General features: G+C 51.1%; 221 protein-coding genes, 3 tRNA genes, 1 pseudogene and 1 riboswitch (2 of these 226 running past the window's edge). Of the genes and pseudogenes, 150 read left to right on the top strand and 75 right to left on the bottom strand.

What is annotated here, in order from left to right; translation table 11 throughout:
• The 18 genes from ACQ66Q_RS07120 to ACQ66Q_RS07035 all read left to right on the top strand — a co-directional run.
• Positions 1-2626, top strand: the 3' portion of a protein-coding gene (locus ACQ66Q_RS07120) for a 6-hydroxymethylpterin diphosphokinase MptE-like protein (RefSeq protein ID WP_430456159.1). It extends 176 nt beyond the left edge of the window; 2626 of the gene's 2802 nt are visible here — the last part of the coding sequence; the start codon falls outside the window, past its left edge; its stop codon occupies positions 2624-2626.
• A 103-nt stretch (positions 2627-2729) separates the two neighbouring features.
• A complete protein-coding gene (locus tag ACQ66Q_RS07115) occupies positions 2730-3683 on the top strand; it encodes a thiamine pyrophosphate-dependent dehydrogenase E1 component subunit alpha (RefSeq protein WP_430456158.1) in 954 nt (317 codons plus the stop codon).
• A complete protein-coding gene (locus tag ACQ66Q_RS07110; protein ID WP_430456157.1) occupies positions 3667-4731 on the top strand; it encodes an alpha-ketoacid dehydrogenase subunit beta in 1065 nt (354 codons plus the stop codon). Before ACQ66Q_RS07115 ends, ACQ66Q_RS07110 begins: the two co-directional genes overlap by 17 nt.
• Positions 4731-5909, top strand: a complete 1179-nt coding sequence (locus ACQ66Q_RS07105; RefSeq protein ID WP_430456156.1) for a DegT/DnrJ/EryC1/StrS family aminotransferase — start codon at positions 4731-4733, stop codon at positions 5907-5909. Before ACQ66Q_RS07110 ends, ACQ66Q_RS07105 begins: the two co-directional genes overlap by 1 nt.
• Entirely contained in the window at positions 5906-6847 is a 942-nt protein-coding gene (locus ACQ66Q_RS07100; protein WP_430456155.1) for an NAD-dependent epimerase/dehydratase family protein, read from the top strand. Before ACQ66Q_RS07105 ends, ACQ66Q_RS07100 begins: the two co-directional genes overlap by 4 nt.
• A complete protein-coding gene (locus tag ACQ66Q_RS07095; RefSeq protein WP_430456154.1) occupies positions 6840-7781 on the top strand; it encodes a GDP-L-fucose synthase family protein in 942 nt (313 codons plus the stop codon). Before ACQ66Q_RS07100 ends, ACQ66Q_RS07095 begins: the two co-directional genes overlap by 8 nt.
• Positions 7771-9111 (top strand): glycosyltransferase family protein, encoded by a 1341-nt coding sequence (locus ACQ66Q_RS07090; protein WP_430456153.1) that lies wholly within the window; start codon positions 7771-7773, stop codon positions 9109-9111. Before ACQ66Q_RS07095 ends, ACQ66Q_RS07090 begins: the two co-directional genes overlap by 11 nt.
• Positions 9104-10600: a glycosyltransferase family 2 protein gene (locus ACQ66Q_RS07085; protein ID WP_430456152.1), complete on the top strand. Its 1497-nt coding sequence runs from the start codon at positions 9104-9106 to the stop codon at positions 10598-10600. Before ACQ66Q_RS07090 ends, ACQ66Q_RS07085 begins: the two co-directional genes overlap by 8 nt.
• Positions 10601-10696: 96 nt before the next feature.
• Positions 10697-11680: a hypothetical protein gene (locus tag ACQ66Q_RS07080; RefSeq protein ID WP_430456151.1), complete on the top strand. Its 984-nt coding sequence runs from the start codon at positions 10697-10699 to the stop codon at positions 11678-11680.
• Between the two features lie 42 nt (positions 11681-11722).
• Positions 11723-12652 (top strand): FkbM family methyltransferase, encoded by a 930-nt coding sequence (locus tag ACQ66Q_RS07075; protein ID WP_430456150.1) that lies wholly within the window; start codon positions 11723-11725, stop codon positions 12650-12652.
• 2 nt (positions 12653-12654) lie between these two features.
• A complete protein-coding gene (locus tag ACQ66Q_RS07070) occupies positions 12655-13725 on the top strand; it encodes a hypothetical protein (protein ID WP_430456149.1) in 1071 nt (356 codons plus the stop codon).
• Positions 13726-13810: 85 nt separating this feature from the next.
• Entirely contained in the window at positions 13811-15328 is a 1518-nt protein-coding gene (locus ACQ66Q_RS07065) for a B12-binding domain-containing radical SAM protein (RefSeq protein ID WP_430456148.1), read from the top strand.
• Positions 15325-16041, top strand: a complete 717-nt coding sequence (locus ACQ66Q_RS07060; RefSeq protein ID WP_430456147.1) for a sugar phosphate nucleotidyltransferase — start codon at positions 15325-15327, stop codon at positions 16039-16041. The genes ACQ66Q_RS07065 and ACQ66Q_RS07060 overlap by 4 nt, the downstream gene beginning before the upstream one ends.
• Complete coding sequence (locus ACQ66Q_RS07055) at positions 16038-17030, top strand: hypothetical protein (RefSeq protein WP_430456146.1); 993 nt, start codon at positions 16038-16040, stop codon at positions 17028-17030. The genes ACQ66Q_RS07060 and ACQ66Q_RS07055 overlap by 4 nt, the downstream gene beginning before the upstream one ends.
• Before the next feature lie 237 nt (positions 17031-17267).
• On the top strand, positions 17268-18128 hold the full coding sequence (locus ACQ66Q_RS07050) for a radical SAM/SPASM domain-containing protein (protein ID WP_430456145.1): 861 nt from the start codon (positions 17268-17270) through the stop codon (positions 18126-18128).
• Positions 18125-19147: a class I SAM-dependent methyltransferase gene (locus ACQ66Q_RS07045; protein WP_430456144.1), complete on the top strand. Its 1023-nt coding sequence runs from the start codon at positions 18125-18127 to the stop codon at positions 19145-19147. The genes ACQ66Q_RS07050 and ACQ66Q_RS07045 overlap by 4 nt, the downstream gene beginning before the upstream one ends.
• Positions 19144-20376, top strand: coding sequence for an aminotransferase class III-fold pyridoxal phosphate-dependent enzyme (locus tag ACQ66Q_RS07040; RefSeq protein WP_430456143.1), 1233 nt, complete (start codon positions 19144-19146; stop codon positions 20374-20376). The genes ACQ66Q_RS07045 and ACQ66Q_RS07040 overlap by 4 nt, the downstream gene beginning before the upstream one ends.
• 94 nt (positions 20377-20470) lie before the next feature.
• Entirely contained in the window at positions 20471-21133 is a 663-nt protein-coding gene (locus ACQ66Q_RS07035) for a class I SAM-dependent methyltransferase (RefSeq protein ID WP_430456142.1), read from the top strand.
• A 58-nt stretch (positions 21134-21191) separates the two neighbouring features.
• Here the strand turns inward: ACQ66Q_RS07035 and ACQ66Q_RS07030 are convergent, their stop codons facing one another.
• Genes ACQ66Q_RS07030 through pseB form a run of 11 tightly spaced genes read right to left on the bottom strand, consistent with a single transcriptional unit; the run spans position 21192 to position 31544 of the window.
• Entirely contained in the window at positions 21192-22358 is a 1167-nt protein-coding gene (locus ACQ66Q_RS07030) for an acyl-CoA reductase (protein WP_430456141.1), read from the bottom strand.
• A gap of 10 nt (positions 22359-22368) precedes the next feature.
• Positions 22369-23445 carry an acyl-protein synthetase gene (locus tag ACQ66Q_RS07025; RefSeq protein ID WP_430456140.1) on the bottom strand — a complete coding sequence of 359 codons (1077 nt, stop codon included), beginning with the start codon at positions 23443-23445 and terminating at the stop codon, positions 22369-22371.
• A complete protein-coding gene (locus tag ACQ66Q_RS07020) occupies positions 23445-24875 on the bottom strand; it encodes an AMP-binding protein (protein ID WP_430456139.1) in 1431 nt (476 codons plus the stop codon). Before ACQ66Q_RS07020 ends, ACQ66Q_RS07025 begins: the two co-directional genes overlap by 1 nt.
• On the bottom strand, positions 24872-25600 hold the full coding sequence (locus ACQ66Q_RS07015; RefSeq protein ID WP_430456138.1) for an SDR family NAD(P)-dependent oxidoreductase: 729 nt from the start codon (positions 25598-25600) through the stop codon (positions 24872-24874). Before ACQ66Q_RS07015 ends, ACQ66Q_RS07020 begins: the two co-directional genes overlap by 4 nt.
• Positions 25597-25860, bottom strand: coding sequence for an acyl carrier protein (locus tag ACQ66Q_RS07010; protein WP_430456137.1), 264 nt, complete (start codon positions 25858-25860; stop codon positions 25597-25599). Before ACQ66Q_RS07010 ends, ACQ66Q_RS07015 begins: the two co-directional genes overlap by 4 nt.
• Positions 25861-25890: 30 nt before the next feature.
• A complete protein-coding gene (locus tag ACQ66Q_RS07005) occupies positions 25891-26466 on the bottom strand; it encodes a GNAT family N-acetyltransferase (protein WP_430456136.1) in 576 nt (191 codons plus the stop codon).
• Positions 26463-27524 (bottom strand): pseudaminic acid synthase, encoded by a 1062-nt coding sequence (pseI, locus tag ACQ66Q_RS07000; RefSeq protein WP_430456135.1) that lies wholly within the window; start codon positions 27522-27524, stop codon positions 26463-26465. The genes ACQ66Q_RS07005 and pseI overlap by 4 nt, the downstream gene beginning before the upstream one ends.
• Positions 27525-27550: 26 nt before the next feature.
• Positions 27551-28684: a UDP-2,4-diacetamido-2,4,6-trideoxy-beta-L-altropyranose hydrolase gene (gene pseG, locus ACQ66Q_RS06995; RefSeq protein ID WP_430456134.1), complete on the bottom strand. Its 1134-nt coding sequence runs from the start codon at positions 28682-28684 to the stop codon at positions 27551-27553.
• A complete protein-coding gene (pseF, locus tag ACQ66Q_RS06990) occupies positions 28684-29388 on the bottom strand; it encodes a pseudaminic acid cytidylyltransferase (protein WP_430456133.1) in 705 nt (234 codons plus the stop codon). The genes pseG and pseF overlap by 1 nt, the downstream gene beginning before the upstream one ends.
• Positions 29389-29391: 3 nt before the next feature.
• Positions 29392-30546, bottom strand: a complete 1155-nt coding sequence (pseC, locus tag ACQ66Q_RS06985) for a UDP-4-amino-4,6-dideoxy-N-acetyl-beta-L-altrosamine transaminase (protein ID WP_430456132.1) — start codon at positions 30544-30546, stop codon at positions 29392-29394.
• Complete coding sequence (gene pseB, locus ACQ66Q_RS06980) at positions 30543-31544, bottom strand: UDP-N-acetylglucosamine 4,6-dehydratase (inverting) (protein WP_377247465.1); 1002 nt, start codon at positions 31542-31544, stop codon at positions 30543-30545. The genes pseC and pseB overlap by 4 nt, the downstream gene beginning before the upstream one ends.
• 217 nt (positions 31545-31761) lie before the next feature.
• Between pseB and ACQ66Q_RS06975 the strand changes: the two genes are divergently transcribed.
• From ACQ66Q_RS06975 to ACQ66Q_RS06625, 71 genes are all read left to right on the top strand, one after another.
• Entirely contained in the window at positions 31762-32562 is an 801-nt protein-coding gene (locus ACQ66Q_RS06975) for a flagellin (protein WP_430456131.1), read from the top strand.
• A 107-nt stretch (positions 32563-32669) separates the two neighbouring features.
• Positions 32670-34139 carry a sigma-54 dependent transcriptional regulator gene (locus ACQ66Q_RS06970; RefSeq protein WP_430456130.1) on the top strand — a complete coding sequence of 490 codons (1470 nt, stop codon included), beginning with the start codon at positions 32670-32672 and terminating at the stop codon, positions 34137-34139.
• 113 nt (positions 34140-34252) lie between these two features.
• Positions 34253-35431: a sensor histidine kinase gene (locus ACQ66Q_RS06965; RefSeq protein WP_430456129.1), complete on the top strand. Its 1179-nt coding sequence runs from the start codon at positions 34253-34255 to the stop codon at positions 35429-35431.
• Positions 35418-36767 carry a sigma-54-dependent transcriptional regulator gene (locus ACQ66Q_RS06960; RefSeq protein WP_430456128.1) on the top strand — a complete coding sequence of 450 codons (1350 nt, stop codon included), beginning with the start codon at positions 35418-35420 and terminating at the stop codon, positions 36765-36767. Before ACQ66Q_RS06965 ends, ACQ66Q_RS06960 begins: the two co-directional genes overlap by 14 nt.
• Before the next feature lie 267 nt (positions 36768-37034).
• The gene (gene fliE, locus ACQ66Q_RS06955; protein WP_430456127.1) at positions 37035-37370 is read left to right on the top strand and encodes a flagellar hook-basal body complex protein FliE; all 336 of its coding nucleotides are present in this window, start codon (positions 37035-37037) and stop codon (positions 37368-37370) included.
• A gap of 14 nt (positions 37371-37384) precedes the next feature.
• Positions 37385-39091, top strand: a complete 1707-nt coding sequence (fliF, locus tag ACQ66Q_RS06950; protein ID WP_430456126.1) for a flagellar basal-body MS-ring/collar protein FliF — start codon at positions 37385-37387, stop codon at positions 39089-39091.
• Complete coding sequence (gene fliG / locus ACQ66Q_RS06945; protein WP_430456125.1) at positions 39084-40121, top strand: flagellar motor switch protein FliG; 1038 nt, start codon at positions 39084-39086, stop codon at positions 40119-40121. Before fliF ends, fliG begins: the two co-directional genes overlap by 8 nt.
• Positions 40122-40160: 39 nt before the next feature.
• Positions 40161-40970 carry a flagellar assembly protein FliH gene (fliH, locus tag ACQ66Q_RS06940; protein WP_430456124.1) on the top strand — a complete coding sequence of 270 codons (810 nt, stop codon included), beginning with the start codon at positions 40161-40163 and terminating at the stop codon, positions 40968-40970.
• A 21-nt stretch (positions 40971-40991) separates the two neighbouring features.
• A complete protein-coding gene (gene fliI / locus ACQ66Q_RS06935; RefSeq protein ID WP_430456123.1) occupies positions 40992-42341 on the top strand; it encodes a flagellar protein export ATPase FliI in 1350 nt (449 codons plus the stop codon).
• A gap of 2 nt (positions 42342-42343) precedes the next feature.
• The gene (fliJ, locus tag ACQ66Q_RS06930) at positions 42344-42796 is read left to right on the top strand and encodes a flagellar export protein FliJ (RefSeq protein WP_377247438.1); all 453 of its coding nucleotides are present in this window, start codon (positions 42344-42346) and stop codon (positions 42794-42796) included.
• Positions 42797-42917: 121 nt separating this feature from the next.
• Entirely contained in the window at positions 42918-44825 is a 1908-nt protein-coding gene (locus ACQ66Q_RS06925) for a flagellar hook-length control protein FliK (protein ID WP_430456122.1), read from the top strand.
• Positions 44826-44929: 104 nt separating this feature from the next.
• Positions 44930-45481, top strand: coding sequence for a flagellar basal body-associated protein FliL (fliL, locus tag ACQ66Q_RS06920; RefSeq protein WP_430456121.1), 552 nt, complete (start codon positions 44930-44932; stop codon positions 45479-45481).
• A gap of 27 nt (positions 45482-45508) precedes the next feature.
• On the top strand, positions 45509-46606 hold the full coding sequence (gene fliM / locus ACQ66Q_RS06915; RefSeq protein ID WP_377247429.1) for a flagellar motor switch protein FliM: 1098 nt from the start codon (positions 45509-45511) through the stop codon (positions 46604-46606).
• Positions 46606-46998, top strand: a complete 393-nt coding sequence (gene fliN / locus ACQ66Q_RS06910) for a flagellar motor switch protein FliN (RefSeq protein WP_430456120.1) — start codon at positions 46606-46608, stop codon at positions 46996-46998. The genes fliM and fliN overlap by 1 nt, the downstream gene beginning before the upstream one ends.
• Before the next feature lies 1 nt (position 46999).
• A complete protein-coding gene (gene fliO / locus ACQ66Q_RS06905) occupies positions 47000-47449 on the top strand; it encodes a flagellar biosynthetic protein FliO (protein WP_430456119.1) in 450 nt (149 codons plus the stop codon).
• Positions 47450-47458: 9 nt separating this feature from the next.
• On the top strand, positions 47459-48202 hold the full coding sequence (gene fliP / locus ACQ66Q_RS06900) for a flagellar type III secretion system pore protein FliP (protein WP_430456118.1): 744 nt from the start codon (positions 47459-47461) through the stop codon (positions 48200-48202).
• A gap of 1 nt (position 48203) precedes the next feature.
• Positions 48204-48473, top strand: a complete 270-nt coding sequence (fliQ, locus tag ACQ66Q_RS06895) for a flagellar biosynthesis protein FliQ (RefSeq protein WP_430456117.1) — start codon at positions 48204-48206, stop codon at positions 48471-48473.
• Position 48474: 1 nt separating this feature from the next.
• Positions 48475-49248: a flagellar biosynthetic protein FliR gene (gene fliR, locus ACQ66Q_RS06890; RefSeq protein WP_430456116.1), complete on the top strand. Its 774-nt coding sequence runs from the start codon at positions 48475-48477 to the stop codon at positions 49246-49248.
• A 12-nt stretch (positions 49249-49260) separates the two neighbouring features.
• Complete coding sequence (gene flhB / locus ACQ66Q_RS06885; protein ID WP_430456115.1) at positions 49261-50391, top strand: flagellar biosynthesis protein FlhB; 1131 nt, start codon at positions 49261-49263, stop codon at positions 50389-50391.
• 84 nt (positions 50392-50475) lie between these two features.
• Entirely contained in the window at positions 50476-52578 is a 2103-nt protein-coding gene (gene flhA / locus ACQ66Q_RS06880) for a flagellar biosynthesis protein FlhA (protein ID WP_430456114.1), read from the top strand.
• Positions 52579-52588: 10 nt separating this feature from the next.
• Positions 52589-54025: a flagellar biosynthesis protein FlhF gene (flhF, locus tag ACQ66Q_RS06875; RefSeq protein ID WP_430456113.1), complete on the top strand. Its 1437-nt coding sequence runs from the start codon at positions 52589-52591 to the stop codon at positions 54023-54025.
• A 52-nt stretch (positions 54026-54077) separates the two neighbouring features.
• Entirely contained in the window at positions 54078-54899 is an 822-nt protein-coding gene (locus tag ACQ66Q_RS06870) for a MinD/ParA family protein (RefSeq protein ID WP_430456112.1), read from the top strand.
• Entirely contained in the window at positions 54896-55615 is a 720-nt protein-coding gene (locus ACQ66Q_RS06865; protein ID WP_430456111.1) for an RNA polymerase sigma factor FliA, read from the top strand. Before ACQ66Q_RS06870 ends, ACQ66Q_RS06865 begins: the two co-directional genes overlap by 4 nt.
• Positions 55616-55668: 53 nt before the next feature.
• Complete coding sequence (gene cheY / locus ACQ66Q_RS06860) at positions 55669-56040, top strand: chemotaxis response regulator CheY (protein WP_206099418.1); 372 nt, start codon at positions 55669-55671, stop codon at positions 56038-56040.
• 26 nt (positions 56041-56066) lie between these two features.
• Complete coding sequence (locus tag ACQ66Q_RS06855; protein ID WP_430456110.1) at positions 56067-56819, top strand: protein phosphatase CheZ; 753 nt, start codon at positions 56067-56069, stop codon at positions 56817-56819.
• 15 nt (positions 56820-56834) lie between these two features.
• Positions 56835-59084 carry a chemotaxis protein CheA gene (locus ACQ66Q_RS06850; protein WP_430456109.1) on the top strand — a complete coding sequence of 750 codons (2250 nt, stop codon included), beginning with the start codon at positions 56835-56837 and terminating at the stop codon, positions 59082-59084.
• Between the two features lie 11 nt (positions 59085-59095).
• Positions 59096-60241, top strand: a complete 1146-nt coding sequence (locus ACQ66Q_RS06845) for a protein-glutamate methylesterase/protein-glutamine glutaminase (protein ID WP_430456108.1) — start codon at positions 59096-59098, stop codon at positions 60239-60241.
• The gene (locus ACQ66Q_RS06840; protein WP_377247387.1) at positions 60234-60977 is read left to right on the top strand and encodes a flagellar motor protein; all 744 of its coding nucleotides are present in this window, start codon (positions 60234-60236) and stop codon (positions 60975-60977) included. Before ACQ66Q_RS06845 ends, ACQ66Q_RS06840 begins: the two co-directional genes overlap by 8 nt.
• 1 nt (position 60978) lies before the next feature.
• The gene (locus ACQ66Q_RS06835) at positions 60979-61995 is read left to right on the top strand and encodes an OmpA family protein (protein ID WP_430456107.1); all 1017 of its coding nucleotides are present in this window, start codon (positions 60979-60981) and stop codon (positions 61993-61995) included.
• A 1-nt stretch (position 61996) separates the two neighbouring features.
• On the top strand, positions 61997-62785 hold the full coding sequence (locus ACQ66Q_RS06830) for a ParA family protein (protein WP_377247381.1): 789 nt from the start codon (positions 61997-61999) through the stop codon (positions 62783-62785).
• Positions 62778-63521 carry a chemotaxis protein CheW gene (locus ACQ66Q_RS06825; protein ID WP_430456106.1) on the top strand — a complete coding sequence of 248 codons (744 nt, stop codon included), beginning with the start codon at positions 62778-62780 and terminating at the stop codon, positions 63519-63521. The genes ACQ66Q_RS06830 and ACQ66Q_RS06825 overlap by 8 nt, the downstream gene beginning before the upstream one ends.
• Before the next feature lie 71 nt (positions 63522-63592).
• Positions 63593-64087, top strand: coding sequence for a chemotaxis protein CheW (locus tag ACQ66Q_RS06820; protein WP_430456105.1), 495 nt, complete (start codon positions 63593-63595; stop codon positions 64085-64087).
• 10 nt (positions 64088-64097) lie between these two features.
• Positions 64098-64541: a DUF2802 domain-containing protein gene (locus ACQ66Q_RS06815; RefSeq protein ID WP_430456104.1), complete on the top strand. Its 444-nt coding sequence runs from the start codon at positions 64098-64100 to the stop codon at positions 64539-64541.
• A gap of 151 nt (positions 64542-64692) precedes the next feature.
• Complete coding sequence (gene wecB, locus ACQ66Q_RS06810; RefSeq protein WP_430456103.1) at positions 64693-65829, top strand: non-hydrolyzing UDP-N-acetylglucosamine 2-epimerase; 1137 nt, start codon at positions 64693-64695, stop codon at positions 65827-65829.
• A gap of 13 nt (positions 65830-65842) precedes the next feature.
• The gene (locus tag ACQ66Q_RS06805; RefSeq protein ID WP_430456102.1) at positions 65843-66859 is read left to right on the top strand and encodes an SDR family oxidoreductase; all 1017 of its coding nucleotides are present in this window, start codon (positions 65843-65845) and stop codon (positions 66857-66859) included.
• A 113-nt stretch (positions 66860-66972) separates the two neighbouring features.
• Positions 66973-69771, top strand: a complete 2799-nt coding sequence (locus ACQ66Q_RS06800) for an SLBB domain-containing protein (RefSeq protein ID WP_430456101.1) — start codon at positions 66973-66975, stop codon at positions 69769-69771.
• A gap of 14 nt (positions 69772-69785) precedes the next feature.
• On the top strand, positions 69786-70724 hold the full coding sequence (locus ACQ66Q_RS06795; protein ID WP_430456100.1) for an LPS O-antigen length regulator: 939 nt from the start codon (positions 69786-69788) through the stop codon (positions 70722-70724).
• Between the two features lie 4 nt (positions 70725-70728).
• Positions 70729-72009 (top strand): Vi polysaccharide biosynthesis UDP-N-acetylglucosamine C-6 dehydrogenase TviB, encoded by a 1281-nt coding sequence (gene tviB, locus ACQ66Q_RS06790; RefSeq protein WP_430456099.1) that lies wholly within the window; start codon positions 70729-70731, stop codon positions 72007-72009.
• 20 nt (positions 72010-72029) lie between these two features.
• On the top strand, positions 72030-73106 hold the full coding sequence (gene rfbB / locus ACQ66Q_RS06785) for a dTDP-glucose 4,6-dehydratase (RefSeq protein ID WP_430456098.1): 1077 nt from the start codon (positions 72030-72032) through the stop codon (positions 73104-73106).
• Entirely contained in the window at positions 73103-73966 is an 864-nt protein-coding gene (gene rfbA, locus ACQ66Q_RS06780) for a glucose-1-phosphate thymidylyltransferase RfbA (protein WP_430456097.1), read from the top strand. Before rfbB ends, rfbA begins: the two co-directional genes overlap by 4 nt.
• Complete coding sequence (locus ACQ66Q_RS06775; protein ID WP_430456096.1) at positions 73966-75051, top strand: DegT/DnrJ/EryC1/StrS family aminotransferase; 1086 nt, start codon at positions 73966-73968, stop codon at positions 75049-75051. Before rfbA ends, ACQ66Q_RS06775 begins: the two co-directional genes overlap by 1 nt.
• Positions 75052-75053: 2 nt before the next feature.
• Entirely contained in the window at positions 75054-75632 is a 579-nt protein-coding gene (locus ACQ66Q_RS06770; RefSeq protein ID WP_430456095.1) for an acyltransferase, read from the top strand.
• A complete protein-coding gene (locus ACQ66Q_RS06765) occupies positions 75629-77140 on the top strand; it encodes a lipopolysaccharide biosynthesis protein (RefSeq protein ID WP_430456094.1) in 1512 nt (503 codons plus the stop codon). Before ACQ66Q_RS06770 ends, ACQ66Q_RS06765 begins: the two co-directional genes overlap by 4 nt.
• Complete coding sequence (locus ACQ66Q_RS06760; RefSeq protein ID WP_430456093.1) at positions 77137-78033, top strand: glycosyltransferase; 897 nt, start codon at positions 77137-77139, stop codon at positions 78031-78033. Before ACQ66Q_RS06765 ends, ACQ66Q_RS06760 begins: the two co-directional genes overlap by 4 nt.
• A gap of 3 nt (positions 78034-78036) precedes the next feature.
• Entirely contained in the window at positions 78037-78564 is a 528-nt protein-coding gene (locus ACQ66Q_RS06755; protein ID WP_430456092.1) for a serine O-acetyltransferase, read from the top strand.
• A 25-nt stretch (positions 78565-78589) separates the two neighbouring features.
• A complete protein-coding gene (locus ACQ66Q_RS06750; RefSeq protein WP_430456091.1) occupies positions 78590-79444 on the top strand; it encodes a glycosyltransferase family 2 protein in 855 nt (284 codons plus the stop codon).
• Complete coding sequence (locus ACQ66Q_RS06745; RefSeq protein ID WP_430456090.1) at positions 79441-80409, top strand: EpsG family protein; 969 nt, start codon at positions 79441-79443, stop codon at positions 80407-80409. Before ACQ66Q_RS06750 ends, ACQ66Q_RS06745 begins: the two co-directional genes overlap by 4 nt.
• Positions 80406-81530 carry a glycosyltransferase gene (locus ACQ66Q_RS06740; RefSeq protein ID WP_430456089.1) on the top strand — a complete coding sequence of 375 codons (1125 nt, stop codon included), beginning with the start codon at positions 80406-80408 and terminating at the stop codon, positions 81528-81530. The genes ACQ66Q_RS06745 and ACQ66Q_RS06740 overlap by 4 nt, the downstream gene beginning before the upstream one ends.
• Before the next feature lie 3 nt (positions 81531-81533).
• Complete coding sequence (gene asnB / locus ACQ66Q_RS06735; RefSeq protein WP_430456088.1) at positions 81534-83486, top strand: asparagine synthase (glutamine-hydrolyzing); 1953 nt, start codon at positions 81534-81536, stop codon at positions 83484-83486.
• Positions 83486-84637, top strand: a complete 1152-nt coding sequence (locus tag ACQ66Q_RS06730; RefSeq protein ID WP_430456087.1) for a glycosyltransferase family 4 protein — start codon at positions 83486-83488, stop codon at positions 84635-84637. The genes asnB and ACQ66Q_RS06730 overlap by 1 nt, the downstream gene beginning before the upstream one ends.
• The gene (locus ACQ66Q_RS06725) at positions 84634-85596 is read left to right on the top strand and encodes an NAD-dependent epimerase/dehydratase family protein (protein WP_430456086.1); all 963 of its coding nucleotides are present in this window, start codon (positions 84634-84636) and stop codon (positions 85594-85596) included. Before ACQ66Q_RS06730 ends, ACQ66Q_RS06725 begins: the two co-directional genes overlap by 4 nt.
• Positions 85593-86603 (top strand): MraY family glycosyltransferase, encoded by a 1011-nt coding sequence (locus ACQ66Q_RS06720; RefSeq protein ID WP_430456085.1) that lies wholly within the window; start codon positions 85593-85595, stop codon positions 86601-86603. Before ACQ66Q_RS06725 ends, ACQ66Q_RS06720 begins: the two co-directional genes overlap by 4 nt.
• Before the next feature lie 269 nt (positions 86604-86872).
• Positions 86873-88030: a glycosyltransferase family 4 protein gene (locus ACQ66Q_RS06715; RefSeq protein ID WP_430456084.1), complete on the top strand. Its 1158-nt coding sequence runs from the start codon at positions 86873-86875 to the stop codon at positions 88028-88030.
• Between the two features lie 91 nt (positions 88031-88121).
• The gene (locus ACQ66Q_RS06710; protein WP_430456083.1) at positions 88122-88961 is read left to right on the top strand and encodes a glycosyltransferase; all 840 of its coding nucleotides are present in this window, start codon (positions 88122-88124) and stop codon (positions 88959-88961) included.
• Between the two features lie 51 nt (positions 88962-89012).
• A complete protein-coding gene (gspG, locus tag ACQ66Q_RS06705) occupies positions 89013-89411 on the top strand; it encodes a type II secretion system major pseudopilin GspG (protein ID WP_430456082.1) in 399 nt (132 codons plus the stop codon).
• A complete protein-coding gene (locus tag ACQ66Q_RS06700; RefSeq protein ID WP_430456081.1) occupies positions 89411-91078 on the top strand; it encodes a GspE/PulE family protein in 1668 nt (555 codons plus the stop codon). The genes gspG and ACQ66Q_RS06700 overlap by 1 nt, the downstream gene beginning before the upstream one ends.
• On the top strand, positions 91078-92280 hold the full coding sequence (locus ACQ66Q_RS06695) for a type II secretion system F family protein (RefSeq protein WP_430456080.1): 1203 nt from the start codon (positions 91078-91080) through the stop codon (positions 92278-92280). The genes ACQ66Q_RS06700 and ACQ66Q_RS06695 overlap by 1 nt, the downstream gene beginning before the upstream one ends.
• Positions 92280-92666: a type II secretion system protein gene (locus ACQ66Q_RS06690; RefSeq protein WP_430456079.1), complete on the top strand. Its 387-nt coding sequence runs from the start codon at positions 92280-92282 to the stop codon at positions 92664-92666. Before ACQ66Q_RS06695 ends, ACQ66Q_RS06690 begins: the two co-directional genes overlap by 1 nt.
• Positions 92663-93079, top strand: coding sequence for a type IV pilus modification PilV family protein (locus ACQ66Q_RS06685; RefSeq protein WP_430456078.1), 417 nt, complete (start codon positions 92663-92665; stop codon positions 93077-93079). The genes ACQ66Q_RS06690 and ACQ66Q_RS06685 overlap by 4 nt, the downstream gene beginning before the upstream one ends.
• Positions 93079-93780, top strand: coding sequence for a type II secretion system protein (locus tag ACQ66Q_RS06680; protein ID WP_430456077.1), 702 nt, complete (start codon positions 93079-93081; stop codon positions 93778-93780). The genes ACQ66Q_RS06685 and ACQ66Q_RS06680 overlap by 1 nt, the downstream gene beginning before the upstream one ends.
• Complete coding sequence (locus tag ACQ66Q_RS06675) at positions 93777-94664, top strand: general secretion pathway protein GspK (protein WP_430456076.1); 888 nt, start codon at positions 93777-93779, stop codon at positions 94662-94664. The genes ACQ66Q_RS06680 and ACQ66Q_RS06675 overlap by 4 nt, the downstream gene beginning before the upstream one ends.
• Positions 94661-95821: a hypothetical protein gene (locus ACQ66Q_RS06670; RefSeq protein WP_430456075.1), complete on the top strand. Its 1161-nt coding sequence runs from the start codon at positions 94661-94663 to the stop codon at positions 95819-95821. Before ACQ66Q_RS06675 ends, ACQ66Q_RS06670 begins: the two co-directional genes overlap by 4 nt.
• A complete protein-coding gene (locus ACQ66Q_RS06665; RefSeq protein ID WP_430456074.1) occupies positions 95811-96350 on the top strand; it encodes a hypothetical protein in 540 nt (179 codons plus the stop codon). Before ACQ66Q_RS06670 ends, ACQ66Q_RS06665 begins: the two co-directional genes overlap by 11 nt.
• Positions 96347-96850: a hypothetical protein gene (locus ACQ66Q_RS06660; RefSeq protein WP_430456073.1), complete on the top strand. Its 504-nt coding sequence runs from the start codon at positions 96347-96349 to the stop codon at positions 96848-96850. The genes ACQ66Q_RS06665 and ACQ66Q_RS06660 overlap by 4 nt, the downstream gene beginning before the upstream one ends.
• Positions 96851-96888: 38 nt before the next feature.
• Positions 96889-97623, top strand: coding sequence for a hypothetical protein (locus ACQ66Q_RS06655; protein ID WP_430456072.1), 735 nt, complete (start codon positions 96889-96891; stop codon positions 97621-97623).
• Positions 97605-98984 (top strand): type II secretion system protein GspD, encoded by a 1380-nt coding sequence (locus tag ACQ66Q_RS06650; protein WP_430456071.1) that lies wholly within the window; start codon positions 97605-97607, stop codon positions 98982-98984. Before ACQ66Q_RS06655 ends, ACQ66Q_RS06650 begins: the two co-directional genes overlap by 19 nt.
• A gap of 175 nt (positions 98985-99159) precedes the next feature.
• Positions 99160-99363, top strand: a complete 204-nt coding sequence (locus tag ACQ66Q_RS06645) for a hypothetical protein (RefSeq protein ID WP_430456070.1) — start codon at positions 99160-99162, stop codon at positions 99361-99363.
• Positions 99364-100641, top strand: a complete 1278-nt coding sequence (locus tag ACQ66Q_RS06640; protein ID WP_430458540.1) for a hypothetical protein — start codon at positions 99364-99366, stop codon at positions 100639-100641.
• A 526-nt stretch (positions 100642-101167) separates the two neighbouring features.
• Positions 101168-102187 carry a nitroreductase family protein gene (locus ACQ66Q_RS06635; protein WP_430456069.1) on the top strand — a complete coding sequence of 340 codons (1020 nt, stop codon included), beginning with the start codon at positions 101168-101170 and terminating at the stop codon, positions 102185-102187.
• Between the two features lie 19 nt (positions 102188-102206).
• Positions 102207-103361: a polysaccharide pyruvyl transferase family protein gene (locus tag ACQ66Q_RS06630; protein WP_430456068.1), complete on the top strand. Its 1155-nt coding sequence runs from the start codon at positions 102207-102209 to the stop codon at positions 103359-103361.
• A gap of 116 nt (positions 103362-103477) precedes the next feature.
• A complete protein-coding gene (locus tag ACQ66Q_RS06625; RefSeq protein WP_430456067.1) occupies positions 103478-105436 on the top strand; it encodes a polysaccharide biosynthesis protein in 1959 nt (652 codons plus the stop codon).
• Between the two features lie 52 nt (positions 105437-105488).
• Here ACQ66Q_RS06625 and ACQ66Q_RS06620 read toward each other — a convergent pair whose 3' ends face one another.
• Both ACQ66Q_RS06620 and ACQ66Q_RS06615 read right to left on the bottom strand, forming a co-directional pair.
• Positions 105489-106601 carry an MJ1255/VC2487 family glycosyltransferase gene (locus tag ACQ66Q_RS06620; RefSeq protein ID WP_430456066.1) on the bottom strand — a complete coding sequence of 371 codons (1113 nt, stop codon included), beginning with the start codon at positions 106599-106601 and terminating at the stop codon, positions 105489-105491.
• Between the two features lie 12 nt (positions 106602-106613).
• Positions 106614-107192, bottom strand: coding sequence for a thymidine kinase (locus tag ACQ66Q_RS06615; protein WP_430456065.1), 579 nt, complete (start codon positions 107190-107192; stop codon positions 106614-106616).
• A 169-nt stretch (positions 107193-107361) separates the two neighbouring features.
• Here ACQ66Q_RS06615 and ACQ66Q_RS06610 point away from each other — a divergent pair, with 169 nt between their 5' ends.
• From ACQ66Q_RS06610 to ACQ66Q_RS06585, 6 genes are all read left to right on the top strand, one after another.
• Positions 107362-107775, top strand: coding sequence for an MAPEG family protein (locus ACQ66Q_RS06610; RefSeq protein WP_430456064.1), 414 nt, complete (start codon positions 107362-107364; stop codon positions 107773-107775).
• A gap of 16 nt (positions 107776-107791) precedes the next feature.
• A complete protein-coding gene (locus tag ACQ66Q_RS06605) occupies positions 107792-108238 on the top strand; it encodes a YqaA family protein (RefSeq protein ID WP_430456063.1) in 447 nt (148 codons plus the stop codon).
• The gene (locus ACQ66Q_RS06600) at positions 108238-109125 is read left to right on the top strand and encodes a peptidylprolyl isomerase (protein ID WP_430456062.1); all 888 of its coding nucleotides are present in this window, start codon (positions 108238-108240) and stop codon (positions 109123-109125) included. The genes ACQ66Q_RS06605 and ACQ66Q_RS06600 overlap by 1 nt, the downstream gene beginning before the upstream one ends.
• Positions 109126-109208: 83 nt before the next feature.
• Positions 109209-109607, top strand: a complete 399-nt coding sequence (locus tag ACQ66Q_RS06595; protein ID WP_430456061.1) for a DUF2750 domain-containing protein — start codon at positions 109209-109211, stop codon at positions 109605-109607.
• 73 nt (positions 109608-109680) lie between these two features.
• Positions 109681-109902, top strand: coding sequence for a (2Fe-2S)-binding protein (locus ACQ66Q_RS06590; protein ID WP_031571178.1), 222 nt, complete (start codon positions 109681-109683; stop codon positions 109900-109902).
• A 123-nt stretch (positions 109903-110025) separates the two neighbouring features.
• On the top strand, positions 110026-110928 hold the full coding sequence (locus tag ACQ66Q_RS06585; RefSeq protein ID WP_430456060.1) for an aspartoacylase: 903 nt from the start codon (positions 110026-110028) through the stop codon (positions 110926-110928).
• Positions 110929-110977: 49 nt separating this feature from the next.
• Here ACQ66Q_RS06585 and gloA read toward each other — a convergent pair whose 3' ends face one another.
• From gloA to ACQ66Q_RS06525, 12 genes are all read right to left on the bottom strand, one after another.
• Positions 110978-111379, bottom strand: coding sequence for a lactoylglutathione lyase (gene gloA, locus ACQ66Q_RS06580; RefSeq protein WP_430456059.1), 402 nt, complete (start codon positions 111377-111379; stop codon positions 110978-110980).
• A gap of 9 nt (positions 111380-111388) precedes the next feature.
• Entirely contained in the window at positions 111389-112021 is a 633-nt protein-coding gene (nth, locus tag ACQ66Q_RS06575) for an endonuclease III (RefSeq protein ID WP_430456058.1), read from the bottom strand.
• 6 nt (positions 112022-112027) lie between these two features.
• Positions 112028-112723, bottom strand: coding sequence for an electron transport complex subunit E (locus tag ACQ66Q_RS06570; RefSeq protein ID WP_430458539.1), 696 nt, complete (start codon positions 112721-112723; stop codon positions 112028-112030).
• Between the two features lie 7 nt (positions 112724-112730).
• The gene (gene rsxG, locus ACQ66Q_RS06565) at positions 112731-113354 is read right to left on the bottom strand and encodes an electron transport complex subunit RsxG (RefSeq protein WP_430456057.1); all 624 of its coding nucleotides are present in this window, start codon (positions 113352-113354) and stop codon (positions 112731-112733) included.
• A 3-nt stretch (positions 113355-113357) separates the two neighbouring features.
• Positions 113358-114416 (bottom strand): electron transport complex subunit RsxD, encoded by a 1059-nt coding sequence (rsxD, locus tag ACQ66Q_RS06560; protein WP_430456056.1) that lies wholly within the window; start codon positions 114414-114416, stop codon positions 113358-113360.
• Positions 114413-116773, bottom strand: coding sequence for an electron transport complex subunit RsxC (gene rsxC, locus ACQ66Q_RS06555; RefSeq protein ID WP_430456055.1), 2361 nt, complete (start codon positions 116771-116773; stop codon positions 114413-114415). The genes rsxD and rsxC overlap by 4 nt, the downstream gene beginning before the upstream one ends.
• Complete coding sequence (gene rsxB, locus ACQ66Q_RS06550; RefSeq protein ID WP_377247242.1) at positions 116774-117331, bottom strand: electron transport complex subunit RsxB; 558 nt, start codon at positions 117329-117331, stop codon at positions 116774-116776.
• 1 nt (position 117332) lies between these two features.
• The gene (rsxA, locus tag ACQ66Q_RS06545; RefSeq protein ID WP_377247239.1) at positions 117333-117914 is read right to left on the bottom strand and encodes an electron transport complex subunit RsxA; all 582 of its coding nucleotides are present in this window, start codon (positions 117912-117914) and stop codon (positions 117333-117335) included.
• 164 nt (positions 117915-118078) lie between these two features.
• Positions 118079-120004 carry an EAL domain-containing protein gene (locus ACQ66Q_RS06540; RefSeq protein WP_430456054.1) on the bottom strand — a complete coding sequence of 642 codons (1926 nt, stop codon included), beginning with the start codon at positions 120002-120004 and terminating at the stop codon, positions 118079-118081.
• Between the two features lie 283 nt (positions 120005-120287).
• Positions 120288-120364, bottom strand: a tRNA-Asn gene (locus ACQ66Q_RS06535).
• Positions 120365-120395: 31 nt separating this feature from the next.
• Positions 120396-120472: transfer RNA gene (locus tag ACQ66Q_RS06530), tRNA-Asn, on the bottom strand.
• Between the two features lie 27 nt (positions 120473-120499).
• Positions 120500-120576, bottom strand: a tRNA-Asn gene (locus ACQ66Q_RS06525).
• Between the two features lie 555 nt (positions 120577-121131).
• On the opposite strand from ACQ66Q_RS06525, the gene ACQ66Q_RS06520 reads away from it, so the two are divergent.
• From ACQ66Q_RS06520 to ACQ66Q_RS06505, 4 genes are all read left to right on the top strand, one after another.
• Complete coding sequence (locus tag ACQ66Q_RS06520; RefSeq protein ID WP_430456053.1) at positions 121132-122511, top strand: MATE family efflux transporter; 1380 nt, start codon at positions 121132-121134, stop codon at positions 122509-122511.
• A complete protein-coding gene (gene uvrB, locus ACQ66Q_RS06515; RefSeq protein ID WP_430456052.1) occupies positions 122495-124489 on the top strand; it encodes an excinuclease ABC subunit UvrB in 1995 nt (664 codons plus the stop codon). The genes ACQ66Q_RS06520 and uvrB overlap by 17 nt, the downstream gene beginning before the upstream one ends.
• Before the next feature lie 205 nt (positions 124490-124694).
• The gene (locus ACQ66Q_RS06510; protein ID WP_430456051.1) at positions 124695-125489 is read left to right on the top strand and encodes a putative porin; all 795 of its coding nucleotides are present in this window, start codon (positions 124695-124697) and stop codon (positions 125487-125489) included.
• A 284-nt stretch (positions 125490-125773) separates the two neighbouring features.
• Entirely contained in the window at positions 125774-127558 is a 1785-nt protein-coding gene (locus ACQ66Q_RS06505) for a M14 family metallopeptidase (RefSeq protein WP_430456050.1), read from the top strand.
• A 114-nt stretch (positions 127559-127672) separates the two neighbouring features.
• Here the strand turns inward: ACQ66Q_RS06505 and ACQ66Q_RS06500 are convergent, their stop codons facing one another.
• A complete protein-coding gene (locus ACQ66Q_RS06500) occupies positions 127673-128773 on the bottom strand; it encodes a M35 family metallo-endopeptidase (RefSeq protein WP_430456049.1) in 1101 nt (366 codons plus the stop codon).
• Between the two features lie 317 nt (positions 128774-129090).
• On the opposite strand from ACQ66Q_RS06500, the gene ACQ66Q_RS06495 reads away from it, so the two are divergent.
• On the top strand, positions 129091-130464 hold the full coding sequence (locus ACQ66Q_RS06495) for a serine hydrolase domain-containing protein (protein WP_430456048.1): 1374 nt from the start codon (positions 129091-129093) through the stop codon (positions 130462-130464).
• 116 nt (positions 130465-130580) lie between these two features.
• Here the strand turns inward: ACQ66Q_RS06495 and ACQ66Q_RS06490 are convergent, their stop codons facing one another.
• The 9 genes from ACQ66Q_RS06490 to thiC all read right to left on the bottom strand — a co-directional run bounded on the left by ACQ66Q_RS06490 (position 130581) and on the right by thiC (position 140103).
• Positions 130581-131321, bottom strand: coding sequence for a LytR/AlgR family response regulator transcription factor (locus tag ACQ66Q_RS06490; protein WP_430456047.1), 741 nt, complete (start codon positions 131319-131321; stop codon positions 130581-130583).
• 6 nt (positions 131322-131327) lie between these two features.
• The gene (locus ACQ66Q_RS06485) at positions 131328-132500 is read right to left on the bottom strand and encodes a sensor histidine kinase (RefSeq protein ID WP_430456046.1); all 1173 of its coding nucleotides are present in this window, start codon (positions 132498-132500) and stop codon (positions 131328-131330) included.
• Positions 132500-133582, bottom strand: a complete 1083-nt coding sequence (locus tag ACQ66Q_RS06480; protein ID WP_430456045.1) for an efflux RND transporter periplasmic adaptor subunit — start codon at positions 133580-133582, stop codon at positions 132500-132502. The genes ACQ66Q_RS06485 and ACQ66Q_RS06480 overlap by 1 nt, the downstream gene beginning before the upstream one ends.
• A 114-nt stretch (positions 133583-133696) precedes the next feature.
• Positions 133697-134824 carry a 2-iminoacetate synthase ThiH gene (gene thiH / locus ACQ66Q_RS06475; protein WP_430456044.1) on the bottom strand — a complete coding sequence of 376 codons (1128 nt, stop codon included), beginning with the start codon at positions 134822-134824 and terminating at the stop codon, positions 133697-133699.
• Positions 134824-135609, bottom strand: coding sequence for a thiazole synthase (locus ACQ66Q_RS06470; protein ID WP_430456043.1), 786 nt, complete (start codon positions 135607-135609; stop codon positions 134824-134826). Before ACQ66Q_RS06470 ends, thiH begins: the two co-directional genes overlap by 1 nt.
• Positions 135609-135809: a sulfur carrier protein ThiS gene (gene thiS / locus ACQ66Q_RS06465; protein ID WP_430456042.1), complete on the bottom strand. Its 201-nt coding sequence runs from the start codon at positions 135807-135809 to the stop codon at positions 135609-135611. The genes ACQ66Q_RS06470 and thiS overlap by 1 nt, the downstream gene beginning before the upstream one ends.
• A gap of 2 nt (positions 135810-135811) precedes the next feature.
• Positions 135812-136696 (bottom strand): HesA/MoeB/ThiF family protein, encoded by an 885-nt coding sequence (locus tag ACQ66Q_RS06460; RefSeq protein ID WP_430456041.1) that lies wholly within the window; start codon positions 136694-136696, stop codon positions 135812-135814.
• Complete coding sequence (gene thiE / locus ACQ66Q_RS06455; protein ID WP_430456040.1) at positions 136686-138269, bottom strand: thiamine phosphate synthase; 1584 nt, start codon at positions 138267-138269, stop codon at positions 136686-136688. The genes ACQ66Q_RS06460 and thiE overlap by 11 nt, the downstream gene beginning before the upstream one ends.
• The gene (gene thiC, locus ACQ66Q_RS06450) at positions 138256-140103 is read right to left on the bottom strand and encodes a phosphomethylpyrimidine synthase ThiC (protein ID WP_430456039.1); all 1848 of its coding nucleotides are present in this window, start codon (positions 140101-140103) and stop codon (positions 138256-138258) included. The genes thiE and thiC overlap by 14 nt, the downstream gene beginning before the upstream one ends.
• 285 nt (positions 140104-140388) lie before the next feature.
• Positions 140389-140489, bottom strand: a riboswitch (TPP riboswitch).
• 232 nt (positions 140490-140721) lie between these two features.
• On the opposite strand from thiC, the gene ACQ66Q_RS06445 reads away from it, so the two are divergent.
• On the top strand, positions 140722-141870 hold the full coding sequence (locus ACQ66Q_RS06445) for a DUF547 domain-containing protein (RefSeq protein WP_430456038.1): 1149 nt from the start codon (positions 140722-140724) through the stop codon (positions 141868-141870).
• 24 nt (positions 141871-141894) lie between these two features.
• On the top strand, positions 141895-143088 hold the full coding sequence (locus ACQ66Q_RS06440) for a DUF547 domain-containing protein (protein WP_430456037.1): 1194 nt from the start codon (positions 141895-141897) through the stop codon (positions 143086-143088).
• Between the two features lie 129 nt (positions 143089-143217).
• On the opposite strand, the gene trpA is transcribed toward ACQ66Q_RS06440, so the two are convergent.
• From trpA to ACQ66Q_RS06410, 6 genes are read right to left on the bottom strand one after another with little or no spacing between them, the layout of a single operon-like run.
• The gene (gene trpA, locus ACQ66Q_RS06435) at positions 143218-144024 is read right to left on the bottom strand and encodes a tryptophan synthase subunit alpha (protein WP_430456036.1); all 807 of its coding nucleotides are present in this window, start codon (positions 144022-144024) and stop codon (positions 143218-143220) included.
• Complete coding sequence (trpB, locus tag ACQ66Q_RS06430) at positions 144024-145247, bottom strand: tryptophan synthase subunit beta (RefSeq protein ID WP_377247170.1); 1224 nt, start codon at positions 145245-145247, stop codon at positions 144024-144026. Before trpB ends, trpA begins: the two co-directional genes overlap by 1 nt.
• The gene (gene trpCF, locus ACQ66Q_RS06425; protein WP_430456035.1) at positions 145244-146698 is read right to left on the bottom strand and encodes a bifunctional indole-3-glycerol-phosphate synthase TrpC/phosphoribosylanthranilate isomerase TrpF; all 1455 of its coding nucleotides are present in this window, start codon (positions 146696-146698) and stop codon (positions 145244-145246) included. The genes trpB and trpCF overlap by 4 nt, the downstream gene beginning before the upstream one ends.
• Entirely contained in the window at positions 146688-147740 is a 1053-nt protein-coding gene (gene trpD, locus ACQ66Q_RS06420; RefSeq protein WP_430456034.1) for an anthranilate phosphoribosyltransferase, read from the bottom strand. Before trpD ends, trpCF begins: the two co-directional genes overlap by 11 nt.
• A complete protein-coding gene (locus ACQ66Q_RS06415; protein ID WP_430456033.1) occupies positions 147740-148333 on the bottom strand; it encodes an aminodeoxychorismate/anthranilate synthase component II in 594 nt (197 codons plus the stop codon). Before ACQ66Q_RS06415 ends, trpD begins: the two co-directional genes overlap by 1 nt.
• On the bottom strand, positions 148330-149952 hold the full coding sequence (locus ACQ66Q_RS06410) for an anthranilate synthase component 1 (protein WP_430456032.1): 1623 nt from the start codon (positions 149950-149952) through the stop codon (positions 148330-148332). Before ACQ66Q_RS06410 ends, ACQ66Q_RS06415 begins: the two co-directional genes overlap by 4 nt.
• 585 nt (positions 149953-150537) lie before the next feature.
• On the opposite strand from ACQ66Q_RS06410, the gene ACQ66Q_RS06405 reads away from it, so the two are divergent.
• The 8 genes from ACQ66Q_RS06405 (at position 150538) to ACQ66Q_RS06370 (ending at position 156835) form a co-directional block, all read left to right on the top strand.
• Entirely contained in the window at positions 150538-150843 is a 306-nt protein-coding gene (locus tag ACQ66Q_RS06405; protein WP_430456031.1) for a TraR/DksA family transcriptional regulator, read from the top strand.
• 113 nt (positions 150844-150956) lie between these two features.
• Positions 150957-151898 (top strand): RNase RNM, encoded by a 942-nt coding sequence (rnm, locus tag ACQ66Q_RS06400; protein ID WP_430456030.1) that lies wholly within the window; start codon positions 150957-150959, stop codon positions 151896-151898.
• 85 nt (positions 151899-151983) lie between these two features.
• Positions 151984-152604, top strand: coding sequence for an L-threonylcarbamoyladenylate synthase (locus ACQ66Q_RS06395; RefSeq protein ID WP_430456029.1), 621 nt, complete (start codon positions 151984-151986; stop codon positions 152602-152604).
• 11 nt (positions 152605-152615) lie between these two features.
• The gene (locus ACQ66Q_RS06390; RefSeq protein ID WP_430456028.1) at positions 152616-153443 is read left to right on the top strand and encodes a segregation and condensation protein A; all 828 of its coding nucleotides are present in this window, start codon (positions 152616-152618) and stop codon (positions 153441-153443) included.
• A 63-nt stretch (positions 153444-153506) separates the two neighbouring features.
• Positions 153507-154106, top strand: a complete 600-nt coding sequence (scpB, locus tag ACQ66Q_RS06385) for an SMC-Scp complex subunit ScpB (protein ID WP_430456027.1) — start codon at positions 153507-153509, stop codon at positions 154104-154106.
• Positions 154103-155053 (top strand): 23S rRNA pseudouridine(2605) synthase RluB, encoded by a 951-nt coding sequence (gene rluB, locus ACQ66Q_RS06380; protein ID WP_430456026.1) that lies wholly within the window; start codon positions 154103-154105, stop codon positions 155051-155053. Before scpB ends, rluB begins: the two co-directional genes overlap by 4 nt.
• A 41-nt stretch (positions 155054-155094) precedes the next feature.
• Positions 155095-155856, top strand: coding sequence for a flagellar motor protein (locus ACQ66Q_RS06375; protein WP_430456025.1), 762 nt, complete (start codon positions 155095-155097; stop codon positions 155854-155856).
• The gene (locus tag ACQ66Q_RS06370) at positions 155828-156835 is read left to right on the top strand and encodes a MotB family protein (RefSeq protein WP_430456024.1); all 1008 of its coding nucleotides are present in this window, start codon (positions 155828-155830) and stop codon (positions 156833-156835) included. Before ACQ66Q_RS06375 ends, ACQ66Q_RS06370 begins: the two co-directional genes overlap by 29 nt.
• On the opposite strand, the gene ACQ66Q_RS06365 is transcribed toward ACQ66Q_RS06370, so the two are convergent.
• The 3 genes from ACQ66Q_RS06365 to ACQ66Q_RS06355 form a co-directional block, all read right to left on the bottom strand.
• Positions 156829-157023, bottom strand: a complete 195-nt coding sequence (locus tag ACQ66Q_RS06365) for a hypothetical protein (protein ID WP_430456023.1) — start codon at positions 157021-157023, stop codon at positions 156829-156831. The genes ACQ66Q_RS06370 and ACQ66Q_RS06365 overlap by 7 nt on opposite strands.
• A gap of 203 nt (positions 157024-157226) precedes the next feature.
• Positions 157227-157529 (bottom strand): EscU/YscU/HrcU family type III secretion system export apparatus switch protein, encoded by a 303-nt coding sequence (locus ACQ66Q_RS06360; protein ID WP_377247134.1) that lies wholly within the window; start codon positions 157527-157529, stop codon positions 157227-157229.
• Positions 157526-159520, bottom strand: a complete 1995-nt coding sequence (locus ACQ66Q_RS06355; RefSeq protein WP_430456022.1) for a flagellar hook-length control protein FliK — start codon at positions 159518-159520, stop codon at positions 157526-157528. The genes ACQ66Q_RS06360 and ACQ66Q_RS06355 overlap by 4 nt, the downstream gene beginning before the upstream one ends.
• A 106-nt stretch (positions 159521-159626) precedes the next feature.
• Here ACQ66Q_RS06355 and ccmA point away from each other — a divergent pair, with 106 nt between their 5' ends.
• The 11 genes from ccmA (at position 159627) to ACQ66Q_RS06300 (ending at position 169187) form a co-directional block, all read left to right on the top strand.
• Positions 159627-160247 (top strand): cytochrome c biogenesis heme-transporting ATPase CcmA, encoded by a 621-nt coding sequence (ccmA, locus tag ACQ66Q_RS06350; RefSeq protein WP_430456021.1) that lies wholly within the window; start codon positions 159627-159629, stop codon positions 160245-160247.
• Entirely contained in the window at positions 160247-160921 is a 675-nt protein-coding gene (gene ccmB, locus ACQ66Q_RS06345) for a heme exporter protein CcmB (protein WP_430456020.1), read from the top strand. The genes ccmA and ccmB overlap by 1 nt, the downstream gene beginning before the upstream one ends.
• A gap of 1 nt (position 160922) precedes the next feature.
• A complete protein-coding gene (locus ACQ66Q_RS06340) occupies positions 160923-161675 on the top strand; it encodes a heme ABC transporter permease (protein ID WP_430456019.1) in 753 nt (250 codons plus the stop codon).
• Positions 161662-161874, top strand: a complete 213-nt coding sequence (gene ccmD / locus ACQ66Q_RS06335) for a heme exporter protein CcmD (protein ID WP_430456018.1) — start codon at positions 161662-161664, stop codon at positions 161872-161874. Before ACQ66Q_RS06340 ends, ccmD begins: the two co-directional genes overlap by 14 nt.
• Positions 161871-162353: a cytochrome c maturation protein CcmE gene (gene ccmE, locus ACQ66Q_RS06330; protein ID WP_430456017.1), complete on the top strand. Its 483-nt coding sequence runs from the start codon at positions 161871-161873 to the stop codon at positions 162351-162353. Before ccmD ends, ccmE begins: the two co-directional genes overlap by 4 nt.
• A complete protein-coding gene (locus ACQ66Q_RS06325; RefSeq protein WP_430456016.1) occupies positions 162353-164338 on the top strand; it encodes a heme lyase CcmF/NrfE family subunit in 1986 nt (661 codons plus the stop codon). Before ccmE ends, ACQ66Q_RS06325 begins: the two co-directional genes overlap by 1 nt.
• A complete protein-coding gene (locus ACQ66Q_RS06320) occupies positions 164331-164921 on the top strand; it encodes a redoxin family protein (RefSeq protein WP_430456015.1) in 591 nt (196 codons plus the stop codon). The genes ACQ66Q_RS06325 and ACQ66Q_RS06320 overlap by 8 nt, the downstream gene beginning before the upstream one ends.
• The gene (locus ACQ66Q_RS06315) at positions 164905-165399 is read left to right on the top strand and encodes a cytochrome c-type biogenesis protein (protein WP_430456014.1); all 495 of its coding nucleotides are present in this window, start codon (positions 164905-164907) and stop codon (positions 165397-165399) included. The genes ACQ66Q_RS06320 and ACQ66Q_RS06315 overlap by 17 nt, the downstream gene beginning before the upstream one ends.
• A gap of 6 nt (positions 165400-165405) precedes the next feature.
• Entirely contained in the window at positions 165406-166617 is a 1212-nt protein-coding gene (locus ACQ66Q_RS06310; protein ID WP_430456013.1) for a tetratricopeptide repeat protein, read from the top strand.
• A gap of 117 nt (positions 166618-166734) precedes the next feature.
• Positions 166735-167475, top strand: a complete 741-nt coding sequence (locus ACQ66Q_RS06305; protein ID WP_430456012.1) for an MlaA family lipoprotein — start codon at positions 166735-166737, stop codon at positions 167473-167475.
• 203 nt (positions 167476-167678) lie between these two features.
• Positions 167679-169187: a peptide MFS transporter gene (locus ACQ66Q_RS06300; protein WP_430456011.1), complete on the top strand. Its 1509-nt coding sequence runs from the start codon at positions 167679-167681 to the stop codon at positions 169185-169187.
• Between the two features lie 64 nt (positions 169188-169251).
• Here ACQ66Q_RS06300 and ACQ66Q_RS06295 read toward each other — a convergent pair whose 3' ends face one another.
• The 4 genes from ACQ66Q_RS06295 to tsaA all read right to left on the bottom strand — a co-directional run bounded on the left by ACQ66Q_RS06295 (position 169252) and on the right by tsaA (position 173189).
• On the bottom strand, positions 169252-169548 hold the full coding sequence (locus tag ACQ66Q_RS06295; protein WP_430456010.1) for a DUF6170 family protein: 297 nt from the start codon (positions 169546-169548) through the stop codon (positions 169252-169254).
• A 111-nt stretch (positions 169549-169659) separates the two neighbouring features.
• Positions 169660-171384 (bottom strand): proline--tRNA ligase, encoded by a 1725-nt coding sequence (locus ACQ66Q_RS06290; RefSeq protein WP_430456009.1) that lies wholly within the window; start codon positions 171382-171384, stop codon positions 169660-169662.
• A 52-nt stretch (positions 171385-171436) separates the two neighbouring features.
• Positions 171437-172519 carry a Kelch repeat-containing protein gene (locus tag ACQ66Q_RS06285; protein WP_430456008.1) on the bottom strand — a complete coding sequence of 361 codons (1083 nt, stop codon included), beginning with the start codon at positions 172517-172519 and terminating at the stop codon, positions 171437-171439.
• A complete protein-coding gene (tsaA, locus tag ACQ66Q_RS06280; protein WP_430456007.1) occupies positions 172410-173189 on the bottom strand; it encodes a tRNA (N6-threonylcarbamoyladenosine(37)-N6)-methyltransferase TrmO in 780 nt (259 codons plus the stop codon). Before tsaA ends, ACQ66Q_RS06285 begins: the two co-directional genes overlap by 110 nt.
• Before the next feature lie 190 nt (positions 173190-173379).
• Here tsaA and purU point away from each other — a divergent pair, with 190 nt between their 5' ends.
• From purU to ACQ66Q_RS06265, 3 genes are read left to right on the top strand one after another with little or no spacing between them, the layout of a single operon-like run.
• Positions 173380-174213 (top strand): formyltetrahydrofolate deformylase, encoded by an 834-nt coding sequence (gene purU / locus ACQ66Q_RS06275; RefSeq protein ID WP_430456006.1) that lies wholly within the window; start codon positions 173380-173382, stop codon positions 174211-174213.
• Between the two features lie 24 nt (positions 174214-174237).
• On the top strand, positions 174238-174726 hold the full coding sequence (locus ACQ66Q_RS06270) for an acyl-CoA thioesterase (protein WP_430456005.1): 489 nt from the start codon (positions 174238-174240) through the stop codon (positions 174724-174726).
• Entirely contained in the window at positions 174719-175255 is a 537-nt protein-coding gene (locus ACQ66Q_RS06265) for a hypothetical protein (RefSeq protein WP_430456004.1), read from the top strand. The genes ACQ66Q_RS06270 and ACQ66Q_RS06265 overlap by 8 nt, the downstream gene beginning before the upstream one ends.
• Positions 175256-175257: 2 nt before the next feature.
• On the opposite strand, the gene can is transcribed toward ACQ66Q_RS06265, so the two are convergent.
• Positions 175258-175914: a carbonate dehydratase gene (can, locus tag ACQ66Q_RS06260; RefSeq protein ID WP_377247074.1), complete on the bottom strand. Its 657-nt coding sequence runs from the start codon at positions 175912-175914 to the stop codon at positions 175258-175260.
• Positions 175915-176091: 177 nt separating this feature from the next.
• Between can and ACQ66Q_RS06255 the strand changes: the two genes are divergently transcribed.
• On the top strand, positions 176092-176628 hold the full coding sequence (locus ACQ66Q_RS06255) for an H-NS histone family protein (RefSeq protein WP_430456003.1): 537 nt from the start codon (positions 176092-176094) through the stop codon (positions 176626-176628).
• A gap of 77 nt (positions 176629-176705) precedes the next feature.
• Here the strand turns inward: ACQ66Q_RS06255 and ACQ66Q_RS06250 are convergent, their stop codons facing one another.
• The gene (locus ACQ66Q_RS06250) at positions 176706-177449 is read right to left on the bottom strand and encodes a YciK family oxidoreductase (RefSeq protein ID WP_430456002.1); all 744 of its coding nucleotides are present in this window, start codon (positions 177447-177449) and stop codon (positions 176706-176708) included.
• 222 nt (positions 177450-177671) lie between these two features.
• On the opposite strand from ACQ66Q_RS06250, the gene ACQ66Q_RS06245 reads away from it, so the two are divergent.
• The 3 genes from ACQ66Q_RS06245 (at position 177672) to ACQ66Q_RS06235 (ending at position 181864) form a co-directional block, all read left to right on the top strand.
• Positions 177672-180083 (top strand): VolA/Pla-1 family phospholipase, encoded by a 2412-nt coding sequence (locus ACQ66Q_RS06245; protein WP_430456001.1) that lies wholly within the window; start codon positions 177672-177674, stop codon positions 180081-180083.
• A 148-nt stretch (positions 180084-180231) separates the two neighbouring features.
• Entirely contained in the window at positions 180232-181221 is a 990-nt protein-coding gene (sohB, locus tag ACQ66Q_RS06240) for a protease SohB (protein WP_430456000.1), read from the top strand.
• Position 181222: 1 nt separating this feature from the next.
• Positions 181223-181864: a thiopurine S-methyltransferase gene (locus tag ACQ66Q_RS06235; RefSeq protein WP_430455999.1), complete on the top strand. Its 642-nt coding sequence runs from the start codon at positions 181223-181225 to the stop codon at positions 181862-181864.
• Positions 181865-181906: 42 nt separating this feature from the next.
• Here ACQ66Q_RS06235 and ACQ66Q_RS06230 read toward each other — a convergent pair whose 3' ends face one another.
• A complete protein-coding gene (locus ACQ66Q_RS06230) occupies positions 181907-183214 on the bottom strand; it encodes a dicarboxylate/amino acid:cation symporter (protein ID WP_430455998.1) in 1308 nt (435 codons plus the stop codon).
• Between the two features lie 170 nt (positions 183215-183384).
• Here ACQ66Q_RS06230 and ACQ66Q_RS06225 point away from each other — a divergent pair, with 170 nt between their 5' ends.
• Positions 183385-186006, top strand: a complete 2622-nt coding sequence (locus tag ACQ66Q_RS06225; RefSeq protein WP_430455997.1) for an Ig-like domain-containing protein — start codon at positions 183385-183387, stop codon at positions 186004-186006.
• A gap of 82 nt (positions 186007-186088) precedes the next feature.
• Here the strand turns inward: ACQ66Q_RS06225 and astB are convergent, their stop codons facing one another.
• A complete protein-coding gene (astB, locus tag ACQ66Q_RS06220; RefSeq protein WP_430455996.1) occupies positions 186089-187429 on the bottom strand; it encodes an N-succinylarginine dihydrolase in 1341 nt (446 codons plus the stop codon).
• A gap of 226 nt (positions 187430-187655) precedes the next feature.
• Here astB and topA point away from each other — a divergent pair, with 226 nt between their 5' ends.
• Entirely contained in the window at positions 187656-190250 is a 2595-nt protein-coding gene (gene topA, locus ACQ66Q_RS06215) for a type I DNA topoisomerase (protein ID WP_430455995.1), read from the top strand.
• A 91-nt stretch (positions 190251-190341) separates the two neighbouring features.
• Here topA and ACQ66Q_RS06210 read toward each other — a convergent pair whose 3' ends face one another.
• On the bottom strand, positions 190342-191106 hold the full coding sequence (locus ACQ66Q_RS06210) for a hypothetical protein (RefSeq protein WP_430455994.1): 765 nt from the start codon (positions 191104-191106) through the stop codon (positions 190342-190344).
• A 72-nt stretch (positions 191107-191178) separates the two neighbouring features.
• Positions 191179-191865, bottom strand: coding sequence for a sensor histidine kinase (locus tag ACQ66Q_RS06205; protein ID WP_430455993.1), 687 nt, complete (start codon positions 191863-191865; stop codon positions 191179-191181).
• 164 nt (positions 191866-192029) lie between these two features.
• Here ACQ66Q_RS06205 and cysB point away from each other — a divergent pair, with 164 nt between their 5' ends.
• Together cysB and ACQ66Q_RS06195 are read left to right on the top strand one after the other, a co-directional pair.
• The gene (gene cysB, locus ACQ66Q_RS06200) at positions 192030-193007 is read left to right on the top strand and encodes an HTH-type transcriptional regulator CysB (protein WP_377247035.1); all 978 of its coding nucleotides are present in this window, start codon (positions 192030-192032) and stop codon (positions 193005-193007) included.
• Between the two features lie 252 nt (positions 193008-193259).
• On the top strand, positions 193260-194144 hold the full coding sequence (locus ACQ66Q_RS06195; RefSeq protein WP_430455992.1) for a LysR substrate-binding domain-containing protein: 885 nt from the start codon (positions 193260-193262) through the stop codon (positions 194142-194144).
• Here ACQ66Q_RS06195 and queC read toward each other — a convergent pair.
• Positions 194141-194800, bottom strand: a complete 660-nt coding sequence (gene queC / locus ACQ66Q_RS06190; protein WP_430455991.1) for a 7-cyano-7-deazaguanine synthase QueC — start codon at positions 194798-194800, stop codon at positions 194141-194143. The genes ACQ66Q_RS06195 and queC overlap by 4 nt on opposite strands.
• Before the next feature lie 88 nt (positions 194801-194888).
• On the opposite strand from queC, the gene queE reads away from it, so the two are divergent.
• Positions 194889-195554 (top strand): 7-carboxy-7-deazaguanine synthase QueE, encoded by a 666-nt coding sequence (queE, locus tag ACQ66Q_RS06185; RefSeq protein ID WP_430455990.1) that lies wholly within the window; start codon positions 194889-194891, stop codon positions 195552-195554.
• Between the two features lie 24 nt (positions 195555-195578).
• On the opposite strand, the gene ACQ66Q_RS06180 is transcribed toward queE, so the two are convergent.
• Positions 195579-196166, bottom strand: coding sequence for an LON peptidase substrate-binding domain-containing protein (locus ACQ66Q_RS06180; protein WP_430455989.1), 588 nt, complete (start codon positions 196164-196166; stop codon positions 195579-195581).
• Positions 196167-196370: 204 nt separating this feature from the next.
• On the opposite strand from ACQ66Q_RS06180, the gene ACQ66Q_RS06175 reads away from it, so the two are divergent.
• Positions 196371-197108 carry a substrate-binding periplasmic protein gene (locus tag ACQ66Q_RS06175; protein WP_430455988.1) on the top strand — a complete coding sequence of 246 codons (738 nt, stop codon included), beginning with the start codon at positions 196371-196373 and terminating at the stop codon, positions 197106-197108.
• A gap of 60 nt (positions 197109-197168) precedes the next feature.
• Here the strand turns inward: ACQ66Q_RS06175 and ACQ66Q_RS06170 are convergent, their stop codons facing one another.
• Genes ACQ66Q_RS06170 through ACQ66Q_RS06150 form a run of 5 tightly spaced genes read right to left on the bottom strand, consistent with a single transcriptional unit; the run spans position 197169 to position 200644 of the window.
• Positions 197169-197597 carry a DUF2069 domain-containing protein gene (locus ACQ66Q_RS06170; RefSeq protein WP_430455987.1) on the bottom strand — a complete coding sequence of 143 codons (429 nt, stop codon included), beginning with the start codon at positions 197595-197597 and terminating at the stop codon, positions 197169-197171.
• Complete coding sequence (locus ACQ66Q_RS06165; RefSeq protein WP_430455986.1) at positions 197594-198178, bottom strand: NAD(P)H-dependent oxidoreductase; 585 nt, start codon at positions 198176-198178, stop codon at positions 197594-197596. Before ACQ66Q_RS06165 ends, ACQ66Q_RS06170 begins: the two co-directional genes overlap by 4 nt.
• The gene (gene arsC, locus ACQ66Q_RS06160) at positions 198178-198522 is read right to left on the bottom strand and encodes an arsenate reductase (glutaredoxin) (RefSeq protein ID WP_430455985.1); all 345 of its coding nucleotides are present in this window, start codon (positions 198520-198522) and stop codon (positions 198178-198180) included. The genes ACQ66Q_RS06165 and arsC overlap by 1 nt, the downstream gene beginning before the upstream one ends.
• A gap of 7 nt (positions 198523-198529) precedes the next feature.
• Entirely contained in the window at positions 198530-199972 is a 1443-nt protein-coding gene (locus tag ACQ66Q_RS06155; protein WP_430455984.1) for a M48 family metalloprotease, read from the bottom strand.
• The gene (locus ACQ66Q_RS06150; protein WP_430455983.1) at positions 199973-200644 is read right to left on the bottom strand and encodes a hypothetical protein; all 672 of its coding nucleotides are present in this window, start codon (positions 200642-200644) and stop codon (positions 199973-199975) included.
• A 288-nt stretch (positions 200645-200932) separates the two neighbouring features.
• Here ACQ66Q_RS06150 and ACQ66Q_RS06145 point away from each other — a divergent pair, with 288 nt between their 5' ends.
• Positions 200933-201982, top strand: a complete 1050-nt coding sequence (locus ACQ66Q_RS06145) for an AI-2E family transporter (protein ID WP_430455982.1) — start codon at positions 200933-200935, stop codon at positions 201980-201982.
• Here the strand turns inward: ACQ66Q_RS06145 and ACQ66Q_RS06140 are convergent.
• The 6 genes from ACQ66Q_RS06140 to ACQ66Q_RS06115 form a co-directional block, all read right to left on the bottom strand.
• Positions 201921-202757, bottom strand: coding sequence for a substrate-binding periplasmic protein (locus ACQ66Q_RS06140; RefSeq protein ID WP_430455981.1), 837 nt, complete (start codon positions 202755-202757; stop codon positions 201921-201923). The two genes, ACQ66Q_RS06145 and ACQ66Q_RS06140, sit on opposite strands and share 62 nt — an antisense overlap.
• A 72-nt stretch (positions 202758-202829) precedes the next feature.
• Positions 202830-204809, bottom strand: coding sequence for a TonB-dependent receptor family protein (locus ACQ66Q_RS06135; protein ID WP_430455980.1), 1980 nt, complete (start codon positions 204807-204809; stop codon positions 202830-202832).
• Positions 204810-204814: 5 nt separating this feature from the next.
• Positions 204815-205918, bottom strand: coding sequence for a PQQ-dependent sugar dehydrogenase (locus ACQ66Q_RS06130; RefSeq protein WP_430455979.1), 1104 nt, complete (start codon positions 205916-205918; stop codon positions 204815-204817).
• A 10-nt stretch (positions 205919-205928) separates the two neighbouring features.
• Positions 205929-206537 (bottom strand): glutathione transferase GstA, encoded by a 609-nt coding sequence (gene gstA, locus ACQ66Q_RS06125; RefSeq protein ID WP_430455978.1) that lies wholly within the window; start codon positions 206535-206537, stop codon positions 205929-205931.
• A gap of 61 nt (positions 206538-206598) precedes the next feature.
• The gene (gene bcp / locus ACQ66Q_RS06120; protein ID WP_430455977.1) at positions 206599-207060 is read right to left on the bottom strand and encodes a thioredoxin-dependent thiol peroxidase; all 462 of its coding nucleotides are present in this window, start codon (positions 207058-207060) and stop codon (positions 206599-206601) included.
• Between the two features lie 37 nt (positions 207061-207097).
• The gene (locus tag ACQ66Q_RS06115; protein ID WP_430455976.1) at positions 207098-207625 is read right to left on the bottom strand and encodes a glycine cleavage system protein R; all 528 of its coding nucleotides are present in this window, start codon (positions 207623-207625) and stop codon (positions 207098-207100) included.
• 142 nt (positions 207626-207767) lie between these two features.
• Between ACQ66Q_RS06115 and dapA the strand changes: the two genes are divergently transcribed.
• The 14 genes and pseudogenes from dapA to ACQ66Q_RS06045 all read left to right on the top strand — a co-directional run bounded on the left by dapA (position 207768) and on the right by ACQ66Q_RS06045 (position 224628).
• On the top strand, positions 207768-208649 hold the full coding sequence (gene dapA, locus ACQ66Q_RS06110) for a 4-hydroxy-tetrahydrodipicolinate synthase (protein WP_430455975.1): 882 nt from the start codon (positions 207768-207770) through the stop codon (positions 208647-208649).
• A 38-nt stretch (positions 208650-208687) separates the two neighbouring features.
• Positions 208688-209746, top strand: coding sequence for an outer membrane protein assembly factor BamC (gene bamC / locus ACQ66Q_RS06105; protein WP_430455974.1), 1059 nt, complete (start codon positions 208688-208690; stop codon positions 209744-209746).
• A 174-nt stretch (positions 209747-209920) separates the two neighbouring features.
• Entirely contained in the window at positions 209921-211198 is a 1278-nt protein-coding gene (locus ACQ66Q_RS06100) for a DUF2066 domain-containing protein (protein ID WP_430455973.1), read from the top strand.
• Positions 211198-211941, top strand: coding sequence for a DnaA regulatory inactivator Hda (gene hda / locus ACQ66Q_RS06095; protein WP_430455972.1), 744 nt, complete (start codon positions 211198-211200; stop codon positions 211939-211941). Before ACQ66Q_RS06100 ends, hda begins: the two co-directional genes overlap by 1 nt.
• Before the next feature lie 111 nt (positions 211942-212052).
• Positions 212053-213037, top strand: a pseudogene (gene pheS / locus ACQ66Q_RS06090) (phenylalanine--tRNA ligase subunit alpha).
• Between the two features lie 14 nt (positions 213038-213051).
• Positions 213052-215439, top strand: a complete 2388-nt coding sequence (gene pheT / locus ACQ66Q_RS06085; RefSeq protein ID WP_430455971.1) for a phenylalanine--tRNA ligase subunit beta — start codon at positions 213052-213054, stop codon at positions 215437-215439.
• A 2-nt stretch (positions 215440-215441) separates the two neighbouring features.
• Positions 215442-215738, top strand: coding sequence for an integration host factor subunit alpha (gene ihfA / locus ACQ66Q_RS06080; protein WP_377246960.1), 297 nt, complete (start codon positions 215442-215444; stop codon positions 215736-215738).
• Between the two features lie 180 nt (positions 215739-215918).
• Positions 215919-216893: a YbgA family protein gene (locus ACQ66Q_RS06075; RefSeq protein WP_430455970.1), complete on the top strand. Its 975-nt coding sequence runs from the start codon at positions 215919-215921 to the stop codon at positions 216891-216893.
• Positions 216890-218356: a deoxyribodipyrimidine photo-lyase gene (phrB, locus tag ACQ66Q_RS06070; protein ID WP_430455969.1), complete on the top strand. Its 1467-nt coding sequence runs from the start codon at positions 216890-216892 to the stop codon at positions 218354-218356. The genes ACQ66Q_RS06075 and phrB overlap by 4 nt, the downstream gene beginning before the upstream one ends.
• A 69-nt stretch (positions 218357-218425) precedes the next feature.
• Positions 218426-218833, top strand: coding sequence for a nuclear transport factor 2 family protein (locus ACQ66Q_RS06065; RefSeq protein ID WP_430455968.1), 408 nt, complete (start codon positions 218426-218428; stop codon positions 218831-218833).
• 41 nt (positions 218834-218874) lie between these two features.
• The gene (locus ACQ66Q_RS06060; protein ID WP_430455967.1) at positions 218875-220128 is read left to right on the top strand and encodes an NAD(P)/FAD-dependent oxidoreductase; all 1254 of its coding nucleotides are present in this window, start codon (positions 218875-218877) and stop codon (positions 220126-220128) included.
• Entirely contained in the window at positions 220128-220886 is a 759-nt protein-coding gene (locus ACQ66Q_RS06055; RefSeq protein WP_430455966.1) for a DUF1365 domain-containing protein, read from the top strand. Before ACQ66Q_RS06060 ends, ACQ66Q_RS06055 begins: the two co-directional genes overlap by 1 nt.
• Complete coding sequence (locus ACQ66Q_RS06050) at positions 220883-222127, top strand: class I SAM-dependent methyltransferase (protein ID WP_430455965.1); 1245 nt, start codon at positions 220883-220885, stop codon at positions 222125-222127. Before ACQ66Q_RS06055 ends, ACQ66Q_RS06050 begins: the two co-directional genes overlap by 4 nt.
• 92 nt (positions 222128-222219) lie before the next feature.
• On the top strand, positions 222220-224628 hold the full coding sequence (locus ACQ66Q_RS06045; protein ID WP_430455964.1) for an EAL domain-containing protein: 2409 nt from the start codon (positions 222220-222222) through the stop codon (positions 224626-224628).
• 45 nt (positions 224629-224673) lie between these two features.
• Here the strand turns inward: ACQ66Q_RS06045 and ACQ66Q_RS06040 are convergent, their stop codons facing one another.
• The 5 genes from ACQ66Q_RS06040 to ACQ66Q_RS06020 form a co-directional block, all read right to left on the bottom strand.
• Positions 224674-225498 (bottom strand): CvfB family protein, encoded by an 825-nt coding sequence (locus ACQ66Q_RS06040; protein WP_430455963.1) that lies wholly within the window; start codon positions 225496-225498, stop codon positions 224674-224676.
• A complete protein-coding gene (locus tag ACQ66Q_RS06035; RefSeq protein WP_430455962.1) occupies positions 225498-226067 on the bottom strand; it encodes a YaeQ family protein in 570 nt (189 codons plus the stop codon). Before ACQ66Q_RS06035 ends, ACQ66Q_RS06040 begins: the two co-directional genes overlap by 1 nt.
• A gap of 59 nt (positions 226068-226126) precedes the next feature.
• A complete protein-coding gene (locus ACQ66Q_RS06030; RefSeq protein ID WP_430455961.1) occupies positions 226127-226324 on the bottom strand; it encodes a DUF2061 domain-containing protein in 198 nt (65 codons plus the stop codon).
• 113 nt (positions 226325-226437) lie between these two features.
• Positions 226438-227922, bottom strand: a complete 1485-nt coding sequence (locus tag ACQ66Q_RS06025; RefSeq protein ID WP_430455960.1) for a DUF3413 domain-containing protein — start codon at positions 227920-227922, stop codon at positions 226438-226440.
• Between the two features lie 40 nt (positions 227923-227962).
• Positions 227963-228187, bottom strand: coding sequence for a DUF1414 domain-containing protein (locus tag ACQ66Q_RS06020; RefSeq protein ID WP_377246924.1), 225 nt, complete (start codon positions 228185-228187; stop codon positions 227963-227965).
• Between the two features lie 69 nt (positions 228188-228256).
• On the opposite strand from ACQ66Q_RS06020, the gene yejK reads away from it, so the two are divergent.
• Positions 228257-229294 carry a nucleoid-associated protein YejK gene (yejK, locus tag ACQ66Q_RS06015; RefSeq protein ID WP_430455959.1) on the top strand — a complete coding sequence of 346 codons (1038 nt, stop codon included), beginning with the start codon at positions 228257-228259 and terminating at the stop codon, positions 229292-229294.
• A gap of 42 nt (positions 229295-229336) precedes the next feature.
• Here the strand turns inward: yejK and ACQ66Q_RS06010 are convergent, their stop codons facing one another.
• The 3 genes in view from ACQ66Q_RS06010 to dapE are tightly spaced (each overlapping or abutting the next) and all read right to left on the bottom strand, a layout consistent with a single transcriptional unit that may run on beyond the window.
• Positions 229337-229603: a hypothetical protein gene (locus tag ACQ66Q_RS06010; protein ID WP_430455958.1), complete on the bottom strand. Its 267-nt coding sequence runs from the start codon at positions 229601-229603 to the stop codon at positions 229337-229339.
• On the bottom strand, positions 229596-230291 hold the full coding sequence (locus ACQ66Q_RS06005; RefSeq protein ID WP_430455957.1) for a M15 family metallopeptidase: 696 nt from the start codon (positions 230289-230291) through the stop codon (positions 229596-229598). The genes ACQ66Q_RS06010 and ACQ66Q_RS06005 overlap by 8 nt, the downstream gene beginning before the upstream one ends.
• On the bottom strand, positions 230273-230686 hold the 3' portion of the coding sequence (gene dapE, locus ACQ66Q_RS06000; RefSeq protein WP_430455956.1) for a succinyl-diaminopimelate desuccinylase. 723 nt of this gene lie beyond the right edge of the window; the window shows 414 of its 1137 coding nt (coding positions 724-1137); its start codon lies beyond the right edge, outside the window; its stop codon occupies positions 230273-230275. The genes ACQ66Q_RS06005 and dapE overlap by 19 nt, the downstream gene beginning before the upstream one ends.

Raw genomic sequence — 230686 nt, 5'->3', positions numbered from 1 at the left:
GTTCTGTACGAAGTCTGGACAAGTGAATATTGTCAACTTTGCGACTGGGCGGGTGTTTTATGGTCCAGAACCGCTGCAGGATATCCAGACGGAATTTAGTAAATATTGTGAACGCGCCAGTTTTATTTCGCTTGATACTCGAACTGAAGTCAACTACAAGCCATTGCCAGCTAAAATTGATACGATGATTGTGTTCGGGATGGGTATGGGGTTTCATCTGACGGAGCTGGTCACTAATTGTCGGATTGCTCATCTTATTGTGTATGAGCCAAATGCCGATTTTTTGCTGTGTTCGATACAGGCCCATGACTGGGCTCAGTTACTGGAAACGGCTCAGGCTTTGGGGACTCAAATTTTCTTACAGATTGGATCTGATGCCAGTTCAATCTCCCAAGATTTGTCAGAACTTCTCGAATATCACCCTGAAATCAATGAAATATTCTTGTACCGACACCAATTTCATCCCGTAATGGATGAGGTCTTTGCATATCTGCTGAAGCACTCTGGTGATCGCGATAAATTGCTAGCCACGCGGCCAGTATTTCATGGGTACCATGCCAGCACTGATTACGTTCCCGAACATGCAGGCAACACCAATAACACTTATCAAATCGAGCTTGCGCAAGGGCCAAAATATCAGCTGGTATTCGAACGGAATATGGCTGCGCTAGCAAGCCTCTATCCTGAAATTCATCAGACTATGCAAACGTATCAGTGTCAGAAATGGCATTTAGTACTGGATGATAATAAAAACTGCAACTTGTACCATATTGAAAGGCATGCTCTTTTATATAATGACTTGGCTGTAGAGTCCGCAGAAATTGTTGAATATTTTACTAATCATCCGTTCAAAGACGATGTAGTTCTTGGAATGAAGACGGTAGGGAAACTTGGGAAATATTTACATTTTAGAACCATTCAAAAATTAACCCCAATTTTTGAAAAAACGCTGCTGTCTCAAAGTAAACTGCCGAATGACATTAACTCACTAATAATATTTGGGGTTGCACTTGGGCTTCATGTCGAAGAGTTAACTAGCAATCATCTGATTCATAATCTATTTATCTGTGAACCCAACCTCGATTATTTCTATCAAAGCTTGTTTGTTACAGATTGGGCAGGGATTTTTGCCAAAGCAAATGAAAATAAAACCAGAATTTATCTCAATCTTGGCGGCGATGGTAGCAACTATTTTTATGATTTGATGGCTCAGTTTTATCAGGTTGGCGCTTATGCACTAGCAGATACTTACATGCTGACCAGTTATTACACACAGGCCATGCAAAAGGCGGTTACCGATTTACGGGGAGAATTAAAGGTCGTACTAGCTCTCGGAGAGTACTACGACCATGCGCGTTACGGTATTGCGCATACGAAAGCAAGTTTTAACAATCATAACCTTTTTATGAAAAAGGTTTTTCCTCGCCAACAGTTTAAAGCGCAGGATGTACCAGTTTTCATTGTCGGTAATGGTCCAAGTCTTGATGAGTGTTATCCCTATATAATCAGTAACCGCGCGCAGGCGATTGTTGTAAGTTGTGGCACTGCGCTAAAAGCATTGCACGCTCGGGGCATTAAACCTGATTTTCATGCGGAAATTGAGCAAAGCAGAGCAACGTATGACTGGGTTACGCGAGTCGATGATCCCGAATATTTGAAAGGGATCACCTTACTCAGCGTCAACGGAATTCATCCAGATACCGCCGCATTATTTAAACAAACACTGTTATGTATAAAAGAAGGTGAAGCATCTTCTTATATATATACCGAAGGTTTAAAGAAATTAAACATTGAATTGGCTTCTCTAAGTTATGCCTATCCTACCGTCACCAATCTAGTTTCAAACTACTTTGTACGCTGGGGCTTCAAGTATTTTTATTTGTTGGGTGTTGACCTTGGTTATGTCGATATCAATAAGCACCACTCGTCGTTGTCAGCTTATTTTAAAAATGGTGGCACTGAGGTATATAACTATCAGGCTACTCATGGCGGCGGCATCCCTGCACCAGGTAATTTCCTCGAGTTTGTGTTTACAAAACCGGAATTTGATGTTTCGAGAAAACTATTAGAACAAGTTATTTCAAAAGCAGGTCATAAGATAGAGGTCTATAACTGCAGCAATGGAGTTAGAATATACGGTGCACAGCCATTATTGCCTGAAAATATTTTATTAGATGATCTCGATTTTGATTTATCCACTGAGATACAAAAATTAATTGACAATACTTTTCACACATCTCTGGAAAACTATGGAGATTCTATTTTTTCTGCATTTTCTATGGATGCGTACAAGACCAGTATGGATTGTTTATTAGACATCGTGTCAGAAAAAATAAATGACCGCGAACAGGCACTGAACTCGGTAAAGAAACAATGGGCATTTATGCGTGAACATGCAGTTAAAGATGCCGATATGACTTTTTTTCTAATGCATGGAAGTTCCAATTATCTTGCCGGTGTATTGACTAAAATTCAGGCCAATATCAATGAAGAAGGAGATGAATTCGTCGATGCATTTAACTTCGTGCTGGAAATTTATCAGGACTATGTCCGTGAGGCGCGTGACACTTATATATCAAAGCCATTAGCTTTAGATGAAATCACCGTGATGGATCTTTTTCAATAAAACTCAAGTAACACCGGCCAGTGCCGATGAATACGACAAATCAGCATTGATAATATTGCCTGCAGCAGGTTTCAGACTGCAGGTGTAGCTAACGAGAATATTCATGCCAGACGTGCCAACCACTGAATCTAGGCTGTATGCCTCTATCGCCTTAATCAGACGGATAGAAGAAGTCATCGCCGCCATATACCCGACCGATAAAATCAAAAGCCCGGTGCATTTAGCCATTGGTCAGGAATACATTTCTGCGGCTGTGATTGACCATTTACGGCCGTCCGACTACGTCGCCGGCACCTACCGTGGCCACGGCGTTTACCTTGCTAAAGGGGGCGACGTGAATGCGCTGATGGCCGAGCTGTATGGCAAGGCTACGGGTTGTGCCAAAGGCCGGGCTGGTTCGATGCATCTGGTTGAGACCAGTAAAAATGTTATTGGTATGTCTGCGGTCGTTGGGACTGGGATCCCGGTGGCTGTTGGCCATGCGCTTGCACTGAAACAACAACAGCGCAGTGATGTCGTGGTGGTGTTTATGGGCGACGGCGCCACTGAAGAAGGTTGTTTCAGTGAAAGTATCAATTTTGCTGCACTACACAATCTTCCAATCTTATTCGTATGTGAAAACAATCGCTTAGCTATCCATGAGCCATTAGAAAAACGTTGGGCAGCCGACACTCTGACCGAACGCGTTGCGACCTACGGTATCCCAAGTCGCCGTTTTACCACCCCGGATGTGATGGCCATTCACCAGCATACCGGAGCGCTGATCAGTGCCATTCGTGACGGCGCAGGTCCCGCGTTTATTGAATGTCAGACCCACCGTTGGGTGGAACATGTAGGCCCGAATGAAGATTATGATCAGGGCTATCGCAGCGCTGACGAAGGCCGGCGCTGGCGCGAACAAGATGTTTACCTTCAGCTGGGTGCCGGTTTGCCTGCCAGCGTAAAGGCTGATATTGACCAGCATGTGGAGCAGGTGGTTGCCGCTGCTGTCGCTTTTGCTGAACAAAGTCCATTCCCGGGCGCACAGGAGTTGTACGATTATGTCTATGCCGAATGAACTGCGTCTGCTGCGTTATGTTGATGCGATCCGTGAAGGAACCGAACAGGGGATGGCGGCGGATGACCGTGTATTCATGATGGGACTGGATGTGGATGATCATAAATCCATTCAGGGTTCCACCCGTGGTTTACTGGAAAAGTTTGGTCCGCAGCGGGTATTTACCACACCGCTGTCTGAAGACGCCATGACCGGCGTGGCAATAGGCGCGGCGATGGCTGGTCGCAAACCTATCCATGTACATATCCGGATGGACTTCTTACTGCTGTGTATGAATCAGCTGGTAAATATTGCCGCGAAGAGTCACTACATGTACGGTGGAACCGTTAGCGTGCCACTGGTGATCCGCACCATGATTGGTAAATCCTGGGGGCAGGGCGCCCAGCATTCGCAAGGTTTACACGCGATGTTCGCCCATGTACCGGGCTTAAAAGTCGTTGCGCCGTCTAATGCGTATGATGCCAAAGGCTTGTTGCTACAGGCGTTAAAAGATAATAACCCGGTGCTGATCATGGAACACCGGTTGTTATACGGCACCGAAGCTTACGTACCTGAGCAACCCTATTGTGTTGATTTCGGCAAAGCAAAAACAATGCGCAGTGGCAAAGACATTACGATTGTTGGCGTGTCGAATATGGTGATGGAAGCGATGCGTGCAGCCGAATTACTGGCCGAGGTCGGTATTGATGCTGAAGTAATTGATCCGGTATCCATTTCCCCTCTTGACAGCGAAACCATTGAAAAATCAGTAGCCAGAACCGGTCGATTGCTGGTCGTTGACAATGGCTGGCTGAATTGTGGGATCTCCGCCGAGATCGTCGCCCGGCTCAGTGAGAGCCCACATATCGATTTTAAACCGCAAGTGAAAAGACTCGGGTTTGCCGCGACTACTTGTCCAACCACGCCGACATTAGAAGCCGCATTTTATCCGTCCCCGGTCACTATTGCTACGACAGTACATCAGATGCTGCGGCCGGATGTTGCATGGCAGCCAGACGAGGAACGTTGCAAACTTGCGTATCAGACTCAGTTTAAAGGACCATTTTAATGTTTTATGAATTAGCAGCACCCACCTGGGGCCAGGAAGAACTGGATGCGTTACATACGGTGATTAACTCCGGCTTCTTCACGATGGGGCCACGTGTCGCCCAGTTCGAACAAGAGTTTGCCGCGTATCATCAGAAAAAATACGGCATCATGGTGAATTCTGGCTCGTCTGCCAACCTGATTGCCATTGCGGCATTATTTTTCAAAAAAGACAATCCGTTAAAACGTGGCGATGAAGTGTTGGTACCGGCACTGAGCTGGGCCACCACTTATCACCCGCTGCAACAATACGGTCTAAAAGTCCGGTTTGTTGATATCGAGCTGGATACACTGAATATGGACCCGGCGTTGATTGAGAAAGCGATTACGCCGGATACCAAGTTGATCCTTGCCGTCAGTATTCTTGGAAACCCTGCGGCGCTGGATGTCATGCGAGACGTGGCTGACCGGCACGGTCTGTACTTTATGGAAGACAACTGCGAATCGATGGACGCAGAGCTGAACGGTAAAAAAGCCGGGACTTATGGCGACCTGAATACCTTTAGCTTTTTCTTTTCGCATCATATATCCACCATTGAAGGCGGCATGATCCTGACCGATGATGAAGAGCTGTATCAGCTGTGCCGTTGTTTACGCGCACACGGCTGGACCCGCGATTTGCCGGCAGATTCGATGTTGTATCAACGCACCGGTGAGGATTTGTTTGAAGCATATCGCTTTATTCTGCCGGGCTATAACGTGCGTCCGACTGAACTTAATGCCGCAGCTGGTCTTGAACAGCTGAAAAAGCTGCCGGCCTTCACCGCGGCGCGACGTAAAAACCTGCAATTATTTCAGTCATTATTCGCCGGTGATGACCGGTTTATTATTCAGCGCGAAAATGGCCAGAGTTCTTGCTTTAGCTTCACTATCATTTTGAATCCAAAGAAAAATCTTGACCGCAAGGCCATTTTTGCTGCGTTAACAGAAGCGAAAATCGGCTTTCGGATCATCACAGGCGGCAGCTTCCTGCGCCACGACGTAATCAAGTATTACGATTACAGCGAGGCCACTCCAGTGGTCAATGCGCATATTGCGCACGACTACGGTTTTTTTGTCGGCAACCATCCATTTGATTTAACTGAACAAATCCAGACATTACGTCAGGTATTGGACAGTGCAGCACAGGAGATTGCATGATGTCTTTACATATTCTGGTGACAGGTGGAGCGGGTTATCTTGGATCTGTGATGGTACCGCGGCTGCTGGATTTGGGGCATCGGGTCACAGTGCTTGATAATTTTATGTTCGGTCAGGATTCACTGAATTCATTGTGTGCCAACCCTGGATTTGACGTTGAACGGGGTGACTGCCGCAACGAAGCGACGATGAAACGATTGCTGAAACAAGCCGATGTGGTGATCCCGCTGGCCGCGTTGGTTGGCGCTCCGCTGTGTGCCCGCGACGAAATTGGCACTATCACGACGAACCGCGATGCAGTAGTCATGTTAACCCGCTTATTGAGTAAAGATCAGCGCGTACTGATGCCGATCACCAACAGTGGTTATGGTATTGGTGAAGCCGGTAAATTCTGTACGGAAGAATCGCCGCTCAACCCGATTAGCTTGTACGGCCGCACCAAAGTGGAAGCCGAAGCTGCTGTACTTGAACATCCGGAAGCGATCAGTTTCCGTCTGGCGACTGTGTTTGGTTTCTCCCCGCGGATGCGGCTGGATTTGCTGGTCAATGATTTCGTTTACCGAGCCGTGAAAGACCGGGCTTTGGTGCTGTTTGAACCGCATTTTAAACGCAATTACATTCATATTCGCGACGTAGCGAAGGCTTTTGTCCATGGTTTAGACAACTTTGAACAAATGAAAGGCCAGGCTTATAACGTCGGACTGTCGGATGCCAATTTGTCCAAACTAGAGCTGTGCCAACGCATTGAACAACAAGTGCCTGGTTTCACTTTTCTGGAAGCGGCGGTGGGAGAAGATCCGGATAAACGCGATTACATCGTATCGAACGCCAAGATTGAAGCCACCGGTTACCGGCCGGATCATTCGCTGGATGCCGGGATTGCTGAGCTGATTAAAGGCTACCGGATGATCTCAAATTCGAAATTCAGCAATGTCTGAAGTCTTCGCTTTAGAGGGCAAACGCGTATTCGTGGCCGGTCATACCGGCCTGGTTGGCCAGGCATTGGTGCGGGCACTGGCAGCTTATCCAGTCGAGCTGATCACGGTCAGCAAAGCCGAACTGGATCTGCGTGATCAACAGCAGACTCAGCAATTTATCGGTGACACCAAGCCAGATCTGGTCTTGCTGGCGGCGGCCAAAGTTGGCGGCATTGAAGCAAATCGCAGCCAACCGGTCGACTTTTTGTACGACAATGTGATGATTAGCCTGAACCTGATCCATGCCAGCGCGGCATCAGGCGTCAGCCGGCTGCTGAATCTGGCGTCGAATTGTTATTACCCGCGGTTGGCGGCGCAGCCACTCACTGAAAGCAGTTTATTAACCGGGCCTTTTGAACCAACCAATGAAGCCTATGCAATTGCGAAACTGGCAGCAATGAAGTTAACGCAATATTACGCCCGACAGTATGGCAAAGCGTTTTTCACCTTAGTACCGACCAGTCTGTATGGCCCTGGTGATCACTTCAACGATGAACGGGGTCATGTTATTCCGGCGCTCATCCATCGGTTCCATCAGGCAAAACTGCAGCAACTACCGCAGGTCACATTATGGGGCAGTGGGGCGCCGACACGGGAGTTTCTATATATCGACGACGCTGCACGTGGCATGTTGTTTTTTACTGAAAACTACGTCGGTGACGAGCCGCTGAATTTGGCCGGCGGGCATTGCATCAGTATCAAGGCGCTTGGGGAGCTTATTGCCAGCATTGTCGGATATCAGGGGGAATTATGCTGGGATCACAGCAAACCCGATGGAATGCCGCATAAAGCACTGGATAACAGCAATTGTTTTGCTTACCAGTGGCGACCACAAACTGACTTTGCTGCAGGGCTTGCGCTGACTTATCAGGATTATTTGTCGCATGCTGGATAAACCGCGGACTTTTTTCGCCATTCACCGCTTTGAATCCAAACCTTTTGCTGATTCGGCCGGGAATCTGGAAGTGATGGCGCCGATGCTGCAGTCCGGTTTACTGGGGCCATCTGACGGTGTTGATTTCGGCTGGACCGAAGCGCTCAGTGCAGAATTAGTCGCTGGGGCAGTGCAGGAACATCGTGCTGTTTATGGACTGACCCCTGTTGTGGTGTACGGCGCCGGTGCGCACACCACGCAGTACTGGCCGGCAATATCACAACTTAATGTAGTTGCCATTGCGGATAAAAATCCGGCGCTGTGGGGCGGCATGCTAAAAGGCCTTCCGGTGATCCGGCCGGCAGATATCCCGCAATATGCTGCGCATGTATTGATTTCCAGCCGCGCTTTTGAAAGCAATATTGCGCGCGAACTGGCTGCCAGTTTGCCGCAGGTGCAGTTACTCAAGCTATATGCCGGACGGCTGGAACAGCAGTTACAGGCGTGGGCCGACCAGCTCTCGGCGCGGGTACTGGCTTTTCAACCGGATCTGCTGGTGCACACGCCAACCCATGTTACGGAAAATTTGCCGGCAGCGTTCTTTCTGATGCTGAAACAGCAATTGCCGCAGCTCAAGATCGTTACGGTTTGGTGGGATTATGATGAAGAGAACAGCACTGCCGGCTATCTGGATTATGAACGCGAAGTGCTGTCTTACGCCGATTTGGTGATCGAGAATTCCAATGCCAGCCGGTTGACGCGAATGCACAATAACGAGCATCCCTACCAGCAGCATGTGAATCCAAAGCGCGTTATTTTTCATCCAACCTGGTTTGATCCAAGCTTGTTTTATCCAATTCCGTTAGCCTACAGAGATATTGATATAGCTGTATTTGGCAGCCGCGTCGGCGAACGTGGTGATTGGATTGATCTGCTGGCAAAGGAATTTGGCGAACGCTTTCAACATATTGGCGGAGTGTCGGGCGAGCAGCGCAATCCACTCCCTATCGAGCAATATGCCGCATTGCTCAGACGCACCAAAATTGTCGTGAATACCCAAACCTACAGCTTTCGCCAGCAATGTAAGGGTAAAGTGCGCGAGGCGATCCAATGTGGGGTGTTGTTAATGGAACAAGATAACACTGAAACGCGACACCTGCTCCCTGACGGTTGCGGTGTGGTGTATTTCCGCACGCCCAGTGAGTTAATCAGCCAGATCCGTGTTTACCTTTCAGACCAGTCCTCGTACGAAAAAAATCTGCAGGCGGCGGTCAACCTTTTTGCCGGTCAGTCGATAGTAAAGAACTGGACCGACACCATTCTCCGCTTGCTGGACAGCACTGATGACTGAATTTCGCTGCACTGATCTCACTATTATTATTCCGACTATTGGCGGCGACCTGCAGGTTTTGTCGCAGGTGATCCGGGCTATCAAGGCCGATGCGGCGCAAGTGAATGTTTTGGTGGTCTGGGATGGTCGTCAGACCCTGGCAACCCAGGCACGCAACCAAATGTTGCAGGATGGCGCGGCACAAGTAATTGAACATTCAGAAAACAGAGGGTTGTCGGCCGCCCGCAATACCGGCGTAGACCACTGCCACACCCCGCTCGCTATGTTTGTTGATGACGACATCGTGCCCGAATCTGGCATGGTGGCGCAGTTATTGGCGTTTCACAATACACATCCGGCCCCGTTACAGGCGGTGATGGGCAAAGTGACCTGGCAAGGCACTCCTTTTGCCAACCGCATGACCCGCTGGAATGAAAGCAAAGGCAACTGGAATGTGTTTTCGACCACCGTCAGTGGTGCCCGCTTTTCGAATTTTATGGGTGGTTTCACCAGCTTTAAAACCGCTGCTTTTCGTGCTCTTCGCTTTGATGAAAGCTTCAAAAAATATGGTTGTGAAGATACTGAGTTCGGTTTGCGCTTTTTTGGCAGGGGCGGCGAGCTGGTGTTTATCAGCGAAATTGTCGGTCTGCACCACAAAGCTGTCACCGCAGCTTCTTACTGCCGCGAGCATATGGCTGCTGGATTTTCCAAAGCTCTGTTAGCTACTTTACAGCCAGACGATTGTTTTCAGGTTGGCTACTTTCGCACCGCAATGAGCCGTCATTATCCGCCAGCATTTTTCGAAGGTGTGTGTGCAGCCGCAGATGCCCTCAATGTCGATGCTCGCGCCACGGATGACACTGAACTGGCAGACTTGATGGCGATGTTAACCAGCTGCGCCATGCTCAGTGGCTATGCCAGTTATTTCCGTGAGCACTATCCGCAGTTCGACGGGTTGGATTTCCGGTCGTCAGATGATGCAATAAATATAGATCTTCTGGCAGCTTTCCCGCCACTGGCACTCGAGTTTGCCCGCATCCAGCGTCAGAACATTGACTCCTTCAGCTGGCTGACTCATTTGCAGCAACAAATGCCACATTATTTCGCGCCATACCAGCTGGCGTGGCAAATGACAAAAGATCTCAGCATTATCGATCGGTTTGAACAACAAGCTGGTGCAAAAAGCTTTTCTGTCGCCGTGCGCCGGGCGATAGCTCAGATCCGTGATCCGTCGGCAGTACAGCAAACCCAAGGCTTGACAGCCCGCGAGCTTTACAAGAATTTGCTGGCCCTGCCTGACAGCTCCACAGCTGAAATCAATCACCTTGCTACCGCCATCGTTCAGCAGGACCCGACTTATGTTGGCGCTTATATCAAATTGGCGCAAAGTCTGCATCATGATACAGACCTGCGACATATTTTCTGTGCAATTGCTAAATACTTTGCTGGTTTTAGACCCCGTGTAGAGCAACGGGAACATTTAGCAAAGATAGAGATACTAGAGAATTAATCTCTGCGCATCATTACAGAACCGTAATGTGCAACAGCGGAAATATTCGCTTTATGGTAGTCGCGGCTAGTTCGATATCAAATTTAGGAGTGATGAATGACTGGTTTTACATTCAAGGGAAGATTCTATCGCTACTACGCGCCGTGGTTATTTAAATTTTTCAAACTAAAGGCAAGAATTCAATTCAGAGCTAACAGTGAAGATATAGGTGCCTACGCTGCAGTATTGTGGGAGCATTTTCTTGCATGGCGGTATCAGTCTGGAGCAAAAAAGATTAACGGAAATCTGATTGTGCCATTACCATGGAAAAAAAAATCAGACAAATTAGTGATACTTGGTTGTGGTTCTAGTATCAACGACATATCTAACGAAGAATGGGCTGCGATAAAAACGGTAGATAGTATTGGCGTAAATTATTTTTATTTTAATGATTTTGTCCCCACGGCCCACTTTATTGAACTTGGGAAATCTGAAGTTGCTTATGAATGCGTTCATCGCTATTTGTTGAATAATGAAAGTAGAAATGAGCCTGTCTTTATGCAGATTCGGCACTTGTTTAACAGCGGTCGGGTACTGAAATGTAATGCTAAAAGAGTGTTGCTGTATTCGCCTGTTACAATGCCGACAAGAAACATGAATGTAATAAACAGCTATCTGCAAAAATATTACTACGGAAATAAACGGCTAATTCACCATTGTTCAACTCTAGATTGTGTTGTGAATTTTGCAGTGCAAGCCGGATATAAAAAGATATTGTTGGCGGGTGTTGATTTATCGAATTCTAAATATTTTTGGGATGACCACCCTAGTCATGATAAATGCAAGGATGCAATATCAGCATGTCAAGAAGACTATGCTGCTGCAAATTGGAGTTTAGATAAACAATCCATACATGCGACCGCAGATGAAGAACTAAATAAGTCGATGAAATGTTTAAGTTTAATTGATTACATGGGTGTATTGAACCGTTCAACTTTTAAGGATTTAGGGGTTGTTATATCTGTAGCTAATCCAAATTCGCTATTAACTCAAGTGTTTAAACATGCAGATATAAATTCTTTCATAATGAATCGAAATTAATTTCGGTTCATTAATATAATTTCAGGTAATAGGATAGTTAAAATGAGTGATTTTACTACAGTCTTAGATTTCGTTAATTCACAGCAAGACCTGTATACGACGATTCAGGTTTGTAATAAAGACATGATGTTTATCACTAACACGCCATTTTCTTTGGAAAGAATTGTAACTTTAATGGTGAGTGAACCAGAGACTATTGCTTGGCTTAACAGTATGAATGAAGACGATATCTTATGGGATATCGGGGCAAATGTTGGTATTTTTACGATCTATGCGGCTGTCCAGCGTGGCGTCAGTGTATTTAGTTTTGAACCCGAGTCAAACAATTACGCATTATTGAACAAAAATATTCAAATCAATCATGTTAATGAAAAAGTTAAAGCTGTCTGTTGCGGGCTCAGTGATGTGACTTCTTTAGTTAATCTTTATAAGTATTGTGATTTTGAGTCTTCTGGCATTAATTCTGTTGGTCAAGAAATAGATGCTCATTTAAAGCCCAGAAAGTCGCTGGCATCGCAGGCGGTGATGGCCTATAAAGGTACTGATATTCATGATTTACTTCACATTCCCTATCCTACACACATCAAAATAGACGTTGATGGGATCGAACACCTTATTATCAACGGCCTTGCTGATTTTTTGAAAAACGACTGTAAATCAATACTCGTTGAGTTAAATTTTGGAATTGAAGAGCATAGAAATGCAGCCGAATTACTTCATTCGTTTGGGTTTGTCGTTCACAGCCAACTGACGGACGATACTCAAATTAAAGACGGTTATTGGAAGGGAATGGTAAACATTATTTTTGTTAGGGATCAGGCACTTTCTGAGAACATCTATCAAAACTACAGAGAGTATGTTGATAATTCAAGTGCACATTCCGAATATCGCGAATGTTTGAGAAACAATAGTTCTTCGCGGTATGTTGATTCCGAGCATAGCTTTCAATTCCGGACATTGAAGCGGAAATAAATATGGATAGTATTGATGAATTTATTTCTGCTGGTTTTTGCAGAAAGAGCGATGAATCTTCGATTGAGCTCGTTTCAAATTCTCTGTCGGTATTCGCGGCAGAGTATGCAACAAGAAGCTCTGAACGTTCACAGTCTAATCCATTTTTATCAAGGCCAGAATTGGTAAAAATGCTACTTGATTCTGAAAAAGAAATTTTTGAGCGCATGTACTTAAATCTCGGCTGCCGAACAAAAATGCAGTTATTAATACAAGGCGATCTTCCAAGTTTTGCCGAGGTTTGTGTTATCCCAGATTTAGATTCTTTTTTCGTCGATAACTATATGGAAGTTAATGTTCGCAAAGATAGGTTCAGCTTTAGTCAATTGGACCAGAATGATTTGATGTATTGGTTTCAGCGCTCGCTATCTGAGAACAAAGCACATTGTGATGAGCATGTAAATCATGTATTCGAATACGATAGAGTAGCTGGGCGGATCTGGGCTAAAGGTTTTACCAACGAAGGTAGGCAAAGAGCTTACTGGTTAAATGCCCCCCAGGCGCCAGCGGTGTTTCAGTCCCTAATGAACGACACAGCATTGCATATGCTGGCAGAACAAAGTGCTGGTAGTCCTGTAACTTGTGAATCATTATTGTGCGAGATTGTTGAAGAATCGATTTTTCCAAGCGCAGTGAAGAACTGGCACATCGATAAATTGGCAGACCAAATCAAGATTATGATACCGCTTGTGGCTGTAACTGAAGATTGTGGTCCTCTGACTTGGCTGGATAATACGTTGCCTGAGCAGCTTATCCGTGCAAATGCTCCACGCAGCCATATCCATTTTTCGTATATTTACTCCGCAATGCAGACGACTATTGCGACCTTTATACCAAACGATGCGCCGATTATTCAGGCATCAAAAGTTAAGCAAGCGATTGGTGAGCCGGGAGATATTTTTATACTTAATACGCGTTGTATACATAGCGGTTCTCAGGTCGTCACTGGCGCCAAACGGAAAACTATTACCCTGACATATAGGGTGCAGAGCCTGCGCAATAATGCTTTATGCAGTCTACGTAGCTTCTATTAGTATTTTTGAGCAAGTGTTTTCAGCAGATAAATTTGATTTGGATGTTCATGTCAGTCGGACATCGAATCGTACTCAGGGGTTTTGAATGTCAGGTGCACTTGTAATCGTCAATCCGGGGGGTCGCGACAAAATATATCAGTCGCTCGGCAACGAACTGACCGCCATAGAACCGCCACTGTGGGTCCGTCTGATTAGCGGCTATCTGCTGGACCGTGAAGTCCCCATCATCATTCTGGATACGGAAGCCGAGCAGTTAGGGTCTGTGGCCGCAGCGAGCCGTATTGCTGAACTTAATCCGCTGTTGGTGTTAGTGGTCGCTTTTGGTCATCAACCGTCGGCTTCGACCCAGACGATGGTCGGAGCTTCACAGCTCATCACCGATCTCAAACAGCAATGCGCTAGCGTGCCGACTTTGCTTATCGGCGGCCACGTTTCTGCGTTGCCAGAGGAAACGTTGCAACTGACCTTGGCCGATTATGCCTGTCAGGGCGAAGGAACTATCACCAGCTTTGAATTGTGGCAGTCGCTGAACGGTGAGTTGCCACTGGCCGAGGTGCGTGGACTGGTCCGCCGCGGTGACGATGGCACTGTCGTTTACGGACCCAAAGCGCCAATTTCGGAAGATTTAGACAGCGACTTGCATGGTAACGTCTGGCATTTGTTGCCGATGGCCAAATACCGCGCGCACAACTGGCAATGTTTCGGTGATTTGGCATCCCGCCAGCCTTATGCGTCCATTTACACCACGCTCGGTTGCCCATACCGTTGTGTGTTTTGTTGCATTAATGCGCCTTTTGATTCCAACCGCTACCGCAAACGTTCGCCTGAGGCGGTAGTGCAGGAAGTGGCGCATTTATATCAAACCTATGGTGTCAAAACGTTCAAAATCATCGACGAGATGTTTGTCTTGCAAAAGCGTCACTACGAAGCCATTTGTGAAGGGTTGGCGGCTTTGCCTTTTGCTGCTGAGCTGAATATCTGGGCTTATGCCCGGGTCGATACAGTGCGGGACGATACGTTGCCGCTGCTGAGAAAAGCCGGCATCCGCTGGTTGGCGCTGGGGATCGAATCGGGTAGTGAAGTGGTGCGTGATGGCGCGAAGAAGTCATTTTCGCAAGATGATATCCGTCACATCGTGAAATCAATTCAAGCGGCCGATATCAGTGTGATTGGTAACTTTATTTTCGGTTTACCGGATGATGACGCACTCGCGATGCAACAAACGCTGGATTTAGCGTTGGAACTACAGTGCGAATTTGTTAATTTTTATTCGGCAATGGCTTACCCAGGCTCGGGCCTCTATGTACAAGCCCGGCAGCTTGGATGGGAATTGCCGAAAAGCTGGAGTGGTTATTCTCAGCACAGTTACGATTGTCAGCCACTGCCGACTAATCATGTCAGCGCCGCGACAGTACTGGGTTTTCGCGATATGGCATTTCACCGTTATTTCGCGGATGAGGCCTATCTGCAGATGGTCGCACAGAAATTCGGTACAGACACCCGTGCTCATATTGAGGAAATGGCCAGCACCCGCCTCAAACGCCGTTTAACCGAAAAGCAAGCGCAGCAAATCGATATCCGCGTAGTGGCGACGCCATTATGACCGCAGCTTTGCCCGTGTTGATTGTGCTTGCTGGGGGATTTGGTACCCGCCTGCAACCTGTGGTGTCGGACCTGCCGAAAATTCTGGCACCTATCGCTGGCGAACCGTATCTGGCACATTTTCTGCGCTGGTGTGTTGGTAAAGGAGTCCAGCGGTTACATTTGTGCCTTGGCTTTCGCGCCGAACAGGTGATCAACTGGCTGAGCGGGCAGCGCTGGCCATTACAAATCAGCTGGCAAACCGAAACCAGCCCATTAGGGACAGGCGGAGCCCTGCAGCTGGCGTTGCAACAAATTGAATTGCAAGCGATTACGGAAGGTGTGTTGGTTTGTAACGGAGATACCTTTGTCGAATTTAACCTGGCGGCTTTTGTACAGAGTGCTGAGAAAAACGGCGGCGGTATTCTGACGGTACAAGTAGCCGATGCAAGTCGATACGGCGCAGTGCAAGCCGATTCGCAGCGCCTGCTGACTGGCTTTCAGGAAAAAAATGCAATTGCAGAGCCAGGCGAAATAAATGCTGGCTGGTATTTTTTCGGCACGAAGCACATTCATGAACTGCGTGCCCGCCAATTGCTTTCGTTAGAGCATGATTACCTCATGGCCGGCCAAAAACCGCCGATAAGCTGTTTAGCCCTGGGGCAGCAGTTTATCGACTTCGGCACTCCAGACAGTTATCAGCAGGCACAAGCGATGTTTAAGGACTTGGCATGATTATTACCAGAACCCCATTTCGCGTTTCATTGTTTGGCGGCGGTACGGATTATCCGGCCTGGTATCTGGAGCATGGCGGTGCCGTCATCGGCACGACCATTGATAAATACTGCTATCTCAGTGTGCGGCATTTACCGCCATTTTTTGAACATAAACACCGGATTGTGTATTCCAAAATAGAAACTGTCACAGCCGTTGATGAAATTGTCCATCCAGCGGTGCGTGCGGTGATGACTGAATGTCCGGTGGAAGGTGGCATCGAAGTCCATCATTTCAGCGATTTACCGGCACGATCTGGTTTGGGCTCGAGTAGTGCTTTTACTGTAGGATTGCTGAATGCTCTGCGCGGACTCAATGGCAAAATTTCCGCTGCCCAGCAACTAGGCTTGGAAGCGATCCGGATTGAGCAGAAAGTGATCGGCGAAAAAGTAGGCTCACAAGACCAGATGTGGGCAGCACACGGTGGCACCAATTTTATTGAGTTCCATCAAAATGGCATGATCAATGTCTCCAAACTGTTGATGCGACCTGGCAATCACGACATTTTAAATGACCATATCTTATTGTTTTTCACTGGTTTTACCCGCATTGCCGAGACCATCGCGGTGAAAAAAATCGAAAATGTTAAAACCAAGCAATCACAACTGCATACCTTGCAGCAAATGGCGGTGCAAGCGAGGGAAACATTGCAATCTAAGACTCCGGAATTTCATCACATTGGCTTACTATTGCATGATGCCTGGAAGCTGAAACGGGAACTAGCCGAGGGCGTTTCAAACCCGGCGATTGACCAGATTTATGACGCGGGGATCAAAGCCGGTGCTTTGGGCGGTAAGCTGCTCGGCGCAGGTGGCGGCGGTTTTATGATGTTTTTTGCACCGCCACATACTCATAGCAACATCCGGCAAGCTCTGGCCAAACTGATTTACGTCAGTTGCAATATCGGCAGCGAAGGCAGCAAAGTTGTTAGTTATGAGCCTGTGGGTTAGTTTATTCAATATTTCTTATGATGTAGTTTTCGTGTTTTGAGAGTTGTTTATAGGATGCTATATCGCTCTGAAATAGACAGCTAGGTAAGGTGGTTCGTTAGTTATATATTTTAAAACATGCTAAATGAACCAGTGGGTAAGCCGATAATAGAAAATTAACGCTTGCAAGTTGTATCGGTGAGATTGCGTGGATACATTGATTGCTAGCTTGGTGTGGGCCTGGATGAGTAAAAAATTATGCTAAATGAAGCCACTAAAGCCAATTTAAGAAGAAAATCAAATTATATAGATGTTGTGACGCTTCACGATAACATGCCGCTTTTTAGTTGGATTGATATAAATGTCACAGAGTTGTGTAATCGAAAATGTGAGTTTTGTCCAAGAATAGACGATGATTTGTACCCGAATCAGAATGTCCATATGAGTGTCGAATTGGCGAGAAAAATAGGTCAAGAGTTAAAGGCACTAAATTATCAGGGGGTCGTTGTTTTTTCTGGTTATTCGGAGCCAACAATGTGCCCGCATTTTGAACAGATTGTTGCTGCGTTCCCTCCTGAAATTAGGATTGAATTGGTAACAAACGGTGATTTTTTAAAGCCGTCAAAAATTAAAAAGTTACATAATGCTGGTGTAAATTATTTCGTTGTCAGCATGTACGATGGGCCCGAACAAATTGAATTTTTCAAAAGTAAATTTGCTGAAGCTGAACTGTCTGAAGAGTCCTATATTTTGAGAGACCGATGGCATAATGATGAGGATAGCTTTGGCCTTAAACTTACCAATCGAGCGGGTACTATCAATGTCGGGCATCAGCCTGAGGTGATTCCAAGTCACCCGTGTTATTACACAGCGTATTCAATGACTATCGACTGGAATGGCGATGTAATGCTTTGCATGCAGGACTGGAACAAAAAAATTAAGTTTGGTAACGTTGCAAATGAATCGCTTGTTGACGTTTGGAAAAGTAAAGCTCTGAATATGTATAGAAGAAAGCTTTTAAATGGAAATAGAGCATGTAGTCCATGTCATAAATGTAATACTGATGGCACATTACACGGCTATAATCATGCTGAATTATGGAAGGAAGTGTTAGCATGAGTGGTGCATCCGACAGTCAAATTGTATTTGATGCAATTCATACGCAGAAAAAACAACAGCATCTTGTGCGAATGATGTCGGAGACTGCGCTTGAGGTGCATAAGATACCAAATCATAACGTTAAATTTGAAAGTTGTGTTATTTGCAAATCTTCGAATGTGTTATTCCATGTTAATAAATTTGGTTTTAACTTGGATCGCTGTTGTGATTGTGGCCATATTTTTTGCAATCCAATGCCAAACAGTAGTCAGCTAAATTTTTATTATAACAGCCCAATGAAAGATTTTGAAAATGAGTTCTTCATCGAATCGTTTGAAAAACGGGTGCCTATTTTCAAGAAAAGAATTGAAATAATTAAGAGCTTTGTACCCAAAGGAAAACTTCTTGATGTGGGCAGCGCAATCGGTATTTTTATTTCAGCGCTGCAGCGTGAGGAGTATGGTTTTGAAGTTCATTGCTGTGATCCCAGTGATGGTGCGTGCCGACTGTTAAAAGAGAAATATCCTGAAATTACTATCCATCAAATGATGGTCGAACAATTGAAAGCCGATTGTGGTTTTGATGTTGTTACTATGTGGGACACTTTAGAACATGTGGAGTCTCCTGTTGATGTTGCGATGTCGATTAAAAAATTATTGACACCTGGTGGCTATTGGTTTTTTTCTACACCTAATACAGATAGTTTTGAATGGAAGGTTGCAGGCGTTGATCATGTACAGCTTCTGCCTCCTGGGCACATTAATTTGTTTAATCTACAATCCATAAAGCGTGTCTTGTTAGATGCTGATCTAGAATTGGTTGAATACTTTACACCCAATGGGACCTTAGATGTCAGTTATGTTAAAAAGCTTCTGCAAAACGGCACGCCCGAATACATAAAGAATGCTGGTAATTTTTTCTACCAGCATATTGAAGATGACTCATTTTTAGCTGCATTTGCAAAGCTTCTTACGGATACTAAGTATGCTGGGAATATAGTGGTTGTAGCAAGGAAACGTTTAGTGGAGGACAAGGGATGAGTTTCGATGTCTGTTTACATAATTCTGGATATGAAAGTACGAACTCATCTATGTTTGTTAAGTCTGAAGGCGCATTTTTGTTTGATGCGGCAGGCCGAAAATATTTAGATGCAGGCCTTGGTGCGGGCAGTCAAATTTTGGGCCATGCACATTCTGCAATTACGGAAGCTATTGTAAATCAAGCAAAATCAGGATGTCTTTATCTTCAAAACAATCCAGTTGTTCAAGAGTTTGTTAAGAGTGTTTCAGATGTGTTACCTGTGTGTCTTAGTGACATTGTTCTTTGCAATACCGGTACTGAAGCCACACAAAGAGCGTTGCGATTGGCAAGAGCCGCTACAGGTAAAGACAGAATCGCCTATTTTCATGGTGGTTGGCATGGGATGAATGAGTGGACTTTACTCGATGACGGTGGAAGATTTGGTACTGCCAAACCAATAAACCCTAGCGGGATCCCTCGGCAGGTTCTTGATAACAGCCTTGTACTTCCATATAACGATGAAGAAGCCTTTAGTATTATTAAGCAACATGCAAATGAGCTTGCATGTGTTATTATTGAGCCGGTTCAAGGCTCAAATCCAAGAACTGATATCGTTGAATTCCTTTCCGAGTTACGAGAAGTCTGCACGAAATTTAATATCCTTTTAGTGTTTGATGAAATAATTACTGGATTTAGACTGGGTATTTCGGGTGCTACAATTTTTTTTGGCATAAATCCGGATATTGCAACTTATGGTAAGATTCTTGGCGGTGGATTGCCCATAGGTCTTTTGGCATTTACAAGAAAAGTAGCAGATTTGACCTACAATAATTCGGCAATGACGATGCTGACGGGAGGCACTTTTTCTGCGAACCCTTTAGTTTGTGCGGCTGCATCAAAAACTATTAATATACTTCGCGATTCAGACTATGGTGAGCTTACTCATCTGGGCGATTTCCTACTGAATAAAACAAATAAAGCGCTTGCCGAAAACAATATTCCTTTCACGATGACCGGGTGCGATTCTATTTTTCGGTTAGCATTTACAGATAAAAAGTTTAAAAATAGATTAGAGCGAGATCTTTACGAATGTCCGCCTGAGGTGCAGAAAAGATTTAGAGCAGAAATGCTTAAAAATAGTGTTATATGGCCGACAAATGGAATCATATTTATAGGATTTTGCCATAATAGAGACATGCTCGCTGATCTTTCTGAACAGATATTGATGTCTGCATCAAAGTGTCTTTAGTCTGATATTCGACGGCGAACCACTGCGTTTCGGTCTCGAATTTTAGTCCCAGCGATGGAAGGCATGAATAATTTCGGTACATGCAACGAGGGCTATGATGAAATCGAAAAATTACGTTTTTAATGACGTTAATGGAAAACTTGAATTTGTTGGTAAGTTTGAAGAATTCTATCAAGACATCGACGATCCATGGGGACAGTCAGCAACAGGTGAGATGGGTGAATATTATCATAGCTCGAGGACAACATTGCTCAATATTCTGCAGCGTTTTGGTTCTAACGCGAAGGTTGCTGAAGTAGGTTGTGGGTTAGGGTATGTTACTAACGCTATCTCTGAATATGTAGAAAATACTCATGTTGTTGGATTTGATATAAGTCCTACTGCTCTATTGAAAGCAAAAAAAATGTTTTCATCGCTTGAGTTTAGACAAGCCGATATTACGTCTGAAAACCATTTTTCAGCTGAGTTTGATGTTGTCGTAATTAATCAAATATTGTGGTACGTCTTAGAAGGTATCGACGGTCTAGTTTTTAGTGTAAAACAAATGCTTAAGGATGGGGGTTATTTCATCATATCGAATGCATACGCTAGAGAACAACGATATGGGGTGGATGTTATAAATAAATTTCCAGGAGCTCTAAGTTTTTTTAGCAACTTAGATTGTTTTTCACTCGTCGAAGTACAGTATTACGATCGTGGTTTTGAACACGCAGATGGACATATTGTTTTGCAATATAACAAGACCAATGCAAAATAATTATCTGAGTACTGACATTTATTTCTGAGTATCTGTAGTTAAAAGTTACAAAGTCAAATTAACTCGGACATTGATGAGTTCTGCTGAGCTGCAACAACAGATCGACCCCATCCCAGACTTCGGCAAATTGCAGGGACTGACCAAGCGGTACTAACCGGTCTGCACCGCGCAGTACTGTTGGATACCAGCCATCCAGCAGTTTGCTGTCAATTCCCCAGTAACTGAGCGTCTGATGGTGGTTGTCCAGCATCGGGGTCAGTGCATACAACGATTGCAATGAAAGCTCGAGGAACAGGCCACAGCCTGGGTGTAGTCGCAGCATGTCTGCATCTAAGCCTTGAATCTGCAAGCGTTGCAACTGGCCGCTTTGCCACTCTTGATAACTATCACTGCTGAGTAACAGTTGTTGGGCGCCCGCCAGCGCCTGATAGGCTTCACTATCGGTCAGGCGTGCTTTCTGCTGACACAGTTCGCTGAGTGCCGGCCAGAATCGGTGCTGCGCCTGTCTGATGGTTTCGGGCTGGCCTAACCAAACCACGACTTTGGCTGAAGCACAGGCTTGCTGGGCGTAGGTCAGGTGATCGCGGCTAAACAGTTCAGTCATGGCCTGAAACTCAGTGACAGGGGCCTGACATAGCGCTTGCGCGTCTAACAGCGTCAATGACAATTTATGGCTGAAGCAGAGGTCACGGCAATGTGCCGCGACGGCCAATTGGCGCTGCGCGATGATCGCGGCATCGGAACCCCACAAAACACGGCCGTCGAGCCGATGCAATGTCGCTAATAACGAGGCATCCTGATGGGGCGCCTGAATAAATTGTAGGGCCGCATTTTGCGCAGGATAGGTTGCAGCCAGTGCGTTGACATGTTTCAGCAACACCGCTGCACTTTGACCGGCGCGGGATGACAGCCGGATCAGATTGTAGTTACCACACAACAGCGACAGTAGCGCCGGATACATAAACAGGCTGTCAACATTGGCCGGGGTATTGTGAAAGACCAAGCCCAGTGGCTTCATTTGATAGGGCATAGCCTGATATTTTTGCCGTAACGCCGCGATTTTTTGCCGGCGAAACCAAAAGCCGAGCGCCAGCAAATCCGGCAGCTCGCGGCAGGCCGGATCCGCCAGTAGCCGTTCTGACAAAGCGTTGACATAGTCGAGCGCCGCCGCGGCAAAGAAGGGCTGCAATTGAGGCGTTGTCGTTGCCGGGTTTAAATAGTGCATGCACTTTTCCTCATACTGCCGGTGAGCTGACCGTGTCACTGCAGCCGCGTGCTTCGGCCAGTGCCAAGCGTCCGAGCACCTGAAAATATTTGCCAGGCCGGCCGCAAGGGCAGTTGTCTTCGCCAAGGGTCACGCCACGGTCTTCAGTCAACAGGCTATGACCCGGATAAGAGCGGGGCAAGGTGGATAGCAATTGGAGCACCCCGGGTTCACCATGTGCACACAGTTGCCAGTTTTGCGGGTTACGCACCAGCACATCGGCGGAAGTCGGGCAGTGCAGGTGGCCGTGCTCACACTCGACAAACACAGCGCCGATTTGTTCGACCATGCCATAAAAATTGTGTACCCGTTGGATCGCGGCAACCTGTGCCAACTTAGCCTTGAACTCAGCATTGCCAACGGCCTGTGCCTGCAGTTTTTTCCAGCCGCCGCTGTGTAGCAAAATCGCCTGGGGCAACTGGACCTGCCCGGGGGCTAACTGTGAAAGCCACTGCCAGACCATAAAGGTAAAACCAAAAATCAGTACTGGCCCTTCACCATAACGTTGGCAAAACTCTGTCAATGCTTCAGTATTGACTGACAAATCTTCGTTCAGAGCATAACAGTGGTTGCGGCCCATAAAGGCCAGCCCTTGGATACCAGCGCCACGGGCACTGAAACTGCTGCGATCTTTGACTACGCCCGGGTGATCGATGATGAGCATTGGCAAACGGTCTTTGCCAAGCCAATGTTGCATGATGCGCACCAGTACTTTGGATTGCAGCGCCGCCGCATCTTTATCCAGCACTATCCGCGACGGCTGCCCTGTGGTACCGCTCGAATACAGCGTTTTAAATACCTGATTGTCCGGCACAGACTGCAAGGTAAACTGTTTGAACAGCCGTACTGACAGATAAGGCAATTCAGCCAGACTTTCCGGCTGTTGCTGGCAGAGGGGTAAGGCTTGTTGTAGTCTTTGGTACAAGGCGCTGTGAGCCTGATGATGGCCGTTCAATGCAATTAGTTCTGCCAGCAATCGAGGCGTTTTTTGCTGTGCGGTCAAACCGTACGGCGGTTCATCAGTTAATGGCTGCCATGGCGCTTGCATCAATGGGTACTCCCGCCGGGGCCTTCAGTGAGCGTCTCGCCGCTGGCGATGCGCAATAGCGCGTGATAATGCACTTTACCGTTACTGGTGTAGGGCACATCGCGCACCAGCAATACTTTAAACAGGCTAGGATGTAATAATAGTGTGGTCTGTAAATATGCGCTGACTGCCGCGGCCGCTGTGGATTCGGCGTTGGCATCAATGACAGCAACGACCAGCAAGTCATCGCGTCCGGTGCAAACGGTCGACCAACGTTCACGCTGCAATAGTGTTTCCAGCTGATCCAGTTGCCAACGTTTCCCCTGAATTTTCAGCATCCGTTTTAATCGGCCAGTAATTTGAAACAAGCCATTTGGTCGCAGGATGGCCAGGTCGCCAGTGGCTAGTTCTGCCATTTTGTCATTGGAACGTAGATCAGCTGAATTTTGTGCATAGCCAAGCATCACATTGGGCCCTTGATAAACCAGTTCGCCCTCTAGGTTTGCTTCGCTGATCTCCGCCCGGCTTTCGACATCACGCAGCAGCAATGTGCCGCCAGGGATCGGCTCACCGATGCATTCTGCGTGCTCGGCTAAATACTCCGGCCTGAGCCAGGCGATACGGGCTGTGGCTTCGGTCTGGCCATACATCAGATACACCGGTATTTGTTTTTGCTCAGCCAACAATTGCACATATTGGCGCAAGTCGTCACTGAGCGGCCCGCCGGCCTGGGTCAGGTAACGCAACGCAGGCAGTGGCAGTCGTTCAAAACGCAGCGTTTTCAACATTTTATAGCTAAACGGTACGCCAGCGAGGCTGTTAACCGCAAAGTCTCGCATCAGCTGCCAGAATTCTTTGTTCATCACCGAGTAATCGGTCAGCAGCACAGTTGCGCCGCATAACAGATGGCTGTTTAGCACGGACAGGCCATAGGAATAGTGCAGTGGCAGTGCAGTGATGGCGACGTCGGACATCTGCAGCGGCAAATACCGCGAGATAGCCAACGCATTACTGTGCAGGTTTTCCAGCGATAACATCACCGATTTTGGATCACCGGTACTGCCAGAGGTGCTCAGGAGCAACGCCAGATCAGGCCGGGCCCGGAAGGCGCTGGCGCTGACGCGGCGCATCGTGCCAAGGTCATCGATCAGCACGGCGATCTCCAGCTGGCGGATCAGCGGGTCGAGTTGGCTTTGCGGCAGGTTTGCATCTAACAACACCAACGGTCGCTGATGGCGCAGACAACACAGATATGCCACCACGGTCGTCAGATTATTGCGACATAACAAAGCGCAGACTTGCTGCGGCCAGACATCAAACTGGACAAAACGTTGCGCAAAATGGTCAGCCAGCTGCGCCAGTTTCAGATAACTGATCGCGGTGCCGTCTTGCAGGAACAAAGCGGTTTGTGTGCCAAAACGTTCCAGATTTTTGGCAAAATGCAGGTTCATAGCACCAATCCGCCATCAACGGCTAACACCTGGCCGGTGATATATCCGGCAGCATCAGAGCAGAGAAAACTGACTACTGCAGCGATGTCGTTGGCAGTGCCGAGCCGGCGTAATGCCGTCTGGCTGGTTAGTTGAGCGCGCTGTGCTTCGTTATAATGGGCAGTTAAAGCCGTGTCGATAAAGCCCGGAGCGACCACGTTAACGCGAATCCCCTGCGGCCCCAGCTCTTTTGCTAAGGCTTTACTGAGGCCCGACACTGCGGCCTTACTGGCACAATATGCAGCCTGACCGCTACTGCCACTTTCGCCAACTTTAGACCCAAAATTAACGATATTTCCGCTTTTTTGCCGCAACATCAGCCGACTTGCCAGCTGGCAGCACAGAAAGGTTGCGGTGACATTGAGCTGAAATTGTGCGGCGAGACTAGCCGATTTAGTCAGTGCCAACGCGCTGTCTTGCATGATACCGGCGGCATTGATCAGATGGTCCAACCGGCCGAAATGTTGTTGAACCTGACGAAAGCAGGCGAGGATTTGGCTTTCATCCGCCAGATCGGCGCTGATCACTAAATCGTCCGGTGCAGCCAGCGCCTGCAAAGCCGCAGTATCGCGCGCCACTAGGATCAACTGATGACCTGCTTGTTGTAGCTGTTGCACGCAGGCCGCGCCGATCCCGCGACTGGCGCCGGTGATCAAACTGATCGGTCTTGGTGCGGAGCTTGTCATCCAAAGGCCACGCCATGTTTGATTAAAATGTCGCGCGCTTTAGCCACTGAGCTCATGTCGATAATGTCGTCGGTATCCAGCAGCAGATTAAAACTGTTTTCCAGTTCAGCGATGAGCAACATATGGGCCGTGCTATCCCACTGCGGGATGCTGTTGTAGGCCAGGTCGTCGTTGATCAGCGCAGGGTCAACCGCCAATGCCGTGGCAAACGCCTGTTGCAGTTTTTGCGTGTTGCTATGTTGTAATTCTTGATGTTGCATCGGAACCTCTGTTCAGTGAGCTGATTTCGACTAACCAGCAAAGCGGGCAAAACGACTGGCCGCTTGGGTGAATCCGCTTAAATCCAGCTGCATTTGTTGCAGTAGCACCTGTCCGTCAGGTGTTGGTTGACTGATCTGTTGTGTCATCTGATAGCCCAGTTGCTGGTTAAACCGCAGCGCAGCCTGATTATCCAGTTTGACATGGGCCAGCAGTGTCGTACAGCCAAGTGTCTGGAAGCAATACTGATTTAACGCAAGTGCCGGGAAAAACGCCAACATAGAGCCGCGAAAGCGGGGATCAGCAAGATAAAAACCACTCTCCAATATGGCGCTGCCTGTTATAGCTTCACCGTCAGGTTGTTTCAGATTACAGGCGCCGACCGGCTGGTCCTTGTAGCGGATGACAAAATGTTGTTGTGATGCGTCGTTGCTGATGCGGCTAAACCACAGTTGTTGTGCCTCAGGGCTGATTTGGCGTTGGTCCAGCATTTGCGCAGCAATATCCGGGCTGTTACGCCAGGTGCGAAGCTGTGGTAAATCAATAGCCAACACGGGCGTCAGATCGACACCATAAGCGCGGATTGTTGGCTGCAATGCTGCATTCATTCCAGCAAATCCCAGCTCAGTGCGGTACCACGCGCCACATCCTGTTTTACGGTTTTACCAAGCAGCATGGGCAGATATTTGGGCGCAAGACCAAGTCCCGGGCGGATAGCACGGACATTGTCCGCATTCAGTACGTCACCGGCTTTGAGGTCCTGCGCGATATATAAAGAGCGGCGATGCCGGCGCGAAGCCACTTCTTTAGTGGTGACTCCATAATGCACGCTACCGAGGGCAAGATGGGCGCGGCGGGTTTCATCAACCAGCATTTTCAGTTCAGCCGGCTCCAGCGAAAACTCTGCATCTACGCCGCCTTCGCTGCGGTCTAACACAAAGTGTTTTTCAATCACAGTGGCCCCCAGGGCGACTGCGGCAACGGCGACACCAATGCCGGTGCAGTGGTCGGATAAACCCGCCTGACACTGAAACAGCTCAGCTAAATGCGGAATAGTGCGAAGATTTGCGTCCACCGGTTCTGCCGGATAGTTGCTGGTGCATTTAAGCAAAATAAGCGCATGACAGCCGTTCGCTTTGAGCACTTCCACCGCTTCGGCCAGCTCACTCTGGCTGGCCATGCCGGTGGACATAATCACCGGCTTGCCGGTGCGCGCCACTGCGGCGAGCAGCGCGTGATCGGTATTTTCAAAAGAAGCAATTTTGTAGCAGGGCACGTCGAGTTTTTCGAGAAAATCGACTGCGGTTAAATCAAACGGCGTGCTGAACGCAAGCAAGCCCAGATCTTTGGCGCGGGCAAAAATGGGGGCGTGCCAGTCCCAGGGGGTATTGGCGATCTCATAAAGCTTATAGAGGCTTTGGCCGAACCAGAGACTATCCGGGTTATCGATAAAAAAGTCACCACTGTCGATGTCGAGTGTCATGGTGTCGGCGGTGTAGGTTTGCAATTTGATCGCGTGTGCACCGGCTGCTGCGGCGGCATCGACCATCGCTAGGGCTTTGTCTAGCGACTGATCATGATTGCCGGATAATTCGGCAATGATAAAAGGCGGATGATTTGCACCTATTTGAAAAGAACCCAGTTCAATGGTGGGGACTGCTGCCATTTACGCTGCTCCAGTTAAATGAAAACTCAGGTCGTGCGAGTTGTTGTCGATTGCTGCAATAACTGCAGCAGGTGGGGCACGCCACCACCCTCCGGCACCAGTTGCTGAGCTGCTGCTGACATCCGGGCTCGCAGGGTCACATCATTCAGCAATGTGGCGGTTGCTTGCGCCAGTTGTCCGGCGCTGAGCTGGTCCGCAGAACCCAGATCAATACAAGCACCAAGGCTTGCCAGATACTGGGTTGTTGCCTGTTGATTGTCCGCCAGCGCGACGACAATGGCGGGTAGCCCCAGGCAAGCCCGTTCCCAGTGTGTCGCGCCGCCGGCGCCAATCATCAAATCCGCAGCTGCCATCAGCCCTGCCATCCCTGGCGTCTGTACTAGCAGGGTCAGACGCCGGTCCTGTGCACAAAGTTGCTGCAACAACAGACGGTGCGGGTTGGCCTGACCGATCACGATATCGGCCAGCCAATGCGATTCCTGAAGTTGCTGCAAAGCATTAATTGCCAGAGTAGTAAAATTTTGCTCGTCGCTACCACCAAAAAACACCAGCACCCGTGCAGGAGAATGGGAATTAAATGCTGTATGGAATTGTCGTTGTATCGGGTCAAACCCGGCAAATTCGGGCCTGAGCAATGCAAAGCGGGGGCCCAACAATGGCTGGCAATGGTCGGGCAATAAAGTCTGATAACGGCTGGCGAAGTCTGGTACCAAATTCTGATCAAGCAGAACATCGCAGTCATATTGCCGGTTGGCCAGATCATCTATTTGCAGCACAGCACGACATCTTGAACGCAGCGCCTGACAAAATATCGCGCCAAGCCCATAGTGATCGACAACCAGCCAATCAAACATCTTGGGGCTTTGGACTGTGGTGGCTGGTGTTTGATCAAGACAAGCGACTAACGCTGATGCATCTTCCGCTTCGCTGCAACCGAGCCAGGCCTGGTAGCCTTGCTGCGGCGGATTGGCCAGCAGCGGCAAGGTGAAGGTGGTAAAGCCGAGGTCGGTCAGCAGTGGCAGCAGGTGTCCCGGATGTTGCCGGCAGGCAAAATACACCTGATGACCGGCTTGTCTGAGTGCCTGTGCCAGCGTCAGACATCGCATCAGATGTCCCGAGCCAATGGCGACAGACGCGTCCGTGCGAAACAGCACCTGCATCAACGGCTCCGCGGTGTCTGCAGTAAAAGAGTCTGCAGCAGCTCTGCCCGTAACCAGTCCGCTTCAGTATCAATGTCTTGCACCCGGTGTTGCGGCAGTTCCTGCAAAAAACTGTGCGGCGCGAACATCGCTAAACCGTTACACCAGTCGTCGGCCTGACCCAGATAGAACTGGCCAGCGTCGTGAAATGTTTCTGGCAGATCCTGCGAGCGTTTGGGGATCGCGTCTGGTTGCACTGGTTCAATCTGGCCCTGCGCGTTGCGGTACAAAGCGCGTTGGATCGGAAAGCTAAAGCGGCAACCGGAGAACACAAATTTCAGAGCCGGATTTGCCACCAGGGCTGCAGCCGCTTGTTGCAGGTCAGATGGCAATAACAAAGGGGCTGTGGCATAAATGCATCCAACCAATGAGGGCGGCTGTTGTTGTTCGCGTAACCATTGAATTGCATGGGTGATCACAGGTCCAGTACCGGTGAAATCATCGGCCAGGGACTTTGGGCGCAGAAACGGTACTTCGGCGCCGGCCTGACGAGCCACGTCGGCAATTTCGGCATCGTCGGTGGAGACTATGACACGGTCAAATACTCCACTGTGCAAGGCGGCTTCGACCGACCAGGCCAACATCGGCTTGCCGTTAAACAGGCGGATATTTTTCCGGGGGATCCGTTTACTACCGCCACGGGCAGGAATAATAGCGGTTTTCATTTTTCAGATCTCGCTGCAAGCCTGACGCAGCGCGTCGGCCACTTGTTGTTGCTGCGCCGGCGTAATGCCTGCGAATAACGGTAAACTAATGATCTGGCTGTAAAACTGTTCTGCGTCTGGAAACTGTCCCCAGTCAAAACCGAGTTTTTGATAATACGGCTGGGTATGGATTGGAATGTAATGCACATTGACGCCAATGCCGGCGGCACGCATTGATTCAAACACCTGCAGCCGTTTGTCTGGTTGGTGCAGGCGCACTATATACAAATGCCAGGCGGATACACCGTCGACAGCAGGCGTGGGCAAAGCGACAGGCAGATCCTGTAACAGCTGCTGGTACAGTTCTGTGGCTTTGATGCGCTGATGCACAAACTGCTTGAGTCTATCGAGCTGACTAAGCCCCAGCGCAGCTTGTAAATCAGTGATGCGGTAATTAAAACCAAGGCCAATTTGCTGATAATACCAAGGGCCGTGCGAGGCTTCGGTCATGTCGTCCGAGTCGCGGGTGATACCGTGGCTTCTGAGCAGCCTAAGCTGGCTGTCCAGTGCCGGATCATTGCAAAGCGCCATGCCACCTTCGGCTGAGGTGATGATTTTTACCGGATGGAAGCTAAAGACCGTGATATCACTGTACTGACAGCAGCCAACCGGGCGGTTCTGGTAATAACCACCAATGGCGTGGGATGCATCTTCAATGATGCGAATGTTGTAGGGCTGGCATAGCGCGGCAATACGTTGCATATCACAGCTGTGTCCAGCCAGATGTACCGGGATCAACACTTTAGGTAAGGTGTTTGTCGTTGCGGCCAGCTCTAACTTTATTGCGAGTTGGGCAGGATCCATTAAGCCGGTGCTGGCATCCACTTCAACAAAATCAACATCAGCACCGCAGTATAAGGCGCAGTTGGCTGAGGCTACAAAGCTGATTGGGCTGGTCCAAACCCGGTCGCCCGGACCTACTTGTAATGCTAAACATGTCAGATGTAGCGCAGAGGTTGCGCTATTCATTGCAACCGCAAAGCGGGCCTGGCACTGGCGGGCAACTGCTTGCTCAAAAGCAGGAACTTTAGGTCCCTGTGTCAGAAAGTCTGATTGCAGAGTATCAATGACTGCAGCAATATCGGCAGCGTCAATTTGCTGACGCCCATAAGGGATCATTCCATCGCATCCTGATTAAATTGGCGGATCTCGTCCACGGTTAAAAACCAAGGATTTTTATCAGAAACATACTCAGTCCCCGGTTCCACTTTGCGACCCCGTTCTTTTAAAGCATTAATGGTGAAATCGTTACTCCGGTTGGAGAACAGAATCGACGGTGCGATCACAAAGTGATCATCATATTCGTAGGTGTTATAAGACATATCACCGGGACACATCATTTCATGCAGTTTTTCACCCGGGCGGATGCCGACATCTTTAAACGGTAAATCCGGTGCTATTGCTTTGGCCAAATCAACCACCCGAATCGACGGAATTTTGGGCACGAATATCTCACCACCAAGCATGCGTTCAAAGTTTTTCAAAACAAAATCAACACCTTGCTGCAAGCTGATCCAGAAGCGGGTCATTTCCGGATGCGTAATGGGGATATGGTCCGAACCGCTATCGCGTAATTTTTCAAAAAATGGAACAACTGAACCCCGTGAGCCAACGACATTGCCGTAGCGCACCACTGAGAAGCGCGGTTTGCTGCCGCCGGAGATATTATTGGCTGCGATAAACAGCTTGTCGGATGCCAGTTTCGTTGCGCCGTACAGGTTGACCGGATTGGCTGCTTTATCGGTCGACAAAGCAATCACTTTTTCAACGTTATTCTCAATAGCGGCATTGATCACATGTTCAGCGCCATTGATGTTGGTTTTGATACATTCCATCGGGTTGTATTCAGCGGCGGGGACTTGCTTTAACGCAGCGGCATGGATCACATAATCCACGCCCCGCATCGCGCGGATCAGGCGGTCCTGATCGCGGACGTCGCCTATCATGTAACGCATACAAGGTGCGTTGAAACGCTGCTGCATTTCGTATTGTTTGAGTTCGTCGCGGGAGAAAATAATAATTTTATTCGGCTTGTAACGCTGTAGCAGCGTCTCAGTGTATTTATGACCAAAGGACCCGGTGCCTCCGGTAATGAAAATATTTTTGCCGTTAAACATATTGTCCCCCTTGCAGCGGATGGATCACGCTACATCACTAGTAGACAGAACCATAGCATAATTTATTCCAGTATTAAAAAATGCTTGCGATTAAAGGTGTTAGCATTGGCTCGTTCAAAGAACCTGCCACCCGTCAAAAAATAACCTCTGCCGTACTTTGCCTGTTCAGAACAACAAGGCGTAGAATCAAAATACATCGAACGGCGCGGAGGACTCTATGAATATCAATGGTCAGACATCTGTTACTGATTTGCTCTCAGACCGCTTGCAGCGAAGCAATGACGACAAGCTGAAACAGCTGGCATCCGCGAAACGGATTAACTCCGCAGCGGATGACGCTGCAGGATTGCAAATCGCCAACCGGATCAGCGCGCAAAATAGTGGTACCCGCCAGACCGAACAGAATTTGTATGATGGCTTGTCGATGGCCAATCTGGCTGATCAGTCGCTGCAAGGTGTCACTGATGGTCTGAATGAGATTGGCCGCCTGGCTACACAAGCTGGCAGCGGCATCCTTTCGGCAGACGACAAAGCCGCGCTGCAAAAGCAGGTCGATGCCATCAGCGCCGGCATCAAAGACCAAATCGCCAATACCGAATTTGCCGGCACTAAGTTATTTGCCAGTAACGGCATTATTGCGCTTGGCGGCGAAAAAAGTCAGTTCAGTCTGCAAACGACCGATCTGGCTAAACAGCTCGAAGATGGCGGCGTCTTTGCCATAGATCTACAAAGCGCAGATGGTGTGGCGAACGCTTTGGATGTGGTGAAATCCAGTGGTCAGCAAATTGACAACCAACGCACCGAAATTGGTGCCACGGCCAACGCCATGACCGCGTCGGCACGCAATCTGGCCAACCAGAATGTTAATGAACAAGACGCCATCAGCCGCATTGCTGATTTGGATTATGCCAAAGCCAGTACCGAGCGCGTACAAGGTCAGATCCGCGAACAAGCCAATATCGCAGTCGCGGCGCAAGGACGGATCCAGTCCGAACAAGCGTTACAACTGCTGAGTTAAGGTCAAAACGCTGTTTTTTTGACGCCACTGTCAAAAAACCAGCGTTTGTTGCTTGCAAGGGCGCCAAGCCTTTGCAACAATGAAAAAAAAGCTGGCACTCAGACTTCATGAACCCACGATTATTTATTTTGGATCAACAGGATAGCCGGGCGCAGCGCCTGAGCGTGATCCTGAACTTCATTCATGAGCCACATGCGTTGCTGAGCGAAGCGCAGCTCCATGCTGAACTGGGCGCTGATCCAAAAGCCGTGGTGCTGCTGGGCGCTTTAACCTCGCAACAACATGAAGCCATCCTGCAACAATACCCGGCCTGTGCTTTTCTGCTGCTTGGCGAGACGTTAAAACCTCTGTTGAAATACGCCAATGCGGTGGGTTTGCTGACTGAACCATTCGCCTATGCATCGTTAACTCAGCAACTGCGTGATTGTCAGGAATATCACCGTTTGTTGCCCGGCCAGCGTCAGCATGATTTGCAACATCGTTTTGTCGGGATGGTGGGAACCAGCCCAGTGATGCAACAAGTGCGTTTTCTGATCCAGCAAGTGGCCAAGACCGATGCCAACGTGCTGATCCTCGGCGAGTCCGGGACCGGTAAAGAAGTGGTAGCACGGAACATTCATGTATTGTCACATCGCTGTGATGGGCCTTTTGTGCCGATTAACTGTGGCGCTATTCCGGCTGAACTACTCGAAAGCGAGTTGTTTGGCCATGAAAAAGGTGCTTTTACCGGCGCCATTTCGACCCGTAAGGGCCGGTTTGAACTGGCGCAGGGCGGGACTATTTTCCTCGACGAAATTGGTGACATGCCGTTGCCGATGCAGGTCAAATTGCTGCGGGTTTTACAGGAACGGACCTATGAACGTGTTGGTGGCAGTCAACCAATCCGCGCGGATGTGCGGATTATCGCGGCAACTCACCGCCAGCTTGAAGGCATGATTGAAGACGGTCGGTTCCGGGAAGATTTGTATTACCGGCTGAATGTATTTCCAATTGACACGCCGGCATTAAAAGAACGTGCTGACGATTTGCCTTTATTGGTGACGGAACTGTTGCAAAGACTGGAAACTCAAGGACAAGCCGGCGTTAAATTTACTGAACGGGCCATTGAAAGTCTGAAATTACATGCCTGGCCTGGCAATGTCCGCGAACTGGGAAATTTGGTCGAACGCTTGACGATTATGTTCCCGAACCAAGTGGTTGATGTTGCCGATCTGCCGCAAAAATATCGCCATATTGATGTAGAAGCTTATATTCCGCATTATCCGGAAGCGTTGCTGGAGCGTGATGCAATCAATGAACTGTTTCAGTTTGGCAGTGATGACGAGGAGAGTAATGAAGAGATTGCTTTCACGTCGCTGACGTCCGGGCAACTCGATCTGTTACCGGATGATGGCATGGATCTGAAACAATTTTTGGCAGATCTGGAAGTGAGTCTGATCAATCAGGCACTTGAACGCCACGACTTTATTGTTGCCCGTGCTGCGGATATTTTATGCTTGCGCCGGACTACGTTGGTAGAAAAAATGCGTAAGTATAATCTGATGCGCGATGAAGCCGACAACGGTCAAAACGACTGACTGCCAAAAAATTGGCAGACAAATTTAATCTAATATATTGAATTTAAACATAAAATTTAGTGGCATGATTTCTGCTTGGAAAGGGTTGTGTTCAAAACCCTGACGGTGAAATTATGCTCACGTCCCCACACGCTGCGCTGAAAAAAGGGCCATTACCGGCATCAGCGTCTGCGGTACCTCATCTGGCCTTATTGCAAGGTGTGACAGCGACTATAGTCCCTGTGGCGATTTCTGATCCGGAGCGCCTGGAATTGCAGCGCTTACAGCATTTATTGCAGGTGTTGCCAAACGGCATTGTCGTGTTAGATCAGCGCGGCTATGTGATGCAGGCAAATCCGGTTGCTGTCGCTATGCTCGGCGAGCCATTGCATGGGCAGCGCTGGCTGGATGTGATTAACCGCAGTTTCCGGCCACGCAATGATGATGGCCTCGAAGTGTCGTTACATGATGGCCGGCGTGTGCAGCTGGCGATAAGCCCGTTGGAACCTTTAACTGGTCAACTCATCGTGTTGACTGACCTGACCGAAACCCGTCAGTTGCAAAGCCGGTTATCGCATCTGCAGCGCCTGTCTTCGCTCGGTAAGATGATGGCGTCATTGGCGCATCAGATCCGCACGCCATTGTCCGGCGCTTTGCTCTATGCCCGCAATCTGGCGAATCAGAAGTTAAGCCCGGCAGCGCGCGAGCAATTTACGCAAAAACTGCTGAACCGGCTGACCGATTTAGAACAGCAGGTGAATGACCTACTGCTATTTGCCCGCGCTGGGCGTGAACAGCAGGCGGTACCTTTGTCAATGCAGCAACTGCTCAGCGAGGTCTTTGCCGCCGTTGAACCGCTAGTCCTGCAACAGCAGGGGACTGTGGTCGTCGAACTACCTGATCCCGATGTCACTGTGCTTGGCAACCATAGCGCACTGGCTGGTGCACTGAGCAATCTGGTGCATAACGCGCTGGAACATGCCGGACCCGGAGCCCGCATTCAGTTGTCTGCCATTGCCAGCAAAGATCAGCGCAAAGTGGTGCTGGCCGTTGAAGATGAAGGCCCTGGCGTGCCGGAGCACCTGCAGCAGCAAATTTTCGAACCATTTTTTACTACCCGCAGTAACGGCACTGGTCTTGGCCTTGCCGTGGTGCAGGCGGTAGCGAATTCACACAATGGTATTGCCCGTTGTCTGAACGGTCGCAACGGTGGTGCCCGTTTTGAATTGACCCTGCCAGTTTGTCTGGCAGATCCAGGCACTGTGTTTCGCAGTGCGTTACCAATCGAGGAGCCTTGCAATGCAGAAGCCTAAAATTCTGGTTGTAGAAGATGACGCCGGTTTGCAGGAAGCTCTGGCCGATACGCTAACGCTGGCCCAATATGACGTAGTACTGGCAGCGAATGCCGAACAGGCATTACAGCAATTAAAAAATCATAAAATCCGCTTGGTTGTCAGTGATGTACAGATGGGGGCTATCTCCGGTCTGGAATTGCTCAAATCGGTCAAACTGAATTATCCACAGCTGCCGGTGTTGATGATGACAGCCTATGCCACCGTGAACGACGCGGTGAGCGCGATCCGCTTAGGTGCTGTGGATTATCTGGCTAAGCCTTTTTCGCCGGAAGTACTGATCAATATGGTAGGCCGCTATGTCAGCCCGGAAGAAGTCTTGCCGTTTGAGCCTATTGTCGCTGCGCCTTGCAGCCAGCAACTGGTCAAACTGGCGGCAAAAGTCGCGCGTGCCGACGCCAATGTGATGGTGCTAGGCCCCAGTGGTTCAGGCAAAGAAGTGCTGGCACGGTACATCCATCTGCAGTCGGCGCGTCACGACGGGCCATTTGTGGCGATTAACTGCGCGGCAATTCCAGAAAATATGCTGGAATCGACGTTGTTTGGTTACGAAAAAGGCGCGTTCACCGGCGCCATTTCTGCTTGCCCCGGTAAATTCGAACAGGCACAACAGGGCACCATTTTACTTGATGAGATCAGCGAAATGGATCTGAACCTGCAGGCGAAGTTATTGCGTGTTCTGCAGGAACGCGAAGTTGAACGTCTGGGCAGTCGTAAAACGATTAAACTGGATGTCCGGGTGATTGCCACCAGTAACCGCGACCTGCGTCAGGCCGTGGCACAGGGCCAATTCCGCGAAGATTTGTTCTACCGGCTCAATGTATTTCCACTGACGTGGCCGGCTCTGTGGGAGCGTCCGGAAGATATTCTGCCTTTGACCGCCCATCTGCTGGAGCGGCATTGCCAGCAGCAGGGCATTGCGACGCCAGAGTTATCGGCCGGTGCTAAACGCAAATTGCTGACGCATGAATGGCCGGGCAACGTGCGTGAATTGGATAACGTGATCCAACGGGCCTTGATTGTGCACAACGACAATCTGATCAGCGACGACGATATTATGCTGGAAAACAGCCCGCTGAGTCTGAACAGGCCGGAGCCGGTTGCAGTCAATACCGATCCTGAACTCAGCGTGTTTAAATCCGGCGTCTACGAGCAGGAGCACCGGATCATTCTGGAAACCATGCGCGCTTGTGCCAATCGTCGTAAAGAAGTGGCGGAGAAACTGGGCATTAGTGCCAGAACCTTGCGCTACAAACTGGCCAGGATGCGCGAGTCCGGGATTGCACTGCCTTTCTGATCGAACTTAATAAACCATGACTGCGGATGAATCAGCAGGCCACAGCAATGCTGTGGCCTACTGCTGCTTATTCGCTTTACCTGCTGAACAGCCGCTTCGCCAACATACCTCAGACTTGCCATCGCGCCGGAATATCACGAAATCTCAATCGGTGTCGTTTTTTTGACTCTCCCAAATTACACTTAAGCTTATGAATATAAACAATAATATATTGGCACAACTTGTGCTTAATCAGCCTATATCAATAGCTTCACAGGCGAAACCATCATGGATATTAAAGGCGCAGGGCTTTACCAGGAAATGCAGGCTTTTGCCCGGCAGGCCCGCAGTCTGTCCGGTGACGTGCAAACTGGGCCGGCTCAGGTTGAAAATACCAGCCAGAGTGACTTCTCTCAGCTATTCAAACAGGCACTGAACACTGTGAATGGTCTCCAGAAGAACAGTAGTGAATTGGCGACAGCTGTTGAACTTGGCGATCCAAAGGTGTCATTGGCGCAGGCCATGATTGCCGGACAAAAATCCTCCATTGCGTTTGAAGCCACCGTCCAGATCCGCAACAAACTGGTGGAAGCTTACAAAGAAGTCATGGCGATGCCGGTGTGATGGGAGCAATCTAAATGGCTGAATCAACAGAATTAACTTTAAGCAGTAGTGACTTTAACCAGCCGGTTGACTCGGGCACGCCGGTCGAACAGAAGTCTGGTTTTATTGGCTCTATGGGCGGTATGGATATAGTCCGGCAGATCGCATTGATCATTGCACTGACCATCTGTATCGCGATTGCAATCCTGATCATTATGTGGGCACGCGAACCGGATATGCGCCCACTGGGCACTTTTGATACCAGCGAATTGATCACACATCTTGATCACCTTGATGCGCAAAAAATCGAATACAAACTGGAAGGCAATACCATTCTGGTGCGCGGCGATAAGTACCAGGATGTCAAACTGGGGCTGAACCGGGCTGGACTGGAAAAAGAATCCAACAGCGGCGACGAAATTCTGATGCAGGACAGCGGTTTTGGTGTCAGTCAGCGTCTGGAAATGGAGCGGCTTAAGCACAGCCGTGAACAGCAACTGGCCCGCACTATTGAAGAGTTTCAAAGCATTGCCCGCGCTCGCGTGTTATTGGCTATTCCAAAAGAAAACATTTTTGCCCGGGTGGAAAAGCAACCATCGGCGACTGTGATGATCACGGCCAAAGGTGGCAAGGCGATAAAGGACAGCGAAGTCGACGCCATCGTTGATCTGGTCGCTTCCGCTGTACAAGGGCTGGAGCCGTCCAAAGTCACTGTGACTGACCAGAATGGCCGGTTGCTGAACAGTGGATCACAAGATGCTGCATCTGCGCGTTCACGCCGGGAATACGAAATTGAGCTCAAACGTGAAGATGAATATCGTCAGAAAATTGACTCGATCCTGATCCCTGTCCTTGGCCTGGACAACTATACGGCGCAGGTCGACTTGCAAATGGATTTCACCGCCACCGAACAAACGCAAAAGCGCTATAACCCGGATTTGCCTGCCGTGCGCAGTGAAATGACTTCAGAAGAAAACAGTGTCGGTGGCGGCGCGATGGGGATCCCTGGGGCGTTATCGAATCAACCGCCACTGGATTCGAATATTCCGGAAAAAGCCAACGACGGCGAAGCACCGGTCGTGCCTGGTCGCAACAGCAAAGAAGTCACGCGCAATTATGAACTGGACACAACCATCAGCCACAGTACGCAACAAAGTGGCGTGATCCGGCGCATCAGCGTATCGGTCGCGGTCGATTATAAAATGGGGGCAGCCACGGCCGATGCGCCCGCCAAACCCGAGCCACGCAGTCAGGCCGAAATGCAGAATATTCGTCGGTTATTGCAGGGCGGTGTTGGCTTTGATGTGCAGCGCGGCGATACCATCGAAGTTGTTTCCGTACCTTTCACCCGCGAAGAGATAGTCGCTGCAGCTGAATTGCCAATATACGAGCAAGAATGGTTTATGCGTCTGGCAAGACTGATTGCCGCGGTATTGGTGATTATTGTACTCATCATCTTTATCGTCCGGCCAATGCTGAAGAAACTGATCTACCCTGAAGATACTTCTGAAAACTATGACGAAATGTCGCTGTCACGGGGTGTCGATCTGGGTGACGATACCATCGACCTGTTAAGTAAAGAATTCGATGCAAAATCTGTTGGTTTCGCTGCAGATGGCACCTTAATGCTGCCAGATCTGCATGGTGATGAAGACCTGTTAAAAGCGGTGCGGGCGCTGGTTGCCAATGAGCCTGAACTTTCCTCTCTGGTCGTGAAAAACTGGTTGGCTGAAGATGAGTAATGTAGAAACCACACAAAAACCGTCGTTTGACGTTGGTAAACTGGATGGCGTCGAAAAAGCCGCCATCCTGCTGCTGAGCTTGTCGGAAGAAGACGCTGCGCAGATCCTGAAACATCTGGAACCTAAGCAGGTACAGAAAGTCGGTATGGCGATGGCGTCGATTGAGGATCTGAACCAGGCCAAAATCTCCGCGGTGCACCGGCTATTTATTGAGCAGATCCAGAACTTCAGTACCATCGGCTTCCAGAGCGAGGACTTCATCCGCCGCGCTTTAACAGCGGCGCTCGGTGAAGAAAAAGCCTCGAATCTGATTGACCAAATCATTCTGGGCGGTGGCGCCAAAGGTTTGGATTCACTGAAATGGATGGATTCGAAGCAGGTGGCCAACATCATCCGCAACGAACACCCGCAGATCCAGACGATTGTATTGTCCTATCTCGAACCGGAACAGTCGGCCGAGATTTTGTCGCAGTTCCCGGAAAAAGTGCGCCTCGACTTAACGATGCGGATTGCCAACATGGAAGAAGTTCAGCCAGCGGCATTGCAGGAATTAAACGAGATTATGGAGAAACAGTTTGCCGGTCAGGCCGGTGCTCAGGCGGCGAAGATGGGCGGTCTCAAAGCAGCGGCCGACATCATGAACTATCTGGATACCAACGTCGAAGGTCAGCTAATGGATTCTATCCGCGAACACGACGAAGAAATGGCACAACAAATTCAGGATCTGATGTTTGTGTTCGAGAACTTACTCGAAGTCGACGACCGCGCGATTCAGGCCATCCTGCGCGAAGTGCAGCAGGATGTATTGATGAAGGCGCTCAAAGGGGCCGACGACAATCTGAAAGAGAAGATCCTGAAAAATATGTCAAAACGGGCGGCAGAAATGCTGGCCGACGACCTCGAAGCCATGGGGCCGGTACGGGTCAGCGAAGTCGAAACGGCGCAGAAAGAAATTCTGTCCACTGCACGGCGTCTGGCCGATGCCGGCGAGATTATGCTGGGCGGCGGTGGCGGCGAAGACTTCCTGTAATTGATGCCCGATCAAGCGGCGCGGCTTTTGGAGTAGCAAATGAGCCTGAACGATTTTATCAAGCACCGGCCTTTTGAGCCTGATGCGGAAGTGCTGGAGTTGCTACGCAATTGGCCTGCGCCGGATTTTCAGGCTGGACCTCAGAAAAAAACCAGTAAAACAAATGCGTTATACAAAACGCCACCACAACCAGGTACCCGGTTGCTGGCCCGGTCTGTGGAAGAAGAAGAAATCAAACCGCTGACTGCCGATGATATTGAACAAATCCGGCAGGCTGCATTTGACGAAGGCCTGGGGCAGGGCAAGGAAGAAGGCTTTAGTCAGGGTTATGCCGAAGGGCGTGAGCAAGGTTATCAGGATGGTTTGCAACAAGGGCAGGCCGAAGGCCGTAAAACAGGTCTGGCTGAAGGCGAAGAGTTGATCAGGGCACAACTGGCGCAGTTGCAACAACTACTTGAACAGTTGCAGCAGCCATTGTCGCAAATTGACCAACGGGTAGAGCAATCGTTGCTGGACTTGACGGTGGCACTGGCTCAGGCGGTGGTTGCGGTAGAAGTGAAAACGAACCCGCAGGTGATTTTACAGACCTTACGTCAGGCGATTGACGCCTTGCCACTGAAAGCCAGCCAGATTCAAATCCGGTTGCATCCGGAGGATTTGGCTGTGATCCAACAACATTACAGCGCAGAAGATATCGCTGAGCGGCAATGGCAACTGCGCGCCGAACCTGCATTGCAGCAAGGCGACATCCGTATCGATGCCGGTGATTCTTCGGTCGAACGTCTGTTTAAACACCGGCTGCAACAAAGTCTGGAACACTTCCTGCAATCCTCTGAACAATCTGAATAAACCACTGGCAGCGTCAAAAGCATGACGATTGAGTCCCGCAGTAAAGCACTTGCAGAGCGTGTCCGGCAACAACATCAGTTTATCCGGCAGAACCGGCCTGTGGTCGCCGGCCGCTTGGTGCGCGTGGTGGGGCTGACGCTGGAAGCGACCGGGCTGACAGCCGCTATTGGTCAGACTTGCAGCGTGGATACCTTTGATGGCGAGTTGCTGGCCGAAGTGGTGGGCTTTGCTCAGGACCGGATCTTCCTGATGCCAAAAGATGATATCACCGGAGTGATCCCAGGAGCCCGGGTCAGTCCTCTGCAGGACTATCTGGGCGTGCCTTTGACGATGGCATTATTGGGGCGTGTCATCGACGGCGCTGGCAATCCGCTGGACGGCAAAGGCCCGGTTCGTTCAACTGAATTCGCCAAACAGAAAAAAAATCCGATTAATCCGTTAAACCGCCGACCGGTCAAACAACCGTTGGATGTTGGCGTACGGGCGATCAACAGCATTATTACCGTAGGTAAAGGCCAGCGTATGGGCTTATTTGCCGGTTCCGGTGTCGGTAAATCGGTGCTGCTCGGCATGATGACGCGCGGTACCGCTGCGGATGTGATTGTGGTCGGGTTGGTCGGTGAACGGGGTCGTGAGGTGAAAGAATTTATCGATGAGATCCTCGGAGAAGAGGGGCGTCAACGTTCTGTCGTCGTCGCGGCACCGGCAGATGTATCGCCATTGATGCGCCTCAAAGGCTGTGAAACCGCGGTACAAATTGCCGAATATTTCCGAGACCAGGGGCTGGACGTCTTGTTATTGCTCGATTCCATTACCCGCTACGCACAGGCACAACGCGAGATCGCGCTGGCGGTTGGTGAACCACCGGCAACGAAAGGGTACCCGCCATCCGTATTCGCCAAATTGCCGGCGCTGGTGGAACGAGCCGGTAACGGCGGCGAAGGCCAGGGCTCAATCACGGCATTTTATACGGTGTTATCCGAGGGCGATGACCTGCAGGATCCGATCGCCGATGCGGCACGGGCCATCCTCGACGGCCACATCGTTCTTTCCCGCCAGCTGGCGGACAGCGGTCACTTCCCGGCGATTGATATCGAACGGTCCATCAGCCGTGTGATGCCGGCAGTCACCAGTATGGAACACCAGAAACTGGCGCGAGCGGTGAAACAGCTGTACGCCAGTTTTAGTCAGAGCAAAGACCTGATTTCGATTGGCGCTTATGTCAAAGGCTCAGATCCAATGTTAGATCAGGCCATCACACTGATGCCAAAAATTAACCGATTCCTGCAACAGGGTATGACTGACGTCGTACCTTATGACGAGTGTCTGTCGGGTCTCAATACCTTGTTACCTGCCAACCGGAGCTTTTAAGTATGGCGTTGAAACAACTGCAACTTTTAGTACAGGTGCAAAAAGACAAAGAAGAAAAGTTGTTGGCCAATTTTACTCAGGCCCAGCAGTTTTTACAGACCTGCAATGAACGCTACCAGGGGTTGGCTGACTACCGTACAGACTACATCCGTCAGACCCAGCAACGCGGTGCTGAAGGCGTACAAAGCCGCCAGTTCAATCAGTACCTGAACTTTATTACCAAACTGGATCAGGCATTGGAACAGCAGAACTTACAAATTCAACAGGCGCAGCGGGTCGTGGATATGCGTCGGACCGCCTGGCTGACCATGCAGAAAAAGCGCAAGGCCATCGAGTTACTGATTGATAAAGAACTGGCCGCCAGTCAGCAACGGCAGAACAAACTGGAACAGAAGCTGCTCGATGAAATCGCCACGCAGCAGTTTTTCCGCCGTTTACAGCAAACTGGCGTTTAAATCTAACCTCGATGGCGCGAATTTTGTATAGCTAGAGCTGAACATCGACTTTGACTGGCCCGCGGCATTGCCGCAGTAGAAAGTCTGGGCGCAGAATTTCGCACCGGACGGAGGCGTGAACATGAATCTCAGTATCAATCTGACATTAGGCAGTCCGGTCACGGACAGTGCATCAAGCCCTGCTGTTATTGCAGAAGATATGTCAGATCAGGGGTTTAGCCTGAGATTGGCCGATGAGCTGAATGATCGCGACCTGGCCCCTTTGATGTTGCCAGAAGACGGGAAAGCAACAGATCCGGCACTGTTAGAGCAGATTGCCGCACGGCAGCAGATTGCCGCTGATGCCGAAACGTGGACGGACAAAGACGGTCGGGTGTGGCAGGAAGATCCACTGGTGGGGCTGCCGGCTGCCGACTCAACTGAGGGCGAGGCGGTTGACACCTTTGCCAGTGATAAACCATGGCTGGATATTATTGAAAAAGCGCATAGCTACAGCCCGGTAGTGCAGGTGAATAAAACCGACAGCCGTACTGCCGTGGAATTGACGGACGCTGAAAGTCCTGTTGTCGCCATTGATCTCGAGCAAGAACTGCCAGAGTCAGGTATTGCTAAGCCGACAGCAGAACAAAGCAGCCTGTCCGAGCATGTCAGCGCAAAACTCTCGTCCCTGAGCGATGCCCTCACAACCGAATCCAAAACTGCAGCAGCTACCGGGCAGATGACCGCAACCGGTTCAATCGAAGCAGGGCTAACGCCAGATAAACCAGAGTCGCAATCGGCAGAGGCAGCAGCGTCCGTTGTAGCAGCTGCGCACGACCCTGCAGCTGAGGCAAAAAGCGCTGATCTCAGCGCTAAGGGACAACTGCTGCAGTCGGCTGCCGATGAGTCTGCAACCAAGCAGCCAACTGCAGTAGCGACAGTTCCGGCGCCATTAACGGCAGCTCCAGGACCAACAGATCCGAAGGTCGCGACCCGGTCGCCAACGGACGCTGGCGGGTCAGCACCACTGAGTGCCGCAAACTCGACGGCGAACGGGTTGCAGACAATAGCGAAGACTGATGAGCCAAGCGCTCAGCAGCCAGAAATTGCGGCGGGCTCAGGCATTGAGAAATCAGCAGCGGATCACAGTGACAAGCAGGCTGCTAAAACTGCGGCAGGATCCGCATTGTCGGCCGTTGATCATGTCGCTGCGCAACAAGAGACTGACCGCTTAGTTGCAGGACAGCAAAGCGTCGCTGCCACTGCAATGCAAGCAGCCACTGTGACCACGAGCCGGCCGACCAGCACTCAGAACACTGGCACAGAGAAAGCGCCGGCCGCCAATGCATTTGCCGTGCATTTACGCACTGTCAATCAAAATCAACAGCAACAACAACCTCAATCCGGTACTGAGCAGCAATCAGGCCAAGGCCAGGCCAAAGCGAATATTGAAGGCATGGCGCTGAACTTGTCGGGGCCTGTGGTCAGCAATGCACCGGCATTTGCCCAGCAATTACAACAGATCACGGAAACCACCCAGGTCGCTGGTCCTGTCAGTCCAGCAAACACACACACTGCGGTGACCGCGACGGGCAACTCCACCTTGTTGTCAGCCCGTCCAGCAGAAACAGCTGGCTGGCAGCCACCTTTGGTTTTAACGGATCCGACTGCTGCGCAACAAATTAAAGATCGGGTCATGGTGCAAATTCAGCATAAGTTACAGACCGCGGAAGTTCAGCTACATCCCGAAGAGTTGGGCTCCATGCAGATTAAACTGAACCTGCAGCAGGATCAGCTCAGCGTACAGTTTGTCGTGCAGCAAGGCGTGGCAAAAGAAGCATTGGAACAACAAATGCCGAAACTCAGAGAATTACTGGAACAACAAGGCATTGCGTTGAGTGAAGGGCAAGTGGAACAACGCCAGTCGCGGTCGCAACAGGAGCAACATTCAGCTCGCCACGGCAATCACGCCGGTGCAGAGTCTGAACTTGCTGCAGTACAGACGGTGCAAATGAAGGTTTCGGACCGAATGGTCGATTTTTATGCATAAATGCCGACCAGATACAGACAAAACGGCCGGATCTGACGATGTTGATTGCCTTTGTTCCGTAACGAAGTAAATAATAACGAAAACAACAGGTACGGAGTACAGCAATGGCAGCGGAAAAAGAGCTCGAAATTGGTGATGGCGGCAACAAAAAGAAAAAAATGATCATCATTGCGGCAGCGGCTGTAGTGTTGCTCGGTGGTGGTGGTGCTGCTTTTATGATGATGGGCGGGGATCCGCCGCCAGTAGCTGAAGCGCCAGCTGAAGGCGCTCCTGCAGCCGAAGGCGCTGCACCAGCAGCAGACGGTGCTGCGGCCGCAGCGGGTGGACCTGAAGTGGGTTCTGCCTTATATGTCGGGATGCCACGACCTTTTGTATTTAATGTCGCGGGAGCCAATCGCGATCGTCTGGTGCAAATCAAAGCACAGCTGTTGGTGCGTGGCACTCAGAACGAAGAAACCGCAAAACAACATATTCCACTGATAGAAAGTACGATGCTGCGGACTTTCAGTAAAGCAAATGCCGATGAGTTAGTGACGGCAGCCGGCAAAGAAACGATTAAAGCGGCAGCGCTAAAAGATGTACAGGAAGCGTTGAAAGGCGTGGCAGGTTCTCCTGTTGTAGAAGAGATCCTGTTTACCGGGTTTGTAATGCAGTAAAGCCGGTGTTTACCGGAGGGCGACAGATTGACAGATTTATTATCCCAGGACGAAATTGATGCGCTATTGCATGGTGTCGATGACGTTGAAGAAGAAGAGATAGAGGACAGTTCCGGACCGGGCGGCAGACGCTCGGCAATGGAATATGACTTTTCTTCGCAGGATAGGATTGTCCGTGGCCGGATGCCGACACTAGAGATGGTCAACGAACGTTTTGCCCGACATATGCGGATCAGCTTGTTTAACATGATGCGCCGTACTGCCGAAGTTTCCATTAATGGCGTACAGATGATTAAGTTCGGTGAATACGTACATACCTTGTTTGTACCAACCAGTCTGAATATGGTGCGGTTTCGTCCATTAAAAGGCACTGGCCTCATCACGATGGAAGCGCGGTTGGTCTTTATCCTCGTTGACAACTTCTTTGGTGGCGACGGACGTTATCACGCAAAAATTGAAGGCCGCGAATTTACGCCAACGGAACGCCGGATCATCCAGATGCTGCTGAAGCTGATCTTTGAAGATTACAAAGAAGCCTGGGCACCGGTAATGGATGTGTCTTTTGAGTATCTGGACAGCGAAGTGAACCCGGCGATGGCCAACATCGTCAGCCCGACCGAAGTTGTGGTGATCAGCTCATTCCATATTGAACTCGATGGTGGTGGCGGTGACTTCCATGTTGCATTGCCATATTCGATGTTGGAGCCTATCCGCGAACTGCTTGATGCCGGTGTGCAAAGTGACAAAGAAGATACTGACCTACGCTGGAGTAAGGCGCTGCGCGACGAAATCATGGATGTGAAAGTCAATCTGACTACCAAAATGATGGATGTGGAATTGTCGCTGGAACAAGTGATGAATCTCAAAGCCGGTGACATTATTCCGGTTGAGATCCCGGAAACCATTACGGTATTGATTGAAGATTTGCCGACTTATCGCGCCAAAATGGGTAAATCCCGCGATAACGTGGCATTAAAAATTGTAGAAAAAATCAAACGACCAGAATCAGTGAAGTCTGAGCTGCATGTCTTTACAAAAGGCGGCCGCCGCCTGGACAGCGACGCTGATATCAGCGAACTGGAAGCCGATTTGGTCCTGAATGAACGCACAGAGGAAAAATGGTAATGGCTGACGATAAAGATACCATGGACGAGTGGGCTGCCGCATTAGCCGAAGCTGAAGGCTCTGGCGACATTATTGAAACGGCAGAGCTTGACGAGCTACACGAAGAGAATTCGCCAATCTCCGGTGACGAGCGGCGTAAACTGGAAACGATCCTCGACATTCCGGTGACTATTTCGATGGAAGTCGGCCGTGCCAAAATCAGTATCCGTAATCTGTTACAGCTGAACCAAGGTTCCGTGGTTGAATTAGAACGCGTCGCCGGCGAACCGCTGGATGTACTGGTGAATGGGACTTTGATCGCGCACGGCGAAGTGGTTGTCGTCAATGATAAGTTCGGCATCCGGCTGACCGACGTGATCAGTCAAATCGAACGTATTAAGAAGCTACGTTAGTATGCGTTTACCGCAGTTGTACTGGTATGGCAGACCCTGGCGGTGGTTGCTGGGGCTGGGTGCCATGCTGAGCGTGCAGGGCAGCGCCTTTGCGCAGGTGGCGGAACAGGCTGACAAGACTGCAGCGCCGTTGAAGCAAACTGCCAATCTGCCGGGGCTTGGTCAGATTGTCATTTCTTTGGCGCTAGTGCTTGGCGCTATCGTTGTACTGGCATTGCTGTACAAAAAACTACAGTTAAAGATGCCGGGATCAAAACATTTTAAAGTGATTGCCACCTTGCCGGTAGGGCAGAAAGAACGCGTCTTAGTGATTGAAATACAAGGAAAACAACGTGTGATCGGTGTCACACCGCACAGCGTAAACTTCCTGTTTGAACTCGAAAATAACCTTCCTGAAGAAAAGTTGGCATCAGACTTTCATACGCAGTTACAGTCGTTCCTGAAAAAGTAATCTGCGGTCATGTTTCGAATCTTTCTGCTCCTGCTGGTGCTGCTAAGCCCGGCAGTTTTTGCTGACAACTCCGGTTTGTCTGCGCTGCAAATCACCACCAATCCTGACGGCAGTCAGGAATATAGCGTCACGTTACAAGTGCTGGCGATGATGACCGCGCTGAGCTTTCTGCCGGCAGCTTTGATTATGATGACCTGTTTCACCCGGATCATTATCGTGCTGGCGATTTTGCGTCAGGCTATTGGCCTGATGTCGAGCCCATCGAATCAGGTATTAATTGGTATTACGTTATTCCTGACGTTTTTCATCATGGCGCCGACGTTTAAACAGGTGAATGATCAGGCGATCCAACCATACCTGAAAGAAGATATCACGTCTGTACAGGCGCTGGACGCGGCCATCAAGCCGATGAAAGCCTTTATGTTGCACCAGACCCGCGTGAAAGATCTGGAAACCTTCGCCGAAATCGCAGGCCACCCAAAGGTTGAAAACAATCAGGATTACCCGATCACTATCGTGATCCCGGCTTTTGTCACGTCGGAACTCAAAACAGCGTTTCAGATTGGTTTTATGATTTTTATCCCTTTCCTGATTATCGACCTGGTCGTGGCATCCGTGCTGATGGCAATGGGGATGATGATGCTGTCGCCGATGATTATTTCGCTGCCGTTTAAGCTGATGATGTTTGTATTAGTGGATGGCTGGCTGTTAGTGATGGGGACCCTGGCTAACAGCTATGGGATAGGAGTCTGAGATGACACCAGAAACGTACGTCGACATACTGAATGAAGCCCTGTACCTGGTGATCCTGCTGGTCAGTATCATCATTATGCCATCGCTGGCGGTCGGTCTTATCGTCTCAATCTTTCAGGCCGCGACGTCCATTAACGAACAAACCCTGAGCTTCCTGCCACGCCTGATAGTCACATTGCTGGCATTGATTTACGGCGGGCATTGGATCACACAAACGCTGATGGACTATACCACCGGCTTGTTTCTATCTATTCCAACCTTGGTGAGCTGAGATGGAGTTTCCGCTCTCGGTCTTGATGCAGGGCATCGCGGATTTCCTGCTGCCACTGTGCCGGGTCGCCGCCATGTTTGCGTTAATGACCGGGATTGGCGCTAAAACGGTACCAAACCGGATTAAACTGAGTCTGGCCGTGATGTTTACGTTGCTGATCATGCCGGTGATACCGCCGGTGAAAGATACCAATCTGATGTCAGCCTTTACCGTGATCCAGGTGATGCAACAATTGTTGATAGGCACAGCAATGGGCTTCATCTCGATGATTTTTATCAATACTTTTGTGCAGGCAGGCCAAATTCTTGCAACGCAGACCGGCTTAGGTTTTTCGTCGTTAGTGGACCCCGCCAGTGGTGTCAATATTCCTACTATCGGCCAGTTTTATCTGATTCTGGCGACACTGATGTTCTTAGTCTATGACGGGCATTTGATTATGTTCCAGATGGTAGTGTTCAGTTTTGAATCGCTGCCGATTAACGGCGAATGGTGGGATGTTGATAATTATCTGACGATCGCCGAATTTGGCGGCTGGATCTTTGCTACTTCTCTTGCGATCACGTTAGCACCGGTCACTGCCATGCTACTGGTGAATCTGGCTTTTGGCGTGATGACCCGCGCAGCGCCGCAACTGAACATTTTTTCCATTGGTTTCCCCGTCACGATGATTGCAGGTCTGTTGATTCTGTGGCTGACGATGAATACCTTTATGTTCCATTTTAATCTGCAATGGCAGCACGGCATCGAAGTGACGTGCAAGCTCATTGGTTGCTGACGGAGGAATGCCATGGCTGCCGACAGTGATATGGAAAAGACCGAAGACCCCACGGGTAAGAAACTCAGTGAGGCGGCGGAAAAAGGTAATATTGCCCGATCTCAGGATCTGGGCACTGCGCTGGTCCTGCTGGGCAGCAGCGTTGGTATTTTGATGTATGGCGCTGAATTGGCTGAAGCAACTTTACAAGTATGTCGGCGCCTGTTGAGCCTGAATCAAAAAGATGTGCAAGATCCGACGATGATGTCAGCGGCGGCTTATACCGCCTTAGCTGCAGTTACGCCGGCATTTTTGAAATTGTGTCTGGTGATCCTGATCGCCGGCTTTGTCGGCAATACGTTGCTGGGTGGTTTTAATTTTACTTGGTATGGTGCCAGTTTTCGACCGGATAAACTCAGTCCGTTAGCCGGAATCAAACGGATGTTCAGTGTTAACTCCTTGATTGAGCTGTTCAAAGGTATATTAAAAGTGACTGTTGTGTCCGGCTCGGCATATTTGCTGTTAAAGCTGTTTTTTGACGACATTATGGCTTTGTCGCTGATGACCAGTCCGGATGATATTGCAGCCTCCATATACTTGCTGTGCTGGATGTTTTTTGGCCTCTGTGCCAGTACCTTACTGATCGCTGCCATTGATGCGCCGTACCAAAAGTGGCGCCACATTCAGCAGATGAAAATGACCAAGCAAGAGGTCAAAGACGAGTACAAAAACTCGGAAGGTAACCCGGAAATTAAGGGCCGGATCCGTGGCTTGCAGATTCAGATGTCACGCCGGCGGATGATGCAGGCGGTGCCGACTGCTGATGTGGTCGTGACGAACCCGACACATTATGCGGTAGCGCTTAAATACGACCATGGTAAGCAACGCGCGCCGGTGGTTGTAGCAAAAGGTGTTGATCAGATGGCGTTGTATATCCGCCAGATCGCCGAAGCCAATAAAGTCCCAATTATCCGCTCGCCTGCACTGGCACGCTCGGTCTATCACACCACTGAATTGGATCATCCCATTCCGGAACAGCTTTTTTCTGCAGTGGCCCAAGTGTTAGCCTATGTCTATCAGTTGAAAGTGTATCGGCGCGGCAAAGGCCAAAAACCCAAAGCATTGGCGAAAGATCTACCAATCCCGGATGGTTTCCGTCACTGATCGGGATTGAGTCTGCCGTATTGTTTCATCATGGAACGGTTTTTGCCTTAGCAGGGAGTATGTCAATTTTCCGACGGAACTCCCATGCAGTTAGCCAATGTCCTGACTCGGTTTGACCGGTCCCACCTGCAACATCTGAAAGGTGTCGGTACCCCTTTATTGATCCTTGCCGCTCTGGCGATGATTGTGCTGCCGATGCCGCCTATTCTGCTGGATATTCTGTTCTCTTTTAATATTGCCCTCGCGCTAGTGGTGTTATTGGTGACTATCTATGTCAACAAACCGCTGGATTTTGCTATTTTTCCGTCGGTGCTATTGGTCGCGACAATCTTGCGGCTGGCGTTAAACGTCGCCAGTACCAGGGTTGTACTACTCGAGGGGCATACGGGGCCGGATGCGGCGGGCGCAGTGATCGAGGCTTTCGGCCACGTGGTCATCGGCGGTAATTATGCCGTCGGTATCGCGGTGTTTACCATTTTGATTATTATCAACTTTGTCGTTGTGACCAAAGGCGCCGGCCGTATCGCAGAGGTAACCGCGCGCTTTACCCTCGATGCGATGCCCGGTAAGCAAATGGCGATTGATGCAGATTTGAATTCAGGCTTTATCGACCAAGACCAAGCGCGTAAACGCCGCGAAGAAGTCACTGCAGAAGCCGATTTCTACGGTTCAATGGACGGTGCCACCAAGTTTGTTAAAGGGGATGCCATTGCCGGTTTGATTATTTTATTTGTTGGGCTCATCGGCGGGATTTTTATCGGCACATTGCAGCATGATTTGCCGTTTGGGGAAGCCATGGAGGTATATACGCTACTGACCATTGGTGATGGTCTGGTCGCGCAAATTCCCGGTCTGTTATTGTCGATTGGTACTGCCATCATCGTCACCCGGCAAAATAAAGAAGCTGATCTCGGTGAACAAATGAGTGGTCAGCTGGGCAATCTGAAAGTTCTGATCGTCTCTGCTGGTCTGCTGACCATCATGGGGATAGTACCAGGTATGCCGCATCTGGCATTCTTGAGTTTGGCTGCGCTGTTAGGCGGTGCCGCTTATTTCATCCACAAAAAGAGTAAAGCACCAGCCATTGCAGCGGGTCAGACCCGTTCTGAACTTGTCCCATCTTCTGAACTGACGCCGCAAAAAGAAATCAGCTGGGATGATGTGCAGCCAGTTGACGTGATCGGGCTGGAAGTGGGTTACCGCTTGATCCCGCTGGTCGATAAAGCCCAGGGCGGTGAATTACTGGCCCGCATCAAAGGCGTGCGGAAAAAACTGTCGCAAGAGCTGGGCTTTCTCATTCCGGCTGTGCATATTCGCGACAACCTCGATCTGGAACCCAATACTTACCGCGTCACGCTGATGGGGGTCAACACCGGCCAATCAGAACTGCGACATGATAACGAACTGGCGATTAACCCAGGACAGGTATTTGGTAACCTGAAAGGGATTGCCACCAAAGACCCGGCGTTTGGCCTCGATGCCGTTTGGATCCCACGGAATCAGCGTGAACATGCTCAGACGTTGGGCTACACCGTGGTGGATGCCGCAACCGTAGTCGCTACGCATCTGAGTCAAATTCTGACTAACAATGCTGCAAGTCTGCTTGGTCATGAAGAAGTGCAAAATCTGTTGGATATGTTGGCGAAGACCTCGCCAAAACTGGCCGAGGCATTGGTGCCAGATACGCTGCCACTGCGCTCTGTGGTCAAAGTGCTGCAGAATCTGTTGCATGAAGGCGTGCCGATCCGTGATATGCGGACTATTGCACAAACCTTGGTGGACACCGGCGCCCGCAGCCAGGACATTGATGTCCTGACCGCGTCCTGCCGTATTGCGCTACGCCGACTCATCGTGCAGGAAGTCGCCGCCGGTGCTGCAGAAATTCCGGTGATGACTTTTGCCCCTGAGCTTGAGCAAATGCTGCATCAGTCGATGCAGGCTGCAGGCAGCGATGGCGCAGGCATTGAACCAGGACTGGCAGAACGCATTCAGCAATCGCTGCGCGATGCGTCTCAACAACAGGAATTAGCCGGTGAGCCTGCAGTCTTGCTGACTTCCGGTATCTTACGCAGCGTGATGGCACGATTCGTGAAGTACACCATTCCAGGACTACGGGTTTTATCCTATCAGGAAATTCCCGACGACAAACAAGTGCGGATCGTCAGCGTGGTTGGCCAGGCGGGTTAGGAGTTAAACGATGAAAATAAAGCGCTTTGTAGCAAAAGATATGCGCACAGCATTGGCGGAAGTGAAAGAATTTCTCGGGCCAGACGCGATTATTCTATCGAATAAAAAAGTAGCAGGAGGCATTGAGCTGGTAGCGGCGGTAGACCCGGAAGCCAGGCCCGGCAAGGCTCCTGTGGCTGAAGAACTACAAAAGCCGGCGGCTGCTACAACCGGTAGTCAGCTCAATATCCGCGTCGACGATGATGAACCTGAACAAGAAGCGCCGGCGGATTCGCTGCGTGCTCTGCTCGCCCGGCAGATGATCAAACAACAAAAAGCGCATGCCGAACCGGTCGTTGCAAGCGACAAAAAATTGACTGCAAAAGTGACCGCTGAAGTTTTGCAGTCGCCGCTATTGAACAAAAATCGTCCGGCTGCGCCGCAAGATCGTCAGAATCCTGCCACTGCACCAGTCGCAACTGCAGCGCTGGCGGATTTCAACAAGTTGCAGCAGCAACAGATGCAGTTAATGCAGCAACAATTTGACAGCATGCGTCAGGAAATGGGCTCGATGAAGCAGTTGCTGCAGCATCAGGTATCCGGACTGATGTGGCAGGACCTGGCACGACGTGAACCAGTCCGTGCGTTAGTGATCGATAAACTCTGCGAATTAGGTTTGTCAGAAGCAATGGCTGATCAGCTTGCCTGCTTTATGCCAGAAGACATTGCTGACGGCGATGCCTGGGAATGTGCGCTGGAGTTATTGGCAGGCCAGCTGACCACAACCAATGACGATTTGATGCGCCGTGGCGGTGTGGTGGCTTTAGTCGGCCCTACCGGCGTAGGTAAAACCACCACAGTTGCCAAACTTGCAGCGCAATTCGCCCGGCTGCATGGCCCGGAACAGGTCGCTTTGATTACAACGGATACTTTTCGTATCGGCGCTTTTGAACAGCTTGCCACTTTTGGCCGTATCATTGGTTGTCCGGTAAAACAGGCTAAAGATCACGAAGAATTGGCCTTACTGTTAACGCAGTTGCAGCAACGTAAACTAATCCTGATTGATACAGCGGGTATGAGTCAGCGCGACGTTCGTCTGGCAGAAAAACTCTCAGCGCTAATGCATAATTCGCGTGTCAAAATAAGAAGTTATCTGGTATTGTCTGCGACCTCGCAAGCCCGTGTAATGCAAGAGACAGTGGAACACTTCAAACGAATTTCATTGTCGGGTTGTATTTTCACAAAACTTGATGAATGCTTAAGCTTGGGTGAAATTATCAATATCGCAATTCAAAATGCTTTACCAGTCAGTTATTTGACCAATGGTCAACGGGTTCCTGAAGACATTGAAGCTGCTCAGGCCAAAGTGATGGTGACGCAGGCTGAACAACTCCGACTGGCGAATAGTAATGCAGGTCATCAGTGGTATCAGGATGTAGCAGCCCGGGCGGATGGAACCTATGCATAATCATGAATTAATGTTTGATCAAGCCAGCGGCCTGAGAAGAATGAAAAAGCAGATGGTAAAAGTAATAGCTGTGACCGGTGGGAAGGGTGGTGTTGGTAAAACCAACGTCACACTGAACCTGGCGATGGCTATGGCCCAAATGGGTAAAAAAGTTTTAGTGTTGGACGCCGACCTCGGCCTCGCCAATTGCGATGTCATGTTGGGTCTGCGTGTCGAGAAAAATTTGTTCCACGTGCTGGCTGGTGAAGTTGAGCTTGATGATATTCTGATCGAAGGTCCATTTGGCATAAAAATCGTGCCGGCGACTTCTGGCACACAATCAATGACTGAACTGAGCCCGGCGGAACACGCAGGTCTGATCAGGGCCTTCAGCGAATTACGTACTCCTTTTGATGTATTGTTGGTCGATACTGCCGCCGGTATTTCTGACATGGTGTTGAGTTTTTCACGCGCTTCCCAGGACGTTCTTGTTGTCGTCTGTGATGAACCGTCATCTATTACCGACGCTTATGCCCTGATGAAGATCCTCAGCAGGGAACATGCTGTGCAACGTTTTAAAATTGTCGCTAATATGGTTCGTAGTCTGCGGGAAGGTCAGGAATTGTTTGCGAAGTTGAGCCGGGTGACAGATCGGTTTCTGGATGTCACGCTTGAATTAGTCGCGACTATTCCTTTTGACGAGAACGTGCGTAAAGCGGCTCGAAAACAACGCGCTTTTGTCGATGCATTTCCAAAAACACCGGCCTCACTGGCGGTGAAGACTCTCGCAACGCGCGCTGTGCAGTGGCCAGTCCCACCCAGCGCTTCGGGGCATCTGGAGTTTTTTCTTGAGCAGTTGGTTCAGCCGCAATCCGAACGGCGGGGGATGATGTGAATAGTCGTTTAGCAGCATACGGCGGAAATAATCAGCTACAGTTGCTGGTAGAAAAACATGCGCCACTGGTTAAACGAATTGCTTACCACTTATTAGCGCGTTTACCTGCCAGCGTACAGGTCGATGATTTAATTCAATCAGGCATGATTGGTCTGATTGAAGCGGCAAAAAATTTCGACAACACCAAGGGTGCCAGTTTTGAGACCTTTGCCGGGATCAGGATCCGCGGATCTATGCTCGATGAGATCCGTCGTGGTGATTGGACCCCGCGGTCTGTCCATCGTAATTCCCGTTTAATTGCTGAAACTATCGCCGAACTCGAAGCAACATTGGGTCGAGACGTAAAAGATGTTGAAGTTGCTGAAAAACTTGATATAACTTTAGATGAATATCATCACATGCTCAGTGACGCGAGTAATGGCCGTATCGTTGGTATGGAAGACTTAGGGATTAGTGAGGATGTGTTGGTCACCGCAAATGATAAGCAGGGTGACCAGCTGTTTGAAGAGCAGGCCAGCGATTCGTTCCAGCAAGCATTGGTAAAAAATATCAGTAGCTTACCGGAGCGCGAGGCAATAGTATTGTCACTCTATTATAATGATGAACTCAATTTAAAAGAGATTGGCGAAGTACTGAGCGTCAGCGAATCTCGGGTCAGTCAAATTCATAGTCAGGCATTGCTGCGGTTGCGTTCGCGGATGCAAGACTGGTTGTAAATTTTGAGAATAACCACTGGGGTATCTCGTCGGAGGGGATTTTGGATAAAAATATGAAAATTCTCGTGGTAGACGATTTTTCTACTATGAGACGCATCATTAAAAACCTGTTACGTGATTTAGGCTTCACGAACGTACAGGAAGCAGATGATGGCAGCACGGCTCTGCCTATGCTGCAAAATGGTGATTTTGATTTTGTCGTCACCGACTGGAACATGCCAGGAATGCAAGGGATTGATTTGTTGCGGGCTATCCGCGCAGATGCAAGACTGAAGCATATCCCGGTTCTGATGGTCACTGCTGAAGCCAAGAAGGAGCAGATTATTGCTGCTGCTCAGGCCGGAGTGAACGGTTATATCGTTAAGCCATTTACTGCAGCAACATTACAAGAGAAGTTATCAAAAGTATTTGAGCGCTTAGGTTAAGCCGTATCTGACACAGGAGTGGCGCTATGTCTGCATATACGGCACCTATAATCACCCTGCAACAGGCGCGTGAGCTTGTGCAGTTGCTGGAGATGGGCGAGCAGGATGCCGCCAACGAACTGGTGCAGGGGCTTGCGGTACCTGGTTCGTCTGAGCTCTTCGCCGAAGTAGGGAAACTGACGCGGCAACTGCATGATTCTCTCAAAAGCTTTCAGGTTGACCCTTCCATCAGTAATTTGCTGGAAGAGGATATTCCTGATGCCAAACGCCGGTTATCCCATGTCATCGACATGACTGAGCAGGCGGCAAATCAAACTATGGACGCAGTGGAAACTTGTTTACCGATTGCGGACAAGCTGAGTAGTAGTTTGAATGCAATCCTTCCTGAATGGCAAAAATTGATGACCAGGAACCTAAAACTTGGTGAATTCAAAGCCTTATGCCATAGTTTAAATAGTTTTCTACACGAATCCACAACCAATGTTGATGCATTGCAAGGGTCAATGACCGAAGTGCTGATGGCACAAGGATTTCAGGACTTAACCGGGCAGATCTTGCGCCGTGTGATAGAACTGGTTCGCGAAGTAGAAGACAGCTTGATCGGATTATTAACTGCATTTGGACATGTCACTGTCGCTGCAGACGCCAGACCTGCTGTAGTACGCAAGCCCAAAGCCGGGCATGAAGCCGAAGGGCCGATTATTGATGCCGGCAGCCGGAATGATGTGGTGCAGGGACAGGACGATGTTGACGATTTATTATCGAGTTTAGGGTTCTGAGAGAGGTAAGGTGGCATGGGCTTTGATTTAGATGAGGATATTTTACAGGATTTCCTAGTCGAAGCCGGCGAGATCCTGGAAGCATTGGCAGAACAGTTGGTCGAACTAGAAAACAACCCCGACGATTCTGCTTTGCTCAACGCAATATTTCGTGGATTTCATACGGTAAAAGGCGGCGCTGGTTTCTTGTCCCTGACTGAGCTGGTTGACGCCTGTCATGGTGCGGAAAACGTTTTCGATATTTTACGAACTGGTAAGCGGCGCGTCACTTCCGAATTAATGGACGTGATTTTGCAGGCGCTTGATGCGATCAATGAGATGTTCGCCAATGTCCAGGCACGCCAGCCACTGGAGCCTGCAACCCCGCAATTGCTGGAAGCTTTGCACCGACTTAGCGAGCCGGAAGGTGCAGATGAACATCATGCCGCCCCTGTCGCAGAACCGGAAATGAGCATAGAATCCTTTGATGCCGCAGTCTCATTTGAAACTGAAGCAGAACCTGTCGCAGTTTCAGGCTCAGTCGATGATATTAATGATGATGAGTTTGAACGACTGCTCGACGAGCTGCATGGCGGCGGTGCTCCAGGGCGCGACGCAGCACCCGTCCCTGCTCCGGTGATAGCTCCGGTAACGTCCGCGAGTACCGATATTACCGATGATGAATTTGAAGCGATCCTTGACCAGTTACACGGCAAAGGGTCGTTTATCCCAGGACAGACCGAACCTGCGGCACCTGTTGCGGCATCAGCTAAGCCTGCTGCGGCTCCAACGCCTGCAAAAGCGGCCGGAAAAGCTGGCGATGACATCAGTGATGATGAGTTTGAGTCGCTGCTGGATGAATTGCACGGCAAAGGCAAAGCCCCGGTTGGTGTTGCCCCTGAAGCAAAACCTGCGGCTAAACCTCAGGCTGCACAACCTGCTGCGGCAGCTGCACCTGCGAAAGCGGAACCAGTAAAAGCAGAGGCAGCAAAACCTGCTCCAGTGCCGGCGCCAGCGCCAGCACCTGTTGTTGCAAAAGAAAAAGATAGCGGTGATGGCGACAGCAAAGGCGCAGCTCAGGCAGATACAACAGTGCGGGTTGATACAAAACGGCTTGACCAGATCATGAATATGGTCGGTGAGCTGGTATTGGTAAGAAACCGGCTGGTGAGCTTGTCGAGCGTTGCGCAGAACGAAGAAATGAGCAAAGCCATTTCGAATCTGGATGTTGTTACCGCCGATCTGCAAGGCGCCGTGATGAAAACCCGGATGCAACCGATCAAAAAAGTATTTGGCCGGTTTCCTCGGGTGGTTCGCGACCTCGCGCGCTCACTGCAAAAAGAAATCAATCTTGAACTGGAAGGCGAAGAAACCGATTTAGATAAAAATCTGGTCGAAGCGCTGGCCGATCCGCTGGTGCACTTAGTGCGCAATTCTGTTGACCATGGTATTGAAATGCCAGATGTCCGGGTCAAATCTGGCAAACCCAGAAATGGTTTGGTGAAACTCGCGGCACAACAGGCCGGTGATCACATTTTATTGACCATTCAGGATGACGGCGCAGGGATGGACCCTGAAAAGCTGAAATCTATCGCGATCAAGCGCGGCGTGCTTGATCCTGATGCGGCCGCCCGTATGTCTGACACCGAAGCGTTTAATCTGATTTTCGCACCGGGCTTTTCCACCAAAGAGCAGATTTCCGACATCTCAGGCCGCGGCGTTGGCATGGATGTGGTGAAAACCAAAATTAACCAGCTCAATGGTACCGTGCACATCCATTCAAAGCTTGGTCAGGGCACACTGCTGGAAATTAAAGTCCCGCTGACACTGGCGATCCTGCCGACGTTGATGGTCGTTGTTGGCAAACAGCCATTCGCTTTGCCTTTGGCAACAGTCAATGAAATCTTTCATTTGGACCTGTCAAAAACCAATATCGTTGACGGCCAATTAACGATTGTGGTGCGGAATAAAGCAATCCCATTGTTTTATTTACAACACTGGCTGGTTCGGGGGTCCGATAAAAAACTGCGCCGGGAACAAGGTCATGTCGTGATCGTGCAGATCGGTACGCAACAGGTTGGTTTTGTCGTAGATTCTTTGGTCGGACAGGAAGAGGTCGTGATCAAACCGTTGGACGCATTGTTGCAAGGGACTCCAGGTATGGCCGGAGCTACTATCACATCAGATGGTAGTATCGCGCTGATACTTGATGTGCCAAATCTGTTAAAGCACTATGCGAAAAAATCCAAAATCAAATTTGACCGTTTTAATAACTTAGTGTCATAGGAGCCAGCTCTATGGCAATCAGAGTATTAGTGGTTGATGATTCGAGCTTTTTTCGTCGTCGTCTGACTGAAATTATTGCGGCTGACCCGGAAATGGTCGTTGCCGGAACCGCAAATAACGGCCGTGAAGCCGTTGAGAGAGCTTTAGAATTAAAGCCTGATGTTATTACCATGGATGTTGAAATGCCCGTGATGGATGGCATTCAGGCTGTGCGCGAGATTTTAAAAACACAGAGAATTCCTATTCTGATGTTTTCATCATTGACGCACAACGGCGCTAAAGCCACGCTGGATGCGCTTGAAGCGGGAGCCACCGACTTCCTGCCAAAGAAGTTTGAAGATATCGCTCGGGACAAAGCCGAAGCGATTGATTTGCTGCGTCAGAGAATAAAGGCTGTTGCGAAGCGGCGATTGTCGGTGAAACCGTCAGCGCCAGCTGCCCCCCAACCGGCGCCAATCAGCCGCCCGGTGGCTGCGCCAATTGCCCGCACGCCAGCAAGTCGCGCAGAGCTGCTCCGCACGGTCGATCGCCTGGACACACCTGAAGGTCATGAGCGGCCATTCAAGCCTACTGGAAAACAATACAAAATTGTGGCGATAGGGACCTCAACAGGTGGCCCCGTAGCGCTGCAGACCATTATCACGGCGTTGCCTGCAACTTTTCCTCTGCCAATTTTATTAGTCCAACATATGCCAGCTGCTTTCACCGGCGCGTTTGCTGCACGCTTAAACACATTAGCAAAAATCGAAGTCAAAGAAGCGGCGGATGGCGATGTTTTGCGACCAGGCGTGGCTTATCTCGCACCAGGCGGTAAGCAAATGCTGTTAGAAGGTTCTGAGACGCATTGCAAAATACGCATTAAAGAAGATGACTCGCCGCGGATCACATTTAAACCTAGTGTAGATATTACTTTTGGCAGCACGGCAAAAGTATTTCAGGACAAGGTATTGGCGGTGGTTCTAACTGGCATGGGTTCAGATGGCAGAGATGGTTCGCGTTTGCTGAAACAATTTGGCTCTCGGATCTGGGCGCAGGACGAAGCCAGTAGTGTCGTATACGGTATGCCGCAGGCAGTTACTGCAGCTGGCCTGACAGATGTTGAAGTGGGTTTGGCCGATGTTGCTTCGAAGCTGATTTCGGAAGTTGGTCATGGATAGACTGGCATTATTAGGCCTGACGCTTGGATTGTTTGCGATTGCTAGCGGTTTTACGCTACATGGCGGTACGCTGAGCACTTTGTTTGATTTACCGGCGTTGGTCATCGTCATTGGCGGGACGCTTGGAGCTGTGCTGTTTCAGACACCATTGCCGCAGTTTACAATCGGTATCAAGATGTTGGCCTGGGTGTTTAAGGCCCAATATGTACCATTAAATGCAACAGTTGAGCGCTTGATTAACTGGGGCACTGCAGCGCGCACCAACGGATTCTTATCATTGGAAGCCGAAGCGCTGCAGGAATCAGATCCATTTTTACACAATGCATTGAACTTGTTGGTGGATGGTATCGAACCGTCAATCATTCAAGATGCACTGGATACTGAGCTGACGCTGGAACGTGAACGATTATTACGTAGTGCCAGAATATATGAATCTATGGGCGGTTACAGCCCGACCATCGGCATCATCGGTGCCGTCCTTGGCCTGATCCAGGCTATGCAAAATATCAATAACCCTGAACTCCTTGGCAGTGGGATTGCAACGGCCTTTGTCGCAACAATCTATGGAGTCGGATTCGCTAACCTGATTTTTATTCCGATCGCTAACAAATTAAAAGCGGTAGTGATACAGCGGTGTCTGTATCAGGAGTTAATTGTTGAAGGTGTGGTGTCGATTGCTAACGGCGAAAATCCGCGGGTGATTGAGCGTAAGCTTGCTGCATATCGGGTGAGCTGATATGTATAGAAATCGGGTCCGACATCAGGACAACGAGCAAGAACCGCTGGATCGCTGGTTGGTGTCATACGCCGATTACGTCACGTTAATGTTTGCGTTGTTTGTTGTGCTGTACTCGATAGCTATTCACAAAGAAGAACAATACAAGACCATTTCAGAAACGCTATCGCAGGTGTTTGAAAAACCAGTGGATAAACAGACTGGTGTCACCGGAGACGCAGTACTGACGGATAATCAACCGAAAAGCGATTATCAACAGTTTGGTACTTCGCTGGAATCTGCCAGTGGCCCTGAAATTGTCGCTGATGCTAAAGAGCAGCCCGTGCTGGAGAAGCCTCAGTTTGGTAATCCATTAGTCTCGTTACAAGAACAACTCACACAGTCTTTGGCAAACCTGATTGAAAAAGGCGTGGCTAAAGTGGAATCAGATGAAGATTGGTTAACAATCCAGCTAAACAGCGGATTGTTGTTTCCAAGCGGCAGTGGTTCACCGATAGCTTCCGCAGATATCGTGTTAAAAGAGATCGTCACAGTGCTGAATCAGACCAATAATGTCATCAGAGTGCGTGGCTATACTGACAATGAGGCTATCCATAACGAAATTTTTGATTCTAACTGGGAGCTGTCAATGGCTCGGGCGATGGCGGTGTTGCGTCGTTTACAGGCACTTGGCGTCAAACCAGACCGGATGGCCGCTGAAGGTTACGGTCAGTATGCGCCATTTGGTGACAATTCAACGGCCGAAGGCCGTACTGAAAACCGCAAAGTAGTGATTGCAGTGTCAAAATTGTCAGCAAAAGGTTCTGGCAGCAGTTCGGACGCCGCGGCAGATGTCAGCGTCTTGCCACAGGTCGCCGAGAGTGCTGGAGGATTGCAGTCACCAGCGTCATCTCAGGCGGAACCCGCAGAGATCTCTGCAGACGGAACAATCAAAGTAATCCGTTTGCCGCATGGTGGTATTAAAATTACGTCAGCGGCAGACAGTCCGCCGCCGGCGCAACAAAAACGGGATAATTGAATTGGTAGTCTGGACCATTGCGAATCAAAAAGGCGGGGTTGGCAAAACCACCTCGACTGTGACACTCGGCGCATTACTCGCTGAACGCGGTTTTCGAGTGTTATTAATTGATACCGATCCGCATGCATCGCTGACCTATTATTTCGGTATTGATGCCGAAGAATTGGAAAACAGTGTTTACGATATTTTTATCCGTGGAAAGAGTATCTCTAAAGAAGAGATTATGCAGTCGCTGTGTCCCAGTGGCGTAAACAACCTGGACATTCTGCCGTCGTCTATGGCGCTGGCAACTTTGGACCGTTCACTCGGTGATAAAGGTGGCATGGGACTGATTCTGAAAAAAGCTCTGGCGAAAGTCGAAGACGAATATGATTATGTGTTAATCGACTGCCCACCGGTGATCGGTGTATTGATGGTTAACGCGATGGCGGCTTGTGATCGGATCCTGATCCCGGTGCAGACTGAGTTTTTGGCACTGAAAGGTTTGGACCGCATGCTTGCCACAATGCAGTTAATGCAGTCGCCAAATCAGCCTGGTTATGCGTTTACGATAGTACCGACTATGTATGATAAGCGCACAAAAGCGTCGCTCGAGGCATATAAGGAATTAAAATCCAAATACGGTGATTTGGTATGGTCTGCGGTGATCCCAATCGACACAAAAATGCGTGATGCCAGCTTGGCCCAAACACCACCGCCAGTCTATGCACCGAAATCGCGTGGAGTCTTTGCTTACAACACGCTGTTGACTTACTTATTACAGCTCAATCAGGAGTCTGCGCATGAGTGATCTGTTCGCCAGCCGCAAGGTGATGCGCAGTTATCTGAATGCGTTGCTGACTGAAGAACAGGAGCCGCCACCGGTCACTGCGGCTGTACAAAAACAGCAGTTGAATAAACTGTTGGCGGAGGTGAAACCTCAGGCAGAAGTGGTTGCACCGCCGGTCAGTAAACCGGCTCCGGTGAAAGAAGTTGTCGTCGCCAAAGTGACAGCGCCAGTGGCACCTGCAATAGCACAGCCTGTGCGTCAGGTCGCTGTGCCGCCGCCAGCGAAACCTGTTGCAGCACCAAAGGAATACCGCAGTGGCAAGTTTCAGGCGCTGTTTTTTGAAGTCGCTGGATTAAAAGTTGCTCTGCCATTAAAAGAACTCGGTGGGATCCACCAGATTGGAACGTTGAATACTCTGCCAGGCAAACCAGACTGGTATAAGGGCGTGATGCTCTATCGTGATCAAAAGATTAATGTCGTGAACACTGCCATGTGGGTTATGCCAGAAAAATATGATCAGGCACTGGCAGAAAAGCTAAACTATCAATATGTTATTATGCTTGGAAAGAGTTCTTGGGGTCTTGCCTGTGAAAAACTGGTGAACACCATTTCCCTTGAACAGGATGATGTGAAGTGGCGTTCATCTGAAGGCAAACGGCCTTGGCTCGCCGGATTAATTAAACAGCATATGTGTGCGTTGTTAGATGTTGAAGCCATGATTGCCCTGTTGGCAAAAGGTGCAGCAAGTTCTGACTAAACGCTGAGAATGAATCAGGTCACTGAAAATGAATCAGGTCGCTGAGAATGAATCAGGTAAAGGAGCGTTAAATGAGTAATTTACTGGCACAGTCCGGCAAAGGCAAAGAGACCACTGATCAGGTACTGCAATGGGTCACGTTTAAGTTACAGGAAGAAACTTACGGTATTAATGTAATGCAGGTACAAGAAGTTCTGCGTTATACCGATATCGCGCCAGTGCCGGGCGCTCCGATGTACGTCCTTGGAATTATTAACCTGCGTGGTAACGTGGTTACCGTTATTGATACCCGCGCACGTTTTGGTTTGCCACCGACCGATGTCACTGAAAACAGCCGAATTGTGATTATCGAAGCTGACAAGCAGGTGATCGGTATTATGGTCGACAGTGTGGCTGAAGTTGTTTATCTGCGGGCTTCTGAGATTGACACAGCGCCGAATGTGGGAACCGACGAAAGTGCGAAGTTCATTCAGGGGGTTTCTAACCGGGATGGCGAACTGTTGATTCTGGTCGATTTGAACAAACTGCTCACTGATGAAGAGTGGGAAGAGATCACCAGTATCTGATGGACACCCTGTGACTTTATCTTTTGAACTCCTCGTGTTGTTAACAGTACCGGCAGCCTCAGCGCTGCTGGTTGTTTTTGTGCTGTGGCAGCACAAAAGACAAAACGAAGAGCAGGTCGCATTGAGCCGGCAGTTTGCTTTAGCACAAGAGCAACTTCAGCTACTGTCGGCGGAACTTGAAGAGATTAGAGCCGGCTTGATAGGGATCGGTCAGCGCGTGCTTAAAGTCGAACAGCAGCAACGGGCATTGAGTCTACAGGTTGATGAAATTGTGGATTCGCAGTTGCAGCTTGCAGAGCAGCAACAAAAAATTGACATGTTCGACCCTGAATCCAAGCTCTACAGCCGGGCAATGAAAATGGTTCAGCTCGGTGCGCCATTAGAAGAAGTGATGCGGGAATGCGAATTACCACGTGCCGAAGCCGAGTTATTGTACAACTTACATAAAAATTAACGACAGTCACCTGTTTGCCCTGCCAATCAGCTTGTCTACCCGCTTTAAATGCCCCTTCAGATAGCGCTGACTACCAAGCTGTACTATGCGTTTCGTCACAGTTTTGTTAAGCTAAACGCCGTTTTTATAATGATCGCAATGGAATTCGCAGATGATTAAAGTCCTGAGTGTCTTTGGTACCCGTCCTGAAGCCATCAAAATGGCCCCACTTGTCAATTTGTTAAAGCAAGATCAATCGATTGATAGCCGTGTCTGCGTGACAGGGCAACACCGGGAAATGCTCGACCAGGTACTGAAACTTTTTCATATAGTACCAGAGTACGATCTGGCTATTATGAAAGCCGGTCAGGATTTATATGACGTTGCGACCAGCATCCTGTTGAATATCAAACCGGTATTGCGGGATTTTCAGCCCGACATCGTACTGGTGCATGGTGATACCAGCACAACATTCGCCGCAGCTTTAGCTTGTTATTATGAGAAAATTGCCGTGGGCCACGTTGAGGCCGGTTTACGTACCGGTAATATCTACAGTCCATGGCCGGAAGAAGCAAATCGGCGGTTAACCGGCGCTATAACCACGCTGCATTTTGCGCCAACTGCAACCTCACGCGATAACTTGTTACGTGAAAATACCGCTGCCGACAGTATCGAAGTGACCGGTAACACAGTGATTGATGCATTGCATCAGGTTGTCGCCAAAATTGATGCAGACGAAGCATTAAGTCAGCAGTTCGCCACAGAATTCCCATATGGCCAGGATGGTCGTCGCCTGATCCTGGTGACCGGCCATCGTCGTGAGAGTTTTGGCGCTGGATTTGAAAATATCTGCGCAGCGTTAAAATCCATTGCTGAACAGTTTCCAGATTGTGATGTCGTCTATCCGGTGCACCTGAATCCAAATGTGCGTGAGCCGGTCTATCGTCTGCTGAGCAATAGCCCGAATGTGCATTTGATCGCTCCACAGGACTATCTGCCTTTTGTTTATCTGATGAGCCGCAGTTATCTGGTGTTGACCGATTCCGGTGGGATCCAGGAAGAAGCGCCGTCGCTGGGTAAACCGGTGCTGGTGATGCGCGATACCACCGAGCGGCCGGAAGCCGTCGCAGCCGGAACAGTCAAACTGGTGGGAACTGACCAGCAGGTGATTGTGTCAGAAGTCCATAAGCTGATGACCGATCCGGCCTATTACGACAGCATGAGTTTTGCGCACAATCCTTATGGTGACGGCTTGGCTTGTGGTCGTATAGTCGAAAGCATCAAACGTCATTTCACCGCCAAGAACTAATCTCAGGAAAAGTATGACTACTGCATTTGAACAGCGGAAACAGAGCTTGCTTGCAAGCCCCGCGACATGGCTTGTGACAGGGTGTGCCGGATTTATAGGGTCAAACTTACTCGAACAGTTGTTAAAACTAAATCAGCAAGTTGTGGGTCTTGATAACTTTGCGACCGGCCACCAGCGTAATTTGGATGAGGTCAAGCAGCTTGTTACTGCAGAACAGTGGCAGAACTTTCGTTTCATTGAGGCGGATATTCGTGATTACTCCAGCTGTGAGCAGGCTGTTCAGGGCGTCGATTATGTCTTACATCAGGCCGCTTTGGGTTCAGTGCCGCGTTCAATAAATGACCCTGTCAGCACTAACGCGACCAATATCAGTGGCTTTCTTAATATGCTACAGGCTGCACGTCAGGCATCTGTGAAAGGTTTTGTTTATGCAGCGTCGAGTTCAACTTATGGCGATCATCCCGCTCTGCCAAAAGTAGAAGCTAACATCGGTAATCCATTGTCACCTTATGCAGTTACTAAGTATGTTAATGAGTTGTATGCTGACGTGTTTTCACGGTGCTACGGTTTTAATGCGGTAGGCTTACGTTACTTCAATGTGTTTGGGCCGCGTCAGGATCCAAACGGCGCGTATGCTGCGGTGATCCCAAAATGGACTGCCGCAATGATTAGTGGCCAGCCGGTGCTTGTCAACGGTGACGGCGAAACCAGCCGGGATTTTTGTTTTGTTGCGAATGCGGTACAGGCAAATATTCTGGCGGCTACAACCGCGCTGGAAAAAGCAGAAGTATTTAATGTTGCTGTGGGTGATCGCACAACTTTAAACGATTTGTTCAATGCAATCCGCGACACCTTGGCTAATAATGGCGCTCATTATCAATTGGCACCGGTCTATCAGGAGTTCCGTGCCGGTGACGTCCGACACTCACAGGCTGATGTTTCAAAGGCCAGGCAAATCCTTGGATTTGAACCCAGCCATACTATCTGGCAAGGGCTGGACGTTGCGATGCCTTGGTATTTGAGACAGTGATCATCAGCTTTTGAATCAGCGCCAGTGCCTGTAATAGCGGCATTTGGCGTTTTTGTCGTTGTTTGTTTGCAGTGTATGCATCACTTAGGTGGTGCTCAGGTCGGAGCAAAAGTGTGGCCAGTTTGATAAAAAGAGTAATGTTGTTGCTGACTGTCGTTTGTGTTTTACAGGCGGTCGCAGCCGTGACGCCGTCACCGGCCATGATGGCGCAGTTAAAAAAGCTGCCGAAATCAGAACAAATGAAGATTGCGAAGCAGTATGGTTTTGACTTGGCTGAACTCGATGCTAAAAACAGCAACTCTTCGAAAGATTTGCAGGAACCGGGCGAAGTTATTGCTGAACCTTTGCAGCCGGACGAGCGCACTGAAGTTAAAGACAAAGAGCTGCAAAAAGACCAGCAAGATCCAAAAAAGCCAGTACGCTACGGTTTACAAATTTTTGATGCCAGCATCAGTACTTTTGCGCCTGTTGGGAATATCCCGGTGCCGGATAACTATGTCCTGGGGCCAGATGACGAACTGCTGGTACAGTTATTTGGTAAAGAAAATTCAAGCGAAAAGGTACTGATCGACCGCGATGGCACTGCGATAGTCCCCGGATTCCCGCCTTTTCAGCTTGCCGGCCTGTCATTTTCCAAAGCAAAATCACTGATTGTCGAGCGGATCCGGCAACAAAATATCGGTGTTGATGTTGCTGTTAGCATGGGACAATTGCGCACAATCAGCGTATTTGTTGCCGGTGAGGCAAAATTTCCGGGTTCTTATACGGTTTCTGCGCTCAGTACTGTGACCCAGGCTCTGTTTGTGGCCGGTGGTATCAGTGACATCGGCTCATTACGCGAAATCAAAGTTAAAAGAGCCGGTGTTGAAGTCGCCAGTTTTGATTTATATCAGCTGCTCATTCATGGTGATTCACGTAATGACGTTAATTTACGTCACGGAGATGTCATTTTCGTTTCTCCGGTGCAAAAACTGGCGGAAGTGTCTGGTGAAGTCCAACGTCCCGCGATCTATGAAATTCGTAGTGGTGAAACAGTTGGTGATCTGGTCACAATGGCCGGAGGCAGTAAAGCCGGTGCTTTCCCACAGAAAGTGATAATTGAACGTTTTAATCAGGACAATGTCCGGACCTTGCTCAATATCAATCTGACGAATGCCAAAGACCGTGCCCAAGCTGTGCAAAATGGTGATTTGGTTAGGATTGGACAGACATCAAAACGAGTTGAACACGTCGTTACCGTAGCAGGGGCCGTAGTTCGACCCGGACAATATGCCTGGACACCTGGATTGCGGTTAAATCAGTTGATTGGATCATTGTGGTCTGATTTGCACCTCACAGTCGATTTGGATTATGCGCTGGTAGTTCGTGAAATTAGTACGACCGGTGATCTGAAAGTGTTGCAGTTTAATCTTGGGGACGCTATTACAAAAATCGGCAGCCCAGAGAATCTTGAGTTATCGCCACGTGATTTGGTGCTGGTGTTCCACCATGGTGAACAATCTTACATGCGTTCTGAGCTTGATAAGTATTTATATGAAAAGTTGTTGAAACAGTATCCGGAGAAACAGCTTTTTGCCAAAACTGAGCCAGTACTGGATGAGAAATCACCACAACCATTTAAAGTGGATGTTGCTGCCCTGACCAATCAGGCGTTTGCCGCTGTCGCTGAAAAAATAGTGGAGGAGCAATTAAAGCCGGGTGTCGCTCCCGAGCCGGTGAAAATTCAGCCTAATGTCGAGCATAAAGCCTATCTGAAGTCTTTAATGCAGGAGTTTTTGACTGGTCTGTATTACGAACCTGAAGCGTTGCAACTGTCTGCACACCTGACCCGGACCGAGCTATTGTTTCCATTGTTGCAGAAATTGCGACAACAAGCCCGTTTTAATGCTATGACCAAAGTGGTGTCGGTATACGGTGAAGTCAAATTACCAGGTGAGTATCCTCTTGCCGAAAACGCCGGGGTGGAGCAACTCATAACCGCAGCTGGCGGCCTGAACGACAGTGCTTATCTGGAAAAAGCCGAACTCACCCGTCTGCTGAAGCAAAACGAACAACAGTCGGGTCTGCGGGTACAACACCAGAATGTAAACCTGATTGAAGTGCTACAAGGCACGTCGAAGGTAAAACTTGCCAGCCGGGATCGCTTAACTGTTTTTTCGGTACCGGACTGGAATATTGAACGTACCATTTCTTTGACCGGCCAGTTGCGTTTTCCTGGGAAATACACAATTCAGCAAGGCGAAAAGTTGTCAGCAGTTCTGGCGCGCGCCGGTGGCCTGACTAATGATGGTTTTGCCCGAGGGGCTATTTTCACCCGTAAACAAATCCGGGAGCAGGAAGGCCAGCAGCTCAGTAAATTAATGCAGCAGTTACGTTCTGATATTGCGGCAAAAAATCTGTCGGCAGAGTCCGACAGCGCTCAGACCAAACCTGAAGATGCAATCATGATGATTGCGGAAATAGAAAAGACCAAGCCTATAGGTCGCCTAGTTATTGACCTTGAAGCGGTGTTAAAAGCCGACCCTGAGTTCGATTTACTGGTCGAAGAAGGAGATGAGCTTTACGTACCAACTGCACAGACCACTGTGTCAGTGGTCGGTGAAGTGCAGCATGCTTCCAGTCATCGGTTTAAATCAGGTATGACTGTGGATGATTATCTGCAACTGGCTGGCGGTTTCCGTAAACGTTCAGACGATGATCGGGTTTACGTCATCAGGGCCGACGGTTCTGTATTTATCCCGGGCCGTAATGCATGGTTTGCTGTCAGCAATTCTGCATTGCAACCCGGTGATACGATTGTCGTACCTTTAGATACTGATTACAGCTCAAGCCTGTCGCTGTGGAGCAAGGTTACGACGATTATTTCGCAGAGTATTGTTGCTCTGGCGGCCATTAATAATGTTTCGAATTAAAGCTGAGAGATGTTGTGGTTAATAACGGTTTAGAAACTGATCAGGTAGCTTTTCGTACTTTGTGTGCAGCAATGTATCGACTTCGTTATATCTGCATTGCCTGGCTGATCTTAGTCGCAGGTGTTGCGGTATACGTGGCATTGCAGTTACCTAATCAATACAGGTCCGTTGCGACGCTGGTCGCGAATGAACCTTCAGGGAAATTATCCGGCATCTCGGCGTCTCTTGGCAGCGTCGGTTCACTGGCGGGGCTCGGTATTGGTGGTGGAACAGAAAAGAAGTCTGTGGTGGCCATCGAAATGATGAAGTCTCGGCAGTTCTTTAGTAGTTTTTTGCAGAAAAATGATATCAAACTGGCGCTGATGGCTGCCAGCGATTGGGATCCGGTTGCTGACAAGCTGCTATATGATGAGCAAATTTATGACACATCCAGTGCGACCTGGGTTCGCAAACCGGTAGGACTGCGCCATGCCGAGCCATCAGTACAGGAATGCTTTGAAGCGTTTATGCGGATTTTCTCAGTGTCACAAGACAAGCTGACCGGCGTGGTGACACTTTCTATCGAATTTATGTCACCGCCTCTGGCGCAACAATGGTTGCAGTTGTATATCGACGAAGTCAATTTGCAAATGCGCTTGAGAGATGTCAAAGAGGCCGAAGACTCTATTCGTTTCATTGAAGATAAAATTCAGAACACAGACCTCGCCGAGGTTCGTGCAGTGATGTATTCCATGCTGGAGGAGCATCACAAAACCCTGGTCGTAGCGAATATTAGATCTGATTATGTTTTTAAGTCGATTGATCCTCCATCGCTTTCTGATTTGAAAGCGGGTCCGGCGCGCAGTCTGATTGTATTAGGTGCGTTGTTGGCAGCGCTGTTGTTATTTGTGCTTGGCACATTAGCAAAGTTGCTCTGGAGCCAAAATATCAAAGCGGGTTCGAAAAAGGATTGAAGTTATGTTGCATGATTTAACACAGGTCAAAATCGCGATTATTGGTCTCGGCTATGTCGGCTTGCCTCTGGCGGTTGAATTTGGCAAAAAGTACCAGACCCTGGGCTTTGATATTAACCGGGCGCGCATTGCAGAACTGCAGCGCGGTGAGGATCACACGCTGGAGGTATCGCCGGCGGAACTGAGTGAAGCCCATCACTTGCAGTACAGCGCAGATCTGGACGCATTAAAGCAGGCCAATTTTTACATCGTGACAGTTCCTACTCCGATTGATCAGCATCGTCAGCCCGATCTGACACCGCTGCTTAAAGCCTCAGAGACCCTGGGGAAAGTGATCAAAGCGGGGGATATTGTGGTATATGAATCCACCGTATACCCAGGCGCGACCGAAGAAGATTGTATTCCGGTGATTGAGCGAGTCTCAGGGCTCAAGTTCAATAAGGATTTTTTTGCCGGCTATAGTCCGGAACGGATTAATCCCGGTGACAAAGAGCATCGTGTCACCAATATTCGCAAAGTGACCTCTGGTTCTACCGCCGAAGTCGCCAAATTCGTCGACGCGGTCTATGCCAGCATTATCACCGCCGGTACTTATCTGGCTTCCGGAATTAAAGTCGCTGAAGCGGCTAAAGTCATCGAAAACACCCAACGTGACCTGAATATCGCCCTGATTAATGAACTGGCGGTGATTTTTAATCGCATGGGAATTGATACCGAAGAAGTATTATTGGCGGCCGGTACCAAGTGGAATTTCTTGCCGTTCCGGCCGGGTCTGGTCGGTGGTCATTGCATCGGCGTCGATCCTTATTATCTGACGCACAAAGCACAGGCACTCGGTTATCATCCCGAAGTCATCCTGGCAGGTCGACGCATCAACGATGGCATGGGCAAATATGTGGTGTCGCAGCTGGTCAAACAGATGATCCGCCAGCAGATGCCGGTTTCTGGTGCCAAAGTGCTGGTGTTGGGGTTGACGTTTAAAGAGAACTGTCCAGATATCCGCAATACTAAAGTGGTGGATATTCTGGCAGAGCTGCAGGAATACGGCATGCAAGCCGATGTGTTTGATCCCTGGATTGATCACGCAGAAGCACAACATGAATATGGTCTGACTCCTTTACAAACACCGGTCGCCGGCCATTATGACGCCATTATTCTGGCGGTTGCGCATAAGCAATTTCGCGAACTCGGGTCTGCAGGGATCCGTGCTTTGGGCAAGCCACAACATGTATTGTATGACCTGAAATATGTGCTGCCACGTGATCAATCTGATCTGCGCCTGTGACCCTGTTGTAGAAGATAGCTATGCTTAAAATTTTAGTAACAGGCGGAGCCGGTTTTATCGGTTCCGCGGTCGTGCGGCATATTATTCGCCATAGTCAGGATCAGGTACTCAATCTCGACAAACTGACCTATGCCGGTAATCTGCAGTCATTGCAGGAAGTGAGTAGCGATCCGCGCTATCAGTTTGTGCAAATGGATATTTGTGACCAATATAAAGTGCTTGGTGAGTTAGAACGCTTCCAGCCGGACGTTGTAATGCATCTGGCGGCAGAAAGCCACGTCGACCGCTCGATTGATGGCCCTTCAGCTTTTATCCAAACCAATATTGTCGGGACTTATAGTCTGCTTGAAGCGTGCCGGCAGTATTGGCTACAGTTGCCACATGCGCGGCAACAAAGCTTCCGCTTTCATCATATTTCCACCGATGAAGTGTATGGCGACTTGCACGGTACTGAGGATTTGTTTACTGAAACCACACCTTATGCGCCAAGCAGTCCTTATTCTGCATCAAAAGCTGCCAGTGATCATTTAGTCAGGGCTTGGCACCGGACTTATGGTTTGCCGGTGCTGCTGACCAATTGCTCCAATAACTATGGACCTTTCCATTTTCCGGAAAAACTCATCCCGCTGGTGATCCTAAATGCGCTGGCCGGGAAGCCATTGCCAGTGTATGGCAATGGTCAACAGGTCCGTGATTGGCTTTATGTAGAGGATCACGCTTCGGCTCTATACTGTGTAGCAACCCGCGGATTGGTTGGTGAAACCTATAACATTGGCGGTCACAACGAAAAGAAAAATATCGAAGTGGTCGAGTCGATTTGCAGCTTGCTCGATGAGCTGGTTCCGCAGAAACCGGGTAATATTGAGCATTATCGTGAACTAATTCAGTTTGTGCAGGACAGGCCCGGGCACGACCACAGGTACGCCATTGATGCTGCAAAAATCAGCCGCGATCTTGAATGGCAACCCGCACAGACATTTGAGTCCGGATTACGTAAAACAGTGATGTGGTATTTGCAAAATAGAGATTGGTGGCAGGCGGTGTTAAATGGCAGTTACCAAATGGAAAGATTAGGGACAGGAGTGTCCGGCGAATGAAAGGTATTGTGCTAGCTGGTGGTTCCGGCACCCGTTTATTTCCGATCACTCAAGGCGTGTCGAAGCAACTGCTACCAGTGTATGACAAGCCTATGATTTATTATCCTTTGTCGGTATTGATGCTGGCTGGGATCCGCGACATTCTGCTGATCACGACGGCCGAAGATCAGGCATCGTTTCAGCGTTTGCTGGGAGATGGCAGTGCTTTTGGTATTGATTTGAGTTATGCAGTTCAACCTAACCCAGATGGACTGGCGCAGGCCTTTATTATCGGTGAACAGTTTATCGGTAATGATCAGGTGTGTTTGGTTCTTGGCGATAACATTTTTTATGGCCAGGGATTTAGCCCGAAACTGAAAAAAGCAGCAGCGCGCAGCACAGGTGCGACTATTTTTGGCTATCAGGTCAAAGATCCACAACGTTTCGGTGTGGTCGAGTTCGACTCTGAGCAAAAAGTATTGTCGATTGAAGAAAAACCAACCAAACCCAAGTCAAACTACGCCGCAACAGGCTTGTATTTTTATGACAATCAGGTCGCGGCTATTGCTAAAACTATCCAGCCTTCCGCCCGTGGCGAGCTGGAAATTACCAGTGTCAATCAGGTCTACCTGGAGCAGGGCAGTTTACAGATGGAAATGTTAGGGCGAGGATTCGCCTGGCTTGATACCGGTACACACGAAAGTTTGCTGGAAGCGAGTATGTTTGTGCAAACCATCGAGCATCGTCAGGGTTTTAAAATTGCGGCTCTGGAAGAGATTGCGTTTAATCAGGGCTGGATTGACAGCCGTCAACTGCTGGCCCGGGCGGATTTAATGGCCAAAAATACATACGGTGAATACCTGCGAGGATTATTGGCGTGATGCAAATTCCGGTAAACCGGCCTTATCAGCCGCCGTTCGGGCAATATCAGGCTTACCTGGAACGCGCGTATGCAAATAATTGGCTGACAAATAATGGACCTTTGGTGCAGGAGCTGAAAAGCCGACTGGAGGAATATCTTGGTGTCCGCCATTTGCTACTGGTCGCCAATGGTACCCTGGCGATGCAACTGGCCTATCGCGCTTTGCAGGTGCGTGGCAGCGCCATTACTACGCCTTTTACCTTTATCGCTACCAGCAGTTCTTTGCAGTGGGAAGGGATCAGGCCTGAATTTGCCGATATCAATGCGGCAAGCTTTAACCTGGATGCCGCAGCGGTTAGTGCACAGATGCATGCTGGCGTCAGCGCCGTAGTGCCCGTGCATGTATATGGGAATCCTTGTGATGTTGAAGCTTTTGAAACCCTGCGCGCCCAGCATGATGTAAAAGTGATTTATGATGCGGCGCATGCGTTTGCGGTGAAAGTAGGCAACCGTAGTGTGCTCAGTTATGGCGATGCTTCAACGCTCAGTTTCCATGCGACAAAGGTCTTCCACACCGTGGAAGGTGGTGCTGTTGTATTTCGCGACGCTGATGCATATTCCGCCGCGGAGCAAATGACCAACTTTGGCATAATTAGCGGCAACAAAGGCATCGCAGGCCCCGGCATTAATTGCAAAATGAGTGAAGTCCATGCCGCCATGGGATTGGCTGTACTGGATAACATCGCGCAAGTGCTTGCACGCCGGATTGCGGCTTTTCAGCACTATAAGCATCTGTTAGCGGACGTTGTCAGTCTGCCGCAGTGGCATAGTGATGCCAATGAGAACGGTGCTTATTTCCCGATGCTGCTCGCTACCAATGAACAGTCGGAGCGGGTACTAGCCGCGCTGGCGACTGCCGGGGTCACGGCGCGACGCTATTTTGCTCCGGCGCTGCATAGTCTCAAAGATTATCAGTATCCAGGCATGGCTCCTTGTCCGGTGGCGGCTGATTATGCCAGCCGTACCTTATGTTTGCCGTTGTTTTACGATTTAACCGACGCAGAAATCCGTTATGTCGCACAGCTGGTCCGGCAGAGTCTCTGAGCATGGCATTGTTATCCCGACAACAACTACTGGAGATGGGATTTGCTGAGGTTGGCGATCCTGTGTTTATCTCGGATAAAGCCAGTTTTTATGGCTGCAGCAGGATCCGGCTCGGTCATCATGTCCGCATTGACGATTTTGCCGTGTTGTCGGCTGGTGAAGGTGGCATCTCTATCGGTAATTATATTCACATTGCGGTGTATTCCAGCTTGATCGGTGCGGGAAGCATCCGTATCGATGATTTTGCCAATATCTCGTCCCGTGTTTCTGTATACAGCTCCAGCGACGATTACTCGGGCGAGACTATGACCAATCCGATGGTTCCTGACGCATACAAAGCAGTGCAGCATGCGCCGGTGCTGATTGGTCGTCACGTTATTATCGGTGCCGGTACTGTGGTATTGCCAGGGGTCACTTTGGCGGAAGGGGCCGCCATTGGTGCGCTGAGCTTGGTCAACAAGGATTGTGCGCCATTTGGGATCTATGCCGGAGTGCCGGCAGTATGGCGTAAAGCCCGGTCGCAACAATTGCTGGCAACAGAGCAAGCCTTTTTGTCGCAAACCCCTGATATCAAACCATGACGCTCAAACGCAATCTGATCGCCGGTTACGCCGGTCAGCTATATGTCGCCTTGATCGGTATTCTGATGTTGCCGTTGTTTCTGACGCTGTTGGGCCGGGAAAGTTATGGTCTGATTGGATTGTTTTCGTCGCTTCAGACCGTGTTTTTGTTGCTGGATTTAGGCCTCAGCCAGACGATTGCCCGTGAAACATCCTGTTTCAGCTCCGGCGCTTTGCCGGCGAAAGTATTTTTGCAGCGTTACCGTGCAGTACTGATAGCATTTTTGCTGATCGCACTACTTGGTGGCACATTGTTATTTGCAAGTGCCGGCTGGCTGGCGAATAGCTGGCTGCATACTGAGCAAATGGCTGTGGTAGAGGCACAATATGCGTTACAGGTAATTGCTGCGGTAGTGGCAATGCGGTGGTTTAGCGGCATTTTTCGCGGTGTGATTTCGGGTGCAGAGCGACTGGTCTGGTTAAATGGTTTCAACAGCCTGATCGCGACGTTCCGTTTTGTCTGTGTATTTCTGGTATTTGAATGGTTCGGTTATACCATTTTGGTATTTTTCTGGTACCAGTTGTTGCTGTCCGTGCTTGAGGTATTGTTGCTCTATGGCAAATCACGCAGCCTGTTACCAGCCAACATTGCTGGCGTCGGTTGGAGTTTACGCCCGCTGCTAGCCATAGGCCGGTTTGCATTCGGCGTGGCCGGCACCTCCGTAATTTGGGTGATTGTTACGCAGCTGGACAAGTTGTTGATCAGCGGTTTGGTGACATTGGCAGATTTTGGCCTGTTTAACCTTGCGATCACCGTCGCGAGTGGCCTGTTAGTGGTTACCGGACCGGTGGGCGCCGCCCTGATGCCGCGCCTGACCAATTTGTTTGCTGAAAAAAACAATGAAGCTTTTGTCCAGACGTATCGCAAAGCATCCCAACTGGTTGCGGTGGTGGCCGGTTCAGTTTGTTTTAGCATCATGGCCAGCGCAGAGCCGCTGCTGGCGAGTTGGACCGGCGATGCGCAGCTGGCGGCGGACAGTGCCAATGTGCTGCGCTGGTATATTCTCGGCAATTTTTTTCTCAGCCTGAATGTATTCCCATATTATCTGCAATATGCCTGTGGGATGACCCGGTATCATGTTTACGGTCATTTGCTATTGCTACTGGTGCTGGTGCCGGCGATGTTGCTTGCCGTGAAAATAGCTGGAATTCAGGGGGCAGCCTGGTGCTGGGCCGCGGTACATGCGTTGTATTTTCTGGGATGGGTGGCATACAGCCACCATAAGTTACTGCCGGGCATACACCGGCGCTGGCTTGTTGCTGACTTATTACCAGTGTTGGTGCCGGCAATGGCTCTGGCGTTGTTCTGGTCGTTTTGGCTTGATGTGCATGCCAGTCGTTGGCTGAATTTGCTGTTATGCTGCGCAGTTGGTGCCTCGGTTATGCTGGTATCGGTTGCAGGATGCCGTTGGATGCGAGATGCTGTGCTGAGCATATGGCGCGGTGACAGTAGTCGTGGATTGTCGTGAGTAATGAATTGATAAAAGTGAATGTGTGTGTGGTGACCTACAATCAGCAGGATTTTATCCGGCAGTGTCTGGATAGTATCTTAAGTCAGCAGACGGATTTCGTCTTTAATCTGCTGGTGGCCGATGATTGCTCTACTGACCGGACTCCGGCGATCCTCGCTGAGTACCAGTCGCGTTATCCGCAGCAGGTCATCTTGCTGCAACGGTCAAAAAACCTGGGCGCGTATCAGAATTTCAAAGATGTTCATCAGCAGGCGTCGGCGCCATATGTCTGCCACTGTGATGGCGACGATTATTGGTTGCCAGGGAAGTTGCAGGTGCAAGCCGATTATCTTGATCGCCATCCCGACTGCAATGTGGTGTTTACCCGCACTTTAGTGGAATACGCGCCGGATGAATTGGTGGAAGACAACATTACACCTGACTTTGTGCCTGAACATGGCTTTCGCCGGGCAGATGTATTGCGGATGATCTCGATCGGGACGAACTCGTCAAAAATGTACCGCCGGCCGGCCCGACCATATCCGTATCCGGATATTCCGGTCCTGGATTATTTTGAAACGGTTGAGCAGACAGCGGACGGTTATGCTACCTATGTCAGCAATACCTGCTATTCGGTATATCGCGCCGGTATCGGTATTGCAAGTCAGGGCCTGTCGACCCGTTATGCATTGCATCAGAACTTCCGCTATTTCGCCAAACGTTTCCCGCATGAACGCGCACAGGTGAATACTGCAGCCTTGTTTCTATTTCTGGCAGATCTGAAAAATCGTCGGCAAAGCTGGAAAAGTGGGCTGGCTACGTTTATCGCCACCTTCCACCCAGCGGTCTGCCTGCATGCATTCAAGGCAGTGAAACAGCTGAAAACCCTGAGAAACCCGGAACGGAACTGAGCTATGTGGCGTGAATTAAAACAGGACCTGTGGGCACAAAGTAATGGTGGCAGTGTCAGCGCCCGGTTAAAAATTGCATTGTTAAATCACAGCTTTCATCTGGTATTTTTTATTCGGTTAGGCAGCGCATGCCGCCGTGTGCCGTTGATTGGCCGCATTTTGCAGCATCTGGTGGAGTATTTCATCCGGCTGGTATTTGCCAGTGATATTTCGTGTGCGGCGTCGATAGCCGGCGGTGTGAATATCATGCATGGCCACGACATTGTGATTGGCAGCGGTGTGGTCATCGGACCAAATTGCAAGATATTTAATGGTGTGACTATGGGAAATAAAGACACGGAGTCAACCCTGATTGCGCAACCTGTGCTCGAAGAAGGAGTGATTGTTGGTACCGGAGCCAAACTGCTTGGCCAGATCCGGATTGGTGCCTATGCCAAAATCGGTGCCAATAGTGTGGTGTTAAAAGATGTCCCTGCGGGTGAAGTGTGGGCGGGTGTACCGGCCAAAAATATTCTGCATGTCTCTTCATAAAACTGGTTCTGGACGGCTTTATTCAATGACTGATCACACAATAAATATGGTAGCCGCGACTGCAGTGGCGGCACCACTGACGCTGTCAGTGGTCACGCCGGTGTACAACCGTCAGGATGTGATGCACACATCGCTGCGTAGCAGCCTGCAACTGGTGCAGTCTGGAATCGCGACAGAGTTAGTGGTGGTTGATGACGGTTCCACTGATCATTCGGTACTGGAAATCGAAACGCAATATGCTGATTTCATCAGTTCTGGTCAGTTAAAGCTGATCACTTTGCAGAAAAATGGTGGTGTTAGTGCGGCAAAAAATGCTGGTGCGGCGGCGGCTTCAGGCGACTGGATCATTTTTATGGATTCCGATGATTGGTTTGTTGCCGGCGCTGTACAGCAGATGCTGATGCAGATCCGTCAGCATCAGGATTGTGCAGTGTTGTTTTTCCGATGTCAGGACCAGCTAAAAGCTGAGCTGATCGGCCGCCCGATGACCGCACAGCTGTTGACGATCCGACAAATGATCAATAACGGCACGCCTGGTGAATGCCTGCCGGTTGTGAAGCGAAGTTCAATTTTGCGCCATCCTTACCCGGCTGAGTTACGCGGCAGTGAAGGCCTCAGTTACCTTGCCATGCTCAACAGCGGCCAGACTATTTTCCTGTCTGAGCTGATTGTCAGAGAGTATCAGGACAGCGCGGAAAATCGGCTCAGTTCTCCAACTGGTTTGCGTAAACGCTCGCCTTATCTGGTTCGGCACAATCTGCGATTATTGCGCTACTGGAAATTTGCGACTGTGGCGACCCTAGCGGGGTGGTGTCTACGGATTGGATATTACAGTTTCTGGAGTCTTCAGCAATTCCTGCAACGGCATCTGGTGCGATGAACAGCTATCGACAAACAGCTCCACTGACCGTCAGCCTGATCTCTTTATTGATGCTGGTGGTTGTGGTGATTCAGACGATATTTTTTTATCTGGATCTGTCAGCAAACCTCGGTAATCTTGGGCTGAGTGACCTTGGCATTTACCAGATACAGTTCAATAACATGATCAAGTTCGGTGCTGTGACCCACAATACTGACTTTGGCTTCTATTACCTGATGTACTTCTTTACCCAATGGCTGAATTTTGAGCTGTTTGTCACGGCATGTTTCTTTTTGTTTTATGCATCGTTGATAAAAACTTTTTACTCGTTGTGTGATGTGAAGTGGTTAGTATTTATAGTTTTTTTACTGCTGTTTTTTTATCCGATGTACCAATCTCTCAGTTCGCTTGTTTTGCGACAGGGGCTGGGTTTTGCATTCTTATTTGTCTCTGCGTTCTTTTTTCGTTCGCATCTGTTTGTACTGTCAGCGGCAAAAGTGGCATTGGCTTCACTATTTCACCTGTCCATGCTGTTTTATGTTCCGGTGTTGCTGATCAATCGATTTATTTCCAGCCTGAAGCTGCTGGTCCTGTTCTGGTGTATCACCGTGGTGTTGTATGTCTGCAACATCCCGCTAGCTTTTGTTAATTTCCTGCCTGCAGATCTGGCTGGGGCAGTCCGTGCTTTCAGTATGGTTGAAGATAACTATGTAACTGGTTTTAAGCCGTTATTTCTGATTTTGTCGGTAGTGCCTTTCCTGTTTCTGCTGCTTCGCCCCTATTATTACTACGTCTGCAAGAACCAGATGATGTTTGAAATGTTGAAAATTTTCTTTGTAGCCAATTCTGCTGGTCTGTTGTTCAGCGGCTTCCCCTATTATGATCGGGTGATGTTGTTTTCGTGGGTTCTGGTGCCATTGGTCATGATGAATTTTGTGAGCTTTTTGTTTCCCCGGCAGACATTACCCGCCGAGGTGTATCGATGAAAGTTGTTCATATTATTACTTGTCTGGATGTTGGCGGTGCGGAGACGATGCTGACGCGGTTATTGCTTGCAGCTCCGGAGCCTGGCAAAGATCAAGTTGTCATTTCTCTTAAAGATATCGGTCCTCTCGGGCAACAGTTGCAGCAGCAAGGGGTGGATGTCTATGCCATGCAGATGTCTGCAGGCGGCGCCGGGATCATGGCGCTGTTTCGTTTGATGCGTTTATTGCGCCACTTGCAACCTGATCTGGTACAGACCTGGATGTATCATGCTGATTTGTTGGGTGGACTCGCAGCAAAGCTGGCAGGGTGCCAGCATATCGTTTGGGGGATCCGCGGCACTTACACACCGATAGGCCGGCCATGGACACACCGGATCATGCAGTTGTGCGCCCGGTTGTCAGATTATATTCCCAGCAAAATACTCTGCGTGGCAGAATCAGCACGTCATAGCCATATCGCCTATGGTTATGAGCCAGGTCGTATGCATGTCATTGGCAACGGTCTGGACTTAACGGCTTTTGATCAGGCGACGAGCCATCCGGTTGATCTGCGTCAGCTGGCAGGCTGGTCTGCCGGACATGTACTGATCGGCTGCGTTGGCCGTTTTCACCCCGATAAAGGTCAGGATCTGTTCATTCAGGCTGCCGCAGCATTATTGCAGCGGCATTCGACTGTCAGATTTGTTATGATTGGGCGCGACTGCGAGACAAAAAATCTACAGTTAGTTACTCAGATCAAGTCATTAGGTTTAGCGGATCATCTGTTGTTGCTCGGCGAACGTGCCGACATTCCGGCCTGTCTGGCTGGGCTCGATCTGTTTTGTCTGCCATCCAGAACTGAAGGTTTTCCAAATGTGTTGGCCGAAGCGATGGCGGCAGGCGTACCTGCAATCGCGACGAATGTGGGTGATGTCAGCCGTCTGGTGGAAGATACAGTTTTGGTGGTTGAACCGGCCGATATTGCTGCGCTGGTTGCAGGTATGGATCGACTGATCTGCGAGACCGCCGAGCAAAAACAGCAGACAGCGCTTTGCGCGCGTTTGCGGATAGAGAGATATTGCTCTATCCAGGCGGTCAGACATCAATATGAACAATTTTATCAAGCGTTGTTGGAGTCCTGACCTTTGTGTGGATTTGCCGGTTTTTTCTCTCGTCAGCAGTGGCCGCATTCATCTGAAACCATCCTGCAGCAGATGACCGATGCGATAGCGCACAGAGGTCCTGATGATGCGGGGCTTTGGTGGCAACCAGCGTCTGGTGTCGGGTTGGCACACCGCCGTCTTGCTATCGTGGATCTGTCGGCCGCCGGACATCAGCCGATGCTATCTCCAAGCGGTCGTTATGTACTGGTCTACAACGGAGAGGTCTATAACCATCTCCGGCTTCGCGCCGCATTGGCAGAAGAAGGCTTCCACTATCAATGGCGTGGACATTCCGACACTGAAACTTTGCTGGCTGGTTTTGAAAGCTGGGGTGTCAAAGCGACATTACAGCGTTGCATTGGCATGTTTGCTTTGGTGCTGTTCGACCAGGAACTGCAGCAGCTGTATCTGGCTCGGGATCGGATGGGGGAGAAGCCACTTTATTTTGGCTGGCAGCAAGGCACATTACTATTTGCCTCAGAGCTAAAAGCGCTGGAACAGCATCCTGCCTTTTTGCACCAGTTGGATCGGGCGGCATTAGTCCTGTATTTTCGCCATAACTATATACCCGCGCCGCATTCGGTTTATCAGGGCATAGCCAAGCTGGCGCCAGCGACTTTGTGGGTGCTGGACTTAGCATCGGGTCATAGTAGCTCTGAATTATACTGGGATCTTGCTACGCTGCACCGTCAGCCGAAGCAGGCAATAAGTGCTGAGCAAAGTGTTGAGGCGCTTGATCTTTTAATGCGCGACGCTATCAGTTTGCAAATGGTGGCCGATGTGCCGCTAGGCGCATTTTTATCCGGCGGTGTCGATTCCAGTACTATCGTCGCGTTGATGCAGGCGCAATCCTCGCGGCAGGTTAAAACCTTCTCAATCGGCTTTGATGATCCGGCCTATAACGAAGCGCAGTTTGCGGCCCAGGTTGCTGCACATTTGGGGACCGATCATACCGAATGGTATATGGGAGGTCAGGATGCGCTGGCAGCAGTACCGAAGATGTCGCAGGTTTACGATGAACCTTTTGCCGATTCCTCACAGTTACCGACTGCACTGGTTACTGCGTTAGCCCGCCAACAAGTTACTGTTGTTCTGTCCGGTGATGCCGGAGATGAGCTATTTAATGGTTATGAGCGCTACCAAATTGCCACTCGATTACATCAGCGGCTGGCGCCGATTCCCGCAGGTTTACGTAAGCTCGCCGGCCGATCACTGGCGGCGTTGCCAACCGCTTTAACCGCCGGCGCTTTTTCCTTATTGACGCCGCTGCTACCAGCGTCATTGCAGCGACCTGAAACGGTTGACAAAATTTACCGAATGGCCGAACTGCTGCAACAGCCTGAGTTGCAGCAGCAATATGTACAGTTGATTTCTCACCATGCCACGCCGGAAAAATTGCTGGCCAATGGGCAGGTGATGACATCAGCACTGCTCAGCCGGGAAATGTGGTTGCCCGGTTCGGCCGGACAGAGCCACCTGGCTTATCTGGATTTGTGCAGTTATTTGCCAGACGATATTCTGGTCAAAGTGGACCGTGCTGCGATGGCCGTGTCGCTGGAAGGCCGTATTCCTCTATTAGATCATCGGGTGGTGGAATTTGCCGCGACATTGCCTGATCAATATAAAACTCAGCAGGGCCAAAGCAAATGGTGCTTGCGTCAGGTGCTGTACCGTTATGTTCCGGCCAACCTGATCGAACGGCCAAAACGTGGTTTTGCCGTGCCGATGGCCAGTTGGCTTAGAGGCCCATTGCGGGACTGGGCAGAATCACTGCTGGCGGAAGCCTATTTGACCGAACAGGGCGTGCTCAATCCTCAGGTGATCAGAGCTATGTGGTCGCAGCATCTGAGCGGACAACGCAATCATGCTTCGACGTTGTGGAATGTTCTGATGTTACAAGCCTGGCTGGCGGACAGACCCGGAGTAAAATATTGATGCCGATTGAATCAGTTCAGACAACCGGCTGCGGCGAACCTTTGCATATTTGTTATGTGATTACACGGTCTGATGTGATGGGCGGTGCCAGTGTGCATTTACTGGATCTGGCCGCCGGCATGCAGCAGCAGGGACACCGGGTGACGATTCTGGTTGGCGGCGATGGTCTGGTCAATCAGCGTGCACAGGCGATGGGGCTCAACATTATTGCGTTAAAATATTTGGTCAGGCCAATCAGTCTGTTCAAAGACGTTGCCTGTTGGTCTGAACTGCGTAGCTGGTTCCGGCGCCTGCAACCCGATTTGATCCATCTGCATTCTTCCAAAGCGGGTCTGGTTGGCCGGTTTGCCGCTGTTGGCTTGAATATTCCGGTAATCTTTACTGCACATGGCTGGGCCTTTACGGAAGGGGTTGGGCTGGCTGTGAGTTTGTTGTATCGGATTCTTGAACGATTGGTTGCTCCTTTGACCTCGCAAATTATTACCGTGTCGGAATATGACCGGCAGCGAGCCTTATCTTTGGGGGTCGGTACTGCACAATTATTGCGGACCATTCATAACGGTATTCCGGAATTGCCGGCAGTTGCTGTGTCCGTGCATGAACCCCGGCGGATGGTGATGGTCGCTCGCTTCGAGCAGCCTAAAGACCACATGTTACTGTTGGATGCAGTCAGCCGGCTGAGCGGTGACTGGCAGTTGCAGTGCATCGGTGATGGCCCGTTATTCGCCGCTGCGGAACAAAAAGCCCGTGCTGCAGGTTTGTTGGAGCGGGTAGAATTTGCCGGTGCGCGCAATGATGTATCCGAACAATTGGCCAGAGCCAGTATTTTTGTATTGCTGTCGCGTTGGGAAGGTTTGCCTTTGACTATTCTGGAAGCGATGCGGGCCGGACTTGCCGTAGTTGCATCTGATGTTGGTGGTGTGAAAGAGGCTGTTCAGAATAGCGTGACGGGAATATTGGTAAAAAACCGGCCAGAAGACGTCAGTCATGCCTTACAGCGTTTGTTAGATGAGCCGCAACTGGTCAGTCAATTTGGTCAGGCGGGCCGGCAAAAATTTGAGCAGGACTTTACCTTCCAAAGAATGCTGCAGCAAACGAATGATGTCTATCAGCGGCTGCATCTTGACGCTACAGCGGGGGGACGCCGATGAAAATTCTGCTGACCGGTGCCAATGGTTTTATTGGTCGTCACTTAGTCCCGTTACTCCAATCGCAAGGCCATCAGCTGGTATTGCCGGTGCGTCACCCGGGCCTGAAGATTGCTGGGACGGCTACGCAGTACCTGAACGATTTTAGCGATGACAATCAGTGGGCTATTTTGCTGCAAGGTGTGGATGTAATGATCCATCTGGCGGGACGTGCCCATGTGATGAAAGAAGATCGTGGCGACCCGGCTACATTATTTCAGCAAGCCAATGTCGACTTCCCCTTGCGACTGGCCAAAATTGCGGTGTCCTGTCAGGTAAAAAGACTGGTATTTGTCAGTTCTATTGGTGTGATGGGGCCTGCCAGAACAACGCCTTTTAGCTGCCAGGATCAACCGGCTCCTGTTGAACTTTATGCCAGGTCAAAATGGCAAGCAGAGCAAGCACTGACCGCTTTAAGTCAACAATACGGCCTGGAGCTGGTGATCGTGCGCCCCCCTCTGGTCTATGGACCCAATGCCCCTGGTAACTTTGGGCGATTATTGCGCCTAGCGAAGCTGCCGTTGCCATTGCCGCTGGGGGCTGTGCATAACCAGCGCAGTTTTGTCAGTGTACAGAATCTGGCCGACTTTCTTGGTCGCTGTGCCGTGCATTTGAACGCGGCAGGTCAGACATTTTTGGTCTGTGACGGCCAGGATATCTCGACAACTCAATTGCTGCTCACAGTGCGGCGTTTGCTTGGCCGACCGGCCTGGCTGCTGCCTGTCCCGGTTCGTTGGCTGCGCTGGTGCTGCCAGTATTTAGGCGCGACTGCAATACAACAAAAATTATTAGACTCATTGCAAATTGAGCAACGCCATACGACTGAACTTTTGCAGTGGCAACCACCGCTCACTGTGATGGAAGGGCTGGCTCAAGCCGTCAGCTCTGAGGCCAGTGTTCCGGTAGCTGAGGACAGACATTGACTGAATTCTTCTTTCTAGTGATGGTGTTTGCCATTGCTTTTGTACTGACTGCTTTATTGCGTAGCTATGCGCTCAAACGGAACGTACTGGACATTCCAAATGCCCGCAGTTCTCATCAGGTGCCGACCCCCCGGGGCGGCGGCGTTGCGATTGTACTCAGTGTGTTAGCTGCATTACCTGTTGCTGTCAGCTATTTTGGCATGGATGGGCTGTGGGCACTGAAAATTGCTATCGCGACGTTAATTATTGCGGCTGTCGGTTTTGCAGATGATCATCAACACATCGCTGCGCGCTGGCGGCTCGTCTGGCATTTCAGCGCAGCGGCTCTGGTTGTCTGGGCTGTGGGCGGATTACCACCGCTGCAATATTTTGGTACCGCTGCGGACCTCGGTTGGTTGGGCCATTTTGCCGCCGTGGTGGCTGTTGTGTGGATGATTAATCTGACTAACTTCATGGATGGGATTGACGGCCTTGCGGCATCCCAGACTATTTTTGTGTGTGTCGGCCTGGCCTTGCTGAGCTCATTGGTGCAGCCGACAGCTGATCTTTGGTTGGCCCTGCTGGTGCTTTGTGCCAGTGCTGGATTTTTGTGCTGGAACTTTCCACCAGCCAGGATCTTTATGGGCGATGCCGGCAGTGGTTTTTTAGGCCTGATCCTTGCTGCGATTATGCTGCATGCGACACAGGCAGCTCCTCAATTATTCTGGAGCGGGGTGATTCTGTACGGTTATTTTATTGTCGATGCAACGTACACGCTGATACGCCGACTGCTGAACGGTAAGAAATTATATGAAGCACATCGCTCTCACGCTTATCAGATTGCCAGCAGGCGATGGTCCAGTCATAAGAAAGTCACATTGTCCGTCCAGTTGCTGAATCTGTGCTGGTTGTTACCGCTGGCTGCTCTGGTTGCATATCGCCAGTTGGATGGTCTGGTCGCAGTGCTGCTGGCGTATGTACCGCTTGGTGTTATTGTTTCGAAGTTTGATGCAGGCTCCGAAGTATAAACCGTAACTGAAGAGCAACATCAGTCTATCGAACGGCTGCGTCGGCCAATAAATCTGTGGTATTGTGCGCAGCCATGAAAGTCTGTACGCGGTCTTCAGACAACAACAGCAGTTAACGGGATTGGCCGATGCAACGAATATAAATACCAGTTGTACCGCTCTATGCAGTAACAGGCAATGGTAATTGAATAAGGGCATATTCTCTGAGTCAGAGGTTCGGACGTTGCGTCAATACGTGAAGGCGGTCGGTGCTCAGAGTACAGGTCATAATGATTAGAAACGAAAATATTAAAATTTGCCATATTATCACCAGCCTTGGCGTCGGTGGCGCTGAGTACATGCTCAAACGCCTGCTGAATCAACAATCATCGTCTAAAGAACTGATCACTATTGTTTCGTTGATGGAACTTGGCAAGATCGGTCAGCAGCTGCGTGAGATGGGGTATGCCGTGCATACCTTGGAAATGAAGAGTGCTTTTGGTTTTTTCCGGGTGTTGTTTCGTCTGGTGGCCTTATTGCGTCAAGTGCGGCCTGATATTGTACAAACCTGGATGTATCATGCCGACTTATTAGGTGGTCTGGCGGGCTATATTGCGGGCTATCGGCAGATTATCTGGAGTATTCATTGCACAAGGGTTCCTGCCGGTCGTCCGATGACCGCGGTGGTGATGAAAATTTGTGCATGGCTGTCATCGTGGGTACCGGCAAAAATTCTCTGTGTGGCGGATGCAGCCCGTGTTAACCATATCCGCTATGGCTACGATGCCACCCGTATGTGTGTGGTGCCCAATGGTTTTGATGTGCCAAACGTTACTAAAATGGATACGACGTCACGGCGCTTACTGACCGGGTCGAAGTTCGACAACAAGTTAATTGTTGGTTGTGTTGGGCGTTTTCATATTGATAAAGGCCAGGATCATCTGTTACGCGCCGCAGTCGAAGTGATCGAGAAACGGCCTGACATAGTTTTTGTATTGGCCGGTAATCAGGTAGACGATAGTAATGTTTTCCTGACACAGCTCATTACAGAGTTAGGTTTGCAGCAACATGTGGTGATGCTTGGCGAGCGGGACGATATCCCATCGTTGCTTCCTGAATTTGATATTTATTGTATGCCTTCCCGTACTGAAGCTTTTCCGGTAGCGCTTGGCGAGGCGATGTTGGCCGGATTACCTTGTGTTGCTACCCGTGTTGGCGATTGGAATGTGCTTGGTGGTGATCTGGTGCATTTCGTCGATGCCGGCGATGAGGCTGGACTCGCGAATGCTTTGCTGAGTATGGCTGAATTGGCACCGGAGCAGTGTCAGCAAATTGGTGTCGCAGGTCGCCACCGCGTCAGTGAGTTGTTTTCGATTGCCAGTATCAGTCAGCAGTATCTTGCGCTGTATGAGGAAGTACTGGGCAGCCGGCCACGGAGTTGTTGTTGAGCGCTGTCGTTTTGGAATTATCCAATTGCCAATTAGCCATCATAGCCTGGATTAGACGCGCATCGTCCGCGCCAGCGCAGAGGACTATGCCGTGCCGTTGGTAACAATCTATATTCCGACCAGAAATCGCCCGGAGCTGCTCGAGCGTGCAGTACGTAGTTGCCTGTTACAAACGATTGGTGATTTTGAGCTGATTATTGTGGATGACGGTTCCTCACCGGAATTTCAGCCACAATTGCAAGCCATTGCAACGCTTGATAGCAGGATCCGGCTGTTCCAGTTGCCGGAGTCGCAAGGCGCTTGTGTGGCCCGTAATCTGGCGATAGCGCAGGCGCAGGGCGATTATATTACCGGTCTGGATGACGATGACGAGTTTCTGCCGCAACGGCTGGCGAATTTGTTACAAGCCATCGCCAGCCATCCACAAGCGTCGTTTATCAGTACAGCCTATCAGATCAAGTCGCGGCGGGGGCGTTTACTAAGCAGCAATGCAGGTGCCAGAACCGTTACGCTTAATGATCTGCTTTTTTCTAATATTGCTGGCAATCAGGTGTTCACCAGAACCCTCAATCTGCGTGAAATTGGTGGCTTTGATCCGCAGCTGACGGCTTGTCAGGACTATGATACCTGGATTCGTCTGGCGCAGCGTTTTGGTAGTGGTTACCGGATTGCCGGTGCCAGTTATCTGATTCGGCTTGATCACGAGTTGCCGCGGATCTCAAATGATCATCGGCGGCGGCAAGGCTACCTATATCTTTATGAAAAACATCAGCATTTGATGAATGAAAGCCAGAAAGCTAGTCAGCAGTTTTTCCGGTTGTTGTATACCGAAAAACCAGGATTGGTTGAAATATTACGCTTTGTTCCCAGACAGAAGATATTCGTCGCTCTGAAGGTATATCTGCTGCGAAAAATTGGTTACGATATTTGAATCTTTTCAGGCCCCTGCGGTCTTTGAAATTAGCAATTTGAGGTGCATTGAATGAAATTGAAACGTAGTCTGGGTTTTACTTTAATCGAGTTGTTGATCGTATTGGTGATCCTTGGTTTGCTGGCATCGCTGGTAGCCCCAAAGATGTTCTCAAAAGTGGATTCATCCAAAATAAAAACTGCAGAGACACAATTAAAATTACTGGAAACGGCGCTTGATACCTATCGGCTTGATGTAGGAAAACACCCGGCCAGTCTTGATGAATTGATTAAAAGTGCTGCGAAAAACTGGGACGGTCCATATTTACCGAAAGAGGTTCCCCTTGATCCTTGGGGAAATCCTTATGTTTATGTAGTTCCAGGTCCTGATGGCAAAGCGTTTGATTTACGTTCGTATGGTAAAGACGGTAAATCGGGTGGTGAAGGGGACGACGCGGATTTAGTGCTCTGATGTCACTCTTAGAATCTGTATTGAGCCGGGACTTCAACGTCTCAACGGCAGATCTGGATAAAGCCAGATCCTTTCAAGCAAAATATCATGGCACACTTGAAGGCATTCTGGTGAGTATGGGGAGCCTTTCCTCCGAAATGCTACCTGCAGTATATTCACGCGTTCTCGGCTTGCCGGTTCTGCAGGAGCACGATGTTTCGGATTGGCTGCCGTCACCGGAATGGGGAGAGCAATTTCAGCTTAATGCGCTGCTAGTTTGCGGTTGGGTGCCGTTTAATGTATCTGACGACCATGTTGTGTTTGCGACAACCAACCCTCTTGCTAAAGATGCGCTCGAAATCCTATCAGATTTGAAGAACGACTTTACCGTTGTCGTTTGTTCAACCGAGCATTTCAACCAGCTGAAGTTGAAAGTTGAACAGCTATCTGTGCCGGAAGGCGTTTCTGGATTAACTTCCGTTGAAGAGGCTCGCCTGCGCGAGCTGGCTTCTGAGGCGCCTACTGTTAATTTGTTAAACGCATTGGTGAATCGTGCGATTCGCATGCGTGCTTCTGACATGCATGTTGAGCCATCAGCGCTTGGCGCAAGAATTCGATTCAGAATTGACGGCGTGCTGCAGGAAGTTGAATCTATCCCACAGCGGTTGGTGCTGCCACTAGTTACACGATTAAAGATCTTGAGCGAGATGGACATTGCGGAGCGTCGTCGTCCGCAGGATGGCAAAATAGAAATGCGCGTTGCTGGTTCTGATCTTGATATACGTGTCTCGGCATTACCACTTAACGACGGAGAAAGCGTCGTCATGCGGTTTCTGCGCAAAGATGCAATTCAATACGACATGGCTGCGCTTGGTATTTCTGAAGATGTTCAACAGCAGATTCTGCAAGATATTCAGACAACTTCCGGAGTCATTTTACTAACGGGCCCAACTGGCTCTGGTAAGACAACTAGTCTCTATACATTTTTACATCGCCTGAATCAGCCAGGCGTCAAAATTATTACCCTGGAAGACCCCGTAGAGTATCAGCTGCCAGGAATAAATCAGGTTCAGGTGCAATCTGATATCGGTTTCGATTTTGCGGCAGGTCTTCGCAGTATTGTCCGTCAGGATCCTGACATCATCATGTTAGGGGAGATCAGGGATAAGGAAACAGCCCGTATTGCAATGCAATCTGCACTAACCGGGCACTTAGTTTTCTCTACAGTGCATACTAATGATGCAGCCAGTGCCTATACCCGGCTCCTAGATTTGGGCGTTGAAGAGTTTTTGCTCAATGCTGCTTTAGTGTCAATAGTGGCCCAACGTCTGGTCCGTCATTTGTGTTTACATTGTGCTGAGCCAATGGCTGAGGAAATGCAAAATGAAATACGGCAACGATATGAACTGCAAGGCATCGCTGACCGCTTTAACGGCAGTCGTTTACAGCTAAAAAATGCAAAAGGCTGTGAGCATTGCAACGGAACCGGTTATCGGGGGCGAATTGCGATCATTGAGTATCTGCGTTGTGATGAAGCGATTCGACAGCTACCAAAAAACGAAAATTTCCTGTCTGAAGCAAAACAGTTGAACCAGGCCCGGGGCGGCAGAGATTTGCTACAGGATGGTCTTTTAAAGGTTATTCTGGGTCAGACCACTATTGAAGAAGTGTTGAGGGTTGCTGGCTGATGGCTATGTATAGTTATCGCGGATTCGATAGTTCTGGTGCCAGTGTTTCCGGGGAACTCGACGCATCCAGTCTTGAAGACGCCCGGGCGCAGCTACTTCGTCAAGCGGTGATGATTTCGTCTCTGAAAGAAGTAAAACCAGCCGACAAGTCTTTTGGAATAGGTCAGGGTCATGTTTCGCTGGCGGATATCGAGTTTCTTACATCCGAATTGTCGGTGTTGTTGGATGCAGGTTTAAAGATTGATAGAGGGATTGATTTACTAAAAAGTTCAAGTAAAAAACCACAACTTGCGGTGATGCTGGATAAAATTGGCAACTCATTGCGTGGAGGCCAGCAGTTGTCGCAAGCACTGCAAGCCTTTCCCGATGTATTTGACCCACTCTATATCAACCTGATAGCGATAGGTGAAGCGACCGGCAAACTACCTGCCGTTTTTCGCGAGCTTAGTAAAGACCTCGCATTTCGTCGGGATTTACAGCAAAAGGTCTCTCAAGCGCTCACTTATCCAATGGTTATACTTGTTGTCTGCTTAGTTTCTATCGGCTTTATTTTTAATTATGTTGTTCCCAATATGAAAAGCCTTTTTGCCGGCCAACAGGATTTGCCAGTTTATACAGCGATGTTATTGGGTTTATCTGATTGGTTGGCGCAATATCAGTGGTGGCTGGCTGGTGGTGTCAGTTTCGCCGGTTTCGCTGGTTGGTCGTTGCGTAAACAACCTCTGATGCAAAATGCCGGAAATTATTTACGATTGAATTTACCTGTACTGCGCTCTGCCACTATTTTGGTAGAGCGGATTCGCTTTAATAGTGGTCTTGCCATGATGCTTAATGCTGGTGTAGCTCTGGATCGGGCTTTGGAGTTGTCATGTGGCAATATACGCCATCCGCACATCCGGCAAGAGATCAATATTGCATTGGGTAAAGTGAAGAGAGGCGAGCAACTCAGCCAAGTTCTGCGTCAAACCCGACTTTTTCCACAATTTTTGGTTTCCCTATTAAAAGTGGGTGAGGAAAGTGGCCAATTAGCGCGTATTTTCGCAGAAATTGCGCAACGCAGTCAGCGGGAATTTTCATCCTGGGTTACGCGCGTAACCGCATTACTGGAACCCCTCCTGATAATCGTGATGGGCGGAATCGTCGGCGGTGTGGTGGTGGTGATGATGATGAGTATTACGTCGGTAACGGATGTAGGATTCTGATGTCTCGCCCCTCTGGTTTTACTCTAGTTGAAATACTCATCGTGCTTGGCTTAATGGGTTTAGTACTGACGTTGGTCGGCCCGATGTTACAGCATCAGGTAGAAAGAGCTGATGCATCAGCGGAGTACATTGAAGCAAGACAGTACATCAATAACAGCGGTAAGGTTGCCTTTTTACAAAATCAGCGCGTGGTGTTGTATTTCGACGGTAAAACGTTGAATCGTCAGATTGCTGGCCGTGATGAGCGAATTGAATACAATCACCTGTTTTTTCCAAAACAGCAGTTAGTTTTTAATCCTCACGGGTATACGGATTCAGAGAGTGTGACCGTTGTTGCCGGTCGACGCCATTTAGAGATTGCGGTAACTGGACAGGGTGATAAGTGAGTTTATCTAAGCCGCGAGGATTCACTCTGCTTGAAGTGTTGGTTGCAGCAACCATTATGTTTACTGTGTTGAGTTTGTCTGCTTTGGCTGTCAAAACTTATCGCGCAAGCAGTGCCAAAGCCGAAAGACGTATCCATTTATTAAGCTACATAAATCTTGTTACGCCGCAGATCCAGACGAAATTAAAGCAATCTTCAGATGACTCTGTGGCCACTGGGACAGGGCAATTCGGTGATTTGAGTTATCAATGGCAGGCTGAAGTAATTGCACACAAAGCTGCACCACGCCAAATGAACCCTGATACCGGTCAGTTTGAAATAACTCCGCAACGATTCAAATTATATCAGGTACAACTACAGTTGACGTCGCAGGGACTCACTATCGAGAAAAGCTACACCGAGGTGGTCTGGTAATGCTTCCGCGCCATCGTGGTTTTACATTGGTTGAGTTACTACTTGCAGTTTCAATCATGCTAACTGTCCTGGTGATGGCGGGGACTGCCTATCAGTTATATACCCGGGTCTGGACAAAAGATTTATCGAAAATCGAACAAACATTTTCTGAGTTCAGGCATATGTCACTTTTTGTGAATGCTTGTCACGCTGTCATTCCGTTGTCCGTGCGAAAAAGCGCTACTGAAGTGAATCGTTGGGGTTTCTATTTCTTGGGGCGGGAAGAGGGCTTTACCGCAATCACGTCGTCCCCTATTTTTAGTACGGGTTATCCAGCGGTCATTCGGGTTTTTCGTGAAAACAAGGAAGATGGTGGACAACGTTTGGTCTACGAGGAAGCAAGCATGCGGGGTATGGTGCTTAATTACGCTGATCAACCACTGAATTTTAGTTTTCGTCAGATCATTTTAGAAACGACAGACGCCATTAACTTTAGTTATTTTGGTTGGGAAAGCCTTGATACCAAGATGAATTCGTCGTCAGAATTCGCGAACCCCGGCGAGCAAGCTGCCCAGCGTTGGTTCACTGAATACGATGGCATTGTTCGTGGTTTTCAACCCGACATAATCAAAATTGAAATGGGCAATAATGAGTTTCTGTTGCAACTGCCAAACCGAACTGCGCTTGGTTTAAAACGCACAGACCCGGATGAAAGTATATGAATCAGATGGCACCCAATGGAATTGCACTGATTCAGGTACTTATTTTGAGTGCGGTTTTGTCTGTAGTTATGCTGTCGATGAATTTTCAGGTGCGGGAACATTTGAAAATGGCGCAGGCGGCTGAAGAATACACTGACGCCTCACTTCAGCTCCGCTCAGCAGAATCTGAAGTGATGTTTCAATTGTTGACTGAAGAGTGGCAGAAACTACCTGAGCTATCAGCCAGCAAAGGTATCGCGTGGAATTTTCATGGCAGAGATTTTCAACTTGGCACAGTGTCTGTAAATGTGCAGGATACATCGGGGTTGATGAACGTTTCAGCCATCGACCGTAAAGTATTAGAGCGGCTACTGAATAACAAAGCTGGCGCTGATGCATTGGTCGCAGTGTTAAAAGACTGGCAAGATCCTGATAACAGACCGTCGGATCAAGGCGCGGAACAGGATAGCTATCCCCCAACGATTCAGGTCCGCAATTCAGGTATTCAGTTCATCGAAGAACTGCAGTTGATTCAAGGAATGACACCTGAACTTTATAATCAATTAATACCTCTGACTTCATTTTTCACACGCGGTATTAATGTCAATCAACAACCTGATGCTCTATGGCGACTGCAATATCCGGCTACGCAATTTGAAGAATTAGTCAGACAAAGAGAGCAATTGCAATTGTCCAGTAGTGGTATGGAACGAGTAATGGGGCGAGCTATCGATGAGTTCAGTCGTTTTGGTGTGGGGCCAGTGTTTAGAATACGCTTCACAGCCCATGACTCCGATGTTAAGCTCTCGCGGGAAATAACGGTCCGTATCGCCCCTGTTCAGCCAGTACCTGTCGAATTATTTGAGTTGCGGCACCAAACGCCGCTGGTGGAAACTTCTCAATGACCTTGTTGAATCAAAACGACTTAAAGCCCGCAGTCGCTGCACTAAATTGGCTGTTTCAGCATAAAGTCGGCTACTTGTCTAACACCTTACATAGGTTTGTTTTTAGCAATGGGACTCTAGTTCTCCGTGAAGAACCTAAACAGCAAGGTGGCTTACCAATTGTTATCGTTGCGCGTCATCGTTATCAGGAATTTGTAAAATCCTACCCGATAACCTCTTTGAAAGAGCTTCATGCGGTCTTAGGGCAGGAATACGCCGACAAAACACTGGTGAAGCATGTCATTAGTGCAGCAGATGGCAATCAGCGTCGAGTTTGTACTTATGTTTTTTCAAAAGATATCGCTGAGACATTGGCATCGGCAGTTATGGTTCTGCCTGAATCACTATTGCTTTGGCTCGGCTCATCGACCCCAGCTATTTATCATGTGAAGACAGAACTGCCGTTCTTTCTCGCGACATCTTCTGATTTGCCTTTGTCGCAACGACTCAATCCGGTATTGCAAAATGCCGACACTTTTAAACTTTCTCAAGGGTTGCCAAGTGAGACGCCGGTCCAGGATATTGCCGCTGACCAATTACCTTCAGCGTTATATTCAGGCTTCAAACGCTCGGTTTTCTCATCCACCCTTCATCTGTTCTGGAAGTTACCCCGCGCTCGCTGGAGCGCAACGCAACTGAAGTTAGCGGGTATCGGTGCGGTCACTGCGCTGATTGTTTATTTTGGTGCTGGGTCATTGTATCTGCAGTTTTCGGTCAGTCGACATGAACAAGCCATTGCTGAACTTGGCAGTGAAGTCAATTCGCTATTGGACAGACAAAGCCGTTATGAGAAACAAGTCGAGGATTTTAATCAATACCAGGCCATGAGGCAGGAAAAACAGTTTACGGCGCATTTATGGCTGTTGCTGTCCACTCTTAACAATCAGGATTCAACCCTGGAATTAAATAGTGTGAACAGTGAGGAGCAATTTCTGGTTCTTCGTGGCAAAACCAGCAGAGCGACCGCTTTACTGGCCTTAGTGCAAGCCAATCCTCTGGTGGTTTATAGTGAGTTTTCAGCCCCTGTTTTGCGTGAAGGTGATAAGGAATCTTTTGTGATTCGACTTCAGTTAAATCAGCAAGCCAAAGTGCAGGGGGCTGATTCTGATGCAAAATAAAAATCTAATCTGGTTGCTTGTGTTTTTGTTGGCTTTGCGGTTTGTTGTCGTGCCATGGTTGGAATGGCAAGATGAACAGTTCCTCAGGCTACAGACTTTAGCGAAGCGTTTAGATCGGTCAGAAGCTTTGTTAACTGCGAAGGAACAGGTGATATCGCAGGCTGCCCAGGCTGACGCAGTGGCAGATGAATTGATGCAAGGTTTGGCAGTTGTCCCGGCAGCGGCTGATTATAAAATCAGTTTTCAGCAGCAATTACAGCAGCAATTAGAAAGCGCGCAGGTCCAACTGTTGTTGTTTGAATGGAACAGTGACCGCTCTTTGAACGTCTTTGACCTGCAGCGTGGACGGATAAACTTACGTCTAAAAGGAATGTACCCGAATCTATTAAAGGTACACGCACAATTGGAACAAGGTTTTCCGGGTATTCAGATCCGTGAATTACGTGCTGGCTGGTCTGATGCGCTCAGAGCATCCAGCGAGATAGAATTGCAATTGGTTGTCGACTTGGATTATCGGGTAGCACCATGATAAAAAAACTAGCATTTTTGTCCCGTAAAGAGTTTTTGTGGCCGGTACTGATGGTTACCTTGTTGTGCGTTGCCGATTTTTGCAGCAGATTGATGATTTGGTCGGACGCAACCAATCGCGATCTGGTCAGAGCGCCACTTGCGCTGACAGTCATGACTCCACCGTATCAACAAATTCAATTTGACGAGTTGGCGGCGACCTTGCAGCAACCGCTTTCTGCTGTGGAACCTGTAGAAGCCAGACAAAGTAAAGACAACCAGACTCGTCAGTTTGGCGATGTGAAATTAAAATTGCTCGCCATTTATCAGGAGCGGGGATTTGTGGCCGCTGTCCGTGTGGTACGATCCGAGCAAAGTAAAGCCGAGTTATTGCGCGTGAAGCAAGGTGAGCAAATCGATGAATTGACCATCAGTAACATCGAGTCTCATCAGATCTCCATCGAATTTGCCGGTGAAACCACCACCATTCAATTATTCAAGCCTGGATCGCGTCAGGACTGAGCATCAGGTGTACTATGAAAAAAGCTATGAAACGACCTATGAATAAAGAATTTCCCTCCCGTTTGTTGCCGCTGCTTGTCGCGACAGGATTATTAAATGCTTGTGCAAGCCCGGAACGCGTCTTTGACGTAGAAGCCGCGCGGATCGCCAACGGCGAGGCCTATAAATCAACGGTTTCTGATGACGTGGACCCTCAGCGCACCAGTGACAGAGCCAAGGGCTTTCAGTCATTAACGCCGCTGTCTCAAGGGACCGGTGCGCGACTTCCAGCAGATTCAGCCGCTGCGGCCCTAAGCCAATCAGATGCACTGAACTTTGCTGCAGACAATATGCCTTTGCCTGAATTCATTCACTCGGTATTTGGTGAATTGTTGAAACTGAACTACGTCATGGCTGAAGAGATCAGTACCAGTGAACTTCCGGTGACTTTAAACCTGCAACGCAGTGTGTCTAGTCGCGAATTGTACCAGCTGTCGGCACAAATCCTCGATTCAAAAGAGATGTCTATTACCACTCAGGATGGGATTTATTTTATTGGGCCGAAAAAAGTCGAGGGCAAAGGCGGGCAAACGATCGGCATCGGCCGCCGGCCTGCCGATGTGCCACAGGTGGTTGGCCCTGTAATGCAAATCGTGCCGATCAAATATGGTATTAACATCAGTCTGGAGCGAACGCTAAACGATTTGATTAATGCCAGAGTAGTCCCTGACTTTGAAAAAATGTGTTGTTTATCACCGCTGAACGTTCGGAAATTTTGCGTGCACTCGATTTAATTTCGTTGTTGGACTTACCACCGAGCCGAAGCCAACATGTTGGCATCCTTCGTCTGACGTATACCAACCCGGAACAGTTCATTGGGAAAATCTCAAAGCTGTTAAAAGCGGAGGGGATCCCGGTCGATGCCGGTGATAACGGTAAGACCAACCTGGTGTTGGTACCGCTTGAACAAATTGGTGCTGTTGCGGTATTTGGCAGTGACCAGCTGTATCTCGACCGGGTGAACTATTGGGCGTCACAGTTGGACCAGCCAAGTGAAGGTGCTGAGAAAAGGTATTATGTGTTTCATCCACGGTTTGCCCGAGCGGCGGATCTAGGTAACTCTATTAGTGCATTAATTGGTGGCTCGGCGGCACCAGCAGCAAACCGGCAGGGCAATCAAAATAGGGATACTGCCAGTGCTTTTGGCAATAATCAGCAGCGCCAGCAGCAAAATAACCAGCCACAACAGCAGAATCAGAATATTGCAACGACCGGAAGTGCGGTCTCTGTGCGCACTGATGCGATGACCATGACGGTCGACGACCGCTCCAATACGATTATTTTTTACACCTCTGGTATCCAGTACCAAACTCTATTGCCGATGATTCGGCGGCTGGATGTGATGCCAAAACAAATCCTGTTGGAAGCGACCATCGCGGAGGTCACGTTAACGGACGATCTTGCGATGGGTGTGGAGTTCGCGATTAAAAATGGCAAGTTCAGCACCGGAACCAAGGATGCTTTTGGCGTCAGCAAGTTTGGCGGACTGGGGTTATCATACATCGACGGTGCGGAATCGCTGCTGGTGCAGCTAAAACAGTCCAATTCCAACGTGAATGTCCTCTCCAGCCCCAGTATTGTTGTGCGTGATGGGGTGACTGCAACGATGTCTGTGGGCACCGATGTGCCGGTGGTGAGCGGTACAACGATTAACCCAGGCACTGAAACCGAAAGTCAAAGTGTGGAATACCGTAAAACGGGTGTGGAGCTATCTGTGACACCCACGATCAATGCGCAAGGTCTGGTTGTCCTGCAAATCAATCAGAGTATCTCGAATACAGAAGAGGGCTCAACACTGGCCGGCAGCCCGATTATCTCAGCCCGCGCGGTAACAACCGAGGTTTTAGCACAAAGCGGTCAGACTGTGATGCTGGCGGGAATGATGTCTGAAAGCAAAAATCGGGTGAATACCAAGGTACCGTTACTCGGTGATTTACCACTGTTGGGCAATCTGTTTCAGGGTGAAAAAGACAGTACCCGTAAAACCGAATTAATTTTACTCATCACCCCTAAAGTGATTGACCAACCGGAGCAATGGCAGCAAATCCGCCTTAAACTGGACAATGGTCTGAAATATCTGAAACTGCACGACTAATTTTTAAGCGCATAAAAGGACTTATGCCAAAAAATCTGAAATTTTTGCGTTGACAAACGAAACCGCGGTAATAGAATGCTAGTAAGAAATTGGGTCGACCCAACTTCTTACTAAAACAAGAAACTAAGGCAAGACGCCTGATTGTTTCAATTTCATGAAATTGGAGAATGTTCTAATGAAAACTGTTTTCAAAAAGACGTTGATTGCAACTGCAGCGTTAGCCTTCGTAGGCACCGCGAATGCGGCGCAAATTCGTAACGTGTCTGCCGAAACTATCACAGCTCTGTCTGCTGCTACTTACACCACAGGCTCTGCAGAAGGTGTAGCTAAAGCTGCAACTGTTACTCTGGGCACTAACGCTGGCCAACTGCCTGTGTAAATCAAACCAAACGTAACAAACGTTGAGCAAGATGTTCTGATTATCCAAGTTGCTGGTGCAAAGTTTGATACTACTGCTACTCCAGTTCTGACTGGTGCTGGTGCTAACGCTGCACAAGGTTATGACTTCTTTGACTATCAAGGCGAAGACACAATCCGTTTCCGCGTTAAGAGCGGCGGTGTAACTGCTACAGCTTTAGCTGCTGACCACTTCGTTCTGTCAGGCGCTAAACTGAAATCTGTAGCTGGTGCTGGCGGTAAAGTCACTCTGAACTCTAAAGTTGTTTCTCTGAACCCAGTGATCGGTGAATACGACAAAGGTTCTTTCGACGTTCTGAAAGTTGCCGCTCAGGTTGCTGTTGAAGCTACAACAAGCTTAAGCAAAACTGTTGCTACAGCTAAAGCTCGCAAACAGTTCACCACAAATGGCGCTGATACTTTCGTAACTGAAATCACAAACAACACTGCTTACTTCGCTGCTTTGACTGTAGATTCTGCTAAAGCAGCTAAAGTATCTTACGTACTGAGCGGCGATTGGTCGTTTGTTCGTGATGCAGATAAGACAACATTTGGCGGTAACGCTAACGGTGCTTTAAGTTCTGCGGAAATCGCTACTATCGTTACAGCGACGCCAGTTGCTGTTGTTGGTGCAGATACATTTGCATACTCTCTGTCAGCTGACAACAAGCTGACCGTGACTCAGACAGTTGTTGGTGTTGCCGGTTTAGATACTGACGTATCATTCTCTGTTAACCCAGCTGCTGTTAATGACCCAACTAAAGCTGCTTCTGCAACTGCTCTGAATGCAGGTGCGTTCGCTGCTGATGTTACTGCTACTACTGACGATTCAGCTTTCGCTGTTGGTTCAGCTGTAGAGATCGGTGCTTGGAAAATCGACGGCTCAGTTGTTAAAGTTCCATATTTAGTACTGCAAGATGGCCGTTTCGGCACAGTAGTAACAGTATCTAACTCTGGTTCACGCACTGGCGAAATCCTGTTAGACATCGTTGACGAAGCTGGTGTTTCTATCGCTTCTGGCTTGGTTGCTGGTTCTTCTACTCCAGGTTCTATCGTTAACGTATCTGGCAAGATCAAAGATGCACTGGTTGCTAAAGGTAAAGACCTGAAAGCAGTGAACAAGTTCTCTGTAACTGTAACAACTAACGTTCCAGCTGCTGAAGTTCTGGTTTATTCTGCTTACACCGATTCTCAGAACGGTGGCGAGCGCGCAATCGTGAATAACGACTCTGCAGTTCAAACTAAAGGTCCTGCTCTGTAATAATCTATTACATAGCGCTTTTGAATAGAAAACGGGCTTAGGCCCGTTTTTTTTGCTTTTTTAACAGCTGGGATGGTTGCAGTGATCCCACCAGCCAATCCCAGGCTTTTGGCCCGTTTTAGCTGTGGTCATTAATGTTGGCGGTTACAATTTTGTAATTCGTTGTTTTAGCATAAGACTCTGGCCGTCTGATGTAAAAAAATATATGGTCGGAGCTAAATAAACTGCAGCTTTTTGCGTTAAGTTGCGATACACTTAACTTGGACTGAATTCAATTTCATTTTAATGCCCAACCTTTTTTGAGTTGGGTTTTTTTTGTCCGCAATTCGCCACAGTGCGCATTTTTAGAGGTATTTAAGCCTGAAGCCTTGCAGTGTGGGGGATAATTCAGATTGAAACCGGACAACTTATGTTAACCTCGCCATGTCCATAGCCAAATAAAGTCATTATGTTTAGATCTTTTCTACTGTCGAGGTTAACAGCCCGACAAAAACTGCGCATCAAATCAATACTGGACTCGTGCCAGATGAACTTTGCCAGACTATTTTCCCGTTTTGGCTGGCTTAGCACTGTTTATTATCTTTGCTTTAACGCATCGTTCCGCCGTGAACAGTATTCAGTGCTTGCTGGTAGAACCGAGTATGCCCGCGCATTAACAGCTGCATCCGGCTCCAGCGCTCTGCTCCGTCGCAATATTCATCGTCTTGAGAAGGGGCTTATTATGCGTCCACGCCGAGCGGTATTTGCTGAAGACTATATTTTTGAGACCGTCACTGCCTTGCAGACAAATATTCTGGCTTTGGAAGTGGCTGAGCGGGAGTGGGCTTTACAGGTTCTGACACAATATTTTGACACTGTCACTGACCGTGGTGACATTATCAAAGCGCGTAACATCTTTTTGTCAGTCATTGGTCAAGGTCTACAATCTGAACAAGATGGTGCAGCGGTACCATATCCATATGCTGATCTTCCCCAACCCCGAGTTACTTATCCTGATTTTTTCCGCTTGTGCCAGCGTCGACGTTCCGTCCGTTGGTTTTTAACAGACCCGGTACCACAGCTCTTACTGGAACAGGCGGTTCAGGCCGCAACGCTGGCGCCATCGGCTTGTAACCGTCAGCCCTTTAAGTTTATCCAGCTGAGCGGTACTGATGCCGCTACCGCTGCAGGTTTCGCGATGGGTACAACGGGATTCGCAGCCCAGATCCCAACTTTATTGGTCGTGGTTGGCGATTTAAGTGCTTACCCGGCTGAGCGCGACCGGCATGTTATTTATATTGATGGCGCTTTAGCCAGTATGCAGCTCATGCTCGCTCTGGATACCTTAGGGCTTGCCAGCTGTCCGATTAATTGGCCGGATGTAGAAAAACTGGAACGCAAAATGGACAAATTTTTACAGCTTCAACCTTGGCAGCGCCCAGTAATGTTGATTGCAGTCGGCTATCCGGATCCGACCGGTGGTATACCGTTTTCCGCAAAAAAATCGGTCGTACAAACTTTAGTACCCTTTAGTTCAGCTCAAAACGAGAACAACAATGCTGATTGAAATTCGTGGTGTGCAGTTTGTGAATAAAGGCGCTTATTTAATGCTGGTCGCATGTCTTGAACAGATCAAAAAGCATTATCCGCAGGCCGTGATCTGTTTGGCGCCAAATAAAAACTCTCCCTATTTATCGCGTGCTGCTATCGGTGCGTTGCAAAAAGTGTCTTTCCGGCTTCGCGGCATCGATCTGAATGTTTTGAGCTACTTTATGCCGTTGAGGTTAAAGCAGTTTTTGCAGCATTGGTTTGGGTTTGTCTTCGAATCCGATGTGGACTTAATCCTTGACGCCTCAGGTTTCGCCTATGGTGATCAATGGGGCGGGCGTAACGTCCGTTTGCTGGGGGCTGAGATTCGACGTCTGAAGCGACACAAGGCCGGTTATATCTTGTTGCCACAGGCTTTTGGCCCCTTTAGTAAACCGGCCGATAAGCAGGCATTAGCGCAAGGTTTACCACAGGCTTTACTGGTTTGTGCACGTGATGAACAAAGTTTTCAGTATTTGAAAGAGTGTGCACCCGAAGCTGATATTCAGCAGTTTGCAGATTTTACCAATCTTGTCGCGCCGCGATTGCCAGAGTTTTCGGGTTACCAACAACTGCCACAAAGTTATGGGCTGATTATACCGAATTCAGCGATGCTGGGGCCCCGCAACCGCAATAGTGCCTGGCGAGAGCACTACCTGCAGCTGTTGATTACAGCTGCAGGGATAATGCGGCAGCTCGGTATTACGCCGATAGTCCTTAACCACGAAGGGGAGGCGGACGCCGCTTTGTGTCAGCAGTTGCTTGCGGCAGTGGATGGTATACAAATCGTGAGCCCGGCTCACCCAGCGGAAGTCAAAGGCTGGATCGCGGCAGCAAAACTAGTCGTCTGCTCACGCTTTCATGGCTGTGTCAGCGCCCTGTCGTCTGGGGTTCCCTGTATAGGAACTAGTTGGAGCCATAAATATGAAATGTTATTTGCGGAGTACGAACAACAACATGCCCTCATCAAGCCAGAAACGTCAGAAACAGAGCTAAGGGCTTTGTTCGCCACTGTGATGGCAGAACAGAATGTTCAGGTACTGGAGCAGCGTGCCGCGTTTTGGCAAATCCACTCCGACGAGCTCTGGCAGCTGGTTATCGCAAAAATTCAGCAAGCGATCGATTCAGGTCAGGTTCAAATAAAGAGCGCATGATACCGCACAGACATCGATAGTAATTCTGTACTACGTTCCGCTATAATAGCGGGTGTTTTCATACCGATTCTGATGAGCTATATTCGGAACCATAAGAATAAAAAGGAGCTTTGCTGATGCTGGAGTGGTTGTTGTCCTTACCCAGATACGCTAAACGCTTTATCTCCGTGATGGCAGATTTGGTATTTCTCAGCGGCTCAATGCTAGTCGCTCTGTTTGCGACTCAGGCTGACCCTGTCAGCAGTTTGGGTCAAACCTTACCTATTTTCTTATTGTCTGTTCCGGCCACTATTATCGCCTTTACTAAACTGGGTTTGTACCGCGCCGTTGTCCGCTATATTGGTCAACATGCGCTTGGCGCAGTGCTTGCGGGTATCATCAGTAATGCCTTGCTGTTGGCGATGTTATTTCAGCTGGCCAGTATCAGCGACAAAGGCAATCTGATTTTTGTTTATGCGATCATGGCGTTAGTCACCGCCGGTGGTTTGCGGCTTGTTGCACGGATGGTGCTGTTCCAACGCCACAACGGCCACAAAGAACGTGTGTTAATTTATGGGGCAGGCTCATCAGGTCGTCAGTTGGCGCAGGCTTTACTCAATGGTGAGCAGTTCCATCCGGTTGCTTTTGTTGATGATGACATCACATTACAACGTTCCACTATTCTTGGGATCCACGTTGGCAGCCCAGGCCAAATCTCAGCCATCATCAAATCAAAAAATATCAGTCGTATCCTGTTGGCACTGCCGTCAGCAAGTCGTGCGCGGCGTCGGGAAGTACTGGAAAGCCTAGGCAATATGCCAATTCCGGTGCAGACAGTTCCCGGCATGAGCGATATTGTTGACGGTTCGATGCGAATTGATGAGCTGCAGGATGTCCGGATTGAAGATTTGTTAGGCCGTGATCCGGTTGAGCCCAAGCTCAAACTGATGCACGCCAATATCAAAGACAAAGTAGTGATGGTTACTGGTGCCGGCGGGTCGATCGGTTCCGAATTGTGCCGTCAGATCGTGCAATATGAACCAAAGGCGTTGGTATTGTTTGAACTGTCAGAGTTTGCACTGTACAGCATCGAACAGGAACTGCGGGCATTGGTACAGGACGAAAAACTCGACGTTGAATTAAAGCCGGTGTTGGGCAACGTGCAAAAGCAAGCACGTGTGCAGGCCGTTATGGCTAAGTTCGGCGTGCAGACGGTCTACCATGCCGCTGCATACAAGCACGTCCCTTTGGTTGAATATAACGTGGTTGAAGGTGTATTTAACAATGTGTTTGGTACCTGGCGTGCTGCTGAAGCGGCTGTGGCGGCTGGTGTGGAAACCTTTGTGTTGATCTCCACGGACAAAGCGGTACGCCCAACCAATATTATGGGCGCGTCTAAACGTTTGGCTGAGTTGGTGTTGCAAGGACTGGCGATCAGACAAAACCGTACACGCTTTTGCATGGTGCGTTTTGGTAATGTGTTGGGGTCCTCTGGTTCAGTTGTCCCGCTGTTTCGTGAACAAATCCGCAATGGCGGTCCTATCACCGTTACACACCCAGAGATTATCCGCTATTTCATGACGATCCCTGAAGCTGCACAGCTGGTGATCCAGGCAGGAGCCATGGGCAAGGGCGGGGATGTGTTTGTGCTTGATATGGGCGAACCCGTACGTATCGCTGATCTGGCGCGTCGCATGGTGCACCTGATGGGGCTTGAAGTAAAAGACACCCAACATCCGGATGGCGATATCGAAATTTGTTTCTCCGGTCTGCGGCCTGGTGAGAAATTGTATGAAGAGTTGCTGATTGGCGAAAACGTACGTCAGACCGCGCATCCGCGTATTATGGCAGCCAATGAAGTGTCGTTGAATTGGAAGGACATGGCGGAATTATTGCGCCAGCTCGAACATCATTGCGACCATTTTGCCGTAGAACGTATTGTACAATTGATCACCGAAGCGCCAACAGGTTTTAGTCATAGCAGTGCGGTCTGTGATCTGGTTGACTTGCAGCCTGTGCTGCATCCGGTAGATAAGTTTCCGGTTAAAGTTGCTGAGCTGACCGAGTTACCGGTCGCGATGGCCAGATTGAGCTAGACCGGCCTTTACGGTTCGATGATGCAGGCCTGTTGTGTTGCATCAGGCCTGATTAAGTGAGACCCATAGTGGTTTGCACCCGTCGGGCATCGGGTAGATCGGCGCGAACGTCCTTTTGTTGAAATAAAACCTTCTGCCATAACTGCTGTAGTGCAGCATTGTCATACCAATCACCTTTGACCAGCCATTGTGCGATCGCCGCTGCGACATCAGGGTAACGTACTGATTGTGTTGGCTGATATTCGGTCAAAAACTGAACTACACACTGGCTGCTGAGCTGATTCTGTGCAAAGGCCAGCCCAAGTTGCTGTAATGCCAGGGCATTGCTGCGCTGCTCCGGTTGTCCAAGTAATGGTTTTACCATGATCCGCTTTCCCAGTTGCAGCGCTTCGCTGATCAGCTCAAAACCAGCATTGCTGACCACTGCAGCTGCGCGGATTAAATCTTGTTTAAATGCATGGACTGAAGGCGGACAGAATTGCAGATGTGGCAGTGTGTGCGTTGGTAAACCAGCGCCATAGATCCTGAATTTATACTGTTGTAATGGTGCAAGCCATGTCAGGACATCATTCGGGTCTTCAAAAGGCAAATACACCAATACCGTGTCAGCGTCGTCAACACCATCGCTGTGGGTTGGCAAGTCAACGATCGGCGGTAAAATCAGCCGGTTTTGCTGGGGCTGGTAACCAAAGTGATGCCAGTGTAAGCCGATACTGTGTCGGGCTGGTGCAAAGTATGCGAGCAAGCTGCGTTGAAACCAGTCCATTCCACACAGCGGCGTTGGCGGGTTCAGTGCATATTGATGGCCGAGTGCAATCACCGGTGTGCCTTGACGGCGGGCGGCCCAGGCAGTGACAGGTTCGAAATCTGTCAGCACCAGATCATAACGACGGGTTTCCAGCTGATGGACGTCTCGCCATAACTGGCGAAGGTCTGCTTGTTGCCAGGTATGCCAATGACTGATTTTGCCGGCTTTGCTGACGAAACTCAGCCCTGGTCGCCACTGATAGTTACCAAATGCGGCCATGTCAAACAACTGACCAACTGGCCTGCCACTGAATAAGAAATCGACCTGAATATCCAGCGGAGCCAACGCCTGTTGCATGGCCCGCGCTCTGCTGATGTGACCGTTGCCTGTCGCCTGTACGCCATATAACAGCCGCATGCCTGTTCCTTGTTACCAGACCAGCTCCTTGAAATGCAGCCGGCACATTGAGACATATCGATCATTGCCGCCGATCTCGACCTGCGAACCGGCGCGCGCCGCATTGCCGTCAGCGTCCAGCCGCACGACGAAGTTGGCCTTACGGCCACAATGACAGATGGTTTTTAATTCAATTAACTTATCAGCCCAGGCGAGTAATGCCTGGCTACCGGCAAAGGTTTCACCGATAAAGTCGGTGCGAAGGCCAAACGCCAGCACCGGGATATCCAGCTGGTCGACGACATCGGTCAGCTGACGGACCTGCGCCTTAGTCAGAAACTGCGCCTCATCGATCAGCACACAATCAAGCCGGCCCAGCGAGTCACGCAGTTGTTGGCAACGAGCAACAAAATCCAGTTCTTCGTCGAACAACAAAGCGTCCATCGACAAGCCAATACGTGAGCTGACTTTGCCAAGGCCAAAACGGTCGTCAAACGCCGCCGTGAAAATGGCCGCTTGCATCCCGCGTTCCTGATAGTTGTAAGCACTTTGCAATAAGGCCGTCGATTTGCCGGCATTCATCGCCGAATAATAAAAATACAGCTGCGCCATCAGGCAGACTCCGCGTCGGAAAAACGCCAGTATACCCAAAGCTGATGGCCAGACCCAAGATGTCAGTATTGGATTGCAGACAGATGGCAACCAGATGACGATTTAACGCAGCCATATGGTGTCATCGTGCTGAATGGATTAGGCTAATGGCAATAACAGGAGAGGGTCTATGGATAAGTATCTGGTATTAATTATGTTTCTGCAGGTGGTGCTGACCAGCGGTGTCATGCTGTTGATGGGGCGGCGCCGTTTTGCTGCGGCACGAAACCGTGAAATTCATTTAAGCGCCTTTCGTACCATGGATTTAGCTGGCGCCAATGAAAGAGTCATTACTGCCAGTCGCAATTTCGACAACCTGTTACAGATGCCAGTACTATTTTTCGCCGGAGTGCTGGCCGTTCTGCAGCAGGGGCAGGCGGATTTGGTGTTTGTGTTGCTGGCAGGTGTTTATGTTGCGCTGCGTACTTTGCATAGTCTGGTGCATGTCACCAGCAATCAGGTGCGGATGCGCTTTAACCTGTTTTTGCTGAGCTGCGTAGTGTTGTGGGCGTTCTGGCTGCGGCTGGTTGTCGTGATGTGGTAACAGGATACTGGCAACGGTGTGGGATCTATCGGGCTATGCCTTATTGGCGCTCAGTGCTTTTACGTCTGCAACTTTGTTGCCTGGCAGTTCAGAAGTGGTGCTGGCCGCCTTGTGGTATCAAGGCGGCGACCCGTGGCTGCTTTGGCTGGTCGCAACCTGTGCGAATTGCGCCGGTTCTTTGGTGAATTGGTGGCTGGGATCTCAGGTTGGGCGTTTTCAGCATAAACCTTGGTTTCCGGCATCGCCGGAGCAAATCCAGCGTGCACAGCAGTGGAGTTTTAAATTTGGGCCTTATGCGATTTTACTCAGCTGGTTGCCGGTGATTGGTGATCCGCTGACCGTCGCGGCCGGCATTTTGCGTTATCCGTTGTGGCAGTTTATGGCGCTGGTGCTGCTAGCCAAAGGCACGCGCTATGGTGTGTTGCTGCTGGCAGCGGATACGTTCTTAAAAGGATTGGTTTAATGGCTCTACCTTCACAGCGACTGTTAAAACTTTGGAGTGGTGCATTGCTGCTTGGCATATCGCAGCTGGTGCAGGCTGACAGCGCCTGGCAGGACATTTCGCAGCAGCAACTGGTATATCTGCAAGTCAGCGGCGCCGATGGTCAAGAGGGCACTGTGGTATTGCAACTGGCCGATGCTTTTACGCCTTTGACCAGTGCACGGTTTCGCCAGTTAGTACAACAGCGCTTTTATGATGGCCTGCCATTTTATCGGGTTATTGACCAATTTGTGTTGCAGGCAGGCTTACCGGAAGGGGAGTTGCACCCGAGTCAAAAACCGCAACTTTATCCGGCACTGCCGGCTGAATTCAGTTGGCCGATCCGTCCATCCGATCGATACACTCAGGTGCAGCAATCAGATTTATTGGCTGACGAAACCGGTTTTAACCAAGGTTTTGCTGTAGGTCGCGCCCAAGGGCGTGAATGGCTGCTGCACTGCCCGAATGTCGTGAATATGGCGCGTGACGCCAATCCGGCCAGTGCCACTACGGACTTTGCCATTATGCAGGGTCAGGCGCCGCGGCATTTGGATCAAAATATGAACGTGTTTGCCCGCGTGATTTGGGGCTCCGAAAACCTCAATCTGCTGCCGCGCGGTGAGAAAGCCAGTGGCGGGATCCTCAGCGCGCAACAACGTCGCGGATCTATCCTCAGTGCTCGTTTAGGCACAGAGCTGCCCGTCGCACAACAGTTACCGTTGCAGCAGCAACTGACCAACAGCGTTGATTTTCAGCAAATGCTGCAGCGGCGGCGGGAGCGGGCTGACGAGTTTTATCAATATAAAGGCAACGGCAAGCTGGACATCTGTTATCTCGGCGCACCGGTGCGGTTAAAATCAGAGCAGTAACAGCGGCTGCATGACAAAGCACTGGCTGCAAACGCGGCTTTGCGTCATCATGTGGTATCTAAAAACATAAAAGGTAATTCAGCATGGAATACGCACTGACCCCGGACGATATTCAAAAAATCACTAAACTCGATGCCGAACAGCGTTACGAGTATTTTATTAATGCAGTCGCCGATCTGGAACAGATCTGGATCCTGACCGATGAAGAAGGGTTTGTGCTGGTTACAGCCGAAGATGAGCGGTGTATTCCGGTGTGGCCACATGCTGAAATCGCCAATCTGTGGATCGAAGGTGATTGGGCTAATTGTCAGGCGCAGGCCGTGGATATCGCGACCTGGTTGGATAAATGGACGTCAGGTCTGGATGGTGATGAATTGATGGTGGCGGTATTCCCACACGCAGACGAACCGGGCATTGTGGTCGAGCCAACCGAACTGGCTGAGACGCTGCTTGAAGCCACACAAGAAGAAAACGAGCACTAATTCGCCTCTTCGCTATTGATAACAATTCGCAATACTATTACAATGAGCGCCGACACCTTGTGCCGGAGCTCATATGTACGTTTGTGTTTGTAAAGCGGTCACCGACAAAACGATCCGTGCGCACGTCGCTGAGGGCATGACCTCAATGCGTGAAATGAAACAATGTCTGGGCGTTGGCAGTCAGTGCGGTAAGTGCGTCCAAACCGCACAAGATGTGCTGCAAAAAAGTCTGCAGCAACAACATTCAGCCTTACATATCCCTTGTCAGGTGATAATGCAAAGACCGGCCGCCTGAGCCGGTTTTTGGTTTTATATGCAGTAAAACTGCATTTGTATTGATATATCCGCATTTTCTCTGCCTCAGAGCACTAAAAACGGGCATAATATCGCGTCGTTTTGCCACAGCCTTGAGGTCATCATGAATACAGCTCCTTTTCCAATCCGCACTGTTGCTATTGTCGGCGGCACCCATGGCAATGAATTCTCCGGCATTTACCTGGAAAAACGCTATCGTCTGCAACCAGAACTGATGGCCCGCAGTAGCTTCAATTGCCGGACCTTGTTTGCCAATCCAGAAGCACATGCCGCCAACAAACGTTATGTACACAGTGACTTAAACCGTCAGTTTAAAACAGCTGATCTTGCCAATCCTTTGTTGAGCAACTACGAACAAAGCCGTGCCAAAGTGATCAACGCAGAGCTTGGCCCCAAAGGCGCGGCTAAAACTGACTTTGTTATTGACCTGCATAACACCACCAGCAATATGGGCGCTTGCCTGATCCTGACCCAACCCGGCCGGATTTATAATCTGCTGGCCGGATACGTCAAACTGAAAATGCCGGAAGCGGTGATTTCGCGGGATGAAGATCATTTTGCTGCAGAAGACCATGCGCTGCTGTGTACGGTCGGTACTTATGGCGTAATCGTCGAAGTCGGGCCACAGCCACAGTCGGTGCTGCGTCAGGACGTGCTGGAGCAAATGCACGAGATGACCCAGCACATTCTGGATTTTATCGAGCTGTACAATACTAACGCCTTACCTGAACTGCCAAAACGGGTTGAAGCGTTCCGCTACCTGCATTCGATCAAACTGCCGTTATCCGCCAGCGGCGAACGCCTTGGTATGGTGCATAAAAATATCCAGGATCGCGACTATCAGCCAATCGAGCCGGGGGCAGCGCTATTTGCATTGTTTGATGGTTCTGAGATCGCCTACGATGGCGCTGAAGTGGTGTATCCGACTTTTATTAATGAAGCGGCTTATTACGATAACAATTTAGCGATGTCGCTGAACGACAAAGTCTGGATTGATGTCGAGTAACTTTGCTAAAACAAACAAGGCGCCTTAGGCGCCTTGTTTGTTTTAAAGATCAGAGCTGCTGATAGCTGGTTTTTTTCTGGATGAGCTCAATCGCGTAGTTATCCGGATCGCGCACAAAAGCAATCTCTGTAGTGCCGCCTTTGACCGGGCCGGGTTCGCGGCTAATCACACCGCCGCGGGCGCGGATCAAATCACAGGCGCTATAGACGTTTTCCACTTCCAGCGCGATATGACCAAACGCATTGCCGTTGTCGTAGCTGGTGACGCCATAGTTGTAGGTTAGCTCCAGCACGGCACCACTGGCTTCATCGCCATAGCCAACAAACGCCAGCGTGTACTGGTATTCCGGGTTGTCTGACGTGCGCAGCAACGACATGCCGAGTACTTCGGTGTAGAAGCTGATCGAACGCTGTAGGTCGCCGACCCTTAACATAGTGTGCAGAATACGCATGAGATGTTCCTATTCGGTTTTTTCTTTAAATTCACACAGATCTTCAATCAGGCAGCTGCCGCACTTGGGTTTTCGTGCAGTACAGGTATAGCGGCCATGCAGGATCAACCAATGATGCACATCGACTTTAAATTCGGCCGGCACCACTTTGAGTAATTTCTGTTCAACTTCATCGACGTTTTTACCGGGCGCAAAATTCATTCGGTTGCTGACGCGGAAAATGTGCGTATCCACGGCGATGGTCGGCCAACCGAAGGCGGTATTGAGTACGACGTTGGCCGTTTTGCGGCCCACGCCAGGCAGGGCCTCCAGCGCTTCGCGGTTTTCCGGGACTTGACCGCCATGCTGATCCTGCAGAATTTGGCAGGTTTTGATCACGTTTTCAGCTTTGGTATTAAACAGGCCAATCGTCTTAATAAAATGCTTCACACCGTCAACACCCAAAGCCAGCATTGCTGCTGGCGTGGGGGCGGCGGCAAACAGGCCTTTGGTGGCTTTGTTGACGCTGACGTCTGTCGCCTGCGCTGACAACAATACGGCAATCAACAGTTCAAACGGACTGCTGTACTCCAGCTCGGTCTCAGGCTTTGGGTTGGCTTCGCGCAACCGGCCTAAAATGGCGATGCGTTTATCTTTATTCATTGCTGCTTAATTCGTACTGACGTGGGTGACACGCGCGCGCTGGATGCTGCCTTTGTGCTGCTGACGCGCTTTGCGCCGCGCTTCAATGGCATTTTTTGCGGCGATCAGGCCGCCCAGTACCAGGAACGCGCCTGGCGGCAAAATGGCCAGCAGGAAATGGCTGTCCGCCTGATACAGTTCAATCTTCAGCACAGTTGCCCATGGGCCAAACAATAAATCGGCGCCATCAAACAAGGTGCCCTGGCCCAGAATCTCGCGAATAGCCCCTAAAGTGGCTAACACGGCGCAAAACCCGGTTCCCATCATCAGGCCGTCAAAGATCGATGGCAACACGGCGTTTTTCGAAGCAAAAGCCTCCGCCCGGCCAATGACGATACAGTTGGTCACAATCAAAGGAATAAAAATCCCGAGTGATTGGTACAAAGCAAAGGTATAAGCATGCATCAGCAATTCAATCGCGGTCACGACGGACGCAATGATCATCACAAACACCGGGATCCGGATCTCATTCGGGATATGCTGGCGAAACAGGCTGATCACGCCATTGGTGGCGGCCAGCACCAGCATAGTGGCGAAGCCAAGGCCCAACGCATTGGTCAGTGATGAGCTGGTGGCCAGCAGTGGACACAAGCCCAGCAATTGCACCAGTCCCGGGTTGTTTTGCCACAAGCCGTTGCGGGTAATTTCCTGATATTGTTGCATATTCATCTCATGCTCCGCTGCAGCCAGTGGCCATAGTGGCCAGATCCGGATGCGCTTTGATATACAGTGCCGCGCGTTTTACTGCGCCAACAACCGCACGTGGCGTAATGGTTGCGCCGGTAAACTGATCAAATTCGCCGCCATCTTTTTTCACTGCCCAGCGTTTGTCGTCAGCAGATTCAACTTGTTTACCAGCGAAACTGAGGATCCACGGATGGCGTTTCACTTCAATTTTATCGCCAAGCCCTGGCGTTTCTTTGTGTGCGATAGTCCGGACACCCAGTACTGTGCCGTCTGCGCTGATCGCTGCAAGCAAACTGATGTTGCCACTATAGCCATCAGGTGCAACCGTCTCGCTGACATAAACGGGCTGTGCATTGACGCTGGTCCGGTACAGTTTGGTGGGCGCCACACCGAAGGCTTCAATGGCACTGACTTCAAGGCAATGCGCCAGCAGTGCATCGTCCTGATGACCCGCCGGCAATACCTCGCGCAGCACTTTGAGCTTCTCGGCTTGCGCCTGCTCTGCGATCCGCTCAGCCGTGAGTTGATTTACACCGGCGATCACTGCGACACAGCCAATCGCAGCGATGCTCAGTAACAAGGCGTTTTTACTGACAAACTTCAGCATGAGTTAATTCCCCGGCCTGTGGCCGTACGTGCGTGGTTTGGTATAAGCGTCAATCAGTGGCACCGACAGATTGGCCAGCATCACGGCAAAAGCCCAACCATCGGGATAGCCGCCAAAAGTCCGGATCACAAACACCAGCAGCCCAATTAATGCACCATAAATCAGCCGGCCTTTCGCGGTCGTGGAGGCAGACACCGGATCTGTGGCAATGAAAAAAGCCGCCAACATAGTGCCGCCGCTGAATAACTGAAATAACGGCGTGGCAAAACGATCGCTGTCAGACAACCAGGCAATGCTGGAACACAACACCAGACTGCCGAGCACTGCCACCGGGATGCGCCATTGGATCACTCTGCGTTGCAGCAGAAATAGGCCACCAACTAAGAAACCGAAATTGATCCAACTCCAGCCGAGGCCCGAGTAGCCATCAAATACCGGTTGTTGCATCGATTCGCTGACAGTTTTACCGGTCGCCAAATCATTGCGCAGGGTGTCCAGCGCTGTGGCCATGGTACGGCCATCCACGTCCGCTTTGAGCTGCGCGACCGAAAAGCCCTGGCAGCTGAATCCGCTAAATACCAGACAGACCGGATCTGCGCCGGTCATAGTATGGTGTTGCAACGTCGTCGGCGGCAGCCAGCTGGTCATCTGCTGCGGATAGGAGATTAGCAGCAATACATAAGCGGCCATCGCCGGGTTAAACAGGTTATGCCCGAGCCCGCCATACAGCTGTTTGACGACAATAATCGCAAAGGCCGTACCGAGCACAATGATCCACCAGGGGGCGGCTGCAGGGATGGCGAGCGCGAGCAGTAAACCGGTGACCAGTGCGCTGTGGTCTTTTAACCGCAGCAGCACCGGCTTGTTGCGTATCTTCAGCATAACCGCTTCGCTGGCCCAGGCTGTCAGCACTGCGAGGGCAATCTGGATCAACACGGCATAGCCAAAAAAGTACAGTTGTGCTGCGATGCCCGGCAGACAAGCCAGCGCCACGGTACGCATCAGCGCCGGCGTTTGCGCCAGTGAGTGCTGATGCGGTGAGGTCGCGATACGAAAACTCATGACGGCTGCTCCGGATCTGTCGGTTTTGCTTGTTGACGTGCTTTGGCCCGCGCTATTGCTGCTGCAATCGCGGCTTTTTTGGCATCTTCGGCCGGGACGGCCGGCGCAGCTTCAGCGCTGCTGGTGACGACGTCCTGAGTTTCAGTCGGCACATCGGCAGCCTGCGTGGTTTCGGCAGCTTCAACCGCTGAGGCCTCAGCCAGCTTTTTCGCTTTGGCGCGGGCGATGGCGGCTGCTACGGCGGCCTTGCGTGGGTCTTCCGCTGTTGATGCTGCGGGTTCAGCCGTGATTGGTGTGTCCTCAGGATCTGCTTCTGGTGCGGCCTCTGCCAGCTTTTTCGCTTTGGCGCGGGCGATGGCGGCTGCAACGGCGGCTTTGCGTGGATCTTCAGCTACTGATGCTGTGGCCTCAGCTGTGCTTGGCACGTCCTCCGGCTGTACTGCCGGTGCGGCTTCGGCCAGTTTTTTCGCTTTGGCCCGGGCAATTGCGGCTGCAACGGCGGCTTTACGTGGGTCGTCGGTCGCAGTGACTTCAGCTGTGTCTTCAGCAGTGCCTGGCACTGGGCTGTCCGGCGCCGCACTGTCGTGCGGGGCGGAGTCAGCTTGAGGGGCAGGCGCGGCATCTGCAGATTTTTTCGCTTTGGCGCGCGCAATGGCGGCTGCAACTGCAGCGGCGCGCGGATCTGCTGCGCTGTCGGCCGCTGTGACTGCACTGTCCGGCGCTGCGCTTGATGTCGTCTCGTCTGCCGGTTGGGCTTTGGCCGCCTGATAAGCGCGTGCTTCGGCTTTTTTACGTTCCCGCTCCGCGATAATTTGTTCTTTGCTCAGTTCTTGCGGCGCAGCAGTGTCGACGCGTTGCTGCGCAGCGGCAATTTGTTGTTTTTGCTGCTCGGCCAGCATGGCCTGACGCTGGGCGGCCAATGCCTGATTGCGCTCGGCGCGTTGTTGTTTATCCCGCTCGAGTCGCTCATTACGCGCTTCAAACCGCGCTTTGGCCTGTTCAGCTTTCAGTTCTTCCCGCGCCAGTTCACGGATCTCCGCTTTGGCGATGCGATAATACTGCACCAACGGAATTTCACTGGGGCAGACATAAGAACAGGCGCCACATTCAATACAATCGGCCAGATTGTGAGCTTTTAACTGGTCATAATCTTTGGCTTTGGCATACCAGACCAACTGCTGCGGCAACAAGACCGCTGGACACACTTCAGCGCAGGCGCCACAGCGGATGCAGTCCATTTCATCGCCGGCGGCCGGCAGTTCATGTTTGGTGGGCGCAATAATACAGTTGGTGGTTTTCACCAGTGGGATTTGCAGCGTGGGCAGGGTGAATCCCATCATCGGGCCGCCCATAATGACCCGCTGCTGCGGTTCTGCGGCAAAACCGCAGGCGTCGAGCAAAGCGCCGACCGGCGTACCGATCAGGGCGCGGATGTTCTGACTATGCTGTAGCGTCTGACCGACCACCGTGACGATCCGGCTGATCAGCGGAATGTCTTCTTCAATCGCCTGTGCAATCGCAAACACAGTGCCGACATTTTGCATCACGATACCGATATCCAGCGGCCGGCGGCCGTTTGGCACTTCTTTGCTGGTTAACAGTTTAATCAGTTGTTTTTCGCCACCGGATGGATACTTCGCCGGAACCACGCGCAATAAATAATCGGCTTTGCCCTGACAAGCCAACTGCATGGCTGCAATCGCCTGTGGTTTGTCATCTTCGATACCAATTAGCACAGCCTTAGGATTCAGTAACTTACACAGGATCTCAATGCCACGCACAATAGTGGCGGCATGGTGCTGCATCAGCACATCGTCGGCGGTGATATAAGGCTCACACTCCACCGCGTTGATAATCAGGTAATCCACGCCGGTACTGGCGCCCGATTTGATATGGGTCGGGAAACCTGCGCCGCCCATACCTGCGATGCCGGCCTGTTGAATGCGGGCCAGTAACATCGGGCGTTCAGTGTGCAGATAGTCCAGCGCGTGGCGCGGCCGCCATTGCTCCAGGCCGTCCGGTTGTAACACCAGACAAGGTTCTGGCAGCGCCGAAGGGTGTGCTGACGGATAGTTTTCAATCGCCAGGATCTGACCCGACGTTGGTGCATGTACTGGAATAGCCATCGCGTTGTCGGCAGCGGTCAATGGCTGACCTTTGAGTACCAGATCGCCGGCTTTGACCAGTAATTTCCCTGCCACGCCAATATGTTGCCGCAGCGGCACGTATAGCCGCTCAGGCAGCGCCATCTGGCCAATCGGCGCCTGACTGGTTAGCTTTTTCCGGGCCGGCGGGTGAATGCCGCCATGGAAGTCCCATAGCTGGCCGGCCTTAATTTGTTGAAACAACGACGGCACTTAATTGCTCTCCACGATAGTGACCGGGATGGCCTGTAAGTCCCACTTCCAGCGCTCAACAGTCACCGGCAGTGGCACCATATCGATACAGTTAACCGGGCAGGGCTCCACACATAAGTCACAGCCGGTGCATTCATTGCTGATCACGGTATGCATCTGCTTGGACGCACCGACAATGGCGTCAACCGGGCAAGCCTGAATACACTTGGTGCAGCCGATACATTCGTCTTCGCGGATAAAAGCGACGCGCTTCACCGCAGGCGTTTGCGCACTGTCCAGCGCGGGCGCCGTAACACCCAATAAGTCGGCCAGTTTTTTAATCGCAGCGTCACCGCCCGGTGGGCATTTATTAATCGCATCGCCATTGGCGATGGCTTCGGCATAAGGCCGGCAGCCGGGATAGCCACATTGACCACACTGGGTTTGCGGCAGGATATCGTCGATTTGATCGACCAGCGGATCCGCTTCAACTTTAAACCGCAGCGCAGCATAACCAAGAATGGCGCCGAAGATTAGCGCCAGCGCACCGAGCGCCAGCAGGGCAGTTAACATCGACATATCAGGATTTCACCAAGCCGGTAAAGCCCATAAAGGCTAAGGACATCAGGCCTGCCGTCACCAGACCGATTGAAGCACCGCGAAACGGCAGCGGCACATCCGCGGCGGCCAGTCGTTCACGCATCGCAGCAAACAACACCAGCACCAGGCTAAAGCCAACCGACGCGCCAAAACCATACACCACGGACTGAAACAGGCTGTTATTGGCTTTAACGTTCAGCAGTGCAACACCCAGTACCGCACAATTGGTCGTGATCAACGGCAGAAAAATCCCTAATACGCGGTACAGGGCCGGACTGGTTTTGTGCACCACCATTTCAGTGAATTGCACTACGACGGCGATCACCAGGATAAACGTCAGCGTGCGTAAATACGCCAGGTCCAACGGCAGCAGGACATAGTGATCGACCAGATAACTGCACAATGACGCCAGCGTCAGTACAAAAGTGGTCGCCAGACACATGCCCAGCGCCGAATCGAGTTTATTCGACACCCCCATAAAGGGGCAGAGGCCAAGAAATTTCACCAATACAAAGTTATTCACCAGGATGGTGCTGATCAGAAGTAAGAAAAATTCAGTCATATTGCTGTCTCACTGCGCTGCAGATGCAGTTTGTCATGCGCAAAGGCCTGTCACTGACAGGCCTGTTTCTGCCCCGGATGCAACAGGGGGCGCTATTATGCGTTGTTGTGACGGCGCAAACAACCGCGGCCGTGCTGTGGTTATTGCTGTTTAAGCAGTACAGATCAAATAGGTTGAGGCTTGCCGATGTAATAGCCTTGTGTACCGTCGATAAACAACGATTCCAGCATTTGTTTTTCTTCTTGTGTTTCGACACTTTCAGCAAAAACGCCGACACCGATGCGATGCGCCAGGTCCACCATTAAGCGGATGAAATACTGGTTGTTTTTGTCATCGTCAATGTGCCGGGTATAACTGCCGTCCATTTTGATAAAGTCGGGTTTGATGTCACGGAAAAACTTAAATGACGTCATGCCAGTGCCAAATTTTTCGACGGTCAACCGGGCGCCGTTGCGATGCAGCATATCGATAAAACGTTTACTGGTTTTCAGATTCTGTTGCATGCCATATTCACTGACTTCAAACACCAGTTTGCTGGCGATAGCGGCATCTTTTAACAGCCGTCGTTCCAACCAGATTAAGAAGTGGTCATCGTGAATACAACGCGACGATAAATTCAGACCAAAATACTGATCTTGCAGGTTTTTATTCTTGATGCTGCTGAGCGCCGTTTCGACAATCAACCGGTCCACTTCAATAATCTTATCCAGCTTCTCTGCCATGGCCAGAAATGAAGCTGTCGGCAATAGTTGGTCTTCTTCACTGTAAAAACGCACCAGTACTTCGGAATACGTTTTTGCACTACGGGATGCTGGCTGGATCAGTTGCACCAATAAGTGAATTTTGTTGTTTTCCAGTACATCTTCAATCACATGACGCCAGTTCTGATTGCCAAAACCTAAGGCGGTCTGGTCGACCGAGCCATCGTCTTTGACCAGGTGCCAGCCATTACTTTGCCGGGTTTGCGCCAGACTGATCGCGGTATCTGCAATTGCCAGTAATTCTCCCAGTACTTTGCCGCTGGCGTAATTGACCATGCCGGTATAGGCAACCGAATCCAGTTCAGCTAATTTTTGGTATTCGCTGAGGCGGCTTTGCAGTTGCGAACCAAAGTTCTCTGCTTCTTTAGCCGTGATGCGCGGCAGAATAATGCCAAAATCCGAACTGTTCAGCCGGAAGATTTTAAAATCACGATAGCCGGCAACCGCGCGCTGGATCAGTTCACTGACCTGGATCACATACTTGTCACCTTCATGGTAACCACGACTCTGGTTGATATTCTGCAGTTCAGTACAACGGGTGATGGCAAAAATACCAAAATCGACATGTTTGGTGTCGCGCAGGGTTTCTTCATAAAACTGCACAAAGCGATTGCGGTTTGGTAAACCGGTCACAGTATCCTTCGCGGCGTCATCAGTCATCTGCTGGGCAGACTTCAGCAGTTCAGCCTGACGTTTGTGGTGAAAATCAGCCACTTTTAACAGTGTGAGCCGGGTTTGTTCAAAAGCGTCCGGTAACTGGATGTCTGGCTGCTGCTTGCTGTCGCTGCTGACAATTTGGTCTAAAGCGTTGGCGATTTGACGGGACAGCGTTTTCTGCTGTGCCTGCTGGCGCACCGGCACAATTAATAAAGGCATAATCACGAACAGCAATGGCAGCAATAACGCCAGCCAGAACTGCGTAACAAACTGTGCATCCACATCATCCAGATTGGCTTTAAAACTGATCGTTAACTGGCCATCGGCGCTCTGCAGTGGATTGTTTTCACGGGTAAAACCAAACAGACGCAGAATTTGTTCAGCCCCAGAAGAGACAGCGGTAGCGGTATTATGTTCGTGGACGATTTTGCCATCGGCGGTTTTAATTTGCAGTTGCTGCGGGTTCAGACTATTACGGATTTGCTGCACCAGCATCTTGTAGTCATCACCGGAAAATTGGTTGCTGAGCTGCTTAATCACTTGTTGATGTAACAAGGTAATGTTGTCGGTATTGCGCTGTGCCGATTGCAGTAAGGTGATCATCGACACCAACAGCAGCACTAAGGCGCCACAAAGCTGGATAAACCAAAAGACCCGGAGATTTTTCATCATTATTTTTCTTTGTTGGCTGAATACGCCATCAGACCAGAAGTCTGGCTGCGTTGATACGGATAAAGCTAATTAAAACAAAAAATTGCAGGAAAATAAACTGAACGCGGCAGATTCAGCCTGTCGGCCACAGTTTTAAGCATGGAAAGGGTGGTGCAGCAGCTCGAGTCAAATGCATACAGCAAAAGGTGTCATCGATAGCAATAAATGAGCTGTTGATTTCGCATGCTAACTAAACAGAACGTTTTGAGGTGTATTTAGACTTGATTTGTGTTTGCCAGCGTTATGGCTCCCCAGGTTGGACTCGAACCAACGACCTACGGATTAACAGTCCGCCGCTCTAACCGGCTGAGCTACTGAGGAATTGTACGCGGTTATTTGATGTTATTTCAGTTGGCTCCCCAGGTTGGACTCGAACCAACGACCTACGGATTAACAGTCCGCCGCTCTAACCGGCTGAGCTACTGAGGAACTGAAATAACGTGTTGTAGACTACAGTGGCTCCCCAGGTTGGACTCGAACCAACGACCTACGGATTAACAGTCCGCCGCTCTAACCGGCTGAGCTACTGAGGAACTGTGTCTGCAACGGGGCGCAATACTAATGCCACCTAAACAGGCTGTCAACACTTTCGCCTGCGCTTTTCGGGAGATGTGAATCAAGCGCTGGATCTTTAGCCAAACCGGTGAATTTGCCAGCGTTCTGTTGCCGCTATGCAGCTTTTCTCTTGCAATAGTGCATAGAGTCAAACCGCCTGTTTCGGCAAACGCAGGAGTGGCGCGGGCTGGCCGATCTTACTCACAGAATCTGTGGATAACTCTGTGCATGAGCCGTGTTGCCCCTGTGTAAGACCAATGAAAATGCGGCTTACAGCCAGATCAAGATTAAATGCGAAAAAAATTAAAACCATTAAAAACAATAAGATATAAATAACCTGCAGTTGGCTGAATGCTGAATAATCCACAAGCCGCTGTATATTTCAGCAATGTGTCGGCTTGTGAACTATTTTTAGGCGCGAAGTGCCGGATTTACCGGCAACACACCGAGTTACACAGTTTTTTTCTGATGTAGATAGAGCCGCCGCCGGCTTTTCTCTACAATGACTGCTTTCTGTTGTCCCGCAGGTTTTTATGTCCGCCGTGCAAAGTGCCAAAATCGATATGACCCAAGGCGATATCCGCCAGATCCTGACCCGGATGACCATCCCGATGTTGTTTGGCATGATCACGTTGATGTCTTTTAACCTGGTCGACACTTTCTTTATCAGTATGCTGGGGACCCACGAGTTGGCGGCGGTCAGTTTCACTTTCCCAGTGACTTTTACCGTGATTAGTCTGGCGATTGGTCTGAGCATCGGGACTTCTGCCTTGATCGCCAAAGCGCACGGCAGCGGTGACAGCGCTATGGCGCGCGCGGATGGCCTGGCGGCTTTATGGTTATCGGCGTATCTGGTGGCGATATTGTCTTTATTGGGTTATCTCGGTATGGAGCCGCTGTTCCGGCTGATGGGCGCGACCGATGACACCTTGCCTTTTATTCACGACTACATGAGCTGGTGGTTTGCCGGTTCGGTCCTGTTAATTACACCGATGATTGGCAATGCGGTACTGCGCGCCGCCGGCGATACCAAAACCCCGAGTCTGATGATGGCAAGTTCCGGTGTCATCAACGCCATACTGGACCCGATTTTGATTTTTGGCTGGGGACCCATTCCGGCCATGGGCGTGGAAGGGGCATCAATTGCCAGTGTGATCTCATGGGCCGTTAGTTTTAGCCTCATTCTTTATCTGATCGTCGTGCGGCGTAAACTGGTCGACAGTGGCCATCAAAGCCTGACTGAATTTATCCGCATCAGCCGGCGCATCCTGCGAATTGGCTTGCCGGCAGCCGGCGCCAATATGCTGACACCACTGGCGATGGCGATATTGACTGCGGTAATGGCCAGTTATGGCGCACATGCAGTGGCTGCGTTTGGCGTTGGTGCCCGGATTGAAAGCATTGCCTGTCTGGTGGTGCTGGCGCTGTCGATGACGTTGCCGCCTTTTGTCAGCCAGAATCTGGGTGGTTGCCAACTCGGCCGTGTCGAAGCCGGTTATCAACTCTGTATCCGCTTTGTGTTGAAATGGCAGTTTGCGGTGTATTTGCTGTTGGCGCTGACCGCGCCTTTTATTGCGCATCTGTTTTCTACCGAGCCGGCAGTCGAGCAGTTGATCTGCTGGTTTATCTGGATTCTGCCACTTGGGTATGGTTTGCAGGGCGTGGTGATCCTGACCAATTCGTCATTAAATGCCCTGCATTTGCCGATGCGTGCGCTGGCGCTCAGTGTGGTGCGGCTCTTTGTGTTTTATGTCCCCATCGCCTGGTTGGGCGGCAAATTGTTTGGTGTGCTTGGCGTTTACGGTGGTGCGCTTAGTGCCAATCTGTTTATCGCGCTGATCGCTTATTTGTGGTTTCAGCGTAGTCTGAACGGTTTGCAACAAAGAGAGTCCGTTGATGGCAAAGCAGTTTGAGTTACATTCGCCCTATCAGCCGGCCGGCGACCAGCCAACGGCGATCGCCAAACTGGTCGATGGCTTAGAGTCGGGCCTGGCGCATCAGACGTTATTGGGCGTTACCGGTTCCGGTAAAACTTTCACCATGGCCAATATCATTGCTCAGGTCGACCGGCCAACCTTAATCATGGCGCATAACAAAACACTGGCGGCGCAACTGTACGGCGAAATGAAAGAGTTTTTCCCACATAATTCCGTCGAATATTTTGTGTCTTATTACGACTACTACCAGCCGGAAGCTTATGTGCCGGCCAGCGATACCTTTATCGAAAAAGATGCTTCGATCAACGAACATATCGAGCAAATGCGGCTATCGGCAACCAAAGCGCTGATGGAGCGACGCGACGTTGTGATCATCGCGTCAGTGTCGGCGATCTACGGCCTCGGCGATCCTGAGTCCTACATGAAAATGTTGCTGCATTTGCGTGTCGGTGATGTGGTAGACCAGCGCTTTATTCTGCGCCGGCTGGCCGAGCTGCAATATCAGCGCAATGACATGGCGTTTGAGCGCGCGACTTATCGGGTACGTGGCGATGTCATCGACATTTATCCTGCCGAATCGGACGAGCTGGCCGTCAGGCTTGAGTTGTTTGATGAAGAGATTGAACGGATTAGTTTGTTTGATCCACTGACCGGCGCGGTCGACCGCGTAGTGGCACGCTACACCATTTATCCAAAAACACACTATGTCACGCCGCGTGAGAAGATCCTCGAGGCGGTGGAGCGGATTAAAGTCGAACTGGCAGCCCGGCGTGCGCAGCTGTTGGCGGAAAACAAACTGATTGAAGAGCAGCGTATTGGCCAGCGTACCTTGTTTGATTTGGAAATGATGGTCGAACTTGGTTATTGCTCCGGCATCGAAAACTATTCGCGTTATTTGTCGGGCCGTGCCGAAGGCGAACCGCCGCCGACCTTGCTGGATTATTTCCCGGATGACGGCCTGATGTTTATCGACGAATCACACGTCACCATCTCGCAAATTGGCGCCATGTTTCGCGGCGACCGCTCACGCAAAGAAAACCTGGTCAATTATGGTTTCCGTTTGCCGTCGGCGCTGGACAACCGACCGCTGAAGTTTGAAGAATTTGAAGCCATCGCGCCGCAGCGGATTTATGTGTCGGCGACACCGGCGGCTTATGAGCTGGAAAAATCCGGCACTGATATCGCCGAGCAGGTGGTACGGCCAACCGGTCTGATTGACCCGATCATTGAGATCCGCCCGGTCGGTACGCAGGTCGATGATTTATTGTCTGAAGTGATGCGCTGCGCCGGTCTGAACGAGCGGGTACTGGTGACCACGCTGACGAAAAAGATGGCGGAAGATCTGACCGATTATCTCGCTGGTCACAATGTTAAAGTGCGTTATCTGCATTCGGACGTCGATACGGTGGAGCGGGTCGAGATCATCCGCGATTTGCGCCTCGGCGTGTTTGATGTGCTGGTCGGCATCAACTTGCTGCGTGAAGGTCTGGATATTCCGGAAGTGTCGTTAGTGGCTATTCTGGACGCAGATAAAGAAGGCTTTTTACGCTCGGAACGGTCGCTGATCCAAACCATTGGCCGGGCGGCGCGTAACGTTAACGGTAAAGCGATTCTGTATGCGGACCGGATCACCGGCTCGATGCAACGCGCCATCGATGAAACTGATCGGCGTCGCGCCAAACAGGTCGCTTTTAACGAAGCCAATGGCATCACGCCGACGCAAATCCGCAAAAAAGTCGGTGATGTGATGGATTTAGGCCAGGATGACGTCGAACTGCCGAAAGTGGCTGAGCATGCAAAACTGATTAAAGGTAAAACGCCGTATCAAGTGCAGGCAGAAATTAAAAAATTGGAAGCGCAAATGCTGCAGCACGCGAAAAATCTGGAGTTTGAGCAAGCAGCTACGCTACGCGATCAGGTTCATGCGTTAAAAGCAGCATTGTTGGAGATTTAAACAGTTATCTTTGTAACAAAATGTTTGAAATACGCATTTTCGTCTGAAATAAAAATGCGGAAAGATTTTTAAGTTGCTAAATTTATTGGAATAAATATATATAAATGAACGGGAATCATATTTCGGTTCATTTTCGTGTTCAGATTCAATTAAGTTTCAAAATCATAAAGTGCCCCCGACTTGTTTAACTGCCGGAGGGCATTGTATGAAAGCTCGTGTTATTCCTTTTGTTGTTTCCGTTTTAGCCTCAACCATCGCAGTCGGCGCCCATGCGCAAAGTTTCCAGTTCCAGACTGATGCTGATTACAACAGTGCAGATCTGGGTCCAGCCGACGTCAACGGCATGCAAATCCGCCAGCAATATTTCCTGTCGCCACTGCAAAACGGTGACAACCAGCCATGGCGTGAAGCGGCATTTTTAAGCCGCAGCAGCAGCGCGAATCTGACGTATAACCGCATTGAAACCGACGGCGGCAATTTCGATGAATCGCTGAATGCCTGGGGCGTTGGCGGCGAATACATGAGCAACAGCCATGATTTTTATGCCGCTTTAGATGTGAATTTCTTAAACGGTGATAACAGCTTCGGCGCCACCGGTAAATTAGGTTTCTTTGTCCAGCAGAACTGGTTAGTGGCGCTGGATGTATATCACAGCAATCCAGATAACTTTGGCAGCAGCACTGACTATGGTCTGAGCACCAAAGCCATTGTGCCGGTGATGGATGGCGATCACCTGGTTCTGACTGCCAGTTATGCTGATTTTGACGAAACCAATGGTCATACTATCGCAGCCGATTATTACATCCGCCCTTACTGGTCTGTTGGTGTAGCGGTGCGCAATGACATGCAAACGATGCAAAATCTGTTCGAAGATAGAGTAGAAGTACGTTCTGAGTATTTTGTCACACCACAACTGGCGCTGCGTGGTGCCGTGAGCCGGGTTGATGCCGGTGCTGATGATGAAAACCAGTTCGCAGTAGGCGCCAGCTACCGCTTCTGATTTGTGTTACATAGTTCCAAGCTGATTTTGCCCCGCACCGCGGGGCTTTTTTTGGTCATTTGCTCCGCAACTGACCGAATGAAATGCGGATCCTGAGTCCAAGCAGCTATCCGGTGATGTTGGGCAAAGGAGTGCGATGTCCCTGCAAGTCAGCGCAGCAACTCACTGTTGCCCGCAACAGCGCTTGACAGTAGCTGGCCTGTCTCTGTTATGTTGATGATTCCTCTTTATTTCTTAGCGGCCTGGCTATGATCCCGGGCCGCTCTTCTTTGTCAGGGTTTTTGATGAAAAATCGTTGGTTGTTTCCCCTGTTATTACTGCCAGTTGTTGCACTGGCGGCGGATACCCTGCCACCTTTGCTGCCATGGCAGGGCAGTACTGAAAGTCTGATTAAGCCCAAGCATCCTTGGGTCACACCGGCGGAATTGAGTAATTTAACCGAAACGCCGGATTACACGGCCACGGTCAGTTATCTGCAAAAACTGGTTGCCAGCAGCGAATTGTTGCGGATGGAATCCATTGGCAAAAGTCCGCAAGGCCGTGATATCTGGTTAATCAAGGCCAGTATGCAGCCGGAACTGATTGGTAAAGGCCAGGGAAAAAGCGGCCGGCCGACCTTGCTCGTACAGGCCGGTATTCACAGCGGAGAAATTGATGGTAAAGACGCCGGTCTGATGCTGCTGCGCGATATCGTGCATGGTGATAAACAGGCGTTGTTGGCGCAGGTTGATTTGTTGTTTATTCCAATCCTGTCCGTCGATGCGCATGAGCGCAAAGGCAAATTTAACCGGATGAACCAGCGTGGGCCGGTCGATCAGGGCTGGCGCAGCACGGCGCAAAACCTGAACCTGAACCGCGATTATGCCAAAGCCGACAGTCTGGAAATGCAGGCGGTACTCAAAGCCATCAACAGTTACCAGCCGGATCTGTATATGGATGTGCATGTTACCGACGGCGAAGATTATCAGTACGACATCACTTATGGCTTTAATGAGCCGTTTGCAAGCCAGAGCCCGAATGGTGCCAGCTGGCTGGCGACTGTGTACCGGCCAGCGCTGGATCAGGCATTAAGCGATGCCGGACATATTCCGGGGCCGCTGGTATTTGCATTGGATCCACTGGATTTTGCCAAAGGCCTGCAGGGCTCGACCTCGACTCCGCGTTTTTCCACCGGTTATGGTGATGTCCGTCATCTGCCGACTATTCTGGTAGAGAATCACAGTTTAAAACCCTACCGCCAGCGCGTGCTGGGCACTTATGTGCTGCTGCAGCACAGTCTGCAGCTGTTAGCGCAACAGGGCAAAGCACTGCAACTGGCGAAAAAAGCCGATGAAAATGCCCGGCCGCAGCGTCAGGTATTGGCATTTAAAGCGGCCGAACAGCCGGATCTGATCGCGTTTAAAGGCATCAGTTATGAAATTGCCCACAGCGATATTATCAACGGGCCTTATGTGAAATGGACAGGTCAACCGAAAGAATACGCGGCCTTGCCGGTATTCTGGGAGAAAGTGCCGGCGCTGGAAGTGGAAGTGCCCAAAGCCTATTGGATCCCGCCACAGTATCAGGACGTGATCACGCGCTTGCAGCACCATGGCATTCAATTCAGCCGCTTGGAAAAATCTGGCAAATTGGAGTTACAGCAACTCAGTGCCAGTAGCCACGAACTGGCCAGCCGCTCCTTTGAGGGCCGGGTCGGCGTCAAAGCCACGTTCACGCCAAACTGGAGTGAATTTGCTTTGCCAGCGGGCACGGTGCGGGTCAGTACTGATCAACCGCTTGGCGCTTTAGCGGTGGCGTTACTGCAGCCGGAAGGGCCGGATTCATTGTTCAGCTGGGGCTTTTTCCACGGTATGTTTGAACGGACCGAGTACTTTGAAACCTATGCGATGTTGCCGTGGATAGAGCAGGAACTGAAGACCAATAAAACGCTGGCGACCGATTTTGCCGCGGCAGTGAAAGCTGATGCTAAATTGGCCAAAGATGGTCAGGCGCGGCTGCACTGGTTTTATCAACGCTCACCGTTTTATGACCAGACTTACCTGAAATATCCGGTATTGATAGAGCGTTAAATCTGCAATGGTTGATAGCTAAAGCCCTGTCTTAACAGGGCTTTTTTATGTACAGGATGTACGGTATGCCGAAAATGCCGGTACGTGGTACCCAGAGCAATTGTCGGTGCAGCGTCAGTTCTGCGCCGGCGTATTTTCGGCAAAATACTCATGACTGTCGGCGTTTTTCACCGCTTGGGTCGGGTTACTGAGTGCCAGTGATTTGGCGGCTGACTGACCGTAGGCAATATCGTCGGTATCGGCAACAACGGTGAAATGACTGGTTTCATGCACGATAGTGCCGGCTTTAGAGTCGGTGCCGGTATTGGCGGCGGACCAGAAAGCGCTGCACAGGTAAATCTTATACGGCTGATTCGGATAGACATAGGCGTAATAAGAGTCGGTACAGCCACAATCAAACTGCAACGGCTGATTGTTCAGTGCGTTGTTGATTTTATTAAAGTTACTGCTGACAGTGCTCCAGCGGCCGCTGCTATAGCTGCCAAACCAGGTTTTGTAACGCACCGAGTTGGCACGGTTGGCGCTGGGATAGGTCGAAAGATAATTATACGAACCCGCTGCATAGTTTTTCGCTGAGGCTAAGGCGCTGGCGATCGACGTACGCCGGCTGCTGCTGCAATTCGCCGCATAAGACACTGAACCGGCCAGAGTGACCAGCGCCGGCCACTGTACATCGCTGGCCGCTTTGGCATCGACCTCAATCTGGCGGTAAATAGCATCAGACTGCAGGGTTGGCAGCGGCGTGTCTGTCAGCAACTGTCCGGCCTGGGCGGATCGCTGTGGTGCCAGTTTCGGCGTTACAGCGTGCAATGCCAGCGCCTCCACATGATATTTGATTTCGTAGTTGCCAGACGCTGGCAAGTCATACAAGGCGGTCAGTTCCACTGAATAAGTGCGGGTTTCACCGGGTTGCAGCGTCAGGTAATCGCTGGCGGTCGCGGCGCGGCGTTTGATCCGCTTACCGGTGTAGGCGGCGTCCTGACCATTGACACTGATGTCGAATAAATCTTCCTGCAAACCATCGGCTGGCGTGTACCAGCGCAACACTTTCTGGGCTTTGCTACTGCTATTGCGCAGCGTTACATCAATGGTGACATCGTCGCTGGCGGCAAACTGGGTGTTGGTGGCATTGAGTTCTACCTCAATACCCGCGGCGATAGCGCTGGTGGCTGAAAATACTGTGAGCAATGCCACAGCAAGCGTGCTTCGTTGCATAGTTGTTCCTGTTTTTGTTGTTATCTGAGATGGCTTGGACCCAACACGGACCCTGTTGACTGGCGGTCGGACCCGAAGCCGACGCGCAGTGACATTCAGTTACAGACTTTTTGCCACAGGTCTCAAGGGCAACAAAAAAACATCAGAAAAATATCATAACTTTCTAATAAACAGGGCCACAGCGCCAGTCGGCGCCAAATTGTTAGCTCCACGACCACTCACATCGCAAAAATACCGCTTAGCATAAATTCAGCGCAGTGATCAGCGTCTGGCCCTAATCTGCCCTCAGTCCATTTGTTGTCACTACTGAGGAATCCATGATGAACACAGGTCCAAAAATTATTGTGAAAACGCTGTTAGCCAGTTTGGCGCTGAATCTGTGCCCGGTCTTTGGCATGACGAATACTGAGATGCAGGACAAAATGCAGCAACTGCTGCAGCAAGCCCAACAAGCTGATCAGCCCGGTTTTGCCGTGCTGGTGCGCAAAGGTAATGAAGTGCTGAGCCGTGGTGGTTATGGCATGGCGAACCTGGAACTCGGTGTACCGATGCAGGCCGATATGAAATTCCGCATCGCTTCACAAACCAAACAGTTCACCGCAGTGGCGATACTGCAGCTGGTGCAGGCTGGTAAACTGAAGCTGACCGATACCGTTGGCAGCATCTTAAAAGACTATCCGGCTGTCGGCCGTGATTTAACGGTGCAACAGTTACTGACTCATACCGCAGGGCTGAAAAATTTAAGCCGGCTGCCGGAATTTCGTGAAAACAAACCGAAAGACGCCACGCTGGCGGAGATGGTGGCGCTGTTTTCAACCTTGCCACTGGAGTTTAAACCCGGCACCCAATTCCGCTACTCCAACTCAAACTATGTGTTGTTGACGGCCATTATTGAAGCTGTGAGTGAACAGAGTTATGCCGACTATCTGCAGCAGCATGTATTCACGCCGCTTGGCATGGCACACAGTGGCTATGATAGCGCCAGTAAAATCCTGCCAAAACGCGCCAGCGGTTATGAACAAGGACCGGAAGGACTGGTAAATGCCCGCACCATCAGCATGACGCGACCGCAAGGCGCGGGTGCTTTATACAGCACCGTCGACGACCTGAACCTGTGGGACCAGGCGCTCTATACCGACAAACTGGTGAAGCAGCCGCTGTTACAGCAGTCCTTTGTCCGGCATAAAGCGCTGGACGGTACACCACAGCCTTATGGTTATGGCTGGATGATGGCCGATTTACAGGACGTACCGAGTCAGGAACATAGTGGCGGTATCGAAGGGTTTTCTTCATACATCATCCGCATTCCATCTGAGCAGGTGTACGTCACCGTACTGGCGAACAGTGCTGAAGCCGACACTTACAGTCTGGCCGTGAAGCTGGCAGCGATTGCCATCGGCAAACCGTTTGAACCCAAAGCGATTGCGTTGAATCCAACGCGGCTGAAAGTGTTGGCGGGCAGCTATCAGCTGGCGGATGGATCTGTGCATCATATTCGCCAGCAGGGTAATGAACTGGTATATCAGGCGCCGGACATGCCGCAGATGACGTTAATCCCAACAGCGGAAGGGAAGTTTTACCTGCAAGGGGACTTTACCTACCTGACCTTTAATCCAGCCGGCACTGAATTGCATCTGATGATGCGCGGATTTCCGCAGCAGAATGGTAAAAAAGTCGTGCCGAAATCCTGATAAATAGCAAAAAGCCGCAGTGTCGCGAATCGATGCTGCGGTTTTTTTATTTCAGGGATACAGAGCTCGTTGGCGTGATGCTTCGCAGGCGCTGTGCCTGCTCAGCTGCTGGCGCTTTACAGGCTCAGCTGCTGGCGCAGCAGGGCACTTTGTCGGCGCGACACTTCGATCGACTGACCAGAGTGCAGCTTTAACAACAGCCCGCCATTGAGCCAAGGCTCGATGGCGTTGATAGCTTTGAGGTTGACCAGCTGGTGCCGGTTGGCGCGGAAAAACAAGCCCGGTTGCAAGCGTTGTTCAATATTGCCTAAAGACCGGTACACCATAGGTGCCTGCGTTCCCGCCCAAACTTTGCTGTAATTGCCAATGGCTTCAAACAGCTGCACATCACCCAAACGCAGCAAAAAACAACGTTCACCGTCTTTGACAAAAAAAGTTGCGTCCAAATCGAGCAGAGGCCCGCTGGCGGTAGTGTCCGAGGCTGGTTCTGGCGGGTGGTCATCTGCTGTGTTGAGGGTTGGCAGTTTGGCGATTGCCTGCGCCAGGCGCGCACTGCTGACCGGTTTTAACAGATAATCCACAGTCGGATAATCAAAGGCCGCCAACGCATGTTCGGCAAAAGCAGTGGTAAAGATAATGCGTGGAATAAACACCAGCTGCGCTAACAAATCAAAGGCGCTGTCGCCGGCCAGATCGATATCGAGCAGCACCAGGTCCGGCTGTTGTTGCTCGATCAGCACCTTCGCGTCCGGTACATTCGCCGCCTCGCCGACCAAGGTCAGTGCCGGGTGGGCCCGCAGCAGTTCCTTCAGTTCAAGCCGCGCCAATCTTGAATCTTCGACAATCACTACCCGCATTCAGCGTTACTCCTGAGTTGATGTCTGCACTGCAGCTCCGGCAGCTGTGGTTCCAGCCAGCCACGGCAGGATTAATTGCGCGCGCACCCAGTCTCCGTCCTGCACCAATTGCAGACTGGCCTCGTTGCCATAGAGCAAGGCCAGCCGTTGGCGCAAATTGGCTAAACCGGTGCCGGTATTGCCGGGATCTGCGGCCTGCAGCCCTTGCGCGGTGATTTGCGCAGTTAATTCGCCGGGATTGCTGACTTGCAGCAGCCACTGCTGCGACTCCAGCCGCTCGACTTTCAGTTCAATACAACCGCCGGCCTGGCGGCGGCCAATACCATGTTTGACGGCATTTTCCACCAGCAACTGCAGCGCGAGACGTGGTACCGGCCGGGCCAGACAGTCGGGCGCGACGTCTGCCTGCCATTGCAACCGCTGTTCAAACTGAATGCGTAGCAAGGCCAGATAATCATCCAGCACCAGTAACTCTTCCCGCAGTGGCACCAACGCGTCGGACTGCGTCTGGATCTGATAACGCAGCAGATCGGCAAAATGGGTCAGCATCTGACGCGCACTGTGGCTGTCTTCCAAAATTAGCGCGCGAATATTGTTGATGCAGTTGAACATAAAATGCGGGCTTAGCTGCGCCAATAAGCTGCTCAGGCGCGCCTCCGTCATATGCAGTTCCAGCTGCTGGCGCTGTAGCTCGCCATGGCGGACATCCTGTTGGCGGCTTAACGTCAGGTACAACATGCTCCAGACCAGATACAACAGCAGCAACAGCGGTAGTTTCGACCCCATAGGCTGCGCATCAAACCAGACAAATACCTGGCCCTGCCACAGCAGCGGCAGCTGTGCCAAGGGCCACAACAGCCAATAATGCAGCAAGTCGACCACTAAAGCGCACAGCAGCGCAGCGCCAACCAGCAGCCCAAGTGTTGCACCCTGTGAATGCTGTTGTTGCCGCCAGCGCTGATACAGCCTGCGTAAAACCAGACTGCCGGTGAGCGCCAGCACTAACAATAACAATGCCGGTAATAGGGTGTGCAGGCTAAGCGGTTCGTCACTGCCCAGCATTAACAATTGCAATAAGGCAAACAAGCTCCAACCGGCGCTTTGATACAACCAAAAGCCGCTGGGGGCAGGCTGGGCGCGGTCATTGACGTTGTTTGTCAGCACTTTGGCCAGAGGCATTATTCATAACTCGGCACATTGCGGCCTGCTTCCGGCTTACTGTCGGCTTTGACGGCCTGGCCATTTTGCAAGCCATGCTGGCCGCGGATCACCACTTTGTCACCGGGCCGTAGCGCCGACTCCACGATGTAATGAGTGTCCAGCGTTGACAGAATTTTCAGTGTGACCCGTTCGGCCTTGTCGTCTTTGCCTATTTTCCAGGTGCGGAACACTTCACCTTCTAAATCAATCGCTTCATTGGGTACTTTGGTGATGGTTTCCGACTGTACCTGCATATCAATTTGCTGGATCTGACCGACCAATAAATTACTGCGATCTGACGCCGGATGGTCAAAATACAAGGTCAGATGTTCGGCCTTGGCATCCAATTGCTGGCTGACTTCGCGCAAACTTAACGCTTTGCCTTGCAAGATAAACTGATGGCGTTTTAATTCAGCGTTGCTGCTGTAGCTGATCACTGGCAGCAGACATTCCAGCTGTTTATTTTGCGTCGATAACAGCTGCATGATTGGCTGGCCTTCAACCAGCTGCGAGCCCGGCTCAGAGCTGACACTCATCACCTGTGCGTCAAAAGGCGCAAAATGGCTCAAGCGTTTTTGTTTCATCTGCGCCAGTTGCAGTTCCTGCTCCAGCCGCTGGATCTTCAATTCTGAACTGTCGAGTTGAAACTTCAGGTTGTTGATTTCGGTAGCGGCCGTGAGGCCGGATTTACTCAGCCGGTTCATCCGGTGGAATTCTTCGCTGGCGAAGTTTTTCGCCACTCGCGCCGATTCGATATCGGTTTTGATAATGTTGATCTGGCGCTGCAGATAGGCGTCATCTTGTTTGGCAACCTGCTGGCCTTTTTTCACTGAACTGCCGACCGGCAACATCTGCAGCAGTTCAGCGGTGGCATGACTGGAGATCCGAAAGCTTTGTGGCGCGGTGATGGTGCAATTGAGCGGATGCACCACGGCGGCATGATGCGCCAAGACCTCGTCGGTCAACACGGTTTTTTCTGGCGCGGCGTGCACGGCAACCACCGGCAGCAGGAGGGCGCAGAGACCCAAAGCGGTACGGCATTTTTTCAACAACTGCGGCATGTCTCCCCCGACGTTTGGACTACATGGGTTCTTATACCCAAAACACCGGCCATTGACCAGCAGCAACGCCAACAAGTTCCCTAGGGCTGTCGTTTTGCTGCGTTCAATGACTAGTCAGACGCTGCAGCGGCCCAACAACGGATGCCAGTCCTGCCATACCGGTTGAATGCCACTGCGTCTGAGCATCGCGGCAATCTCGGCCGGGCTACGCTCATCGTCGATACTGAACTGGGCCAGACTTTGCGGCGCCACGGCATAACCGCCAGGCTGGGTTTTACTGCCGGCACTGGCCGAGCAGGCGATGCTGGTCAGCAGTAAATCCCGAAGCGCCGGGCTGTCGCGCGTAGAGACGCTGAGACTGAGTTCAGGCGCAAAGATTTTCAGCGCACACAGCAGTTGCAGATAATCGCGATCGGATACGCCACTGTGCAGCGTGGCCTGACCGGCGCAGGGTTTTAGCCGTGGCAGCGCCACTGTAAAGGCCAGCTGATACCAATGCTGCTGTAAAAAACGCAGATGTTGCGCCAATAGCAGCACATCAGTGCGCCAGTCAGCGAGGCCAAGTAACACGCCCATGCCGAGCTGAGCAATGCCGGCGGCCGCCACTCTTGCCGGTGCATCCAGCCGGCCCGCCATATCGGTTTTATTGCCAAAAGTGTGGTGCCGGGCATAGCTTTGCGGGTCGTAAGTTTCCTGATATAGCATCACCGCGTCGATCCCGGCGGCGCGCAGCTGCTGATAGTCGCTGACGGCAAGCGGCTGTGATTCCAGCATCAGTTTTGCCACTTGTGGACGCAGCGCCTGGGTCATTGCCAATAAATAGTCGACCCCGGCTTTGCGTTCATGTTCACCGGTGACAAGCAGCAGCTGTGAGATCCCCAGCGCTTGAATCGCTGATATTTCCTGTAGCGCTTCGTCGACGGTTAAAATGCGCCGTTTCACTGCGACGCTTCTGGAAAAACCACAATAACTACATTCGTTGCTGCATAGGTTCGACAGATACAGCGGCGCAAATAACGACAGTGTCAAACCGCTGCGCTGACGCTTCAGCTGCGTGGCCCGTGCCAGCATCTGCGGTAAAAATTCGGCTGCGGCCGGGCTCAACAGCGCCTGCAGATCGGTGAAATCGGGCTTGGCGCTGCTCAGAGCCTGCAACACTGCTTGGCGATCCGGCGCACAACTCTGGCTCTGCAGCTGGTCAAACTGCGCTTGATCAATGCGGAAAATGGGGCGTTGCAGCATCAGCTTAACCCCGCCAGCACTTGGGCAAAACCGGCTTCGAGCGGACTGCTGGGATCTGCCAGCAGTTGCTTACGGCCAAGACCGGCTTGTTGGCTGCACACACCGGCCTCGACGGCGAGCCGAAAAGCCTGTGCCATGCGCACCGGATCGCGGCTCGATGCGATGGCAGTATTGACCAGCACGGCGCTGGCGCCCAGCTCGAGCGCAAGCGTCGCGTCCGACGGCGCGCCAATGCCGGCATCAATAATCACCGGCACATTGGCCTGCTCAATGATAATTTCCAGCATGGCGCGATTTTGCAGGCCCTGATTGGAACCAATCGGCGCGCCCAGCGGCATCACCGCGGCACAGCCGGCTTGTTCGAGCTGCTTACAATGCAGCGGATCGGCACTGCAATAGGGCAGTACAACAAAGCCTAAAGCACAAAGCTGCTCAGCGGCCTTGAGGGTTTCACGCGGGTCCGGCAGTAAATACTTCGGCTCTGGATGAATTTCCAGTTTCAGCCAGTTTGTGCCAACCGCTTCGCGTGCCAGTAGCGCTGCCTGCACCGCTTCTTCTGCCGTGCGCGCGCCTGAAGTGTTTGGCAGTAGCTGCACGCCAAGGGCTTTGAGCGGGCTGTAGATATCATCTTGCGGCTGTCCCGGCTGCAGGCGTTTGAGTGCCAGCGTCACCAGTTCAGTGCCACTGGCGATCACAGCTTGCTGCATCTGCGACGCGCTGTGAAATTTGCCACTGCCAAGCAGCAGGTGCGATTGAAAAGTGGTACCGGCGATTGTCAGCATCATTAACCCCCGGCGACTAACTGAAAAATTTCGATATGGTGATCTGCGTTGTCTGGTAATGGCGTTTGTGCCCAGACCGTGCGTGGCAGTAGTTGTTGGTTGAGCACCAGCGCGATGCCTTGCGCGGGCAGCGCCAGCGTTTCGGCCAGTTCGGCCACTGTGTTGGCTACCTGCGTGTGTGGCTGTTGGTTGACATAAAGCATGTTCAGACTCCTGTCGCAGTAAAGTGGTTGGCGGCTGTGGCGTGGGCGCAGCAGTCGCAAAGTGGATTGGTCTGTAGCGCGTACCAAAGAAAGCCGCTGACTGCACTCTGGCCCTGGCTCCATTGCTGGTAGCGGGCATAGTGACCAAATGGCACTGCAGCATTTTGTTGTGCTGCGTCGGCCTGCGGCGAAGGCCCGGCCTGCAAAAAACTCAGCAGTAGTAGCGCCAGTTGCTGCGCGGTCAGTGCCACTAACGCCGGATCAACCCCCAGCGTTCGGCAGTTTTGTAGTGCTTGCCAGTCGGGGTCGACCAGGCACTGATAGCAGGCCGTCGCCGGACTGAGCAGATACAACTGCGCGGAATTTCCACTCACCGCGCCGGCAAACAGCGGCTTACCGGCTTCACGCGCCAGCCGATTTAGCTGCAGCCGGGTCGGCAAGTTGTCGCTGCAATCGACTAGCACATCACAAGCGGTAATGGCCTGGCGCAATTGCTGATCGTCCGGCCGACAGGCCAGCACGGTCAGCCGCGGATGCGGGTTATGCAGATGCAACCTGGCGGCGGCGACTTCGGCTTTTGGCTTGCCGATGTCGGTCGTTTGATACAGGCTCTGGCGCGGCAGGTTGGATAACTCGACTTTATCGCCGTCGACTAGTATCAACTGGCCAATGCCAGCGCCAACCAGCGTGGTGGCGACCGGACAGCCCAGACCACCTAAACCCAACAGCAATACGCGGGCATTTTTCAGCCGTAGTTGCCGTCTGTCGCCGTCATCCCCCAGCATCAGGCTGCGGCTATAACGGATAAATTCAGCGTCGGACAGTGTGGTCTTCGCATGTTGCGTATCAGAGCGCTGCGTTTTAGCGTGTTTGGTCTCAGTAGGCATGGCGCTCCTCCCGCAGCAATGGCTGCTGCCATAGGGCCAACAGTTGCTGGCAAGTGGCGCGGATATCGTCACTGGCGACCACAGCCCGCACCATCGCGACGCCGGACAGACCCATGGCGCGCAGTGCCTGCAGGTGCGACGCGTTTATGCCGCCAATCGCTACTGCCGGGATCTGTTGCTGCTGACAAAGCTGTTGTTGCAGGCCAACGAGCCGCAGACCTTGTGGTATCGACGGCATATCTTTGGTCGGCGTGGCAAACAGATGGCCAAGCGCAATGTAAGACGGACGTATTTGCAGCGCTTGCATCAGCTCCAGATAACCGTGTGTGGAAATACCAAGGCGCAGGCCAGCGCGCTGGATAGCCGCAAGGTCGGCGCTTTGTAAGTCTTCCTGGCCCAGATGCACGCCGTAAGCGCCGAGTTCCAGCGCCAGTTGCCAGTGGTCATTGATAAACAGTTGCAGCTGATGTTCCTGACCAAATGCGATGGCAGCGCGCAGGCTGTGTCGGAGCTGTTCCTCGCTACCGGTTTTCAGCCGCAGCTGCACAGTGCGCAGACCCGCAGTGGCGACATCAAACAGCTGACTAAAGCTGCTGACCACCGGGTAAATGCCGGGCGCCTGTTGCAGCGATGCAAAGCCGGCAGTCGACGCGCACATTGCACCGGCCAGTGGCCCGCAGAACGTCATCCGGTCTTGCTGCTGCAAGGCCACTGGCCAGCCGGCTCTGCCAAGCAGATACGGCTTGGTCGCCGGGCGCTGCAGGCATTGCTGCAGATACAGGCTTGCCAGCACCACCGCATCGGGCAATAACATCGGCTGCGCCAAAGCACAGGCCAATGCGGTGGCAAAACTACAGCCGGTACCGCGCCAACTGCCGGTTTGGCGTAGTTTTTCCAGTTGCAAAGCGCTTTGCGGCGCGCCGGCCGACAAGGCGGCGCCCAATGCCTGTGCCGGCCAGAGTTTAAAGGCCTGTGTTGCCGCCGGATGCAGATACAGACTTTCACGCAGCATCACGCCGCTACCGTGACCATCTTTACACCAGATGGCTTTGACTCCGTGGGCCAACAACAGTTGGACCGCAAGTTCTGCATCCGCGTCCGCCGCTAAACCGGCCAGTGCCCGCAGTTCCGGTCCATTGGGCGTCAGCACGTCAGTCAGGGCCAGCAAGGGGGCAACAGTTGAGGGGCTCAGGCGCTGCAATAAATCTCCACTGCTGGCTACTTGCACCGGATCCACGATGATCCAAATGTGCGGATGTTGATGCTTAAACCGGCCGAGCCAGTCACTCAACAGCTCCAGCGTGGCGAGATCCGGCACGAGACCAATTTTTATCGCGACCGGCAGCGGCTGGCCGGCTGCTGTCAGCGCATCAAGCTGGGATCGCAGCGCTGCAGGCGTCACTGGATTGATCGCCAGCACGGCGCCGTTATGTTGCGCGGTTACGGCCGTCAGCACTGTCGCGGCCGGCACCTTTAAATCCTGCGCTGTGGCCAGATCTGCCTGGATACCGGCCAGTGCGCTGCAATCCGAGCCACCAATCAGCCAAATCAGACCGGGTTCAGGCAGGTTCATTTGCGCGCTCCGCCGGTGGTGCCGACAAGGTACTGGCTTTGACACTTTGATTCAGTTTCATCGAACAAAATTTCGGCCCGCACATGGCACAAAACTCGGTGTCGGCGCCTTCTGGCAGCGCTGCCTGGTAGTAGGCTTTGGCGGTGTCGGGGTCGAGCGATAAATGAAATTGATCGAGCCAGCGAAATTCGTAGCGGGCTTTGGATAAAGCGTTATCCCGCAACTGCGCGCCGGGATGGCCCTTGGCTAAATCGGCGGCGTGGGCGGCAATTTTGTAGGCGATAAGCCCTTGTTTGACATCTTCTTTATCCGGCAGGCCCAAATGCTCTTTTGGCGTGACATAACACAGCATGGCGCAACCAAACCAGCCGATGAGCGCCGCGCCAATGCCGGAAGCGATATGGTCATACCCGGGTGAAATGTCGGTGATCAGCGGCCCCAGCGTGTAAAACGGTGCGCCGTGACAATGCGCCAGCTGCTCCGTCATATTGGCCTGCACTAGCTGCAGCGGCACATGGCCCGGGCCTTCAATCATCACCTGCACATCATAAGCCCAGGCAATTTTGGTCAGTTCACCCAAAGTGCGCAGCTCGGCAAACTGAGCGGCGTCATTGGCGTCGGCAACACAGCCCGGACGCAGGCCATCACCAAGGCTAAGCGACACATCGTACTGCGCGCAGATCTGGCAAATCTCGGCAAAATGTTCGTACAGGAAATTTTCGCTGTCGTGCAGCTGACACCACTGCGCCAGAATAGCGCCGCCGCGCGACACGATGCCGGTGATGCGCTTCGCCGTCAGCGCAATAAAATCTTTTAGCACACCGGCGTGAATGGTGAAGTAGTCGACGCCTTGTTCTGCCTGTTCAATCAGCGTGTCGCGATACAGCTCCCAGCTGAGTTTTTCTACATCACCGCGGACTTTTTCCAGCGCCTGATAAATCGGCACTGTGCCGATGGGCACCGGTGAATTGCGCAAAATCCATTCGCGGGTTTGGTGGATATGCCGGCCGGTGGATAAATCCATCACGGTATCGGCGCCCCAGCGCACCGACCACAGCAGCTTTTCCACTTCTTCTTCGATGCTGGAACTGACCGCCGAGTTGCCGATATTGGCGTTCACTTTGACCAAAAAATTGCGGCCGATAATCATTGGTTCGGCTTCGGGGTGATTGATATTGGCTGGCAAAATGGCGCGGCCGGCGGCGATTTCGGCGCGGACAAATTCAGCGTCAATGTGCGCCGGGATGCCGGCACCAAAACCTTCCCCGGCGTGCTGGGGTTGTAAATCGCTGGCCGCTTGTTGCTGCGCGGCGCGCGCCATATTTTCCCTAAGCGCGACAAACTGCATTTCCGCTGTGATGATGCCGGCCCGGGCATAGGCCAGCTGCGTCGGGCGACAACCTGGCAGTGCCTGACGCACTTGGTGGTTGAACTGACCTTGTTGCGCGTCCAGTTCCACCGCTAATGCCGACAGCGGCGTGGTGCAAAAGGTCGTGTCCTGGCGCGAATCAATCCAGTTCGCTCGGAGCGGTGGCAAACCACGGCTGACATCGGCCTGATAACCGGCATCGCCATAAGGCCCGCTGCAGTCATAGATCGGCACCGGCGCATTGTCGCTGCCATCCGGCGAAGGGTGTAACGACACTTCACGGCAGGGCACTGCGACAGTGCCATCCGCACTTTGCAGGTAAATCCGCCGTGAACCGGTATGGGCGGCAGTTTTAAAATCGACAATATACCGGCGCGCCGCTTCGCGTTTATCACGGCGATTGAGCGGTGGCGTCGATTGTGGGGTAGTGTGTGTTGTAGTTTGTGGTGTAGTGCAGTCAGACATAGCAAGCTCCAATAAAGTTGAGTTGCTTGTCCGGAGTGGGGCAAACGCGTGCAGCAACGCAGGCGCAAAAAGCACCCGTTGCGGTACGCATTTTAAAAATAGCCAGTGCTACAGGAATGGCGCCGGCATAAACCGGCTTAGATCGAATTGAATCGATACAAGTCGGTAAAGGCTGGTATTAAAGCTTTCCAACAGCACAGACAACTGCAGTTTCCGCTGCAAGTTCGCATCCAGCAATACCTTCTCTCAAAGGTTTGGCACTGAATGGATCTATGGCAGCAGGGTGGCAGTGATCCCCTTGTTTCCCTTCGCAGGTTCTAACCTGATCAGGTTCAACGGTATCCGCTTTCGCGGTCTCAGCCCAGTGGGCACTCCGACAAGTGCGCGCAGTATAAGCAAAAAAATTTACTGCTGGCAAATCATGCTGTTTTGCTGAGATGGTGCTCTTGAGCACCATCTGCTGTTTTATCTGATTAAAAACGGCGTGAAAAAGTCTGCAGGCTGGTTTAATTGATAAGTAAAACAGGCTTGAAGGTCGTTGACCTGGTTTCAAGCTGCTAAAAGGTTGCGTAGTTGTATAAATTGTTTCATATTTGAACTCTTTGACAGGGAGTTACTATGAGCAAATTCATGACAAAAATGCGGCGTAGCGGTATTGTCCTGGTACTATTCAGCTTGCTGATAGCTGGTCCGGATGTGCTGGCGACCTCGGTGCAAAGTTCACCGCAGGAATTCGCGCAGAGCAGTGCATATCAGGCGTACCGGGCCTTATTGCAAAAAGCCGTATTACCAGCCGGCCCAGCGGAGCGGACCTTTAACCATGCCGATGTGTCAGATATCAACAGTCGTATCAAAGAAAATACCAGGCCGAGCTCTTATGATGGTAGCCGTTTTTTATATGAGGCTTTTGTTAAATATCCGGAGCTGAAAACGGAACTGGCAGCGCTACGTGAGGCCATGGCTCAGCTTGGCAGCCAGAACGGGTTCAACAATCTTCCCACCGACGAGCAACTGGCATACTGGCTTAATCTGCATAATTTGCTGGTGATCGAACAAATCGCTTCGCTCTACCCAGTCAAAATTCTGCAGGATTTGTATAGTGGCCCAGCAGCCATTATTGACAAACCGCTGGTCAGCGTTGCAGGCCAGTCACTCAGTCTGAACGCGATTAAAACAAGCAAAATACTACCACTGGCCGGCCGGCGTCCTGAAGTGATCTACGGCTTGTATGAAGGTTATATCAGCGGGCCCAGTATTCGTAATGAACCTTTCACCGGTCAGAATTTACATGCAGCCTTGCAGCAAAACGCAGTCGAGTTCGTGAATACCAGCCGCGGCACTTATGCCGGTCAAAACGAGTTCAGAGCGTCGGGTTTTTATCAGCGCCAGCAGGCATTTTTTCCAGATTATCCCTTTGATTTAAAACCGCATTTGCAGAAGTACCTGACTGGCGCTGAATTGAAAACGCTGACGGCTGTTAATGAAGTCAGTACAAATCTTGACGACTGGCATGTGACTGATTTGTACGGCACGGTGCGCGCAAGCAACGACCGCGGGCTGGATGCAGAATATGCCACCGAAGGCTTGGTCAGAGAAACCACAGCGCCGGGCGTCAGCAAAGGTGTCAAACTGAGCCGACGCCAACAAGAACAAATCCTGAAAATCAAGCTGCGCCAGCAACCAAAAGAAGGCCGGGTGGATATTCAGGATTTGCCGGCCGAAAAGGTGGTTTCTGCGGATAAAGCAGGCACAGACTCTGGACAGTAACGGCTGAACAGGAAGAGGTAAAGTATGATTGCTCAGCATTTATTCAAGCGCCTGATGTTGTTCGGTTGTTTCAGCTGCCAGCTGGTTACACTGGCCATGACGACAGCGGTCGCATCCGAACAGCTACAACGCGGCACCTTACCAGTTCCTGCGCTGGAACAGAAACCTCAAAAGGCGCCGGAAGGCAAGGCGGCTGGGTCGTTGCGCTATACAGCGGAATATCAGGCATATCGTGATCTTTTGCACAAAGCCGTGCTTCAGACGGGGACGCCAGAGCGATTTAATTATTCATCAGACGTACCTCAGACAGGAACTCGGGTCAAAGATGTGGTTCGGCGCAGTTCATTTGATGGTAGTCGGTTTTTGTATGAAGCCTTTATCAGATATCCGGAATTACTGCCTGAACTGCGGCAGCTGCGCGACAGTTTTGTTGCCATCGCCAACTCTGGCCGACTGGCGACTCTCAGTGATGACGAACAACTGGCGTACTGGCTGAATTTGCATAATCTGCTGGTGATTGACATGCTGGCGCACCGCTATCCGCTGAAACATCTGCGGGCGCTATATCAGGGCGAGCAGGCCTGGCTGCACCAGCCATTGATTACGGTGGCTGGTACATCACTGAGCCTTGCGGACATTAAATTCGGCAAAGTGTTACCGCTTGCCAAAGGCAGAACCGAAGTAATTTACGGCTTTTATGAAGGTTATATAAGTGCGCCTAGCATCAGATCTGAACCTTTTGATGCGCGGAGTTTAGCAAAAGCGCTGCAGGACAATGCGGTTGAGTTTATCAACACCAGCCGTGGCAGTTATCCGGAGTATGGCACCAGCTTTCGGGTGTCAACGTTTTACCAGCGCCATCAGGCCTTTTTCCCATTTTATCCTGCTGATCTGAAAACACATTTGCAGAAATATCTGGCGAGTTCTGAACATGCGGTGTTGGCCAAAGTGGAGCAAATTGACGTGGATATCAATGACTGGCGCATCGCCGATCTATACGGCACTGTGCGCAATGGTATTGATATGACACAAGGAGCAAGTCTGGAACTCGACAGCAGGGTGGTGCAATCCATCAGGAATAAAGTTAAAAGCAAGCTGGTACTTAGCGACAAACAAAAATTTCAGTTGAAAATGTTGCAGCGGCGTCAGCGTGTGTCAGATGGCAATGTCGAGATCATCGATCTGCCAGCTGAACCTGTTGCCACAACAACGAAATAACTAGCAAAGTATCTGACAGCCTTTTCCTCCGTCAACACTGTCCAGTGTGACGTGCACTGATGCATACGTGGGTCTGCTGTGCTATGGCTTGGACCACCAGGCACAGCAGACCACATTTCACAATGAATTTCAGCGCTGCGTTGCCGCTTTCATGCCACGGACAAAATCACCCAGTTCCTGCAGCAACGTCGCCGGTGCCGCCAGATTTTTTTCAATCAGCTGGACAATGGCTGAACCGGAAATAGCACCGGCAGCGCCTGAATCGAGCGCGGCTTTAACATGTTCTGGTTTGGAGATACCAAAGCCCAGCAGGGCGGGTGCTGCGCCATAACTTTTCAGCTTGCTCAGCATCGCATCGGCTGGCATTGCGGCCACCGTTTCGGTGCCGGTCACGCCGGCGCGCGATAACAGGTAGGTGTAACCGCGGCCATAGCTGGCCAATTCCTGCAAGGTTTTATCGGTGGCGTTGGGCGTCGCGATAAAAATCGGTGCGATGTCTTCTGCCAGCGCCGCCTGGCGAAAGCGCAGGCTTTCAATTAAAGGCACATCGGCGATCAGTACCGAGTCGACGCCAGCCGCTTTGGCCTGCTGATAGAAATGGCTGATGCCGCGCGCCATCACTAAGTTCGAATACAGCAATAAGCCAATCGGCAGGTCCGGCGCATAAGCGCGCACTTTAGCGATAATGGCAAAAGCATCAGCTGGCGTCACGCCAGCAGCCAAGGCGCGGATATTGGCGCCCTGAATGGTTGGGCCGTCGGCGATAGGATCGGAGAATGGAATGCCGAGCTCTAATGCGTCTGCGCCGTTGTCGACGAGCGTTTTGATGATGTCAAACGACAACTCAGCAGTCGGATCGCCTAAGGTCACAAATGGCACAAAAGCACCCTGATTAGCCGCTTTTAAGCGGCTGAACATCTGGTCATAACGTTGCATCAGTGGGCACTCCCTGTATTCGCTTCATTCTTGGTTTGCTGCTGTGCGGCCAGCACTGACATGACATGGCCTAAATCTTTGTCGCCGCGGCCGGATAAGTTCACCAGCAGCACCATAGGTTCAGTCGCGGCTTTGGCCATTTTTAACGCGTGCGCTAATGCATGTGAGCTTTCCAGCGCCGGAATAATGCCTTCAGATTTGGCCAGTAACTGGAAGGCTTCTAACGCCTCGTCATCGTTGATGGCGACATATTCGGCGCGGCCAATCGACGATAAATAAGTATGCTGCGGGCCGACCGCCGGATAATCGAGACCGGCGGAAATTGAATAGGATTCTTCAATCTGACCATCCGCCGTTTGCATAATGGCGGTGAAGGCTCCGTGCAAAATACCGAAACTGCCGGTGGACAGTGCTGCACCGTGCTGATGGGTGTTGATACCCATGCCGCCTGGTTCAACACCAATCAGCCGCACACCGGTTTCCGGAATAAAATCAGCGAACATACCGATGGCATTCGAGCCGCCGCCGACACAAGCCAGCACCGCGTCCGGCAGTTTGCCTTCAGCCTGCAGAATTTGTTGTTTGGCTTCTTCGCCAATCATTTTCTGGAATTCGCGCACGATAGTCGGGAACGGATGCGGGCCGGCCGCAGTGCCGAGCAGATAATGGCTGGTGGCGTAGCTGGCGGACCAGTCGCGCATCGCTTCATTGACCGCATCTTTTAAAGTGCCGGAACCAGCGGTCACTGGAATAACCGTCGCGCCCATCAGTTTCATCCGGAACACGTTCGGTTGCTGGCGCTCAATGTCTTTGGCACCCATGTATATTTTGCAGTTAAGACCCAACAGCGCACAGGCTAAGGCAGTGGCAACACCATGCTGACCGGCGCCGGTTTCCGCAATAATGTCTTTTTTGCCCATGCGTTTGGCGAGTAATGCTTGCCCCAGCACCTGATTGGTTTTGTGCGCGCCGCCGTGCAGCAAGTCTTCACGTTTTAAATAGATTTTCACCAGCGGATTTGGCGAAATATTGCGGGTCAGTGTCAGCGGCGTCGGCCGGCCGGCGTACTCGTTCAGCAGCTGCTGGAACTCGGCGAGAAAAGCCGGGTCTTGCTGCGCATCAATAAAGGCCTGCTCGAGTTGCAGCAGGGCCGGAACCAGCAACTCAGGCACAAACATGCCACCGTAGTCACCGAAATAAGGATTAAGCTTGGGTGCTGTCATAACTGGGTTTCTCCGAAACTGAAAGCTCTGATACGTTGAAATGCTGTGAGAATTTTGGCCGGATCTTTGACGCCAGGCGCCGATTCCAAACCGGAATTCATATCAAGACCGCTGGCGGCCGTTCTTAACGCATGCTGGACGTTGTCGGGATTGAGCCCCCCGGCCAGCATGACGGGTTTATGTAAAATACGCTCGCCAAGCAGGTTCCAGTCAAACGACAAACCAGTGCCGCCCGGGATCCCCGGCTGGTAAGCATCCAGTAAAATCCGGTCTGCGCTATGGCTAAATTGCGGCAGAGTGTCTTTCACCCGATAGGCTTTCCAAATCTCACAGCCTTTGGGCAATAAGGTTTTTAAACCGGCGATATAACTTTCATCTTCATCGCCGTGCAGCTGCACAGCGGCTAGCTGCAGTTCACGGGCAACCAATGCCACCTGGGCCGGTGCTTCATTAACGAAAACACCGACAAATCGCAGCGACGCGCTGTCGCGAATTGTTTTAGCCTGTTGCTGCGTGACAAAGCGCGGTGACGGCGGGTAAAAAATCAGCCCGCCGTACAAAGCTCCAGCCGCGGCGACCTGTTGTGCCTGTTCTGGCGTCGTCAGGCCACAGACTTTGTGTTCACCGCGGGTCAGTGCATGCACGGCTCGATCTAAGTCCGGTTCGGCCATTAGCGAACTGCCGACTAAAAAGGCGGTGGCCACTTTACCGAGCTGACGCACCTGATGGTTAAAATAAATGCCGGATTCGCTGACCAGTGGGGTCGATGGCGGCACCAGTCGCGCTAGCCGGAAACTGGTATTTAAATCCGTTTCCAGTGTGCGTAAGTTACGGTTATTAATGCCAATCAGTTCAGCTTTCAGTGCCACTGCGCGCAGTGTTTCGTCTTCGTTACTGACTTCGGTCAGCACTGTCATGTTCAGCTTGTGCGCCAGCGCCGCCAGTTGTTGATACTGCGTATCGTCCAGCACCGACAACATCAGCAGCACGGCATCGGCGCCACAGGCGCGGCCGCGGTAAATCTGATACTCGTCGATGATAAAATCTTTGTGCAGCAACGGTTGGTCGACCAGATCACGCATCGTGCGCAGATAGTCATAACTGCCCTGAAAGAACTTTTTGTCGGTCAGCACTGAAATGCAGTCGGCATATTTGCCATAGACGCCGGCAATTTCTTTTAAATCAAAATTGGTGCGAATGAGCCCCTTGGACGGCGAAGCCTTTTTACATTCCAGAATAAAACGCGCACCAGGCGCAGTCAGCGCTTTAAGGAAGTTGCGGTTGGTCGGTACTACATTGGCGATAAAACTATCGAGCGGCAGCACGATTTTGTCTTCAGCCACTTCCAGCGTTTTATGCGCAATGATGGTTTGCAGAATATTCGGCTTGGCTGTGGAAGCCGTTGCCGAAGCTGTTACTGAATTGGTGATTGGTGTCGGATTAGTTGCCATGACTGGCCTCCCGGAACTGCTGTAAGGTGGTCATCGCCTGATCGGTCGCGAGCAGGTCAAGTACGGCTTGGGTATTGGTGGCCAAATCTTCGCCCTGGCCACAGATCTTCAGCATGGCGGCGACATTGGCCGCGATGGCATCCCGATGTGCTTGTGGTGCTTTGCCGGCGAGAATATTGCGGGTAGCGTCGGCGTTTTCGGCCGGTTTGCCGCCCCGCAGTGCTTCCAGTGGCACCGGCGAGAGACCAAAATCGGCGGCGGTTAAGCGGAACTGGTGGATCTGGCCGTCGCGGACTTCACAGACATCGGTGACGCCATGCAGCGCAATTTCATCACAGCCTTCGCCGTGCACCACCCAGGCGCGTTCAACGCCCAGTTGCAGCAGCGCCTGCGCCAACACCGGGCATAACGCTTTGTCATACACGCCCAGCAGCTGAAATTTCGGCGCTGCAGGGTTTAATAAAGGCCCAAGCAAATTAAACAAAGTCCGACTTTTTAGGGCACTACGCACCGTCATCGCATGGCGGATGCCACTGTGATAGACCGGCGCAAATAAAAAACTGACGCCTGCTGTTGCCAGTGTCTGCGCGGCTAGCTGCGGAGTCATCTGAATGGCAATGCCGAGCTGTTCCAGCAAGTCAGCAGAGCCACTTTGCGACGACACGCTGCGGTTACCATGTTTGGCCACTTTCAGTCCCATCGCTGCGGCGACAATGGCTGCAGTGGTAGAAATGTTGATGGTATTGCTGCCATCACCGCCGGTGCCGCAGCAATCGATGACGGCAAGGTCAGTGGCTGGTAATGGCGTGGCGGCCGCGCGAAAGGCTTTGGCAGCACCGGCGATTTCTGCCGCGGTTTCGCCGTTGAGTTTCAGTGCTGTTAACACGGATGCCAACACAATAGGGTCAATCTCGCCGCGCGCCACGGCGGCAAAAAACGTTTCGCTTTGCGCTTCACTGAGCGATCCACGGTTCAGCAACTGGCTAACAGTGGTGATCTCCAGCTCGCGCGGCGTCAAATCCTGGTTCACTGTAACATTCATCACTCGGCCTCCGTTTGCGTCAGATACGCCAGGCTCTGCGCCAACAGCGGTTTACCCTGAGTGGTCAGAATCGATTCCGGATGGAACTGATAACCTAGTGCTTTATGCTCTGCATGTAGCACAGCCATCGGAATATGCTGGTAGTTGGCAATCACCCGTAAAGAGGCTGGTACTTCGGTTGCCATCAACGAGTGATAACGCGCCACAGCAAAAGGCCGCGGCAGGCCGGCAAAGAGCAGATGGTCGGCAAGCTCAATCAGTGAGGTTTTGCCATGCACGGTTTCACCGGCACGGCCGACCACGCCGCCATAATGTTCTACTAACGCCTGATGGCCGAGGCAGATACCGAGCATCGGAAAACGGCCGGCACAGAGGCGAATCAGTTCCGGCATCGAGCCGGCATCTTTAGGGGCGCCAGGGCCTGGTGATAACAACAACACCACAGGTTCAGTTTCCAAACACATCTTGTCGAAGATATAAGCCGCCGGCACTGTGTTACGGTACAGCTTCAGGCGGCAGCCAAGCTGCGCCAGTTCGTCGACCAGGTTGTAGGTAAAAGAGTCTTTATTATCCAGCAAATACACCAGGCTCATACGGCACCTCCAGTGCTTGTTGCTTTCACACTGTCGGTTGCATGCGCCGCCAGAATGGCACTTAATACCGCCTGCGCTTTGCTGCGGGTCTCTTCGGTTTCAGCCTGCGCCACGCTGTCGAACACCACGCCAGCGCCGGCCTGCACATAAGCGGTGCCGTTTTGCACATAAGCACTGCGGATCACGATGCAGCTGTCAAAATCGCCGTTGCCGGATAAATAACCGACCGCGCCGCCATAACTGCCGCGTTTTTTGCCTTCGACCTGGCGAATCAGTTCGGCCGCCCGCACTTTGGGGGCACCAACCAGCGTGCCCATATTCATGCAGGCTTGATAGGCATGCAGCGCATCTAATTCGGCTTTTAATGTGCCGACGACGCGAGAGACTAAATGCATCACATAAGAATAGCGGTCGACTTTGAGCAGCTCTTTTACATAACGGCTACCCGGAACGCTGATTCGCGCCACGTCATTACGGGCTAAGTCCACCAGCATCAGGTGTTCGGCTTTTTCTTTTTCGTCCTGTCTGAGTTCCAGTTCGATCCGGCTGTCGAGGTCTCGGTCCAGCTGGCCTTGCGCATTAAAACCACGTTTGCGGGTGCCGGCGATTGGGTAGATCTCGACCTGCCGGTTAGCGGCAGCGAATTTCAGCGCCGATTCCGGTGAGGCACCGAACAACACAAATGCCGGATCCTGCAGGTAAAACATATAAGGACTGGGGTTTTGTTGCTTTAACCGGGCATAAGCGGCCAGCGGTGATGGGCAGGGCAGTGAAAAACAGCGGCTTGGCACTACCTGAAACACGTCGCCGGCGACGATATTGTGTTTCAGCTGTTCAACTTGCGCGGTAAATGCCGCATCGCTGATATCGACTTGTAAATCGGCGGAGCTCACCGCGGAACGGCTTTCCAGTGCTGGGTCAAACACACAGGCGCCCTGTAAGGCGCGGTTCAGTTGCTCCAGGCGTTTACCAATGCCAAAACAGCTTTGCATCGCTTGTTCGCCACAAAACACATTGCCAACCAGACGGGCTTGCTGGCGTTGGTGGTCCAGCACGAGCAGCGTTTCAGCCAGATAAAACACAAAATCCGGGCAGGCATTGTTGCCGACCGGCACCTCTGGCAGCAGCTCGGCACTGGCGACATAGTCGTAGCCGATGACGCCACCTAAAAATACCGCGAAAGGTTCGTCGCTGTGGCTGCACAAGCCTTGCTGCAGCGCGCGCAGCACCGATAACGGTGTAGGAGCCAATAAGCGGCTGGCTTCATCGCACAGTGGGTCTGGCCGGCTGAACTGCACGCTGAGCTGGCGTGCGCTGCGGCTTACGCGGGCGATTTGGTCTAACTTGGCGGCGAGAAAATCCAGCAGCGGCAGGCCATTGTCAGAAACGGCGTCGACCTGGACGGTTAAATCCTGGCATTCAATGCGCAGCGCTGCGTCCAGCAATAACAGCGTTTTCAGATTGTCTTTGCTGTCAATTTCGGCCGATTCGAGCAATAAACTGTAGGGGCTGAGCCGGCTTAACTGCTGATAGCAGCCGAGCGCGTCGCTCTGGTAGGGGATGGCGGTAGCAATAGATGCGACTTCGCCCGGTGTCTGTGTGATATGACTGAAAATCATCCGGAAGTTCCTGTATACCCGCTGAGCTACGTTGCCAGTGCGGGCGGTCAGCTGACCTTAATTAAAACGACAATAGTCCAAAGCCGGGCCACAATTGCCCTTTGAAAATTGCCACCATCGCCAGGAAATCAGTGCTGTTGTGCTCATTGGTAACTCCACGCTTAAAAAAATTTGTCTCGCCAGATATGACAAAGGCCCGTTGTGAGAACGGGCCTTTGGTTTTTCGGAATACACCGCCAACACACGCCCGTTAAGGAGTATGCCACCACCAAGTGATCAGCGAAGCTGCGCTGAGAGTTTGTAGAACGGCCATGGTGTAGTCCTCGAATATTGCGACCGGATATCGGTCAGGCCCACATAAAACCGCAAATGCAGGGATGGCGTCAAGCAAAAATCGGCAGAAAACTAAAAATAAATCCGTAAAGGCGTCCGGATGTCTAAAGCGCTGTGTTTACTGGGCCTACTGTTGCGCTGGATCAACATGCTTTTTTGTGGAGCGCGTACAGTGAAATCAACATCACAGCGCTAGTTCACAGCACTACTATACAGCGCTACTTGAAAGATAAACGTCAGGGAGTTCCGCCAATGTCCGAACAACGCCAACAGTTACTGGATTTGCAACAACAACTGCAACAACGCCTGAGCGCTGTGCAACGTGATTTGCGTCAAGGTCATGATGCAGATAGCGCCGAACAGGCACAGCAACGTGAAAATGATGAAGTGCTGCAGCAGCTGGAGCAACAACTACAGCGGGAACTGTTGCAACTGCATCTTGCACTGGAGCGCCAGCAGCGTGGTGACTACGGTTTATGTGAGCAATGTGGTGAAGCCATTGCGCCGGCGCGGCTGAAACTACTGCCATTTGCCTTGCGCTGCCAGCACTGCGCTTGAGTGTAAACTCTGTCCCTTCAGGCGCTGCCGATAGCCGCAGCAGCGCTTCTGTGGCACAATTGACGGATCAGCGCCCGTGTTCCGGCGCGCTCTTCACGTCAATTGAGTCTTTCATGAAATTTGATCTGCACAGTCACACTTTTTATTCCGACGGTATGCTCAGTCCTGCCGATTTATTGGCAAGAGCTGTCGAGCGCAAAGTCGATGTGCTGGCGATCACCGATCACGATACTTTATTAGGTCTGGCGCCTGCCCGTGCCGCCATCGCTGCTGCCGGCTTACCGATCCGGCTGGTGGATGGCGTGGAGATCTCCACCAGCTGGTACGAATTTGAGATCCATATTGTTGGCCTCGCGATCGACCCCCACAACGACGGCCTGCAACAGCGGCTGGCCAGTCAGCAAGAGCGCCGGCTGGAACGCGCCCGTGAAATGGCGCGGCGCCTGACCAAACACAATGTGCCAGATTGTTATGATGCGGTGCTGGCATTAGCCAACGGCGGTGCCGTCACGCGAACCCACTTTGCCCGTCATCTGATGGAAATTGGCAAAGCGACTTCGATGGCCGGTGTGTTTAAACATTATCTGGCGCGCGGCAAAGCCGGTTATGTGCCAAATAATTGGGTGAGCTTGGCTGAAGCCGTGCAATGGATCCACGACGCGGGTGGCATCGCGGTGCTGGCGCATCCACTGCGTTATAACCTCAACGGCAAATGGCTGACCAAGCTGATGCGGGAATTTGCTGCTGCGGGCGGTGATGCTGCCGAAGTGGCAAGTTGCCAGCTGACACCGGTACAAAAGCGTGATGTCTGGGCTTTGTGCCAGCAATTTGGTCTGGTCGCCTCACAAGGTTCGGATTTCCATCAAGCTACTGATTGGAGCGATCTGGGCCGTGGTTTGTATCTGACCGATGATATCCGCACGGTCTGGCAACAATTTCCGGCGCTTTTTCCGCAGCCAGAGCCGCAGCCAGAGCCACTGCCCGAAGCGCAATCTGAACTTGCAGCTGAAACTGAACAGGCCGAAAGCTCTGACAAGCCGGCGCTTTGCAGCTAAGCTGTAGCATAACGCGACACTTTCGATTTAAGCTGCTGATCTCCATTCATTTTCAAGATTTGCCGCAGGCAATAAGGATTCAGGCATGAGCCAGTTTTTCTACGTTCATCCGGAAACGCCGCAAAGCCGGCTGATGAAACAAGCCGTCCACATCATCAAACAAGGTGGGGTGGTGATATATCCGACGGACAGCGGTTATGCGCTAGGCTGTCAGCTTGGCGATAAAAACGCGCTGGAACGCATTCTGCAAATCCGTCATATCAGTGGCGAGCACCATTTCACCATTATGTGCCGCGACCTTAGCGAATTATCTATCTACGCCAAAGTTGAAAATACCGCGTTCCGCCTGATCAAAAACAACACGCCAGGCGCTTATACCTTCATCCTGCGCGGCACTAAAGAAGTGCCGCGGCGCTTGCTGAACGAGAAGAAAAAAACCGTGGGTCTGCGCATCCCAGATCATAAAATCGCGCTGGCGTTATTGGCCGAGCTTGGCGAACCTTTGATGTCGAGCTCACTGATTTTACCGGGACGCGAATTTACTGAATCTGATCCGGAAGAGATGCGCGACCAGCTCGAACGTCAGGTCGATCTCATTTTGCATGGCGGCATTCTGGCCGGTAATCCGACGACTGTGATCGATTTGTCTGATGACAACCCGGTGGTGGTGCGTGAAGGCGCCGGTGCCGTGCAGCCGTTTTTATAACAGCACCGTCTATGCCTGCAATAACTGAAGCCGAAGCAGAATCACTAAGTCCGTTGACGGTACAACAAGTGCTGCCGCTGGCATTTGTCCGTGGCGAAGCGGTGCTGGAGCGGCCGGAAGACTTATTTATTCCGCCGGACGCGCTGGAAGTGTTGCTGGAAGCTTTTGAAGGCCCGCTGGACTTTTTGCTATATCTCATTCGCCGCCATAAGTTTGATATCGTCGATTTGCCGGTCAATGAAATCACGCTGCAGTACATGGAATATATCAACCTGATGCAGGAGCTGAATTTCGAACTGGCCGCCGAGTATCTGGTGATGGCGGCGATGCTGGCGGAAATTAAATCGCGCTTATTGTTACCCAAGCGCGAAGCTGAGCAGACGGAAGAGCTGGACCCGCGCGCAGAATTAGTGCGCCGGCTGCAAGAATATGAACAGTTTAAGCTGGCGGCCACGCAGCTTGATGCAGTGCCGCGGCAGCAACGGGATTTTTTCCCCACTCATGCTGCGCTGGCTGATAATTTCGCACCTTTTGTCATCGAGCCGGACGTCAGTCTGGCCGAGCTGGTGCTGGCGTTACAAGACGTGTTCAAGCGCACCAAGGATTTTCAGCATCACCAGGTCCAAAAAGAACAATTGTCGACGCGGGAACGGATGAGCCGCATCCTCGAATTGCTGCGTCAGCAGCCGGTGTTGGCATTTGGTCAGTGTTTTGCATTGCAGGAAGGCCGGCAGGGCGTCGTCGTGACCTTTTTGGCAGTGCTGGAGCTGGTGAAAGAGAAATTGATCACCCTGACGCAGGTCGAATCTTATGGTCAGATCCACCTGAAATTGGCATAATGCTCGGCCGTTTTTCGGCGCCTTGACAGGCGACGGGCGACGCACTGAAGAAGAGGGTCACCGATGGCAACAAAAATTCAGGATGATCAGCTGGTTCAGCTGTTAGAAGCCTGTTTATTTGCCAGCGAGAAACCGCTGAGCCAGACTGAATTACTGGAAACCGTGTTGGCTGATTTTCAGCTCAGTAAAAAGCGGTTACAGGCGGCGTTAACCCGACTGGAGCAGGATTATCAGGGCCGTGGTATTGGCCTGGTTGAAACTGCCAGTGGCTGGCAGTTCCAGACCAAGTCCGAGTGGAGTCCTTATCTGGCCAGGCTGTGGCCGGAGCGTTCACCGCGATATTCCAGAGCTGTGTTAGAAACGCTGGCATTGATTGCCTACCGTCAGCCCATTACGCGCGGCGAAATTGAAGCGGTGCGGGGAGTCTCGGTCAGTAGCCAGATCATGCGTACCTTGCTCGACCGCGGTTGGGTCAAAGTCGTCGGGCACAAAGAAGTACCGGGGCGGCCGGGTTTATATGCCACCACTAAAGAATTTCTCGATTATTTTGGCGTGAAACGGCTCGATCAGCTGCCGCCATTACCTGAACTGGTTCCACTGGGACCCTTATTTAATTCAATCTCTGAACACACAGTCGGGATGACTGAGGAGTCGCAAACATGAGTGAAAAACTACAGAAAGTCCTGGCACGCAGTGGTGTCGGATCACGCCGCGAAATGGAAACTGTGATCAGCACCGGCCGCGTCACAGTGGATGGCAAAGTGGCGCATCTGGGGGATCGGATCAATGCTAATCAACTGGTCCGCGTCGATGGTCATCCGGTCAAAATCGCCACCGAAGAAGAACAAGTCTGCCGCGTAGTGGCTTACCACAAGCCAGAAGGCGAAATTTGTACCCGTACCGACCCGGATGGACGTCCAACTGTGTTTGACCGTCTGCCGAATATCCGCGGCGCCCGCTGGATCGCCATAGGCCGGCTCGATATCAATACCTCAGGCTTATTACTGTTCACCACTGACGGTGAGCTGGCCAACCGCTTGATGCACCCGAAATTTGAAGTGGAACGTGAATACTCTGTGCGGGTGTTTGGCGAAGTCAACGATGCCATTATTCAGCGTCTGCGTATTGGTGTTGAACTGGAAGACGGTAAAGCGAATTTCAAAAAAATCAAAGCGATGGGTGGCGAAGGGGTCAACCGTTGGTTTAATGTAGTGCTGACAGAAGGCCGCAACCGTGAAGTACGCCGGATGTGGGAATCTCAGGGCACTGTGGTGAACCGCTTAATCCGGATCCGTTATGGCGACCTGCTGTTGCCGAAGCATTTACCGGCCGGTGGTTACACCGAGATGGGTCTTGAAGATGTAAATTACCTGCGCAAGCTGGTACATCTGTCACTGGAAACTGAATCGCTGGCCAAAGCCGAAGATCGTGATGAGCGCCGTCGTCGCATGGCGTCAATTAAACGTGCGGTGCGCAAGTATCAGGTGAATCAGAAGCTGGTGGAAAAAGGCGAAAAACCTGCGGCAAAACCGCGTGCTGAAAAGCCGAAAACAGATGATAAAAAGCCCGGAAAAACCCCGTTTAAAGGTAAAAGCCGGACCCGCATCTAACGAAGACTTGTCTGTAGAGCCGTTGATATAGAGGAGAATACATGAGTTTTATCGGAATTTTTGTTGCACTGGCCTGTATTATCGGCGGTAACCTTTTAGAAGGCGGCCATCCGGGTGCCTTATTAAATTTACCAGCCTTTTTGATTGTGGTCGGTGCGACTTTTGGTGCTGCACTGACCCAGTTTCCATTTTTTGTGGTCGCTGGTGTTGGTAAACGGTTTATCTGGTTTATTCTGCCGCCGAAACGTGATCTGCTCGAACGCAGCATGTTGTTGCAGGATCTGGCCAGTCAGGCACGCAAAGGCGGCTTTCTGGCGCTAGAAGAAAAGATTGATGAAATCACCGACCCATTTCTGAAAAAAGGTCTGTCGATGTTGGTCGATGGCTTTGATAAAGATCGGATTATTGAGACGCTCGAAGACGATATTGAGTTTGAATATGAAGATGTGGAACTGACGGCAAAATTCTTCGAAGCGATGGGTGGTTATGCACCGACAATGGGCATCATCGGCGCCGTTTTAGGATTGATCCATGCGATGGGTTTGTTAGACAAGCCGGATGAACTTGGTGGTGGTATTGCGGTAGCGTTTGTCGCGACCATTTATGGCGTAGCTTTCGCCAACCTGCTGTTTTTACCATTTGGCAACCGTGTCAAATTATTCGCACACGAAATCAAGCATTACAACATGATGACGCTTGTTGCTATTGGCAGTATTGCGGATGGCGTCTCGCCGCAACAGCTGGCGTCTCGCTTACAAGGTTATGTCGGAGGCCATGGTGGCAAAGAAAGCCAAGAAGCCTGAACCGCCAGAGAACCATGAACGCTGGTTGGTGTCTTTTGCCGACTATATGACGTTATTGTTCGCGCTGTTTGTCGTGTTGTATTCGTTTGCGATGGCCAAGCAGTCTGAATATAACGCGATGGTCAAAGCCTTTATGGATTCGATGGGGCAGGTTGGTTTGATCTCCCGCCCTTCGGGCTCGCCGGTGTTGGAAGGTGGCAACGGGATCCTCGATAAACAAAAAGATGTCGCTGTCGAAACCAAAGAAGAGACGCCGGCGCAGCTGATTCCGAGTGAGGCTCCGCTGATCCCGGAACAAGCGATAGATTTAAACGTTGGTAATGCAAAAATCAGCGCGCCGATCGATATGCACAAAGACGAAACTGCCGCATTGTTAAGCCAACAAAAAGATCAGGATGAGTTACTGGGTAAACTACGCAATCAGTTAGCTAACAAACGAGTAGAGATTGAAGCGCTGGGTCAGCAAGTCATCATCCGCATCAGCGATAAAGGTTTGTTTCCGGCTGGTTCGGCCAACCTGCAACCACAATTCAAACCGGTGTTGAATGATATCGCGAAAGTACTGGCTGATGTTCCAGGTGAAATTACTGTTACCGGCCATACCGATGACAATTTAAGTGATATTGAAGGTCTGTACACCAGCAACTGGCAGCTGTCAGCGCTCCGTGCAGTGGCTGTAGTTGAGCAAATGTTACATCACCATGCGCTTGATGGGCATCGGGTTGTGGCGCAAGGCCGCGCGGACACCCATCCGCGTTTTCCAAACGACAGTGCAGAAAATCGGGCTAAAAATCGCCGGATTGAGATTTCGATTTTGCAAGGCACTGTTGATGAGGGCGGCACTATAGATGTCAAACCAGGTACTGCCGCTCCTGCTACCAGTGAGAATCCGGCGACAGGAAAAGCTGCGGTTGAGCCAGCGCCGGTGACAACGCCACCGGCGGAAGCACAGCCAACGACTGTGGCTAAAGGTCAATAATAAATATCAGAGCTTTGATGAATTTGTGGCTCATCCTGCAGTTCTTCAAAGCTGACGGCGAAGTGTTTAGTTTGGTCATGTAAATCCGACAGATACACGGCTCTGTCTTGCGCATCAATCCAACTGACGACGCCGGCGCCTTTTTTACTCTGGCAAACCATTCCTAACTTGAGCTCTTGCACATTCATCGGTGGCCTCCTGATTTTCTGACAGAACTGTAACGTTAGACGCATTTAATTCCAGATGTGAGATCCGACCAGTGCCAAATTCAGCTAACTTGCGCATTTGGCAAATAATTTATTTTTTAGCCGCGGCTTCACCCAAACTCAGCATGCAAGCAGACTGTGACCAGCAGATGACGTTGCTGTAAACACTGGCCGGTGTGGCCAGATCAGCTTTTAAAATCGATTTTTTGATGAATGTTGACCCAATTGTCGGGGAATTTGCCCTGCAACACATAAGAAAAGGCAATCAGTTCCGCGATGAGGACGTACAACTCCGGTGGGATCTGATCACCAAGTTCCATCCGTTGCAGCAGCTGATTTAACTGTTCGTCTTCATGGATCAACACGCCATGTTCACGCGCCAGAGCGATGATGTCCGCAGCCAAATCGCCATGGCCTTTGGCGATGATTTTCGGCGCATTTTTGCCGTCATAATGCAGCGCGACTGCGCTTTGTGGTTTGTCACTCATACCCGCACCTGCAATAAACTGGTACCACGTTGATACAAATGCTCCGGGATTTTGCCGAGCTGGCAGCCGGCTTCGGCTACCTGTAAACCTTGCATCGTCAGGCGGTCTTTAAATAGCGGCAGAAATTGCCCGGTGTCCTGCACCGTTTTTTCATTGTCGGCGTAAAACTGCAAACTGACTTCTTTGCCAATCAGTCTGACCTGCACCAGCATCTCGCCCTGCTGAGCTAAATCAAACTTCATCGTCAGTTGCCAGCAGCGTTGTTTGCTGTGTGTGTCGTGACCATCCGCTTCGCGTTCGCTGATCGCCAGTTCGGTAAAACGACTTTCCCCTTGTTGCAGCAGTGGCAACTGGATCAACAATTGTTGTTCTGGTTTTTGTGTTGCGGCCGGGCCAGCTTGTGATTCCAGATTAGCAATTTGTGCGCTTTGCAGCTGGCTGCTGTGGCCGGACAATTGACGCAATAACTGCGCACTCTGGCTACGGTCCAGTTGGCCGACTAACTGCTGCAGTTTGTCTTTTTGTGGCAGATTTTGCCGCTCTGCCGGCAGTTGCGCGCCCAACCGTCCCAGTAATAACTGAATGGCGATGGCAATGCCACCGGCGGCGCTGTTTGGGTGTGCCGGCGTTTGCAGCGGACTGAATTGCAGTGCCGCATTGATTTGTTGCATCAGCTGTTGCTGCGTCTGCAGCTTGGCAGCATCCGGGTGCTGGGTCCGCAGTTCCTGCAGCACTTGCCGCACCGCCGCAGGCAGTGCAGGACTATCGGCCAGTAAGTCCGGACTGGCCTGACTGAGCGGCAGCCACTGGCGCCACAAATCACGGCTGTCAGTTTTCAGTGTGGCGGCCGCTGTAGTGGCAGCACTGGCCGGCAAAAAGCTGAATGGCCGGCTGATATCACTGACCGACAGTTTCAGTTGCCGCGGCTCAACCTGCGGCGTCAGTTCCAGTTGCAATTGTTGTTGGCCCGGATGTTTCAGCTGCCATAACCAGGTTTGCCCATTAGCTGCCGGCGCCGCGACCCGGGCGTTCGACAACCAATGCTTCATATCGCTGCCTAACTGTTCCGGCCAGGTCTGCCGCGCCAATAATGGTACTAACTGTTGTTGCAGTGCCGGTTTCAGTGCAATGGCCGCGGGGGCGGCATTGTCGCTGCCGATAGCGGCAGGCAAAGCTGATTTGGCCACAGGCGCCGTGACCGGCGACGAGCTGTCGCCAGGTTTGCCGGGGGCGGTCAGCTGCAATTGTAATTTCAGTTGCCCCTGTTGTTGCTGCAGTTCAAGTTGGGCCGGCACCGTGCGTTGTTCTGGCCACTGTTTCGCTTGTGGCAGTAGCGCCAAATCCACTGCGACAGGTTGGCCTTGTGGCAGCTGGATGACTAACTGTTGCCCCTGGCGGCTCAGTTGTACTGGCCACTGCAACTTGTTGGCGTCACTGTTGGTGGCCAGTTGCTGCGCCTGCACGCTGAAATGCTGCTGTGGGCCAGGAGCTGGCTGTTGTAACAGTTGTAACAGCTGGCTGGCCTGCAGGGGGATAGTCAGTGTTTTGCCGGCATGGCGCACGGTTAACTGCAGCTGGTCCACGCCGATTGGCTGCAGTTGCACAAACAGTTTTACTTCCTGCGAGCTTGTCGCTGTGCCACCTGACTGTGGGGTAACCGGCGGCTGCGCAAGTTGATTTTGCGTCTGAGTTTGGCTGTTACCCGGCTGCTGCACAGGTGTTGCTGTCTGGGTTTGCTGCGTCGTGCTCTGTGTTTGTGGTGTCGCCGCAGCTATCAGTTGTTGTGCGGTTTGCAGAATTTGTTGCGCAGTATTTTGCGGCAGCGGGATTTGCAGCGGCCCTTGTGGCGTTTGCACCGTCAGGCGTGCGTCCTGATCCCGGCCAATTTGCAGCAGAGCCTGATACAGCTGCGAAGGGTCCAGCTTCAGGCTTTGTTCAATTTTTGCTCCACTGCCAATTTGCAGCAGGCTATCAATATTGATCTGGTTCATATTTCAGGCGCTTAGCCTGTCCGGATGGTGAACGCGCATTCGTATTCTAACGCCAATATGCTAATATGCCCGCGTTTTTTTCTATGCCAACAGGTCGTTTTTGCAGATGCTATTGTCCGCCCGCCAGTTAAGCTGTGTCCGTCAGGACCGAGTGCTGTTTGAGCAGCTCGATCTGCAATTGCATGCCGGTGAAGTGCTACAAATTGCTGGCAAAAACGGCGCGGGTAAAAGCTCTTTATTGCGCATTCTGTCAGGCCTGAGTGAACCCGAAGATGGTGAGGTTTGTTATCAGCAATTGCCGCTGGCGCAAAGTGCTGATGATTATGCCGACAATCTGTGTTTTATCGGTCATTTAGCCGGTGTGCAGCCACAGCTGACGGCGCTGGAAAATCTTCAGTTCTGGCGCGCTTGTTTCGCTCTCAAAAGCGCCGATGACTGGGCCTTGCTGGCGACCTTGGGTCTGGCGGGTCTGGAGGATATTCCGTGCCAGCAATTGTCCGCCGGACAACAGCGGCGGGTGTCGTTAGCCAGACTTTGGCTGACATCCGCACAGATTTGGATTTTAGATGAACCCTTCACCGCGCTGGACCGGAGCGCCATCGCTGCTTTGACCGCTCGAATTGCCGCGCATTGCAGTCAGGGTGGCGCCGTCTTGCTGACATCGCATCAGCCGGTAGAAATCCCCGGGTATGCCGTACGTGAATTTATGCTGGAGTATCGCTGGTAATGAGTCATGTTGCGGTGTTTCGCGCTACGTTAAAACGTGAATTAAAATTGTTGGCCCGGCAAAAAGCCGACTGGGTTAACCCGCTGTTATTTTTCATTATTATTCTGACTTTATTCCCGCTTGGCGTTGGCGCCAAACCTAATTTATTGCGTGAAATCGCGCCAGGCGTGATTTGGATCGCCGCCTTGCTATCGGTATTGCTGGGAGCCGAGCGCCAGTTTCGGCAGGACTACCGTGACGGCGTGCTGGAACAACTGGTGGCGGCTCGTGCTCCGCTGCTTGGTTATAGTCTGGCCAAAATCGCTGCCGGCTGGATTAGCAGCGGACTACCGCTGATTTTGGTATCGCCGCTATTGGCATTATTTCTGGGCTTATCGGCGGAAGCCTTGTTGGCGGTGGTGCTGACTTTATTGCTCGGCACGCCGTTATTGAGTTTATTGTCCGCACTCGGCGCTGCACTGACGCTGTCTGCCGACAAAGGCGGGATTTTATTGGCGCTGGTTATTCTGCCTCTGTATATTCCGTTACTAATTTTCGCCAGCGCAGCCGTTGAACAAGCGGGTTTTGGCCTGAACTACCAGGCGCAACTGGCCGTACTGGCTGCGATGTTATGTGTTGCGTCGGCACTGGTACCTATCGCGGTGCAAAAAGCATTAAAACTGAACGTGGGGTGATATGTTTAAGTGGCTTGATCCATATGCAAAACCACAGGTGCTGTTCGCCACCTTACTTTGGTGGCAACGCTGGCTGATGCCGTTGGCCATCGTTGTGTTACTGATAGGCACCATCTGGGGCCTGGGCTTCACACCCGCTGATTATCAGCAAGGCGATTCGTACCGGATTATTCATGTCCACGTGCCTTCTGCGATTTGGTCGATGGGGGTTTATGCCTGGATGGCGATTGCCGCTTTTATTGCACTGGTTTGGCAGGTCAAAACCGCGCAATGGGCGATTGGGGCTATGGCGCCGATAGGCGCAGTGTACACGTTGATCGCTTTATTTACCGGCGCAGCCTGGGGCAAACCGATGTGGGGCACTTGGTGGGTATGGGATGCTCGCCTGACTTCCGAACTGATTCTGCTTTTCCTGTTTTTAGGCGTCATGGCGCTGCAAAATGCTTTCGCAGATCGTCAGACTGGCGATAAAGCTGCCGCAGTCTTAGCGGTGGTTGGTGTGGTCAATCTGCCGATCATTCACTTTTCGGTCGAATGGTGGAATACCCTGCATCAGGGCGCCACTATCACGAAATTCGCGAAACCTTCAATGGATCCATCGATGTTGTGGCCGTTATTAATCTGCATTCTGGGTTTTGCGCTGTTGTTCGGGGCTTTAACTTGCCTGCGGCTGCGCACCGCTATTTTACAACATGAAGCGCACCGCCCCTGGGTGCGGCAGTATGTCGAGGAGCAGCAACATGCCAGAGTTTAACTTCACTTCATTCAGTGATTTTATCGCGATGGGCGGTTATGGCTTTTTTGTCTGGTTGTCTTTTGGTAGCAGTCTTGCCGTGCTCGTGGCGCTGGGTTGGTACAGCAAACGCCAGCAACAGCAGTTTATTCAACAACAATCGAACCGTGCGGCACGTGAAGCTCGCGTGCGCCAGCAGCAAGACCGGGAGCAGGTATGAATCCACGTCGTAAACAGCGGCTGATTGCGGTCAGCAGTATTCTGGTGTTACTGAGCGGTGGTGTTGGCGCCATGTTGTATGCGCTAAACGAAAACGTAGATTTGTTCTATACGCCGTCCCAATTGGTCGATGGCCTTGGTGAAGATAAAAACAAACCGGTGGTAGGGCAACGTTTGCGTATCGGTGGCATGGTGGTGAAAGGCTCGGTGCGCCGTGACGAACACAGTCTTAAAGTCAGCTTTGATTTGGTGGACACAGGTCCGATAGTCACTGTGCACTATGACGGTATTTTGCCGGATTTATTCCGTGAGGGGCAGGGCATCGTAGCGCAAGGTACTTTGCTCGACGCGACCACCATTGAGGCAACCGAGGTGTTGGCTAAACACGACGAAAACTACATGCCGCCAGAAGTGGCTGAGGCGATGAAAGGCATTAAGCATGTCCCACCAAAACAAACCTATCCTGCAGAGACGCCGTAATGATTGCTGAACTTGGACATCTCGCACTTTGTTTTGCGTTAGCTATTTCGCTGGTACTGGCCATTTTCCCATTGTATGGCAGCTATAAAGGCGCTGCTGGGCCAGTACTGCTGGCCCGCCCGTTAGCAATCTTGTTGTTTCTGTTGACCAGTGTCGCTTTTGGCGCCCTGTGTTATTCGTTTTGGAGCAACGATTTTACCGTGTTAAATGTCGCCAGTAATTCCAACAGTATGCTGCCATGGTATTACCGTATGACGGCCGTCTGGGGCTCACACGAAGGGTCCATGTTGTTGTGGGTGCTGATGCTGTCGGGCTGGACTGCTGCTGTTGCACTGTTATCCAATAGCTTACCGTTAATTCTGCAAGGCCGCATTCTGGGCGTACTCGGCATTATCAACGTCGGCTTTTATGGCTTTGTGCTGTTCATGTCGAACCCATTTGAACGCACCTTACCGTTTTTCCCGGTCGATGGCCGCGATCTGAATCCACTGCTGCAAGATTTTGGCATGATCATTCACCCGCCGTTGCTTTACATGGGATATGTTGGTTTTGCGGTGTCTTTTGCTTTTGCCATTGCGGCTTTGCTCGGCGGTCGGTTTGACTCGAACTGGGCGCGTTGGGCGCGGCCTTGGACCCTGGCGGCTTGGTTGTTTTTAACGCTGGGCATCATGCTGGGGAGTTGGTGGGCTTATTTAGAACTCGGCTGGGGCGGCTGGTGGTTCTGGGATCCGGTCGAAAATGCCTCGCTGATGCCATGGTTAGTTGGCACTGCCTTGATCCATTCGCTGGCGGTGACGGAAAAACGCGGCACATTTAAGTCCTGGACGGTGTTACTGGCGATTGCGGCCTTTTCGTTAAGTTTGCTCGGCGCCTTTTTAGTCCGTTCCGGTGTGTTGGTTTCTGTGCACGCTTTTGCCACAGATCCAAGCCGTGGTTTGTTCCTGTTGTTCTTCTTGTTAGTGGTGGTGGGTGGCTCTCTGCTGCTATACGGCGTGCGGATGCATGCGGTGCGGTCACAAGCGCGTTATCAGTTGTTCTCGCGCGAAGTGTTGTTATGGGGCAACAATATCTTTTTGTTGACCGCAACCTTGGTGGTGTTTTTGGGCACCTTATACCCACTGTTTCATAAAGAGTTGGGGCTGGGCTCAATTTCGATTGGTGAACCGTTCTTTAATTCAATTTTCCAGTATCTGGCGATCCCATTTGCACTACTGCTTGGCTTAGGCCCTTGGGTGCGCTGGAAGCAACAACAATGGCAACCGTTGCTGAAGCCGTTGTCGATGGTGTTAGTGGCGGCTTTAGTGTTAGCGGTTGGTGTGTTGAGTTTGTACCAAACGCCGTCAGCAAATTTAGCGCTGCTCGGGCTGATTTTGGGCGCTTGGGTTGCAGTGTCCACCGTGGGGGAGATCCAACAAAAAGCCGTGCAATTAGGTGGTGTGCCGGGACTGTTTAAGCTGCAAGCCAGCCACTGGGGCATGGTACTTGGTCATCTGGGTTTTGCCATGCTGGTGGTGGGAATTGCGATGACCAAAACTTTCAGCGTGGAAAAAGACGTCCGGATGAAGATTGGTGATAGTGTTGAGCTAAACGGTTACACCTTTTTGTTAAGTGACGTCTATGCACTGAATGGGCCGAACTATGGTGGTCAGGCCGCCGAGCTTGAGGTGTTTGCGCACGGCGAAAAGCTGACGCATTTACATGCCGAAAAACGCTTTTATCCGGTGACACGTTCGGTGATGACTGAGGCTGCAGTTGATGCACGCTTAAGCCGTGATTTATATGTGGCATTGGGTGAGGAATTGTCAGGCCCGTCTTGGGCGCTGCGCGTCTATGTCAAACCTTATGTGCGTTGGATTTGGTTAGGCGCGATTTTAATGGCACTGGGCGGTTTGGTATCACTTGGCGATAAACGCTATCGCCGTAAAACGGCAGCAGTGACCAACCCGCAGAGTAGCGCCGCAACAGGAGCCCCTGCTGATGCGTAAAACCGTGTTTTATGTGCCGCTCGCTGCGTTTTTGTTGCTGTCGTTATTTTTGCTCAGCGGCTTGTTTTCCGATCCGCGTGACCATGGTTCCGCGTTGTTGGAAAAACCACTGCCAGCTTTTAGCTTGCCGGAGTTACAGCAACCAAACCGGCAAATCAGCGCCGCGGATTTTCGCGGTGAGGTCACGCTGCTCAATGTTTGGGGGGTGTGGTGTCCAACCTGTAATGCCGAGCTGGGTTTTTTAACCACACTGCGCCAGCAAGGGGTCCGCATCGTTGGTTTGTATTATGTTCAACCGGTTGATTCGGCGTTTGGCGAAAAGTTTGATCTGCCCGCTTTGCAACAGCAAGTGCGTGACAAATTGGCCGAGCAAGGTGATCCGTATCTGTTTAATGTGGTTGATGAACAGCGCTCGCTGATTTTCGATTTAGGTGTCACGGGAGCACCTGAGACTTTTGTTATCGACCGGCAAGGCGTGATCCGTCACCATCATGTGGGGGATATCAATCCGCAAAATTGGCCACAGTTGCAGCGCATTTATCAGCAACTTCAGCAAGGAGCCGACTATGTCCCGACGCCTTAATGTCGCCGCCGCAGTGTTATGCGCTCTGTTATGTGCAGGGTTCGCCAGCGCGGTCGGGGCTGCTGAAGACTTAGTGCAGTTTGAATCTACCGAACAGCAGCAGCTATACCGGCAATTGACGGCGGAGCTGCGTTGTCCCAAGTGTCAGAATCAGAATATTGCCGATTCAAACGCGGTCGTCGCGGTGGATATGCGCAATAAAACGTTAGAACTGGTGCGCCAGGGCCAAACGCATGATCAGGTCATCGACTTTATGAAACAGCGTTACGGTGATTTTGTGCATTACCAACCACCATTTCAACTGAGCACTATCTGGCTCTGGTTATTGCCGATTTTGGCTGTGTTATCGCTGGCATTCACCGTATTTCGTCGCAGTAAATCCAGTCAAACTGCTGAGGCTCCGGAGGCGGAAACTGCCGGGCTGGATGCAGAATTACAGGCGATGATTGATGCCGCCAGTGCGAAGTCGAAGGAGTAGTACCTGATGTTGATGAATTTAGCGCTGACCGCCGCGGCCTTGTTATTACTGGCAACTGTGTTGTTATGTTGGCCACGACGGATGAAAGCCGGTCAGCAATTGGACCGCAAAACGCTATTTGCCGAAAAATTAGCGCTGCTGAGTGATGCTCGTGATCTCGGCGAGTTGTCCGACAGTGATTTTGCCGTGGCAGCAGCCGAATTAAAAAATCAGTTTCTGGCGCCGTTACCGGATGCCCAGTTGCTGCAAGGCCACTCGGCACGTAGCGGCTTATTGGCATTGCTGTTGCTGACGGTGCTGACGGCGGTGTTGTATGCATCGACCGGACAATATCGTGCTCTCGATGACTGGCAGCAAGCGCAGGAAAATCTACCGGCGTTTGGTGAACGGGCCTTGCTTGGCAAAGGCGAGCCGCTGAACGACGCAGAGTTAGCGCAGTTTGCGTTAGGTTTACGCACCAAACTGGCGACCAGCGGCGATGACGCCGTCGCCTGGTTTGTGCTGGGCCGGATCTGGTTCAGCCAAGGCCAAATTCCAGAATCGATTGAAGCTTTTGAAAAAGCCTTAGGCCTGACACCGGAACGCGTCAATCTGCTGGTTAGTTACGCCCAGGCGTTGATGGTGGAAGGTTCGGAAGAGAGCGTGAAAAAAGCGGCGAAGAGCTTAGGGACCGTTCTCAGCAAAGACGCCGGCAATGTCGACGCTTTATCAATGCTGGCGCTGATTGCGCAGCAGCGCGGTGATGTCAAAGAAGCTCGCGCCGCGTGGGAAGTACTGCTGGCGCAGCTGCCGAAGGACGACCCGCGTTATGCGCAGGTGCAGCAACAGCTGGCACAGCTCGAGTCTCAACAGCAAATACCTCAGCCAACAGCGCCTGCTGAGGCTGGCCCGGTGCTGAACGTCACACTGACAATTCCGCAAGCGGTGGCCGATGCCAATGCCGGGGCTACCCTGTTTGTATTTGCCCGCGCAACGCAGGGCATGCCATTGCCGGTGGCAGTGCAAAAACTGCAGCTCAAAGCCGGCACCATGCAAATCCAGCTCGATAACAGTCATAGCATGCAGCCGGACTGGAACTTATCGGCAGTAGACAGCGTCACAGTGGGAGCCCGCATCAGCCGAAGCGGTTCAGCCACGCCAGACCCGACTGATTTGCAGTTAAAATCGGCCCCATTGACGCTGACGGCTGCAGCACAACAGGTTGAATTGAGTTTTTAAGCAGCGAAAGCTGAATAAAAATACGGCAAGTTCGCGGAAAAACCGGCTTAGGCAGTGATCCGCGACGGAGCTGCAGGGTATAATCCCGCGCCATTTTTAATTGCAACAGGACGCAGAATGCATTTCATCAAAACTACAGCGCTGCTGCTGACGCTGCTATTGGCTGGTTGTGCCAGCAAGCCAGAACCGCAGACCGCTGCACACAACGACCCACGAGATCCGATGGAGTCATTGAACCGCAAGACCTGGACGCTGAATTACGAATATCTCGACCCTTATTTGCTGCGCCCGGCTACCGTCGGATATATGACCGTCACGCCAAAACCGGTGCGGACTGGCCTTGCCAATATGGTGCAAAACCTCGATGAACCGGCCAGTTTTATCAATGCTGTGCTACAGGGCAAACCAAAAAGCTCCGCGATTTCCGCGGGTCGTTTCCTCGTCAACAGTACCGTAGGGGTGTTGGGTTTCTTTGATGTGGCGTCGCACTTTGAGTTACCACTGCAAAACGAAGATTTTAGCCAGACGCTGGGCGTCTGGGGCTTAGGCCACGGTCCTTATGTGATGGTGCCTGGTATGGGCCCAACGACAGTGCGGGATGCAACCGGCCGTGTCGTTGATAACCTGTATTTCCCACTGGCATTATTAAACACGCCGTTATCCATTGGCCGTTTTGTTATCGGTGCATTGGATGGCCGGGAACAGCTGATGAGTCAGGAAAAACTGCTGAACGACTCGCTTGACCCGTATTTGTTTGTTCGTGACGCCTATTTCCAGCGTCAGGACTACAAACAATATGATGGCAATCCACCGCAAGCCGAAGTCGATGAAGAAGCGTTAGAGCAGTTCATCGAGTAGCGGTTTACCGCTTTGGCCGGGCTGACCAGTGCAGCCCGGCTTTTCATTTCTGCACAGCTGCGGTATAAACGGCTGGCAAAAATCAAAAAACCAGAAACACCCGCGTTTTATAACTATTAGAAACAGGATACCACCATGACCCAATCCCCTGTGACTCAGCCACAGCCGGCGCTGCTGTGCTGTCAAATCCGCTGGAGCTGCCAATGAATAACGTAGCTGCCAGACAATTCGATACTCTGTGGGGCCACCCCAAACCGCTATGGATGTTATTCATGGCCGAGTTTTGGGAGCGGTTTGCGTTTTACGGCATTCGCTGGGCTTTAACGCTCTACATCGTGGCACAGTTTTATGAAGGCAATGCCGCCGGTGAAGCCGATGCAAGCCGTTATTACGGTGCTTATCTGGCACTGGTGTACGCCACTGCGATCTTTGGTGGTTATGTTGCCGATCGGGTGATTGGTTATCAGCGCTCGATTTTACTCGGCGCCGTCGTGATGTCGATTGGCCTCTTTATGATCATGATCCCAAGCCTTGAGCTGTTTTTGCTGGGTCTGGCTGTCATCGTGGTTGGTAACGGTTTGTTTAAGCCGAATATTTCGACATTAGTTGGTAAGTTATACGAGCAGGGTGACGATCGCCGTGACCGTGGTTTCACTATTTTTTATATGGGGATTAACTTAGGTGGTATGTTGTCGCCGTTGATCACCGGTTGGCTCGCCAGTGAAATTTTTGGCACGCCACAGCACCAAAACTACAAAGCAGTATTTGGCGCTGCTGGCGTTGGCATGCTGTTAAGTACGATCTGGTTCTATATTGGCCGTGCCCAGTTAAAAGGTATTGGTGTAGTGCCGGAAGATAAGCCTGAAGATAAGCCTGACGCGAAGAAACTGGCTTATGTAGTTTTAGGCGTTATTGCTGCGGTGCCGGTAGTTTATTTCCTAATGGCTGGTATGGGCGCGCAAACATTGGCATGGGTGTTAGGTGTATTGTTTGTCATTGTTGCGCTGATGTTGCTGGCCGAAGGTAAACAAACCGGTACTGTGCAAATGCATCGGGTTTGTGCCTTGTTGTTACTGTTCGGTTTTAACGTCACCTTCTGGATGTTCTTCGAACAAGCCGGCAGTTCGTTTAATTTCCTGGCACAGAACCTGGTGAATCGCGATGTATTTGGCGATGCCAGTTTTATCTTCCCAACGGGCTGGTTCCAGTCCGTCAACTCGATGGCCATTATTATTTTCGCACCAATTATCAGTGCGATCTGGTATTTCACCAGCAAACGCAAAATGGAACCGACCATTCCGTTTAAGTTTGGTTTGGGTCTATTAGGTAATGCGTTAGGCTTTTTAGTGCTGATGTACGCTTTGACTCAGTTAGTCGACGGCAATGGCCTGATCCCAATGTGGCCGCTGGTGCTGTGTTATGTATTGCAGTCAATTGGTGAACTGTGTTTATCACCGATTGGTTTGTCGATGGTGACCAAGCTGGCGCCGGTGCGTTATGTTGGTCTGGCGATGGGCGCTTGGTTTTTATCCATTGCAACCGGTAACAACCTGTCGGGCCTGCTGGCTGGCGAGATCTCTGGTGAAACCGGCATGACGGTTGAATCTGCGTTGGCCGGTTTTAGCTTCAGCTTCTACTTGCTGTTGGGCGCTGGTATTGTGTTGCTGCTGATTTCGCCGCTGATTAACAAACTGATGCATGGCGTGAAATAACGCAGTTGCATTGAGACAAAATAAAAGGGCCTTATGGCCCTTTTATTTTGCTTAAATTTCGACGTTATAACTGCAGCTGGCGCCGCGCCTGCGTCAACAAGGGCCGGACTAAGGCAAAAGTCACAGGCCGGGTCAGCAGCGGATAAATCAGTATCAGACCGAGCGCCAGACCCGCCGCATGAAGCACAGTTTCCGCCCGGGCGATCAACAAAAACGGTGGGATCAACACACACAGCTTCCAGATATTGAGGATCAGCTTCTGTGGTGTAGGCAACTGGTCGGCGGCGCGGCGTAACACTGCCATCCGGTCGCGAAAATTCAGTTGCTGCAGTTCAGGTAAAGCGCGACTGTTCCAGAACATAACATACCTTTTTGACATCAATTTAGCGGTTATACGGCCCGATGACAGGATCAGATTGACTTGAAACAACTGAGGCCGGCAATGCCGGCCTCAGGATAGATGCGCCCGGGATCAGACCAGCTTGGCCAGGATCTCTGAGACGACATCGTCAATCGCCAGTAGCGATTTTTCACCACTGCGACGGTTTTTGTATTCGACCTGCCGCTCATCCAGATTGCGCTCACCAATCACGATGTGGTGCGGCACGCCTAACAGTTCCATATCGGCAAACATCACACCTGGGCGTTCTTTGCGGTCATCGAACAGTACTTCGACACCAGCGGCTGTCAGCGCTTTGTACAGCGCTTCGGCCGTGTCCTGAATCCGCACAGACTTGTGCATGTTCATCGGCACCAGCGCCACCTGGAACGGTGCAATCGCAGCTGGCCAAATAATGCCGTGCTGGTCGTGGTTTTGCTCAATGGCAGCAGCCACAATGCGTGACACACCGACACCATAACAACCCATCGTCATGATCTGATGCTTGCCTTCTTCATTCAGCACGCCGGCTTTCATCGCTGCGGCATAGCGATCGCCAAGCTGGAAGATATGGCCGACTTCGATCCCGCGTTTGATCACAAGAGAGCCATTGCCACATGGACTTGGGTCGCCTTCTACGACGTTACGCAGATCTGCGACTTCGTATTGTGCAATATCGCGGTCAAAGTTCACTCCGCTCAGGTGGTAACCGTCTTTATTGGCACCACAGACGAAGTTAGCAACAACGGCAGCACTGCGATCAGCGACGATGCGGATCGACAAGCCAACAGGACCGAGTGAGCCGGCTGATGCGCCGGTTACCGCTTTGATGTCGGCGTCAGAAGCAAACGTCAGCGGGCTTTGTACGCCAGCCAGTTTCTCTGCTTTGATTTCGTTTAAGTCATGATCGCCGCGCAGCAACAGCGCCACCAGCGGTTGTAGGCCTTTATCGTCAGTCCGCTCGCCGTATACCAGTAATGTCTTGATGATCTGGCTGGCATCGACAGCTAAAAGCGCCGCAACTTCGGCGATAGTGCCGGCGTTTGGTGTGGCGATTTCAGTAACTGGTGCCGTTGCTGCCGGGCGTGGCGTCGTTGGCGCCAGCGCTTCAGCTTTTTCGATATTGGCCGCGTAGTCGCTGGCATCGGAGAACACGATGGCATCTTCACCGGAAGAGGCCAGCACGTGGAATTCGTGTGACACGGCGCCGCCGATGGCACCGGTATCCGCGAGCACAGGGCGGAAGCCAAGGCCTAACCGGGTAAAAATGTTGCTGTAGGCCTGATACATTGCCTGATAGGTTTTTTCCAGACACTCCTGGCTCAGGTGGAAGGAGTAGGCGTCCTTCATCAGGAATTCACGTGCGCGCATCACGCCAAAACGTGGCCGGCGTTCGTCGCGGAATTTGGTCTGAATTTGGTATAAATTCAGCGGCAGCTGTTTGTAACTGCTGACTTCTTTACGCACCAGATCAGTGATCACTTCTTCATGCGTTGGGCCGAGTACGAAATCACGCTGGTGGCGGTCTTTAAAACGCAGCAGTTCTGCATCCATTTTTTCCCAGCGACCGGATTCTTGCCACAGTTCAGCAGGTTGCACCATCGGCATCAGCACTTCGATAGCACCGGCTTTATTCATTTCATCGCGGACAATGGCCTCGACTTTACGCAGCACCCGGATACCGTTTGGCAGCCAGGTGTACATGCCGGACGCTTCACGGCGGATCATGCCGGCGCGCAGCATGAGCTGGTGGCTGATAATTTCTGCATCGGCCGGTGTTTCTTTTAAGGTGGATAACAGGTACTGACTGGTGCGCATTGCTGTGTTCACTCTGAAATACAAATAATTTGGCCCTATTCTAACAAGGGGTTTAGTCGGGCAGAAGGGTGATTTGTTGTTTTATGAAGTCTGATTGGACTTGTTGCCCTTTAGTCATGCCACCGAGGCTATAGATCTCGCCGCCCAGTTCCAGCAGATTACGCAGGTCCATGACCGGCGTGCTGACTTTGCCCTGGCGCCACTGCTGCGTTTTTGGCTGATACAGCCAGACTGCCGCATCCGGATCAGAGGGCGTGCCGTTATAGCCGACGCCATTAAAATTATATGGGTTGGTGGTGCCGCCAATAAACGCCAGATAGCGCTCGCCGGCTACGGTGACTGGTAAGGCAGCCTGGCGGTAACGGGCGACGCCGGTTGGATGTGGGATAGCTTTCCAGCTGATTTTCCGCACATTGCTGCTGTCAATCTCGCCCTGATAACAGGCTGCGGTAGCGACATAACTGCGTTTGCCGTCTGGATCTAACTTTGTCGCCACCCCGTCACAGATCAGTAGGCGGTTGCCATCAACAGTGCCGGCATGACCAAACACCGGCGTGCCCGGAAATGGTGTGGCCTGGCTCCATTTCTGCGTAAAGTTATCAAACAGCTGCACCAGATTGACGTTGCCATCATTGTGCCAGCCACTGACCAGATAAATGTACCGGTTTTGATAGGTCAGCGCGACGCTGTCATCCACAGCGACCGGCATATCCGGTAGTTTGGTGTAATTCTTACTGATCGCACTAAACCGATAGCTGTCGGATTGTGTGACTTCAGTGCCGTCTTTTGCGACCGAATAACCGCCAAACAGATAAAAATTCTGCTCAAGTACCGTGGCTGTCATCGCCAGCCGGTTGCTGTGCCCAAGGCTCGATGGCACATTGGGTAGTTTTTGCCAGCTGCTATCGCCAGCTTGTAACAGCCAGCCTTTGTTGTGTGCATCCGCCGCAGTTTTGCCATTGCCAAGGCCACTGAAGCTGGCAATGTAGGTCTTGTCGCGGATCGTGGTGGCCAGTACCGGATTGTTACTGACCGGTTCCGGTAGTGGCGGCAACGTCTGTGCCAGCGCCGGTGTCAGCAGCAGTGGGCTCAGCAGCAAGCGCGAAAATAGCGGTAACGTGATTGTGGTTGCCATCGACTGTCCATTTGATGTTGTAGTGATACAGAGTCATACCATAACTTTGCAGTTCGTCACGCTGTTTTTTATATGGCGGACGCGGGTCTTGTTTCAACACTTTCTCGATAAACTGTTGCAACGCCGGATATTGCCGCTGGCTTTGACAAAATGCGGCGGCTTCGGCACTGAAACTGACCGTCATATCCGTTTCCGGTGCGGCATCGGCAAAACCACCCCGCGCATCCGGCAGCGCATCTGCATAAGGCAGATAAGGTTTGATATCTATTACGGGCGTGCCGTCGAGCAGATCAATGCCGGACAGATGCAACACCAGCAGTTCTCCACGCCGGCTGACACCTTCCAGTTTTACCACGGACAAACCAATCGGATTGGGTCTGAATGTTGCGCGTGTGGCAAATACGCCTTTTTTGTGGTTGCCGCCAAGCCGTGGCGGCCGCACTAATGGCGACCAGCCTTTGTCAGCGGTCTCATGGAAGATAAATACCAGCCACAAATGCGAGAAGGCTTCTATCCCCCGCACAATAGCATCATCCGCATAAGGTGGGTGCAGCACCAGTTCACCCTGAGCTTCAGCAATAAGCCCGGGCTGACGTGGGATGGCGAATTTTTGTTTATAAGGCGACCGGATAAAACCCAGCGCCGGTAATTGAAACATAGCAGCGGTCATGCGGAACTCTGTCGCAAGTTTGATTATATCGGGCATTATCCGGCGCTACAGCTGAAACAACAAGACTTGACACCCGGGTACAAGGAAGTGCTTGCTCTTGGAGGTCTGGGTGTCTAGAGTGGATTTCCTTATATAACAATTTACAGGTCTGTAACCTGTAGGTTTGATCTGAAGTGAAGAGTTGTCAGCAATGGAACAAAAAACGTTATTAATCGAATGTCCGGATTCGAAAGGTCTGATCGCACAAATTACCAATATTTGTTACAAGCATCAGTTAAATATCACCCGCAATACCGAGTATGTTGATCCGGATTCTGGTCGTTTTTATATGCGCACTCAGCTGGAAGGTATTTTTAACGACCATACTTTATTATTGGATTTAGATCGCGCTTTACCGGCAGGGAGTGAACGGCAGTTAGTCGGTACAGCAAAAAAGCGGGTAGTTATCCTCGTCACTAAGGAAGCTCATTGTCTTGGTGATATTCTGATGAAAGTGTTTGATGGCTCCCTTGAGTTGGATATCGCGGCGGTGATTGGCAATCATCCGAATTTACAGGCACTGACAGAAAAGTTTGATCTGCCTTATCATTTTATTGACCATCAGGGTGTCAGCCGGGTCGAACATGAACAATTAATATTGACCCAAGTCGCGCAGTATCAACCCGACTATCTGGTACTGGCAAAGTTTATGCGGGTGCTGAGTCCTGACTTTGTTGCTTGCTATCCGCAGCGTATCATCAATATACATCACAGTTTTTTACCTGCTTTTATTGGAGCGCATCCATACCGGCAGGCGTTCAATCGTGGCGTGAAAATTATTGGTGCGACCGCGCATTTTGTCACAGATAGTCTGGACGAAGGCCCGATTATTAAACAAATGGTGTCAAATGTTGATCATACCTACAGCGCAAAAGATATGGCGAAAGCTGGGCGGGATGTTGAAAAAAATGTACTGACTAAAGCTCTGGAACTGGTAGTTGAAGATCGGGTATTTGTGCACGGCAATAAAACCGTCATACTTTGATAAAACGCTCGCGCAGGAGAGTCTATGCAACCCAGAAGTGTTGAATTCCGTTTTCTCGCAGAACCCACGCATGTCAACTTTGGCGGCAAAGTGCATGGCGGTATGGTGATGAAATGGCTGGATCAGGCAGCATACGCCTGCGCTGCGCGCTGGAGCGGGCTGTATTGTGTCACGGTCTCAGTCGGTACCATTCGCTTTCGCCGGCCTATTCTGGTCGGGCACTTGGTCGAGCTTGAAGCCAAAGTCGTACACACCGGCAGTACCAGCATGCATATATTTGTGCAGGTACGTTCTGGGGACAGTAAAAGCGGTGAACTGGCGGAAACCAATCATTGCATTATTACCTTTGTGGCGCTGGATGAGCAGGGCAACACGGCCAAAGTGCCGGTATGGCAACCGGAAACACCGGAAGATAAATTCCTCGAACAATATGCCATTCAGATGAAACAGTTCTCGCAAACGGTCGAGCAGCAAATGTTGGACTTTTATCAGGAGCAACAACTTGATGCGTAATCTCTTGCGGGTCTCTGTGCTTGGCTTGCTGTTTGGGCTTATCACCACAGTACAGGCTGCGCCAGAGAGCCTCAGTGCCGAGCTAGAACCGTTACGGCCCTATATCGGTAAAACCTGGCGTGGCTTGTTGTCAGAGCCGGGGAAGCCAGAAAAAGTCGATATCAGCCACTGGGAACGGGCGTTAAACGGTACTGCAGTCAAAATTCGCCACTCGGTGAACCAAGGCGAATACGGTGGTGAGACGACCATATTTTTTGACAAGAAACTGCAGCAGATACGTTATTATTATTTCACCACTGCCGGTTTTTATACTCAGGGTGTGATGCAGTTTGATGCAAAAACCGGCGTGTTAGCGGCACAAGAGCAGGTTGAAAATAATGCCAATGGCATCACCGCAGTGCGCTCGTCGTCGTCACTTGGGGCAGGACAGTTAAAAGTCAGCGCTGAATATCTGCAACATGGTAAATGGGTTTTGGGCCACAGCGCCATTTATACAGAGGCGCCGGACGCAAAAGTAGAGTTCAAATAGCGTTATTTCTCACTGAGATAGTCGTCGGTCAGGTCTAATGCATAAATATTGTCGATCTGATTGGCGCTGGAGTGACTGACCCGCAGATCCTTAATCCGGCCGTTGCGCAAGCTGTAAACCCAGCCATGTACTGTCAGCTCCTGACCGCGTTCCCAGGCCTCCTGTACCACACTGGTGTGACATACATTCCGCACCTGCTCGATGACGTTGAGTTCGCACATCCGGTTTTGCCGCTCGGCTTCAGTTTCCAGTGCTTCGATCTCATCGCGGTGCATGGCGTAGACATCTTTAATATTGCGCAACCAGTTATCGACCAGGCCGATGCGTTGTTTGTTCATAGCCGCATTAATGCCACCACAACCGTAATGGCCGCAGACGATAATATGTTTCACTTTCAGAATATCAATCGCGTACTGTAACACTGACAGGCAGTTGATATCGGCATGCAGCACCAGATTCGCCACATTGCGATGCACAAACAATTCACCCGGCAACAATCCAACGATATCGTTAGCCGGTACCCTGCTGTCTGAACAGCCGATCCACAGATATTCGGGTGCTTGTTGCGCGGACAACTTCTTGAAAAACCCCGGCGCTTCCAATTCGATACGGTCGGCCCATGCCTTGTTATTCTCAAACAGATGTTTTAACGATTGCATTCGTATCCCCGGCCATAAAATTCTGCTTAAGATACCCGATTTGTTGCTGAAAACCAGCACCGACCAGCTGCCTGCGCTGAAATGACAGATTTTCCTGCGATTCTGCCATTTCTTTTTCTTTATAATAACTCTATGATATTCGCACTTATTATATCGCCAACATAGAAGGTTCTCTTTATGTCATTATTACTGGATAAACGTGAGTTAAAAAAAGCAGCAAAAGAATTGTCTGTTGTAAAATTACAGGAAGTAATTGATGTATTGAAATCGGTACTTGATGAGCGTCAGAAAGAATCCGAAGTTCTGGACAAAGTACGAGAGTTCGCCCGTGCGCAAGGTTTTACGCTGGAACAATTAGGTTATAAATTAAATGCAGAAGGCACAGTCGTTATCAGTCATGACGAAGAGCCGCAGCAAGATGATTCAAAACGTCCGGTAAAACCTAAATTCAAAACAATCAACAAAGAAAGCCAATTCTTTTATGTTGAAAATGGTCAGCTGCAGTTGTTGAAAACGCACACGATGAAAAAAGCCCTGAACGACAAAGGCATTGATGTCGTACCATTTTCAAAAGTTGAAAAGAAATATGTGAAACAAATCGACGCATTACTGGCAGACGCGACCAGCCAGGCGCTGGTTAATTTTAATGCAAAAGTCGATGTCTGGAATGAATGGGCCGCAGTGCACCATGAAGAGATCCTGGTCAAACGTTGATTTGACAAGATAAAATTTGAGAATTAAAAAAGGAGCCTTTGGCTCCTTTTTTAATTCTCAGATCTACGCGAACCGGTTTATTTTGTTTGTGCGTCCAATGTCTGACCATTGATATCGCAGCTTTGGTCAGACATCAGATACAAATACAGCGGCATGATGTCTTCAGGGGTTTTTAACTGACGCTGGTCTTCACCCGGGTACGCAGCATTACGCATCTTAGTTCGGGTAGCGCCTGGGTTGATGCAATTGGTGCGGATGCTGGAGTTTTCGTATTCATCCGCAATTAATTGCATCATGCCTTCTGTGGCAAATTTAGAGACTGAATAGGGACCCCAATAGGCCCGGGCTTTACGACCGACGCCAGACGATGTAAAAATCAACGACGCCTTGGGTGCTAATGCCATCACTGGCAGCAGGGCTTGTGTCATCAGCATCGCGCTGGTCAGATTCACTTGCATGATTTTCTGCCAGGTCTCTAAATCGATATGGGTGAAAGGGGTCAGTACACCTAGTATGCCTGCGTTGTGCAACACACCATCCAGCTTGCCAAATTCCGCTTTGATCGTATTGGCCATGTCCGTGTAATGTTGTTTGGTCGCACCATTTAAATCCAGCGGAACAATTGCTGGCTCTGGTGCGCCGGCAGAGACTATCTCGTCATAAACTGCTTCGAGTTTTTTAGTGGTTTTACCCAGCAATATCACTGTCGCGCCTGCAGCGGCAAAACTGATAGCCGCCTGGCGACCTATACCGTCACCGGCACCGGTGACTAAAATGGTTTTACCGGCCAGTTCATCTGGCTTTGCGATGAAATTAAGCATGAAAAACAACCTCTTCAGCTGCTGAAATCGCGCGCAGAATACAGCGTTGTCGCGCTTTTTGCACCTTTCTTCAGAGAACTGCAGATTAGACCTAGCGAATTTTTTCTGATTGGGTTAAGTTTAACTGGTCGTAGCTGTTACCAGTCTACACAAAGGAATTTTAATCTGCAGCTGAGCTAAGTTGCGGAAATATAATAAAAAATCAGGACACGGGGAGAACATATGAAGAAGCTTCTGATTAGCCTGGCGGTGACCAGCGCGCTTGGGCTGACCGGCTGTGGTGGTGACTCACTGAATGATATCAAACAAGATGTGGCAAATAACGATCAGGTATTGGTGCCGCTGAGCCGCGTCGTGTTTGATCCAACCGCCGGTAAAGTATCTGTGCCGAATGACTTGTTGTTTCAGGGCACCACCGACGGCACTTTAGTGATGCCGGGTGAAGCGGCAGCCACACCAAACTACACCGACCCACAAACCGCATTGGGTGCATTAGACGGATGGTCGACCCAGAACCCATTTAGCGTGGAGCTGGCTTTTGCCGGTGGCGTCAGCCTGGATGCGGCTAGCGCTTCACGGCCAGACAGTGTGCGATTGGTCGAAGTGTTAATGGGCGACCCTGCATCGCCAGACACCGCTTGCCGTGCTGTACCAAGAGGTGTTGCCTGTAAATCCGTCGGGCAACTGACCTTCGGTCAGGACTTCGTCACCAGAGCTGTCGGTAACAGTGTGGCAGTTATTCCACTGAAGCCACTCAAAGCGGCGACGACCTACATCCTGGTGCTGACCAATAATCTGAAAGACTCCGAAGGTCGCAGTGTTTTGCCATCGACCACCTATGAGCTGGTGAAACAGGATTTGGCGACAATGCCGCTCGGATCTGAATCCCAGCGTGCATTACAGGGCGTGATTAACAGCTTTGAAAATGCAGTGTCAACGCAGTCTATTGCCAAAGACAGTATCATCTACACAGCGGCGATCACGACGCAATCCACAGCGAACGTGCTGTCGACAGTCAAACAGCTGATGCTACCAAGCCCACTGAATGGCAACACGCCACCTAAAGTGGTCGTGCAGAACACCGGTAAATTGGTGTCCGACTTGTTATTCCCAGGCGCAACTATTCCAGACAATCCGGCAGATCCACGTTTTGCGTTTAAATTAGCGCAGTACTACGCCGGCACTATCAGCCTGCCATATTACCTTGGAGTGTCGACGGCTGCAGCTCCAACTGGTGCACTGAGCACTCGCTGGACCGGCCGTTGTGACAGTGGCGCGATGATCGCAGCGCTGACAGATGCGCAGAAAGCCGCACTTGAAGCCGGCATCACGACGCCAGCACAAATGCAAAATGATGCGATTTGTAAAGGTGCCAGTGGCGGCGCGCTGCGTGATTTTGGCATCGATAAACAACGTCACCTGACTAAGTTTAACGTCATCCCAAAACCGAACTCAGTACAGACGCTGCAGGTGCAGATGACAGTGCCAAACGAAGCATATGGCCTGAAGAAACCTGCAACAGGTTGGCCTGTGGTGATCCTGCAACACGGTATCACCGGATGTAAAGAAAGTATGTTGGCTATTACCGGAGCCCTGTCATCACAAGGTTTTGCCACTGTGGCCATTGACCACCCATTGCATGGCAGCCGTGGATTTGATGTGAATGGCGACGGTAAAAAAGATGTGACTGCATCTGGCGCCTATTGTCAGGAATCGGGTAATGCAACTGTCTATATGAATCTGGCAGATATGCTGGTTACCCGTGACAACCTGCGGCAGAGTATCGCTGATATGTTAGGTCTGCGTTTGGGCCTGAACTTCAATAACACGACGGGCCTGCTGAATACCCAAGATGTGCAGTTTATGGGACACTCTTTGGGTGCAATCACTGGCGCAAGTATGGTGGCATTGGCGAATGCAACAACCGGCGTCGCACAGGCAGATGCGCTTTATAAAGTGAGAGCCAGTACCTTAGCAATGCCTGGTGGCGCAGTGGCGAATTTCCTGCTGGAATCACCTGAGTTTGGTAACACCATCAAATCCAGTGTCATGCTCGGATCTGCGGCGTTGTCGACAGGGTTCAAGGCTTTTGTTGATGCACAGAAAGTTTGTGTGGATGCTGCAACCTATGCCGGCTGTGCTGCCCGTTTTGTTGATGGTTATCTGGCGGATTTGACTGCAAAAGGTCAGGTTGCCACTTTGACCGCGATCAGCGCCACGTTTAGCCAATTTGTGTTTGCCGCCCAGACGATTACTGATGCCGGCGATCCAAATAACTACGCTGCGATGCACGTAGCAGGCAAAACACCAGTACATATTCTGGAAGTGGTTGGTAACGGGTCTACTAACAAGTCTGATCAGGTCATTCCAAACCAGGCTGTTAATATGCCGTTAGGTGGTACTGAACCTTTGGCCCGCTTGTTAGGTGCTGTTGCCTTGCCAGCCAAGGCTGGTTCTTATGTGATCGAACGCGCGGCAATTGCACGCTTCACTGAAGGTGACCATGCGTCAATTCTGAGTCCGACGGCCAGTGCAGCGGCAACAGCAGAAATGCAGCGGCAAACCGCTTCGTTTTTCTTAAGTCGCGGTACCGGCATTCAGGTGACTAATGCTGCAGTGCTAAAAGCACAATAACCGCAGAAATGACTAAAAAACCCGGTACTGCCGGGTTTTTTTTCGCCCAAATTTGGCGTTTGCGCGCAGCAACCCGTCTGTTTCGAGGCTATCCGGCAGATGGAATGTCGCGTTAGAATGGCTACAGGTTAACGACAAAGGATAACAAGTGGAATTTCTATTCGAATACGGCATGTTTCTCGCTAAAACGCTGACGTTGGTCTTAGCGATTGGTGCGGTGATCCTGATGATTGTCATTGCGACGGTCAAACCAAAGGCCAGCAAAGGCGAGTTGTGTTTTGATGATTTGTCCGCGGACTATCAGGCGCTAAAATCGGATTTGCAGCAGCAGCTGCTGGATAAAAAAGCGTTTAAGATTTGGCAGAAAGCGGCCAGTAAAGCGACCACGCCACAGGCCAAGCTTTTTGTCATTGATTTTACTGGCAGTATGGACGCCCATGAAGTGGACGCGTTACGGGAGGAAGTGACGGCGGTGCTTGCTGTCGCACAAGCGGACGATGCCGTGCTGGTTCGTCTGGAGTCGGGCGGCGGCGTCGTGCACGGCTATGGACTGGGGGCTTCTCAGTTACAGCGTTTGCGGCAGAAAAATATCCCGCTAACTGTGGCAGTGGACAAAGTTGCCGCCAGTGGTGGTTATATGATGGCGTGCATTGCAGACAAAATTGTCGCGGCACCGTTTGCGATTGTTGGCTCGATTGGCGTCATTGCTCAGCTGCCAAACTTCAATAAGTTGCTGAAAAAGAACCACATTGATTTCGAGCAATTCACGGCCGGCGAATTCAAGCGCACAGTCACAGTCTTTGGCGAAAATACCGACAAAGGCCGGCAAAAGTTTCAGCAGGAACTGGAAGAAACCCACGTGCTGTTTAAACACTTTGTGAAGCGTCACCGGCAGCAGCTGGAAATTGATGAAGTTGCGACCGGTGAACATTGGTTTGGCTATCAGGCGCTTGAGCTGAAACTGGTAGATGAACTGACGACCAGCGATGATTACTTGTTGACGCAATTGAACGAACGTCAGGTTTACAAAGTGCAGTATCGGATCCGTAAGTCCATTGCGGAGAAATTGGGACTGGCTGCAGCGACAGCGCTAAAAAGCACGGTACAGCAGCTACAGCAACTGACATTGTGGCGCTGAGATGGAGCCGGCATTCTGGTTGCGCTGCTGGCAGCAGGACCAATTGGGCTGGCAACTGGATGCCGTCCATCCATTATTGAGTCAGGCGCCGGCCGATTGGCTGGATCAGCGGCCGGTATTTGTGCCGCTATGCGGTAAGTCGCCAGACCTGCTTTTTCTGGCTCAGCATGCTGCAGTGACTGGCGTGGAGCTGTCTGACCTGGCCTGTGCTGACTTTTTCCGCGAAAACGGACTTGCCGTGGAAACCTGCCAGGATGCAGGCTTTGTCAGATCTCAGGCTGCCAATATTTGTCTGTATCAGGGGGATTATTTTGCATTGTCCCCGACGCATGTTGGCGCTTGTCAACGCATCTATGATCGCGCTGCCTTAATAGCTTTGCCAGCTTCAATGCGGCAACGTTATGTCCGCCATCTCAGAACGTTACTACCACAGGCCGACCTGCTGTTGTTGAGTCTGGAGTATCCGGCAGCCGAAAAACAGGGGCCGCCATTTAGCGTCCCTGCGGATGAAATCAGAGCGTTGTTTGATTTTGCCAGCATCACTCAGTTGCAACAGCGCGATCTGACGGGGCAGGGCTTTGCCCGTCGCAGGTTTGACACCAGTGCGCTCATTGAGACCAGCTGGCGTATCAGGTGGAATTAAAAAAGCCGGCAATGCCGGCTTCTACTTAGTATCTAGTCGCAATCAGGACTGTTGTCCTGCTTTGGGATCGTTATAAACCGTCTCATCAAAGCAGTTTTCACTTTTGCCAACCAGGCAAGACACCATTGCATCACCGGTGATATTGACTGCTGTGCGTGTCATATCTAGCAGACGATCTACACCGATAATCAGGGCAATACCTTCAACCGGCAGATTGACTTGCTGCAGAACCATAGCCAGCATCACAAGACCAACACCAGGTACACCCGCGGTGCCGATAGAGGCGAGAGTTGCGGTCAGTACGACCAGCAGATAATCGCTGAAAGTCAGGTCAATTCCATATACCTGAGCGATAAAAACGGTCGCTACACCCTGCATAATGGCGGTACCGTCCATATTAATGGTCGCACCCAATGGAATAGTAAAAGAAGCAACTTTGTTATCAACACCCAGCTTCTGGGTGGTAGTCGTCATATTGCTGGCAATCGTGGCGTTACTGCTCGAAGTGCTGAAGGCAAACAGGGCAGTTTCTTTCATTTTACTGAAGAACATCAATGGATTCAGTCTTGCGGCAAACACCATAAATGCGCCATAGACAATAAAACCATGGAACAACAGCACAAACATAACCAACGCAAAATACTTGGCTAAATTGGCCATATCACCGAGATCGAGGATCGTGAATTGCTTCGCCATCAGGAAAAACACACCATATGGCGAGAAGTGCATGACGATCCCGACTAATTTCATCATTGCGGTGTTGATATCTTCGAACATCAACCGCAGCCGTTCGCCAGCATCGCCGGATAACGCCAATGCAATACCAAATAACACGGCAAAGACGATGATTTGCAGCATTTCACCTTTCGCCATCGCATCGATTGGGTTGCTCGGGAACATGTTGATAAATACCTGAGCAATCCCCGGCGCCTGACCCGGATTAAAATCACTGCTCAGCTTCATATCAACGCCTTCGCCAGGCTTTACCATAGTGGCGAAGAATACCGCGATAGCGATAGCGAGTGCAGTGGTCAGGATGTACAGGCTCATGGATTTACTGCCGATACGTCCAAGGGTTTTAATATCTTTGAGCGAACTGGTGCCACAAATCAGTGACACCAGAACCAACGGCACCACCAGCATTTTTAAGCTGGCGATAAATATCTGGCCACCAACGTGGAAAAAGCCATCAATGAATAAAGCTTTGATCCCAAAGCTGAAAGCGCCAAGATCAACGATCCGTTCTGCTTGACCATCCAGCAGGAATTTAAACAGAGTACCGACGAGGATACCGAGAGCCATCGCGAGCAGGATTCGCGTGGTCAGATTGTATTTTGTGTTTGTAGTCATCTGGGCACATGGGTTATAACAGGGTTAAGGACGGCGTAATCTAGCAGTTTCTGAACTAAAAGAAAAATTTGTGGTTTGGCCCAAGTAAATTCTCGCTGTGACGTGGATGAATCGGCTAAGCTAGAAAAGATATAAAATCTAATGAAAATAGCCAGCTAGGGAGAGTTTTCATGCGAAACATCCGGCAACTTCTCGTTGCGTTTCTGATGAGTGTTGTAGTCGCTTGTGGTGGGGGTGGAACTCTGGGAACCGGGGGGACACCGGAAACTCCGAAATTCGCCGCTGCGCTCCGGTTGTTGGATGCTGCAGGTACAGAAAGCAACACTTTATCAAATAGTACTCCACTCACCGTTGAATATACCTTGGCTTCGACCAACGGTGGAACAATCAGCGGACAACTTATCACTTTTGAAATATCAGACAGTGCCGTCGCCACATTTAATAATGGTACCGCGTCAGCAGTGACCAACAGCAGTGGTGTCGCCCGAATTGGTTTGATCGTCGGGACTAAATCGGGTGCCGCGACTATCTCAGCCAGCCTGCCGGACAATACTAAAATCACTAAAGCGTTTAATTCTGCCGGTGATAATCCGGCCGCCGACGTCCTGACGATGACGATGAGTCTGGTTGACAACTCAGGTAAAGAAGTGACATTGGTCAGTAAAGACAAGCCAGCAAAAGTCAGAGCGGTGCTGAAATCAAAACTGGGGTTGAATGTCAGCGGCAGGCAAGTAAATTTCTCGATGAATCTCACCGATTTGGCGCGGTTCAGTAACACCGCTGGGACTGCACAGACCAATAGCGCCGGTATTGCGGAAATTGGCTTAGAAGCAGGCACGGCAAGCGGTGCCGGCACTTTAACTGCGATATTAAATGGTAATGAAGCAGTCAGTGCCAACAGGTCATTTGATTCGGCTGGCGATGGTGGCACAGTGACAACAGATCCGGTCAGTAGTCTGTTGTTGCAATCAGATAAGCTGCAGATCGGCAGTGGTGCAGTAGATAAAGTGGAGCTGACTGCCATAGTTCGGGACAAAGACAAGAATCTGCTGAAAAATGTGGCGGTGAAATTTGCTGTTGAATCCGGCTTTGACGCTGAAATTGAGGTGCAGTCTGCAACGACTGACAATACCGGCGTGGCAAAAGCAGTATTGACGACCAAATCAAACCCATCATTACGTGAAATCCTGCTCAGTGCCTCGGCAGGATCAGCCGGTGCAAAGTCCTACCTGACGCTAAAAGTAGTGGGCACTGATATCGAAATCGCTTCGGCGCCAGCCGTTGTGCTGGGCAGCAGTATTGATATGACCTTTACCGTGCTGGATTCGTCTGCGAAGCCGATCCGAGATACCGTCTTGTCATTGTCATCAGAATTGAAAAATAGTTTCAGTAACACCACACCACGCACTGATGCTGCGACGGGACGCGCTACTGTACGTTATACCGCAGCGAATAGTGGTATCGATACGGTGACTGTATCTGCGCTCGGCGTGATTAAAACTATTCGCATTGAAGTGAATGCGGATGCATTTGCTTATGTGAAACCAGCCAATGAAGCCGCAATTCCGGAAATCGCCTTGAACACTGTGGCCACTGCGGCAGTGAAGTGGACTCGCAGTGGTTCGCCGATGGCGGGTCAGGATGTTGGATTTACTACAACCCGGGGCGTCATAGCCGCTGATACAGTGGGATTGGCGGATAATAAAGTCGTTGCGACTATCCAGACGAATGCAGCCGGTGAAGCGCAAATCTCGATGCGGTCTGCTTTTGCCGGCCTTGCCAGCATTTCTGCGAATACCCGCGGCACGGGCGCCGCATTGCAAGCACAAAAAATCGTTGAGTTTATCGCGACGAATCCAGATCCGGCGCGTCCGCTGGAAGTGCAGGCGATCCCAGCACAATTGGCTCCCGGAGAGAAAGCGCTGGTGCAGGCGATTGTGCGGGACGTCAACAATAATCCGGTCAAAAATAAAGAAGTGGCATTTAGTCTGGTCGATTCGTTTGGTGGGCAGCTCAATCCTGCTACTGCGCGCACTAATTCACAAGGGATCGCGACTACAGAGTTTACTGCCGATGTGACTACACCAGGCAGCGGTACGCCGCAAGAACCAAAAGGTTTGAAGATTAAAGCCAGCATTGCTGACAACGATGCTATTACCGGCACTACGCCAATTGCAGTCGGTAACCGGACGTTATTCTTCCGTTTTGCCACCGGCAATGGCATTGAAGAATCGACCGATAAAATTTTGTATAAATGGAAATATGCGGTTTTAGTCACGGACTCTACGGGCAATCCTGTACCAAACCAGACGCTGACAGTTTCTGTACTGCCCAAGCGTTATGACAAAGGAGCATGGTTTAAGCGGCCTAAAAACGCAGCCTTTAAATACTGGGAACCACGTCCTTCCACTAGACCTGACGACTTAACCTGCTTATCAGAAGACAAAAACCGCAACGGAATCCTTGATGCTGGTGAAGATGCGAATGGTGATAAATTGCTGACCCCTGGCAATGTGGTGTCAGTTGAAAAGACTATCGTCGCTGGTACTGACGGGATCGCGTATTTCACTTTAACTTATGCGAAAGAAATGGCAGCTTTTGTCGAAGTGGATATTACTGTCTCAGGCTCTGCTGCTGGGACCGAAAATGTCAGTTCGCGTTCTGTTATGCTGGCCTACCTTAATGATGATGTGACTGATGAGGCTGATCCACCATGGAATAGTCCTTTTGGCGTGGATGCTGAGGCAGATGAAGTTGATTTTACAACGACAGCGATCTGTGCAATTAACTGACAAACACGCCCGTCGTTTTGACGGGTGAATAAAAAAGCCACCTTATGGTGGCTTTTTTATACTCAGCTTTCGTGATAGCCGCTTATTGCTGGAAGCGGTAAACCGAACCCAGATTGAGGATTTTGGTTAACTCATCCAGCGCAGTGCGAGACTCAACCAGCAATAATGGATCTGCCAGTTCAGCTTCGCTGATTTGGTCACGATAATGCGCGTCGACCCACTGATTCAACCGGTTAAACAATGCATCCGTCAACAGCACATTCGGGTTAACCGCTTGACGCTCGGCTTCGCTTAACGCGACCCGTAAGCGCAGACATGCCGGGCCGCCACCGTTACGCATACTTTGTTTTACGTCGTAATAATGCACCTGTTTGATCGGCGTACCACGGCCGGTTAATTCAGCTAAGTACGCAGAAACCCGCGGATGATCCCGACATTCGGTTGGCGCGATAATCGCCATCTCACCGGACGGTAATGTAATGACCTGCGTATTAAACAGATAAGTCTGAATGGCTTCCTGTACAGACACTTCGTGGTCCAGCACTTCAATCAGATGCAGCGCGGTTTTATCGCCGAATTTGCGTTGCACTTCAGCCAGTTTGGCGTCGCTGTCAACAAAAGCTTGCTGATGATAAAACAGCACGTTTTGGTTGCCCACGGCAATCACATCGTTGTGAAACACGCCCTGGTCAATCACTTCCGGGCTTTGCTGGATATACACCACTTTGTTGTCTGACAAACCGTGCAAACGCGCGACGGCTTCACAGGCTTCAAAGGTGTGGCGGGCGGGGAAATTGCGCGGTGCCGGTTTGTTGTAGTCAAAGGCGTAACGGCCAAATACAAATAACTCGACGCCTTGTTCGCCATATTCGCTGCAAAGCCGGGTATGGTTTGCCGCGCCTTCGTCACCAAAATGGTCGTTATCCGGCAGATGCGTGTGATGAGCAAAATGTTTGCTGTCACTGAACATGGCCTGCAAAATCCGACCCGTGGTTTCCGGCTCCAGTGAGCGGTGGAATTTGTTGGTCAGGTTGGCCGGCGTAAAATGCACGCGGCCATCAGCGGTATCTTTACTCGGTGAAATGGTGGCAGCGTTCGCTGTCCACATGCTGGAAGCGGAACAAACCGCCCGCAGCACCGCCGGCGCTTGTTTTGCCGCTTTGGCAATGACTTCAGCGTCAGTTCCGGCAAAACCGAGCCGGCGCAACGTATAGACGTCCGGTCTTTCTTGCGGAGCCAATACGCCTTGTACCATGCCGAGGTCCGCTAACGCCTTCATCTTGGCAAGACCTTGTTTGGCGGCTTGCTTCGGATTGGAGGTGTTTTTCGCGTTATTCAGCGAGGCGACGTTACCGACTGACAAGCCGGCGTAGTTGTGTGTTGGCCCGACAAGGCCATCAAAGTTTGCTTCAAAGTACTTCATTTTTGCTTTATTCCTTCAGTTGGAAGGGGCACTGTTTTTATTATTTTTGCGGCCGTTTTAGGTTTGCTTCATTTATGAGTCTGCTGCTTAAAGCAGCAGAAAGCCCGTAGAATCGGGCCTTCCAGCATAATAATGAGTTTATGTACTTGTCACAACTTCAGAATACGGATATACGTTAAAAAGGCGTGTAGAATAACGACACAGGTTTAGGGATCCCGGACAAACAATGGCGAAATCACTGGTTATAGTCGAATCACCGGCAAAAGCTAAAACGATCAATAAGTACTTAGGTTCTGATTTTATTGTAAAAAGTAGCGTGGGGCATATCCGCGATCTTCCTTCAAGCAGCAGTAAAGATAAAACCAAAACATCTGACAGTCAGCTGAGCAAGGCAGAAAAAGAGTATCAGGCCTTAGTGGATCGGATGGGTATTGATCCACAAAACGGCTGGAAAGCCCGGTACGAGATCCTCGCCGGCAAAGAAAAAGTCGTGAAAGAATTAAAAATGTTGGCGGAAAAAGCAGACACTGTTTATCTGGCAACGGACTTGGACCGCGAAGGGGAAGCCATTGCCTGGCATTTACAGAGCATCATTGGCGGTGAAGCGGGCAAGTTCAAACGGGTGGTTTTCAACGAAATCACCAAAAATGCGATTAAAAATGCCTTCACAGAACCTGGTATCGTCAATCAGGATCGGGTTGATGCACAGCAGGCACGGCGTTTCCTGGACCGTGTAGTTGGTTTTATGGTGTCCCCGTTGCTATGGAAGAAAGTCGCCCGTGGCTTGTCTGCCGGTCGGGTGCAATCCGTAGCGGTGCGGCTGGTAGTCGAACGCGAACGCGAAATTAAAGCCTTTGTGCCGGAAGAGTATTGGACTGTCGACGCTGATGTCCGTAATCCACGCCAGGCGCAGTTGCGCTTAGAAGTCGCCCGTCAGGCTGGCAAAGCGTTCCGTCCGGTGAATCAGCAACAAACTGATGCGGCTGTGTCTTTACTGCAAAAAGCGGCCTATCAGGTCACAGATCGCGAAGACAAACCTTCCAGCTCAAAACCACAAGCACCTTTTATTACTTCGACACTGCAACAGGCGGCCAGTACCCGCTTAGGTTATGGCGTGAAGAAGACTATGATGCTGGCGCAGCGTTTATACGAAGCTGGTTATATTACCTATATGCGTACCGATTCGACCAATTTGTCGGCGGACGCTGTTGGCGCAGTGCGTGATTTTATCGTGCAACAGTTTGGCGAAAACTATCTGCCAGCCGAGCCTTTGACTTACGGCAGTAAAGCCAATGCGCAAGAAGCGCACGAAGCGATCCGTCCATCGGAGGTTACAGTGCAGGCTTCTGCGTTGACCGATATGGAAGTGGATGCGAAGAAACTCTACGAGTTAATCTGGCGGCAGTTTGTTGCTTGCCAAATGCCGCCGGCGCTTTATGACGTAACGAATATCACTGTGCAGGCAGGTGAATTTGAGCTGCGTGCCAAAGGTCGCGTATTACGCTTTGATGGTTGGACCCGGGTACAACCGGCACAAAAGCGTAAAGACGAAGAAGAAAATGAATTGCCGGATCTGAAAGTCGGTGAAGTCTTGGCGCTGGAGCAACTGCTGCCGGCGCAACATTTCACCAAACCGCCGGCGCGGTACAGCGAAGCCAGTCTGGTAAAAGAGCTGGAGAAACGTGGTATCGGCCGCCCTTCGACTTATGCAGCTATCACGTCAACCATTCAGGAACGCGGTTATGTCAAAGTCGACAATAAACGCTTCTATGCGGAAAAAATGGGCGAAATCGTTACCGACCGTCTGGTGGAAAATTTCAGCGATCTGATGAACTATGACTTCACCGCCAACATGGAGTTGAAGCTCGACGATATCGCCAACGGGGAAGCTGGCTGGCGTAAAGTGCTGGACAATTTCTACGCCGATTTCTCGAAACGACTGAAAGTGGCCGAAGGCGAGAGCACTGACGGTGGCATGCGCACCAATCAGTTTGTGCTGACCGATATCGATTGCCCGACCTGTGGCCGTAAAATGGGTATCCGTACAGCCAGCACCGGCGTATTTCTTGGTTGCTCTGGTTACAACCTGCCACCGAAAGAACGTTGCACCACAACGATGAACCTGACGCCGGGTGATGAAGCGGTACTGGTGGCGGATGATGATGAGCTGGAAACCGAAGTGCTGCGCCATAAAAAGCGCTGCGTGAAGTGCGGTACAGCAATGGACTCGTACCTGCTGGATGAGAATCGCAAACTCTATGTTTGCGGTAACAATCCAGGTTGTGATGGCTATCTGGTTGAAAGCGGCGCTTTTAAAATCAAAGGTTATGACGGTCCATTGATCGAATGCGAGAAATGCGGCTCGGATATGCAGTTAAAATCCGGTCGTTTCGGCAAATACTTTGGCTGTACCAACAGTGACTGTAAAAACACCCGTAAATTATTGCGCAACGGCGAAGCGGCGCCACCAAAAGAAGATCCGGTGCATTTACCGGAACTGCGCTGTGAAAAGTCAGACGCTTACTTTGTGCTGCGTGACGGTGCTGCCGGTTTGTTCTTGGCTGCGTCAACGTTCCCGAAAAGTCGCGAGACCCGGGCGCCACTGGTTGCTGAGTTACAACGCTTTAAAGATCGGATGATGCCGAAGTTTCATTATCTGGCAGAAGCGCCAGCACAAGATCCGGCAGGAAATGCCACTGTGGTGCGCTGGAGCCGCAAGACCAAACAGCAATATGTGATGTCAGAAAAAGATGGCAAAGCAACGGGCTGGATGGCTTGGTTTAAAAACGGCAAGTGGGTTGAAGGCAAAGCCGACGCTTGATAACGTTCAACTAAAAAAGCCCGCAGTGCGGGCTTTTTTATTGCTTCGGGTTTTGACTGACGCCAATTGTGCTTCAAGCAGCCTCAGTAAATTACCATTTGCGTTTTGGTGCAAACAACACATCCAGATCGTTGTTTTCCTGTTCGGCTTTTTTCTGCCGGTCACGCAGATTGCCTTCTTTCAGTTCTTCGGCAATTTCTTGCAGGATAGTGGCCATTTCAGCACGGCGTGACTGCACATATTCATCGACGTGGCTGGCATTACTGAGCGTCACCAGCGCTTTTTCATAACACTGACGGGCTGACCCAAGTAGTTGGTTCGCACGTGCCTGATTGCCGCGTTTAATCTGACTTTCGACGTTGATCCGCAACTGCAGATTCTCCAGCCGCCGATCTTCCTGGATCACCAGTTGTGTATCGATATTGCCGCGGGCATGCTCGGCGCGCAGAATAGTGCGAAGCTTTTTAATGCCTTGGATCATGCCGATGATTTGCTTGTCATTGTCAGGCAAACTGATGTTTTCTGCGGCGCCAGGGCTTTCTTTACTGAGTTCAGCGAGTCTTTTTTCGGTATCTGCCAGTCGGCTTTTTAAATCACGGGAATTGGTTTCAAGTTCAACCATCGCTTTGAGGGTGTAGGCAATACGCGTCAGCAGCATCTGGACGATGCCCTGAGTCAGCGGCACATTGGCGGCATTCAGCAGGATCTCTTCAGTGTCTTCCAACATGCCACGCAGCTTGGTGAATTCGGCGCGTTTTAACGTGGCAAGGCGCTCTTTGTGTTGCTGCATCGCACTGGCAACGACAGAAATCACCAACAAGCCGATGAAAAGCACCACAATTACGGTAAAAGCCATCTGCACCTCAGGATTGGTCTTGCCTCTGCATCTTAAACAGAAATGCCGGAAAATGCCATTGTTTGCAATTGATTACGGCAGGATCAGCCGGAATACTGCACCGCCGAATGCTCCGCCGTTACTCAGTTCGATCCGCCCGGTACGGCCTTGATTCCGGTGCGCCCGCGCTATCATATGAGCAAAAAACAAGCCAAGACCGGTGCGCCCGGCGGCAAGATTAAGGTTATGGATGCCTTCGTCGCTATTGTCCAGCATATCTGCCGGATAACCTGCACCATCATCGTGAATTTCCACAAACAGTTGCTGCTGCTGTTCAAATGCCCGCAGCAGCAATTTGGTGTTGGAATAACGCAGTGCGTTGACAAACATATCATTGACCAGATTACTGATTAAATCATTATCAAAAAACCAGCTGAGCTGCCCGGGACAGTCAGTGATCACGTCAATATTCCGTTGCGTGCTGTACAGACCGTTTTTGATCAGGATCTCATCACAGAGATCGTCGAGATTATACTCGTCCATATGCAGCGGCAATTGGTCTTTTTCGATACGGTACAACGAGAGCAACTGCAACAGATTGGTATTGAGCCTGGTAGCCTCGTAATGAATTCGGGCCAGTTCCTGGCTGGCAGACTCAGATTTTTCTGCCAGTTCCTGCTGTAACATGTCCATTGACTGGATCAGCATGCACAAAGAATTCTTCATGTCATGTACACCAGATGCCAATACAGTGGCGAAATCGATATCAGGATGTTCCACAGTCTGCTCCTGCAAAGTTCTGCTGGGTTTAAGGAAAAAGTACTACAGTCTGGCTAGTTTTTTAGCTACTATTAGTTATACATAAACAAAAAACAATGAACCGTTGGAATAATTAACCGCGTTTTATTGCTGGCAGTGGCCGTCAACCATGGAAAGCATGACCCATGAAATTACAACAGTTACGTTACATTGTCGAAGTGCTGAATCACAACCTGAATGTTTCTGCGACCGCAGAAAGCCTTTATACGTCGCAGCCAGGCATCAGTAAACAAGTACGGATGCTTGAAGATGAGTTGGGCATTCAAGTGTTTGGCCGCAGCGGTAAACATCTGACGCATGTCACACCAGCAGGACGCGATGTGATTGAAATTGCCCAGCAAATTCTCGCGAAAGTTGAAAGCATTAAAGCTGTGGCGAAAGAGCATACACTGCCGGATCAGGGTAAACTGAACATCGCAACTACGCACACACAAGCCCGTTATGCGCTGCCTGGCGTCATTGGCGGTTTTATTAAAAAGTTTCCTAAAGTGTCTCTGCATATGCATCAGGGCACACCTCAACAAATTTCAGAAGCGGCATCGCGCGGTGAAGCCGATTTTGCCATTGCAACGGAAGCGATGCATTTGTTCAGTGATTTGGTGATGCTGCCATGTTATCACTGGAACCGCAGTGTAATTGTGCGTAGTGACCATCCACTGGCCACATTACAACGCAAAATTGAAATTGAAGATGTAGCGCAATATCAGATTGTCACTTATGTGTTTGGTTTTACCGGACGCTCAGAACTGGACCGCGCTTTTGGTGAAAAAGGTCTGGAGCCGAAGATTGTGTTTACCGCGACCGATGCTGATGTAATTAAAACTTATGTCCGGCTCGGGCTCGGTGTTGGGGTCATCGCATCAATGGCGATGGATAAAGACCTTGATACGGATTTAGTGGCGATTGATGCCAGCCATTTGTTTGCCGCGTCCACCACCAAGATTGGTTTTCGCAAGGGCACTTTCCTGCGCACCTATATGTATGATTTCATTGAGCGCTTCGCCCCGCATCTGACCAAAGATGTAGTTGAACGCGCCAATTTGCTGCGCAATCAGGAAGAAATTGACCGGATGTTCGCCAAATTTGAGTTGCCGGTACGTTAATTGTCATAAAACCAGCACAGCTCGATACGTACAAAAGGACAGCCCAGGCTGTCCTTTTGTATTTGCACCACTGACCATAGCAACCCGCAACCTGAATTCATCCCGAAATTTTCCCGTTAAATAGTCCGGCCGTTCATTTACCTGCATAGATTTTTACTTAAATAGACGTCTAGATGTTGATGTGTCCATTTAAACTGATTACAGTGCGTCCTGGCCATTGAATTCCCATCGCGGGCTACCTGAGTAAAACGCATGCAAATCGATCTGAAGCTGTTAAAAACCATTCGTGCTGTGGCGCAGACCGGCTCAATGCAGGGGGCCGCCGGCCGCTTGTTTGTCACACAGTCGGCGTTGTCACATCAGCTGAAAGAGATTGAACAACAGCTCGGTCAGCCATTATTTGTCAGGAAGTCGCAGCCGGTACAGTTCAGCTGGCAAGGGCAGTTGTTGCTGCAGTTAGCTGATGAAATACTGCCAAAAATCGATGCGGCGCAGCGGCAGCTGAAACAGCAACCCGAGTTGCCGGCACAGTTGCGGCTGACGGTGGAATGCCATGCCTGCTTTCATTGGTTGCTGCCAGCGGTAAAAGCCTTTCGACAGCAATGGCCAGAAGTGGCACTGAGCCTGGATACTGAGATTGAACATCATGCGATTGAGGCGATGCTGGCCGGTGAGCTGGATTTAGTGCTGACGACTGACGAGCGGCTGACACAGCAGGTCTGTTATCAACCATTGTTTGAACTGGAGCTGCTGGCTTATCTGGCGCCGGAGCACCCGCTGGCAGCGAAAACCTGGCTAGCACCGGAGGATTTACGCGAAGCGCGGTTATTAAGTTATCCAATTCCGCCAGAGCGGCAGGATTTGTTTCGTTATTTTCTGAAAAAACAGGATTTCAGCGGCGAGCGCAAATCCGTGGCACAGGCCAGCCAGATGTTACAGCTGGTGGCGGCCGGTGAGGGGATCGCAGTGCTGCCGGTTTGGCTGGCAGAACCGTTTTTGAGTCAGGGGCTGATTGTCACGCGGCCGCTCGGTGCGCAGGGCCTGAAGAGAACTATGTATCTGGCCAGCCGGCGTGGCGACAGTCACAGCGCCTTGCAGGCGCTGTATAGCTTATTAAAATGCCATGCGCCGGTTTAAGCTTCGTAGGGCAGTGGATCTGTCGCCTGATTTAACGTGAAGGCTTCGAGCCGTTCTGCACAGGAGCCGCATTTGCCACAGGCTTTTGCCCGGCCATTGTAGCAAGTCCAGGTTTTGCTGTAATCCAGCCCCATCGCCAGACCATCGCGCAGAATCTCAATTTTGGTTTGTTTTAGGTACGGGCTAATAATTGCGACCGGTTCATAGTTGGCGATTTGGCAGACATCATGCATTTTCTGCACAAATTCCGGCCGGCAATCCGGATAGATAAAGTGGTCACCGGAGTGAGCGCCGTAATACACCGCTTGTGCGTCCAATGATACGGCGTAGCCAACTGCCAATGAAATCAAGATCATATTGCGGTTTGGTACGACGGTGGATTTCATATTGTCAGCAGCGTAATGACCTTCCGGCACTTCGATATCTGAGGTCAGCGACGAGCCGCCAATCAGTTGGTTAATCGCGGATATATCGACTACTTTGTGATTAATGCCAAGCTCAGCACAAACGGTTTTGGCACATTCCAGTTCCCGCACATGACGCTGGCCATAATTAAACGACAGCGCGTACACTTCATGACCGTCGTTGATGGCTTTGTGTAACACGGTAAAAGAATCCATACCACCGGAATAAATCACAACAACTTTTTGCGGCATCTGGAAAGCTCCCGTTATAATGGCCAACAATTTTTGGGGCGCGCATTGTACTGCAATTCGGCCCGATGCTAAAGGAAATCAATTCGCCGTGTATAAAGTCAACGAGATCTTCGAAACTATCCAGGGTGAAGGCAGCTATACCGGCACGCCGGCGATTTTTGTCCGCCTACAGGGCTGTCCTGTCGGTTGCGCCTGGTGTGACACTAAACATACCTGGGACATTGAACCGGCTCTGTTAATTGCGCTGAGCGATACCAGCAGTAAAAAAGCGGAGTCCGATCATTGGGCCAATGCCAGTGCTGACGATTTGCTGGCGTTGTTTAATGGCCGTGGCTATCGTGCCCGCCATGTTGTGATCACCGGCGGTGAGCCTTGTATTTATGACTTAAATCCGTTGTGTGAGCTGTTACATGCGCACGGCTACAGTACCCAAATTGAAACCAGCGGTACTTTTGAAATTCTGGCCCCGGCTGCAACCTGGGTCACGGTCTCTCCGAAAGTGAATATGAAAGGTGGTTATCCGGTCCTGACCAGTTGCCTGCAGCGCGCCAATGAAATCAAACATCCGGTAGCGATGGAAAAACATATTGAAGAATTACAGGCACTGCTGGCTCTGGTCGATTGCAGTGGCAAACTGATTTATCTGCAACCTATCAGTCAAAAAGCCAAAGCGACTGCGCTGGCAATTGACATGTGTAAACAGCATAACTGGCGCCTCAGTGTGCAAGTGCATAAATATCTTGGCATCAACTGAGCGCAGGATGTTCTGCTAGCTGCTTCAGCTAGCAGCGCTTTGTTCTTCTGACAGCCATTGACACAGCGTGTCTAGAGCCGGATCTGCGCTATCTGCTTCCAGCAACTGGGATTTTAGTTGCGCCGGCATCGTCAGAACTTCAAGCCAACGTTGCGCTTGCCAGCAACCATCTTGCCATTGTGGCGCTGGATACAAGGCTGCCAGTTCAGGGTTTTGCTGGTAAATTTGCTGCAGTGCAGCTACCAGCGGTTGCTGAGCTGCCGTCAGTGGTTGGGATGGCCAGTCTGCCAACGCTTCCGTCTCTGCGACATGCAGCTGGTCGGCTTCTTGCCAGCGTTTGCTGATCCGCAGCCGTTGAGTACCTTCAATGGTAATGCCCAATAAACCATCATCCAGCTGGCAAAAATCAACGATTTGCACCAGTGTCACCACCGGAAAAATCCGCGCCGGGTGTTGTTGATGGACATAAGGGTTTAACAGCGCACTGGCAAACGGACGCTGCTGTGCTTCGCGCACCAGCCGTTGGTAACGGGGTTCAAACACCCGCAACTGCATCCTTCCTTGTGGCAATACAATCTGACTCAGCGGAAATAATGCAATAGCTTCTGACATGGGGACCGTCTCTGGTTGTTCATACTGGTGGATACGACGCGGGACCCTCGCTGGATTTGTCAGTGCCTGCTGAAACTTTACTGATTTTTTGTTATGGTAAAACAACCAGCGTCTGAATAGGTTGTGTCCGTCATGCCTGATTTTTCTAAGTGTTCGGCCAGGTGGTCGGCGCTGTTTCATGGGGTCGTTTTCTGTGGCCTCTGTGTGGCGGGGGGCGCGCAGGCGGAGGGAATTAAATCACTGAACGTGTTGTCGCCGCCGTTAAAAGCTGCGGTCAGTGATACCAATGCTGTGCCTTTTGCTATGTTTGCCGGCAACGGCCAATTGTCCGGTGGGCTGGCGAAGGATATCCTCGATTTGGTGGCGTTGGAGTTACGCAGTCAGGTTATCTACCTGGATATTCCGCGTGCCCGGCTGGAACCATGGCTGAGTAGTGGTCAGGCGGAAGTGGGTTGTTTTTTAAATCCGGATTGGGTGAGCGAACCCAAACGTTTTGACTGGACCGACACGCTGTTTTTCAGCCGGCAGCTGATTATTCGTCGCTCGGACAGTGCGCCAATCCGCCAGCTGGCAGATTTGTATTACAAACGCGTAGGGACTACTTTCGGTTTTGTTTATCCTGAATTGCAGCAGGCCTTTGTTGAACGGCTAATTGTCCGCGATGACGCCCATTCGTTGCAAAGTAATCTGCAACGGCTGGCGCAGCAGCGCTTAGATGCAGTGATGACGGTCGATTTGAGCTTTTTTTATCTGGTCGGACAGCACCAGTTTGATGTTGATTTTGTGGCTGAACCGCTGTGGAGTGTACCGCCAGGCGTATTTTGTGCGGTGAGTCAGCAATCTTCGCGTCGTCAGGCAATTTTGCAGGCATTCAGCCGGCTAAAGTCGCTCGGGACCATTGAGAAATTAGTGCAAAAATACAAAGGCGTGCCGGTGACTTAACCCCCAATCATTAACACGCCCTAGCACCGGCTGAATGGTCAGCCGACGGGGGGAACCCAGTTATTGGCCAACCGGGTCATCTTTTAATTTGGGGATCTTCAGCCCAAGTTCCTTGCCGCGGTCCCTGGCGTAATAGGTACAGCCGTAGAACATCAGACAGGCAAAGAACACTTCGGCCAGCGCCAGATAAAACGCCATGCCCTGACTGACCCAGAGATGGGTCAGACCATGCACAAAATAAATCATCACGATAAAATTAGCCCAGGCAAAGGTATAGGCTTTGCCTTGCCAGATCCCTTTGAGTGGCAACCATAATGGCCCCCACAACAAAGCCAGTAATACCCTGGCGCTGCCCATTTCCGGCGGCGCCAACCATAACACCCACAACGGGATTAGAATAAATAACGCCAGATAACCGGCCTGGCCAATCCGTAACAGCCGGCGGGTGGATGGGGCGAGTGGGGATTGTTGTTCAAATAACACTTTCATTGTAGTTTCCCGGCAAAACGCGCCAGGCGTTTGCCAAATTCAAGACATAAAATGGATTCATGCTGGCTCAGTTGCGGGCCCTGCTGTTGACTGCTGGCATGAGTACTGACATGAGTTGGGCCATACGGCGTGCCGCCACTCTGCGTCTGATGCAGCGCGGGCGCATCATAGGGTTGCCCGAGCAGGACCATACCGTGGTGTAACAATGGCAGCATCATCCCCAGCAGATTGGCTTCTTGCCCGCCATGCATCGACGACGACGCGGTAAAGACGCCGGCTGGTTTATCGATGAGTGCGCCTTGCAGCCACAGATCTGTGGTTTGCTCCCAGAAGTGTTTCATTTCCACACTCATCTGACCAAAACGCACCGGGCTGCCAATGGCGATCGCATGGGCTTGCATCAGTTCAGCTTTGCTGACCACCGGGTGTGCCGGCGATGGGGCTGCGTTTGGTGTGATGGCCGCGACCGTGCGCAGCAACGCTTCCGCACCGGCACTTTGCACACCGATGGCAATTTTTTCTGCCAGCAATTGCACTGAACCGTGGCGGGAGTGATACAGGATCAGCACCTGAGCCGGCATCAGAGCAGGTCCTGCAATTTTTGCAGAGGCCGCGCCACTACGGCTTTATCGGCCCATTCGATAATGGGGCGTTCAATCAGCTTTGGTGTCTGCAACATCGCATCGATCAGCGCGTCGTCTGTCAGCGCTGGATTATCCAGCCCGAGCGCCAGATATTCGACTTCTTTGTCCCGCAGTAGCTGGCGGGGCTGATAACCCAGCTTTTGCAATAACTGCGTCAGCTGGCTGCGATCCGGTGGCGTATCGAGATAATAAACAACTTCAAACGGCAAACCGCGTGCAGTCAACAAGGCCAGCGCTTCGCGGCTTTTTGAACAGCGGTTGTTATGGTAAATCTTCAGCATGCAATACTCAGTTCAGTTGCTTCAGGCGGGCGAATTCAGCCTGCCATTGTTTTTTCTTGGCTTCTAAACGACGGCTTTCCAGTTTGTCGGTTTCAGCCAGCCGGTTCAGTGATTCGTTAATATCATCAATGGCTTTGGGGTAAATCGCCAGCTGGTAATACAGGTCTGCACGCGCTTCAAAGTACTTTGCCATATCGTTCAGTGACTTATAGGCATCAATCAGCATTTCATATGCCAGATAGGTATCAGGCTTAAAATACAGCAGGTTTTTCAGCAGGTGCAGTGCCAGCCGTTCGGATTTGGCCGCCATCGCTGCATTCGCGTAGTTTAACGTGATGACCTGATTGTTTGGCCGCAGCAGATATTCCCGTTCCAACATCTGCAGCGCTTTATCTGTTTGTTTGGTCTGTATATACACGTCCGTCATGGCATCAATGTAAAACAGATTTTTGTCGTCATGCGCACGCAGCTTCAGCAGGATCTGCTCAGCCGCTTTGACGTCACCGCTGTCGAATAGCGTCAGCGCCAAGCCATATTGGTTGGCTTTGGTATTACCGCCGGGCGTGGCAACTTTTTTCTGGAAATAGGCCAGCGCTTCTTTGCCTTTTAACTGATAACGCGCCCAGATCCGGGCTTTGGCCAGCGCAAAATCGCTGCTGTCCGGCACAAAACGGCGCTCAAACTGCTCTGCGCGCACCCGGGAGTCGCTGATCCGCGCCTGTGACAGTGGGTGAGTGTACAAAAACGCCAGCTGGGTATTACTAAAACGGGTTTTTTCACTGAGTTTGTTAAAAAACTCTGGCATCGCGTAGGGGTCATAACCGCCTTTGGCCAATAGCTGAATGCCAATGCGATCTGCTTCCTGTTCATTGCTGCGGGTAAAGTTGATCGCTGTTTGTGCCGCGATGCCTTGAGTCGCCATTAAGCCGGCCATGCCGGCTTCCGGATTGGCGATAGTCAGTAAAATTGAACCTAATAACGACGCCATCGTCAGTGGCGCATTTTGTGATTTAGCCTCCACCGCCCGCGCAATATGGCGCTGCGTGACGTGGACAATTTCGTGCGACATGACCGAGGCGAATTCACTTTCACTGTCTGCAACTGCCAGTGTGCCGGTATTTGACACTATATTGCCGCCAAGCATGGCAAAAGCATTAATCTCGGGGCTGTTGACCCAGGAAAAAGTGAATGGAAACCGCACGCCTTCGGCTTTGGCCACTAACCCCTGACCCAGCGTATGCAGATATTCATCCAATAACGGATCGCTGACCATTGGCAGCTGGGCCCTGGTTTGTTTCAGCATCATATCGCCAATCAGCTTTTCTTTATCGGGCGATAAGCTGGAGAAGGCATTCACGCCCAAATCGGGCAGGGTGGTGGAATTCACTGCCGCTGCACTTAGTGGCAGCGCCAGCACCGAACAAAACGCAATTTTCAGGAGATACGTCATCTACTTCTTCTGCTCACCTTGGATCCCGGATCTCAATCCCTGCAGCTGCAATGCGTCCGCATCAGCCTGGCCCAGGCGTTTTTCCTGCGCCTCAAAGAATGCCTTGATGGTCATCCCTTCGACTTTTGTAACGTTGGTGTATTGCTGCATGAACTGAATGACTTTGTGTACGGTTTTGTGTGCATGCAGAATTAAGGCAAAATCTGCATCGTCGCCGTGCTCAAAGTAATATCCGATGAATTTATGTAATTGGTTGACCCGCAATAACAATCGCATCGAAAGCGGGTCCCACAGATTGAACTCCATCAGCCGGTTGCCTTTGACATACTGGTCAATCTCCTGGTCTTTGGCATAGGGGATGGCGTGAAGTTCAAAACCACGTTCAGAAAAAACCTGGTACAACGCAATACGCGGCTTAGTGTCACATTGGATCTCGTTATTGTCGTCGACGTACCCGCCGAGTAGCGCGAGATTCCAGTTGCGTTTATCGATGATTTTTTTCACTGCGGTATCAAAACCGTGGGTCAGCATCCCTTCGGATTCGCCCAGTGATTGCGACACCATATGATAAAACGGCGGCAGCTCGCCCCAGTTTATTTGTTTTTTGTACCAGTTGATGTCTTTTAACGACGGATTTGCCGGTAACTTATGTCTGTTGCCATTCTGAGACATGGGTTATTCCTCCTGGCCCGGTGTTGATACCGGTAGCGTCAGGCTTTATTCCGGCGCCGGGGTGGTCCGGACCAGCAAAAGCCGTTGTTTTGTCATAGAGTTAAAATGTATCACAACTTCTTTGGCTGTTGTCCCTTCAAGCTGACTTTTACCGTCGTTTGGCCGGCAATTGTACAATGTGACGCGATGGTAGTGCCGTTCAGTGGTCAGCAGGGACAGGCTCAGCGACCTGCAACTATCGCCGGCGATATACAGCAGACTTCAGACGATGATCCCGTGGAGTGCATCATGACAGAACCGGTACAACAAACCTGGTATGCCCGCAGTCTGACGCCAGAGCGTTTATTACTGTTTAGTCTGCTGTTGATTGCCGCAGGCTTATATGCCGCAGGTGACGTGTTGCTGCCCGCATTACTGGCGTTGGTCGTAGCTTACCTGCTGGAACGACCGGTGCAATGGCTGCAAGCTGCAGGACTCCGGCGGGCACATGCCGTTTGTGTTGTCATGTTGGCGGTCTGTGCCTTGCTTTGGTGGCTGCTGGCGACCCTGTTGCCACTAGTCTGGTTGCAGGGGCAGGCATTTCTCAGCGCTTTGCCGGATTTAGCCGCAACCGGACGGCTGTATCTGGAGCAACTGTGGTCAGCGCAAAACAACTGGTTCAGTGAGCGTCAGCTGACACTGGTGTTGCAGCGACTGGAAAGCCAAAGTCTGATTTTTCTCAATTCGCTGCTGGCGTCATCTTTGGATGGCGTTGCCGGCGTGTTCTATGCACTGGTTTATCTGGTGTTGTTACCGATGATGGTGTTTTTTCTGCTCAAAGATAAAGACAGTCTGGTGCACGGTATTCGGCGCTGGTTACCGGGAACCGGTCACTTACTGCGTCCGGCCTGGCAGGAACTTGATCATCAGCTGCTTGGCTACATGCAGGGCAAGTTACTGGAGCTGGTGCTGCTGGCGCTGGCTTGTTTCCTGTTATTCAGTGCTTTTGCATTACCTTACGCATTGCTGCTGGCCATCCTGGTCGGGCTGTCGGTGTTTATTCCGTATCTGGGGATCGCTGTGGTGACAGTGCCAGTGGTGCTGGTTAGTATCGGTTTATGGGGCCTGAGCAGCACCACCGGCTGGTTGCTGCTGATTTACTTCCTGTTACAGGTGCTGGATGCCTATCTGCTGGTGCCGATGTTGTTCGGCCGTGTCGTCGACATGAATCCGTTTTACATCATGCTGGCGGTGCTGGTGTTTGGCGGGCTGTTTGGTTTTTGGGGCGTGGTGTTTGCTATTCCGCTGGCGTCGCTGCTGAAGGTTCTTTTTCATACCTTTGGACCTGCGCCCGGATAGCTGGTAAGTGATATTTTTGCCATAACAAATGAAACATACCGGCGCGGTATTGCTGTTCCAGCAATTGTTCTAATTTCGGTGCCAGCTGGAAATTTGGCGACTGACGGGAGAATGCCAGATAGCCGCGTATATTCTGATTGACATGGTAGGGCTGGCGTTTCAGGTCCGTGATTGCCAGACCCGCAGCGGAAAATGAGCCTTCAGCGGTTTGCTCTACCGTGATGGCATAATCTGCCCGGCCTTTGTGGACCATGTCCAGTGAAATTGCTTCGGTGTTCACGGCGATTTTTTCGAAATTTGTCGCCTGATCAAATTCAGTAAAATACACCGCATCGCGCATCACGGTGACGGTGCTGCCTTGCAGATCGCCCACTTTGTGGATCTCCCGGCGCTGGTTGTGCCGGCTGTAAAACACAAACGACGAGACAAAGTTCATCATGGCAGGTTGGATAAAATGCAGGAATTTCTCACGCTGCGGCGATTGCAGCAAGCCGGCAACGATATCGACCTCGCCGGTTTCAGCCATTTTCAGACAGCGGGGAAACGGACAAACCACCACTTCGATGCGCAGACCAAGCTGGCGTGCAGCAGGTCGTAACAGGTCCAGTGACAGGCCATGTGGTTCAGCGACATCTTCAGTGAAATAATAAGGAGGGCTGTGATACATCGCCAGTTTTAACACCGGCATATCTGCGCGAAGCGGTGGCGCTGCCAGCAGGGGCCAAGCGAGCAGAAATAATGCAACAGACAGCAATTTAATCAACACAGTTGGCATACACACCTGACTTCAATAGGGGCCGCTGACAGTGTCGTGTTCCTTGCGGAGAATTCCTAGATCTGAAAGTCGTCAGAATACCTGAAATCTGACCTGCAATCCAGCGCTCAGTTGGCGCGGCCCCCCCGGTTCCAGGCTGCGCCCCGATGCCTGATTGACGACAACGGCGCCGATATACTGCTGATCAGTCAGGTTTTCTGCACTCAAATGCAGACGCCAATCCAGCACACCATACTGGCCCTGCCAGCCGGAGTCGATATCAAGCAGGCCATAGGCCGGCGCAAACTGCTGATTCAAATCGTCAGTCGCCACACGGCTGAGCCGGCGATAGCGCAGCGCAGCAAACCAGCCGCTGCCAGGTTCAAAACTCAGTTGCCACTGTTGCTGTTGCGCCGCGACGCCGGGTAACTGCTGACCCGCGGCGGCATCCGTATATGCGGCATCGAGCCAGGTCAGGCTATAAGCCAGTTGCCAGGCCTGACCGAATTGTTGTTGCAGGCTGAACTCAACGCCCTGACGGCGGGTGCCGGCGGCATTCTTAAACACAGTCCGGCCGCCACTGCTGCTGTCGACGACCAGTTCGCGCTCGCTGGTCAGATAAAACAGGTCTAGTTGCGCCTGACTCAGTCCGGCAGTTAAGTATTGTTGCCATTTTAAGCCACTGTCCCACTGCCGATTCCGGGCGCTTTGCAGCGCCAGATTGAGGCCGCTTTGGCCACGTTGATAAGCCATTTCTGTCAGCGTCGGGCTCTCAAAGCCGCGACCAGTGGCCGCGTGCCAGGACCAGTGTTCATTTAGCGCATAACGAAATCCCAGAGCATGAGCACGGCCCTGATCCTGTTTTGCACCGCTGTCATCGGGGTTGCCGGGCACGATAAAGCGATCCGTGCTTTCAAAACGCAACCAGGCTAAGCGGGCGCCACCATGCAACGTCAGCGCGTCGCTGGCATCATAGCTCAGGCGCAGCGCAGCATCCTGACTGCGGCTGGTGCTGACATCATCCCGGCGCAGCGCGCCTTGCTGGCCAAACTGATTGACATAACCAAGCCGGTTATCGCGGCTTTGCTCATGGCTGAGCGACCACTGCCACGACAGGCTCTGCCAGCGGTCTTGTTGTTGCCATTGCAGGCCGAACATGTCGCGTGACAAATCAACGACACCGCCGGAGCTGGTGATGGCTTCACCGGTTTGGGTCAGGAACTGCGTTATTTGGCGTGAAGTCAGATAACTGCTGAGCTGCCAGTGGCTGCTTTGCAGACTGATACCGGCCTGGCGTTGCAAGGTGGTTTTATGGCTGTCGAAACGCGAGGCGAGGGCGGAGGTCTGATTTGGGTTTTGCTGCCACTCACTCAGCGTCAGTGCGCCCGGATCATCCAGACGCGGGTCGCTGCTAAAGTCGACCCGGGCATTGAGCCGCAAAGAGTCTGTGAGCTGAACCTGTTGTTTCCACAACGCTTGTTGCCGACTGGCGCGGTTGTGTGGACGGGTGCCCTGATGATCCAGTTGCTGCAGCATCACAGTACCGAACGCGCCATCAGCGCGCAGACTTTGCTGGCGGTGATCTGCACTTTGTTGCTGTGATAACGCCAGCAGGCCGGGCTCAGCCGGTTTACTTTGCCAGGCAATGACACCACCGGCGGCATTACCGTACAAGGCAGCGAAAGGGCCTTTCAACACTTCGACACTGGCGAGGTCGGCGGCAAACAATGCTCCGGGCTGCGTCTGACCGTCAGGTGTGGTCAGCGGGATGCCGTCCAATAACATCCGCACGCCGCGTACGCCAAAGCTGCTGCGACTGCCAAAACCGCGAATACTCAGCCTGCTGTCCTGGGCCAGATTGCTACGCAGGTCGGCCTGCACACCCGCCATGCCTTGCAGCAATTTCAGTGCATCCTGGGCGGGTATATCCTCGTCAAACTGGCGGAAACTAACAGCCGCCGGAGTCGCCAGCCAGCTCACGGGCAGCGCTGTGGCGCTGATAGTCAGATGTTCGAGCGGATCTGCAACAGGACCTGCCAATACAGCGCCGCTCAGCGGTAACCACAGCAGCACTGAGCTTAGCCGGCCGGTGTTAGGCGCAGTACCGCGCCTTTGTCTTCGTCAGTCAGCAGATAAATAGCACCATCCGGCGCTACTTCTACATCACGGATGCGGGCACCGATCCGAATACGCTCTTCGTGCACCACTTTGTCATCTTTGATTTCCATGCGCACCAGCTGACCGAATTTCAGCGAGCCGACCAACAGGTTATGTTGCCATTTACTGAACATCGCGCCCTGATAAAACAACATGCCGCTGGGTGCGATTGACGGTACCCAATAATGCAGCGGTTGTTCCAGACCTGGTTTTTTCGTCACGCCGATAACACCACCGCCATATTCTTCACCGTAAGTGATCAGTGGCCAGCCATAGTTTTTGCCAGCAGCAGTGATATTGATTTCATCGCCGCCCTGCGGGCCATGTTCATGGGTCCAGAGCCGGCCGGTGTTATCCAGCGTGGCACCCTGAATATTGCGATGGCCATAAGACCAAATCAGCGGCTGCGCGGTTTTATCCTTGGCAAATGGATTGCCGGGCGCAGCGTTGCCGTCCGGTGTGATATGCGCAACTTTGCCTACCAAGGTCGTTAAGTTCTGCACGGCTTCGCGCTGACTGCCGCGATCACCGGTGGTGACAAACAGGTTGCCATCGGCTTGTTGCACCAGACGGCCGCCAAAGTGATATTTACTGTCAAATTTTGGTGTCTGGCTGAAAATAACTTTGAAATCTTTTAATGCCTGACCATCCAGGCGGGCCTTGGCCACTGCGGTGCTGTTGGTGTTGTCGGCGCCCGGTTCGGCGTAGCTCAGGTAAATCAGTTGGTTACTGGCGAAATCTTTATCGAGGAGCACGTCGAGTAAACCGCCTTGTCCGGCAACGACAATATCAGGCAACCCGCTGATTGGGGCACTGACCTTGCCAGCTTTATCAATATACCGCAGCCGTCCGTCGCGCTCAGTGACCAGCAGTTTGCCATCCGGCAATATGCTGATACCCCATGGATGTGCCAGATCTGTGGCGACGGTGTCGATTTTCAGATTGCCATGCTGGGTTGCGATAAACGCCGGATCCGCCATCACGGCAGCGCTGCACAAGGTTAAAGCCAGAACAGTTTTACGCATGAAATACTCCTTAAACCTTTAATCCTTCCGCCTGCATCGCACGTTGTACAGCCGGGCGGCTTTGCACACGCTGCTGAAATTGTTGCAGCAAGGGGTGGGGCGTTAAATCGACATTGACCATCCGCGCCCAGCCCAGTACCGTAAACAAATAGGCATCAGCCACAGTGAAATAATCGCCGAGCAGAAAGTTTTGTGCGTTAAGCAGCCGTTCGGCTTGTGTAAGCCGGGTGCTTAAACGTGTGCGGGCAGCGTCTTTAGTGACGTCGGCTGCTGTCGGGTCAAACAGCGGTGTGAAGTTTTTGTGCAGTTCGGTTGCAATAAAATTCAGCAACGACTGCAAGCGATAGCGGCTAAAACTGCCGTTGGCCGGAGCCAGATTGGCCGCCGGTGCCTGATCGGCAATGTATTGCAACAACGCCGGGCCTTCACTGAGCAGCTCACCATTTTTCAGTTGCAGCGCTGGTACATACCCTTGTGGGCAAATCAGGTGATAATCACTGCCATCCGGCAAGGTCTTACTGCGCAGATCCACGCGGATAATTTCATGTTTTAAACCCGCCTCTTCCAACGCGATATGCGAGGCCAGCGAACAGGCGGCCGGGGCAAAATAAAGCTTCATAATCTATGCTCCGCTGCAGGCGGCAACAGCCGCCGGATAAAAACGGCCGCTGACAGCGACCTTATAATGCTTTGAGAACGACATCATGATGGTTGCTGGTTTTGAACGCGTCAAACACCTGACTGATGCGGCCGTCCTGCTCAATCAAAAAGCTGATGCGGTGGATCCCATCGTAGACTTTACCCATAAATTTTTTCTCACCCCAAACGCCAAAAGCGTCGGCAAGCTGGTGCTCCGGATCGGATAACAGTGTGAAATTTAACGCGTCACGTTCGGTAAATTTGGCCAGGCTTTTCACCGGATCGGTGCTGACGCCGACAGCAACCACGTTTTTAGCGGCGAGCTCAGCTTGAACATCCCGCAGACTGCAGGCCTGCACGGTACAACCCGGTGTCATCGCTTTTGGATAAAAATACAACAGCACCCGATGACTGGCGAGCAGCGCTTTGAGCTCAATAGAATCGCCATGTTGATTTTGCAGGGTAAAGTCGGGGGCTTGCTGACCAGCGGTTAAAGTTTGCATGTTCTCTCCAGTGCGGCAACGATCGCGGCGGCAGGACTTAGCTTTGTAATTCGAAGCTGCCCTGCAACTGCATTTGATTAAATTTGGCCTGCAGCAGACGTTTGATTTTGTCGCCGTCGAGGCCGTGCGGTAATTGCACAGTCATCACGGTATGCGTTTGCGCCGGTTGCTGCGGGTCCGGCTGCAGCGTTTCCGAGCGTAGGGCTCCGATGTATACCTGATGTTCTGCCAGCAGGCTGGAGATCGCACCCAGCGTGCCGACCCGGTCCACGCCGGTATATTCGACAATATAAGGTGCTGATAGCGTGGGCAAAGTGCAGGATGACGTACGTTTGGACATCGTCAGCAGATCAAGCTCAAATGCGGAACTTGGCAGCAGATATTCGATTTTGCTGATTGCGGCGGCGTCACCTGATAACAACATGATAAACGTGAACTCGTTACCAAAAATCGCCATCCGGCTGTCAACGATGTTGCAGTTGCAATCACTGACCAGACGGGCCAGCTGACTGACGATACCTGTACGGTCTGTGCCAATGGCGGTGACGACCAGTTGTTGGGGCATGTGCGCGCATAAATCCAAATTCAACAAGGCCCGGAGTGTAACATAATCCTTTGAAATTTCATCAGGGAAGGAACGTGCGCTTGTGTTCAGGCACTGCCGTCATTAATATGAGCAGCCTGATTTTTATGGAGCTGCAGTTAAAATGTTCAGTGGTAGTCACGTCGCCCTTATTACACCAATGCTCAAAGATGGTCAGGTGGATTATCCGAGCCTGAAGCGATTGCTGGATTATCAGCTGGAGAATGGCACCGACGGCCTGATTATTATGGGGACGACCGGCGAAGCCGCGACTATTCCTTTTGCTGAACAAATTGATGTTTTGCAGTATGTGTTGGTGCATGTACAAGGCCGGATCCAAGTCATCGCCGGGAACGGTTCTAATAGTACTGCTGAAGCGGTTGAAAAAACCAAAGTGTTGTCGGCGCTGCCGATTGATGGTTTTCTGACCGTGACGCCTTATTACAACAAACCGACACAACAAGGTATGCTGGCGCACTTTAAAGCGGTCGCCGGCGCCACAGAAAAACCGGTATTGCTGTATAACGTGCCGGGTCGTACCGGCGTCGATTTACAGCCGGCCACAGTGGCTGAACTGGCGAAAGTGCCAAAGATCACTGGTATTAAAGAAGCAACCGGCAGCCTGACCCGGTTAAAAGAGCTGCAAGCGCTGGTCGGTGCTGATTTTGCGTTGCTCAGCGGTGATGACGCCAGTGCCTGTGATTTTCTGTTGCAGGGTGGTCATGGCGTGATTTCGGTCACCACCAATGTCGCACCCAAAGCCATGGCACAGATGATTAAGGCAGCGCGTGCCGGTCACATGGCAGCAGCCCGTGAGCTGGACCAGACCTTACAGCCGTTACATCGCGACCTGTTTATTGAAAGCAACCCAATTCCGTCGAAATGGGCGTTATTGCGGTTAGGGCTGATTTCTTCTGATTTTGCCCGTTTACCACTGACTCAGCTGGAACCAATTCATCAGAGCGCAATCGAACAAGCGCTGCATGCAGCCAACCTGAATCTGTAACTGAATTTTTGACTTTATCCTTACATAGGAGTGCTTAGGTGCATTATTGGATCCCCGGCGCAGTAGCAGCCACTTTGTTGTTGTCCGGCTGTTCGTTGTGGCCTGCTGCCGAAAAAACTGCTGTGAATGAACAGCGTATTGCAGAATTGAATATCCCGGCTGGCCTGAAAGCGCCGAAAAAACCTGGGCAATATGATTTACCGGCCAAAGTTGCCGCCGGTGTCAGCCCTGAGCAAATGGATTTACGCGCGCCAATGCAGGTGCTCGCCGTGGCGACCAATGCCCGGGTTGAAGAAGAAGAAAAAGAAGCCCGTGTCTGGTTTGAACGTTCAGAGTTTACCGGCGACTTGATGCCGTACTTACAAAACAATATCAATAGCTTCTTCAGCAAAAACACCATTGACGCCACCCATCCGCAGCAACTGCAATGGCAGACTGACTGGGTCAGTTCTTATCAGGAAACCGGTTGGTGGTTGTGGAAAGGGCAGGAGCTGACACAACAAAGCAAATTCAATGTGGTGCTGGAGCCACGCAGCCATGGCCGTACTATCGCGGTACAAGTCAAACTGCAGGAACACAAATACACCGATGAGACGCAAAAACTGACACCAATCAGCCAGCGTCGCGAAGAAGTGCATTTCCTCAACCGTATTATCGATCATATTGCCACTGTTGAGCTTGCGGCAATTCGTGAAGCGAAAGCCAAACTGCCGGATGTGTTGTTAACCCGTGCGGTCAATGACAAACAAGAACCTGTCATGCTGACGACACAACCGATCGACGTCGCCTGGTCACAGCTTGAGCTGTTATTGGAGAAAGTCGGACTGGAAGTTACCGATCTGAACCAGTCAGATTACGTGTATTACCTGAAATACATCAAAGCTGAACAGGGATTCTGGGACAGTATCTGGGGCGATGAAGATCTGCCGGAATTACCGTTAACTGCAGGCGAGTATCAGCTGTCGCTGAGCAAAACCGACAAAGGTACGGCGATTAAGATCAAAGACAAAGACGGTAAAGTGCTGGATCAGGCTACGTTAGATGCAGTCTACGAAGTCTTTGCCGCTGCAATTCGTCAGGGCAAACTGGAGCTCTGATCGGTTGCAGTAACCACACAGACAAGGCGCAAAGTTTCTGACTTTGCGCCTTGTGCTTTGTTATCGACGGTATTGAGATCGGGTCACAGTACACAGCGCATTGTGATCCCGGCAGCATCAGATAAAATACAGCAGTAGCGGGCTGCTCTGGCCTGACACTGGAGGGGATTTACCATGCCTGACTGGCGTTTTTTCCGGAAAGTTACTGGCTTGTTGTCAGTGATTATTGTGACGTTTGCTACGCCAGCTGCGGAATTAACCGATCTGTATCAGGCGACAGTGCCAGCGAATCAAAGTCAGGCCATGTGGCAGCGCCAGGCCTTGCAGGCAGTCTTATTAAAATTGACCGGCAGCACTGAGGTCCAAAGCTTGCCGGGTCTGAGTGATGCATTAAAAAACAGCGGCCAGTTTGTCGTGCAGTTCCAACAGGTGCAGCAAGAAGGCCAGAGCCAATTGTTAGTGACGCTGGACGGACAAAAAATCACCCAACTGTTACAGAGTCAGCAAATCCCGGTGTGGGGGCCACGTCGGCCTGATGTGTTGTTATGGTTGACTGAACGTCCTGTGGAAACGCCACAGTTTGTGTTAAGCCCTGATCATCCGTTGCGTAAAGCGCTACAAACTCAGGCGACCTTGTTTGGCCTCAGTATCCAGTTCCCATTATTTGATGAAACCGATACCACGCTGGTGAATGAAGCTGCGAGCTGGGGCGGTGACTGGGTCTTATTGCAACAGGCATCAGCACGGTATCAGGCAACCGAAGTGTATAACCTGTTGTTTGATCAGCTGACAGACGCCAGCGGCCTGGTCCAGTTCCGTTTGACCTGGCAGCAACTTCAAGATGGGGCGGTGCAAAACAACGAGTTAATCAATGCCGACGCCATGGTGCTGGCGCAGCAGTTTTGCAGTGCATTGGCCAAAGCGCAGGCCACCCGTTACGCCGTGCGTATTGCGGCTCCCGGTGCCATCGCCGGCAGCAACAGTCTGCAACTGACCTTTGATGGCGTCGGTAGCCTGACTGATCTGGCCCGACTGCGCCAGTTGTTCGACGCGATGCTGACTGTCCGTGAACATAGCCTGGTGCAATATAGCGCCGGACAGGCCGTGCTGAAGTTACAGCTTTCAGCCAGCAACGAAGAGTTTTATCGGGCGCTGAGTCTGGTGCGGGAACTCACACCGCAGCCGGACACTGCTGCGCCTGATGCATCGGTTGAGCAGGTTGCCGTGGCTGGTACTGCTGCAGAGCCGGTGATCAGTGATGCCGAAGCGGCGATGGAAGCCGCTCTTGGCGATGGCACGGCACCGGTAAATGACAGTGCGGTGGTCACAACGGATGCAACGGCTGCAAACGCCCCTGCGCCGGCCTTGCCAGTTGGTCCGGCATTGAGCGGACAGAATTCAGTCGCGGCGGCTCTGCAGATCAGTACGCGTTATCTGTTCCGGCGCCAATAATGCAGGCACAGCTGCAGCCAACCCAGTTTACGCTGGCCGTCACTTTACCGGATGATGAAACTCTGCACAGTTTTTACGGCGCAGACAGTAGTCCAGCCGTGGCATTTATTCAACAATATCTGCAACCGCAATCGACCGCATTGTCGCCACAGCCGCCGGTGTTTGTATTTGGCGCTTCCGGCAGCGGCAAGTCGCATTTACTCTATGCCGCCTGTGTGCAGGCGCAGGAACTCGGCCTGACCAGTCAGCTGCTTGCGCTCGACGAATTTGCGCAATACAGCCCGCGCATGCTGGATAATCTGGAGCAGCTGGATTTGGTTTGCCTCGATAATATCGGCGCAGTCGCCGGCGATTCACACTGGCAGGTCGCTCTGTTTGATTTGTACAACCGGCTGGCGGAGCACGGAAAAAAATTGATCATCGTCGCCGATGACCAACCCACTGCGCTCGGCTTTACGCTGCCGGATCTGGTGTCGCGGTTACAGGCCTGCACGGTTTTCCAGCTGCGGTTGCTTAGCGATGATGACAAGCAAAAATTACTGCAGCAAAAAGCCAGGGTGCGGGGGCTGGATCTGCCAGACGAAGTAGCGCGTTATCTGTTAAACCGCCAGCAACGCGATATTCGTGCCCTCGTCAGCACCCTGGATATTCTGGATAAGGCTTCGATGGTGCACCAGCGTCGCCTGACCATTCCTTTTGTCAAAGACGTCCTCCACAGTACTTTCCCGCTAACGGAGCGCTGATCCGGCAGATTTTCCGCCATTTTGCTAAAATTTTCCTGATGATACCGCGCCCAAAAGCAGCGAAATTGTTGTAAAATCGGCGGTTTTAGCAAACAAGCTGGTCTGAGGAAAATCATGAACCTATCTGCCATCTTAGACAGCGCATTGCAGGCTGTAGCCGCTGCGGCTGACGTCAATGCGCTGGAAGACGTCCGGGTCGAGTATTTCGGCAAAAAGGGCAGCATCACTGAGCTGTTAAAATCCTTAGGGGCGATGGATGCCGAGGCCCGTAAAGTGGCCGGCGCACAAATCAACGAGCTGAAACAGCAAGTACAGGACGCATTAAACGCGCGTCGCGACGGCATGCAAGCTGCCGTGCTGGCACAAAAACTGGCCTCTGAACAAATCGACGTGACCTTACCAGGCCGCAGTATTGAACAGGGCGGTTTACACCCGGTTACCCGCACCATCCGCCGCATTGAAACCTTTTTTGGCGAGCTGGGCTTTGAAGTCAAACACGGACCGGAAATCGAAGATGATTTCCATAATTTTGATGCGTTGAATATTCCTGAGCATCACCCGGCCCGTGCTGATCATGACACTTTCTATTTTAATCCCAAATTGATGCTGCGTACGCAGACGTCTGGCGTGCAGATCCGCACCATGGAAACTGAACAGCCACCACTGCGGATCATTTCGCCGGGTCGGGTCTATCGCAACGACTACGATATGACGCACACACCAATGTTCCACCAGGTCGAAGGCCTGATGGTCGACAAAAATGTCAGCTTTACTGAACTCAAAGGCATTTTGCACGACTTCCTGAACAACTATTTTGAAGAAGATCTGCAGATCCGCTTCCGTCCTTCGTTTTTCCCATTCACTGAACCTTCGGCTGAAGTGGACGTGATGGGCAAAAATGGCAAATGGCTGGAAGCTGTTAGGCTGCGGCATGGTGCATCCGAACGTGTTGCGTTCCGTCGGCATTGACCCTGAAGTGTACAGCGGTTTTGCTTTTGGCATGGGCGTTGAGCGTCTGACTATGCTGCGTTATGGCGTCACCGATCTGCGTTCATTCTTCGAAAATGATCTGCGTTTCTTAAAACAATTTAAATAAGCCGGAGCGAAACAATGAAATTCAGTGAATCCTGGTTACGGGAATGGGTCAATCCGGCCTTATCAACGCAGGAACTGGCCGAACAGATTTCAATGGCTGGCCTCGAAGTAGACGGCATTGATGCGATTGCCGGTGCATTCAGTGGTGTGGTGGTCGGTCATGTGGTTGAATGTGGCCGCCATCCGGAAGCGGATAAATTACAAGTCACCAAAGTGGATATTGGCAGCGGTGAGCTGCTGGATATCGTCTGTGGTGCCGCCAACTGCCGGCAGGGCTTAAAAGTTGCTGTCGCCACTGTTGGCGCGGTGCTGCCGGGTGATTTTAAAATCAAAGCAGCCAAGTTACGCGGCCAGCCGTCTAATGGCATGTTGTGCTCGTTATCTGAGCTTGGCATGGCGGAAAGTTCAGAAGGCATTATTGAGTTGCCGGCGGACGCGCCACTGGGCAAAAATATCCGCGAATACCTGCAGTTAGACGACAACGCTATCGAAGTCGACTTAACACCAAACCGCGCAGACTGCCTTGGTATGCTGGGCCTTGCCCGCGAAGTTGGCGTGCTGAACAAGCTCGATGTATGCCAGCCGCAAGTAGCTGCTGTCACTCCAACTATTGATGAGCAGCGTACTATCACGCTGCAAGCGCCAAAAGCCTGTCCACGTTATTTGGGCCGGGTCATTCGCAACATCAACGTCGGTGCGTTGACACCGCTGTGGATGGTGGAAAAATTACGCCGCAGTGGCATTCGCTCGATTGATCCTGTCGTAGACGTGACCAACTATGTGCTGGTGGAACTAGGTCATCCGATGCATGCGTTTGATTTAGCAAAAATCGACGGTGGCATTGTGGTGCGTCTGGCCAAGCCGGAAGAAAAATTGGTGCTGCTCGATGCAAGTGAAGTCGCCTTAAATCCACAGACATTAGTGATTGCTGATGAGCAAAAAGCACTGGCGATGGCCGGTATTTTTGGTGGTCTCAACAGTGGTGTGACCAAAGACAGCCGCGATATTTTCCTTGAAAGCGCATTTTTCGCACCGACGGAAATGGCCGGTCGCGCCCGCCAATATGGCCTGCATACCGATGCATCGCATCGTTATGAGCGCGGTGTTGACCCTGAGTTACAACGCACGGCGATGGAACGTGCGACCGCACTGCTGCTGGAAATCGTTGGTGGCGAAGCCGGCCCTGTGGTGGAAGCCAAATCCGACGAACATTTGCCGAAAGCCGCCCAAATCAACCTGACCCGGCAGAAACTGGACCGCATTCTCGGTATTCATATCGACACGGCGACAGTGACAGAAATTTTCCGCCGTTTAGGTTTTGCTGTCTCTGAGCAAACAGACAGCTGGCAGGTGTCTGTTCCAACTTATCGCTTTGATATCAGTATCGGTGAAGATCTGATTGAAGAAGTGGCACGGGTCTATGGTTATAACAGCATTCCAAACGTGGCGCCGGTGGCATCACTGGCGATGCGTGATCACCGTGAAGCGGACATTTCAGTGCACAGCCTGCGTGATTTGCTGGTCGACCGTGGTTATCAGGAAGCGATCACTTATTCATTTGTCGACCCGAAAGTTCAGCAAGTGCTGTTCCCGGGAATTGAAGCGCTGGTGCTGCCCAATCCAATTTCTGCCGATATGTCAGCGATGCGGTTGAATCTGTGGCCAGGTTTATTACAAGCCGTGCAATACAACCAGAACCGCCAGCAAAACCGCATCCGACTGTTTGAGTACGGCCTGAAGTTTATCCCTGATGCTTCAGCTGAAGGCGGTGTGCGTCAGGTGCCGGTGATCGGCGGTCTTATTGTTGGTTCTTATGGCAACGAACACTGGACCATGCAGGAACGTGCCGTTGATTTCTACGATGTCAAAGGTGATGTTGAAGCGCTGCTCAGCAAAACTTCAGCGCCTGATGAATTCAGCTTTGGCAAAGGTGAGCACAGTGCCTTACATCCGGGCCAAACGGCAGCGTTGCTGCGCAATGGTCAGCAGGTTGGTTTACTGGGTGCGTTGCATCCGGAAGCTGAACGCAAACTCGGGATTAAAGGCAAAGCTTTCCTGTTCGAATTAGAGCTGGCCGCCTTTGGCGACAAGCACATTGTTTCTGCTCAGGAAATCTCAAAATACCCGGCAAACCGCCGTGATTTGGCAATTGTCGTAAAATCTGATGTGCGTTTTTCAGATATCCTTGCTACTATAAGAAAAGTTGGCGGAAATCAACTAGTTGACCTAAAGTTGTTTGACGTGTACACAGGTCAGGGTGTGGCTGAGGGTATGAAGTCGCTCGCTATCGCTTTGACCCTGCAGGACAAGACGCGGACCCTGGAAGATAAAGACATCCAACAAGTGGTGGCTTCCGTGGTGCAGGCACTTGGAGATGAGTTCAACGCAACGTTGAGGGATTGAGAATGGCGCTTACCAAAGCCGATTTAGCAGAACGTTTATTTACTAAGTTTGGCATCAGCAAACGCGACGCCAAAATGATAGTAGAGTCATTTTTTGAAGAGATCCGTCTCGCCCTTGAAACCGGCGATCAGGTCAAACTGTCAGGCTTTGGTAACTTTGACCTTCGGGTGAAAAATCAGCGGCCAGGTCGTAATCCAAAAACCGGTGAAGATATTCCGATCTCTGCCCGTTGTGTGGTGACCTTCCGTCCCGGACAGAAGTTAAAAAGCCGGGTTGAAGTCGGCACCGCCAAGAAATAACTGGTGTTATCGTAGAAAAAAGAGCGCAATGGCTATGCCAGGGCGCTCTTTTTTTTATTTCCGGATAACGTCAGCATGGCGGATGTGAACCATTTAGTTTTCAAATGGATGTCAGCGTTGCTGTCACCTTGTATCTGACTTTTTTTCTTTTTGCTGATCCAAAGATATTTCAGGACTGTAATGCACACTCAATCCAACCTGTTTAATGCTGCAATGAAATTAAAAATTGGCATCAGTGCCTGCGTGCTTGGCCAGAAAGTCCGTTATGACGGGGGCCACAAACAATCCGATTTTTGTACCGCGACTCTATTACCCTTTGCTGATTTTGTGCCTTTTTGCCCCGAGCAGGCGCTTGGCATGGGCGTGCCGCGTCCGGCGATCCGGCTGATGAAAAATGCCAGTGAACAGATCCGGCTGGTCAACAACAAAGACAGCAGTATCGACCATACCGATGCGATGCAGGCACTTTGCGCCGAACGGCTTCCGCAGATGGCTGATTTTTCTGGTTATATTGTCTGTGCCAAGTCACCAAGCTGCGGAATGGAAAGAGTCCGGCTGGTCGACGAGAAAGGCGCGCAACTGGGCAAAGTAGCGGTCGGCCTGTTTACCCGCGAATTGATGCAGCAATATCCCTGGTTGCCGGTAGAAGAGGATGGCCGTTTACTCGACGCCGGGATCCGTGAAAGTTTTGTCACGCGGATCTACGCACTGGCACACTGGCAACAGTTGATGGCTGATGGCTTTAGCATTGGTAAGCTGGTGAAGTATCACAGTCAGTATAAATTTGTGTTGCTGGCGCATCATCCGGTGGCCTACCGCGAACTGGGCCGGCTGGTGGCGCAAGGGAAATTGTTTGCACCGGCAGAGTTGGCTAACCGTTACCTCATTTCGATGCAGCAGGCATTGACGCAACCGACCACGCGGAAAAATCACGCTAATGTATTGATGCACCTGCAAGGCTTTTTCAAAAAGGTATTGAGTGCTGAAGCCAAAGCCGAATTATTGCAACTTATCCACCAGTATCGGTTGGGGCATATCCCACTGTTGGCGCCATTGACGTTACTGAAACACCATTTAAGGTTGCATCCGGACGACTACGTCGCTTGTCAGCGCTACCTGCAGCCGTTTCCGACAGAGCTTGGAGTGCGGATTTGAGTTCCTTTCAGCTGGTTTGGTTGCGTAACGACTTGCGTCACTACGACAACGCTGCTCTGCATGCTGCGGCGCAAACCGGGCTGCCTGTGGTGGCTGTGTTTATCGCCACGCCACAGACCTGGCAACAACATGATATGGCGCCGATCAAGCAGGATCTGATCCGTCGCCGGGTAGGCGCGCTGAAACAAGAGCTTGCGGCACTTGGGATCCCGCTGCTGGCCATTGAAGCAGGGGACTACCGCGATTGTGCGGCGATCTTGCAGCGACTGGCTCAGCAAGGTGCTGCGGGTCTTTACGCACAAACCGAATACGAGCTGCGGGAACAGCAACGGGATTTGGCAGTGAAGCATGCCTTACAGGCGTTTGGCATTCCCTGTTATTGGTTTGACAGCCAGTGTGTGATGCCGCCGGGTTCTGTTCGCAGTAAAACCGACGCTATTTATAAAATCTTTACTCCCTTTAAGAAAACCTGGTTGTCGCAGCTGCAGCAAAAAGGTGTGCAGGTGCTCGGCAAACCTTTGAGACAACAATGGTTTCAGCTCGACGAGAGTGGTTTTACACCGATGCATGCCGGCGACAACAGTTCTGCCGCCTGGCCTGTCGCTGAACAACAAGTGCTGGAGCAGCTGCGTAGCTTTTGCCGCGAGCGCGTGCAGGATTATCAGCAAGCACGCGATTTTCCGGCGATTGATGGCACTTCCACTTTATCGCCTTATCTGGCGATCGGCGTGGTGTCGGCGCAGCAGGCTGTCGCGCGGCTGCAAACCGAGGCCGGTAGCGCACTGTGGCAAGAGGGCTCGGGCGCTGCGGTCTGGCTGTCGGAATTGATTTGGCGCGAATTCTATAAACACATCCTGGTGGCGTATCCGCAACTGATTAAACACCGGGCATTTCAGCATGACACTGAAGCCATTGTTTGGGGCAATAATGAAGCCTGGTTTGTCGCCTGGTGCGAAGGCCGCACCGGCTATCCGATTGTCGATGCAGCGATGCGGCAGTTGAATCAAACTGGCTGGATGCACAACCGCCTGCGGATGATCACCGCCAGTTTTTTGGTGAAAGACTTACAAATCGATTGGCGCTGGGGCGAGCGTTATTTTATGTCGAAGTTAATCGATGGCGAGTTCGCCGCGAATAACGGAGGCTGGCAATGGGCGGCCTCAACAGGAACAGACGCCGCGCCCTATTTCCGCATCTTCAATCCGGTCACCCAAAGTGAAAAATTCGACCCCAAAGGGATTTTTCTGAAAAAGTATCTGCCTGAGCTTGCCGGTCTTACGGGGAAACAGCTGCATTGGCCACACCCTTTGCCAATGTCAGTACAGTATTTCCGTCCGGTGGTTGATCATGCCAAGGCGCGGCTGCGTACTTTAAGTATGTTCAAAGCTGCAAGGGGTGAATCGGTGGACTTATTACCCGATGAACCAGCGCAGCTGGCACTGGGATCTTCTGACGGACTTTAAGTAATGCAAACTGAATCATCAAATGTTATGGAGCCTCAGCCCGCAGCCTTTAACAGGCTGGCGCTGTTTGTGGAATTTTATAACCAACTGAATTTTTCTAACCTCGCGACTTTACGCGATTTATATGCCGATAATGTCGAATTTATCGACCCGGTGCATCACATTTGCGGGCTGGCTGCGCTGGAGCAGTACTTCGGCCACGCTTACCAGAATCTGCAACAATGTGAGTTTGAAATGGGCGCACACGGCGTCGGGCCGCATTGGGGCTTTGTTAGCTGGCAAATGCGCTTTCGCCATTCAGCGATAGGCTCGGGCAACCTGATCGTGGTAGATGGCACGACTGAACTGACTTACGACGCTGCTGGCAAAATTGTGCGCCATCGCGACTATTACGATTTAACCCAGATGGTTTATCAGCATTTACCGGTGATTGGCTGGCTGACCGGTAAGGTCCGCAGCCGCATGGCTGAAGCCTGAATCTGCTTTTTCTTTTCCCGGTTTTTATTCAAGGAATATACATGCGTATTGCGGTTATAGGCGGGGGCATCGCCGGCATGATGAGTTGGTATCTGCTCAGACGACAGCATCAGGTCACTTTATTTGAGGCGGGTGCATATTTAGGCGGTCACACCGCGACGGTGGATGTGACTGTGGCAGGGCGTGAGTACGCCGTGGATACCGGTTTTATTGTATTTAACAACTGGACGTATCCGCTGTTTAACCGCTTTATCGCAGAGCTGGAAGTGCCATTTCAGCACACGACAATGAGTTTTGCTGTAACGGACCGTGCTGCCGATTTTGAATACAACGGCAATAATTTGTGGAGTCTGTTTGCGCAAAAGCGCAACCTGCTGCGACCATCATTTTGGCGCATGCTGCGTGATATTGTCCGTTTTAATAAAATCGCCAAGCAGGCGGTGGCGGAAGATAGTGCCGATTTAGATTTGCCTATTGACGCATTTTTACAAAAACACCAGCTTGGTCATGATATGCGTGACAAATATCTGTTGCCGATGGGTGCAGCGATTTGGTCGGCAGGCCTGACCGCGATGCCAGATTTCCCGCTACGGTTTTTTCTGCAATTTTGCAACAATCATGGATTGCTCAACATCAACGACAGACCGCAGTGGGCCGTGATTAAAGGCGGCTCACGTCAGTATGTCAAAGCAATGCTGGCCAAATGCGGCGCTGATGGGATCCGGCTCAATAGCCCGGTGGCACAGGTGCGCAGATTTGATGAATCGGTTGAGATTGCGCTGGCGGATGGCAGCACTGAACATTTTGATCAGGTGGTATTCGCTTGCCACAGCGATCAGGCGCTCAAGATGCTGGCCGATGCAACGCCGGCTGAGCAGCAGATACTTGGCGGCATTGCCTATCAGGACAATGATGTGGTGTTACACACTGACATCCGCTTGCTGCCAAAGCGCAAAGCTGCCTGGGCTGCCTGGAACTATCTGCTTGGTGCAGACGCCTCGACGCAAGCCAAGCTTAGCTACAACATGAATATGCTGCAGGGCATCAGCAGTGAGGATACTTTTGTTGTCAGTCTGAATGCTTCAGCGCAAATAGATCCGGAACGTATTTTGCGTCGGTTTACTTATGCCCATCCGGTCTACAACAACAGTACCATGCGTTCTCAGGCGCGACGTGCGGAGATCAACGGCCAGCATCGCAGTTATTTCTGTGGCGCTTATTGGTACAATGGTTTCCATGAAGACGGTGTGCGCAGTGCTGTGGACGTTGCCGCTTTGCTTGGAGTGAAATTCTGATGTCGACTCATGCGATCTATCGCGGGCAGGTGGGCCATCAGCGGCTGCAACCTAAACCGCATGGACTGCACTACGATATCCAGTATTTTTGGCTGGATTTACGCGCACTCGCTGAGTTGCCGTCGCAGATCCGCCGCGAGTCCTTCGGCGCTTTTTCATTGCGCCGGCGTGATTATTTTAAAGGCTGCGCTGCAGTTGCCGGTATTGACGACTTAGCCGAAGCTGCGCTAAGCCGCGCCGCCCAATTGGGCGCTGATATCAGTTTGATTGACCAAGTGTTTTTATTGACACCATTGGCGAACTGGGGGGTCTACTTCAGCCCGTTAACGCAGTATTATCTGTATCAGCAAGGGCAACCGCGTTATTTGCTGGCCGAAGTCAGTAATACGCCGTGGAATCAGCGTCATCATTATCTGGTCCCGCTGGAGCACAGCGGTGTCACCGAATTCAGCCATGCCAAGAATTTTCATGTGTCACCTTTTAATCCTCTTGATATGCAATATCACTGGCGGATCGAAGCGCCGGAAGCGCAATTTAACCTGTTGCTGCAGAACAGCCGGCAGGGCAGTAAGGTCTTCTCCGCCTGGTTTCGGTTGATGCGTGAGCCGCTGAATGCGGACAACGTCCGAAATATGCTGATCCGTCAGCCATGGCAAAACGTACAGGTTGTTATACGCATCTATTGGCAAGCACTGAAACTATTGTGTAAAGGCATGCCATTTTATTCACATCAAAAGCCAAAGGATCAATCGGTATGACGTTAGCGCTGAGTCAATCTGGCACTGCTGCCGAAGCGGGTTTACTCGACAGGATCTGTCGTCGTCTGGTACAGGGATATCTGGCGGGTTTACAACATGGTTGTATTGAACTGGTCGATCATAAAGATGAATTAATCCTTGGGGATGCCCACGCCGATCTGCGGGTCCGGCTCGAAGTACGGGACCCAAGGTTTTATCAGCGACTGGTGTTGGGCGGTTCTGTTGGCGCTGGCGAAGCCTATATGGATGGCTGGTGGCATACCGACCAACTGACGACGCTGGTGCGGATTTTTGCCCGCAATATGGCCTTACTCGATTCGCTGGAAAGCGCCTGGGCCCGATTGAGCAAGCCGGCACTCAAGCTGCTCGACTGGAAGAACCGCAATACTTTAGGCCAGTCGCGTAAAAACATCGCCGCGCATTATGACTTGGGCAACTCTCTGTATCGACTATTTCTCGATGACAGCATGATGTACTCCAGCGCCGTTTACCCGGATGCTGACAGCACGCTGGAGCAGGCACAACAACACAAATTGCGGTTGTTATGCGACAAGCTGCAATTGCAACCCGGCGATCATTTGCTGGAAATAGGCACTGGCTGGGGCAGCCTGGCGATTTTTGCCGCCACCCATTACGGCTGTAAAGTCACCACCACCACCATTTCACGTGAACAACACGATTATGCCGCAGAGCGCATCGCGGCGGCGGGTCTAGGTGACAAAATTACTTTGTTGTTTGAAGATTATCGGTTGTTAACCGGGCAGTATGACAAATTAGTGTCGGTAGAAATGATTGAGGCAGTAGGCAAAGAGTATCTGGATTCTTATTTTGCCAAGTGTAGCAGCCTGCTAAAACCTAACGGCCTGATGGTGTTGCAAGCGATCACCATCGCTGATCAACGCTTCGAACATTACAGTAAAGAAGTTGATTTTATTCAAAAATTTATTTTTCCAGGTGGCTTTCTGCCGTCGGTTACCAAGATGGCTGACGCCGTATGTCAGGGCACCGATTTGGTGATCCGGCATTTAAGTGATATTGGCCTGGATTACGCGAGAACCCTTGCCGACTGGCATCAACGTTTTGAGCAGCAAAAAGAACAAGTGCTGGCACTGGGGTACGATGCCCGGTTTATTCGCATGTGGCAGTTTTATTTGTGTTATTGCGAAGGTGGATTTCTGGAGCGGGCGACCAGTACGGTGCATCTAGTGCTGTGCAAACCTGGTTTTAAAGCCGCGGTCTGACCTGCTCAGATCCCGGCTTTGCAATTTACTTAAAATCGACCTCTGTGCTATAACTGCGATAACTTTCAAAAAGTTAACGGAAAACAGCTTGCATGGATCCTGCTCGTCATCAGCTCAAAGACAATGCAGCGTTATTAACAGAACAGGCCGATCAGTCTGAAGTCAGCCGGTTACGCCGTGAAGTGAAAGCGCTACAGGCATTGAACCGGCTTGCTCTGGAACTTCATACAGTCACAGCCGACACTGTGGTCTATCAGCGCGTGGTAGAACAAGTCAGTCAGGCGCTGGCATTTACCGACTGCAGTTTATTTCTGGTATCCGCCGACGGTACATCATTGCAACGCGTCGCCGCCTGCGGTTTGCGGGCTTGTGACAAAGCGGTTCCACTGATAAAAATCCAGCAAAGCCAAAGTCTCGTTGCGGCATGTGCACGTCAGATGCAGACCGTCTATGTGGCCGATACAACAGCAGACGACCGGTATCTGGCCGGTCAACAGCGCTATCACTGTGAGTTAGCCGTGCCGGTGCTGTCCGAAGGACAATTGCTGGCCGTGCTGGACTGCGAGCATCCACAGACTGATTTTTTTGCCGGCACCAGCCCACTGCTGGAGCAAGTCGCAGAGGTGCTGGCAAGAAAACTGGAACAGTTGCAGGGTTTAAGTCGGATCCAGCAGTCGATGGTACAGCTGGAATATGCCAGCCGATTGCAAAAAGTGTTATTTAATATCGCCTCATTGCACTATGACGGCGAACAGCCTGCGCAGTTTTATCAGCAGCTGCATCACAATGTGAATTCACTGATTTATGCCGAAAACTTCTTTATTGCCTTGTTCGATACCGAGCAGGAAGTGCTGCATTTTCCGTACTTTGCCGACTCGCGCGAACATATTAGTCCTGACCAGTTTTATCCAAAAGAAATTCTGAACCACAGCCTGACCGGGTATGTGTTCCGCACGGATAAACCGCTATTAGCCGATAAAGCCATGCTGGCGCAATTAGACCAGCAACAGGTGCTTAAAGCTTATGGGGAGCAGCCGGAATATTGGTTAGGGGTACCATTTAAGTCGGAAGACAATGTGCAGGGCGTTGTGGTGGTACAGAGTTATGATGTGCAACGTAATTATCAGCAAACCGATCTCGACCTGCTGTTGTTTGTCAGTCAGCATATCTGCAGCGCGCTGGAACGGGTGTTTGTCCAGCAACGGCTGTTACACCAGGCGTTACACGACGCGCTGACCAACCTGCCAAACCGGTTGTTATTTCTGGACCGGGTGCGGCAGGGGTTTAAACGCCGCCGGCGCTATCCGGATCATGTGGTCGCAGTGGCTTATCTGGATTTGGACCGTTTTAAAATGGTCAACGATACGCTTGGCCACCAAGTTGGCGATGAGTTTCTGGTGGCAGTGGCGCAGCTGCTGAAAAAGTGTCTGCGTCAGCACGACACGCTGGCGCGCCTAGGCGGCGACGAATTTGCTATATTGCTCGATGATGTCCATACCGAAACCGACGTGGCTGAAGTGATGCAACGTATTGGGCATCAGCTGAGTCAGTCGGTGTTACTGAAACAACACAAACTGCAGACATCAGTCAGTATTGGCGTGGCGCTGGCCAATATTCACACCAATATTGATGACACCGACGAGCTGATCCGCCGCGCCGATATTGCGATGTATCAGGCCAAACAGGACGGCCGCGGTGTTTACCGCTTTTTCTCTGACGAGATGGACCAGCGTGCCGTACAGCATTATCAACTGGAGATGGAGATCCAGACAGCGCTGGAGCAGCAACAATTCGAATTGCATTATCAGCCGGTGGTGGATTTGGCCACTGATACCACGCTGGGGTTTGAAGCGTTGATCCGCTGGCAGCATCCGGTGCGCGGTTTTGTGCCACCGAACGATTTTATCCCGCTGGCGGAAGAATTAGGCCTGCTCGGCGCGATAGATCTGTACGTGGTGCGGCAGGCGGTCGCGCAAATCAATATCTGGTGGCAAAACTATGCGACGCCGTTTTATGTCAGCGTGAACATCTCCGGCCGCAGTTTTTCCCGTGCTGATTTTGCTGATGCGGTGCTGCAGCTGTTGGCAGAAAGTCAGGTTCCGGCACAGTATCTGGCAATCGAAATCACCGAGCGGGCCTTGATCGACAAGATTGAGCAGGCAAAAACGACCATAGCGCAGCTACGCGCGGCCGGGCTGCGGGTCTTCCTCGACGACTTTGGTACCGGGTATTCCAGTCTCAGCTATTTGCATGAATTCCAATTGGATGTGCTGAAAATAGACCGCAGTTTTATTGCCGGGATCCGGCCACGCATTCAGGAAAATGCCGTGGTGAACACCATCATCGCGCTGGCAAAAACATTGAAATTAAAAGTAATTGCCGAAGGCATTGAAAACAGTCTGCAACGTAAAATTCTGGCGGATCTGGGCTGTGACAGTGGTCAGGGTTATTGGTTTGCGGCTGCGCTGCCGGCACGGCAGGCTGTGGAGTGGTTACGCTGATGCCGGCAGGTCCCGCGCTAAAATAACGAGACCGGCCGCAGCGCTTTATTTCAGCTTGATTTGGGTTTCGGTTATTTCAATCTTGCCGGCTTTAAACAAGGCGCCAATGGCCTGTTTATAGACTTTTTTACTGACGCCAAACAATGCAGAAATGGCTTCCGGCGAGCTTTTATCTGACAACATCAGCACGCCTTCATTCGCTTCCAGCTTTTGCAGAATTTGCCCGGTCAAATCCAGTGTTTTGCCATAACCAGGTTTATCCAGCAGCAGGTCGATTTTGCCGTCACTGCGTAGTTTGTTGACATAGGCCTTGCACTGATAACCGCGGCGTAGCTGCTTAAACACCTGATCTTTATACAATAAACCCCAGTGTTCGTTGTTTACCACGACTTTAAAGCCTAAGTCGGTAGGCTCAGCAACGACAATCGACACCTCGTCGCCGCTATTCAGTACCGGGGTAGTTTTCCCGATAAATTTGTCGAGTTTGCTCGATGCGACAATACGGTTGCTCTTGTCGACAAAACAATACACCAGATAACTGAAGTCTTGTTGCATCGGCACGGTCTGTTCAGCAAAAGGCACTAACAAGTCTTTTTTCAGACCCCAGTTTAAAAAAGCGCCGACTTTGTTTACCGCAACTACGCGCATTTGCGCCACTTCACCGACTTTGATCAAGGCTTTTTCTGTTGTCGCGATCAGTTGATCTTCGGAATCGAGATATAAAAATACGTCGACGCTGCTGCCAATGTCTGCGGTCAGCGGTACATAGCGTTTAGGCAGCAGAATGTCACCCCATTCTTTGCCATCCAGGTACACACCAAATTCGACGCGACGTTTAATCACCAGACGATTTATTTTTCCAAGAAACATTAGGACTCCAGTTGAAACAGTGGTGGATTGCTCTGCTGCAGCAGGCGGGGATTGAGCACCACAGAATGAGTTGAGTCAGCGAACCAGAGCTGGCCTTCCTGAATGGTACATTGTAGTTGCATCGTGCGCTGGCACAAGTCAGTCAGCGCCTGTGATTCGGCCGCGTCAATGGCGACAACGGTCAGGTTCGGCAGTTCTCGGGCTGTTTTCTGCGCGTCTTTCCACCATTTATCGACCACAGTGCCGCCATAAGCCAGCACCATGCCCTGATGTGCGCGATGCGCGGCGCGGCGCAGTAATTTGTCTTCCGGCAGACCCAGCTCAATCCACAGCTCGATGTTGCCGCCATAATCGTGTTGCCACAAATCAGGTTCGGCATCCTCAGAAATGCCCTTGCCGAAGATCAGACGCTCATGCGCACAGAGGGTGAACGCGACCAGCCGCAGCATCATCCGTTCAATAGTTTCAGACGGATGTTGCGCTAGGGTCAGACTGTGTGTCTGATAATAATGCCGGGTCATATCGGCAATCGCGAGCTCGGTTTTGTAGATGGTGGCTTTGAGTGCCATGGATCACACCAGAGAAAAAACGGGGCGCCAGTGTAACGTTTTTTTGCCCGCCCCGCGACTTATGCACGCAGAAACTGTGGTTTTTCTGCATGTTGTAACCGGGTCCAGATTTTTTCGTGAATGATATAACCCACAGTGTTGACGGCCGGTTCGACCATAGCTATCAGCCCGCCGACCATAATGTCACCGGTGAGCAGATAGGCGACACTAAAGGCGATAGTGAAATGCATAATGGTGAAGCTGAAGGTTTTTAGCATGATGGGCTCCCGGCGCCAAAGTCTGGCTGAATGTGAGACCAGCATAAATGGCCGCACCATCGATGTGAAACGAATAAAAAAGGCAGGATAGTTCGAAAAAAGCGATGAGGAACTCAGCGCACAGCTGCAGCGATAGTCAGCCGGTTTAACGCATCCGTTAATAACGGTAAATCCGGTTTTTGCTCGAGCGCGACAAAAGTACCGGCCGACCAGACACTGTATTGGCCATCTTCTTTGACCAATAGCATTTTGTCTTTGCGAAATGCATAGAGTTCATTGCCTATTACATTGAGTTTGGCGTTTTGGCTGGCCGCTAACCAGTTTTCACCGATCCACGGATATTGATTAAAACATCCGGCGTAGGCGAGCAATGTTGGCATTAAATCAAGGTGCTGACTGACCTGATTAAAACGTTGTTGCCGCAGTTCCGGCCAGTGATACCAGACCTGTGCCGGCCCCAGAGCAAAACGATCGCCGGAGGCGGCGATTTCAATCACCATCAGCTGTTGAGCCGCCGGACGTTGTTTTAACTGTGTCAGCAGTAATGCAGGGTCCTGTTGCAGGTGGATACGCACGGCCGCCGGTGTAGTGCTCTGGCTCTCGAGCCACGGCAATTGTTTATTCCAGCTGGCGTCAGCATCGATTTGCAGAAAGCCAGCAGGCAGATTGTTCCACCAGGATGGTGCTGTGGTTGGTTGTGCCGGTGCAAGCTGACCGTGCAGTAAGTTGCTCAGACCAAGCGTCTGGTCATGTGGTGCCAGATGTTGGGGCAATGTCTTAAAATTCTGCAACTGCAGCAATTGCAACAGTTCGGCATCAATTTTGTTCACCAGCCAAACATCCAGTGGTGCCGCTTGTGGCGCGGCGCTACAGGACAATTGTACCGCTTGTGGCGTCGCCAGTGCCTGCTGCAGCCAGCTTTGCGGCTGCTGATCGTTATTTTGCGTGCTGATGATTTGATAGCGGTTCAACACCGTGCGGGCCGTCGCGGGGTAGCTCAGTGGCAATGTATTGTCTTGTCGAGTGATGCTGGTCACTTCCATCGCATCACCCCAGATATGTAATAAGTGGCTGCAGATAAAGCTGCCGAGCAACGTCAATAAAGCGGGGGCGCCGATGCCGGAACGCTTTAGCCGCTCAATCTTTTTCCAGCAAAAATTACTCAGCACCAGTTCAAGCGCTAACAACAACAAACCAACAGAGGCGGTGATTACGACAAAATTGCGCAGATTGGTGACGACTTGCTGGCGCAACAGATCAACGGTCTGTTCAAACGAAGCACTGCCGGCGTGATAACCCAGACTGTGATAGACATAGGCATCAAAAATCAGCACAACCAGGCCGATACTGGCCAGCAATGCAGCGACGCCACGGACGTGGCGTTGCGACGGAAATAGCAGACTTACCGGGAAAATGGTCACGATAAAAAACAACAAACAAATAAAAGCGGTATGTCCGAGCCAATTCAGTGCCAGATAGATCCAGCCAATAGCATCAGGCGGCAGCGGGTCGGCCAGAAAAAAACTTAAGGTGACCGGCAATGCCAGCAAGACATTAAAAAAGGTAAACCAATGACCCCAGCGTAACAGCCGGTTCACTTTATTTACCAGTGAAAGGTCCTGCTCCAGTACCATAGGATCAGTGCGACTTTCCGGCCACTGAATCGACCAGTACCTGGGCAAAGGATTTGGCGACTTCTTGCTGCCGGTCTTTCGGCACATGGGTGTGGATGATGTGACTGATGGTATTGCCGAGGCACATCAGGCTCAGTTCGGTATTGGCCTGTTGCTGCCGCAAAGTTTCCAGTAAAAGGTTGACGACATTTTCAATTTGGGCGTTGCTGTACTTGGACTGGATCGGCATGAATTACTCTGAATTGAAATCTGCAAAACAGGTAGAATGGTAACAGAATTCGGTTAAACAGGAAAATTTATGTCTGTTGATGTCCACGCTCTGGCGATTAATTTCATTGAAGCCAATGAGTCAGCGCAGCTGACCGCGCATTTCCGTCAAGAGTTATTGAGTATCACCCCTCATGTCGCGTTGTTATTGGAACAACTGCATTTAGCCTATAACGGCAAACCGGCGAAAGGTTATGCCAGTTTCAGCAGTGACAAAGTTGAACAAATGTTGGAACCGCTTGGGCAATGGCAACACGGCGAAAAGCCATTCCTGAGTCTGGCTGAACACGCCACGGCAGCCTTAGTGGTGGAATTGACCAAGCACCAGATCCCCGAAACCGGTTATCTGATGTTGTGTCATTACCGTTATCTGGCAAACGAATATTTGTTTGTTGCCTTGCTCGGCAGTAAAGAACATTTCAGTCTGACGTCCGATTTACAGCTCGCTAGTAGTAAGCATCTGGATATTGCGCGGATGCAGCTGGCTGCGCGGATTGATTTAACCGAACTTGCCAGTTCGCCGGAGCAGGGCAAATACATCTCGTTTATCCGTGGCCGCGCCGGACGCAAAGTGGCGGATTTTTTCCTCGATTTTCTCGGTGCCGCTGAAGGCGTCGACCCCAAGGTCAGCAGCAAAGTGGTATTGGCGTCAGTGGAAGAATATTTAAGTGCATCGGATTATGACGCCGGCGAAAAACACGATGTGCGTAAGCAAGTCTATCAATATTGTGAAGAGCGGGCCAAACAAGGTCAGGATGTACGGCTGGATGAATTATCCGCTACCGTCGATAGCTCTGACGACAATGCCTTTATCCGTTATTGTCAGGAGCAGGATATTGCCGTGGCCGAGGAGTTTCCGGTTGATGTCAAAGAATTAAAAACATTGGTGAAATTCTCCGGCGCCGGCGCCGGACTCAGCCTGAGCTTTGAACAAAAGCTTCTTGGCGAACGTGTGCAGTATGACGCGGAACGCGATGTGCTGATCATCAAAGGCACACCGCCGAATCTGCGGGATCAGCTTCAGAAATTTATCCGCGGTTATTCCAGTTTCGACAAAAAAGGCGAATAACAACGCCACTGCTTCAGCGCTGTTGCGGCGTTGAAGCAGTGCTTAATCGGCTGCACCGTCACTATTAGACGAAGACTGGCCGGGCGTATCGCTGGCAGATTTGGCCGCTGGCGTTTCGTTGTTATTTTTCTCAGGTATCGCCGCGACGACAGGACTGGTCTGCACTGCAGCAGCAGTTTGCGCCGATTGAACCGGACGACTTACTGTGCTTTTGCGTGGTAACTGCTGTTTACTGTTGCGTTTGAGCAGCCATAAATTGCCTATTAACAGCGCCACAACCAGCAACACCATCAGCCATAAATCAGACATCTTCTTCTCCATCAATATTGCAGATATAACGTTGAAACAGCTCCGGCAGCAGGGCACAAATAGCCTCACGCGCCGGTAGTTCGCTTTGTAAAATAGCCGCTTGTAGCATCGGCAGGCTGAGCTGCTGCAGGTACGTGCTGGCCAGTGGCCGGTAACTTAAATGCCAGGGCTCCGCGGCCACACCGCCACGAAAAGTGCGGTAGGGTCGAAAAAAACCAAATTGACCCGCGTAGCGGCTGAGCCAGTCGGACAAGCTGGCAAATGGTCCACCGGCCGCATACTCGGCTGGCGTCAACTGCAACACATAATCAGCGGGTACCGCCGCTAGGTCCCATACATCCAGATCTGTGCCCCAATGGTGGCGGCTGGCACCTGGCAAAGCAGAATACAACATGATGGCTTCAATTTGCGCAGCGGGGGATAGCCCCGCGAGTGCCACCGGCTGCTGTGCAGCATCATACACCGTGCGTTCGCCGTTTAATTTCGCTTTGACAATCGCCTGCTGGCGCGAAAAATCACGCCAGCCGGAGGCGATACGAAGCTCGATACCATCAGCCGCTGCAGCTTGTTGCATTGCCTGATAAGCGGTTGCGACAACAGGTTGCAATAACCTGCCTGGCTCCACTTCTAATAAAGGAGGCGCGTCGATACCGGTCAGTTGCAGCGCGGTTAGGTCAGCAGATGCCACAAGATGGCCTCATACATGTCGGTTAAGAGATCAAGATCCGCCACCCGCACATGTTCGTTGATTTTATGAATAGTGCCATTGCAGGGGCCGAGTTCAACCACTTGCGCGCCGGTTGGAGCAATAAAGCGGCCATCCGATGTCCCGCCGGTGGTTTCTAAGGCGGTTTCAAAGCCTTGCACCTGGCGAACAGCTTTCACTGCCGCTTCAACCAACGGGCCACGATCGGTCAGAAACGGCAAACCGTTGACCACCCACTCAATGTCATATCGCAGCTGATGCTGGTCCAATAATGCCAACACCCGTTGCTGTAACTGCTCAGCGGTGACTTCGGTACTGAAGCGGAAGTTAAAGGTCAGGCTGAGTTCACCGGGGACCACGTTGGTCGCGCCAGTGCC

The organism is Rheinheimera sp., assembly GCF_965283995.1.
GTDB lineage: Bacteria > Pseudomonadota > Gammaproteobacteria > Enterobacterales > Alteromonadaceae > Pararheinheimera.
This window is presented reverse-complemented; position numbering and strand designations above follow the sequence as displayed.

Bases quoted from the DNA above. Each gene is read 5' to 3' on its own strand.
- ACQ66Q_RS07050 (WP_430456145.1), top strand. From the start codon at position 17,268: ATGCTAAATGAAGCCACTAAAGCCAATTTAAGAAGAAAATCAAATTAT.
- rfbA (WP_430456097.1), top strand. From the start codon at position 73,103: ATGAAAGGTATTGTGCTAGCTGGTGGTTCCGGCACCCGTTTATTTCCG.
- wecB (WP_430456103.1), top strand. From the start codon at position 64,693: ATGATTAAAGTCCTGAGTGTCTTTGGTACCCGTCCTGAAGCCATCAAA.
- gspG (WP_430456082.1), top strand. From the start codon at position 89,013: ATGAAATTGAAACGTAGTCTGGGTTTTACTTTAATCGAGTTGTTGATC.
- ACQ66Q_RS06715 (WP_430456084.1), top strand. From the start codon at position 86,873: ATGATTAGAAACGAAAATATTAAAATTTGCCATATTATCACCAGCCTT.
- ACQ66Q_RS06845 (WP_430456108.1), top strand. From the start codon at position 59,096: ATGGCAATCAGAGTATTAGTGGTTGATGATTCGAGCTTTTTTCGTCGT.
- ACQ66Q_RS06045 (WP_430455964.1), top strand. From the start codon at position 222,220: ATGGATCCTGCTCGTCATCAGCTCAAAGACAATGCAGCGTTATTAACA.
- ACQ66Q_RS06325 (WP_430456016.1), top strand. From the start codon at position 162,353: ATGATTGCTGAACTTGGACATCTCGCACTTTGTTTTGCGTTAGCTATT.
- rnm (WP_430456030.1), top strand. From the start codon at position 150,957: ATGAAATTTGATCTGCACAGTCACACTTTTTATTCCGACGGTATGCTC.
- ACQ66Q_RS06840 (WP_377247387.1), top strand. From the start codon at position 60,234: ATGGATAGACTGGCATTATTAGGCCTGACGCTTGGATTGTTTGCGATT.
- ACQ66Q_RS06225 (WP_430455997.1), top strand. From the start codon at position 183,385: ATGCGAAACATCCGGCAACTTCTCGTTGCGTTTCTGATGAGTGTTGTA.
- ACQ66Q_RS06490 (WP_430456047.1), bottom strand. From the start codon at position 131,321: ATGCGGGTAGTGATTGTCGAAGATTCAAGATTGGCGCGGCTTGAACTG.
- fliR (WP_430456116.1), top strand. From the start codon at position 48,475: ATGGAGTTTCCGCTCTCGGTCTTGATGCAGGGCATCGCGGATTTCCTG.
- arsC (WP_430455985.1), bottom strand. From the start codon at position 198,522: ATGCTGAAGATTTACCATAACAACCGCTGTTCAAAAAGCCGCGAAGCG.
- hda (WP_430455972.1), top strand. From the start codon at position 211,198: ATGCAGGCACAGCTGCAGCCAACCCAGTTTACGCTGGCCGTCACTTTA.
- cheY (WP_206099418.1), top strand. From the start codon at position 55,669: ATGAAAATTCTCGTGGTAGACGATTTTTCTACTATGAGACGCATCATT.
- ACQ66Q_RS06975 (WP_430456131.1), top strand. From the start codon at position 31,762: ATGAATATCAATGGTCAGACATCTGTTACTGATTTGCTCTCAGACCGC.
- ACQ66Q_RS06320 (WP_430456015.1), top strand. From the start codon at position 164,331: ATGCGTAAAACCGTGTTTTATGTGCCGCTCGCTGCGTTTTTGTTGCTG.
- ACQ66Q_RS07075 (WP_430456150.1), top strand. From the start codon at position 11,723: ATGAGTGATTTTACTACAGTCTTAGATTTCGTTAATTCACAGCAAGAC.
- pseC (WP_430456132.1), bottom strand. From the start codon at position 30,546: ATGATCCCTTATGGGCGTCAGCAAATTGACGCTGCCGATATTGCTGCA.
- ACQ66Q_RS06235 (WP_430455999.1), top strand. From the start codon at position 181,223: ATGGAGCCGGCATTCTGGTTGCGCTGCTGGCAGCAGGACCAATTGGGC.
- ACQ66Q_RS06470 (WP_430456043.1), bottom strand. From the start codon at position 135,609: ATGATGCTGACAATCGCCGGTACCACTTTTCAATCGCACCTGCTGCTT.
- ACQ66Q_RS06310 (WP_430456013.1), top strand. From the start codon at position 165,406: ATGTTGATGAATTTAGCGCTGACCGCCGCGGCCTTGTTATTACTGGCA.
- ACQ66Q_RS06770 (WP_430456095.1), top strand. From the start codon at position 75,054: ATGGCATTGTTATCCCGACAACAACTACTGGAGATGGGATTTGCTGAG.
- ACQ66Q_RS06035 (WP_430455962.1), bottom strand. From the start codon at position 226,067: ATGGCACTCAAAGCCACCATCTACAAAACCGAGCTCGCGATTGCCGAT.
- astB (WP_430455996.1), bottom strand. From the start codon at position 187,429: ATGAAGTACTTTGAAGCAAACTTTGATGGCCTTGTCGGGCCAACACAC.
- ACQ66Q_RS06100 (WP_430455973.1), top strand. From the start codon at position 209,921: ATGCCTGACTGGCGTTTTTTCCGGAAAGTTACTGGCTTGTTGTCAGTG.
- ACQ66Q_RS06495 (WP_430456048.1), top strand. From the start codon at position 129,091: ATGATGAACACAGGTCCAAAAATTATTGTGAAAACGCTGTTAGCCAGT.
- ACQ66Q_RS06635 (WP_430456069.1), top strand. From the start codon at position 101,168: ATGAACTTTGCCAGACTATTTTCCCGTTTTGGCTGGCTTAGCACTGTT.
- yejK (WP_430455959.1), top strand. From the start codon at position 228,257: ATGTCTGTTGATGTCCACGCTCTGGCGATTAATTTCATTGAAGCCAAT.
- ACQ66Q_RS07020 (WP_430456139.1), bottom strand. From the start codon at position 24,875: ATGAACCTGCATTTTGCCAAAAATCTGGAACGTTTTGGCACACAAACC.
- ACQ66Q_RS06590 (WP_031571178.1), top strand. From the start codon at position 109,681: ATGTACGTTTGTGTTTGTAAAGCGGTCACCGACAAAACGATCCGTGCG.
- ccmE (WP_430456017.1), top strand. From the start codon at position 161,871: ATGAATCCACGTCGTAAACAGCGGCTGATTGCGGTCAGCAGTATTCTG.
- nth (WP_430456058.1), bottom strand. From the start codon at position 112,021: ATGAATAAAGATAAACGCATCGCCATTTTAGGCCGGTTGCGCGAAGCC.
- ACQ66Q_RS06655 (WP_430456072.1), top strand. From the start codon at position 96,889: ATGAATAAAGAATTTCCCTCCCGTTTGTTGCCGCTGCTTGTCGCGACA.
- ACQ66Q_RS06305 (WP_430456012.1), top strand. From the start codon at position 166,735: ATGCATTTCATCAAAACTACAGCGCTGCTGCTGACGCTGCTATTGGCT.
- purU (WP_430456006.1), top strand. From the start codon at position 173,380: ATGGAACAAAAAACGTTATTAATCGAATGTCCGGATTCGAAAGGTCTG.
- flhA (WP_430456114.1), top strand. From the start codon at position 50,476: ATGCAGTTAGCCAATGTCCTGACTCGGTTTGACCGGTCCCACCTGCAA.
- thiH (WP_430456044.1), bottom strand. From the start codon at position 134,824: ATGCTGCAACGCCCCATTTTCCGCATTGATCAAGCGCAGTTTGACCAG.
- ACQ66Q_RS06570 (WP_430458539.1), bottom strand. From the start codon at position 112,723: ATGCAACAATATCAGGAAATTACCCGCAACGGCTTGTGGCAAAACAAC.
- ACQ66Q_RS06540 (WP_430456054.1), bottom strand. From the start codon at position 120,004: ATGATGAAAAATCTCCGGGTCTTTTGGTTTATCCAGCTTTGTGGCGCC.
- dapA (WP_430455975.1), top strand. From the start codon at position 207,768: ATGTTCAGTGGTAGTCACGTCGCCCTTATTACACCAATGCTCAAAGAT.
- ACQ66Q_RS06645 (WP_430456070.1), top strand. From the start codon at position 99,160: ATGAAAACTGTTTTCAAAAAGACGTTGATTGCAACTGCAGCGTTAGCC.
- trpA (WP_430456036.1), bottom strand. From the start codon at position 144,024: ATGCAACGTTATGACCAGATGTTCAGCCGCTTAAAAGCGGCTAATCAG.
- ACQ66Q_RS06675 (WP_430456076.1), top strand. From the start codon at position 93,777: ATGAATCAGATGGCACCCAATGGAATTGCACTGATTCAGGTACTTATT.
- ACQ66Q_RS07105 (WP_430456156.1), top strand. From the start codon at position 4,731: ATGTTTTATGAATTAGCAGCACCCACCTGGGGCCAGGAAGAACTGGAT.
- ACQ66Q_RS06585 (WP_430456060.1), top strand. From the start codon at position 110,026: ATGAATACAGCTCCTTTTCCAATCCGCACTGTTGCTATTGTCGGCGGC.
- ACQ66Q_RS06180 (WP_430455989.1), bottom strand. From the start codon at position 196,166: ATGTCAGAAGCTATTGCATTATTTCCGCTGAGTCAGATTGTATTGCCA.
- can (WP_377247074.1), bottom strand. From the start codon at position 175,914: ATGCAATCGTTAAAACATCTGTTTGAGAATAACAAGGCATGGGCCGAC.
- gloA (WP_430456059.1), bottom strand. From the start codon at position 111,379: ATGCGTATTCTGCACACTATGTTAAGGGTCGGCGACCTACAGCGTTCG.
- ACQ66Q_RS06610 (WP_430456064.1), top strand. From the start codon at position 107,362: ATGGATAAGTATCTGGTATTAATTATGTTTCTGCAGGTGGTGCTGACC.
- ACQ66Q_RS06365 (WP_430456023.1), bottom strand. From the start codon at position 157,023: ATGAATGTGCAAGAGCTCAAGTTAGGAATGGTTTGCCAGAGTAAAAAA.
- rfbB (WP_430456098.1), top strand. From the start codon at position 72,030: ATGCTTAAAATTTTAGTAACAGGCGGAGCCGGTTTTATCGGTTCCGCG.
- ACQ66Q_RS06625 (WP_430456067.1), top strand. From the start codon at position 103,478: ATGCTGGAGTGGTTGTTGTCCTTACCCAGATACGCTAAACGCTTTATC.
- ACQ66Q_RS06440 (WP_430456037.1), top strand. From the start codon at position 141,895: ATGATTGCTCAGCATTTATTCAAGCGCCTGATGTTGTTCGGTTGTTTC.
- ACQ66Q_RS06415 (WP_430456033.1), bottom strand. From the start codon at position 148,333: ATGAGCCTGGTGTATTTGCTGGATAATAAAGACTCTTTTACCTACAAC.
- ACQ66Q_RS06390 (WP_430456028.1), top strand. From the start codon at position 152,616: ATGCCTGCAATAACTGAAGCCGAAGCAGAATCACTAAGTCCGTTGACG.
- fliO (WP_430456119.1), top strand. From the start codon at position 47,000: ATGCGTTTACCGCAGTTGTACTGGTATGGCAGACCCTGGCGGTGGTTG.
- ACQ66Q_RS06695 (WP_430456080.1), top strand. From the start codon at position 91,078: ATGGCTATGTATAGTTATCGCGGATTCGATAGTTCTGGTGCCAGTGTT.
- ACQ66Q_RS07035 (WP_430456142.1), top strand. From the start codon at position 20,471: ATGATGAAATCGAAAAATTACGTTTTTAATGACGTTAATGGAAAACTT.
- ACQ66Q_RS06375 (WP_430456025.1), top strand. From the start codon at position 155,095: ATGAGTTTTATCGGAATTTTTGTTGCACTGGCCTGTATTATCGGCGGT.
- ACQ66Q_RS06775 (WP_430456096.1), top strand. From the start codon at position 73,966: ATGCAAATTCCGGTAAACCGGCCTTATCAGCCGCCGTTCGGGCAATAT.
- fliH (WP_430456124.1), top strand. From the start codon at position 40,161: ATGAGCCTGAACGATTTTATCAAGCACCGGCCTTTTGAGCCTGATGCG.
- ACQ66Q_RS06750 (WP_430456091.1), top strand. From the start codon at position 78,590: ATGACTGATCACACAATAAATATGGTAGCCGCGACTGCAGTGGCGGCA.
- fliP (WP_430456118.1), top strand. From the start codon at position 47,459: ATGTTTCGAATCTTTCTGCTCCTGCTGGTGCTGCTAAGCCCGGCAGTT.
- ACQ66Q_RS07025 (WP_430456140.1), bottom strand. From the start codon at position 23,445: ATGCAAGCGCCATGGCAGCCATTAACTGATGAACCGCCGTACGGTTTG.
- uvrB (WP_430456052.1), top strand. From the start codon at position 122,495: ATGGCAAAGCAGTTTGAGTTACATTCGCCCTATCAGCCGGCCGGCGAC.
- ACQ66Q_RS07065 (WP_430456148.1), top strand. From the start codon at position 13,811: ATGTCAGGTGCACTTGTAATCGTCAATCCGGGGGGTCGCGACAAAATA.
- ACQ66Q_RS06285 (WP_430456008.1), bottom strand. From the start codon at position 172,519: ATGGCAACCACAATCACGTTACCGCTATTTTCGCGCTTGCTGCTGAGC.
- ACQ66Q_RS06765 (WP_430456094.1), top strand. From the start codon at position 75,629: ATGACGCTCAAACGCAATCTGATCGCCGGTTACGCCGGTCAGCTATAT.
- ACQ66Q_RS06230 (WP_430455998.1), bottom strand. From the start codon at position 183,214: ATGACTACAAACACAAAATACAATCTGACCACGCGAATCCTGCTCGCG.
- ACQ66Q_RS06170 (WP_430455987.1), bottom strand. From the start codon at position 197,597: ATGAAAGTGTTATTTGAACAACAATCCCCACTCGCCCCATCCACCCGC.
- ACQ66Q_RS06145 (WP_430455982.1), top strand. From the start codon at position 200,933: ATGACAGAACCGGTACAACAAACCTGGTATGCCCGCAGTCTGACGCCA.
- ACQ66Q_RS06670 (WP_430456075.1), top strand. From the start codon at position 94,661: ATGACCTTGTTGAATCAAAACGACTTAAAGCCCGCAGTCGCTGCACTA.
- ACQ66Q_RS06925 (WP_430456122.1), top strand. From the start codon at position 42,918: ATGAATCTCAGTATCAATCTGACATTAGGCAGTCCGGTCACGGACAGT.
- ACQ66Q_RS07030 (WP_430456141.1), bottom strand. From the start codon at position 22,358: ATGCACTATTTAAACCCGGCAACGACAACGCCTCAATTGCAGCCCTTC.
- ACQ66Q_RS06730 (WP_430456087.1), top strand. From the start codon at position 83,486: ATGCCGATTGAATCAGTTCAGACAACCGGCTGCGGCGAACCTTTGCAT.
- ACQ66Q_RS06195 (WP_430455992.1), top strand. From the start codon at position 193,260: ATGCAAATCGATCTGAAGCTGTTAAAAACCATTCGTGCTGTGGCGCAG.
- ACQ66Q_RS06315 (WP_430456014.1), top strand. From the start codon at position 164,905: ATGTCCCGACGCCTTAATGTCGCCGCCGCAGTGTTATGCGCTCTGTTA.
- ACQ66Q_RS06040 (WP_430455963.1), bottom strand. From the start codon at position 225,498: ATGTTTCTTGGAAAAATAAATCGTCTGGTGATTAAACGTCGCGTCGAA.
- ACQ66Q_RS06300 (WP_430456011.1), top strand. From the start codon at position 167,679: ATGAATAACGTAGCTGCCAGACAATTCGATACTCTGTGGGGCCACCCC.
- fliI (WP_430456123.1), top strand. From the start codon at position 40,992: ATGACGATTGAGTCCCGCAGTAAAGCACTTGCAGAGCGTGTCCGGCAA.
- trpB (WP_377247170.1), bottom strand. From the start codon at position 145,247: ATGACAGCACCCAAGCTTAATCCTTATTTCGGTGACTACGGTGGCATG.
- pseF (WP_430456133.1), bottom strand. From the start codon at position 29,388: ATGAAAACCGCTATTATTCCTGCCCGTGGCGGTAGTAAACGGATCCCC.
- ACQ66Q_RS06835 (WP_430456107.1), top strand. From the start codon at position 60,979: ATGTATAGAAATCGGGTCCGACATCAGGACAACGAGCAAGAACCGCTG.
- ACQ66Q_RS06485 (WP_430456046.1), bottom strand. From the start codon at position 132,500: ATGCCTCTGGCCAAAGTGCTGACAAACAACGTCAATGACCGCGCCCAG.
- ACQ66Q_RS06340 (WP_430456019.1), top strand. From the start codon at position 160,923: ATGTTTAAGTGGCTTGATCCATATGCAAAACCACAGGTGCTGTTCGCC.
- thiE (WP_430456040.1), bottom strand. From the start codon at position 138,269: ATGAACCTGCCTGAACCCGGTCTGATTTGGCTGATTGGTGGCTCGGAT.
- ACQ66Q_RS06665 (WP_430456074.1), top strand. From the start codon at position 95,811: ATGCAAAATAAAAATCTAATCTGGTTGCTTGTGTTTTTGTTGGCTTTG.
- rsxD (WP_430456056.1), bottom strand. From the start codon at position 114,416: ATGAGTTTTCGTATCGCGACCTCACCGCATCAGCACTCACTGGCGCAA.
- ACQ66Q_RS06745 (WP_430456090.1), top strand. From the start codon at position 79,441: ATGAACAGCTATCGACAAACAGCTCCACTGACCGTCAGCCTGATCTCT.
- ACQ66Q_RS07055 (WP_430456146.1), top strand. From the start codon at position 16,038: ATGATTATTACCAGAACCCCATTTCGCGTTTCATTGTTTGGCGGCGGT.
- topA (WP_430455995.1), top strand. From the start codon at position 187,656: ATGGCGAAATCACTGGTTATAGTCGAATCACCGGCAAAAGCTAAAACG.
- trpCF (WP_430456035.1), bottom strand. From the start codon at position 146,698: ATGGCAACTAATCCGACACCAATCACCAATTCAGTAACAGCTTCGGCA.
- pheT (WP_430455971.1), top strand. From the start codon at position 213,052: ATGAAATTCAGTGAATCCTGGTTACGGGAATGGGTCAATCCGGCCTTA.
- ACQ66Q_RS06360 (WP_377247134.1), bottom strand. From the start codon at position 157,529: ATGAGTGACAAACCACAAAGCGCAGTCGCGCTGCATTATGACGGCAAA.
- bcp (WP_430455977.1), bottom strand. From the start codon at position 207,060: ATGCAAACTTTAACCGCTGGTCAGCAAGCCCCCGACTTTACCCTGCAA.
- ACQ66Q_RS06520 (WP_430456053.1), top strand. From the start codon at position 121,132: ATGTCCGCCGTGCAAAGTGCCAAAATCGATATGACCCAAGGCGATATC.
- ACQ66Q_RS06255 (WP_430456003.1), top strand. From the start codon at position 176,092: ATGTCATTATTACTGGATAAACGTGAGTTAAAAAAAGCAGCAAAAGAA.
- ACQ66Q_RS06870 (WP_430456112.1), top strand. From the start codon at position 54,078: ATGGTAAAAGTAATAGCTGTGACCGGTGGGAAGGGTGGTGTTGGTAAA.
- flhF (WP_430456113.1), top strand. From the start codon at position 52,589: ATGAAAATAAAGCGCTTTGTAGCAAAAGATATGCGCACAGCATTGGCG.
- ACQ66Q_RS06020 (WP_377246924.1), bottom strand. From the start codon at position 228,187: ATGCCGATCCAGTCCAAGTACAGCAACGCCCAAATTGAAAATGTCGTC.
- ccmD (WP_430456018.1), top strand. From the start codon at position 161,662: ATGCCAGAGTTTAACTTCACTTCATTCAGTGATTTTATCGCGATGGGC.
- ACQ66Q_RS06395 (WP_430456029.1), top strand. From the start codon at position 151,984: ATGAGCCAGTTTTTCTACGTTCATCCGGAAACGCCGCAAAGCCGGCTG.
- ACQ66Q_RS07110 (WP_430456157.1), top strand. From the start codon at position 3,667: ATGTCTATGCCGAATGAACTGCGTCTGCTGCGTTATGTTGATGCGATC.
- fliG (WP_430456125.1), top strand. From the start codon at position 39,084: ATGAGTAATGTAGAAACCACACAAAAACCGTCGTTTGACGTTGGTAAA.
- ACQ66Q_RS07080 (WP_430456151.1), top strand. From the start codon at position 10,697: ATGACTGGTTTTACATTCAAGGGAAGATTCTATCGCTACTACGCGCCG.
- ACQ66Q_RS07095 (WP_430456154.1), top strand. From the start codon at position 6,840: ATGTCTGAAGTCTTCGCTTTAGAGGGCAAACGCGTATTCGTGGCCGGT.
- ACQ66Q_RS06445 (WP_430456038.1), top strand. From the start codon at position 140,722: ATGAGCAAATTCATGACAAAAATGCGGCGTAGCGGTATTGTCCTGGTA.
- ACQ66Q_RS06970 (WP_430456130.1), top strand. From the start codon at position 32,670: ATGAACCCACGATTATTTATTTTGGATCAACAGGATAGCCGGGCGCAG.
- ACQ66Q_RS06165 (WP_430455986.1), bottom strand. From the start codon at position 198,178: ATGCCGGCTCAGGTGCTGATCCTGTATCACTCCCGCCACGGTTCAGTG.
- ACQ66Q_RS06500 (WP_430456049.1), bottom strand. From the start codon at position 128,773: ATGCAACGAAGCACGCTTGCTGTGGCATTGCTCACAGTATTTTCAGCC.
- ACQ66Q_RS06155 (WP_430455984.1), bottom strand. From the start codon at position 199,972: ATGACGTATCTCCTGAAAATTGCGTTTTGTTCGGTGCTGGCGCTGCCA.
- ACQ66Q_RS06725 (WP_430456086.1), top strand. From the start codon at position 84,634: ATGAAAATTCTGCTGACCGGTGCCAATGGTTTTATTGGTCGTCACTTA.
- tviB (WP_430456099.1), top strand. From the start codon at position 70,729: ATGTTGCATGATTTAACACAGGTCAAAATCGCGATTATTGGTCTCGGC.
- rluB (WP_430456026.1), top strand. From the start codon at position 154,103: ATGAGTGAAAAACTACAGAAAGTCCTGGCACGCAGTGGTGTCGGATCA.
- ACQ66Q_RS07100 (WP_430456155.1), top strand. From the start codon at position 5,906: ATGATGTCTTTACATATTCTGGTGACAGGTGGAGCGGGTTATCTTGGA.
- flhB (WP_430456115.1), top strand. From the start codon at position 49,261: ATGGCTGCCGACAGTGATATGGAAAAGACCGAAGACCCCACGGGTAAG.
- ACQ66Q_RS06965 (WP_430456129.1), top strand. From the start codon at position 34,253: ATGCTCACGTCCCCACACGCTGCGCTGAAAAAAGGGCCATTACCGGCA.
- ACQ66Q_RS06505 (WP_430456050.1), top strand. From the start codon at position 125,774: ATGAAAAATCGTTGGTTGTTTCCCCTGTTATTACTGCCAGTTGTTGCA.
- ACQ66Q_RS06140 (WP_430455981.1), bottom strand. From the start codon at position 202,757: ATGCCAACTGTGTTGATTAAATTGCTGTCTGTTGCATTATTTCTGCTC.
- ACQ66Q_RS06755 (WP_430456092.1), top strand. From the start codon at position 78,037: ATGTGGCGTGAATTAAAACAGGACCTGTGGGCACAAAGTAATGGTGGC.
- ACQ66Q_RS07010 (WP_430456137.1), bottom strand. From the start codon at position 25,860: ATGCAACATCAAGAATTACAACATAGCAACACGCAAAAACTGCAACAG.
- ACQ66Q_RS07060 (WP_430456147.1), top strand. From the start codon at position 15,325: ATGACCGCAGCTTTGCCCGTGTTGATTGTGCTTGCTGGGGGATTTGGT.
- ACQ66Q_RS06075 (WP_430455970.1), top strand. From the start codon at position 215,919: ATGCACACTCAATCCAACCTGTTTAATGCTGCAATGAAATTAAAAATT.
- queC (WP_430455991.1), bottom strand. From the start codon at position 194,800: ATGCCGCAAAAAGTTGTTGTGATTTATTCCGGTGGTATGGATTCTTTT.
- cysB (WP_377247035.1), top strand. From the start codon at position 192,030: ATGAAATTACAACAGTTACGTTACATTGTCGAAGTGCTGAATCACAAC.
- pseB (WP_377247465.1), bottom strand. From the start codon at position 31,544: ATGTTTAACGGCAAAAATATTTTCATTACCGGAGGCACCGGGTCCTTT.
- ACQ66Q_RS06660 (WP_430456073.1), top strand. From the start codon at position 96,347: ATGATAAAAAAACTAGCATTTTTGTCCCGTAAAGAGTTTTTGTGGCCG.
- ACQ66Q_RS06270 (WP_430456005.1), top strand. From the start codon at position 174,238: ATGCAACCCAGAAGTGTTGAATTCCGTTTTCTCGCAGAACCCACGCAT.
- ACQ66Q_RS06805 (WP_430456102.1), top strand. From the start codon at position 65,843: ATGACTACTGCATTTGAACAGCGGAAACAGAGCTTGCTTGCAAGCCCC.
- fliJ (WP_377247438.1), top strand. From the start codon at position 42,344: ATGGCGTTGAAACAACTGCAACTTTTAGTACAGGTGCAAAAAGACAAA.
- ACQ66Q_RS06615 (WP_430456065.1), bottom strand. From the start codon at position 107,192: ATGGCGCAGCTGTATTTTTATTATTCGGCGATGAATGCCGGCAAATCG.
- ACQ66Q_RS06680 (WP_430456077.1), top strand. From the start codon at position 93,079: ATGCTTCCGCGCCATCGTGGTTTTACATTGGTTGAGTTACTACTTGCA.
- pseG (WP_430456134.1), bottom strand. From the start codon at position 28,684: ATGCAGGTGCTGTTTCGCACGGACGCGTCTGTCGCCATTGGCTCGGGA.
- fliN (WP_430456120.1), top strand. From the start codon at position 46,606: ATGGCTGACGATAAAGATACCATGGACGAGTGGGCTGCCGCATTAGCC.
- ACQ66Q_RS06820 (WP_430456105.1), top strand. From the start codon at position 63,593: ATGAGTAATTTACTGGCACAGTCCGGCAAAGGCAAAGAGACCACTGAT.
- ACQ66Q_RS06700 (WP_430456081.1), top strand. From the start codon at position 89,411: ATGTCACTCTTAGAATCTGTATTGAGCCGGGACTTCAACGTCTCAACG.
- ACQ66Q_RS07085 (WP_430456152.1), top strand. From the start codon at position 9,104: ATGACTGAATTTCGCTGCACTGATCTCACTATTATTATTCCGACTATT.
- ACQ66Q_RS06060 (WP_430455967.1), top strand. From the start codon at position 218,875: ATGCGTATTGCGGTTATAGGCGGGGGCATCGCCGGCATGATGAGTTGG.
- ACQ66Q_RS06295 (WP_430456010.1), bottom strand. From the start codon at position 169,548: ATGTTCTGGAACAGTCGCGCTTTACCTGAACTGCAGCAACTGAATTTT.
- ACQ66Q_RS06010 (WP_430455958.1), bottom strand. From the start codon at position 229,603: ATGTCTGATTTATGGCTGATGGTGTTGCTGGTTGTGGCGCTGTTAATA.
- pseI (WP_430456135.1), bottom strand. From the start codon at position 27,524: ATGGCAGCAGTCCCCACCATTGAACTGGGTTCTTTTCAAATAGGTGCA.
- fliQ (WP_430456117.1), top strand. From the start codon at position 48,204: ATGACACCAGAAACGTACGTCGACATACTGAATGAAGCCCTGTACCTG.
- ACQ66Q_RS06960 (WP_430456128.1), top strand. From the start codon at position 35,418: ATGCAGAAGCCTAAAATTCTGGTTGTAGAAGATGACGCCGGTTTGCAG.
- ACQ66Q_RS06055 (WP_430455966.1), top strand. From the start codon at position 220,128: ATGTCGACTCATGCGATCTATCGCGGGCAGGTGGGCCATCAGCGGCTG.
- ACQ66Q_RS07090 (WP_430456153.1), top strand. From the start codon at position 7,771: ATGCTGGATAAACCGCGGACTTTTTTCGCCATTCACCGCTTTGAATCC.
- ACQ66Q_RS06250 (WP_430456002.1), bottom strand. From the start codon at position 177,449: ATGCTTAATTTCATCGCAAAGCCAGATGAACTGGCCGGTAAAACCATT.
- trpD (WP_430456034.1), bottom strand. From the start codon at position 147,740: ATGAATGTTACAGTGAACCAGGATTTGACGCCGCGCGAGCTGGAGATC.
- scpB (WP_430456027.1), top strand. From the start codon at position 153,507: ATGGCAACAAAAATTCAGGATGATCAGCTGGTTCAGCTGTTAGAAGCC.
- ACQ66Q_RS06370 (WP_430456024.1), top strand. From the start codon at position 155,828: ATGGTGGCAAAGAAAGCCAAGAAGCCTGAACCGCCAGAGAACCATGAA.
- ACQ66Q_RS06265 (WP_430456004.1), top strand. From the start codon at position 174,719: ATGCGTAATCTCTTGCGGGTCTCTGTGCTTGGCTTGCTGTTTGGGCTT.
- ACQ66Q_RS06050 (WP_430455965.1), top strand. From the start codon at position 220,883: ATGACGTTAGCGCTGAGTCAATCTGGCACTGCTGCCGAAGCGGGTTTA.
- fliL (WP_430456121.1), top strand. From the start codon at position 44,930: ATGGCAGCGGAAAAAGAGCTCGAAATTGGTGATGGCGGCAACAAAAAG.
- thiC (WP_430456039.1), bottom strand. From the start codon at position 140,103: ATGTCTGACTGCACTACACCACAAACTACAACACACACTACCCCACAA.
- ACQ66Q_RS06150 (WP_430455983.1), bottom strand. From the start codon at position 200,644: ATGTCTCAGAATGGCAACAGACATAAGTTACCGGCAAATCCGTCGTTA.
- ACQ66Q_RS06290 (WP_430456009.1), bottom strand. From the start codon at position 171,384: ATGCGCACCAGTCAGTACCTGTTATCCACCTTAAAAGAAACACCGGCC.
- ACQ66Q_RS06600 (WP_430456062.1), top strand. From the start codon at position 108,238: ATGGCTCTACCTTCACAGCGACTGTTAAAACTTTGGAGTGGTGCATTG.
- ACQ66Q_RS06620 (WP_430456066.1), bottom strand. From the start codon at position 106,601: ATGCGGCTGTTATATGGCGTACAGGCGACAGGCAACGGTCACATCAGC.
- ACQ66Q_RS06115 (WP_430455976.1), bottom strand. From the start codon at position 207,625: ATGCCCCAACAACTGGTCGTCACCGCCATTGGCACAGACCGTACAGGT.
- ACQ66Q_RS07040 (WP_430456143.1), top strand. From the start codon at position 19,144: ATGAGTTTCGATGTCTGTTTACATAATTCTGGATATGAAAGTACGAAC.
- ACQ66Q_RS06245 (WP_430456001.1), top strand. From the start codon at position 177,672: ATGAAGAAGCTTCTGATTAGCCTGGCGGTGACCAGCGCGCTTGGGCTG.
- ACQ66Q_RS06850 (WP_430456109.1), top strand. From the start codon at position 56,835: ATGGGCTTTGATTTAGATGAGGATATTTTACAGGATTTCCTAGTCGAA.
- ACQ66Q_RS06030 (WP_430455961.1), bottom strand. From the start codon at position 226,324: ATGCTAAAAACCTTCAGCTTCACCATTATGCATTTCACTATCGCCTTT.
- ACQ66Q_RS07005 (WP_430456136.1), bottom strand. From the start codon at position 26,466: ATGAATGCAGCATTGCAGCCAACAATCCGCGCTTATGGTGTCGATCTG.
- ccmA (WP_430456021.1), top strand. From the start codon at position 159,627: ATGCTATTGTCCGCCCGCCAGTTAAGCTGTGTCCGTCAGGACCGAGTG.
- ACQ66Q_RS06595 (WP_430456061.1), top strand. From the start codon at position 109,209: ATGGAATACGCACTGACCCCGGACGATATTCAAAAAATCACTAAACTC.
- ACQ66Q_RS06130 (WP_430455979.1), bottom strand. From the start codon at position 205,918: ATGCGTAAAACTGTTCTGGCTTTAACCTTGTGCAGCGCTGCCGTGATG.
- ACQ66Q_RS06510 (WP_430456051.1), top strand. From the start codon at position 124,695: ATGAAAGCTCGTGTTATTCCTTTTGTTGTTTCCGTTTTAGCCTCAACC.
- ACQ66Q_RS07115 (WP_430456158.1), top strand. From the start codon at position 2,730: ATGCCAGACGTGCCAACCACTGAATCTAGGCTGTATGCCTCTATCGCC.
- ACQ66Q_RS06210 (WP_430455994.1), bottom strand. From the start codon at position 191,106: ATGGCTTTTACCGTAATTGTGGTGCTTTTCATCGGCTTGTTGGTGATT.
- ACQ66Q_RS06690 (WP_430456079.1), top strand. From the start codon at position 92,280: ATGTCTCGCCCCTCTGGTTTTACTCTAGTTGAAATACTCATCGTGCTT.
- ACQ66Q_RS06460 (WP_430456041.1), bottom strand. From the start codon at position 136,696: ATGCCTACTGAGACCAAACACGCTAAAACGCAGCGCTCTGATACGCAA.
- ACQ66Q_RS07015 (WP_430456138.1), bottom strand. From the start codon at position 25,600: ATGACAAGCTCCGCACCAAGACCGATCAGTTTGATCACCGGCGCCAGT.
- gstA (WP_430455978.1), bottom strand. From the start codon at position 206,537: ATGAAGCTTTATTTTGCCCCGGCCGCCTGTTCGCTGGCCTCGCATATC.
- fliF (WP_430456126.1), top strand. From the start codon at position 37,385: ATGGCTGAATCAACAGAATTAACTTTAAGCAGTAGTGACTTTAACCAG.
- ccmB (WP_430456020.1), top strand. From the start codon at position 160,247: ATGAGTCATGTTGCGGTGTTTCGCGCTACGTTAAAACGTGAATTAAAA.
- thiS (WP_430456042.1), bottom strand. From the start codon at position 135,809: ATGCTTTATGTCAACCAACAGCCACACACGCAGGTAGCCAACACAGTG.
- ACQ66Q_RS06855 (WP_430456110.1), top strand. From the start codon at position 56,067: ATGTCTGCATATACGGCACCTATAATCACCCTGCAACAGGCGCGTGAG.
- ihfA (WP_377246960.1), top strand. From the start codon at position 215,442: ATGGCGCTTACCAAAGCCGATTTAGCAGAACGTTTATTTACTAAGTTT.
- ACQ66Q_RS07045 (WP_430456144.1), top strand. From the start codon at position 18,125: ATGAGTGGTGCATCCGACAGTCAAATTGTATTTGATGCAATTCATACG.
- rsxB (WP_377247242.1), bottom strand. From the start codon at position 117,331: ATGTCGATGTTAACTGCCCTGCTGGCGCTCGGTGCGCTGGCGCTAATC.
- ACQ66Q_RS06405 (WP_430456031.1), top strand. From the start codon at position 150,538: ATGTCCGAACAACGCCAACAGTTACTGGATTTGCAACAACAACTGCAA.
- ACQ66Q_RS06410 (WP_430456032.1), bottom strand. From the start codon at position 149,952: ATGATTTTCAGTCATATCACACAGACACCGGGCGAAGTCGCATCTATT.
- rsxG (WP_430456057.1), bottom strand. From the start codon at position 113,354: ATGCTGAAGTTTGTCAGTAAAAACGCCTTGTTACTGAGCATCGCTGCG.
- rsxA (WP_377247239.1), bottom strand. From the start codon at position 117,914: ATGACTGAATTTTTCTTACTTCTGATCAGCACCATCCTGGTGAATAAC.
- tsaA (WP_430456007.1), bottom strand. From the start codon at position 173,189: ATGACCGCTGCTATGTTTCAATTACCGGCGCTGGGTTTTATCCGGTCG.
- ACQ66Q_RS07070 (WP_430456149.1), top strand. From the start codon at position 12,655: ATGGATAGTATTGATGAATTTATTTCTGCTGGTTTTTGCAGAAAGAGC.
- ACQ66Q_RS06355 (WP_430456022.1), bottom strand. From the start codon at position 159,520: ATGAACCAGATCAATATTGATAGCCTGCTGCAAATTGGCAGTGGAGCA.
- ACQ66Q_RS06825 (WP_430456106.1), top strand. From the start codon at position 62,778: ATGAGTGATCTGTTCGCCAGCCGCAAGGTGATGCGCAGTTATCTGAAT.
- ACQ66Q_RS06740 (WP_430456089.1), top strand. From the start codon at position 80,406: ATGAAAGTTGTTCATATTATTACTTGTCTGGATGTTGGCGGTGCGGAG.
- fliE (WP_430456127.1), top strand. From the start codon at position 37,035: ATGGATATTAAAGGCGCAGGGCTTTACCAGGAAATGCAGGCTTTTGCC.
- ACQ66Q_RS06480 (WP_430456045.1), bottom strand. From the start codon at position 133,582: ATGCCGCAGTTGTTGAAAAAATGCCGTACCGCTTTGGGTCTCTGCGCC.